This window comes from Celeribacter ethanolicus, assembly GCF_002407265.1.
Classification (GTDB): Bacteria; Pseudomonadota; Alphaproteobacteria; order Rhodobacterales; family Rhodobacteraceae; genus Celeribacter; species Celeribacter ethanolicus.
The window spans coordinates 171,776-392,074 of the sequence record NZ_CP022196.1; the positions used below are offsets into that span (position 1 = coordinate 171,776).

At 61.7% G+C, this 220,299-nt stretch carries 228 protein-coding genes, 4 tRNA genes and 1 pseudogene (2 of these 233 only partly in view); 126 read left to right on the forward strand and 107 right to left on the reverse strand.

Going from position 1 to position 220,299, the window contains the following annotated elements:
• The 6 genes from CEW89_RS00735 to CEW89_RS00760 form a co-directional block, all read right to left on the reverse strand.
• A protein-coding gene (locus tag CEW89_RS00735; protein ID WP_096804539.1) for an NAD(P)H-dependent oxidoreductase crosses the window boundary here: on the reverse strand, nt 1-482 show its 5' portion. The gene continues 109 nt to the left of window position 1, outside the view; only the first 482 of its 591 coding nucleotides appear in the window; its start codon is at nt 480-482; its stop codon lies beyond the left edge, outside the window.
• The gene (locus CEW89_RS00740; protein WP_096804540.1) at nt 479-1,885 is read right to left on the reverse strand and encodes an FAD-binding oxidoreductase; all 1,407 of its coding nucleotides are present in this window, start codon (nt 1,883-1,885) and stop codon (nt 479-481) included. Before CEW89_RS00740 ends, CEW89_RS00735 begins: the two co-directional genes overlap by 4 nt.
• A 4-nt stretch (nt 1,886-1,889) precedes the next feature.
• On the reverse strand, nt 1,890-3,221 hold the full coding sequence (locus CEW89_RS00745; protein WP_342352342.1) for a cytosine deaminase: 1,332 nt from the start codon (nt 3,219-3,221) through the stop codon (nt 1,890-1,892).
• On the reverse strand, nt 3,188-4,042 hold the full coding sequence (locus CEW89_RS00750; protein WP_066711200.1) for an ABC transporter permease: 855 nt from the start codon (nt 4,040-4,042) through the stop codon (nt 3,188-3,190). The genes CEW89_RS00745 and CEW89_RS00750 overlap by 34 nt, the downstream gene beginning before the upstream one ends.
• Complete coding sequence (locus CEW89_RS00755; RefSeq protein ID WP_096804542.1) at nt 4,039-4,818, reverse strand: ABC transporter ATP-binding protein; 780 nt, start codon at nt 4,816-4,818, stop codon at nt 4,039-4,041. Before CEW89_RS00755 ends, CEW89_RS00750 begins: the two co-directional genes overlap by 4 nt.
• Before the next feature lie 95 nt (nt 4,819-4,913).
• Nucleotides 4,914-5,921 (reverse strand): ABC transporter substrate-binding protein, encoded by a 1,008-nt coding sequence (locus CEW89_RS00760; RefSeq protein ID WP_066711196.1) that lies wholly within the window; start codon nt 5,919-5,921, stop codon nt 4,914-4,916.
• A gap of 252 nt (nt 5,922-6,173) precedes the next feature.
• Here CEW89_RS00760 and CEW89_RS00765 point away from each other — a divergent pair, with 252 nt between their 5' ends.
• Nucleotides 6,174-6,569: a RidA family protein gene (locus tag CEW89_RS00765; protein ID WP_096804543.1), complete on the forward strand. Its 396-nt coding sequence runs from the start codon at nt 6,174-6,176 to the stop codon at nt 6,567-6,569.
• Nucleotides 6,570-6,663: 94 nt separating this feature from the next.
• Here the strand turns inward: CEW89_RS00765 and CEW89_RS00770 are convergent, their stop codons facing one another.
• The 3 genes from CEW89_RS00770 to CEW89_RS00775 all read right to left on the reverse strand — a co-directional run bounded on the left by CEW89_RS00770 (nt 6,664) and on the right by CEW89_RS00775 (nt 8,206).
• Nucleotides 6,664-7,293, reverse strand: coding sequence for a ParA family protein (locus CEW89_RS00770; protein WP_096804544.1), 630 nt, complete (start codon nt 7,291-7,293; stop codon nt 6,664-6,666).
• Between the two features lie 3 nt (nt 7,294-7,296).
• The gene (locus tag CEW89_RS20985) at nt 7,297-7,461 is read right to left on the reverse strand and encodes a hypothetical protein (protein ID WP_198403472.1); all 165 of its coding nucleotides are present in this window, start codon (nt 7,459-7,461) and stop codon (nt 7,297-7,299) included.
• 115 nt (nt 7,462-7,576) lie between these two features.
• A complete protein-coding gene (locus CEW89_RS00775) occupies nt 7,577-8,206 on the reverse strand; it encodes a TetR/AcrR family transcriptional regulator (RefSeq protein ID WP_066711190.1) in 630 nt (209 codons plus the stop codon).
• A 381-nt stretch (nt 8,207-8,587) separates the two neighbouring features.
• Between CEW89_RS00775 and CEW89_RS00780 the strand changes: the two genes are divergently transcribed.
• The 7 genes from CEW89_RS00780 (at nt 8,588) to CEW89_RS00810 (ending at nt 15,206) form a co-directional block, all read left to right on the forward strand.
• The gene (locus CEW89_RS00780) at nt 8,588-9,451 is read left to right on the forward strand and encodes an ABC transporter ATP-binding protein (RefSeq protein ID WP_096807079.1); all 864 of its coding nucleotides are present in this window, start codon (nt 8,588-8,590) and stop codon (nt 9,449-9,451) included.
• A gap of 38 nt (nt 9,452-9,489) precedes the next feature.
• The gene (locus CEW89_RS00785; RefSeq protein WP_096804545.1) at nt 9,490-10,770 is read left to right on the forward strand and encodes an ABC transporter substrate-binding protein; all 1,281 of its coding nucleotides are present in this window, start codon (nt 9,490-9,492) and stop codon (nt 10,768-10,770) included.
• Complete coding sequence (locus CEW89_RS00790) at nt 10,767-11,600, forward strand: ABC transporter permease (RefSeq protein ID WP_096804546.1); 834 nt, start codon at nt 10,767-10,769, stop codon at nt 11,598-11,600. The genes CEW89_RS00785 and CEW89_RS00790 overlap by 4 nt, the downstream gene beginning before the upstream one ends.
• Nucleotides 11,601-11,645: 45 nt before the next feature.
• A complete protein-coding gene (locus tag CEW89_RS00795; protein WP_066711186.1) occupies nt 11,646-12,203 on the forward strand; it encodes an OsmC family protein in 558 nt (185 codons plus the stop codon).
• Nucleotides 12,204-12,276: 73 nt separating this feature from the next.
• Nucleotides 12,277-13,389, forward strand: a complete 1,113-nt coding sequence (locus tag CEW89_RS00800; protein ID WP_096804547.1) for an acyl-CoA dehydrogenase family protein — start codon at nt 12,277-12,279, stop codon at nt 13,387-13,389.
• Nucleotides 13,390-13,475: 86 nt separating this feature from the next.
• On the forward strand, nt 13,476-13,928 hold the full coding sequence (cynS, locus tag CEW89_RS00805; RefSeq protein ID WP_096804548.1) for a cyanase: 453 nt from the start codon (nt 13,476-13,478) through the stop codon (nt 13,926-13,928).
• Between the two features lie 51 nt (nt 13,929-13,979).
• The gene (locus CEW89_RS00810) at nt 13,980-15,206 is read left to right on the forward strand and encodes an NAD(P)/FAD-dependent oxidoreductase (protein ID WP_096804549.1); all 1,227 of its coding nucleotides are present in this window, start codon (nt 13,980-13,982) and stop codon (nt 15,204-15,206) included.
• Nucleotides 15,207-15,225: 19 nt separating this feature from the next.
• Here CEW89_RS00810 and CEW89_RS00815 read toward each other — a convergent pair whose 3' ends face one another.
• Genes CEW89_RS00815 through CEW89_RS00875 form a run of 13 tightly spaced genes read right to left on the reverse strand, consistent with a single transcriptional unit; the run spans nt 15,226 to nt 26,438 of the window.
• Nucleotides 15,226-15,720 carry a ferritin family protein gene (locus CEW89_RS00815; protein ID WP_096804550.1) on the reverse strand — a complete coding sequence of 165 codons (495 nt, stop codon included), beginning with the start codon at nt 15,718-15,720 and terminating at the stop codon, nt 15,226-15,228.
• The gene (locus CEW89_RS00820) at nt 15,717-17,525 is read right to left on the reverse strand and encodes an FAD-dependent oxidoreductase (protein ID WP_096804551.1); all 1,809 of its coding nucleotides are present in this window, start codon (nt 17,523-17,525) and stop codon (nt 15,717-15,719) included. Before CEW89_RS00820 ends, CEW89_RS00815 begins: the two co-directional genes overlap by 4 nt.
• 6 nt (nt 17,526-17,531) lie before the next feature.
• Nucleotides 17,532-18,710, reverse strand: coding sequence for an NADH-quinone oxidoreductase subunit D (locus tag CEW89_RS00825; protein WP_096804552.1), 1,179 nt, complete (start codon nt 18,708-18,710; stop codon nt 17,532-17,534).
• Nucleotides 18,710-19,264 carry an NADH-quinone oxidoreductase subunit C gene (locus CEW89_RS00830; RefSeq protein WP_198403474.1) on the reverse strand — a complete coding sequence of 185 codons (555 nt, stop codon included), beginning with the start codon at nt 19,262-19,264 and terminating at the stop codon, nt 18,710-18,712. Before CEW89_RS00830 ends, CEW89_RS00825 begins: the two co-directional genes overlap by 1 nt.
• 5 nt (nt 19,265-19,269) lie before the next feature.
• Entirely contained in the window at nt 19,270-19,959 is a 690-nt protein-coding gene (locus tag CEW89_RS00835; RefSeq protein WP_198403475.1) for an NADH-quinone oxidoreductase subunit B, read from the reverse strand.
• A gap of 4 nt (nt 19,960-19,963) precedes the next feature.
• Nucleotides 19,964-20,881, reverse strand: coding sequence for a respiratory chain complex I subunit 1 family protein (locus tag CEW89_RS00840; protein ID WP_096804554.1), 918 nt, complete (start codon nt 20,879-20,881; stop codon nt 19,964-19,966).
• Nucleotides 20,878-24,003 carry a proton-conducting transporter transmembrane domain-containing protein gene (locus tag CEW89_RS00845; protein WP_096804555.1) on the reverse strand — a complete coding sequence of 1,042 codons (3,126 nt, stop codon included), beginning with the start codon at nt 24,001-24,003 and terminating at the stop codon, nt 20,878-20,880. The genes CEW89_RS00840 and CEW89_RS00845 overlap by 4 nt, the downstream gene beginning before the upstream one ends.
• Complete coding sequence (locus CEW89_RS00850; RefSeq protein WP_096804556.1) at nt 23,997-24,356, reverse strand: sodium:proton antiporter; 360 nt, start codon at nt 24,354-24,356, stop codon at nt 23,997-23,999. The genes CEW89_RS00845 and CEW89_RS00850 overlap by 7 nt, the downstream gene beginning before the upstream one ends.
• Entirely contained in the window at nt 24,353-25,066 is a 714-nt protein-coding gene (locus tag CEW89_RS00855; RefSeq protein ID WP_096804557.1) for a Na(+)/H(+) antiporter subunit B, read from the reverse strand. The genes CEW89_RS00850 and CEW89_RS00855 overlap by 4 nt, the downstream gene beginning before the upstream one ends.
• The gene (locus CEW89_RS00860) at nt 25,063-25,314 is read right to left on the reverse strand and encodes a hydrogenase subunit MbhD domain-containing protein (RefSeq protein ID WP_066711163.1); all 252 of its coding nucleotides are present in this window, start codon (nt 25,312-25,314) and stop codon (nt 25,063-25,065) included. The genes CEW89_RS00855 and CEW89_RS00860 overlap by 4 nt, the downstream gene beginning before the upstream one ends.
• Complete coding sequence (gene mnhG, locus CEW89_RS00865) at nt 25,311-25,649, reverse strand: monovalent cation/H(+) antiporter subunit G (RefSeq protein WP_066711161.1); 339 nt, start codon at nt 25,647-25,649, stop codon at nt 25,311-25,313. The genes CEW89_RS00860 and mnhG overlap by 4 nt, the downstream gene beginning before the upstream one ends.
• The gene (locus tag CEW89_RS00870) at nt 25,646-25,909 is read right to left on the reverse strand and encodes an MrpF/PhaF family protein (RefSeq protein ID WP_066711159.1); all 264 of its coding nucleotides are present in this window, start codon (nt 25,907-25,909) and stop codon (nt 25,646-25,648) included. Before CEW89_RS00870 ends, mnhG begins: the two co-directional genes overlap by 4 nt.
• On the reverse strand, nt 25,902-26,438 hold the full coding sequence (locus tag CEW89_RS00875) for a Na+/H+ antiporter subunit E (protein ID WP_096804558.1): 537 nt from the start codon (nt 26,436-26,438) through the stop codon (nt 25,902-25,904). Before CEW89_RS00875 ends, CEW89_RS00870 begins: the two co-directional genes overlap by 8 nt.
• A gap of 315 nt (nt 26,439-26,753) precedes the next feature.
• Between CEW89_RS00875 and CEW89_RS00880 the strand changes: the two genes are divergently transcribed.
• Nucleotides 26,754-27,707 carry a 2-hydroxyacid dehydrogenase gene (locus tag CEW89_RS00880; protein WP_096804559.1) on the forward strand — a complete coding sequence of 318 codons (954 nt, stop codon included), beginning with the start codon at nt 26,754-26,756 and terminating at the stop codon, nt 27,705-27,707.
• A 156-nt stretch (nt 27,708-27,863) separates the two neighbouring features.
• A complete protein-coding gene (locus CEW89_RS00885) occupies nt 27,864-28,145 on the forward strand; it encodes a hypothetical protein (RefSeq protein WP_066711155.1) in 282 nt (93 codons plus the stop codon).
• A gap of 118 nt (nt 28,146-28,263) precedes the next feature.
• On the opposite strand, the gene CEW89_RS00890 is transcribed toward CEW89_RS00885, so the two are convergent.
• From CEW89_RS00890 to CEW89_RS00900, 3 genes are all read right to left on the reverse strand, one after another.
• Nucleotides 28,264-28,935 carry a L,D-transpeptidase gene (locus tag CEW89_RS00890; RefSeq protein ID WP_066711153.1) on the reverse strand — a complete coding sequence of 224 codons (672 nt, stop codon included), beginning with the start codon at nt 28,933-28,935 and terminating at the stop codon, nt 28,264-28,266.
• A gap of 224 nt (nt 28,936-29,159) precedes the next feature.
• Complete coding sequence (nifJ, locus tag CEW89_RS00895; protein ID WP_198403476.1) at nt 29,160-32,795, reverse strand: pyruvate:ferredoxin (flavodoxin) oxidoreductase; 3,636 nt, start codon at nt 32,793-32,795, stop codon at nt 29,160-29,162.
• Entirely contained in the window at nt 32,788-34,455 is a 1,668-nt protein-coding gene (locus tag CEW89_RS00900) for an NAD(P)-binding protein (RefSeq protein ID WP_096804560.1), read from the reverse strand. The genes nifJ and CEW89_RS00900 overlap by 8 nt, the downstream gene beginning before the upstream one ends.
• Nucleotides 34,456-34,783: 328 nt before the next feature.
• Between CEW89_RS00900 and CEW89_RS00905 the strand changes: the two genes are divergently transcribed.
• The 15 genes from CEW89_RS00905 to CEW89_RS21450 all read left to right on the forward strand — a co-directional run bounded on the left by CEW89_RS00905 (nt 34,784) and on the right by CEW89_RS21450 (nt 48,566).
• A complete protein-coding gene (locus CEW89_RS00905; protein WP_096804561.1) occupies nt 34,784-35,467 on the forward strand; it encodes a TetR/AcrR family transcriptional regulator in 684 nt (227 codons plus the stop codon).
• Complete coding sequence (locus tag CEW89_RS00910; RefSeq protein ID WP_096804562.1) at nt 35,460-36,422, forward strand: HlyD family secretion protein; 963 nt, start codon at nt 35,460-35,462, stop codon at nt 36,420-36,422. Before CEW89_RS00905 ends, CEW89_RS00910 begins: the two co-directional genes overlap by 8 nt.
• Complete coding sequence (locus tag CEW89_RS00915) at nt 36,419-37,360, forward strand: ABC transporter ATP-binding protein (protein WP_096804563.1); 942 nt, start codon at nt 36,419-36,421, stop codon at nt 37,358-37,360. Before CEW89_RS00910 ends, CEW89_RS00915 begins: the two co-directional genes overlap by 4 nt.
• Nucleotides 37,357-38,502 (forward strand): ABC transporter permease, encoded by a 1,146-nt coding sequence (locus tag CEW89_RS00920; RefSeq protein WP_096804564.1) that lies wholly within the window; start codon nt 37,357-37,359, stop codon nt 38,500-38,502. Before CEW89_RS00915 ends, CEW89_RS00920 begins: the two co-directional genes overlap by 4 nt.
• A gap of 206 nt (nt 38,503-38,708) precedes the next feature.
• Nucleotides 38,709-39,962 carry an imelysin family protein gene (locus CEW89_RS00925; protein ID WP_096804565.1) on the forward strand — a complete coding sequence of 418 codons (1,254 nt, stop codon included), beginning with the start codon at nt 38,709-38,711 and terminating at the stop codon, nt 39,960-39,962.
• Nucleotides 39,963-40,066: 104 nt separating this feature from the next.
• Complete coding sequence (locus CEW89_RS00930) at nt 40,067-40,306, forward strand: (2Fe-2S)-binding protein (RefSeq protein WP_096804566.1); 240 nt, start codon at nt 40,067-40,069, stop codon at nt 40,304-40,306.
• 3 nt (nt 40,307-40,309) lie between these two features.
• On the forward strand, nt 40,310-40,795 hold the full coding sequence (bfr, locus tag CEW89_RS00935) for a bacterioferritin (protein ID WP_066711142.1): 486 nt from the start codon (nt 40,310-40,312) through the stop codon (nt 40,793-40,795).
• A 40-nt stretch (nt 40,796-40,835) separates the two neighbouring features.
• A complete protein-coding gene (locus CEW89_RS00940; RefSeq protein WP_066711140.1) occupies nt 40,836-42,365 on the forward strand; it encodes a di-heme oxidoreductase family protein in 1,530 nt (509 codons plus the stop codon).
• 11 nt (nt 42,366-42,376) lie between these two features.
• Nucleotides 42,377-43,402 carry an imelysin family protein gene (locus CEW89_RS00945; RefSeq protein ID WP_096804567.1) on the forward strand — a complete coding sequence of 342 codons (1,026 nt, stop codon included), beginning with the start codon at nt 42,377-42,379 and terminating at the stop codon, nt 43,400-43,402.
• A gap of 56 nt (nt 43,403-43,458) precedes the next feature.
• Complete coding sequence (locus CEW89_RS00950; protein ID WP_096804568.1) at nt 43,459-44,550, forward strand: DUF1513 domain-containing protein; 1,092 nt, start codon at nt 43,459-43,461, stop codon at nt 44,548-44,550.
• A 306-nt stretch (nt 44,551-44,856) separates the two neighbouring features.
• Complete coding sequence (locus CEW89_RS00955) at nt 44,857-45,480, forward strand: ATP-dependent Clp protease proteolytic subunit (RefSeq protein WP_066711133.1); 624 nt, start codon at nt 44,857-44,859, stop codon at nt 45,478-45,480.
• Nucleotides 45,481-45,745: 265 nt separating this feature from the next.
• Complete coding sequence (clpX, locus tag CEW89_RS00960; protein WP_096804569.1) at nt 45,746-47,017, forward strand: ATP-dependent Clp protease ATP-binding subunit ClpX; 1,272 nt, start codon at nt 45,746-45,748, stop codon at nt 47,015-47,017.
• A 147-nt stretch (nt 47,018-47,164) separates the two neighbouring features.
• Nucleotides 47,165-47,548, forward strand: a complete 384-nt coding sequence (locus CEW89_RS00965) for an NADH:ubiquinone oxidoreductase subunit NDUFA12 (protein ID WP_066711129.1) — start codon at nt 47,165-47,167, stop codon at nt 47,546-47,548.
• Nucleotides 47,548-48,009, forward strand: coding sequence for an outer membrane lipid asymmetry maintenance protein MlaD (gene mlaD / locus CEW89_RS00970; protein WP_066711127.1), 462 nt, complete (start codon nt 47,548-47,550; stop codon nt 48,007-48,009). Before CEW89_RS00965 ends, mlaD begins: the two co-directional genes overlap by 1 nt.
• Nucleotides 48,006-48,566, forward strand: a complete 561-nt coding sequence (locus CEW89_RS21450) for a DUF2155 domain-containing protein (RefSeq protein WP_342352343.1) — start codon at nt 48,006-48,008, stop codon at nt 48,564-48,566. The genes mlaD and CEW89_RS21450 overlap by 4 nt, the downstream gene beginning before the upstream one ends.
• On the opposite strand, the gene aat is transcribed toward CEW89_RS21450, so the two are convergent.
• The 3 genes from aat to accB all read right to left on the reverse strand — a co-directional run bounded on the left by aat (nt 48,529) and on the right by accB (nt 51,091).
• Nucleotides 48,529-49,158 carry a leucyl/phenylalanyl-tRNA--protein transferase gene (gene aat / locus CEW89_RS00980; protein WP_096807084.1) on the reverse strand — a complete coding sequence of 210 codons (630 nt, stop codon included), beginning with the start codon at nt 49,156-49,158 and terminating at the stop codon, nt 48,529-48,531. The genes CEW89_RS21450 and aat overlap by 38 nt on opposite strands.
• Nucleotides 49,159-49,244: 86 nt before the next feature.
• Entirely contained in the window at nt 49,245-50,591 is a 1,347-nt protein-coding gene (accC, locus tag CEW89_RS00985) for an acetyl-CoA carboxylase biotin carboxylase subunit (RefSeq protein ID WP_096804570.1), read from the reverse strand.
• An 11-nt stretch (nt 50,592-50,602) separates the two neighbouring features.
• On the reverse strand, nt 50,603-51,091 hold the full coding sequence (gene accB, locus CEW89_RS00990) for an acetyl-CoA carboxylase biotin carboxyl carrier protein (protein ID WP_066711123.1): 489 nt from the start codon (nt 51,089-51,091) through the stop codon (nt 50,603-50,605).
• Nucleotides 51,092-51,386: 295 nt separating this feature from the next.
• Here accB and CEW89_RS00995 point away from each other — a divergent pair, with 295 nt between their 5' ends.
• Nucleotides 51,387-52,724 (forward strand): NAD(P)-dependent oxidoreductase, encoded by a 1,338-nt coding sequence (locus tag CEW89_RS00995; protein WP_096804571.1) that lies wholly within the window; start codon nt 51,387-51,389, stop codon nt 52,722-52,724.
• A 3-nt stretch (nt 52,725-52,727) separates the two neighbouring features.
• Nucleotides 52,728-54,029 (forward strand): NAD-dependent dihydropyrimidine dehydrogenase subunit PreA, encoded by a 1,302-nt coding sequence (gene preA / locus CEW89_RS01000; RefSeq protein WP_096804572.1) that lies wholly within the window; start codon nt 52,728-52,730, stop codon nt 54,027-54,029.
• A gap of 221 nt (nt 54,030-54,250) precedes the next feature.
• Here the strand turns inward: preA and CEW89_RS01005 are convergent, their stop codons facing one another.
• The gene (locus CEW89_RS01005; RefSeq protein WP_096804573.1) at nt 54,251-54,817 is read right to left on the reverse strand and encodes a hypothetical protein; all 567 of its coding nucleotides are present in this window, start codon (nt 54,815-54,817) and stop codon (nt 54,251-54,253) included.
• Nucleotides 54,818-54,975: 158 nt separating this feature from the next.
• Nucleotides 54,976-55,608 (reverse strand): TetR family transcriptional regulator C-terminal domain-containing protein, encoded by a 633-nt coding sequence (locus CEW89_RS01010; protein ID WP_081424035.1) that lies wholly within the window; start codon nt 55,606-55,608, stop codon nt 54,976-54,978.
• 286 nt (nt 55,609-55,894) lie between these two features.
• On the opposite strand from CEW89_RS01010, the gene CEW89_RS01015 reads away from it, so the two are divergent.
• From CEW89_RS01015 to CEW89_RS01040, 6 genes are all read left to right on the forward strand, one after another.
• The gene (locus CEW89_RS01015) at nt 55,895-57,145 is read left to right on the forward strand and encodes a Zn-dependent hydrolase (RefSeq protein WP_096804574.1); all 1,251 of its coding nucleotides are present in this window, start codon (nt 55,895-55,897) and stop codon (nt 57,143-57,145) included.
• Between the two features lie 105 nt (nt 57,146-57,250).
• Nucleotides 57,251-58,702, forward strand: coding sequence for a dihydropyrimidinase (hydA, locus tag CEW89_RS01020; protein WP_096804575.1), 1,452 nt, complete (start codon nt 57,251-57,253; stop codon nt 58,700-58,702).
• 225 nt (nt 58,703-58,927) lie between these two features.
• On the forward strand, nt 58,928-59,704 hold the full coding sequence (locus CEW89_RS01025) for an ABC transporter ATP-binding protein (RefSeq protein ID WP_096804576.1): 777 nt from the start codon (nt 58,928-58,930) through the stop codon (nt 59,702-59,704).
• Nucleotides 59,705-59,885: 181 nt separating this feature from the next.
• The gene (locus CEW89_RS01030) at nt 59,886-60,749 is read left to right on the forward strand and encodes an ABC transporter permease (protein WP_096804577.1); all 864 of its coding nucleotides are present in this window, start codon (nt 59,886-59,888) and stop codon (nt 60,747-60,749) included.
• On the forward strand, nt 60,746-61,582 hold the full coding sequence (locus tag CEW89_RS01035) for an ABC transporter permease (protein ID WP_081424034.1): 837 nt from the start codon (nt 60,746-60,748) through the stop codon (nt 61,580-61,582). The genes CEW89_RS01030 and CEW89_RS01035 overlap by 4 nt, the downstream gene beginning before the upstream one ends.
• A 65-nt stretch (nt 61,583-61,647) precedes the next feature.
• Nucleotides 61,648-62,631, forward strand: coding sequence for an ABC transporter substrate-binding protein (locus tag CEW89_RS01040; protein ID WP_096804578.1), 984 nt, complete (start codon nt 61,648-61,650; stop codon nt 62,629-62,631).
• Between the two features lie 77 nt (nt 62,632-62,708).
• On the opposite strand, the gene CEW89_RS01045 is transcribed toward CEW89_RS01040, so the two are convergent.
• Both CEW89_RS01045 and CEW89_RS01050 read right to left on the reverse strand, forming a co-directional pair.
• Nucleotides 62,709-63,302: a PRC-barrel domain-containing protein gene (locus CEW89_RS01045; protein WP_096804579.1), complete on the reverse strand. Its 594-nt coding sequence runs from the start codon at nt 63,300-63,302 to the stop codon at nt 62,709-62,711.
• Nucleotides 63,303-63,428: 126 nt separating this feature from the next.
• Complete coding sequence (locus CEW89_RS01050; protein WP_096804580.1) at nt 63,429-63,890, reverse strand: MarR family transcriptional regulator; 462 nt, start codon at nt 63,888-63,890, stop codon at nt 63,429-63,431.
• An 82-nt stretch (nt 63,891-63,972) separates the two neighbouring features.
• On the opposite strand from CEW89_RS01050, the gene CEW89_RS01055 reads away from it, so the two are divergent.
• Nucleotides 63,973-64,296 carry a DnaJ family domain-containing protein gene (locus CEW89_RS01055; protein WP_096804581.1) on the forward strand — a complete coding sequence of 108 codons (324 nt, stop codon included), beginning with the start codon at nt 63,973-63,975 and terminating at the stop codon, nt 64,294-64,296.
• A gap of 19 nt (nt 64,297-64,315) precedes the next feature.
• Here CEW89_RS01055 and CEW89_RS01060 read toward each other — a convergent pair whose 3' ends face one another.
• From CEW89_RS01060 to CEW89_RS01090, 7 genes are all read right to left on the reverse strand, one after another.
• Nucleotides 64,316-65,194, reverse strand: coding sequence for a GNAT family N-acetyltransferase (locus CEW89_RS01060; protein WP_096804582.1), 879 nt, complete (start codon nt 65,192-65,194; stop codon nt 64,316-64,318).
• A gap of 400 nt (nt 65,195-65,594) precedes the next feature.
• Complete coding sequence (gene acs / locus CEW89_RS01065) at nt 65,595-67,547, reverse strand: acetate--CoA ligase (RefSeq protein ID WP_096804583.1); 1,953 nt, start codon at nt 67,545-67,547, stop codon at nt 65,595-65,597.
• A 49-nt stretch (nt 67,548-67,596) separates the two neighbouring features.
• On the reverse strand, nt 67,597-68,346 hold the full coding sequence (locus CEW89_RS01070) for an ABC transporter ATP-binding protein (RefSeq protein WP_066706553.1): 750 nt from the start codon (nt 68,344-68,346) through the stop codon (nt 67,597-67,599).
• A gap of 3 nt (nt 68,347-68,349) precedes the next feature.
• Nucleotides 68,350-69,111: an ABC transporter ATP-binding protein gene (locus CEW89_RS01075; RefSeq protein WP_096804584.1), complete on the reverse strand. Its 762-nt coding sequence runs from the start codon at nt 69,109-69,111 to the stop codon at nt 68,350-68,352.
• Between the two features lie 2 nt (nt 69,112-69,113).
• Nucleotides 69,114-70,343 (reverse strand): branched-chain amino acid ABC transporter permease, encoded by a 1,230-nt coding sequence (locus CEW89_RS01080; RefSeq protein ID WP_096807085.1) that lies wholly within the window; start codon nt 70,341-70,343, stop codon nt 69,114-69,116.
• A 15-nt stretch (nt 70,344-70,358) separates the two neighbouring features.
• The gene (locus tag CEW89_RS01085; protein ID WP_096804585.1) at nt 70,359-71,390 is read right to left on the reverse strand and encodes a branched-chain amino acid ABC transporter permease; all 1,032 of its coding nucleotides are present in this window, start codon (nt 71,388-71,390) and stop codon (nt 70,359-70,361) included.
• Nucleotides 71,391-71,588: 198 nt separating this feature from the next.
• Nucleotides 71,589-72,929, reverse strand: a complete 1,341-nt coding sequence (locus CEW89_RS01090; protein ID WP_096804586.1) for a substrate-binding protein — start codon at nt 72,927-72,929, stop codon at nt 71,589-71,591.
• 465 nt (nt 72,930-73,394) lie between these two features.
• Here CEW89_RS01090 and CEW89_RS01095 point away from each other — a divergent pair, with 465 nt between their 5' ends.
• On the forward strand, nt 73,395-74,738 hold the full coding sequence (locus CEW89_RS01095; protein WP_096804587.1) for a helix-turn-helix transcriptional regulator: 1,344 nt from the start codon (nt 73,395-73,397) through the stop codon (nt 74,736-74,738).
• Between the two features lie 3 nt (nt 74,739-74,741).
• Here the strand turns inward: CEW89_RS01095 and CEW89_RS01100 are convergent, their stop codons facing one another.
• Nucleotides 74,742-75,197 carry a hypothetical protein gene (locus tag CEW89_RS01100; protein ID WP_096804588.1) on the reverse strand — a complete coding sequence of 152 codons (456 nt, stop codon included), beginning with the start codon at nt 75,195-75,197 and terminating at the stop codon, nt 74,742-74,744.
• Nucleotides 75,198-75,335: 138 nt separating this feature from the next.
• Between CEW89_RS01100 and CEW89_RS01105 the strand changes: the two genes are divergently transcribed.
• From CEW89_RS01105 to CEW89_RS01150, 10 genes are all read left to right on the forward strand, one after another.
• Complete coding sequence (locus CEW89_RS01105) at nt 75,336-75,734, forward strand: response regulator transcription factor (RefSeq protein WP_096804589.1); 399 nt, start codon at nt 75,336-75,338, stop codon at nt 75,732-75,734.
• On the forward strand, nt 75,727-76,029 hold the full coding sequence (locus tag CEW89_RS01110; RefSeq protein WP_198403477.1) for a hypothetical protein: 303 nt from the start codon (nt 75,727-75,729) through the stop codon (nt 76,027-76,029). The genes CEW89_RS01105 and CEW89_RS01110 overlap by 8 nt, the downstream gene beginning before the upstream one ends.
• On the forward strand, nt 76,030-78,723 hold the full coding sequence (locus tag CEW89_RS01115; RefSeq protein WP_096804590.1) for an ATP-binding protein: 2,694 nt from the start codon (nt 76,030-76,032) through the stop codon (nt 78,721-78,723).
• A gap of 108 nt (nt 78,724-78,831) precedes the next feature.
• The gene (locus tag CEW89_RS01120) at nt 78,832-79,995 is read left to right on the forward strand and encodes a flagellar motor switch protein FliM (protein ID WP_096804591.1); all 1,164 of its coding nucleotides are present in this window, start codon (nt 78,832-78,834) and stop codon (nt 79,993-79,995) included.
• Nucleotides 79,996-80,148: 153 nt separating this feature from the next.
• On the forward strand, nt 80,149-80,484 hold the full coding sequence (locus CEW89_RS01125; RefSeq protein ID WP_096804592.1) for a TraR/DksA family transcriptional regulator: 336 nt from the start codon (nt 80,149-80,151) through the stop codon (nt 80,482-80,484).
• A 106-nt stretch (nt 80,485-80,590) separates the two neighbouring features.
• Nucleotides 80,591-80,788: a hypothetical protein gene (locus tag CEW89_RS01130; RefSeq protein ID WP_096804593.1), complete on the forward strand. Its 198-nt coding sequence runs from the start codon at nt 80,591-80,593 to the stop codon at nt 80,786-80,788.
• 36 nt (nt 80,789-80,824) lie between these two features.
• Nucleotides 80,825-81,031: a hypothetical protein gene (locus CEW89_RS01135; protein WP_066706518.1), complete on the forward strand. Its 207-nt coding sequence runs from the start codon at nt 80,825-80,827 to the stop codon at nt 81,029-81,031.
• Nucleotides 81,032-81,248: 217 nt separating this feature from the next.
• Nucleotides 81,249-83,363 (forward strand): enoyl-CoA hydratase-related protein, encoded by a 2,115-nt coding sequence (locus CEW89_RS01140; RefSeq protein WP_096804594.1) that lies wholly within the window; start codon nt 81,249-81,251, stop codon nt 83,361-83,363.
• Between the two features lie 461 nt (nt 83,364-83,824).
• A complete protein-coding gene (locus CEW89_RS01145; protein WP_096804595.1) occupies nt 83,825-84,799 on the forward strand; it encodes a molybdopterin-binding domain-containing protein in 975 nt (324 codons plus the stop codon).
• Nucleotides 84,800-84,984: 185 nt separating this feature from the next.
• Entirely contained in the window at nt 84,985-86,673 is a 1,689-nt protein-coding gene (locus CEW89_RS01150) for a putative transporter (protein ID WP_096804596.1), read from the forward strand.
• Between the two features lie 76 nt (nt 86,674-86,749).
• Here the strand turns inward: CEW89_RS01150 and infC are convergent, their stop codons facing one another.
• Nucleotides 86,750-87,391 (reverse strand): translation initiation factor IF-3, encoded by a 642-nt coding sequence (infC, locus tag CEW89_RS01155; protein ID WP_338012192.1) that lies wholly within the window; start codon nt 87,389-87,391, stop codon nt 86,750-86,752.
• A gap of 118 nt (nt 87,392-87,509) precedes the next feature.
• Here infC and CEW89_RS01160 point away from each other — a divergent pair, with 118 nt between their 5' ends.
• Nucleotides 87,510-88,241, forward strand: a complete 732-nt coding sequence (locus CEW89_RS01160; RefSeq protein ID WP_096804597.1) for a translation initiation factor 3 — start codon at nt 87,510-87,512, stop codon at nt 88,239-88,241.
• Nucleotides 88,242-88,411: 170 nt separating this feature from the next.
• On the opposite strand, the gene CEW89_RS01165 is transcribed toward CEW89_RS01160, so the two are convergent.
• The 5 genes from CEW89_RS01165 to CEW89_RS01185 all read right to left on the reverse strand — a co-directional run bounded on the left by CEW89_RS01165 (nt 88,412) and on the right by CEW89_RS01185 (nt 92,504).
• Nucleotides 88,412-89,260 carry a ferredoxin--NADP reductase gene (locus CEW89_RS01165; protein ID WP_096807086.1) on the reverse strand — a complete coding sequence of 283 codons (849 nt, stop codon included), beginning with the start codon at nt 89,258-89,260 and terminating at the stop codon, nt 88,412-88,414.
• Between the two features lie 138 nt (nt 89,261-89,398).
• Nucleotides 89,399-89,773, reverse strand: a complete 375-nt coding sequence (locus CEW89_RS01170; protein ID WP_096804598.1) for a DUF934 domain-containing protein — start codon at nt 89,771-89,773, stop codon at nt 89,399-89,401.
• Nucleotides 89,770-90,540, reverse strand: a complete 771-nt coding sequence (locus CEW89_RS01175) for a phosphoadenylyl-sulfate reductase (protein WP_096804599.1) — start codon at nt 90,538-90,540, stop codon at nt 89,770-89,772. The genes CEW89_RS01170 and CEW89_RS01175 overlap by 4 nt, the downstream gene beginning before the upstream one ends.
• Nucleotides 90,530-92,197: a nitrite/sulfite reductase gene (locus CEW89_RS01180; RefSeq protein WP_096804600.1), complete on the reverse strand. Its 1,668-nt coding sequence runs from the start codon at nt 92,195-92,197 to the stop codon at nt 90,530-90,532. The genes CEW89_RS01175 and CEW89_RS01180 overlap by 11 nt, the downstream gene beginning before the upstream one ends.
• Nucleotides 92,190-92,504 (reverse strand): DUF2849 domain-containing protein, encoded by a 315-nt coding sequence (locus tag CEW89_RS01185; protein ID WP_096807087.1) that lies wholly within the window; start codon nt 92,502-92,504, stop codon nt 92,190-92,192. The genes CEW89_RS01180 and CEW89_RS01185 overlap by 8 nt, the downstream gene beginning before the upstream one ends.
• A 124-nt stretch (nt 92,505-92,628) precedes the next feature.
• Between CEW89_RS01185 and CEW89_RS01190 the strand changes: the two genes are divergently transcribed.
• Entirely contained in the window at nt 92,629-93,108 is a 480-nt protein-coding gene (locus tag CEW89_RS01190; RefSeq protein ID WP_425321019.1) for an Lrp/AsnC family transcriptional regulator, read from the forward strand.
• Between the two features lie 105 nt (nt 93,109-93,213).
• On the opposite strand, the gene trpE is transcribed toward CEW89_RS01190, so the two are convergent.
• The 3 genes from trpE to CEW89_RS01205 form a co-directional block, all read right to left on the reverse strand.
• A complete protein-coding gene (trpE, locus tag CEW89_RS01195) occupies nt 93,214-94,728 on the reverse strand; it encodes an anthranilate synthase component I (RefSeq protein WP_096804601.1) in 1,515 nt (504 codons plus the stop codon).
• 23 nt (nt 94,729-94,751) lie between these two features.
• Nucleotides 94,752-96,605: a SurA N-terminal domain-containing protein gene (locus CEW89_RS01200; RefSeq protein WP_096804602.1), complete on the reverse strand. Its 1,854-nt coding sequence runs from the start codon at nt 96,603-96,605 to the stop codon at nt 94,752-94,754.
• Between the two features lie 65 nt (nt 96,606-96,670).
• Nucleotides 96,671-97,849: an aminotransferase gene (locus CEW89_RS01205; protein ID WP_096804603.1), complete on the reverse strand. Its 1,179-nt coding sequence runs from the start codon at nt 97,847-97,849 to the stop codon at nt 96,671-96,673.
• Nucleotides 97,850-98,161: 312 nt separating this feature from the next.
• Between CEW89_RS01205 and CEW89_RS01210 the strand changes: the two genes are divergently transcribed.
• The gene (locus CEW89_RS01210; protein ID WP_157779719.1) at nt 98,162-98,455 is read left to right on the forward strand and encodes a hypothetical protein; all 294 of its coding nucleotides are present in this window, start codon (nt 98,162-98,164) and stop codon (nt 98,453-98,455) included.
• Here the strand turns inward: CEW89_RS01210 and CEW89_RS01215 are convergent, their stop codons facing one another.
• On the reverse strand, nt 98,456-99,034 hold the full coding sequence (locus CEW89_RS01215; RefSeq protein ID WP_096807089.1) for a TetR/AcrR family transcriptional regulator: 579 nt from the start codon (nt 99,032-99,034) through the stop codon (nt 98,456-98,458).
• 128 nt (nt 99,035-99,162) lie between these two features.
• On the opposite strand from CEW89_RS01215, the pseudogene CEW89_RS01220 reads away from it, so the two are divergent.
• Nucleotides 99,163-99,752 (forward strand): annotated as a pseudogene (locus tag CEW89_RS01220) (NAD(P)H-dependent oxidoreductase).
• A 46-nt stretch (nt 99,753-99,798) separates the two neighbouring features.
• On the opposite strand, the gene gpt reads toward CEW89_RS01220, so the two are convergent.
• The 3 genes from gpt to fabI form a co-directional block, all read right to left on the reverse strand.
• The gene (gpt, locus tag CEW89_RS01225) at nt 99,799-100,302 is read right to left on the reverse strand and encodes a xanthine phosphoribosyltransferase (RefSeq protein ID WP_066706478.1); all 504 of its coding nucleotides are present in this window, start codon (nt 100,300-100,302) and stop codon (nt 99,799-99,801) included.
• Nucleotides 100,303-100,348: 46 nt separating this feature from the next.
• The gene (locus CEW89_RS01230) at nt 100,349-100,963 is read right to left on the reverse strand and encodes a LysE family translocator (protein ID WP_096804605.1); all 615 of its coding nucleotides are present in this window, start codon (nt 100,961-100,963) and stop codon (nt 100,349-100,351) included.
• A gap of 75 nt (nt 100,964-101,038) precedes the next feature.
• On the reverse strand, nt 101,039-101,842 hold the full coding sequence (fabI, locus tag CEW89_RS01235; protein WP_096804606.1) for an enoyl-ACP reductase FabI: 804 nt from the start codon (nt 101,840-101,842) through the stop codon (nt 101,039-101,041).
• Nucleotides 101,843-102,092: 250 nt separating this feature from the next.
• Here fabI and pdxH point away from each other — a divergent pair, with 250 nt between their 5' ends.
• The 5 genes from pdxH to CEW89_RS01260 all read left to right on the forward strand — a co-directional run bounded on the left by pdxH (nt 102,093) and on the right by CEW89_RS01260 (nt 105,189).
• Nucleotides 102,093-102,710: a pyridoxamine 5'-phosphate oxidase gene (gene pdxH, locus CEW89_RS01240; RefSeq protein WP_066706472.1), complete on the forward strand. Its 618-nt coding sequence runs from the start codon at nt 102,093-102,095 to the stop codon at nt 102,708-102,710.
• Between the two features lie 179 nt (nt 102,711-102,889).
• Nucleotides 102,890-103,441, forward strand: coding sequence for a cold-shock protein (locus CEW89_RS01245; protein ID WP_066706470.1), 552 nt, complete (start codon nt 102,890-102,892; stop codon nt 103,439-103,441).
• Nucleotides 103,434-103,928, forward strand: a complete 495-nt coding sequence (locus CEW89_RS01250) for a DUF192 domain-containing protein (RefSeq protein WP_244906128.1) — start codon at nt 103,434-103,436, stop codon at nt 103,926-103,928. The genes CEW89_RS01245 and CEW89_RS01250 overlap by 8 nt, the downstream gene beginning before the upstream one ends.
• A 59-nt stretch (nt 103,929-103,987) precedes the next feature.
• Nucleotides 103,988-104,064: transfer RNA gene (locus tag CEW89_RS01255), tRNA-Pro, on the forward strand.
• 180 nt (nt 104,065-104,244) lie between these two features.
• Nucleotides 104,245-105,189, forward strand: a complete 945-nt coding sequence (locus tag CEW89_RS01260) for an HNH endonuclease (RefSeq protein ID WP_096804608.1) — start codon at nt 104,245-104,247, stop codon at nt 105,187-105,189.
• Nucleotides 105,190-105,448: 259 nt separating this feature from the next.
• On the opposite strand, the gene CEW89_RS01265 is transcribed toward CEW89_RS01260, so the two are convergent.
• From CEW89_RS01265 to CEW89_RS01285, 5 genes are all read right to left on the reverse strand, one after another.
• Nucleotides 105,449-106,441: an ABC transporter ATP-binding protein gene (locus CEW89_RS01265; RefSeq protein ID WP_096804609.1), complete on the reverse strand. Its 993-nt coding sequence runs from the start codon at nt 106,439-106,441 to the stop codon at nt 105,449-105,451.
• Nucleotides 106,438-107,409, reverse strand: a complete 972-nt coding sequence (locus CEW89_RS01270; protein ID WP_096804610.1) for an oligopeptide/dipeptide ABC transporter ATP-binding protein — start codon at nt 107,407-107,409, stop codon at nt 106,438-106,440. Before CEW89_RS01270 ends, CEW89_RS01265 begins: the two co-directional genes overlap by 4 nt.
• A gap of 1 nt (nt 107,410) precedes the next feature.
• Entirely contained in the window at nt 107,411-108,316 is a 906-nt protein-coding gene (locus CEW89_RS01275; RefSeq protein WP_244906224.1) for an ABC transporter permease, read from the reverse strand.
• Nucleotides 108,317-108,340: 24 nt separating this feature from the next.
• Nucleotides 108,341-109,264 carry an oligopeptide ABC transporter permease OppB gene (gene oppB / locus CEW89_RS01280; protein WP_096804612.1) on the reverse strand — a complete coding sequence of 308 codons (924 nt, stop codon included), beginning with the start codon at nt 109,262-109,264 and terminating at the stop codon, nt 108,341-108,343.
• 65 nt (nt 109,265-109,329) lie between these two features.
• Nucleotides 109,330-110,940 carry a peptide ABC transporter substrate-binding protein gene (locus CEW89_RS01285; RefSeq protein WP_096804613.1) on the reverse strand — a complete coding sequence of 537 codons (1,611 nt, stop codon included), beginning with the start codon at nt 110,938-110,940 and terminating at the stop codon, nt 109,330-109,332.
• A gap of 395 nt (nt 110,941-111,335) precedes the next feature.
• Here CEW89_RS01285 and tsaA point away from each other — a divergent pair, with 395 nt between their 5' ends.
• From tsaA to CEW89_RS01300, 3 genes are all read left to right on the forward strand, one after another.
• Nucleotides 111,336-111,743, forward strand: coding sequence for a tRNA (N6-threonylcarbamoyladenosine(37)-N6)-methyltransferase TrmO (gene tsaA / locus CEW89_RS01290; RefSeq protein WP_096804614.1), 408 nt, complete (start codon nt 111,336-111,338; stop codon nt 111,741-111,743).
• An 814-nt stretch (nt 111,744-112,557) separates the two neighbouring features.
• Complete coding sequence (locus CEW89_RS01295) at nt 112,558-116,253, forward strand: vitamin B12-dependent ribonucleotide reductase (protein ID WP_096804615.1); 3,696 nt, start codon at nt 112,558-112,560, stop codon at nt 116,251-116,253.
• A 6-nt stretch (nt 116,254-116,259) separates the two neighbouring features.
• Nucleotides 116,260-116,523, forward strand: coding sequence for a hypothetical protein (locus CEW89_RS01300; protein WP_096804616.1), 264 nt, complete (start codon nt 116,260-116,262; stop codon nt 116,521-116,523).
• A 331-nt stretch (nt 116,524-116,854) separates the two neighbouring features.
• On the opposite strand, the gene CEW89_RS01305 is transcribed toward CEW89_RS01300, so the two are convergent.
• Complete coding sequence (locus CEW89_RS01305) at nt 116,855-117,118, reverse strand: hypothetical protein (protein WP_096804617.1); 264 nt, start codon at nt 117,116-117,118, stop codon at nt 116,855-116,857.
• 263 nt (nt 117,119-117,381) lie between these two features.
• Between CEW89_RS01305 and CEW89_RS20630 the strand changes: the two genes are divergently transcribed.
• A complete protein-coding gene (locus CEW89_RS20630; RefSeq protein ID WP_157779720.1) occupies nt 117,382-118,170 on the forward strand; it encodes a helix-turn-helix domain-containing protein in 789 nt (262 codons plus the stop codon).
• A 39-nt stretch (nt 118,171-118,209) separates the two neighbouring features.
• Here the strand turns inward: CEW89_RS20630 and ilvN are convergent, their stop codons facing one another.
• The 7 genes from ilvN to CEW89_RS01345 form a co-directional block, all read right to left on the reverse strand.
• Nucleotides 118,210-118,776, reverse strand: a complete 567-nt coding sequence (gene ilvN / locus CEW89_RS01315; RefSeq protein ID WP_066706422.1) for an acetolactate synthase small subunit — start codon at nt 118,774-118,776, stop codon at nt 118,210-118,212.
• Nucleotides 118,777-118,898: 122 nt separating this feature from the next.
• Nucleotides 118,899-120,647, reverse strand: coding sequence for an acetolactate synthase 3 large subunit (locus CEW89_RS01320; RefSeq protein WP_096807090.1), 1,749 nt, complete (start codon nt 120,645-120,647; stop codon nt 118,899-118,901).
• A 351-nt stretch (nt 120,648-120,998) separates the two neighbouring features.
• Nucleotides 120,999-121,982, reverse strand: coding sequence for an OmpA family protein (locus CEW89_RS01325; protein ID WP_096804618.1), 984 nt, complete (start codon nt 121,980-121,982; stop codon nt 120,999-121,001).
• Between the two features lie 134 nt (nt 121,983-122,116).
• A complete protein-coding gene (locus tag CEW89_RS01330) occupies nt 122,117-122,593 on the reverse strand; it encodes a YbjN domain-containing protein (protein ID WP_096804619.1) in 477 nt (158 codons plus the stop codon).
• Between the two features lie 175 nt (nt 122,594-122,768).
• Nucleotides 122,769-123,806 (reverse strand): zinc-dependent alcohol dehydrogenase family protein, encoded by a 1,038-nt coding sequence (locus tag CEW89_RS01335; RefSeq protein ID WP_066706411.1) that lies wholly within the window; start codon nt 123,804-123,806, stop codon nt 122,769-122,771.
• A gap of 364 nt (nt 123,807-124,170) precedes the next feature.
• Nucleotides 124,171-125,445: a hypothetical protein gene (locus CEW89_RS01340; RefSeq protein WP_096804620.1), complete on the reverse strand. Its 1,275-nt coding sequence runs from the start codon at nt 125,443-125,445 to the stop codon at nt 124,171-124,173.
• A gap of 276 nt (nt 125,446-125,721) precedes the next feature.
• Complete coding sequence (locus CEW89_RS01345) at nt 125,722-126,732, reverse strand: helix-turn-helix domain-containing protein (RefSeq protein ID WP_096804621.1); 1,011 nt, start codon at nt 126,730-126,732, stop codon at nt 125,722-125,724.
• A gap of 366 nt (nt 126,733-127,098) precedes the next feature.
• Here CEW89_RS01345 and CEW89_RS01350 point away from each other — a divergent pair, with 366 nt between their 5' ends.
• From CEW89_RS01350 to CEW89_RS01375, 6 genes are all read left to right on the forward strand, one after another.
• Nucleotides 127,099-128,979, forward strand: coding sequence for a PhoX family protein (locus CEW89_RS01350; RefSeq protein ID WP_096804622.1), 1,881 nt, complete (start codon nt 127,099-127,101; stop codon nt 128,977-128,979).
• 158 nt (nt 128,980-129,137) lie between these two features.
• Nucleotides 129,138-129,761 (forward strand): hypothetical protein, encoded by a 624-nt coding sequence (locus CEW89_RS01355; protein ID WP_096804623.1) that lies wholly within the window; start codon nt 129,138-129,140, stop codon nt 129,759-129,761.
• Nucleotides 129,762-129,919: 158 nt separating this feature from the next.
• Nucleotides 129,920-131,014, forward strand: a complete 1,095-nt coding sequence (locus CEW89_RS01360) for a TRAP transporter substrate-binding protein (RefSeq protein WP_096804624.1) — start codon at nt 129,920-129,922, stop codon at nt 131,012-131,014.
• A gap of 156 nt (nt 131,015-131,170) precedes the next feature.
• The gene (locus tag CEW89_RS01365) at nt 131,171-131,464 is read left to right on the forward strand and encodes an ArsR/SmtB family transcription factor (protein WP_066701447.1); all 294 of its coding nucleotides are present in this window, start codon (nt 131,171-131,173) and stop codon (nt 131,462-131,464) included.
• Complete coding sequence (locus tag CEW89_RS01370) at nt 131,461-132,522, forward strand: permease (RefSeq protein WP_096804625.1); 1,062 nt, start codon at nt 131,461-131,463, stop codon at nt 132,520-132,522. Before CEW89_RS01365 ends, CEW89_RS01370 begins: the two co-directional genes overlap by 4 nt.
• Nucleotides 132,523-132,535: 13 nt before the next feature.
• Nucleotides 132,536-132,772, forward strand: a complete 237-nt coding sequence (locus tag CEW89_RS01375) for a thioredoxin family protein (protein ID WP_096807091.1) — start codon at nt 132,536-132,538, stop codon at nt 132,770-132,772.
• 133 nt (nt 132,773-132,905) lie between these two features.
• On the opposite strand, the gene CEW89_RS01380 is transcribed toward CEW89_RS01375, so the two are convergent.
• Both CEW89_RS01380 and CEW89_RS01385 read right to left on the reverse strand, forming a co-directional pair.
• A complete protein-coding gene (locus CEW89_RS01380) occupies nt 132,906-133,553 on the reverse strand; it encodes a response regulator transcription factor (protein WP_096804626.1) in 648 nt (215 codons plus the stop codon).
• The gene (locus tag CEW89_RS01385) at nt 133,550-134,974 is read right to left on the reverse strand and encodes a cache domain-containing protein (protein ID WP_096804627.1); all 1,425 of its coding nucleotides are present in this window, start codon (nt 134,972-134,974) and stop codon (nt 133,550-133,552) included. Before CEW89_RS01385 ends, CEW89_RS01380 begins: the two co-directional genes overlap by 4 nt.
• A gap of 336 nt (nt 134,975-135,310) precedes the next feature.
• Here CEW89_RS01385 and CEW89_RS01390 point away from each other — a divergent pair, with 336 nt between their 5' ends.
• From CEW89_RS01390 to CEW89_RS01405, 4 genes are all read left to right on the forward strand, one after another.
• Nucleotides 135,311-136,408 (forward strand): TRAP transporter substrate-binding protein, encoded by a 1,098-nt coding sequence (locus CEW89_RS01390; RefSeq protein WP_096804628.1) that lies wholly within the window; start codon nt 135,311-135,313, stop codon nt 136,406-136,408.
• Between the two features lie 175 nt (nt 136,409-136,583).
• On the forward strand, nt 136,584-137,513 hold the full coding sequence (locus tag CEW89_RS01395) for a TRAP transporter small permease subunit (RefSeq protein WP_066701458.1): 930 nt from the start codon (nt 136,584-136,586) through the stop codon (nt 137,511-137,513).
• A gap of 18 nt (nt 137,514-137,531) precedes the next feature.
• Nucleotides 137,532-139,886 carry a TRAP transporter large permease gene (locus tag CEW89_RS01400; RefSeq protein ID WP_096804629.1) on the forward strand — a complete coding sequence of 785 codons (2,355 nt, stop codon included), beginning with the start codon at nt 137,532-137,534 and terminating at the stop codon, nt 139,884-139,886.
• A gap of 151 nt (nt 139,887-140,037) precedes the next feature.
• Nucleotides 140,038-140,484: a hypothetical protein gene (locus CEW89_RS01405; RefSeq protein WP_096804630.1), complete on the forward strand. Its 447-nt coding sequence runs from the start codon at nt 140,038-140,040 to the stop codon at nt 140,482-140,484.
• A gap of 61 nt (nt 140,485-140,545) precedes the next feature.
• Here CEW89_RS01405 and CEW89_RS01410 read toward each other — a convergent pair whose 3' ends face one another.
• The 3 genes from CEW89_RS01410 to CEW89_RS01420 form a co-directional block, all read right to left on the reverse strand.
• The gene (locus tag CEW89_RS01410) at nt 140,546-141,394 is read right to left on the reverse strand and encodes an arginyltransferase (protein ID WP_096804631.1); all 849 of its coding nucleotides are present in this window, start codon (nt 141,392-141,394) and stop codon (nt 140,546-140,548) included.
• Between the two features lie 161 nt (nt 141,395-141,555).
• Nucleotides 141,556-142,014, reverse strand: coding sequence for an RDD family protein (locus tag CEW89_RS01415; RefSeq protein ID WP_096804632.1), 459 nt, complete (start codon nt 142,012-142,014; stop codon nt 141,556-141,558).
• 76 nt (nt 142,015-142,090) lie between these two features.
• Nucleotides 142,091-142,606, reverse strand: coding sequence for a DUF2852 domain-containing protein (locus CEW89_RS01420; RefSeq protein WP_096804633.1), 516 nt, complete (start codon nt 142,604-142,606; stop codon nt 142,091-142,093).
• A 245-nt stretch (nt 142,607-142,851) separates the two neighbouring features.
• On the opposite strand from CEW89_RS01420, the gene CEW89_RS01425 reads away from it, so the two are divergent.
• Entirely contained in the window at nt 142,852-143,310 is a 459-nt protein-coding gene (locus CEW89_RS01425) for a GFA family protein (RefSeq protein WP_096804634.1), read from the forward strand.
• A gap of 2 nt (nt 143,311-143,312) precedes the next feature.
• Here the strand turns inward: CEW89_RS01425 and CEW89_RS01430 are convergent, their stop codons facing one another.
• A complete protein-coding gene (locus CEW89_RS01430; RefSeq protein WP_066701471.1) occupies nt 143,313-143,783 on the reverse strand; it encodes a YbaK/EbsC family protein in 471 nt (156 codons plus the stop codon).
• An 89-nt stretch (nt 143,784-143,872) separates the two neighbouring features.
• On the opposite strand from CEW89_RS01430, the gene CEW89_RS01435 reads away from it, so the two are divergent.
• The 3 genes from CEW89_RS01435 (at nt 143,873) to CEW89_RS01445 (ending at nt 147,406) form a co-directional block, all read left to right on the forward strand.
• The gene (locus tag CEW89_RS01435) at nt 143,873-146,653 is read left to right on the forward strand and encodes a bifunctional [glutamate--ammonia ligase]-adenylyl-L-tyrosine phosphorylase/[glutamate--ammonia-ligase] adenylyltransferase (protein ID WP_096804635.1); all 2,781 of its coding nucleotides are present in this window, start codon (nt 143,873-143,875) and stop codon (nt 146,651-146,653) included.
• Nucleotides 146,654-146,674: 21 nt separating this feature from the next.
• Entirely contained in the window at nt 146,675-146,980 is a 306-nt protein-coding gene (locus CEW89_RS01440) for a hypothetical protein (RefSeq protein ID WP_066701475.1), read from the forward strand.
• Nucleotides 146,981-147,148: 168 nt separating this feature from the next.
• Complete coding sequence (locus CEW89_RS01445; protein WP_157779721.1) at nt 147,149-147,406, forward strand: protein tyrosine phosphatase family protein; 258 nt, start codon at nt 147,149-147,151, stop codon at nt 147,404-147,406.
• 140 nt (nt 147,407-147,546) lie between these two features.
• On the opposite strand, the gene eda is transcribed toward CEW89_RS01445, so the two are convergent.
• A complete protein-coding gene (gene eda / locus CEW89_RS01450; RefSeq protein WP_096804637.1) occupies nt 147,547-148,188 on the reverse strand; it encodes a bifunctional 4-hydroxy-2-oxoglutarate aldolase/2-dehydro-3-deoxy-phosphogluconate aldolase in 642 nt (213 codons plus the stop codon).
• 208 nt (nt 148,189-148,396) lie between these two features.
• Here eda and CEW89_RS01455 point away from each other — a divergent pair, with 208 nt between their 5' ends.
• On the forward strand, nt 148,397-149,509 hold the full coding sequence (locus CEW89_RS01455) for an oxidoreductase (RefSeq protein WP_096804638.1): 1,113 nt from the start codon (nt 148,397-148,399) through the stop codon (nt 149,507-149,509).
• A 183-nt stretch (nt 149,510-149,692) separates the two neighbouring features.
• Nucleotides 149,693-150,148 (forward strand): GNAT family N-acetyltransferase, encoded by a 456-nt coding sequence (locus tag CEW89_RS01460; protein ID WP_096804639.1) that lies wholly within the window; start codon nt 149,693-149,695, stop codon nt 150,146-150,148.
• Between the two features lie 17 nt (nt 150,149-150,165).
• Here CEW89_RS01460 and edd read toward each other — a convergent pair whose 3' ends face one another.
• A complete protein-coding gene (gene edd, locus CEW89_RS01465) occupies nt 150,166-151,995 on the reverse strand; it encodes a phosphogluconate dehydratase (RefSeq protein WP_096804640.1) in 1,830 nt (609 codons plus the stop codon).
• A gap of 282 nt (nt 151,996-152,277) precedes the next feature.
• Here edd and CEW89_RS20635 point away from each other — a divergent pair, with 282 nt between their 5' ends.
• From CEW89_RS20635 to CEW89_RS01480, 4 genes are all read left to right on the forward strand, one after another.
• Complete coding sequence (locus tag CEW89_RS20635; RefSeq protein ID WP_155846034.1) at nt 152,278-152,430, forward strand: RSP_7527 family protein; 153 nt, start codon at nt 152,278-152,280, stop codon at nt 152,428-152,430.
• A gap of 174 nt (nt 152,431-152,604) precedes the next feature.
• Nucleotides 152,605-153,216 carry a DUF6778 family protein gene (locus CEW89_RS01470; RefSeq protein ID WP_096804641.1) on the forward strand — a complete coding sequence of 204 codons (612 nt, stop codon included), beginning with the start codon at nt 152,605-152,607 and terminating at the stop codon, nt 153,214-153,216.
• Nucleotides 153,217-153,258: 42 nt separating this feature from the next.
• Nucleotides 153,259-154,476: an RSP_2647 family RNA methyltransferase gene (locus CEW89_RS01475; protein ID WP_096804642.1), complete on the forward strand. Its 1,218-nt coding sequence runs from the start codon at nt 153,259-153,261 to the stop codon at nt 154,474-154,476.
• Entirely contained in the window at nt 154,473-155,012 is a 540-nt protein-coding gene (locus CEW89_RS01480) for an RSP_2648 family PIN domain-containing protein (RefSeq protein WP_096804643.1), read from the forward strand. Before CEW89_RS01475 ends, CEW89_RS01480 begins: the two co-directional genes overlap by 4 nt.
• 130 nt (nt 155,013-155,142) lie before the next feature.
• Here CEW89_RS01480 and CEW89_RS01485 read toward each other — a convergent pair whose 3' ends face one another.
• The 9 genes from CEW89_RS01485 to CEW89_RS01525 all read right to left on the reverse strand — a co-directional run bounded on the left by CEW89_RS01485 (nt 155,143) and on the right by CEW89_RS01525 (nt 162,496).
• A complete protein-coding gene (locus CEW89_RS01485) occupies nt 155,143-155,823 on the reverse strand; it encodes a M48 family metallopeptidase (protein ID WP_066701765.1) in 681 nt (226 codons plus the stop codon).
• An 89-nt stretch (nt 155,824-155,912) separates the two neighbouring features.
• Nucleotides 155,913-156,704, reverse strand: a complete 792-nt coding sequence (locus tag CEW89_RS01490) for a hypothetical protein (protein WP_157779722.1) — start codon at nt 156,702-156,704, stop codon at nt 155,913-155,915.
• A gap of 167 nt (nt 156,705-156,871) precedes the next feature.
• Nucleotides 156,872-158,053, reverse strand: coding sequence for a vWA domain-containing protein (locus tag CEW89_RS01495; protein WP_096804645.1), 1,182 nt, complete (start codon nt 158,051-158,053; stop codon nt 156,872-156,874).
• Between the two features lie 3 nt (nt 158,054-158,056).
• Nucleotides 158,057-158,221: an apolipoprotein acyltransferase gene (locus tag CEW89_RS01500; RefSeq protein ID WP_066701493.1), complete on the reverse strand. Its 165-nt coding sequence runs from the start codon at nt 158,219-158,221 to the stop codon at nt 158,057-158,059.
• A 48-nt stretch (nt 158,222-158,269) separates the two neighbouring features.
• Complete coding sequence (locus CEW89_RS01505; RefSeq protein WP_244906129.1) at nt 158,270-159,694, reverse strand: DUF2927 domain-containing protein; 1,425 nt, start codon at nt 159,692-159,694, stop codon at nt 158,270-158,272.
• 97 nt (nt 159,695-159,791) lie between these two features.
• Complete coding sequence (locus CEW89_RS01510) at nt 159,792-160,370, reverse strand: TetR/AcrR family transcriptional regulator (protein WP_096804646.1); 579 nt, start codon at nt 160,368-160,370, stop codon at nt 159,792-159,794.
• Nucleotides 160,370-160,858: an HPP family protein gene (locus tag CEW89_RS01515; RefSeq protein WP_096804647.1), complete on the reverse strand. Its 489-nt coding sequence runs from the start codon at nt 160,856-160,858 to the stop codon at nt 160,370-160,372. The genes CEW89_RS01510 and CEW89_RS01515 overlap by 1 nt, the downstream gene beginning before the upstream one ends.
• Nucleotides 160,859-160,976: 118 nt before the next feature.
• Nucleotides 160,977-161,417 carry a GNAT family N-acetyltransferase gene (locus CEW89_RS01520; protein ID WP_096804648.1) on the reverse strand — a complete coding sequence of 147 codons (441 nt, stop codon included), beginning with the start codon at nt 161,415-161,417 and terminating at the stop codon, nt 160,977-160,979.
• Nucleotides 161,418-161,656: 239 nt separating this feature from the next.
• Nucleotides 161,657-162,496, reverse strand: a complete 840-nt coding sequence (locus tag CEW89_RS01525) for an AAA family ATPase (protein WP_066701500.1) — start codon at nt 162,494-162,496, stop codon at nt 161,657-161,659.
• Nucleotides 162,497-162,680: 184 nt separating this feature from the next.
• Between CEW89_RS01525 and dksA the strand changes: the two genes are divergently transcribed.
• Nucleotides 162,681-163,103, forward strand: a complete 423-nt coding sequence (dksA, locus tag CEW89_RS01530) for an RNA polymerase-binding protein DksA (RefSeq protein WP_066701768.1) — start codon at nt 162,681-162,683, stop codon at nt 163,101-163,103.
• 157 nt (nt 163,104-163,260) lie between these two features.
• Complete coding sequence (locus CEW89_RS01535; RefSeq protein WP_096804649.1) at nt 163,261-164,421, forward strand: FAD-dependent monooxygenase; 1,161 nt, start codon at nt 163,261-163,263, stop codon at nt 164,419-164,421.
• 71 nt (nt 164,422-164,492) lie between these two features.
• Here CEW89_RS01535 and CEW89_RS01540 read toward each other — a convergent pair whose 3' ends face one another.
• From CEW89_RS01540 to CEW89_RS01575, 8 genes are all read right to left on the reverse strand, one after another.
• Complete coding sequence (locus tag CEW89_RS01540; RefSeq protein WP_096804650.1) at nt 164,493-165,206, reverse strand: 2-phosphosulfolactate phosphatase; 714 nt, start codon at nt 165,204-165,206, stop codon at nt 164,493-164,495.
• Nucleotides 165,203-165,949 (reverse strand): triose-phosphate isomerase, encoded by a 747-nt coding sequence (gene tpiA / locus CEW89_RS01545; RefSeq protein WP_096804651.1) that lies wholly within the window; start codon nt 165,947-165,949, stop codon nt 165,203-165,205. The genes CEW89_RS01540 and tpiA overlap by 4 nt, the downstream gene beginning before the upstream one ends.
• 96 nt (nt 165,950-166,045) lie before the next feature.
• The gene (locus CEW89_RS01550) at nt 166,046-166,357 is read right to left on the reverse strand and encodes a TfoX/Sxy family protein (RefSeq protein WP_096804652.1); all 312 of its coding nucleotides are present in this window, start codon (nt 166,355-166,357) and stop codon (nt 166,046-166,048) included.
• Between the two features lie 13 nt (nt 166,358-166,370).
• Complete coding sequence (locus tag CEW89_RS01555; RefSeq protein WP_066701508.1) at nt 166,371-166,733, reverse strand: HesB/IscA family protein; 363 nt, start codon at nt 166,731-166,733, stop codon at nt 166,371-166,373.
• A 24-nt stretch (nt 166,734-166,757) separates the two neighbouring features.
• Nucleotides 166,758-167,474, reverse strand: coding sequence for a DUF3307 domain-containing protein (locus CEW89_RS01560; RefSeq protein WP_096804653.1), 717 nt, complete (start codon nt 167,472-167,474; stop codon nt 166,758-166,760).
• Nucleotides 167,467-168,114 (reverse strand): hypothetical protein, encoded by a 648-nt coding sequence (locus CEW89_RS01565; protein ID WP_096804654.1) that lies wholly within the window; start codon nt 168,112-168,114, stop codon nt 167,467-167,469. The genes CEW89_RS01560 and CEW89_RS01565 overlap by 8 nt, the downstream gene beginning before the upstream one ends.
• A 197-nt stretch (nt 168,115-168,311) precedes the next feature.
• Nucleotides 168,312-168,695: an SUF system Fe-S cluster assembly protein gene (locus CEW89_RS01570; RefSeq protein ID WP_066701519.1), complete on the reverse strand. Its 384-nt coding sequence runs from the start codon at nt 168,693-168,695 to the stop codon at nt 168,312-168,314.
• Between the two features lie 60 nt (nt 168,696-168,755).
• Complete coding sequence (locus CEW89_RS01575) at nt 168,756-170,261, reverse strand: pyruvate kinase (protein ID WP_096804655.1); 1,506 nt, start codon at nt 170,259-170,261, stop codon at nt 168,756-168,758.
• A 200-nt stretch (nt 170,262-170,461) separates the two neighbouring features.
• Here CEW89_RS01575 and CEW89_RS01580 point away from each other — a divergent pair, with 200 nt between their 5' ends.
• Nucleotides 170,462-171,136 (forward strand): site-2 protease family protein, encoded by a 675-nt coding sequence (locus CEW89_RS01580; RefSeq protein ID WP_096804656.1) that lies wholly within the window; start codon nt 170,462-170,464, stop codon nt 171,134-171,136.
• Nucleotides 171,137-171,185: 49 nt separating this feature from the next.
• Here the strand turns inward: CEW89_RS01580 and rimK are convergent, their stop codons facing one another.
• Nucleotides 171,186-172,583, reverse strand: a complete 1,398-nt coding sequence (gene rimK / locus CEW89_RS01585; protein ID WP_096804657.1) for a 30S ribosomal protein S6--L-glutamate ligase — start codon at nt 172,581-172,583, stop codon at nt 171,186-171,188.
• 333 nt (nt 172,584-172,916) lie between these two features.
• Between rimK and CEW89_RS01590 the strand changes: the two genes are divergently transcribed.
• A complete protein-coding gene (locus CEW89_RS01590) occupies nt 172,917-174,278 on the forward strand; it encodes a nucleobase:cation symporter-2 family protein (protein ID WP_096804658.1) in 1,362 nt (453 codons plus the stop codon).
• A gap of 29 nt (nt 174,279-174,307) precedes the next feature.
• On the opposite strand, the gene CEW89_RS01595 is transcribed toward CEW89_RS01590, so the two are convergent.
• Together CEW89_RS01595 and CEW89_RS01600 are read right to left on the reverse strand one after the other, a co-directional pair.
• The gene (locus CEW89_RS01595; RefSeq protein ID WP_096804659.1) at nt 174,308-175,132 is read right to left on the reverse strand and encodes a metallophosphoesterase family protein; all 825 of its coding nucleotides are present in this window, start codon (nt 175,130-175,132) and stop codon (nt 174,308-174,310) included.
• A complete protein-coding gene (locus CEW89_RS01600) occupies nt 175,129-176,040 on the reverse strand; it encodes a diacylglycerol/lipid kinase family protein (RefSeq protein ID WP_096804660.1) in 912 nt (303 codons plus the stop codon). The genes CEW89_RS01595 and CEW89_RS01600 overlap by 4 nt, the downstream gene beginning before the upstream one ends.
• A 121-nt stretch (nt 176,041-176,161) precedes the next feature.
• Here CEW89_RS01600 and tgt point away from each other — a divergent pair, with 121 nt between their 5' ends.
• The 7 genes from tgt to CEW89_RS01635 all read left to right on the forward strand — a co-directional run bounded on the left by tgt (nt 176,162) and on the right by CEW89_RS01635 (nt 183,230).
• The gene (gene tgt, locus CEW89_RS01605) at nt 176,162-177,292 is read left to right on the forward strand and encodes a tRNA guanosine(34) transglycosylase Tgt (RefSeq protein ID WP_096807093.1); all 1,131 of its coding nucleotides are present in this window, start codon (nt 176,162-176,164) and stop codon (nt 177,290-177,292) included.
• Between the two features lie 276 nt (nt 177,293-177,568).
• The gene (gene lon, locus CEW89_RS01610; protein ID WP_096804661.1) at nt 177,569-179,974 is read left to right on the forward strand and encodes an endopeptidase La; all 2,406 of its coding nucleotides are present in this window, start codon (nt 177,569-177,571) and stop codon (nt 179,972-179,974) included.
• Between the two features lie 211 nt (nt 179,975-180,185).
• Entirely contained in the window at nt 180,186-180,632 is a 447-nt protein-coding gene (locus CEW89_RS01615) for an HU family DNA-binding protein (RefSeq protein ID WP_157779723.1), read from the forward strand.
• 71 nt (nt 180,633-180,703) lie between these two features.
• Nucleotides 180,704-180,778, forward strand: a tRNA-Val gene (locus CEW89_RS01620).
• A gap of 253 nt (nt 180,779-181,031) precedes the next feature.
• Nucleotides 181,032-181,511, forward strand: coding sequence for an HK97 gp10 family phage protein (locus CEW89_RS01625; RefSeq protein ID WP_096807094.1), 480 nt, complete (start codon nt 181,032-181,034; stop codon nt 181,509-181,511).
• Nucleotides 181,504-181,926, forward strand: coding sequence for a DUF3168 domain-containing protein (locus tag CEW89_RS01630; RefSeq protein ID WP_096804663.1), 423 nt, complete (start codon nt 181,504-181,506; stop codon nt 181,924-181,926). Before CEW89_RS01625 ends, CEW89_RS01630 begins: the two co-directional genes overlap by 8 nt.
• A gap of 2 nt (nt 181,927-181,928) precedes the next feature.
• Nucleotides 181,929-183,230 carry a DUF3987 domain-containing protein gene (locus tag CEW89_RS01635; protein ID WP_096804664.1) on the forward strand — a complete coding sequence of 434 codons (1,302 nt, stop codon included), beginning with the start codon at nt 181,929-181,931 and terminating at the stop codon, nt 183,228-183,230.
• A 184-nt stretch (nt 183,231-183,414) separates the two neighbouring features.
• Here the strand turns inward: CEW89_RS01635 and CEW89_RS01640 are convergent, their stop codons facing one another.
• The gene (locus CEW89_RS01640) at nt 183,415-183,633 is read right to left on the reverse strand and encodes a hypothetical protein (RefSeq protein WP_096804665.1); all 219 of its coding nucleotides are present in this window, start codon (nt 183,631-183,633) and stop codon (nt 183,415-183,417) included.
• Nucleotides 183,634-183,852: 219 nt separating this feature from the next.
• Nucleotides 183,853-183,942, reverse strand: a tRNA-Ser gene (locus tag CEW89_RS01645).
• 257 nt (nt 183,943-184,199) lie between these two features.
• On the opposite strand from CEW89_RS01645, the gene CEW89_RS01650 reads away from it, so the two are divergent.
• The 8 genes from CEW89_RS01650 (at nt 184,200) to CEW89_RS01685 (ending at nt 191,081) form a co-directional block, all read left to right on the forward strand.
• Entirely contained in the window at nt 184,200-185,072 is an 873-nt protein-coding gene (locus CEW89_RS01650; RefSeq protein ID WP_157779726.1) for a DUF2059 domain-containing protein, read from the forward strand.
• Nucleotides 185,073-185,320: 248 nt separating this feature from the next.
• Nucleotides 185,321-185,896, forward strand: coding sequence for a 50S ribosomal protein L21 (locus CEW89_RS01655; protein WP_096804666.1), 576 nt, complete (start codon nt 185,321-185,323; stop codon nt 185,894-185,896).
• A gap of 22 nt (nt 185,897-185,918) precedes the next feature.
• Entirely contained in the window at nt 185,919-186,188 is a 270-nt protein-coding gene (gene rpmA / locus CEW89_RS01660; RefSeq protein ID WP_066701542.1) for a 50S ribosomal protein L27, read from the forward strand.
• 302 nt (nt 186,189-186,490) lie between these two features.
• On the forward strand, nt 186,491-187,045 hold the full coding sequence (locus tag CEW89_RS01665) for a GNAT family N-acetyltransferase (RefSeq protein WP_096804667.1): 555 nt from the start codon (nt 186,491-186,493) through the stop codon (nt 187,043-187,045).
• Between the two features lie 37 nt (nt 187,046-187,082).
• Nucleotides 187,083-187,592 carry a GNAT family N-acetyltransferase gene (locus CEW89_RS01670; protein ID WP_096804668.1) on the forward strand — a complete coding sequence of 170 codons (510 nt, stop codon included), beginning with the start codon at nt 187,083-187,085 and terminating at the stop codon, nt 187,590-187,592.
• Between the two features lie 80 nt (nt 187,593-187,672).
• Complete coding sequence (gene obgE, locus CEW89_RS01675) at nt 187,673-188,719, forward strand: GTPase ObgE (RefSeq protein WP_096804669.1); 1,047 nt, start codon at nt 187,673-187,675, stop codon at nt 188,717-188,719.
• On the forward strand, nt 188,707-189,819 hold the full coding sequence (proB, locus tag CEW89_RS01680; protein ID WP_096804670.1) for a glutamate 5-kinase: 1,113 nt from the start codon (nt 188,707-188,709) through the stop codon (nt 189,817-189,819). Before obgE ends, proB begins: the two co-directional genes overlap by 13 nt.
• Nucleotides 189,816-191,081, forward strand: coding sequence for a glutamate-5-semialdehyde dehydrogenase (locus CEW89_RS01685; protein ID WP_096804671.1), 1,266 nt, complete (start codon nt 189,816-189,818; stop codon nt 191,079-191,081). Before proB ends, CEW89_RS01685 begins: the two co-directional genes overlap by 4 nt.
• A gap of 100 nt (nt 191,082-191,181) precedes the next feature.
• On the opposite strand, the gene CEW89_RS01690 is transcribed toward CEW89_RS01685, so the two are convergent.
• Entirely contained in the window at nt 191,182-191,781 is a 600-nt protein-coding gene (locus CEW89_RS01690) for a histidine phosphotransferase family protein (protein ID WP_096804672.1), read from the reverse strand.
• A 38-nt stretch (nt 191,782-191,819) separates the two neighbouring features.
• On the opposite strand from CEW89_RS01690, the gene CEW89_RS01695 reads away from it, so the two are divergent.
• The 3 genes from CEW89_RS01695 to olsA all read left to right on the forward strand — a co-directional run bounded on the left by CEW89_RS01695 (nt 191,820) and on the right by olsA (nt 193,810).
• The gene (locus tag CEW89_RS01695) at nt 191,820-191,999 is read left to right on the forward strand and encodes a DUF3553 domain-containing protein (RefSeq protein ID WP_066701552.1); all 180 of its coding nucleotides are present in this window, start codon (nt 191,820-191,822) and stop codon (nt 191,997-191,999) included.
• Between the two features lie 147 nt (nt 192,000-192,146).
• Nucleotides 192,147-192,956 (forward strand): L-ornithine N(alpha)-acyltransferase, encoded by an 810-nt coding sequence (gene olsB, locus CEW89_RS01700; RefSeq protein WP_096804673.1) that lies wholly within the window; start codon nt 192,147-192,149, stop codon nt 192,954-192,956.
• The gene (gene olsA / locus CEW89_RS01705; protein WP_096804674.1) at nt 192,953-193,810 is read left to right on the forward strand and encodes a lyso-ornithine lipid O-acyltransferase; all 858 of its coding nucleotides are present in this window, start codon (nt 192,953-192,955) and stop codon (nt 193,808-193,810) included. Before olsB ends, olsA begins: the two co-directional genes overlap by 4 nt.
• A 14-nt stretch (nt 193,811-193,824) precedes the next feature.
• Here olsA and CEW89_RS01710 read toward each other — a convergent pair whose 3' ends face one another.
• Nucleotides 193,825-194,352, reverse strand: a complete 528-nt coding sequence (locus tag CEW89_RS01710) for a P-loop nucleotide/nucleoside kinase family protein (RefSeq protein WP_198403478.1) — start codon at nt 194,350-194,352, stop codon at nt 193,825-193,827.
• Entirely contained in the window at nt 194,336-194,962 is a 627-nt protein-coding gene (locus tag CEW89_RS01715) for a thiamine phosphate synthase (protein WP_096804676.1), read from the reverse strand. The genes CEW89_RS01710 and CEW89_RS01715 overlap by 17 nt, the downstream gene beginning before the upstream one ends.
• 113 nt (nt 194,963-195,075) lie before the next feature.
• Between CEW89_RS01715 and CEW89_RS01720 the strand changes: the two genes are divergently transcribed.
• A complete protein-coding gene (locus tag CEW89_RS01720) occupies nt 195,076-195,837 on the forward strand; it encodes an RNA methyltransferase (RefSeq protein ID WP_066701560.1) in 762 nt (253 codons plus the stop codon).
• 55 nt (nt 195,838-195,892) lie between these two features.
• On the opposite strand, the gene CEW89_RS01725 is transcribed toward CEW89_RS01720, so the two are convergent.
• From CEW89_RS01725 to CEW89_RS01735, 3 genes are all read right to left on the reverse strand, one after another.
• Entirely contained in the window at nt 195,893-196,348 is a 456-nt protein-coding gene (locus CEW89_RS01725; protein ID WP_066701562.1) for a TM2 domain-containing protein, read from the reverse strand.
• A gap of 166 nt (nt 196,349-196,514) precedes the next feature.
• Complete coding sequence (locus tag CEW89_RS01730; RefSeq protein WP_096804677.1) at nt 196,515-196,892, reverse strand: SH3 domain-containing protein; 378 nt, start codon at nt 196,890-196,892, stop codon at nt 196,515-196,517.
• Nucleotides 196,893-197,034: 142 nt separating this feature from the next.
• Entirely contained in the window at nt 197,035-197,445 is a 411-nt protein-coding gene (locus tag CEW89_RS01735) for an SH3 domain-containing protein (RefSeq protein ID WP_096804678.1), read from the reverse strand.
• A gap of 179 nt (nt 197,446-197,624) precedes the next feature.
• On the opposite strand from CEW89_RS01735, the gene ctaA reads away from it, so the two are divergent.
• The 4 genes from ctaA to CEW89_RS01755 are packed head-to-tail and all read left to right on the forward strand — an operon-like array spanning nt 197,625 to nt 201,688.
• Nucleotides 197,625-198,767: a heme A synthase gene (ctaA, locus tag CEW89_RS01740; protein WP_096804679.1), complete on the forward strand. Its 1,143-nt coding sequence runs from the start codon at nt 197,625-197,627 to the stop codon at nt 198,765-198,767.
• 25 nt (nt 198,768-198,792) lie between these two features.
• Complete coding sequence (locus tag CEW89_RS01745) at nt 198,793-200,277, forward strand: carboxypeptidase M32 (protein WP_096804680.1); 1,485 nt, start codon at nt 198,793-198,795, stop codon at nt 200,275-200,277.
• Nucleotides 200,277-200,708: a PaaI family thioesterase gene (locus CEW89_RS01750; RefSeq protein WP_096804681.1), complete on the forward strand. Its 432-nt coding sequence runs from the start codon at nt 200,277-200,279 to the stop codon at nt 200,706-200,708. The genes CEW89_RS01745 and CEW89_RS01750 overlap by 1 nt, the downstream gene beginning before the upstream one ends.
• 41 nt (nt 200,709-200,749) lie before the next feature.
• Nucleotides 200,750-201,688, forward strand: coding sequence for an SRPBCC family protein (locus CEW89_RS01755; RefSeq protein ID WP_244906131.1), 939 nt, complete (start codon nt 200,750-200,752; stop codon nt 201,686-201,688).
• Between the two features lie 30 nt (nt 201,689-201,718).
• Here CEW89_RS01755 and CEW89_RS01760 read toward each other — a convergent pair whose 3' ends face one another.
• From CEW89_RS01760 to CEW89_RS01770, 3 genes are read right to left on the reverse strand one after another with little or no spacing between them, the layout of a single operon-like run.
• Nucleotides 201,719-202,897: an HD domain-containing protein gene (locus CEW89_RS01760; RefSeq protein WP_096804682.1), complete on the reverse strand. Its 1,179-nt coding sequence runs from the start codon at nt 202,895-202,897 to the stop codon at nt 201,719-201,721.
• Nucleotides 202,898-202,904: 7 nt separating this feature from the next.
• Nucleotides 202,905-203,174 (reverse strand): hypothetical protein, encoded by a 270-nt coding sequence (locus tag CEW89_RS01765; protein ID WP_066701574.1) that lies wholly within the window; start codon nt 203,172-203,174, stop codon nt 202,905-202,907.
• A 6-nt stretch (nt 203,175-203,180) separates the two neighbouring features.
• Entirely contained in the window at nt 203,181-203,834 is a 654-nt protein-coding gene (locus CEW89_RS01770; protein ID WP_066701575.1) for an alpha/beta hydrolase, read from the reverse strand.
• Between the two features lie 351 nt (nt 203,835-204,185).
• Between CEW89_RS01770 and iscR the strand changes: the two genes are divergently transcribed.
• The 14 genes from iscR (at nt 204,186) to CEW89_RS01840 (ending at nt 213,818) form a co-directional block, all read left to right on the forward strand.
• A complete protein-coding gene (gene iscR / locus CEW89_RS01775) occupies nt 204,186-204,647 on the forward strand; it encodes a Fe-S cluster assembly transcriptional regulator IscR (RefSeq protein WP_066701576.1) in 462 nt (153 codons plus the stop codon).
• Between the two features lie 39 nt (nt 204,648-204,686).
• Nucleotides 204,687-205,733, forward strand: coding sequence for a cysteine desulfurase family protein (locus tag CEW89_RS01780; RefSeq protein WP_096807096.1), 1,047 nt, complete (start codon nt 204,687-204,689; stop codon nt 205,731-205,733).
• A gap of 49 nt (nt 205,734-205,782) precedes the next feature.
• Nucleotides 205,783-207,312, forward strand: a complete 1,530-nt coding sequence (gene sufB, locus CEW89_RS01785) for a Fe-S cluster assembly protein SufB (protein WP_096804683.1) — start codon at nt 205,783-205,785, stop codon at nt 207,310-207,312.
• The gene (locus tag CEW89_RS01790) at nt 207,312-207,557 is read left to right on the forward strand and encodes a hypothetical protein (protein ID WP_096804684.1); all 246 of its coding nucleotides are present in this window, start codon (nt 207,312-207,314) and stop codon (nt 207,555-207,557) included. Before sufB ends, CEW89_RS01790 begins: the two co-directional genes overlap by 1 nt.
• A complete protein-coding gene (locus CEW89_RS01795; protein WP_066701586.1) occupies nt 207,554-207,865 on the forward strand; it encodes a heavy metal-binding domain-containing protein in 312 nt (103 codons plus the stop codon). The genes CEW89_RS01790 and CEW89_RS01795 overlap by 4 nt, the downstream gene beginning before the upstream one ends.
• Before the next feature lie 3 nt (nt 207,866-207,868).
• A complete protein-coding gene (locus CEW89_RS01800) occupies nt 207,869-208,081 on the forward strand; it encodes a hypothetical protein (protein ID WP_066701588.1) in 213 nt (70 codons plus the stop codon).
• Nucleotides 208,081-208,704: a hypothetical protein gene (locus tag CEW89_RS01805; protein WP_096804685.1), complete on the forward strand. Its 624-nt coding sequence runs from the start codon at nt 208,081-208,083 to the stop codon at nt 208,702-208,704. The genes CEW89_RS01800 and CEW89_RS01805 overlap by 1 nt, the downstream gene beginning before the upstream one ends.
• 99 nt (nt 208,705-208,803) lie before the next feature.
• Complete coding sequence (locus tag CEW89_RS01810) at nt 208,804-209,358, forward strand: hypothetical protein (RefSeq protein ID WP_096804686.1); 555 nt, start codon at nt 208,804-208,806, stop codon at nt 209,356-209,358.
• A gap of 129 nt (nt 209,359-209,487) precedes the next feature.
• On the forward strand, nt 209,488-209,757 hold the full coding sequence (locus tag CEW89_RS01815) for a hypothetical protein (RefSeq protein WP_066701594.1): 270 nt from the start codon (nt 209,488-209,490) through the stop codon (nt 209,755-209,757).
• Nucleotides 209,758-209,892: 135 nt separating this feature from the next.
• Nucleotides 209,893-210,654: a Fe-S cluster assembly ATPase SufC gene (gene sufC / locus CEW89_RS01820; RefSeq protein WP_066701596.1), complete on the forward strand. Its 762-nt coding sequence runs from the start codon at nt 209,893-209,895 to the stop codon at nt 210,652-210,654.
• Nucleotides 210,654-211,949 carry a Fe-S cluster assembly protein SufD gene (gene sufD, locus CEW89_RS01825; protein ID WP_096804687.1) on the forward strand — a complete coding sequence of 432 codons (1,296 nt, stop codon included), beginning with the start codon at nt 210,654-210,656 and terminating at the stop codon, nt 211,947-211,949. Before sufC ends, sufD begins: the two co-directional genes overlap by 1 nt.
• 9 nt (nt 211,950-211,958) lie before the next feature.
• On the forward strand, nt 211,959-212,441 hold the full coding sequence (locus CEW89_RS01830) for a hypothetical protein (RefSeq protein ID WP_066701601.1): 483 nt from the start codon (nt 211,959-211,961) through the stop codon (nt 212,439-212,441).
• A 1-nt stretch (nt 212,442) separates the two neighbouring features.
• Complete coding sequence (locus CEW89_RS01835; RefSeq protein ID WP_096804688.1) at nt 212,443-213,660, forward strand: cysteine desulfurase; 1,218 nt, start codon at nt 212,443-212,445, stop codon at nt 213,658-213,660.
• An 81-nt stretch (nt 213,661-213,741) separates the two neighbouring features.
• Nucleotides 213,742-213,818, forward strand: a tRNA-Arg gene (locus CEW89_RS01840).
• Between the two features lie 583 nt (nt 213,819-214,401).
• Here the strand turns inward: CEW89_RS01840 and CEW89_RS01845 are convergent.
• Entirely contained in the window at nt 214,402-214,815 is a 414-nt protein-coding gene (locus CEW89_RS01845; RefSeq protein ID WP_244906132.1) for a hypothetical protein, read from the reverse strand.
• Nucleotides 214,812-215,231, reverse strand: a complete 420-nt coding sequence (locus CEW89_RS01850; RefSeq protein WP_043870065.1) for a hypothetical protein — start codon at nt 215,229-215,231, stop codon at nt 214,812-214,814. Before CEW89_RS01850 ends, CEW89_RS01845 begins: the two co-directional genes overlap by 4 nt.
• A gap of 355 nt (nt 215,232-215,586) precedes the next feature.
• On the opposite strand from CEW89_RS01850, the gene CEW89_RS01855 reads away from it, so the two are divergent.
• The 7 genes from CEW89_RS01855 to hflK form a co-directional block, all read left to right on the forward strand.
• Nucleotides 215,587-215,895 (forward strand): hypothetical protein, encoded by a 309-nt coding sequence (locus tag CEW89_RS01855; RefSeq protein WP_043870064.1) that lies wholly within the window; start codon nt 215,587-215,589, stop codon nt 215,893-215,895.
• Nucleotides 215,892-216,236, forward strand: a complete 345-nt coding sequence (locus CEW89_RS01860; RefSeq protein WP_043870063.1) for a hypothetical protein — start codon at nt 215,892-215,894, stop codon at nt 216,234-216,236. Before CEW89_RS01855 ends, CEW89_RS01860 begins: the two co-directional genes overlap by 4 nt.
• Nucleotides 216,237-216,513: 277 nt before the next feature.
• Entirely contained in the window at nt 216,514-216,753 is a 240-nt protein-coding gene (locus CEW89_RS21140; protein WP_244906133.1) for a hypothetical protein, read from the forward strand.
• 196 nt (nt 216,754-216,949) lie between these two features.
• Nucleotides 216,950-217,753, forward strand: a complete 804-nt coding sequence (locus CEW89_RS01870) for a hypothetical protein (RefSeq protein WP_096804689.1) — start codon at nt 216,950-216,952, stop codon at nt 217,751-217,753.
• A 34-nt stretch (nt 217,754-217,787) separates the two neighbouring features.
• Nucleotides 217,788-218,594: a transglutaminase-like domain-containing protein gene (locus CEW89_RS01875; RefSeq protein ID WP_096804690.1), complete on the forward strand. Its 807-nt coding sequence runs from the start codon at nt 217,788-217,790 to the stop codon at nt 218,592-218,594.
• Nucleotides 218,595-218,744: 150 nt separating this feature from the next.
• Nucleotides 218,745-219,236, forward strand: coding sequence for a hypothetical protein (locus CEW89_RS01880; RefSeq protein ID WP_096804691.1), 492 nt, complete (start codon nt 218,745-218,747; stop codon nt 219,234-219,236).
• Nucleotides 219,237-219,318: 82 nt separating this feature from the next.
• Nucleotides 219,319-220,299, forward strand: the 5' portion of a protein-coding gene (gene hflK, locus CEW89_RS01885) for an FtsH protease activity modulator HflK (protein ID WP_096804692.1). Its footprint extends 90 nt past the window's final position; the window shows 981 of its 1,071 coding nt (coding positions 1-981); its start codon is at nt 219,319-219,321; the stop codon falls past the right edge of the window.

The window sequence follows — 220,299 nt, forward strand, 5'->3', positions numbered from 1 at the left end:
CAGGCGTACCACACCGCACGGGTCACCGTTTTGCGCGGCGGATCGGCATTCTGGATCGCGCGCCAGCGGGTGCCGCCATAGGTGGTGCAGGCGTAGAGTTTCTTGATATTGGTCAGACCCGGTCGAACCTTGCCGTCCACCAGTTTGAAGCTGACGCCCGGAAGGAACACCCGGTCGAGAAACCCCTTGAGGATCGCCGGGTAGCCGAAATTCCACACCGGGAAGACCATCACCAGCGCGTCGGCGGCCTGAAGCCGCTCGACATAGTCGCGCACCGGTTCGATGTTGGCGGGCTCGTCGTGATAGCCGCGACGGTCCTCCGTCGTAAGCACCGGTTGAAACCCCTCGACGTTGAGATCGCAATCGTCGACCTCCCAGCCGGATTTGGTGAGCGTCTCCACGACCACCTCATGCACTGCCGCGTTAAAGCTTTCGGGGCAGGGGTGGGCGTAGAGGACGAGGACGCGTCCTTTGGAACTCATTCTGCCACCTCGGGCTTCGGGGTGATCTTGGCGTAGGAATACATCTCTGCGTAGTCGAAATCCGGTTCATCCCAAGCAATCATCTTGCCGGGGTTGAGCAAACCCTTCGGGTCCGCCTCGCGTTTGAAATCGAGCTGGCGTTTGTCCGTGGACTGCCGCCCGCCTTCTTCCAAAGTGTAGCGATGCGGGTTGAAGATCATGCACTCCATCGCCTCATGTTGGGCAACCAGATCGTCGAGTTGTGCCTTGTCTTTGGGGAAGACAATCGGCAGACCCGCAAAGGAAATTCCGGCGCCCTCGCGCATCACTTCGAGGTGCATGTAGAGATCGTCTTTGAACGCGTCATAGGCGCGCATGACCTTTTCGATGTCCCCGCCATAGCGGACCTGAAGATAAGTCAGGTCTTTCTCGAATTTGAGCGCGCGCAGCGTGGTGTGGTTCCAGCCATATTCATAGACCGGGCCGGGGTGGCGATCCCATTGCACATCATCGGAGCGGTAGATCACCTCCGCCCCCTCATAGCGGTCCAGAAGCGTCTGGAAGCCCGCCATGGAGTGCGGCGCGACCATCAGGCCGCAGAGGTGGTCATTCTCGGTGACATGGGCCTTCACACGCTGGAAATACTTATGCGCGATGGGGGCGGCGTAGACCGAGGCGAGCTTGATCAGAATGCCCGGCTCGGCGGTCAGAGCACCGGCGAATTCGGTCGCCATGCGGAAGGTGTCAAACCGCACGAACATCTCGACCCACTCATAGGCCGGGGCGAGCGGCATTTCGATCTCGGTGATGATGCCGTTGGTGCCATAAGCATGCGAGACGCGGTGCAGCTCCTCGCCGGTGAACTCGAGCGCACGCGGCTCGGCCTCCATGGTGATCACCCGCAGGCGGTCGATGTTGCCGAGATCACGCAGAGCGCCCCAATTGGCCGATCCGACCCCGCCGGAGCCGCCCGCGATGAAGCCGCCCAAAGAGGCCTGCGAATAGGTCGAGGGGAACATGCGCAGCTCCTGACCCGATTTTTCTTTCAACTCGGCGTCCATCTCCTTGATGATGATGCCGGGTTCGGCGACGACATAGCCCGCGCCGATCTCCTTGATCTTGTTCATCTTTGTCAGATGCATGACACAGCCGCCCGCGAGCGGCATGGCCTGCCCGTAGTTGCCGGTGCCGCCGCCGCGACAGGTGACGGGGACGTCATGGGTGTAGCAGGTCTTGAGCACCTCGATCACCTCGGCCTCGGAGGTCGGGTTGACCACGAAATCGGCCTGCAAATGGTCCATCTCGGCCTTCAAAACTGGCGAGTACCAAAAGAAGTCGCGCGATTTGTTGCGGACGGTGGCGGGGTTTTCTTCGATGTCCAGATGGGACAGGGCGGCCATGGCCGCAGCGGAATTTTTGTTCATGATATTAGCTCACGATCTCATCAAGTTCAGAGTAAGACGGCAGGGTGCGGTCGATGGGATCACCGTCGCGCAAAACCAACCTGTCGGATTGCGGTCGGGCGAAGAGCTCGGTCCAGCCGCGTGCGTTGCAAATGACCAGATCGGCAGGCGCGCCCTCCGTCAGGCTCGGGGCGTCAAAACCACAGGCCTGCGCCGGATTGGTCAAAAAGGCGTTCACCCAAGGCACATCCGTGTGGTCGAGATGGCAAATCCGCGTCGCCTCGCGCATCACCTCGATCATGTCGAGATCGCCATAGGCGTAGAACGGATCGCGGGTGTTGTCCGAGGCGAAAGACACATTGACCCCCGCCGCGTTCAGCTCATGCGCCATGGTCACACCGCGCCAACGCGGGGTACGGCCCTTGTAGCGGTCTTGCAGATACATGTTGCACATCGGCAGCGAGACGACATTGAGCCCGGCCTTGGCGACGAGCGCGATGATCTCACCGGCCACCTCGTCGGGCATCACCGAAATGGAACAGCAATGGCCCACGGTGACGCGGTTTTTAAAGCCTAGTTCCAGAACTGTCTCCGCAATGGTGCGCAGCGTGTCGGAGGTCGGGTCGTCGGTCTCGTCCACATGGAAATCGACGTCGAGATCATACATCACCGCGAAGTGGAAGAAATCCAACAGACGCTCTTTCAGGTCCGGCACTGGGTAGGTGACAGAGCCGAGGATCTGCCCGGCGTCGGCGACGATTTTCGCAATGGCCGGGAAGTCGCCCTGATCCTTGAAAACCTTGTCGATGGCGACCAGACAGGACGCCTGTAGCTCGATCTTTCCGGCCCATTTGTCCTGCATCCGTTTGACCACGCCAAAGGACGAAGACGCCAGCGCGTCCAGGCTGTCGATATGGGTGCGGATTGCCTTGGTGCCATGGGCATAGGCGCAGCGCAGCGCGAAATCCATCCGCGCTTCGACATCCGCCGCCGTCCAATTTGCATGATCGGCGTGAACGGTTTCCAAGGCCCCCATAAAGCTGCCATCGGGGTTCGAGGCGCGGGGCCAGATGTGGCCCTTGTCGAGATGCGTGTGCATGTCGACGAAGGCCGGAAAGACCATCGCGCCTTTCATGTCGATCTGTGGCGTGTCGATTGTAGTTTCGGCCGGTTGCCCAGCGTCCGTTTTTACAATCTTGCCGTCTTGAAGGGTGAGGTCTGTGAGAATGAGGTCCCCGGATTGGCCTATGAGGCTGGCCGGGACCGTGACATTTCGAAGTGTCTTCGCGCCGCTGGGCAGAACGCAAAAGCTCATATAAGTCCTTATGACTCCCGTTTGATTGCACTTTCGTGCCATTTGTGCAGCAATGCATGAGAGAGCAAAGAGGCTGCGGTGAAGATCACGACACCTGTCGCCGCGATCAGAAGAAGCGCCGCGAACATGCGCGGAATGTTGAGCCGGTAACCGGCCTCAAGAATGCGAAACGCCAGCCCCGATCCGATGCCGCCGGTGCCCGCGACATATTCGGCCACAACGGCGCCGATCAGGGACAGGCCACCCGCGATGCGAAGCCCGCCCAGGAAATAGGGCAGAGCGGTCGGCAGTTGCAAATAGCGCAGCCGTTGCCAGCGCGTGGCGCCGTAGATTTTATAGAGATCGCGCAGGTTATGATCGGTCGAATTGAGGCCCAGCGTGGTGTTCGAAAGGATCGGGAAGAAGGCCACGATCCAGGCACAGAGCAAAAGCGCCGCCAGCCGGTTGTCGACATAGATGAAGATCAGGGGCGCGATGGACACCACCGGCGTCACCTGAAGGATCACCGCGAAGGGGTAAAACGACATCTCGAAATAGCGCGACTGGGTGAAGAGGATCGCCAGACCCACGCCGCCAATCACCGCCACGGCGAGGGCCGCCAGCGTGATCTTGAGCGTTACCAAAAGCGCCGAGGACAGCATGCCCCAGTCCTGAACTAAGGTCTTGAGCACAAGCCCCGGTCCCGGCAGGATATAGTGCGGGATTTCGTTCCACACCACCAGGCGATCCCAGAGGAAAATCGCCAGTGCGATCACCACCACGGGCAGAACCCATTTGGCGATCTTCTCGCGTTTTTGCGCGCGGGCGTAACGAAGTTCTTCCTCGTCCACAACAAGCGCGGTGTTCATATCGGTTGTGCTCATGCCGAGGCCCTCGCGCCATGTTCGTTCATCGCCGCATGAAGCGCATCGGAGGCTTTGCGGCACAGCTCGGCATAGTCTGCCGAAGTGCGGAATTCCTCGGTGCGCGGGTAGGGCGCATCGACCGTGACTTCGGAGGACACCCGTCCGGGGCGTGCCGCCATGACGACGATCCGGTCGGAAAGAAAGACGCTCTCAAACACCGAGTGGGTGACGAAAATCACCGTGCATTTGAGCTTTTCGCGCAGCTCAAGCAGGTCGTTGTTCAACTTGTGGCGGGTGATTTCGTCCAAGGCCGCGAAAGGTTCGTCCATCAGGATCAGCCGCGGCTCGGTCACCAGAGAGCGCGCGATGGAAACCCGCATTTTCATGCCGCCCGAGAGCTCGCGCGGATAGGCGCGCTGGAATTTTTCCAGCCCCACCATCTTGAGCGCCCACATGATCTCGTCCTGCACGTCGCGGAGCGATTTGCCCCGAAGCCGGAACGGCAGCCAGACGTTTTCTTCGACGGTCGCCCAGGGCATCAGGGTGGGTTCCTGGAACACCACGCCAAGATCGCCGGTCTTCATGCCGCCGTCCCAGGTGATATGGCCCGAGGTCGGGCGCATCAACCCGGAAATCAGCCGCAGGGCCGTGGATTTGCCGCAGCCCGAGGGGCCCAGGAGCGAGATGAAATCGCCCTGATTGACGGTCAGGTTCATATCCTTGAGCGCCACCACATTGCCGTTGAAAACCTTGTCCACATTGGACATGTCCAAAAGCTTTGCGCGCTGGCCCATGGGGGGGATGGAGGTGGGAGGGGTCATGTGCGTTGTCTCGGAGTAAAGCGCGCGGGGCCGGAAAATGCCGCCCCCGCGTGTCCTTCGGGCGGGCCTTATTTCAGGTCCATGCCAACTTTCTGGTTGGTGAAGTCCAGCGTGTAGGCGGAGGAATAATCCAGGCCGGCCTCGATCACGCCTGCGTCGACCATCTTGCCGTAGAAATCCGCGATCTTCTCGTCGGTCATCGCGCCGATGCCGAGTTCAAGCGCATCGCCGCTGTCGACGATGCCCTCGGATTTCATCTTCTCGATGGCGAAATCAATCTTGTCCTGCGTCATGTCGGGGTTGTCCGCCATGATCATCTCGTTCGCCGCCGAGTTGTCGTTGTAGAGGTAGTTGTACCAGCCGATCGCGGAGCCATCGACAAAACATTTCACCGCCTCGGGGGCTTCGTCGATGGTCTTCTGCATCGTCTCGATGGTGGTTGCATAGGTCGAGTAACCGGCGTCGGCGATCAGGAAGACGTCGGGGGTGAAGCCGCCCTCTTTCTCGATCACATAGGGCTCGGAGGACAGGAAACCCTGCATCGCCATGTTCTCATCGGCCAGGAACGGCGCCGGGTTGAACGTATAGGGCTGGCGCTGCTCGGCGGTGAAACCGTAGGCGGCGATCATCCACTGGTAGTAGGAGGCGAAGCCGTTGTCACCGATCAGCAGTGTCAGGTTCTTCAGGTCCTCGAAGGTCTTCGCCTTGCCCGGATGCGCGATGATCACCTGCGGGTGTTTCTGGAAGGTGGCGGCCACGGCCACGACCGGGATGCCTTCCTTGGCGGCGTTGAACGCCTGAAGAAGATCGCCGCCCATGTGGAACTGGATTTTGCCCGCCATCATCAGGGCACGGTTGTTGACCTGCGGGCCGCCCGGCTGGATCGTGACGTCGAGGCCGCAGGCGGCATAGGTGCCATCGGCCACCGCCTGATAGTACCCGCCGTGCTCGGCCTGGGCGAGCCAGTTGGTGCCGAAGGACACCGGCGTCAGATCGGCAGCCAGTGCGCCAGTGAGGGCCGCGGTGGATGTGGTCGCGGCAAGGGCAAGCCCCGCGAGAACGCGATTCAAGGTCATGTAAACTCTCCGTGGGTGAAATTCCGCAGACCACGTTAGCGAGATCATCGGGGGGGACGCACAGGGGGGAGTTGCGGGAAATTGCATACAATCTTCAGATGCCCAATTAGAGGGCGAAAATCTGGCCGCGTGGTCAAAATTAACGCAGGTGTCGGCAATATCGGATGCGACATTGTACACAATGCGCGCGCATCCCGCCGTGAAATGGCATGGAGAAGGCGACAAACGAATCTCGACACGAAGGTCTCCACCATGAACACGCCGCTCACGCCCAGCTCCATCGCCGCTCCGTTCGGGGCCTATAGCCACGGGGTCATGGGGCCTTCCGGCGGGCGGGTCATCGTGACCTCGGGTCAGCTTGGGCTCGCTCCGGACGGAACCTGCGCGGCGGGCGTCAAGGCACAGGCGGAACAGTGTTTCGCCAATATCGACGCCATTCTGGCCGAGGCGAGGGCGGGGCGCGATGCGGTGATCCGGATCAGCGCCTTTGTGACCAGGCGCGAGGATTTTCCGATTTATATGGCGGTGCGCGATGCCTGGCTTGCGGAGGTGGCAGTCAAACCGGCCTCGACCCTGATCATCGTCACCGGCTTCACCCGCGCGGAATTCGAGGTCGAGGTCGAAGTGACCGCCGTGACGCAGGGTTGATTGCGCCGGGGATTCCCTTCCCATTTGCCTGTTTTTTCTGCGTTCTTCGGGTCTGGTTCGGGAGAACTGCTTGGGAGAACTCGCCGAACCCGGTTCAGATCTTTACGCCAAGGCGTTTGAGCACCGGCTGCCACTGGGCTTTCATCGGAGCGAATTTTGCCTGGCTTTGATCGAAGATCGACAGGCCCTCGCGGGCGAGGTCGATATAGGCGGCGCGTTCGGAGATCATCGTCACGAGTTCCTGCCCGTTGGCTTCGAGAAACTCCTTCAGGAGCCGTCCGTCCTTGCGCCGCGGGTCGATACGTGAGCCGATGGGCAGGATGTCGACCTTTTCCTTGCGGATGCGCTTGAGTTCGCGCAGGGATTTGAGAAACCCCTTCACCGCCAGTTCGTCGAACATCGAGGACATGACTGGCGTTACCATCACGTCCGCGTCCTGCAAAAGCGCTTTTGCCGCCGCGCTCTCAAGTCCTGCGCCGCTGTCGATCACCAGCCAGTCGGTTTTCTTCGGTGCCGAGGGGCGTGCCGCGCCGGACCAGTCCAGCACCGGGATATGCGCCGCATAGGCCGAGCGTCGTTTGCCCCACATCCGTGCGGATTGCTGCGGATCGGCATCGGCGATCGTGACCCGTTTGCCGGAGGCGCGCAGCGCGGCGGCTAGGGTGATCGCTGTCATCGTCTTGCCGGATCCACCCTTGCTGTTGGCAACGAGAAGCGTCTTCACGGCTTACGACCCTTTCTTGGAATTCTTCTTCAAAAACTTGCGGATATGGTCGCGCAATTCGCGCGAGGCGGAGGTGTCCATTTCCTCGCAAAGCGTCACGAATGCGTCGCGGTCCTCCTTGGGCAGGCGGATGATCAGCGAACTGTCCTTCTTGTTTTTCGGTGCCATGTTCCCCTCTCGACCATCCCGCGTTCCTGCCTATACGATGTATATACAGTGCCGGAGCGGGGTCAAGGGCGCGGAAAGGAATTTTCGGACGGATTGTCCGCCGGGCGGGCAGGTGTCAAGCGCCCAGAACCGCATCGAGATGGCATTCGGCCATGTTCCGGGCCGTGCGGGCAAAGCTCGGATCACGGGTGTGTTGGGCGGCGACGATGGCGCCATCGAGCAACACGGCGAAAGAGCGCGCGGTTTCGGTCACATCGGGGACTTTGAGCTCGATCGCCTGTGCCTTGAGCCAGGTCAGGATGTGCTCCTTGTGCTTTTCGGCGGCCTTGCGCACCGCGTCGTTGCCGGTGTCGAACTCCGCCACAGCGTTGATGAAGGGGCAGCCGTAGAAGCCGGGGTCCGCAAACCACTCTTCGAGCACGTCGAACACGGCGAGCATGCGCGTGCGGGCGGGGCCCTGTGTTTCGGCCAGCCGCCCGAAGAACCAGCCGCGCCATGTGGTGCCCTCGGCTTCCAGTACGGCGGCGATCAACTCTTCTTTCGATTTGAAGTGGTGATAGAGCGTGGCCTTCGCGGTGCCGGCACGGGACAGGATCGTGTCGATGCCAGTGGCCGCGAACCCATGGTTGCAGAACAAATGCGAAGCGGCGGTCATGATCCTGTCGCGCGCGGTCTTCGGCTCCGTTGCGGCAAAGCTCCAGCCGGAGGTTTGCTGGTGGCAAAACTCTTGAGGGCTGTCATCCATCTGGCAATCTCCTGCACTCTGAAACGCGAGACGTCCGGCGGGGCGGAGAATCGCTCTGCCGTGAAATGTGTCACCTGCCTCTCATATATACCGCAAAAAAACAAGACAGGTCTGTCTTGTTCTGTTGGCGAATTTCTCGGCTGCGATATTCTTGCATATGTGAGGGCAGAGAGCGGAGAGATGGCGGGAAATCACTCGAATTTCGCCCGGATACGGGCAGTCTATCTCAATTTTTGCCGAATAAATGAACAGGAAAATAAGAGTCATCTTTTCTCGCATTCGGGCGTTGACGACCGGGTCTTCTTTCCGTCTCGATAAGACAGAACGGTTTGTACAGTTTGTGCAAACAGCCCGGAGTGAGAAGAGATGGCCGTGACCAGAATGAAAGATCAGACCCCTTCCCAGCCGTCCGAAGGACAGGTGCAGGAGCCGGCGCATCCGCGTGTGCTGATCGGTGCGCATGTGGCCGTCAAAGGGCTGAGCCACAGTTATCGCAAGGCCGATGGTCATGTGCTTGAGGACATGGATTTCGAAATTCATCAGGGCGAGGTCGTGGCCCTTCTGGGGCGGTCCGGCTGTGGCAAGTCCACACTGCTGCACATGCTCGCGGGGCTCACGCATCCCTCCGAGGGGCAGGTGGTGATCAATGGCAATGTGGTCGAACATCCCTCGCCCAAATGGGTGATGATGTTTCAGGCGCCGTCGCTTTACCCGTGGATGACCGTGGCGCAGAACGCAGGCCTTGGCCTGAAATTCACTCGCCGGGGCTATGAGATCGCCAAACGCGTGCCGGAAGTGCTCGATCTGGTCGATCTGGGGGCCTTCGCCAACCGCAATGCGCAGGAGCTTTCCGGCGGCCAGCAACAGCGTGTGGCTTTGGCCCGCTCTCTGGCGCCGCGCCCGGAGATGCTTTTGCTCGACGAACCCTTCTCCGCGCTCGATGCCTTCACCCGCCGCTCGCTTCAGCAGGATGTGCGCAAGATCGCCAAGGACCTCGGCCTGACGCTTGTGATCGTGACCCATGACGTGGGCGAGGCGGTGCGCATGGCGGATCGGGTGCTGGTGCTCAAGGCCAATCCGGGACGGATCGCCGAGGACACGCAGATCGCGCTCACCGAGGAAGAGCGCGGTGGCGGGACCGATGCCTTTGGCCGCGAACACGCGCGGCTGATGGGGATTTATGCCGAGGTCGCTGAGATGGGAAATGCGCCCACCGAGAACGATTTCACCCGCCTTTCCGAATAATCCGAACAAGACCAACCGAACATCAACAGGGACCTGACATGACTGACGACCACAAGACAGCTTGCGGCCACGGCCATCACGATCTCCACGGCGCTTGCTGTGGCGGCAACACCGATTTCGACCCGGGCCGTCGTTCGACGCTCGATCTTCTAGCAAAAGGCGGTCTGGCGGCTCTTTTGGGCGGCATACCGGCGATGTTGCCGCGCATGGCGCAGGCGCAGGACGACGATGTATTGCGCATCGGCTATCTGCCGATCACCGACGCCACGCCGCTTCTGGTCGCCCATGCCAAGGGCTATTTCGAGGAAGAGGGTATCAAGGCCGAGCAACCGACCCTGATGCGCGGCTGGTCGCCACTGATCGAGGGCTTTGCCTCCGGCAAGTTCAACCTCGTACACTTCCTGAAACCGATCCCGGTCTGGATGCGCTACAACAACAATTTCCCGGTCAAGATCATGTCCTGGGCGCATACCAACGGCTCCGCTCTGGTGGTCGGTCGTCACACGGACATCGCAGATTTCGCGGGTCTGGGCGGCAAACAGGTCGCGGTGCCGTTCTGGTACTCGATGCACAATATCGTGCTGCAATACGCGCTGCGCGCCAACGGGATCAAAGCCGTGATCAAGCCGCAGGGGGAGCCGATCGCCGCTGACGAATGCAACCTTCAGGTGCTGCCGCCGCCCGAAATGCCCCCCGCGCTCGCGGCCAAGAAAATCGACGCTTATATCGTCGCCGAACCGTTCAACGCGCTTGGCGAATTGAAAGCCGGCGCGCGGATGCTGCGCTTTACCGGCGACATCTGGAAAAACCACCCGTGCTGCGTGGTCTGCATGCATGAAGAAGCGACCACCGCGAAACCGGAATGGACCCAGGGCGTGATGAACGCCGTGGTGCGCGCCTCGATCTATGCCTCTCAGAACAAAGAGGAAGTGGCGGAGCTTCTGTCAAAAGACGGGGCAGGGTATCTGCCAGCGCCAGCGCCCGTGGTGAAACGCGCCATGACGCTTTACGAGAACAACCCGGATTACATCGCCTCGGGGGCGATCAAGCACCAGGGTGAGTTCCACAATGGCCGGATCGACTTCCAGCCCTGGCCGTACCCGTCGGCGACCAAGCTCATCGTCGAGGCGATGAACGAGACGGTTGTGTCGGGGGAGACGACCTTCCTCGAAGGGCTCGATCCGCAGTTCGTGGCCGACGATCTGGTCAATTACGATTACGTCAAAGCCGCGCTCGAAAAATACCCGGAGTGGAAGAACGACCCCTCGGTCGCCACCGGCGGTGATCCCTACACCCGTGAGGAGATCTTCGAGCTATGAGCGATGTGACCCAGCTTTCAGGGCAAATGGCCCGGACAGGTTTCTCCCTGCCGAAGCTGGGCCGCTTCCGCGGCCTTGTGAACGGGGCGCTCGGCATTGGCCTGTTGCTGGTGCTGTGGTGGATCGGCGGGTGGATCGTCGAGACCAGCGACGATCTTTTCGCCTTCGCCGATTTCGCTCCGGTCCCGACGCTTTCCCGTCTCTTGGAGATGCTGATGGACGGCGAGGTCTTGGAGATGTCCGGGCCGTCGCTGATGAGGGTGGGGCTGGGCCTGTTCTACGCCATCGTCATCGGCGTGCCTGTCGGGATCATGGTCGGGCGGATGAAGCGCCTCAACGAGGTTGTCAACGTGCCGTTCCAGTCCCTGCGGATGATCTCGCCGCTCAGCTGGATGCCGATCGCGGTCATGGCTTTTTCAACATGGGACGGGGCGATCATTTTCCTGATCGGCATGGCGGCTGTCTGGCCGATCCTGTTCTCCACCGCAGGTGGCGTGCGGCGGATCGACCCCTCGTGGCTCAAGGTTGCCCGCAACCTCGGTGCCAACCCGCTTCATATGCTGTTCTCGGTGATCCTTCCGGCCATCGCCGTGGACATTCTCTCCGGCATTCGCCTCGCGCTTGGGGTGGCCTGGGTGGTGCTGGTGCCCGCCGAATATCTCGGCGTCACTTCCGGGCTTGGCTACGCGATCAACGATGCGCGGGACACGCTCGAATACGACCGGCTGGCCGCCACGGTGGTGGTGATCGGCGTCATCGGTTTCGCCCTCGACGCCCTCGCAGGCCAGCTTATCAAGAAATTCAACTGGGTGCGTTCAGAGGGGCACTAACCCCCGCACCCGCAACCTTTAACCCACCAGACGAAAGGAATTCCCATGTCTGAACCCGTAACCGCTCTCACCGGCTGTCTTGCGCCGGATGTCGACGGGCTGGACCCGATCTCGAAAGAGGGGCTGGAGGCGCTGATCGCCTCCGGCAAGGCCAACCCGAAGGCGATCAAGACGCTGAAATGTAAAACCGTCGCGGAAGGCCGCTTCCGTCACGCCAACTACATCCGCGATCTCGAACCCTACATCGTGGACGAGCCGCCGGGGCTTCTGGGCGACGACACCGCGCCGAACCCGTCCGAGGCGTCTCTGGCCGCTCTGGGCTCCTGTGTGGCCGTGGGTCTCCACGCCAACGCCATCGCCCGCGGCATCAAGATTCAGAAGCTTGAACTCGAACTTGAAGGCGATCTGAACATCACCGCCGTCTGGGGTACGGGCGACGTGTCCGAGAAGCCCGTGGGCTTCACCGATGTGCGCATCAAGGTCGATATGGAAGCCGATTGCCCGCAAGAGGAAATCGACGCCCTGATCGCCCATGTGACCCAATGGTCGCCGGTGTTCAACACCTTCTCGCGCCCTGTGAACATGATCGCCGAAAGCGTCTGATACATCCGGGGGCCGTCCGAGAGACGCGCATAGGGCGGCCCCCGCTTTGAAACCCAACCTCTGGAGAGATGAGATGAACGTCGCCACCTCCCTCACGGCTTACGATTTCGATGAGATCGACCGTATTTCCCGCGAAGATCTCGCAAGCATCGTCCAAAAGATCGACGACGAGCGGATCTACGCCGAAGACATCATGCGCGCATACGGCAAGGCCGGCGCTTACGGCACCCATGTGGGCGGGATCGACGGCAATGTCGATCTGACCTCGGCGGTTCTGTCCATGGCGCGGACCTCCGAGGAATGTCTTTCGACCGGCTTCTGTGTCTGGTGTCAGGACACGCTGGCTTGGTATATTTCCTCGTCTGACAACGAATTTCTCAAATCCGAGATCCTGCCCAAGGTGATCAAGGGTGAAGCCCTCGGCGGCACTGGCATGTCCAACCCGATGAAGGCCATGGGCGAGATCGAAAAGATGCGCCTCAAAGGCACCAAGGTCGAGGGCGGTTATACCGTCAAGGGCCTCTTGCCTTGGGTCTCCAATCTGGTCGAGGATGGTTATTTCGGCTCGATGTTCCATGTGGATGTCGAGGGCGAGGACGCCCCGAAACGCGTCATGGCGATTTTCCATGCCGGGTGGGAGGGGATCAAGCTCAAACTCGACCACGACTTCGTCGCCATGGGCGGCACCGCCACCTGCAACGTGCAATGCCGCGATGTGTTTGTGCCGGATGAGTATATCCTCGGCGATCCGGCGATGGAGTTCGTCAAACGCATCCGCCCCGGTTTCACCATCCTGCAATGCGGTATGGCGGCGGGGATCATCAAGAATTGCATTGAGCTGATCGAACAGGTCGAGGCACCTCTGGGCCACGTGAACCAATATCTCGACAAACAGGCCTCCGATCTGCGTGCGGACTATGACGCGCTGGTGGCTGAGGTCTTGGAGCTGTGCAAAACGCCCTATGACCTGTCCGATGCCTTCTACCTGCGTGTGCTCAAGGCGCGTTTGCGCGGCGGCGAGTTGGCCATGGAGACCGCGCATTGGGCGCAGCTTCACATGGGCGCGCGTGGATACGTCACCAACGGTGCCGCGCAACGCCGCCTGCGAGAGGCCTATTTCGTCGGCATCGTCACCCCCGCGACCAAGCATCTCAAAATGCTGATCGCGCAAATGGAAGCCGCCTGAACCCCTTCCAAAGACTTTCTACACCCGGTTGGACGCCCCCCCGTGTCCGCCCTCTCTCAACCTGTGTCTCAAGACGGAGAAAACACATGACCACCCGTGCAGAACTCACCGAGAAAATCATCGCCCACAAGGTGTTCAACGACATCAAATGGGCCGATGTGGCCGCGGCTGTCGGCCAGTCCAAGGAATGGACCACCGCCGCGCTGATGGGCCAGATTTCCCTGACCAAAGACCAAATTGCCAAGGTCGACAACGCCATGGGGATCAATTTCTCGGACGAGGAAGTCGCGCTTTTGATGACCGTGCCCTATCGCGGTTCGCTGCCGACCGCCGTTCCGACCGATCCGCTCATCTATCGCCTTTACGAGGTGGTGAACGTCTACGGCACCACGATGAAAGCGCTGATCGAAGAGGAATTCGGCGACGGCATCATGTCCGCCATCGACTTCACCATGGACATCTCCCGCACCGAGGATCCGAAGGGCGACCGGGTGAAGATCGTGCTCGACGGCAAATTCCTGCCCTACAAAATGTACTGATTTTTGCGGGGCGCGGGGCAATCCGCGCCCCTTTCTATCCGAGGAAAAACCATGACGCATATCGCCGTGATCGGAGCGGGGCAGGCCGGCTCCGCTTTGGCCGCCAAACTGCGGGCTTTGGGCTATGAGGGGCAATTGACTCTTATCGGCGCGGAACCTGTGCCGCCATATCAACGCCCGCCCTTGTCGAAAAAATACATGTCCGGCCAAATGGAGTTGGAGCGGTTGTTCCTGCGGCCCGAAAGTTTCTATGCGGAGCAGGGGATTGATCTCCTGACCGGCACGCGGGTGAGCGGCATTGATCCCGAGACGATGGTGATCACCTTTGCGGACGGGACGGAGATGCCGGTCGATCAGATTGCGTTGACCACCGGGGCTGACCCGATCTGCCTGCCGCCTGTCATGGGCGGCGGGGAGGGCGTTTATACCATGCGCTCGCTTGCGGATGCGGACGCCATGGCGCATGAATTCACCCCCGGACGGCGCGTGTTGATCGTCGGCGGCGGTTATATCGGGCTGGAGGCGGCGGCGGTCGCGGCGCTCAAGGGGCTTGAGGTCACTTTGGTCGAAATGGCGCCGCGCATTCTGGCGCGGGTGGCCTCCGAAGAGACCGCCGACTGGATCAAAACCATGCACGGATCGCACGGTGTGGATATTCGGGAGGGCTGTGGCCTTCAGGGACTGAGCAAAAGCGCCGCGAGCTTCTCTGCGCCCCTATCCGACGGCACAGCCTTGGAGGTCGATTTCGTGATCTGCGGCATCGGTGTGCGGCCCGGAACTGCGCTGGCGGAGAGGACGGGGGTCGAGATCGACAACGGCATCAAAGTGGACGAGTTTGGCCGAACCTCGCATCCCAAGATTTTTGCGGCAGGCGATTGCGCCTCCTTCCCGTGGAAGGGCGCGCGCATCCGGCTAGAGAGCGTGCCGAACGCCATCGAACAGGCGGAGGCGACGGCGGCCAGCATGCTGGGCCAAGGTGCGCCTTATGTCGCAAAGCCGTGGTTCTGGTCGGATCAATATGACGTCAAATTGCAAATCGCCGGGCTGAACAGCGGGTTCGACGATGTTGTGGTGCGCCCCGGCGACAAACCGGGGACGCAAAGCCATTGGTATTTCAAAGGCGCGGAACTGCTCGCGGTCGATGCGATGAACGACCCGCGCGCCTATATGCAGGGCAAGCGCTGGATCGAGGCCGGACAATCGCCGGAGAAAGCCGTCTTGGCGGACATGGGCGTGCCGCTCAAATCCGTGCCGGTGATGAGCACAGAAACCGTCTGATCGCAGAGGCGGGCGGGGCTCACGCCTCGCCCGAATGCACCAGATCGTCGTAGATTTTTTCAAGCTCGGCTTTGTGCTCCGCTTCCTCCTTGGCGAGAAAGACAAACGCGTCTTTCAGCGGACCGTCGGGTGCGGTTTCGGCCAGTTCGGTATATTGCTCCATCGCTGCATTCTCGCGCCAGAGCGCGTATTGCAACACAGCCTGATCGTCCGGCGCTTCGCCCAGATCGGGGGTGTGCACGCAATCGGAGAATTTGGTGTCGGCACTCGGACGGTCGATCTTTTGCGACATCACCTCCGAGACTTTCGGATCATTGGCGAGCTTGGTGAAGAGATCGACGTGGCCCTGTTCCTCCTCGGCCAGTTCTTCGACCAGCCAGCGGAAGTTCTTCGACACTTTCGGGGTGAGCGCGGTGTAGAAATCGCGTGCCACGATCTCGAATTGCGTGGCCGTGGTCATGATCTCGCGCACGGTGGTCACGTCGCGCAGTTTTTCCTTGTTGGCTTCACTCATTGCACGGTCCTCCCGGCTTGCAGATACAGGTTGATGCTGGCGGCGATCCGGTGCCCGTCGGCGACCGCGTTGATCACATCCGGCCCGTTGACCGCATCGCCGCCGGCCCAGAGCCAGGACTCGGAGGTCCGGCCCGCTGCATCGGTTTTCAGAAAGCCGCGGTTCCATTCCAGCGCTTCAGTCAGCGCTTCACCCAGAAGCGAGATATCGGCCTGCTGGCCCGTGGCCTCGACGACCATGCCGGCGGGGAGCACGACGTTGTCCTGCTCATAACTCGGATCGAACCGGCCTTTTTCGTCCCAACCGGGCACCACTTGCCAGGTCCGCAACCCGCAGACACAGCCCGCGTTGTCGCCCTCTTCATGCAGGGTCATCTCCTGCGGCGCGCGCAGTTCGATGATTTCGACGCCTTCTTCCAGCGCTTCCTCGATCTCTTCGGGGTCGGCGCGGAACATGGAGATGTCTTTGCGGGCGCAAACTGTCGTCCCGACCTGACCGTATTTCTGTTTCTGCAACCGTGCCATGGTGCGGGCGATGTCCATCGCTACGTTCCCGGCACCGATGATCACGGCTTGTTCGGGGACAGGGATGTCCTTGCCCTCGGTCACGCGGCGCAACAGGTCGATGGCGTTTTCCGCCCCCGGCGCGTCACAGCCCGGAATGCGGGTCGAACGGCTGGATTGCAGACCGATGGCCATGACCACCGCATCGTAATCGCGTTTGAGATCGTCCATCATGACATCGGTGCCCACACGGGTATTGGTGCGAATCTCGACGCCCATTTCGCGGATCACGGCCACGTCGCGATCCAGCGCATCATAGGGCAGGCGGTATTCCGGAATGCCGTGACGCATCATGCCGCCGGGTTCATCGAGCGCCTCGAAGACCACGACCTTGTGACCGGAGCGTGCCAGATCGTAGGCGGCGGTCAGACCGCCGGGACCAGCCCCGATCACCGCCACCGATTGACCGCTTTCCGGCACATCGGGTTTCTTGATCAGTTCAAGCCGGTGCTCCAGCGGCACCTCGTCGATGATATGGCGTTTGAGCCAGCGGATGGCGATCGGGTCGCCCTCATGCACGGCGGCGCAGGTTTCTTCGCATTTATGGGTGCAAACGCGGCCGCAAACCTCCGAGAAAGGGTTGGTCTCATAGAGAAGTTCCACGCCCTTGTCATAATCCCCGTCGCGCACGGCGGCGATGTAACTGGGAATGTCCATATGAGCCGGGCAGGTGGAAACGCAGAGCCCGCATTCGACGCAGCGGTCGGCTTCGGCCATGGCTTCGGCGCGCGCGTAGCCGTGGATCATCTCGGCGAAGCTGTCAATCCGCACTTCGGGCTCCATGGTCGGCATGTCGATGCGCTCGACTCCCGTCAGATGGCGGATATTGTCTTCGCGGTGATAGCCTTTTTCCGCATCGTCCCAGGATTTCTTGTCGACCCCGGGGATGAATCGGAAGGCGTTCGGGTCGCTGTCCACCCATGTGTATTCGTTCGACATGGTGAGCGAGCCAGTCATGCAGACATCGACGCAGAGCGCGCACCAGCAGCAGCGGCCATAGTCGATCATGGGCCTAAGCCCGCTGTCGCCGTTTTTCGGGTCAGAGACCGGCACCATGTCGATGGCGGCGTTCTGACAGATCGCCTCGCAGGAGCCACATCCGATGCAGCTGTCCATATCGTTCTTGTGAAAGCCCCGGTAGCGGTCGGCGGCTTCGCGGGTGAACGGATCCTTGATGGTGACCGGGTCGCTGATCACGTGTTTCCACGCGGTGAAGGGGGAGAGTGCGTCACGCAATGACATGTCGGGTTACCTCTCTATCTCGGGCGGATAGGTGTGCAGCGACACCATGAGGGCCGCGACGTCGGAAATATTGGTGCCGGGGATGAGGTGCTCCAAAAGCGCCATGGCATGGGTGTATGAGGGCCCCCTGACATTGATCCGGCGCGGATAGCCGGAGCCGTCGGTCACCAGATAATAGCCAAACTCGCCGCGCGAGCTTTCGCCCTTGATATAGGTCTCGCCACGCGGGATTTTCCAGTGAAGCACATTCGGCAGCTTGCTCATCACCGGGCCGGATTTCGGCATTTTTTCGAGGATTTGCCGGATGAGGTGAATGCTTTCATGCAGGTCTTTATAGCGCACCATGGTGCGGGCGTAGATGTCGGATTTCGTCTGCGTATGGACGGTGAAATCGAGCTGATCATAGACAAGGTAAGGACTGTCTTTGCGCAGGTCTTTCGCCACACCGCCAGCGCGGGCGTTGGGGCCGGTGACGCCGTAGCGCTCGAACAGGGCCGGGTCGATTACGCCGACGCCCTGTGTCCGGGTTTTGAACACGGAACTGTGGAACATCAGCTTCTCGGAATCCGCGAGGTATTTCTCGGCGATCTGAAGCACCTCTTCCATCCGCGCCTCAAAGCCTTCGGGCAGATGCCCGCGCACGCCGCCCGGCAGGATGAACATGTGATAGACCCGCGCGCCGGTGAGTTCCTCGAACCGATCCAGCATCAGGTCGCGCACATAGGTCAGCCATTGCCCGACAACCCCAAGGCCAAGCGCGCCGGAGATGCCGCCCATCGCCATCATGTAGCTGTTGAACCGGCGCATTTCGAGGATCAGCGTGCGGATCCAGTTGGCCAGCTTCGGGACTTCGATCCCCGCCAGTTCCTCGACGGCGGCGGCATAGCAATACTCGTTGAAATCCGGTTCCGGGACACAGACGCGGCAGACGATGGGAAAGACCTGAATGAAGGTCCGACGCTCCATGAGTTTCTCAAAGCCCCGGTGCAGGTAGCCGACATGGGTTTTACCGTCCACGACCTCATCGCCGCAGACCGTCAGTTCGACCGACATATTGCCGGTGATGCCCGGGTGGTTCGGCCCGTGCCAGAGTTTCAGGTATTTGCCGGTCTCGAGGTCGATCTCCAGCTTGCCGTCCGGGCCGGGCTGGGGGTATTGCGAGCGGTCGGGTTGGAAGGACAACATCACTCGGCCTCCTTCAGGTAAGTCGGGTAAAGCGCTTTCTTCATGTGATCGCGCGGGTCATGGGTCTTGCGGCCGGGCAGGTCGTTATAGGTCTGCTGGCTATAGGCGAGACTGTCGAAATCGCGCCGGTAGGGGGGCAGGTCGGTCCAGCCCTCAAGGATGAATTCCTCGTCGACGCGGGGGCTGCCGGGGAAGTTGATACCGAACATCTCGTTCAGCTCGCGTTGATAGGTCGCCGCCGTCGGCCAGAGATCGTGGATCGTGTCACCCGTGGTGGCGCCCGGCTCGTCCTCGCGTTCCAACATGACCCGCAGGCCCAGCGTCAGATTGGCTTCGCGGTTGTTGATCAGATAGGTGAGCTGAAACAGCCGCTCTTCCAACCAGTCGACGGCGGTCAGAAGCGTCAGATGGGTGAAGCCCTCGACATCGCGCAGTTCCGTGAGAATGGCACGCAGCTCATCGCGTTTCACGGTCACGAAACACAGATCATCACGCTGGAACGTCGGCGTCCCGAAATGGTAGCGATCTTTGAGGCGGTATAGAATCTCTCTCATCATGCTCACCAATTGTAATCCGGCATGTCCCAGTCCTTGATCACCGCCTTCTGGTTGGCCTTGTAGCGATCGAAGTTCTCGGCATAGTCATTCGCGCCCTCGGCCTTGCCGGAGCGGATGCGTTTTTTCAGTTCCATGAAACCGTGCAGCAAGGCCTCTGGGCGGGGCATGCAGCCCGCGACATACATGTCCACAGGCAGGTAATCGTCGAGCCGTTTGATGGTGTTGTAGCTGTCCCAATACATGCCGCCGTTGATCGTGCACGACCCAAGCCCCATGACATATTTCGGCTGCGGCATCTGCTCATAGGCGCGGATCGCGCGTTTGAGGGTCTTCACGGACAGGTAGCCGGAGATCACCAGAAGGTTGGCCTGACGCGGGGTGGGGCGCCACTGGATACCATAGCGATAGGCATCGAACCGGGGTGTCATCAGCGGGCGCATCTCAATCGCGCCGCAGCCGGTGCCAAAGCCCAGAATCCAGAGCGAGTTCGAGCGCGCCCAGTTGTAGAAATCTTCGACGATTTTCGAATAGGCTTTCGGATGCACTTTCGGTCTCGCTTCACAGAAGTAATCGCGCAAAGGCTCGATCTCGATGGTTTGACCGTCGGGCGTGGTGACCGTGCGGGGTTTCAACTCCTCGCGCATCGGGGCGGGGTCGGTGTTCTTGCGGAACTTGTCGTCTACGTCTTTCATGAGATTACACCACCAGAATGGCGAGGACGCCGATGGGCAGCCCCCATTTGAGGAAAAAACGGATGCTCTGTTCGACCCGGAACCGCGGGTGCACGACGCCGATCACGACGGAGACCATGTAGAGGCAGAACACTTTGATCGCGAACTCGGCCCAGCTTGTGGCACCGCCGAAGAACAGGTTCATGTAGATGACCACCTTGGCGACCGGGAAAAGCGCGCGGTTGGTCTGCATCAGGGCCAGATAGGAGGAATGATATTCGGTGGGCGGGCCGATGGGGATTTCCTGTGGGGCCATGGCGACATCGAAGGGCGAACGCATCATGGTGCCGGCGAATGCGATCATGGCGGCCACGGTGGCGACCGGGTTGGTGAACAACGTCCAGTTGAAGATGGAGCCTTGCTGGGCGGCAACGATTTCGGTGATGTCGAGGGTCTGATATTGCAGCGAGAGCGCATAGACGCCCAAGGCCAGCGGCAGTTCGGCCATGGTCACCTGCGCCAGACCGCGAGAGACGCCGATGGCGCTATGCGGATGGCCGCTTTCGCCAGCCCCCAAAGCCATGCCAAGCGTGCCGAAGAACACGAAATAGAGCGCAAGGATCAGATCGCCTGCATAGGAGAAGTTCTGATGCCATTCGGAGCCATAGATCGTCGGGACGAACATCAAAAGACCCACACCGCCCGTTAGCCGGAACACCGGCCCGAGGTAATACATCACGCCATGAGAGATTTTGGATCGCAGCGCGATGTTCTTGAGCAAATCGACATAGTTTTGCCAGACCGGGATGCCATAGCGCCCCCCGACCCGCGCACCGATCTTGCGCACCACGGCGGTCATCACCATGCCGTAGTTGATCACGATGAAGAGCGTCAAAAGCGCATAGGCGATCTGAACCCATTCGAAATTCGGGAAGTCGATCATGACGAGGCTCCCATGCTGATCAGGTAGACGGCGATGACGAACAGGAGAAGCTGCACCGCATAGGTCTGGCCGTTGCCGGTGTAGAATTTACGGCTGAACTCGGCGGTGCCATGAAGTGCGTTCGACACGCCGGTCCAAAAGCTCGTGGACAGGGGCATCTCAAGGAACCCAATGGCCTTGCGATAGGGGGCGAAGAAGTTCCATGCGAAATGCGTGGTTTGCGGTTTGAACGGACGTTCCGCCGAGAACACGATGTTGAATTGTTTTACGCGCTGGGCGTTGTGGTTCATCCAGACGAGCAGCAGGAGCACGGTGACGAAGATCGCGATGATCACGCCCCAGATCGCCACCGGGTTCCATGTGCCGAATTGGCTGTCGATGATCCGTCCCGTCCAGACCAGAGGCCGGTCGCCGAAGAGCGTGCCGATATAACCGTCCACCCGCTGCAACAGCATGCCGGGGAGGGCGGCGAAGGCGATCAGGAAGACGACGAAGATCATCTGCGGCAGCAGAATCCAGAACGGGGCTTCCTTCACCTGACGCAGCTCGTCTTTCGGCTGGCCGAGGAAGATCGTGTGGATCAGGCGGAAGAGGTAGAGGAACCCGACCGGACCCGCCATGAACACGAGGATCATCGGCAGACGCAGATCGGTGGTCATGATCGCGTTGTAGAACAGCCAGCGCCCGCCAAAGCCCGACAGCGGCGGCACGCCGGACATGGCGATGATGCCGACAAGCACGGAGACAAAGCTATATGGCATGAGGGTGATCAGCCCGCCCATTTTATACATGAGTTTGGTGTGGGTGCGTTCTTTCACGCCGCCGACGGCGAGGAAGAGCATGCTCTTGTAGACGAAATGGTTGATCGCGAACATCATGGCCAGAAGCCAGCCGAGATGGTTCATCAGCGCGAGACCGAAAAGTGCATAGCCCATCTGGGAAATCGAGCTATAGGCCAGAAGCCGTTTGGCGTCTTCCTGAAAGGCCGCGAGCACCGCGCCGATGAAGGCAGAGATGGCACCCAGCCAGACCAAAACGACCGTGAGATCTACGCCGTAAAGCTCTTGCCGGCCCATCTCCATCAGCAACACGAAGAGCCCGAAGAGACCGGCCTTGAGCAAGATACCGGAGACCATCGGCGAGACGTCCGTCTCGGCCTCGGCATGGGCGCCTGGAAGCCAGATGTGAAGCCCCATGGTGGCGGTTTTCGTCAGGAACCCCGCCGCCAGCAGGACAAAGACATAGGGCGCAAGCTCGGGGGCCACTTCGGAGAGGTCTTCGAGATAGAAGGTGTAATGGCCTTCCGCCGCGATGGCGAAGCCTGCGAGCAGGGCGAAAGCGCCGCCTAAGGAGAAGGTGATATAAGAGAGCGCATGGGGTTCGCTGTTAGCCCCGCGCAGGATCAGGAAATAGGACCCGACGGTGAGGAATTCCCAGGCCGCGAAGAACTGAAAACTGGTGGTTGAGGTGACCAGAAGCGCCATGCCGGCGAACATCAGCATCGCGGGTGTGTAGAACCCCATGCGACGGCCCTTGGCGTGGAAGGAGGCCAAAAGCAAAAGTGCGCCGCCCAGAACCATGATGGTCAGGAAGATCATCCGCAGCGGATCGAGCCCGCCAGTCGAGGTGGCGTACCAGACCACCAGCCCGGCAATCGCGATCACGTTTTTGATCCGCGCTGGCAGGATGTCGAGCGGCAGGAACAGCAGAGCAAAGAGGAAAGGCACGACCGTCACCAGATTGTCGAAACCGGACAGGGCCCCCCAGACGAAACTCAGCGTCCAGCCTGCCATCATGGCGATCAGAACAACCGTTTCGTGGCTGAGATTATAGGCGAGCGGGCGGGTGGCGTCGCGTTTGATCGCCATGCCGAACCAGCGAAACAGTACGGCGGCCTCGATGAGCGCGGCGATCAGGAAGATCGCGATCAGCGGGTAGTCGGCATACTCCGCCATGGCATGCACGAGCGTCCATTTGGCATAGAAAGCCGGGAACGGCGGCAGGCCCGAGAGCATGGCGATGAATGTGGCAAAGGCCACGACCAGAACCGGGTTCTGTCGCAGCGCCGCCCAATCGGTGAGCTGCCGCGCTTTGACCATGCCGGAAAGCCAGAACAACCCGGCCTTGGCGATGGCATGCGAGATCAACAGACCACCCGCGACATAATACAGCCCCACGCCCCAGTCGGAACCATAGCCCACGACCATGAGCACAAGCCCGATCTGGCCGACGGAGGAATAGCCCAGCAGGCGGCGGTCGTGATCCTGGGCCAGCGCGAGGACATTCGCGCCGACGAAGGTCACAAGGCCGATGCCGGTCGCAAGCGGTGCCCAGTCAGGACCGGCGGCTTCGAACAGTTTCAGAACGGCAAAGAGCGTGGCCGTTCCGGAGGCGGCGGAAAACAGCGCCGAAAAGCCAGGATGGGCGGATTCGTAAATGTCCAGGGCCCAGCCATTGGCGGGGAAGGGTTTAAGTTCGAGGACCAGCGCAATGAGCACGAGAAACATCGCCAGAGAGGCCCCGGTAAAGCCCATCGGCGTGGCGGCAATGTCGTCGATGTTGAGCGAGCCGTTGGCATGATAGGTAAAGATCACGCCGATCAGCAACAGGATCGAGATGACCTGCGACACGATCAGGTATTTGAACCCGGCTCCCAGCGCGCGGGTGTCCTGCGACAGCAAAACCAGCCCGGCGGAGGCAATGACGATCAGCTCGATGAAAACGAAAAGGTTGAACAGATCGCGCGTCATGATCAGGCCCGACAGCGCCATGATCAGCACCAGAAGAACGGCCATGGCCCGCCGTCCAAGGCGTAGAAGATCCCTGCGCATGAAGAAAGCGGACAGGAGCCCGGTGAGCGTGACGACGGAGGCCAGTGTGGCCTCCGGCAGGCCCATGCGCAGGTTGATCGCAAAGGGCGGGCGGGCGCCTGCGGTATAGATGTCAACCGGCTGCACCTGTCCAAGCGCCAGAGAGACGGTCCAGGACAGGGCCACGAAGCTCATGAAGCCAAGCGCGGCCACGGTCACGTAAAAGGCCACGCGTTCGGAGGTTTCGCGCAGAAGCCCGAGGAGGAAGGCCGCACCTAAGCCAGCCGCGAGGATCAGAAGAGGGCTTACCATTTCAGCTCCGTAAAGTCAGAGATGTCGAGGCTGCCACGGGCGCGGAACAGCCGGTAGGCGTAGGCGAGCATCAGGGCGGTGACGCCGAGGCCGATGACGATGGCGGTGAGGACCAAGGCTTGCGGCACCGGGTCGGTGATGCGGCTTGCGGCCTCCGCGACGGGGATGGTGTCGAGGATCGGGGCTTCGCGTCCGGGCAGGTAGCCGACGGCCACCAGCACCACGTTGACGCCGGTGTCGGCGATGGTGAAGCTGACGATCATGCGGAGGATGTCGCGGTTCGTCAACGCGCCGTAAAGCCCGAGAAGGATGAGCAAAAATCCGGTCGCAAGGGAGAGTTGAACGAGGCTCATTGCGCGTCCTCCGTGTCGATGAGCGAGGTCAGGATGGAGGAAAACTCGGCACCGACTTTCAGCCCGATCAGGGCATAGATCAGCGGGATCGCCCCGGACGAAAGGATCGAGCCGAAGCTGCCCAAAGGCAGGATGCGGTTGTCCAGAAAGCCTCCGGCGAAGAGCATGCCGAGAAGGCCTATGATCACATAGGTGAGGCCTGCGGAGCTTTCGATCCGGGAGATCAGCCGGTGCGAGAAGCGCTCTGCCGGGTCGGACAAAAGCATCAGGAGCATGGCCGAAGCCACGATCGCGCCGCCCTGAAAGCCGCCGCCGGGGGTCAGGTGGCCGTTGAGGAAGACGTAAGCACCGAAGAGCAGGATGACGGGGACGAGCATCCGCGTGCCGGTCGTGAGCAATTCGCCCGAGGGCAGGAAGCCGGAGCCGGAGCGGCCTTTCGGCGCTTTCGAATGCGCCAGAACCAGCCCGACGATGGCGGCGGTCAGGAACAGAACCGTCACCTCGCCCAGCGTATCAAGGCCGCGATAGGTGACGATGATTGCCGTCACCACGTTCTGCGCGCCGGTCTCCTGAACCGTCTGGCTGGCGTAATAACTGGCGGAACGGTTCAGGGTCTCGTCCGGCGTGTATCCTGCGAACAGCGCGTAGAAGACTGAGCCAAGAAGGAGCAGAAGAACGAGGGGGATGGCTTTGCGGGTGGTGAAATTCATTTCGTGCCCTCCCTGCGGATGCGCCCGAGGACGAAGAAGAAGAGGAAGGTGGTGAGACCAGAGCCGATGGCGGCCTCTGTCATCGCCACATCGGGCGCGGCCAGAAGCAGGAACATCACAGATGCGAAGAGGGACACCAACCCGGCGGACAATACTGCGACCACGGTGGAGCGGGTGACAAGCGCGATCACCGCCGCGCCGAGGCTGGCGACGGCCAGAAGTGCTGCCATGAAGGTCAGAAGCGTCATGCCAGATCCTCCGCATCGTCCGCGAGCGCGTCTTTCGAGGCCACGGGTGCGACACCGGCACGATGCGCGGCACGGGCGAGAACCTGAGAACTCAGCGGGTTGGTGAACATCAGGAACAGCATGATCAGCAGGAGCTTGACGGACCACGCGGGGGAAATGAGCGCCGCGCCCAGAAGCACGAGAAGCGTGCCCAGAGTGGTCGCTTTGGTGCCGGCCTGAATGCGGTTGTAGACATCGGGCATGCGGACGAGGCCCAGACCGCCCAGGGCCAGAAACAGGGTGCCGCCCAAGAGAACCAGCGCGCCCAATGTGTCGAGAAAGCCGGACAGGATCATTCTTCGCCTCCTTCCAGATAGCGGGCGGCGGTAATGACGCCGAGGAAGGACAGGAGCGCATATACCAGCGCCACGTCGAGATAGATCGACCGCCCGGTGATCAGCGCGGCGAGCACGATGCCAGTGACGGAGATGATCGTGAGCGCATCGAAGGCCACGACGCGGTCGGTGGCGCGGGGGCCTTTGATGAAGCGCCACGCGGCAAGGCCAAAGGCTACGGCGGCGATGAGAGCTGCAAGCGAGAGGAGGAGGTCAGCCATACATCTTCTCCAGATAATGTTCGAAGCCCGCGACGATCTCTTGCGTGGCGACCTCGTGGTCGGTGTCTTTGGCGACGACCCAGTGGATATAGAGGTGATCGCCCTTGATCTCGCAGGTCAGCGTGCCCGGCGTCAGCGTGATCGCGTTGGCGAGCAAAAGCCGCCCGACCGGATCGGTGAGCTTAGTGCGCACTTTCACGATGGCGGGTGCGATGGGGAGCGACGGGGTGAGGACCAGCCGGGCAAGGGCCAGATTGGCCTTCACCAACTCCTTAAGGAAATACCCGACGAACAGAAACGCCGCGCCGATCCCGGCGGGCGTCAGGTTGAAGCCGGAGAGAAAGGACAGATCGCGGGCGAAGAAGATTGCGATGACCCCCGCGACGATCACGCCAGTGACAAGGGTCGCGGGGGAGAGGGAGCCGTTCAGCATCAGCCAGAACAGGAAAAGCGTCGTGAAAAGCCGTGTCGCCAGCCGTCTGAGCGGCGGGGTGGTCGGGCCCGGTAGGGAAATGTCCGTGTCGCTCATGAAAGCGGCCTCCGAATGGGCAAACCTTCTCCACCCGGTGTCGCGGGGCTGCGACCGGTGCGATCCGAAAACATGGCGTGTTGCAGACAGAGACCATGACGTGGGAGGAGTGTTCGCGCTGTCCTGCGGCGGTTAGACCACATATTCAAAGATCTTAATTTGACTTCGGACAAAGAAATGCGGTTTTTTGCCCCCGGAGAGGTGTTTTCGGACGGTTTTTTCGCTCTGCCTGTCGGCATCGGTTTCCATAGGCGTCGGGATCGCTTAGGAAAATGCACATGGCGCTGTTGCGCCGGACGACAGAGAGGCTGCGCCATGACACATCCCGCGATTCTGATTTCCGCCCCGTATTTCACCGAAGATGAAAAGGCCCGGATCGAGGCGGTGGGGCCGGCGGTGCTGGCCGGAACGCCCGAGGCGCGCGCGGCGATGCCGGAGGCGGCGCGTCTGGCGATCCGGGCGATTGCCAACAAGGGGCACAAGCCGATCGACGGAGCGGCGATGGACCTGTTTCCGAACCTCAGGGTGATTGCGCAATTCGGCGTGGGCTATGACGCCATCGACGTGGCGGCGGCGACCGCACGGGGTATCACTGTGACCAACACACCGGATGTGCTCAACGAGGATGTGGCCGATCTGGCGCTGGCGATGATGCTCGCCTGGTCGCGGGAGATCGTAAAGGGGGATGGCTGGGTGCGAAACGGCACATGGGCCTCGGGCAAGGAGCTTCCGCTCAATCGTAAGATGTCGGGCGCGACCGTGGGGATTGCGGGCATGGGCCGGATCGGGCGCGCAATCGCGGATCGCTGTGCCGCCTTCGGCATGGAGGTGCATTATACCTCGCGCCGTGCCAAGGACACGCCGGAGGGCTGGACCTATCACGGTGAGGATGTGGTGGCGCTGGCGAAGGCCGTCGAATGGATGGTCGTGGCGGTCGTCGGGGGCGAGAAGACCAGGGGCTACCTGTCCCGAGCCGCGATTGACGCCCTCGGACCGCGTGGCGTGGTGATCAACATCGCGCGCGGCACCTGTCTCGACGAGGAGGCCTTGATCGAAGCGCTGGAGGCGGGCCGGATCGCAGGGGCGGGGCTCGATGTGTTCTATAACGAGCCGCATGTGGACGCCCGGCTGATCGCGCTTCCGAATGTGCTTTTGCAACCGCATCAGGCCTCGTCGACAGTGGAAACCCGGCGCGCCATGTCGATTGCGCAATGTGCCAATCTCAAAGCCTATTTCGATGGGGAACCTTTTCCCTCTGCGGTGAATTGATCCTGAGGGCGCGGCCTGACGGCAACGCTTCCGACCGTTTTTCCGGACCATGAGGTGGGGCGAGGGAAGAGGTTTGACTGGGGCAACAGAACAGGCAAAACATATAAAACATAAGGGGTAAGACCGGGTATGACGATCACGAAAGGAACAGATCGGATGAAACATCTTCTGGTGCTTGGCGGGCTTCTGGCCTTGGCGGGCTGCGCGACGCCGATGCCGAAAACGACGGCGGACGGATTTTTGACAGAGGTGCCGGAGGCTGTGATCGCGCTGGCCGCGCCCTATCAGAATCTCTCCGCCGTGCAACTCAATCCGGCGGATGGCTGCTATTGGTATTCGCATGAAGGGCCGGTCGAGAACACGATGCTGCCGCTGCGCGCCGAGGATGGCCGCGTGATCTGTGCGCAGGCTCCGGAGAAGCTTGAGACGGCGATGTGAGCCTTGTCCGGCGGGCATGAACCGGGCGCTATGGCGCGGGAGAAATGAAAAGGCGGTGGAGCAATCCACCGCCTTTTTCGCAGGTCTGGTTCGTGAGCTTTCGCGCGCGGGATGCGGCTCAGCTCGTCGCCGTCACGTAATGTTCGGCCGGGTAAAGATGCGCCACAGAACCGGTGTCGACACGCTCGTAGAGGTCGATGACATGGGCCATGACCATGCGCACACAGCCGGAGCTGGCCCGCGTGCCGATGGAACGCGGGTAGGGCGTGCCGTGGATGCGCAGGTAGGTGTCGCGATTGCCGACATAAAGATAGAGCGCGCGCGAGCCGAGCGCGTTGCGCGGCCCCGGCTCCATACCGTTCGCGTATTGCGCATAAATCTCCGGCTCGCGTTTGATCATGTTGGCGGTCGGCGTCCAGGTCGGCCATTTCGCCTTGCGCTTGATCGTGTAGGTGCCCGGCGTGTAAAGCCCGTCGCGCCCGATCGCCACGCCATAGCGCATCGCGGTGCCACCGTCCTCGACGAGGTAGAGATAGCGTGCCACGGCATCGACATGGATGTCGCCCGGCGTCAGACCGGATTTCGCCTCGACCCGGCGCGGCAGGAAGCGGGTGTGCAGCCCCCAGGGGTTGGTGGTTTCGAGATCGAAGCCTGCGGGCGTCACCTGCGCGTCCCAGGCATCCCAGTCGCCTTTCCCGGCGGCCATCGCGGGGGAGCCCGCCACCGTCCCGAGCGCCGTGGCAGAAAACAGCGCGGTGGAGGTCTGGATGAAATGGCGGCGTGTCAACATGGCAGGGTCCTTTTTAAGACATCTTTCTGGGCGGAAGAGCAGCTTTCCGCATTGGATCATACCTAGGGGAAACCCGCGAAAACGCAAGTTGTTCCGGGGAGGTGTCGGGAATGTATCGACGAGCGTGACTTCAAGGATGCAATCGGTTGGACGCAAGCCCTGGCGCGGACACGCGGATTTCAAAATGGCCCCCGGTCAGAATGACCTGACCGGGGGCCATTGCGTCAGAACGATCCGGTTCCCATCACCCGGCTCGGGTCCGGGCCTTTTTCCATCTCGGCAAATTCCTCATAGGTGCGGTATTTGTCCAGGATGCCGGATTGCGCCATTTCCAGAAGCTCGGCGGCTTCCTCGGGGCGCGATTGCGTGAGCTGGCGGTAGCGCAGTTCGCCGTAAGCGTAATCCTTGAACGGCAAGGTCGGGCGCGGGCTGTCGAGCATGAAGGGCGGCGTGCCCGATCCATGCAGCGCCGGGTCGTAGCGCAGCAGAGGCCAATAGCCGGATTTCACCGCTTTTTGCTGTTGGTTCAGACCTTTGCGCATGTCGATGCCATGGGCGATGCAATGCGAATAGGCGAGGATGATCGAGGGACCGTCCCATGCTTCGGCTTCGCGGAAGGCGCGGAGCGTTTGCTGCGGATTGGCGCCCAGAGCGACCTGCGCGACGTAGACATTGCCGTAAGCGATGGCTTGCAGTGCCATGTCTTTGCGGTTGGTGCGCTTGCCGGCGGCGGCGAATTTGGCGATGGCGCCCAGAGGCGTGGCTTTGGAGGCCTGCCCGCCGGTGTTGGAATAGACCTCCGTGTCCATCACTAGGATGTTGACGTTGCGGCCCGAAGCGAGGACGTGATCGAGCCCGCCATAGCCGATGTCATAGGCCCAGCCATCGCCGCCGACGAGCCAGATGGCGCGTTTGACGAGATGGTCGGAGAGCGACAGGAGGTGTTCGATGTCTTCAGTCCGGGGCAGGGCAAGGAGCTTGGTTTTCAACAGGCCGACACGCTCGCGCTGGGTGCGGATCTCGGATTCGCGGACCTGCGGGGCAGTGAGGATGGCATCGACAAGCTCTTGGCCCACATCGGGGGCGAGCCGTTTGAGAATGTCCTGCGCCAGAGCGGTTTGTTTGTCGGCGGCAAGGCGGAAACCAAGGCCGAACTCGGCGTTGTCCTCAAAAAGCGAGTTGGCCCAGGCCGGACCACGGCCCTCGGCGTTGACGGTCCATGGCGTCACCGGAAGGTTGCCGCCGTAGATCGAGGAACAGCCGGTGGCGTTGGCGACCATGAGCCGGTCGCCGAAAAGCTGCGACAGCAGTTTGACATAAGGTGTCTCGCCGCAGCCCGCGCAGGCACCGGGGAATTCGAACAGCGGCTCCAAGAACTGGACGCCGCGCACGTTCGCGAAATCGACGCGCGAGCGGTCGTTGACCGGTAGGCTTTCGAAGAAGGCGATATTTTCGCGCTCGCGCTCGGGCAGGTCTTCTTTCAGGTGCAGGTTGATGGCTTTATGCGTCGGGTCGTCTTCGGAAATCGCCGGGCAGGCCTCGACGCAGAGACCGCAGCCGGTGCAGTCTTCGAGGTAGAATTCCAGCGCGAATTCCGCGTCCGGATAGCCGCGGGCGTTGACCGGCGCGGATTTGAAGCCCTCGGGCGCGTTTGCCAACAATTCTTCGTCGAAGTATTTCGCGCGGATGACGGAATGCGGGCAGACGAAGGAACATTGGCCGCATTGGATGCATTCGTCGGCGATCCAGACCGGGACCTCGTCGGCGACATTGCGTTTTTCCCAAGCGGCGGTGCCGGAGGGGAAGGTGCCATCGACAGGCAGGGCGGAGACGGGGATGTCATCGCCGATGCCTTCCATCATCTTGGCGGTCACGTCGCGCACGAATGTGGGCGCGTCGTCGGGGACCAAGGACGGACGTTCGATCACGCTGGTGGGCGCGGCGGGCACGGGGATTTCGTGCAACCCGGCCAGCGCGCCATCGACGGCGGCGAAGTTTTTCTCGACCACCTCGCGGCCTTTTTTCGCGTAGGTCTTTTCAATCGCGTATTTGATTTTCGCGATGGCTTCGTCGCGCGGCAAGACGCCGGACAGCGCAAAGAAACAGGTCTGAAGGATCGTATTGGTGCGCCCGCCAAGCCCCAGCTCGCGCGCCGCCGTTGTGGCGTCGATGGTGTAGAGTTTCAGCTCCTTGTCGATGATCCCCTGCTGCACGGAACGCGGCAGCCGATCCCATGTGGCCTCGGCGCCATAGGGCGAATTCAGGAGGAAGGTCGCACCGGGTTTCGCGAGTTTCAACACATCCATTTTCATCAGGAAATGGAACTGGTGACAGGCGACGAAATTCGCCGAGGCGATCAGATAGGGCGCCTCGATCGGTTCCGGACCAAAGCGCAGATGGCTTTCGGTGACGGCGCCGGATTTGTGGCTGTCATAGACGAAATAGCCCTGCGCATAGTGGTCCGGTTCGGCGGCGATGATCTTGACCGAGTTCTTGTTGGCCCCGACCGTGCCGTCGGCCCCGAGACCGTAGAAGACCGCGCGGACCACGTTGTCTTTTTCGATGTCGTAGGTCGGATCGACCTTCAAAGAGGTGAAGGAGACATCATCATGGATGCCGACGGTGAAATTGGTTTTCGGTTTGTCTCTCAAAAGGTTGTCGAACACGGCTTTGACCTGCGCCGGGGTGAAATCCTTGGACGACAGACCATAACGCCCGCCGATCACGCGTGGCATGGTGTCCCGCGTGCCGATCGCGACGGCTTCCGCGAGGGCCGAAACCACATCGAGATACAAAGGCTCGCCTGTGGTGCCCGGCTCTTTCGAGCGGTCGAGCACGGCGATTTTCTCGACCGTGTCGGGCAGAACGGCAAACAGATGTTTGGCGGAGAAGGGCCGGTAGAGCCGCACCGCGATCATGCCGATCTTCTCGCCCTTGGCCGTGAGGTCCTCGACGGTCGCGCGGATCACATCGGTGCCCGAACCCATGGCGATCACCACGCGGGTCGCGTCCGGCGCGCCGGTGTAATCGAATGGACGGTATTTGCGCCCGGTCATCTGGCCGAGTTTCATCATCTCTTCTTCGACGATGTCGGGGACCGCGGCGTAGAACGGGTTGGCGGCTTCGCGGGATTGGAAGAACACATCGGGGTTCTGGGCGGTGCCGCGGATGAACGGGTTTTCCGGCGAAAGCGCGCGTTTGCGATGCGCGCGGACCAGATCGTCGTCGATCATCGCCCGGATTTGCGTGTCGGGGATGAGATCGAGCGTGTTGACCTCGTGCGAGGTGCGGAAGCCGTCGAAGAAATGGATGAAGGGAATGCGCGCTTTGAGGGTGGCAGCATGGGCCACAAGCGCCATGTCATGGGCTTCCTGAACGGAAGAGGCGGCGAGCATGGCAAAGCCCGTTGAGCGCGCCGCCATCACATCGGCATGGTCGCCGAAGATCGACAGCGCATGGGTCGCCAGAGACCGCGCCGCAACGTGGAACACCGTCGGTGTCAACTCGCCCGCGATCTTGAACATATTGGGCAGCATCAGCATGAGGCCCTGAGACGCGGTGAAGGTCGTGGTCAAAGCGCCCGCTTGCAGGGAGCCGTGAACGGTCCCTGCCGCGCCGCCTTCGGATTGCATCTCCTGGATGACCGGAATGTCGCCCCAGATGTTGTGCACACCCTGCGCGGTCCAGTCATCGGCAAGCTCCGCCATCGGCGACGACGGCGTGATCGGGTAGATCGAGCAGACCTCATTCACCCGGTAGGCGATATGGGCCACGGCCGCGTTGCCATCCATGGTGGCATGGCTGTGCGTGGCCTCGCGGGTCTCATTGGACGGCGGCGTGATATGTTCATGGTCAAGCATGGGAGATCTCCGCGGTATCAGCAATCATTTCGAGGGCGTGGCAGGGGCATTGATCGAAGCAGGACTGGCAGCCCGTGCATTTTTCCGGGTCGATCTCATAGCCCTTGCCGGTGCCGAGTTTGACGATGGCGTCCTCGGGGCAGGCGGCATAGCAGTTGTCGCATTCGTAACAGGACCCGCAGGAATAGCAGCGCGACGCCTCATAGCGGGCTTCTTTTTCCGACAGGCCGCTCAGAACCTCGTCGAACCCTTCGCGTTTGCTGGTGGCCAACGCCGCTTGTTCTTTCGGGTCCACATCCGAGTAGACCGGCAGGTGCAGCATGTCGGCGGTGACGAGTGCGGGTGGCTCTTCTGCGACATAGGTGGTGCCCGCAAGCCAGGCGTCGATATGGCGTGCGGCGAGTTTGCCGTGACCGGTGGCGATGGTGACCGATTGCTGATCCGGCACCATGTCGCCACCGGCAAACACGCCTTCGCAGCCGGTCATGCGGTTCTCATTCACCTCGACGGTGCCGTTCCAGCTAAACTCCAGTCCGGGGACGGATTTGAGGAAGGTGCTGTCGGTCTCCTGACCCAGGGCCAGAACCACGGCATCGGCGGTCAGCGTCTCGAACTCGCCTGTGGGATGTGCCTTGCCGTCGGCGCCAATCTCCATGCGCTCGACTTTCAACTCGTCGCCGTCGATCTCCTTGATCGTGGTCAGCCATTTGATTTTAACGCCCTCGGCCATGGCCTCGTCGGCCTCGAACTCATGGGCGGGCATGTGCTCACGGTCGCGGCGGTAGACGATGAGGGTTTCCGTGGCACCCAGGCGTTTGGCGGTCCGCGCCGCGTCCATCGCGGTGTTGCCGCCGCCGTAAACTACGACGCGGCGGCCCAGAAGCGGGGCTTCGCCTTTCGAGGCGTCGGACAGGAGGTTGACGGCGTCGAAGATTTTCGGCGCTTCCTTGGCCGGGATGTCGACATGTTTGCCCGCGCCTGCACCAATGGCGAGATAGACGGCATCAAAGTCGTCATCCTCTTTTTCGGCCATCAGGTCGGTGACCTTGTGGTTCAGCGTGATCTTGACGCCGAGAGCCTCGATCCGGGTCACATCTTGGGCCAGCTCTTCGCGCGGCATACGGTAGGCGGGAATGCCGAAATGCATCATGCCACCCGCGACCGGACCGGCCTCGCGGATTTCAACCGCGTGACCGAGCCGCGCGAGGTGATAGGCGCAGGACAGGCCCGACGGACCTGCGCCCACGACCAAGACCTTCTTGCCCGAGGGTGGGTTCACCGCTTTGAATTGCCAGCCTTTTTCATTGGCCATGTCGCCCAGGAACCGTTCGACGGCGTGGATCGACACGGAGGTGTCGACTTCGCCGCGGTTGCAGCCGGTTTCGCAGGGATGATAGCAGACCCGGCCATGCACGGCGGGCATCGGGTTTTGCGCGGTCAGGATCTCCCAGGCCTCGCGATAACGCCCGGCGGTCGCCTCCGCCAGCCATTCGCGGATATTCTCGCCCGCCGGACAGGCCGCCGCACAGGGCGGGGTCAGGGTGACATAGGCGGGGATCTGGCTGCGGATCGGACCGGTGCCCGTGGTCTTGGTCTGATCCACCAGCGGCGTGAAATCGGCGCGTTTGGTGCCGGGCTTCTTCTCGGCGTTCTGAGTCATGGCTTGGCCTTTAATAGAGTCTGGCGCTTCGTGTGCGATCTTATGCGTTATGCGACGGGTGTCGCGACTTTGGGGCACCATTGCGGGGAACCGTGCCCGGGGCGTTGATATATATCAAGCTTTGCATGGGTTTGCACCGTCCCGCAACTCTATGATTTTATCTCACTTTTCTTTGAAACGAAATGTCGCATCGGATGGGCAGCTTTTAGGCGTCGCGCATGAAACTTGCGTGACAGGCCGGGATCGCGACCGCTCTTTACTTTTGGGGTGAAATTAAATAAATGACTGGTCAGTTAGTTTTTCAGATGCGACTCGGAGGGGCGCACTCATGTCGGATCGGGAAGAGGCAGGCGGGGAGGCTTCCCCGAAATTTCGTCGCCGCAAGGAGGCTCGGCCCGACGAGCTTCTGGACGCGGCTCTCGATCTTTTCACAGAACAGGGGTTCGACCGCACCACGGTGGAACAGATCGCGCGCCGGGCAGGCGTTTCGAAAGGTGCGCTCTATCTCTATTTCCCGTCGAAGGATGCGGTGATTGAAGCGCTGGTGGACCGCGCCGTCGGCCCTGTTGTGGGCGAGGTGGTGATCCAGATCGAGCGCTTCGAAGGCGATCCGCGCGTGCTTCTGAAACGCTTCGTGCCACTCTTTGCTGCACGCCTGTCGGACCCGCGCATCGTGGCCGTGCCGAAGCTCGTGGTGCGCGAGGCGGTGTCGCATCCGCGCCTTGCCGAGATGTATCGCGAGCGGGTGATCGGACGCGTTCTGCCCGCGCTCGCCACGCTGTTCAGACAGGGCGTCGCGGGTGGTCATATCCGTCCCGTCGACCCTGAGATGGCGGTGCGCAGCCTTCTGGGGCCGGTGCTCATGCATGTGCTTCTGGCCGATGTCTTCGGCATTCGGGCCGAGGGGGTGACACCCGGGGACATCGGCCTCGCGCGGCTGTTCGACACCCATCTGACCATTTTCTGCGCGGGGCTCGATCCCGCTCCCGTACAGGAGGCCCCCCATGGCTGATCTTCCGAGCTGGTTCGTGTCCATTGTTGCGGCGATTTATCCGGGCTTCAACCCGCCGCCCGCGCATGTCTACGATGGCTATATCGAGGGTGAGTTCACCTATGCCGCCGCCGCGACGGCGGGGCGGATTGAGGGCATTGGCGTGACCGAAGGCGATCAGGTCGGCAAGGGGGCGTTGCTTTTCGCGCTGGAAAGCAAACAGGCGGCGGCGGCGCTGCGTGCGGCTCAGGCGCAACTGGCGCAGGCAGAGGCGACTTTGGACAACCTGTCGACCGGCTCGCGCGAGGCTGAGATCGCGGTGACGCGTGCCTCTCTCGATCAGGCGCGGGTGGCAGAGGACATCGCGACGACCCGGCTGGAGCGTGGGCAGGCGCTTTTGGCGCGGGGGGCGACGACGCAGGCGGGGGTGGACGATTTGCAGGCCGCCGTTGATGAGGCGCAGGCGGCGGTCGCACAGCTTGAGGCACAGTTGACGGTCTCGGAACTTCCGGCCCGCGATGCCGAACGGCGCGCGGCGGAGGCGGCGGTGGCGGCGGCTCAGGCGCAGGTCGATCTGGCGCGCTCCGATCTCGATGACCGGCAGGTCTACGCCCCCGTGACAGGGCAGGTGGAGAAGGTGTTCTACGAGATTGGCGAAGTCGCAGGCGCGGGCACGCCGGTGGTCGCGATCCTGCCGCCCGATCAGATGACGGCGCTGTTTTTCGTGCCGGAGGCCGAACGCGCGGATCTCTCGCCGGGGGGCATCGTGGAGATCTCCTGCGAGGGCTGTCCTCCGGATCTGACCGCGAAGATCACCCGGCTGGCATCCGACCCGCAATACACCCCGCCGATCCTCTACACGAGCGATCAGCGCGGGCGTCTGGTCTACCGGGTCGAAGCGGAGGTGGTCGACCCGGAAGGCGTTCTGCCCGGTCAGCCAGTGACGGTTGATGCCCGGGCGGCGGTGCAGGAATGAGCCGCGATCTGGCCATATCGGTCAAAGGGCTGACCAAGATTTTCGGGGATCGCAAGGTCGTGGACGGCTTCGACATGGAGGTCGAGAAGGGCACGATCTATGGCTTTCTCGGACCGAACGGATCGGGCAAGACGACGACGATCCGCATGATGTGTGGGCTTCTGACGCCGGACGGGGGCGAAGGGCACTGCCTCGGTCTCGACATCATCCGCGACAGTCGGGCGATCAAGAAACGTGTCGGCTACATGACGCAGAAGTTCTCGCTCTATGAGGACCTCACCATCGCAGAAAATCTCGACTTCGTGGCGCGGATGTTCGGGATGAAGAACCGCAAGGCGATTGTTGCCGAGGCGGTGCGCGATCTTGGGCTCGAGGGGCGGGCGGGGCAATTGGCGGGGACGCTCTCGGGCGGCTGGAAGCAGCGGCTGGCACTGGCGGCCTGCATGATCCACGACCCCGATTTGTTGCTTTTGGACGAGCCGACGGCAGGCGTTGACCCGAAGGCGCGGCGCGATTTCTGGGATGAAATCCGGCGGTTGGCGGCCAGGGGTGTCACGGTGCTGGTCTCGACGCATTACATGGACGAGGCGGTGCAATGCGACCACATCGCCTATATCGCCTATGGCAAGAAGCTGATCGACGGGGCGGCGGGTGACATTCCCGGCCAGATCGGCCTTTCGACCTTTGTCGTCACCGGGCCGGAGTTGACCGCGCTGGAAGATCGGCTTGAGGCCGAGGGCGCAGCGGGGCAGGTGATCCGCTTCGGCGCAGAGCTGCATGTCTCCGGCACGGATCGCGCGGCGCTTCAGGCGCTGGCGGAGCGGGAGCGCGCGCTGGGCACGCATGAGTGGGGGGAGAAAAAGGCGGGACTCGAAGAGGCGTTTATCTATCTGATGGCGGGGGCGAAGGACAATTTCGGTGCGGAGGTCTTGGCATGACCCGCAAAGGTGATCTCTTTTCTTTCGCACGCTTTCTTGGCGTTCTGGTGAAAGAGTTCATCCAGATGAAACGTGACCGGGTGACCTTCGGCATGATGATCGGCATTCCGGTGATGCAGCTTCTGCTTTTCGGCTATGCCATCGACACCGACCCGCACAACCTGCCGACGCTCGTGGAGGTGGCGGACGAAAGCCCGGTGGTGCGCAGCCTGACGGCGGCGATGGACACCTCGGATTACTTTGATTTCATCGGTATCGTGACCTCGGCGGACGAGGGTGAAGAGGCGCTCAAGGATGGCACAGCCTCTGTCGTTCTGACCGTCCCGCCGGAGTTCGAGCGCGACATGATCCGTGGCCTCACGCCCGAGATCCTGTTGACCGTCGATGCCTCCGACCCGGTGGCGGCAGGCGGGGCGATCGGGGCGATGAGTGGCGTGGTGGAAACCGCCATGGCGCAGAGCCTCACCGGGCCGCTCGCAGGTGCGGCGGCGACGCCTGCGCCCTTCGATCTGATCGTGCATCGGGCGTTCAATGCCGAACAGCAGACCTCGACCAATATCGTGCCGGGGCTTTTGGCGATCATCCTGTCGATGACGATGATCCTGATCACCGCCGTCGCCATCGTGCGCGAAAGCGAGAAGGGCACGATGGAAAGCCTGATTGCGACGCCAGTCCTGGCTGCCGAAGTGATGTTGGGCAAAATCCTGCCCTATGTCTTTGTCGGCTATGTCCAGACCTTCGTGTTCCTGCTGGCGGCGCGGGCATTGTTCGATGTGCCCTTCTCCGGGTCGTTTCTGGCGTTTTTCGCCGGGTTCAACCTTTATATCGTGGTCAATCTGGCCATCGGCTTTCTGGTTTCCACTGTGGCACGGACCCAGATGCAGGCCATGCAGCTGTCGTTCTTCACCATCCTGCCGACCGTGCTTTTGTCCGGCTTCATGTTCCCCTTCGCGGCCATGCCCGGTTGGGCGCAGGCTCTGGGGACGGCGATTCCCGCGACGCATTTCCTGCGTCTCGTGCGCAAGGTGATGCTCAAGGGGGCGGGCTTCCCCGAGGTTGCCTCCAACATGGCGGCGATTGCGGTGATCCTGCTGGTCGTGGTGGTGGTGGCGCTGCGGCGGTATCGGCAAACGCTTGATTGAGTTCGGGAATTTTCCGCGATCCATGCGGTGCGGGGCGACCGGCTGTCGTCGGGTCACGGAAGTTTCATATCCCTATCAAAACAATCAGGATTGACTTATCCGACCAAAGAAGTCAGTTACTTCGGGAGTGCGTGACACAAGATCACGCGGATCGGAAGACCTGTCCGCGCCACGGGCTGCGGATGCCAGAATAGGGACAAGACCTGATGAAACGTATGATGACGGCCGTGATCGCCGCCGCCCTGCCTGCCACCGCCTTCGCGGGCGAAGCCGAAGTGGTGACCAACTATGCCAATATCGCCGAAGCCACCTATGGCGACGCGCTGATCAAGGCACAGGAGCTGGATGCGGCCATCGCCGATCTGATCGCCAACCCGTCCGAGCACACGCTTCTGGCTGCGAAAACCGCCTGGATCGCGGCGCGCGTGCCCTATCAGCAATCCGAGGTCTTCCGTTTCGGCAATCCGATCGTCGACGACTGGGAGGGCAAGGTGAACGCCTGGCCGCTCGACGAGGGGCTGATCGACTATGTCGACGGCTCCTATGGCGGCGCCACCGACGAAAACCCGCTGGCGGTCCTCAACGTGATCGCCAACCCGACCATCGAGATTTCCGGCGAAGAGATCGACGCGACCGAGATCACGCCCGAGCTTCTGGCCGAGACGCTGCACGAGGCCGATGAGGTCGAGGCCAACGTCTCGACCGGCTATCACGCCATCGAATTCCTGCTCTGGGGGCAGGATCTGAACGGCACTGATCACGGGGCTGGTGCGCGGTCCTACACCGACTACCTGACCGGCGACGAGTGCACCGGCGGCAATTGCGACCGTCGGGGCCAGTATCTGACGGCGGCGTCCAAACTGCTGGTCTCCGATCTGGAATATATGGTGGCGCAATGGTCCGAAGGCGGTGAGGCGCGCGAGACCGTTCTGGCCGATCCGGCGGCGGGCGTGACCGCGATGCTCACCGGCATGGGATCGTTGTCCTATGGCGAGCAGGCGGGCGAACGCATGAAGCTTGGCCTGATGCTGAACGACCCGGAGGAAGAGCATGATTGTTTCTCCGACAACACCCACAACTCGCATTTCTATGACGGCGTGGGCATTCATAACGTCTACACCGGGCAATATGTCCGCGTCGACGGCACGCTGGTGAAGGGCGAGAGCCTTGAGGACCTGCTGGCCTCGAAAGATCCGGCGCTGGCCGCCGATCTGACCGCCGCGGTGGATCATTCCGTGGCCGAGCTGGGCCAGATCAAGGCTGCCGCCGAAGCCGGGTTCTCCTATGACCAGATGCTGGGCCGTGGCAACGAGGCCGGTGAAGAGCTGATCATGACCGCTGTCGATGCCTTGGTCGCGCAGACCCGTGTAATCGAACGTGCTGTGGCTGTGCTGACCGCGAGTGAGATTGAAGTCGAAGGCTCCGACAGCCTCGACAACCCGGAAGCCGTCTTCCAGTAAATCTTGGCGGACAGGCCGGGGGTGACCTCCTTCCGGCCTGTTCCTTTCGAGGCAGGAGGCAACCTGTCGGGCAGTTCTTTTGCCGTCGTTTCTCGGAGGTGCATATGATCGTCTGTTCCTGCAATGCCATCACGGATCGCGACATTCATGCCGCGATCGACTGGATGCGGGCGTCCGACCCGGAAACGATCATCACGCCGGGTAAGGTGTACCGCGCTTTGGGCAAGGCGGCGGATTGCGGCGGCTGTATGTCGCTTTTCCTTTCCACCATGCGCCAGAATGCTAACCTTGAAGTGCCCGCCGAGTTGCGCGGGCTCAAGGATTACCGTTTGCAGAGAGGATAAGCCATGAAAGGCGACGCGAAGGTCATCGAGTACCTGAACGCAGCACTCCGGTCGGAACTGACCGCGATTTCCCAGTATTGGGTGCATTTCCGGCTCCAGGAGGACTGGGGCCTCGCGAAGATGGCGAAGAAGTCGCGCGAGGAGAGCATCGAGGAGATGAACCACGCCGACAAGCTGATCGAGCGCATTCTGTTTCTCGAAGGCCACCCGAACCTCCAGAAACTGGATCCGCTCCGGATCGGCGAAACCCCGAAAGAGACGATGGAAGCGGATCTGGCGGGCGAACACGACGCGCTCACACTCTATCGTGAGGCGCGGCTCTATTGCGAATCTGTCGGCGATACGGTTTCCAAGAACCTCTTCGAAGAGCTGATCACCGACGAGGAAGGCCATGTTGATTTTCTCGAAACCCAGCTCGACCTCTACGCCCGTCTTGGCGAGCAAGGCTATGCGCTGCTCAATGCGGCACCGATGGACGAAGCCGAGTAAGGCCGCTCAAGCCCTCGCTTCGGTTCTGGCCCTGTCCCTCATGGGGCAGGGTGTTTGGGCTCAGGAAGGGGCAGAGGGGCTGCCGACATCCGATCCGCACCTGCCGACCGTGCCGCGCACGCAGGAGGAACGCGCGCGCGTCGCCAGTGTCACCGCAACGCCGGACAGCTTCATGGCCCCCGAAGCCTTCGAGACTCATCCGGGCGGCGCGGGCACCGTGACGGACACCGGCGACGACACGGCCTTTACCCTGCCGCCCGCCAACCTGCCCTTCGAGAGCAAGCTCGATTTCGAGCTGGGCAATGCGCTTTTTGCCAAGCTCTGGGTCTCGTCGCCGTCCTCGACCAAGGCCTCCGACGGGCTTGGGCCGCTTTATAATGCGCGGTCGTGTCAGCGCTGTCATGTGAACGACGGGCGGGGCCATCCGCCGGAGCACCCGGACGACGACCGGACCTCGATGTTTCTGCGCCTTTCCGTGCCTGCGGGGGATGCGCCTCTGACGGCGCTTGAGGCCTATCTCGCCCATCTCGACGGGGACGATGCCACCCCGCGCACGCGCCCCGTGCCGGGATATGGCACCCAGTTGCAGGATCTGTCGCTTGCGGGATTCGCGCCCGAGGGGCGGATGGAGATCGCCTATGAGGAGATCCCCGTCACGCTTTCGGGCGGAGAGGCAGCATCACTGCGCAAACCTTTGTATTCGATTTCGAATCCGTCTTTCGGGGCGTTGCCCGGAGAGGTGCAAATCTCTCCGCGCGTGGCCAATCAGATGATCGGTCTGGGCCTTCTGGAGGCGATCCCGGCGGAAGATATTCTGGCGCTGGCCGATCCCGACGATGCTGATGGCGACGGCATTTCCGGCCGCCCGAACCTTGTCTGGTCGAAGCGGTACGATCAGGTCATGCTCGGACGCTTCGGCTGGAAGGCGGGCGAGCCGACCGTCGAAGAACAATCCGCCGCCGCCTTTCATGGCGACATCGGGATTTCCTCGCCGCTCTTCCCGGAGCCTGCGGGCGATTGCACGGTGGAGCAGGTCGCGTGTCTGAACGCGCCGAACGGGGCTGGAGATGCCCGCGGTGACGAGATCGACCAGACCGGTATGGATCTCGTGACCTTTTACGCCCGCAACCTCGGCGTACCGGAGCGCCGCGATCTCGACGCGCCGGCGGTGCTCTGGGGCAAGGCGTTGTTCCATGACATCGGATGCGCCTCCTGCCATGTGCCGAAACATGTGACCGCCCGGCTCGAAGGCACGGACCATGCGCCGCAGTCGTTTCAGTTGATCTGGCCCTATACCGACCTGCTCCTGCACGACATGGGGGCGGGGCTGGCGGACGACCGACCCGAGCACCGCGCCACCGGGCGCGAATGGCGCACGGCGCCGCTCTGGGGGATCGGTTTGACGGCGCGGGTTTCAGGGCATACCACCTACCTGCACGACGGACGGGCACGCAGCCTTCTGGAAGCGGTGCTCTGGCACGGGGGCGAGGCTGAGGCCGCACGCGACGCCGTGGTGGAGTTGCCGCCGGAAGACCGCACCGCGCTGATCCGGTTTCTCGAAAGTCTCTGAAGGAGCACAAAATGCGCAGACTGGCCGCTCTCTGTTTCCCGCTCATGCTGGCCGTGCCTTTCGCCAGCCCCATGGCCGCCGATCCGCTGAACGACGCTTTGCAGCGCGCGGTGAACACGCATACGGTGCCTGCGGTCGAGCGCTTTGCCGGGGCCAGCCTTGCCCTGTCCTATACGGTGGCGGACAACTGCCTGCCGGAGGCGGTGAAGCCGGCCTATAACGCGGCGTTCGACGCTTGGATGGGGCTTCAGCATCTGCATATGGGGCCGGTCGAGGCCAACGGGCGTATCCTCGCCATCGCCTTCTGGCCCGACAAGAAGGGGCTGATCCCGCGCACCCTGTCCGGGTACATCGCGGATGAGGACCCGGTGATCGACGATCCCGAGGCCTTTGCCCAGGCCTCCATCGCGGTGCGCGGGCTGTTTGCGCTGGAATACATGCTTTATGACGATCAGTTCGACGGCTATGAAGACGGCAGCTATTCCTGCCATCTGGTGCAGGCGATTGCCCATGATCTGGGCCGGATGGGGCAGGCGATCGAGGCGGAATGGACCGCCGACGACGGCTTTGCCCTGACGCTGTTGCTGGCGGGCGAGGCGCCGCATCCGCTTTATCTCTCCAGGATGGAGAGCGTTCAGGCGCTTTATACCATGCTGACCTCCGCGCTTGAAGTCACCCGCGATCAGCGCATCGGGCGGCCGATCGGCACGTTCGAGAAACCCCGCCCGGCACGGGCCGAGGCCTATCGCTCCGAGCGCTCCCAGCGCAACGTGGAACTGATCCTGATGGCGACCCGCGATCTGGCCCGCAAGCTTGCCCCCGGCGAGATGCCCCTGTCCGAGGCCGCTTTCGAGAAGACCATCGCGCTGGTGGAGGAGCTGGACGATCCCGCCTTCGCAGGCGTTGCGGACCCGATGGGGCGGCTCAAGGTCGAGATCATCGGCCAGAACATCACCACGATCCTTGGCCATCTCGCCAATGAGGTTGGCGCGCCTCTGGGCGTCTCCGCCGGGTTCAACGCCTCCGATGGCGACTGAGCGACACGACTGAGACAAAACCGACACAAAAACAAAAAGATACTGGACAACAGACCATGACATCCCGCCGTACCTTCCTTAAAGCCGCATTGGCCGCCACCGTTGTGCCGCGCCTGAGCTGGGCCGATGCCGGATCGCCCGCCTATCTTGGTGCGGCCAAGGACGCCTCTGGCGATTACGCGCTTTACGGGCTCGATGCGCAGGCGCAGATCCTGTTCCGCGCGCCGCTCCCGGCCCGGGGACACGCCGCCGCCGCGCACCCTTTGAAACCCGAGGCCGTGGCCTTTGCCCGTCGTCCCGGCACCTTCGCCGTGGTGGTCAATTGCGCCACCGGGCGGATCACCCACCGGCTGGATGCGCCGGAGGGGCGGCATTTCATGGGGCATGGGCTGTTTGTTCAGAATGGCGATCTGTTGCTGACGCCGGAGAACCATTATGCCGAGAAACGCGGCATTCTGGGCATTTGGGACCGGCGCAAAAACTATGCCCGCGTTGGCGAGGTTCCGACCCATGGCATCGGGCCGCATGACGTGAAACAACTCTCCGATGGCACGCTTGTGGTTGCCAATGGCGGCATCTTTACGCATCCCGACATCGGCGAGGGGCGACAGAAGCTCAACATCGACGTGATGGAGCCGTCGCTGGTTTATCTCTCGCCGGACTATGCACTGGTCGAAAAACATGTTCTGGCGCCCGGGCTGCATCAGAATTCGATCCGCCACCTGTCGCTTGCCCCCGACGAGCAGGTCGCCTTTGCCATGCAGTGGGAAGGCGACGAGAGCGAAACCGTGCCCTTACTCGGTCTGCACCGGCGCGGAGAAGCGGTGGTGCTGGCGGAGGCCGATCTGGGCGAGCAATATGCGATGAAGGGCTACGCGGGATCCGTGTCGCATTCCGGCGATGGCACCGAGGTGGCGATCAGTTCGCCGCGTGGCGGGCGCATTCACCGGTTCGATGCCGGGGGGAATTTCCTTGGGGCTGTGGTGCGCGGCGATGTCTGCGGGCTCGCGCCAATGGGCGATGGCTATCTCGGCTCCGACGGGTTCGGCGCGCTTCTGGCGATGAAAGAGGAGATGCGGCCTTTGAATGCGGTTCCGGGGCTGGCGTGGGACAATCATCTCGTGGCGCTTCCGGAGCTGGCGGCCTGAACTGTCTGTCGGACCCGGTCGATAAAAATTTGCAAAAATTTTGTCCAAATTTGAGGCAAAGCGGCAACACCGGACGCAAGTAATTGTGTCCGGGGCAGTGTTCTGTGATGCAATAGATCATTAATGCATTGTTTTTAAAATTAAATATCTGGTTCGTTCCGGCTGGCCCCCGGCAAAGGCGGGGGCTCTGGCACACAGCGGCGTTCGCCCAAGGTTCAGGCGCTCTTGCAGCCCCCCCGGTCCAACACTAAGACTCAGGTAACACTTCCGCGCTAACACATCAGTTGACACAACAGGCAGGGCCCGATGAAAGATCCGATTGATACCTACATGAACACCCTCGTTCCCATGGTGGTCGAACAGACGAGCCGTGGTGAGCGGGCCTATGACATCTTCTCGCGGCTCCTGAAAGAGCGTATCATCTTTCTCAACGGCCCGGTGCATGACGGCATGTCCTCGCTGATCTGCGCCCAGTTGCTGTTTCTCGAGGCCGAGAACCCGAAAAAAGAAATCGCCATGTATATCAACAGCCCGGGCGGTGTCGTGACCTCCGGTCTGTCGATCTACGACACGATGCAATACATCCGTCCGAAGGTCTCGACGCTCGTGATGGGGCAGGCGGCCTCCATGGGCTCGCTTCTTTTGACGGCCGGTGAAAAAGGTATGCGCTTCTCGCTGCCCAACTCCCGCGTCATGGTGCACCAACCGTCTGGCGGCTATCAGGGTCAGGCGACCGACATCATGATCCATGCGCAAGAGACGCAAAAGCTCAAGGATCGCCTCAACCAGATCTATGTGAAGCACACGGGTCAGGAACTCCAGACCGTGGTTGATGCGCTCGAGCGCGACAATTTCATGTCGCCCGAGGATGCGAAAGACTTCGGCCTGATCGACGAGATCGTCGAAAGCCGCGCGCCGGTCGAGGACTGAGACGGGCTTTGAAAACAAACGGCGCGGCGGGCTGAAACAGTCTGGCGCGCTTCGCCCGTCAAGGCGCGGTGATTAAGGCGAATGGGATTTTGCCATTGTGCCTGAAAAACCGCTGTCCTACACTTTCGGGGACAAATGCGAAATTCGGTCTCCCTTCGGGAGGCCTGCGGCTCAAGGGGACCTGAGCCGTGACGAGAATACCCGTCCGGGTCGCACCGGTCGGAGAGGCAACGTTAGAGAGCCCGCCCGGGCTCAGGGGAATGTGATGAGCAATTCGTCCAGTGGCGACAGCAAAAATACGCTCTACTGCTCGTTCTGCGGCAAGAGCCAGCACGAGGTGCGCAAGCTGATTGCGGGTCCGACCGTTTTCATCTGTGACGAATGCGTCGAACTTTGCATGGATATCATCCGCGAAGAGACCAAGACCTCCGGGCTGAAATCCTCCGAAGGCGTGCCCTCGCCGCAGGAAATCTGCCAGGTTCTGGACGATTACGTGATCGGTCAGGCGCGCGCCAAACGCGTGCTCTCGGTGGCCGTGCACAACCATTACAAACGTCTCAACCACGCCGCGAAAGGCGCGGGGGACATCGAGCTTGCCAAGTCGAACATTCTGCTGATCGGCCCGACCGGTTGCGGCAAGACGCTTTTGGCCCAGACGCTGGCACGCATCCTCGACGTGCCCTTCACCATGGCCGACGCAACCACGCTGACCGAAGCCGGTTATGTGGGCGAGGATGTGGAAAACATCATTCTCAAGCTTTTGCAGGCGTCCGAATATAACGTCGAGCGCGCGCAGCGCGGCATCGTCTATATCGACGAGGTCGACAAGATCACCCGCAAATCCGACAACCCCTCGATCACCCGCGACGTGTCGGGCGAGGGCGTGCAGCAGGCGCTCTTGAAAATCATGGAAGGCACCGTCGCCTCCGTGCCGCCGCAGGGTGGGCGCAAACACCCGCAGCAGGAATTCCTCCAGGTCGACACGACGAACATCCTATTCATCTGTGGCGGTGCCTTTGCCGGTCTCGACCGCATCATCGCGCAGCGCAACAAGGGCACGGCGATGGGTTTTGGCGCCGATGTGAAGGACAATGACAGCCGCGGCGTCGGTGAGCTGTTCAAGGAACTCGAGCCCGAAGATCTGCTGAAATTCGGCCTGATCCCGGAATTCGTCGGACGTCTGCCGGTGCTCGCCACGCTCGAAGACCTTGACGAAGACGCGCTGGTCACCATCCTGACAGAGCCGAAAAACGCGCTGGTGAAACAGTATCAGCGCCTGTTCGAACTGGAAGATGCGAAACTGTCCTTCACGGAAGAGGCGCTCACTGCCATTGCCAAACGCGCAATCGAGCGCAAGACCGGCGCGCGGGGGCTGCGCTCCATTCTCGAGGACATCCTGCTCGACACGATGTTCGAACTTCCGGGCTTGGACAATGTAACCGAGGTGGTGGTCAACGAAGAAGCGGTGACCTCGCCCGCGAAGCCGCTGATGATCTATTCCGACGAGGAAAAGAGCAAGGAAGCGACCGCGTCCTGAGATCTGAAACCCCGCCCCGATCGGCGGGGTTTTGCTTTGGCGGGGCGGGCCGTTTCGAAAACCCGCAAGGCGTGGCGCTCCCCTCTGGACCTCCGCGCCCGGATGGTCCATAGAAAGACCAAGCGACATTCGAAAGGTGACGACGTCATGGGGATTTTGAACACGGCTCTGCGCTCTCTCATCTGGTGGAAAGACGGGACCATCGGCACCCAATTCTTCACCTGGCGTCACGGCGTCAAGGTCGGTGAAGACGCTCAGGGCAACAAATTCTACCGCAATGAGGCCGATACCCGCCGCTGGGTGGTCTACAATGGCGAAATCGAAGCCTCCCGCATCAGCCCCGACTGGCATGGCTGGCTGCACCATACGTTTGCGAACCACCCCGGTCACGAACCGCTCGCCCACAAACCGTGGGAAAAGGAGCATGTCGAGAACCTGACCGGTACGCCCGCCGCCTATGCGCCCGCTGGCTCCATCCGTCGCGCCCAGCCTGTCGAGCGGCGTGACTACGAGGCCTGGCAGCCGGAATAATGGCCGAGAATCCGACAGAGGTCGCGGTCGGTGCGGGCGTTATCGCGCTCGCGCTTGGCTTTCTGGTCTACGCCGGACAGGTCACTGGCTTTGGCGTCTCCGCTCCCGATCACTACAACCTGACCGCCTCCTTCCGCTCCGCCGAGGGGATTTCCACCGGCACGGATGTGCGGCTGGCGGGGGTCAAGATCGGCACGGTATCCGGGCTCGATCTCAACCGCGACACGTTTCGCGCCGAGGCGCAACTGACGCTCGATGGCGATGTGCTGTTGCCCGATGACACGGCAGCGATGATTTCCTCCGAAGGGCTTCTGGGCGGCAATTTCGTCGAACTGGTGCCAGGTGGCTCGATGTTCAATTTCGAGGACGGTCAGGTGATTGCCGACACGCAGGGCTCGGTCAGCCTGATCAACCTTTTGCTGAAATTCGTCACGGGCAGTGATGAGGGGAGCGCGGAATGATGCGTTGGGTGGCTGTCATCGGGGTGGCCCTGATCGCGACCGCTCCGGCGTTTGCGCAGGAGGGCGGATTTGACGACGATCTCGAAACCGGGCTCGACCAGATCACGATCCAGCCGCTCGACGAGGGCGATAATGTCGGTGGGTTCGGCGCGGGGGGGCTGTCTCTCGAGGATCTGCAAAACCTGCCGAACGGTGATTTCCAGCAGGAGCTGCGCGACATCACCACCGAAATTCAGGAGCATGTCGTTTCCTCTTCCGGGGCGACGGTGCGGGCGCTCGACAAGCTCACCGGCGCGGTCAGGGATCTGACGCTCGAGACCGGGCAGAGCGCCAGCTTCGGCCGGATCGAGGTGTTTCTGGGCGATTGCCGCTACCCGGCGGACAACCCCTCGGGGAATGCCTACGCCTATCTCGTCGTGCGCGCGCAAGGCATCGAGGCGCCGGTGTTTTCCGGCTGGATGATCGCGTCCTCGCCGGCGCTCAACGCCATGGATCACCCGCGTTACGACATCTGGCCGCTCACCTGCGACATTCCGACAGCACAAGCTCAGGAGTGAGCGGGGCCGGAAGCGCCGTCAAATCCGCGCGTGTTTCCAAGGCTTTGCGCAGCCGCACGCGGTACTCGGCGCGGGAAATCTCGATGCCTCCGAGGCTGGCGAGATGCTCGGTCAGGAATTGCGTGTCGAAAAGGGTAAAGCCGGTGAGGCGCAGCCGGGCCACGAGATAGGCCAACACGATTTTCGAGGCACTGGGCACGCGCGAGAACATGCTTTCGCCGAAAAACGCCGTGCCAAGCGCAAGGCCATAGGTGCCGCCGACAAGACGGTCCTCGTCCCATAGTTCGACCGAATGGCCAAAGCCCATGTCGTGAAGCTCACAGTAGAGATCAAAGATCGTGGCGTTGATCCAGGTTTCCTCCCGGTCGGCGCAGCCTTCCATTACGCCGATGAAATCGCGGTTGAGCGTTACCCGGTATCGGTCCTGTCGGATCAGCCGCGCGAGCGAGCGCGAAATGTGGAAGCCGTCCAGCGGAAGGATGCCCCGGTCGCGGGGATCGACCCAGAACAGGCTGTCGTCGTCGCGACTTTCGGCCATGGGAAAGACGCCATTGGCATAGGCTTGCAGGATCAGCTCCGGGGTCAGTTCGATGTGGTTCATGACGCGAATTTGACGCGGTTTCGGGCAAAAGAAAAGGCCGCCCGGTGAGGCGGCCTTTGATCCCGGAAGGGTAGAACTCAGCCGAACTGGGCAGCGAGCCATTTTTCCAGCCAGTGGATGTTGTAATCCCCGGACTGGATGTCCTTGTCCTGCAACAGCGCGTTGAACAGCGGCAATGTGGTGTCCACACCGTCGACGATCAACTCGCCAAGCGCGCGGTTGAGCCGCGCCAGCGCTTCGTCCCGGTCGCGCCCGTGCACGATCAGCTTGCCGATCAGGCTGTCGTAATAGGGCGGGATCGAATAGCCGGTGTAAAGCGCCGAATCCATCCGCACGCCAAGACCGCCGGGCGCGTGGTACTGCGTCACCTTGCCGGGGCAGGGGGCGAAATTCGGCAGGCGCTCGGCATTGATCCGCACTTCGATGGCGTGGCCGTTGATCTTCAGATCGTCCTGCGAGAAGGACAGCTTTTCGCCGGAGGCCACGAGGATCTGTTCGCGCACGAGGTCCTGACCGAAGATCGCCTCGGTCACCGGGTGTTCCACCTGAAGACGGGTGTTCATCTCGATGAAATAGAACTCGCCGTCCTCGTAGAGGAATTCGATGGTGCCCGCGCCCTTATAGCCCATCTCGGCGATGGCCTTGGCACAGATGCCACCGATGCGGGCGCGCTCTTCGGGCGTGATGCAGGGGCCGGGGGCCTCTTCGAACACTTTCTGGTGCCGACGCTGGAGCGAACAATCGCGCTCGCCAAGGTGGACGCCGCCGCCCTGGCCGTCGCCAAAGACCTGAACCTCGATGTGACGCGGTTTCTGGAGATATTTCTCCATATAAACCTCGTCATTGCCGAAGGCGGCTTTCGCTTCGGAGCGCGCGGTGCGGAACGCGACTTCCAGCTCGGCCTCGTTCAGTGCCACTTTCATGCCACGACCACCGCCACCTGCGGTTGCCTTGATGATCACCGGATAGCCCATCTCGGCGGCGGTTTTCTTCGCCGTGTCGACATCGGGCACACCGCCCTTGGAGCCCGGAACGACCGGAATGCCAAGCTTTTCAGCGGTGACTTTCGCAGTGATCTTGTCGCCCATTTGGCGGATGTGCTCGGCGGAGGGGCCGATGAAGGTCAGGTCGTGGTCCTCGACGATCTGCACGAAGGCGGCGTTTTCCGACAGGAAGCCATAGCCCGGGTGGATCGCCTGCGCGCCGGTGATCTCGCAGGCCGCGATGATCGCGGGGAAGTTCAGGTAGGACTGGGCCGAAGAGTTCGGGCCGATGCACACGGCCTCGTCGGCCATGCGCACATGCATGGCATCGGCGTCGGCGGTGGAATGCACGGCCACCGACTGAATGCCCATCTCGCGACAGGCGCGGATCACCCGGAGGGCGATCTCGCCACGGTTGGCAATGAGGATTTTATCGAACATCGGGGCGGCCCTTATTCGATGATCATCAGGGGGGCGCCGAATTCGACCGGCTGGCCGTCATCCACGAGGATACGCTTCACAGTGCCGGATTTCGGGGCCGGGATATGGTTCATGGTCTTCATCGCCTCGACGATCAGAAGCGTCTGACCTTCGGAGACCTGATCGCCGATTTTCACGAAGGCGGCGGCACCCGGTTCCGGCGACAGGTAGGCGGTGCCGACCATCGGCGAGGCCACGGCGTTCGGGTCTTCAGACGGATCGGGAGCGTTGGCAGCGACGGAAACCGCTGCGGGGGCGGCGGCCACGGGAGCGGCGGCGACGGCGGCCGGGGCGGCCACGGTCTGAACGATAGCCTGCGGCGCGGCGCGGCTTACGCGGACGTTGAGGCTGTCGTTGTCGCCATATTCACGCATGACTTCGAGTTCGGTGAGATCATTGGCGGTGAGGAGTTCGGCAAGCGCCTGGATGAAAGCCACGTCGGCGTCGTTTTGCTTTGTCATATGTTCCACTCGGATTATGGCCCGCCCGGTTCTTGTTTTCTCGTGGGCCCGGTTTGGTCTTTTCTGTCCTCCGTATATAGGGCCTGTGACGTTGCGTGAAAACCCGATTTCGGGGGGAGATGCCGTTGCGGCGAGGCAAACTCTGCTCATGTTTTGGGCGCTTGCGCATCATTATGTGGCGCGGGCTTTGGGAAAAGACCGAAAATGACCGGGCTTAAATTTTACCGCTTGATAAAATTTCTGCCGCTGTCACGGTGAGTCACAATAAAAAGCAAGCCAACAGGGAGCAAGCCCTATGTCCAACACGCCGTTGACGCCCGGTATTCAGCCCGGACGCCTGCCTGCGGAAAGCTATCCGGCGCAGTTTTCCGATCTGCATCCGGTGCTCGATCACCATGAGGCGCTGGTCGCCGCAGACCGTTGTTACTTTTGCCACGATGCGCCCTGCATGACCGCCTGTCCGACCTCGATCGACGTGCCTTTGTTCATCCGTCAGATCCTGACCGGCACGCCCGAAGCGGCGGCGAAGACCATTTTCGAACAGAACATTCTGGGCGGGATGTGCGCCCGCGTCTGTCCGACGGAGACGCTCTGCGAAGAGGTCTGTGTGCGCGAAGTGGCCGAGGGCAAGCCGGTCGAAATCGGTCGTCTGCAACGCTACGCCACGGATACGCTGATGGCATCGGGCGTGCATCCGTTTACTCGTGCTGCGCCGACCGGCAAGACGGTGGCCGTGGTGGGCGCGGGGCCTGCGGGTCTGTCGGCTGCGCACCGTTTGGCGATGAAAGGCCATGACGTGACCATGTTTGACGCTCGGCCCAAATCCGGCGGTCTCAACGAATATGGCATCGCGTCTTACAAGGCGCCCGATGGCTATGCCCAGAAAGAGGTCGACTGGCTGATGCAGATCGGCGGGATTTCCGTCGTCAACGGCAAGAAGCTGGGTGACGGTCTGTCGCTCGACGCTTTGAAGGCCGAATATGATGCGGTGTTCCTTGCGATCGGTCTGGCGGGCGTCAATGCGCTTCGGGCCGAGGGCGAAGACAAGGACGGCGTTCTGGATGCGGTGGATTTCATCTCCGAGTTGCGTCAGGCCGCCGACCTGTCGAAACTGCCGGTGGGGCGCAATGTCGTGGTGATCGGCGGCGGGATGACTGCCGTGGATGCCGCCGTGCAGGCGAAACTTCTGGGCGCGCAGAACGTCTCCATGGTCTATCGCCGGGGCCGGGCGCGCATGTCCGCCTCCGAGTACGAGCAGGATCTCGCGACCTCGAAAGGCGTGCAGATTTTCTATAATGCCGCCCCTGTGGCGGTCTACGGCAACGGGGCGGTGGCCGAGGTCGAATTCGAATACACCTCCGAGGAGGGCGGCAGCCTGAAGGGCACGGGCGAGACCTTCCGTCTGCCGGCAGATCAGGTGTTCAAGGCCATCGGCCAGACGCTGGATGGCGCGCCGGAAGGGCTCGAAATCACCGACGGCAAGATCGCGGTCGATGCCGTGGGCCGCACGTCCGTGGCGGGCGTCTGGGCCGGGGGCGATTGCGCCTCGGGCGGCGAAGACCTGACCGTGACGGCGGTGGCCGAGGGTCGCGATGCCGCCGAAGACATCCACGCCAAGCTGATGGAGGGCTGAGCCATGGCCGATCTGACGAGCACTTTTTGCGGCATCAAAAGCCCGAACCCCTTCTGGCTGGCCTCCGCGCCGCCGACCGACAAGGAATACAACGTCCGCCGCGCCTTCGAGGCCGGATGGGGCGGGGTGGTTTGGAAGACGCTGGGCGAGGAAGGTCCGCCCGTGGTCAACGTCTCCGGCCCGCGTTACGGCGCGATCTTTGGGGCCGACCGGCGTTTGCTGGGCCTCAACAACATCGAGCTGATCACCGACCGTCCGCTGGAGGTGAACCTCGAAGAGATGACGCGGGTGAAAAAGGACTACCCGGACCGGGCGCTGATTGCCTCGGTCATGGTGCCTTGTGATGCGGAGAGCTGGAAGAGCATCATCCCGCGCATCGCCGAGACCGGCTGTGACGGGTTCGAACTGAACTTTGGCTGTCCGCATGGCATGGCTGAGCGGGGCATGGGCTCTGCCGTGGGGCAGGTGCCCGAGTATATCGAGATGGTGACGCGCTGGTGCAAGGAGACGACCGACCTGCCGGTGATCGTCAAGCTGACGCCGAACATCACCAATATTCTCTACCCGGCCGAGGCGGCCAAACGCGGCGGCGCCGATGCGGTCAGCCTGATCAACACGATCAATTCGATCACCTCGGTGAACCTCGACACGTTCAGCCCTGAACCGATGATCGACGGCAAAGGCACCCATGGCGGCTATTGCGGCCCGGCGGTGAAACCCATCGCGCTCAATATGGTGGCCGAGATCGCGCGCAATCCGGAAACGGCGGGTCTGCCGATCTCCGGCATCGGCGGCGTGACCACATGGCGCGATGCGGCGGAGTTCCTCGCCCTTGGCGCGTCGAACGTGCAGGTCTGTACGGCGGCGATGACCTATGGGTTCAAGATCGTGCAGGAGATGATTTCGGGGCTGAGCCAGTATATGGATGAGAAAGGGTTCACCTCGGTCGCGGAGATTTCCGGGCGGGCGGTTCCGAATGTCACCGACTGGCAATATCTCAACCTGAACCACGTCACCAAAGCGGTGATCAATCAGGACGACTGCATCAAATGCGGGCGCTGCTATGCGGCTTGCGAGGACACCTCGCACCAGGCGATCGAAATGGGCGCGGACCGGACCTTCACGGTCAAGGACGACGAATGCGTCGCCTGCAACCTTTGTGTCAATGTCTGCCCGGTCGAAGGCTGTATCACGATGAAAACGCTGGAAAGAGGCGAGGTGGACGAGCGCACGGGCCGTAAGGTGGGGGACTATGCCAACTGGACGACCCATCCGAACAACGTCGCGGCCTGCGTCGCAGAATGAGGGAGCCGGCGCGGAGGGGAAACCTTCCGCGCAGCACCAAGACCCCGAAACAGCGACGGCTGTCGGGGGGCAAAATTCGGACAAAGTTTCACTGAACCCCGTGCTTTATCCCTTGGCGCGGGGTTTCTTTTGGACATCGCAGGTCGGTCAGTGAACCGTAGGTCCCTGTTGCCATGTCCGGTCATCTGTGTAAGCCGCGCCATCCTGACGCGTGATCGGGATCACCCGTCGTAGGGTGTCTTCTGAACCGCTGTGGGACCGGCATAACGGTTCTCGGGGTCCTGAGCCTCGGACGGTGTGGCCGTCAGAGCGGTTTGGGTGTCTTTGGCGACCTCTTCGGCCCGATCCACACCCTCTGCCGTGGCTGCCGGGACCGTTCCGGTTGCCGCAGAGGCCGGAGCGATGGCCGCCTCGTCGGCAGTTTGGCTGCGTTTCGCGGCGATCTCGGCCAGAGCATTGCGCAGATCCAACTCGACCTCGAGGACAGACGCCTGAAAGGCCGGTGTCGGACCGACGAGAATGTCCTCCGGCAGGTCTTCGCCAAAGGCAAAGGTTTCCGTGTCGGAAATCATGCTGTTCACCGCATGCGTCTGAGACGTTGCAGTCGTCTTGTTGTAGCTGACATCTGTGCCGTTCTGGCCGGGAAGCTCGTTCCCTTTGGTATAAGTTGCCGTTCCGTTCAGCGCGGTTCCCGCGACTTGTGGCACGGCGGGCTCCGGTGGATCGGGAGGTTGCCGAAAGGCAAACCCACCGCCGCCGAAAGCCGGCACGCCCGTTACATTGGTCATGCTCGTGCTCCTTCTTTTCAGGAGCCCCCACCATCTTCCTTTATAAAGGGTTATGGTATCTCAAGGGTTAATACTGGCGGGAATATTTGCTCTTGGTTAACGAGAGCGTTGTTAACCAAGAGCGTTCGCGAAAGACGCCTGGGACCATGCGTCGGGCCTCACGGTGTCAGCATCCGGCGGAACAGCGTGTCGAGATGGGCGCGGGCCGCTTCGAAATGGCTGTCGCCCTCAGGATGGAGGATACCGCGGATCTGGGCGTCGAAATCGGCGTAATGCTGGGTGGTGGCCCAGATCGAGAAGATCAGGTGATAGGGATCGACCGGAGCGATGCGCCCGGCGGAGATCCAGCCCTCGATCACCTGGGTCTTTTCGTCGACCAGATCCTTCAGCTCGCCCTCGATCTTGTCCATGATATTGGGCGCGCCCTGTACGATCTCATTGGCAAAGAGGCGGCTCTCGCGGGGGTATTCCCGGGCCATTTCAAGTTTGCGCAAAACATAGGCAAGGATCTCTTCGATCGGCTCCCCCTCTGCCTGCATTTTACGCAAAGGATCGAGCCAGGTTTGCATCAAACCGTCGATCAACTCGCGGTGAATCGCCACTTTCGAAGGGAAATAATACAGCAGATTGGGTTTCGAGAGCCCCGCCGCCTTGGCGATCTGATCCAGTGTAGAGCCGCGAAACCCGTGTTGGGAAAACACGTCTAAAGCCGCTTCCAGAATGGTTTCCGTGTTCTTTTTCTGGATTCTCGTCCGTGGTTGTCGTCCCGGCATCTGGCGTTCGATTCCCATTCCATCTCCGATCTGCTGTCGTTTACCGCTTATTGTTTGCCAAAAAAAGCGCCAAACATAAGTGGGAATCGCCTTAAAACCGCACTTGGGGCCTGTTTGCATGGTTTTTCGGCAAGTGCATGGTTTTGTATCTTCGCCGGGGGCTGCTAGGGTTCCCTTGACCAAATGGTCAAACCTGCAAGGCGGGAGGGCAGTGCGAGAGGGCTGAAGTGCGGACCTCATGCCGTTCTCTGGCCGGGAGGCCGCCGCTGGCAGGACCGATATGAGACATGTGAAAGGAAACCCCATGGCCGCCGCCGGTGAAAACCTCAAGATCAACTCCGAACGTCTCTGGGACAGTCTGATGGAGATGGCGAAGATCGGGCCGGGGATTGCGGGCGGGTGCAACCGCCAGACGCTGACCGACGAAGATGCCGAGGGGCGCAAGCTGTTTCAGAGCTGGTGCGAAGCGGCGGGGCTGACCATGGGCGTCGATGCCATGGGCACGATGTTCATGACCCGTGAGGGCACCGACCCGGAGGCTTTGCCGGTCTACGTCGGCTCCCACCTCGACACCCAGCCCACGGGCGGGAAATACGACGGGGTTCTGGGCGTCCTGGGCGCGCTCGAGGCCGTGCGGACGATGAACGATCTCGGTATCAAGACGAAACACCCGATCGTGGTCACCAACTGGGCCAACGAAGAGGGCGCGCGGTTTGCGCCCGCCATGCTGGCCTCGGGTGTGTTCGCCGGAAAGCACACGATGGAATATGCCTACGGGCGCACCGATCTCGAAGGTAAGACCTATGGCGAGGAGCTCGCGCGGATCGGCTGGAAAGGCGACGAAGAGGTCGGCGCGCGCAAGATGCACGCTTACTATGAGTTGCACATCGAACAGGGGCCGATTTTGGAGGCCGAGGGCAAGGACATCGGCGTCGTGACCCATTGTCAGGGGCTTTGGTGGCTTGAATTCACGCTCACCGGCAAAGAGGCGCACACCGGTTCGACGCCGATGGCGATGCGCACCAACGCAGGCCTTGCTATGGCGCGAATTCTGGAGATGGTGCAAGAGGTGGCGATGGATCACCAGCCGAACGCCGTGGGCGGTGTCGGCCAGATGCAATTCACGCCGAACTCGCGCAACGTACTGCCGGGCACGGTGGTGTTCACTGTCGACATCCGGACGCCGGACATCGAAAAACTGACCTCCATGCGCAGCCAGATCGAGGAGCGTGCGGCGAAGATTTGCGAAGATATGGGTGTGGGATGCTCGGTGGAACCCGTTGGGCATTTCGATCCTGTGACCTTCACGCCGGAATTGGTCTCGAATGTGCGCAACGCTGCGGAAACGCTGGGCTATTCGCATATGGACATCGTCTCTGGCGCCGGTCACGACGCGTGCTGGGCCGCCGCTGTGGCGCCCACGACGATGATAATGTGTCCCTGTGTCGACGGTCTGTCGCACAACGAGGCCGAAGAGATCACGCCGGATTGGGCGGCGGCGGGGACCGATGTGCTGTTGCATGCGGTGCTTGAGACTGCTGAGATCGTGGAGTGAGAGAAAGGGCGAGGGGCCAGCCCCTCGCGCTCCCCGGGATATTTGAAGACAAAAGAAGGCAGGGCGCCCATGGAAGGCACCGCCGGACCGACAAGGAGAGATGAGATGAGCAAGGTGATCAAAGGCGGCACGGTTGTCACCGCCGATCTGACCTATAAGGCCGACGTGAAAATCGAGGATGGCAAGATCGTCGAGATCGGGCCGGACCTGACGGGGGATGAAATTCTCGATGCGGAGGGCTGTTTTGTCATGCCGGGCGGGATCGACCCGCATACGCATTTGGAAATGCCCTTCATGGGCACGCATTCTTCGGATGATTTCTACGCAGGCACGCGCGCGGCTCTGGCGGGCGGGACTACCATGGTCGTCGATTTCGCGCTGCCCGATCCGGGGCAGTCGCTTTTGGATGCGATCAAGGTCTGGGACAACAAATCGGCGCGGGCTTGCTGCGATTATTCCTTCCACATGGCGATCACCTGGTGGGGCGAGCAGGTCTTTGACGAGATGAAGACCGTGACCGAAAAGGGCATCAACACGTTCAAGCATTTCATGGCCTATAAGGGCTCTTTGATGGTGAACGATGACGAGATGTTCGCCTCCTTCAAACGCTGTGCCGAGCTGGGTGCGACGCCTTTGGTTCATGCCGAGAATGGCGATCTTGTCGCCGAGATGACGACGAAATTGCTGGCCGAGGGCAACACCGGCCCGGAAGCACATGCCTATTCACGCCCCTCGCAAGTGGAAGGCGAGGCCACCAACCGCGCGATCATGATCGCCGATATGGCCGGCGCGCCGCTTTATGTGGTGCACACCTCTTGCGAAGAGGCGCACGAAGCCATTCGCCGGGCCAAGATGAACGGCAAACGCGTTTGGGGCGAGCCGCTGATCCAGCATTTGGTCTTGGACGAGAGCGAGTATTTCAACGAGGACTGGGACCATGCCGCGCGCCGCGTGATGTCGCCGCCGTTCCGCAATAAAAAGCATCAGGACAGCCTTTGGGCCGGTCTCGCGTCGGGCACGCTCTCCTGTGTCGCGACCGACCACTGTGCCTTTACCACCGAGCAGAAACGCTACGGCGTTGGAGATTTCTCGAAAATCCCGAACGGGACGGGCGGTTTGGAAGATCGCCTGCCGGTGCTCTGGACCATGGGTGTCGAGACGGGCCGCATTACGATGAATGAATTTGTCGCCGTAACCTCCACGAATATCGCGAAAATCCTGAACTGCTATCCGCAAAAGGGCGCGGTTCTCGTGGGTGCGGATGCCGACCTGATTGTCATGGACCCGTCGATGTCCAAAACCATCAAGGCCGAGACACAGGCGTCTTCGATCGACTACAACGTCTTTGAGGGGATCGAGGTCACGGCGCTGCCGCGCTACGTGTTGACCCGCGGCTACGTGGCGGTCGACAAGGGCGAGCTGAAGGCCAAGGAAGGCCATGGCGAATTCGTCGCCCGCGATCCGAATGCGACGGTGAACAAGGCGCTGTCGAAGTGGAAAGAGCTGACCGCGCCGCGTCCGGTGGAGCGTGCGGGGATTCCGGTGACGGGGGTGTGATTTGATACCCTCAAAATGTCCCTGCAACTGCAGCGGGGGAGAAGGACAACAGTATGATTTCAGACCAAACGAGAAATCAGAAGTTCCTGCGGCAATACGTGAAACATATGGAGGCCTGATGAAGTGTCCGTATTGCGGGTGTGTCTACAGCAAAAAAGATAAGAAAATTCTTGGCTTTCTGGATAATGGTGTTCGTGGGGCCGGTTGGGTTGGAGCAAGAAGCCAATGAAAAAGCCAGTCATCGACGCGCAGGGTGTCGATCTTACCTTTCAGACCAACGACGGGCCTGTGCATGCGCTCAAGGACGTCAATCTCCAGATCGACAAGGGGGAGTTCGTCTCCTTCATCGGGCCGTCGGGCTGCGGCAAGACCACGTTTCTGCGCTGTATCGCCGGGCTTGAGACGCCGACGGGCGGCACGCTGACGGTCAACGGGTTGACGCCGGAAGAGGCCAGAAAATCAAGGGCTTATGGATATGTGTTTCAGGCGGCGGGGCTGTACCCGTGGCGCACGATTGCGGGCAATATCCGCCTGCCGCTCGAAATCATGGATTTCCCGAAGCCGGATATCCCGGCCCGGGTCGAGAAGGTGCTCGATCTGGTGGACCTCAAGGGCTTTGGCAAGAAATACCCTTGGCAATTGTCCGGCGGCATGCAGCAACGCGCCTCGATTGCCCGCGCGCTGGCCTTCGATGCGGAAATTCTCCTGATGGATGAACCCTTTGGCGCCTTGGACGAGATCGTCCGCGACAAGCTGAACGAAGAGGTTCTGAAACTCTGGGCGGCGACCAACAAGACCATCGGTTTTGTGACCCACTCGATCCCCGAAGCGGTGTATCTCTCGACCAAGATCGTCGTGATGTCGCCACGCCCCGGACGGATCACCGATGTGATCGAGAGTCCGCTGCCGAAAGAGCGTCCGCTGGAAATCCGGGACAGCGAAGAGTTCATCAAGATCGCCCACCGGGTCCGTGAGGGCCTCAGAGCGGGGCATGCGGAATGAGAGATTTGGCACAGACAATCCCTCCTGGCCCTCATGGCACAGCACCGGACATGTGTCGGAGGCGTGTCGGCGACCGCGATGCTTCTTTTGGCGCCAAATGTCGCAGGGCTGATCATGGGAGGCTGCCGCAGGCATGGTGGCTGAGCCGCCTTTGCCGTGAGGGTCTTGGGGAGAACCTGGCATGAACAAGATCGTCCCGGTTCTCACCGTTCTCGCCGTGATCGTGGTCGTCTGGTATGGTGCCGCGATCAAGATGAACAGCCAGTGGACCTATGATCAGGCAGCGCGGGCGGGCACGGAGGTGACCTTCGGCACGCTGGTGACAGACACGCTGGCGCAGGAGCGTCCGAAACTTCCGGCACCGCATCAGGTGGTGGCGGAGCTTTGGGACACGACGGTGGCGAAAAAGATCACCTCGAAACGCTCGCTCGTGTTCCATGGCTGGATCACGCTGTCGGCAACGCTTCTGGGCTTCGGGATCGGCACGCTGGGCGGTATCGCTCTGGCGGTCGGGATCGTGCACAACAAGGCGATGGATCTGGGGGTGATGCCTTGGGCGATTGCATCGCAGACCATTCCCATTCTGGCGATTGCACCGATGATCATCGTGGTTCTGAATTCGATGGGCATCTCCGGGCTGATCCCCAAGGCGATCATCGCGGCCTATCTGTCGTTCTTTCCGGTCGTGGTGGGCATGGTGAAGGGGCTGCGCGCACCGGATCAGATGCAGCTCGACCTGATGAAGACCTACAATGCCTCCGGCGCGGAAACCTTCTGGAAACTGCGCCTGCCGTCTTCGATGCCCTATCTCTTCGCCTCGCTGAAAGTCGGCGTGGCGGCGGCCCTGGTGGGCACCATCGTGGCGGAACTGCCGTCCGGGGCGACACGCGGGCTTGGCGCGCGGTTGTTGTCGGGGTCTTACTACGGTCAGACGATCCAGATCTGGTCGGCACTGTTCGCCGCCGCGGCGCTGGCGGCCGCGCTTGTGATCGTGGTGGGGGTGTTTGAACGGGTGGTTCTCAAGAAGATGGGGATGGCGCAATGAAACCGCTTTATGTCCTTCTTGTCCTTGCGGTCTGGTTGGGCCTCTGGTGGCTCAATACCCGGTTCGCGATGCGCAAGAGTACCCAGTGGGTCGTGCCAGTTCTGTTTGGCATCACCTTGATTCTCTTGTGGGAAATGGTGGTGCGGCTGTTCGGGGTCTCGCCCGTCATCCTGCCGGCGCCCTCGGCGATCTGGGCCCGGCTCGTGACCTCCGTGCCGATCCTGTGGCAGGATTTCGTACAGACGATCTTCAAGGGTGCACTGTCGGGCTATGTTATCGGCTGCGGCGCTGCGGTGCTCACTGCGGTGCTGATCGACCGCTCGCCGTTTTTGCAGCGCGGGCTCTTGCCGATCGGCAATTTCATCGCGGCCCTGCCGATCGTCGGCATCGCACCGATCCTTGTGATGTGGTTCGGCTTCGACTGGCAATCCAAGGCTGCCGTGGTCGTGGTCATGGTGTTCTTCCCGGTGCTGGTGAACACGGTGGCGGGGTTGCAGGCGACGGATTCGATGCAGCGCGACCTGATGCGGACCTATTCGGCGTCCTATGGTCAGACCTTGTTGAAACTGCGGCTTCCGGCCGCCATGCCCTTTGTTTTCAACGGGCTTAAAATTGCGACAACCCTGGCGCTGATCGGCGCGATTGTCGCCGAATTCTTCGGCTCGCCCATCAAAGGCATGGGGTTTCGGATTTCCACCGAAGTCGGACGTCTCAACCTTGATATGGTCTGGGCGGAGATTGCGGTGGCGGCTGTCACGGGATCGGCGTTTTACGGGCTGGTGTCGTTGATCGAGAAGGGGGTGACCTTCTGGCACCCGTCCCAACGCGGGTAACCGCATTTGCAATGGCACGGGGGGGAACGCCCCGGCCAAATTCACAACTTGGAGGTTGTAAGACGATGAAGAAACTCCTGACGAGCGCTGCCGCTCTCGCCGCCATGGCTTCCGGTGCCTTTGCGGCCGACGAGGTGACGTTGCAGCTCAAATGGGTCACCCAGGCCCAGTTCGCGGGCTATTACGTGGCGCTGGAGAAAGGGTTCTACGAAGAGGCCGATCTCAATGTGACGATCAAACCGGGCGGCCCCGATGTGGCGCCGGTGCAGGTTCTCTTGGGCGGTGGTGCCGATGTCATGGTCGACTGGATGCCCTCGGCTCTGGCCGCGCGTGAAAACGGTGCGCCGGTGGTGAACATCGCGCAGCCCTACAAATCCTCCGGCATGATGCTGACCTGTCTGAAAGAAACCGGCATCACAGGCCCCGAGGATTTCCCGGGCAAGACGCTGGGCGTTTGGTTCTATGGCAATGAATATCCGTTCCTGTCCTGGATGGGCAAACTGGGCATCCCGACCGATGGCTCCGAGGGCGGTGTGACGGTCCTGAAACAGGGCTTCAACGTCGATCCGCTGTTGCAAAAACAGGCCGCCTGTATCTCCACCATGACCTATAACGAATATTGGCAGGTGATCGACGCGGGCATCTCCGCCGACGATCTCATCACCTTCAAATACGAGGACCAGGGCGTTGCGACGCTCGAAGACGGTCTTTATGTGCTCGAAGACAGCTTGTCTGATGAGGCCTTCAAAGAGAAAATGGTGCGTTTCGTCGCCGCCTCCATGGAGGGCTGGAAATACGCCGAGGAGCACCCGGAAGAAGCCGCCGAGATCGTGCTCGAATATGACGAAACAGGTGCGCAGACCATGGAGCATCAGGTCCGCATGATGTCCGAAGTGGCCAAGCTGACCGCAGGCTCCAACGGCGCGCTGGACGTGGCGGATTATGAGCGCACCGTCGAATCTTTGCTGTCCGGCGGCTCCGATCCTGTGATCACCAAGGAGCCGGAAGGCGCCTATACGCTTGAGATCACCGACGCGGCGCTTCAGTAAGTCTTTGACATTTTGACAAAAGACCCCGCCCGGAGGACCATCCGGGCGGGGTTTTCGCCTTCAGGCGAAAGGGCGTGTTACGAATTCATCGCTTGTTCGAGGGTCATGTCGCCCTCCACTTCGGTGTAGGCGGAGACATCGACATCCGGCATGGCCTCGAGCTCGGCCTCGGTTGCGCCTTCGATCATCACGGTGCTGTCGTCGACCATGGCGAATTCGTCCACCGGGATCAGCACGTCATGCTCGCCGATGCCAAGGAAGCCGCCCATGCCCACGACGGCCATAATGCCGCCCTCGGCGGTGACGATGGCGTCGATCTCGCCGATGTCCGTGCCGCTCTCGGTCACGACCTTGGTGCCGGTGATCTCGGTCACGGTCTCATTGCCGAAGGTCGCGAGCGCATCGGCAAGTTTCTCGGCGCCGGATTTTGTGGCATCCCAGGCCTCGGATGCGGCCTCGCCGGTGGCGTCCGCCAGATCGGCAGCGCCGTCCTTGGTCTCCTGCCAGATGCCCGTGTCGGCGGTTGCGCCGGCCTCTGCATTCTGTTCGATGGTGACGTCATCGGAAGTGACCTCTGCCTCTGTCTGGCTGGTCATCTCGGCAAGCGCCGGGGTGGCCAGAAGGGTGATTGCGGTTGCGGTGGTCATCAGTTTCTGCGTCAGGGTTTTCATCGTTTTCTCCTCTCACTCATGCGTTGGCATGTGGTATGCAGAGACAATGAACGAGACGCGTGCAGGGTTCCTGAAAATTTCAAAAATCCGGACAGGGTGTGAAATTATCCAATTTTAAACAATGATTTACTTGGTTTTTATTTGGGAAAACTCCCGGTTGAGCGTGGACAGGATCTTGTAGAACCCCCGGATTTCCTCGGATGTGAAGCCTTTGGAAAACGCCGCGATCTCGCGGGCTTCGCGGGCGCGGATGGCCGCGATGATGGCGCGGGCCTCTTCCGAGAGACGGTAGAGTTTCGAGGCGCGGTGGCGCGGGTTGTCGACGCGCAGGAGCTTGCCCTCATCATGCAGAATCTTGATCTCGCGCCCGACGAATTGCCGCGTCACATCGAGATGCGCGGTGATCTGCGGTGCGGTGGCCTCCCCGAGCGCGAGCAGCGCCTCAAGGATGGCGCGCTGGCCGACGGTGATGCCGGTGCCCGCGAGGTCATGCTCGACCCGCGCGGTGATGTTACGCAGGAGCGGTCGGGTCAGTTGAATGCCTGCGTAAAGCTGATCGGCGAGGCTCATCTCTGTCATGTCTGTCATCGCGTCGTCCTTTTCTTGCGGTTGTGCGGCAGGCGGTCTATATTGTCAACTAAGTTGACAAATTGGGCCGAAAGGATGCGCGATGAAATGGTCTTCTCTTAGTGAACGACAGATCCTCAAGGCGCAGGCCGAGGGGCAACTCGACAATCTGAAAGGGGCGGGCAAGCCGCTCAACACGCGCAGCGGCAATGACACGGACGCGGCGGGGTTTCGCATCATGGCGGAGGCAGGTGTGGTGCCGCGCGAATTCGAAATGCGCAAAGAGATCGAGGCGTTGAATGCGCAGTTGAAGGAGACGGTGGAGGCGGAGGCCCGTAAGGCGCTGATCCGGCAGATCGCGCAGGTGCAGCTCCGGCTCGACATCGAGGTGGAAGCGCGGCGGAAATATTACCGGACAGGGGATTGAGGAGCTGGGCTGAGGGGGATCACATCAGTGCGGCGGGGGAGAGGACGCGGGCGGTGGCCCCGGTGCGCAGTTTGAACCGGGCGAGATCGGGCGCGCGCCTTGTGTCGATTGTGCCAAGATCAAGTCGCCGCACGCCTTCGAGTTTCAGCCGCTTGATCGCCTCCCAAAGGATCAGGTTGTGGGCGTTCACCGCGCGGCCGCGGGGGCCGGTGTGACCGATCTGATAGGTGGCCGAGGTGCCGTGCAGGATGAACAGCATGAAGGCGTCATCCACCTCGAACAACCGTAGGGATTTCGGCGCGACATCTTGCAGAGTGAGGGCGAATTCGGGCGGCAGGCCGCGGTAATGCCGCTGCGTCTGTTGGTGTTTTTCCAACAGGAGATAGGGCCGCAAGACCGAGGGCGAAGGCGCGAGACGGGTCACATGCAGGTCTGATTTTTCGGCTTTTTTCAGGGCGTTGCGCCATTTTCCATTGAGGCTGAGGCGCATGTCGGAGAGCGGCGGGCGCAGGTCCAGTTCCACCACTTCGGGCGCGGGCGTCAGGCCGAGACGGCCGAGTGTGCCGGGCAGGCGGCTGTCCGGGCTCATGAGTTTGAGGCCAAAGGGCAGGGCGGCGCGCAGGCTCTGAACCACGGCGCGTTCAACCGCTTTGTCGGGGTGCGGGGTCAGAAACAGCGGACCACGGAACGTGACACTGATCTCTGTGCCGAAGGCGGGGCGCAAGAGTACCTGCGCCAGAGCGAGAGGCGTGCGACAGTCAGAGATGACAAAGCGGCGGGCGTCGCGCCCGATGCGTTTCGCGGCCTCGCCATAGAGCCAGCGCTGCGACAGCGGCGCATCGACCGTGTCGGCCAGCTCCTCCCAGTGAGTCTCATCTGTGATCTCGTGTGTGTCCATGTCGGATGCTGGGCCGAACAGGGTTAAGATTTTGTGGAGTTTGTGCTCGGTGGAGCATTTTTCTGTGGAGAAGCCGGGATTGCGACAATTTTAATGAAATGTCACAGGCACGCGCTTGGGGATTAAGCATTTTGCAAGAGGGCCACGCGACATTGGTGGTCATCCTAAGGAGGCTGGCCGATGCATTATCAATCCTTTCCGAATGACCTGAAGGCGGCAGCGGTTTTGACGCTGGTGTGGCATGTGGCGCCGCAGACCGGGCTGCGGGCGGAATGGCATCAGGTGCTGCGGTGCTGAGGCTCTGGCGTTTCTGCAAAAAGAAAGGCCGCCCGAGTGGGCGACCTTTGCGATTTTTCGGAGGTTGTTCGTGATGTGAACTCTATTGCGGTTTCGTGCATCCTCACTTCTTGAGGTGATAGAGCGAATTCTGAATGAGCTCGTCGACGACCTGAGGTTCGGCGAGGGTTGAGATGTCGCCGAGGGAGCCTGTGTCGTTCTCGGCGATTTTGCGCAGGATGCGGCGCATGATTTTGCCGGAGCGGGTCTTGGGCAGGCCCGGCGCCCATTGGATGAAGTCCGGTTTGGCGATCGGGCCGATTTCCGTGCGGACCCATTTCTCCAGTTCCGCACGCAGCGCGTCGGAGGGTTCGACGTCGTTCATCAGCGTCACATAGGCGTAGATGCCCTGGCCCTTGAGCTCATGCGGCATGCCGACGACCGCCGCTTCGGCGACCTTGGCGTGGGCGACGAGGGCGCTTTCGACCTCGGCGGTGCCCATGCGGTGGCCCGACACGTTGATCACGTCGTCGACGCGGCCGGTGATCCAGTAATAGCCATCGGCATCGCGGCGGCAGCCGTCGCCGGAGAAGTAATAGCCTTTGTATTGCTGGAAATAGGTTTCCTGGAAGCGCTCGTGATCGCCCCAGACGGTGCGCATCTGGCCGGGCCAGGAGTCCTTGAGGCAGAGGACGCCTTCGGCCTCCGTCTCGGTCATTTCCTCGCCGGTGGTGGCATCCAGAATGACCGGTTGCACGCCGAAGAAGGGCAGGGTGGCGGAGCCCGGTTTGGTCGGGATCGCGCCCGGCAGCGGGGTCAGAAGATGGCCGCCGGTTTCGGTCTGCCACCAGGTGTCGACGATCGGGCAGTTCCCCTTGCCGACGACCTCGTTGTACCAGTTCCAGGCCTCCGGGTTGATCGGCTCACCGACGGAGCCCAGCACTTTGAGCGAGGAGAGGTCGTATTTCTCGACCCATTCGTTGCCCTGGCCCATGAGGGAGCGCAGCGCTGTGGGGGCGGTGTAGAACTGGTTGACCTTGTGCTTTTCGCAAACGGCCCAGAACCGGCCCGCGTCGGGGTAGGTCGGCACGCCTTCGAACATGACGGTGGTCGCGCCATTGGCCAGCGGGCCGTAGACGATGTAGCTGTGGCCGGTGACCCAGCCGACATCGGCGGTGCACCAGAACACGTCGCCGTCGTGGTAATCGAAGACGTATTTATGGGTCAGCGCGGCATAGGCGAGGTAGCCGCCGGAGCTGTGGACGACGCCTTTTGGTTTGCCGGTGGAGCCAGACGTATAGAGAATGAAGAGCGGGTCTTCGGCATTCATCGGACGCGGCGGGCAATCGGGGCTGGCGTGCTCCATCAGGTATTTGACATCGACATCGCGGCCCTGAACCCAGGAGATCTGGTCGCCGGTGTGCTTGACGACGAGGCAGCGGACCTTGTCGGAACAGTGCAGCAGGGCGGCGTCGGTGTTGGCCTTCAAAGGCGTGCGACGACCGCCGCGGGGTGCTGTGTCGGAGGTGATGACCAGCTTGGCGCCACAGTCGTTGATGCGGTTGGCGAGGGCGTCGGGGGAAAATCCTGCGAAAACAATGGAATGGATCGCGCCGATGCGGGCGCAGGCGAGCATGGCATAGGCGGCCTCGGGGATCATCGGCAGGTAGATCACAACCCGGTCGCCGCGCATGACGCCTTGGCTCAGGAGCACGTTGGCCATGCGGTTCACCTTGTCGGAGAGCTCCTTGTAGGTGATGTGGCGGGCGGGTTCGTTGGGATCGTCGGGCTCGAAAATGATTGCGGTCTGCAAGGATTTGCGCGCCAGATGGCGGTCGATGCAGTTGGCAGAGACGTTCAGAACGCCGTCCGAATACCATTTGATGTCGACGCGACCGAAATCGAAACAGGTCTTCTTCACCTGGGTGTAGGGTTCCATCCAGTCGAGGATCTTGCCCTGCTCGGCCCAGAAGGACACCGGATCCTCCACCGAGCGGCGGTACAGATCCTCGTAATCGGTGGTCGAGATCAAGGCGTCGGACGCGAAGGATTCAGAGGGCGGGTAAATGTCGGTCATAATGGCTCCTCCCAAAGCTGGCCCTCGCCGCTTTGGGAGGGGCATGTCATCAGATGGCGAGATATTCGGCTCTTAGCGCTTCATTCTCAAGCACTTCTTTAGCGCTACCATCATAAACCACCCGCCCGGTGTCGAGAATGACGGCGCGGTCGGCCAGATTGAGGGCGCGCACGGCGTTTTGTTCGACCAAGACGGTGGTGATGCCCTGCTCCTTGATGATGCGGAGCGTTTTCTCGATTTCGTCGACGATCACGGGGGCGAGGCCTTCGTAAGGTTCGTCCAAAAGCAGCACCTTGATGTCGCGGGCCAAAGCGCGGGCGATGGCGAGCATCTGTTGTTCGCCGCCCGAAAGCGTGACGCCCTCTTGTTTGCGGCGCTCGCGCAGGCGCGGGAAGAGATCGTAAAGCCGGTCGAGCGACCAGCCGACGGGTTCGACGATCTGCGCCAGTTGCAGGTTTTCCTCGACCGTGAGGCCGGGGATGATGCGGCGATCTTCGGGGACAAGCGCGATGCCTTTCACGGCGGCCTCATAGGAGGTCTTGGTGTGGAGCCGCTCGTGGTCGAGCCAGATCTCGCCATGGGTGACCTGCGGACTGTCGAGACGGGCGAGTGCGCGCAGCGTCGAGGTTTTGCCCGCGCCGTTCCGGCCCAGAAGGGCAAGGATTTCGCCCTCGTGGATGTTAAAGGTGACACCCTGCACGATGTAGCTTTCGCCATAATAGGCATGCACGTCCCATGCGGAGAAAAACGCAGGCGCGTTCTGGGCGTGGTTGGCGTTGGGATTGAACTGTTCTGTCATGTCTTACACCTGCTGCGTTTCGCCAAGGTAGGCTTCTTTGACTTTCGGATTGCCCTTGATCATGTCGGGCGTGTCTTCCACGAGGGGCGTGCCTTGGGCCAGAACGGTGATGCGGTCGGCGAGCGAGAAGACCACATGCATGTCGTGTTCGATGATGGCGATGGTGATGTCGCGTTTTTCTTTGATTTCCTTGAGCAAAGCGATGGTGTTGTTGGTGTCGGCGCGGGCCATGCCGGCGGTGGGCTCATCGAGCAGAAGGAGTTTCGGCTCCTGCACCAGACACATGGCGATCTCCAACCGCCGCTTGTCGCCGCGGGACATGGAAGAGGCGATCATTTCGCGTTTCTCCAACATGCCGACGTCTTCGAGCATGGCCTCCGCCTTGGTGATCAGGTCGGTCTCGGCTTCCATGCTCTCTATGGCATGCATGCGAAATGCGCCGTCGCGCTTGGCGAAACAGGGGATCATCATATTTTCCATCACCGTGAGATCGCCGAAAATCTCCGGGGTCTGGAATACGCGGGAGATGCCCAATTGATTGATCTCATGCGGTTTCTTGCCCAACACGGACGTGCCCGCGAAGGTGACGGAGCCTTCGTCCGGGATGAGTTTTCCGACGAGGCAATTGAGGAGCGTGGATTTCCCGGCACCGTTCGGGCCGATGATGGCGTGAACGGTGTTTTCCTGCACCGAGAGGTTGACGTTGCCGAGGGCCTGAAGGCCGCCGAAACGCTTGCCGACGCCTTTGACTTCAAGAATTCCCATATTCATTCTCCTGCCACGCGTTTGCCGGGATCGGGGCGGTGCTCCGGGTCCGGGTTGTCGTATTTGTCGCGCTTCTGCGAGCCGTTGCGGAGGCGCGACGCGAGACGTCTCAGCCCTTCGATCAGACCGCCCGGCAGGAAGGTAACCACCAGCATGAAGGTCACGCCAAGGGTGAGGTGCCAGCCCTCGCCGGTGAAGCGGGCAAAGACCCAGATCACCACATCTTCCAGCCCGTCGGGCAGGAAGGAGAACCAGTCGTGCAGCACGCCTTCGTTGATCTTGGAGAAGATATTTTCGAGATATTTGATGACGCCCGCGCCCAGAACCGGCCCCATCAGGGTGCCCGCGCCGCCGAGGATGGTCATGATCACGACCTCGCCCGAGGCGGTCCAAAGCATCCGGTCGGCGCCGGCGAGCGGGTCCATCGCGGCCAAAAGCCCGCCCGCAAGCCCGGCGTACATGCCGGAGATGACGAAGGCCGCCAGAGTGTAGGGTTTCGGGTCAAGCCCGGTGTAGGTCATGCGTTGCTGGTTCGATTTCACCGCGCGGAGCATCATGCCGAAGGGCGAGCGGAACAGGCGGATGGCGACATAGAAGGCGAGGATCGCGATCACGGCACAGAAATAGAAGCCGGTGTTAAAGGTGAAAATCCGGCCCAGAGCCTCGATCTTGTAAGACGAATTCATCGCCAGACCGAAGATGTTGGTGACTGGCAGAGAGCTGCCTTCCTGCGTGCCGTCGAGAATGCGCGGGTCATTCAGCGTGAGTTGCAGGCCCGTTTCGCCATTGGTCAAAGGCGTGAGGACGGAATAGGCCATTTTGTAGCACATCTGGGCGAAGGCGAGCGTCAGGATGGAGAAATAGATGCCGGAGCGGCGGAGGCTGACGTATCCGATGGCGGCGGCGAAGAGGCCGGAGACGACCATGGCCAGAAGGATGCCGGGGATGACGTTCATCGTCAGCAGTTTGAACATCCAGACGGCGGCGTAAGAGCCGATTCCGAGGAAAGCGGCGTGGCCGAAGGACAGGTATCCGGTCAGGCCGAAGAGGATGTTGAACCCCACCGCGAAGATGCCGAAAATGGCGATTTTCTGCATCAGGTCGGGGTAGCCGCCGTTGAATTGCGCAAGCTCCGAGCCCGCCGCGAAGGGCTGCAACAGGATCGGGGTGAAGAGCGTCAGGAAGACGACGATCAGGAGGAATTTTGTGTCTTTCGGGTTCAGCCCGAGGATGTTCTTTTTCATGGTTTACTCCTCCATCACGCCTTTGCGCCCCATCAGCCCGCGCGGACGGGTCAGCAGGATGACGATGGCGACGACATAGATGATGATCTGGTCGATGCCGGGGATGATGTCCTTAATCCAGTTCATCGAGGCGAAGCTCTCAAGGATGCCCAAGAGGAAGCCTGCGGCGACCGCGCCCGGAAGCGACCCCATGCCGCCGACGACCACGACGACGAAGCTCAACACGAGAAAATCCATGCCCATGTGATAGTTGGGCGACAGGATCGGGGCGTACATCACGCCCGCGACGCCCGCCACAGCGGCAGCGAGGCCGAACATGAGGGTGAAACGCCGGTCGATGTTGATGCCCAGAAGGCCGACGGTCTCGCGATCCGCCATGCCGGCGCGCACGACCATGCCGAAGGTGGTGAATTGCAGGAAGGAAAACACCGCGCCGATGACCACGGCGGCGAAGCCGAAATAGATCAGACGCCAATAGGGGTAGATGATCATGTTCGGATCGAACCCCAGAAGCGCGCCGAAATCGAAGCTGCCTTTGAACGCATCGGGGGCGGGGGTGGAGATCGGGTTGGCGCCGTAGACATACTTGATCACCTCTTGCAACACGATGGCGAGGCCGAAGGTGACGAGGATCTGATCGGCGTGGGGGCGTTTGTAGAAATGCTTGATCAGCCCGCGCTCCATGATGAAGCCGACGGCGATCATGATCGGGATCGAGAACAGGATCGCCAGAGGCACCGACCAGTCGATCAGCGCATGGCCGAAATCGGGGCCGAACCACGCTTCGACATAGGGAGTTTTGACCTTGAGCGGGTTGCCGAGGAAATCGGTGCGCGTGGGGTCGACGGTCTCGAATGACAAGTTCAAAAGACGCGACAGCGTCACGGCGCAGAAGGCCCCGATCATGAAGAGCGCGCCATGGGCGAAATTCACCACGCCCAGAGTGCCGAAAATCAGGGTCAGCCCCAGCGCGATGAGCGCATAGGCCGAGCCCTTGTCCAGCCCGTTGAGCAATTGCAAGAGGATGGTTTCCATGGACGTGCCGTCCTTCCCTGTGTCCTGTGTGGGTCCCCGGCGGGCAAAGCTTTCCCGATCCCGCGCGCGGGCTGGGAGGCGGAAGGCCCGCAGCTTTTATGAGGGGGGTGGGGGCTGCCGCTTTGCGGTTCAGCCCCCAGTGAGGTGGCCAGTGAGCTGGCCTGTGAAGTGGGGATTGATCCCCGTGCGCGGAACGGTTTAACCCGCGTTGCACTCACCCAGAGCGCCGCCCGCGAACATCGGGTGATCCGGCGCATAGGTGACCTGAGCGGCGGGGGTGATCTCGACCACTTCCAGAAGGTCGAATTCAGAGGTCGGGTTCTCCTTGCCGCGCACCACGAGCACGTCTTTGAAGCACTGGTGATCCTCGGCGCGATAGAGCGTCGGGCCGTTGCCCAGACCGTCGAACTCGAAGCCTTCGAGCGCTTCGGCCACGGCACAGGGGTTGAACGATCCGGCGCGGGCGACGGCATCGGCGTACAAGAGCGTCTGGACGTAGCAGGTATGCGCGGCCTGCGACGGCGGGAAGCCGTATTTCGTGCCGAAGCTTTTGACAAAGGCCTTCGAGCCCTCATCGGTCAAAGACCAGTGCCAGTTGGTGGAGCCAAGGATGCCCTTGATGTTCTCGCCAGCCCCGCGCGCCATCAGGCGCGAGAACAGCGGCACGACGATCTCGAATTGCTTGCCGTTGACCATCTTGTCGCGCAGGCCGAACTGCACGGCATTGGTCAGCGAGTTCACCATGTCGCCGCCGTAGTGGTTGAGGATCAGCACATCGGCGTCGGTTTGCAACACCGGCGTGATGTAGGAGGAGAAATCCCCCGCGCCGAGCGGAGTGCGAACTTTGTTCACAGTCTGCCAGCCAAGCGCCTCGGTGGCCGCCGCGATGCTCTCCTCCTGCGTCCAGCCCCAAGTGTAATCGGCGGTCAGGTGATAGGCTTTGCGATCCGTGCCGTAGCGCGCCGCAAGAACCGGGGCGAGCGCTGCGCCGGACATATAGGCGTTGAAGAAGTGACGGAACCCGTTGGCTTTCTTGTCCTTGCCGGTGGTGTCGTTCGAATGCGTCAGGCCGGCCATGAAGATCACGCCCGCTTCCTGACACAGACCCTGCACGGCAACGGCCACGCCCGAAGACGAGCCGCCGGTGATCATCACCGCGCCGTCTTTCTCGATCATGGATTTCGCCGAGGCGCGCGCCGCGTCGGATTTGGTCTGGGTGTCACCGGTGACATAGTCGACCTTCTTGCCGAGGATGCCGTTGCCCTCAAGCGCCTTGGAGCTGAAGGTGTTCAGCATACCACCGTCGCCCTCGCCATTCAGATGTTCGACCGCGAGCTGATAGGCGCGCAGCTCGTCGGCACCCTCGTCGGCATAGGGGCCGGATTGCGGCACGTTGAACCCGAGCGTCACTGTGCCGCCCATCGGTTCGTTGGTAAAGGCATAGGCGCTGGAGGTGAACATCGTCGGCAGCGCGAGACCCGCGCCCGCCACGGCGCCGGATTTCAAAACGCGGCGGCGCGTCAGATCGGTTTTGGTCATTGAAAACTCCTCCCTGAGTTTTTTGCCCGAGGTTTTTGGGCCCGAGCTTAATGGCCTGAGTGTTTCGGATATGATGTGGCCTGGTTTTTGCTGGCCTTGTCCGGTGATCGGCGCATCGCCCGGAGGTCCTCCCCGATCACCGGGCGATGCACGAAACCCGTTTTCTGGTCCGTGGTTTGCGGACGGCACCCGGCGCAGCGGGCATGTAAACGGGATGGGGGTATTATTGAGGGTGGATCGAAAACCGGGCAACAAGTGGCTTGGAAACAATGATTTTTTTGTTAAGGATTACACAATGCATTTGCATACAATGTAAAAGCGTTTTCCCGCAGGCGCAGAAGGACAATGTTTGCGGGCGCGGAAACGATCTGAAATCGCGACGAGATTTCATGTTGCAGGTGAAAATGCCGGAGATGGGTTTCATCGCGGGTTAACCGAGATGACAGCGGCAGTTCGGGAGGGATTATGCCACGCACAGCGCTGACAGGCACACGTATTCGCGAAAGGCGCACGCTTGAGGGGCTGAAACAGGCCGATCTGGCGCGCACGGTGGGCATCTCGCCCGCATATCTCAACCTGATCGAACACAACCGGCGCAGAATCGGCGGCAAGCTTCTGGTCGATCTGGCGCGTGCGCTGGGGGTTGAGCCGTCGGTTCTGACCGAAGGGGCGGATTTGCCCTTGATGGAGGGGTTGCAGGACGCGGCGAGCAATGCGGTTTTACGAGCGCGGCCGGGGCGACGTGCGGCGGCGGAACCGGAGGCGGAACGAGCCGAGGAATTCGCCGGGCGGTTTCCCGGCTGGGCCGAACTGGTGGTGGCGCAGCGCGACCGGATCACCGCACTGGAGCGGCGGATCGAGGCGCTGAACGACCGCTTGGCACATGACCCGTTTCTCTCCGACAGCCTGCATGAGGTGCTCTCGACCGTGACGGCGATCCGTTCGACGGCAGGGATTCTGAATGGCATGGGCGAGATCGACCCGGACTGGCAGGCGCGGTTTCACCGCAACCTCTATGAGGACAGCCAGCGCCTTGCGCAGGGCTCGCAGGCGCTGGTGTCCTATCTCGACAGCGTCGGGCAATCGGAGGATACGCTGAGTTCGCCGCTCGAAGAGGTCGAGGCCTGGCTCGCGGCACGGGATTTCGCCCTGCCGGAGCTGGAGCGCGGTATGATGCCGGAGCTGACCGGCGAGGGCGGGCTGCGCTCGGCTCCGGCGCGGCAACTGGCGCGCAAATGGGTGCTCAGGGCGCGGGCGGAGGCGGAGAAAATGCCGCTGTCGATGGTCGAGGCGCTGATCTCGGAGCATGGCCCGGACCCGGCGGCGCTGGCGCAACTCGCGGGAGTAGATTTGGCCGCGGCGATGCGGCGTCTGGCGAGCCTTCCGGCGTTCGAGAACCGGGTGCCGACCGGGCTTGCGATCTGCGACGGCTCGGGGGCGCTGACTTACCGCAAACCGCTGGACGGGTTCGCGCCGCCGCGTTTCGGGGCGGCCTGTCCGCTCTGGCCGCTCTATCAGGCGCTTCTGCGCCCGATGGTGCCGATCCGCCGGGTGGTCGAGCAACAGGGCCAGCCCGCGCGGCGCTTCCTGGCTTATGCCATCGCCCAGCCGCAGCGCGCTGAGAGCTTCGAAGCTCCCGAGGTGGTGGAGGCGACGATGCTGTTCATCCCGCTCGACCGTCTCGACGTCACCCCGCGCGAGGCGGAGGTCTTGGGCGTCGGCACATCCTGTCGGGTCTGCGCCCGAATGAACTGCCCGGCGCGGCGCGAGCCTTCGATGGTCCTGGAGGAGCCGGAGGAGGGGCTGTGAGCCTCAGGAGCGGGGCGGGTTCGGTGGGACGAGAAAGCGCGACACAAGACTGTCGGTGATCAGCGCAAGCGACAGCACAAGGGTCGCCTTGCCACTGAAAAGCAGGATGTCAAGGGCGTCGGCATCTTCGTCGTAAAGACGGGTGTTGCGCAAAGCCTCTGTTCCGACCGAGGTGACCGCAATGCAGATCAGGCCCAAGGCGATGATATGGAGGAGGATTTCGATGAGCGTGAGCCGTTTGCCGGACCGGAAAATCCGGACAAGCAAGGGCAGGATAAAGAAGAGGGGAAACGCCAGATACTCGTCCTGACCCGCCATTGAGCCGGTGCTGTCTTTGAAATACGCGATCGTTCCATTGGAGCGGATGTGGGAGACAAGGCTGTCCACGCCGAGCATGCTCCCGAGCATGAGGCCACCCATCAAAAGAAACGCGGAAGAGAGCAAGGGGCGCAGGATCATGGCTGGACCATCCCGCGCAGAACGGGGCGCGTCAAGCGAGATGTAAACTCCGAAATGGCGCGTGAATTATCAAATTTTTGACAGAGACGCGACAAATCGCCATAAGGTGCGACACGCGAGGGGGAGAAGAGGGCAATCATGGGCAAGCGCGTGCTCCTGATCGAGGACGAACCGAACATCATCGAAGCGATCCGGTTTATCCTGTCGCGCGATGGCTGGACGGTAGAGACCCATGCCGATGGGGCAACGGCCGTGGAGGCCGTGGGGCGCAAGCGTCCGGATGTGGTGATCCTTGATGTGATGCTGCCCAACAAATCCGGTTTCGACATCCTGCGCGACCTGCGCGCGGATGCCGACCATGCCACCCGTCCGATCCTCATGCTCACCGCGCGCGGCCAGAAAAAGGACCGCGACATGGCGGAAGCTGCGGGCGTGTCGTATTTCATGACCAAGCCGTTTTCCAATTCCGAGATGCTCGAAACCGTGCGCCGTCTGGCGGGCACCTCTGATGAAGCCTCCGGTGAGGGGCATGGCTGAGCGGCGCGGGCCGCTTTATCTTGCGCGGGCGTCTTACCGGCGGCGACGGCTGATTGATGCGCTGCGCCTCTTGCCGTTTCTGATGTTCGGGCTCTGGCTTTTGCCGCTTCTCTGGGGCGGCGAGGGTACGGACCAGCCGGTCGGCGCGGGGGCGCGAGCCTTTCTGCATGTCTTCGTGGTCTGGGCGCTGGGGCTTGTGGCGGCGGCTTTGCTCACCCGACGGCTATCGCAGGGCGAGGCCGCGGCGGAGCGTGTGGCGGCGCAGAAAGGCCCGGATGCGGAGGGCGGGCGCTAGATGCTGCGGTTCAACATTCTCGTCCTCGCCTGTCTGAGCTATGCGACGCTTTTGTTCGTTGTGGCCTTCTGGGCCGAGAAACGCGCCGAAGCGGGGCGTTTGGGCTGGCTGCGCTCGCCGATGATCTACACGCTGTCGCTGTCGATCTATTGCACCGCATGGACGTTTTACGGCGCGGTGGGCTATGCGGTGCGCTCGGGGCTCGAATTCGTCACCATCTATCTCGGCCCGTCGCTGATGATGATCGGCTGGTGGTGGATCCTGCGCAAACTGGTGCGGATCGGGCGGGTGCAGCGGATCACCTCGGTCGCCGACCTGATTTCCTCGCGCTACGGCAAGTCGACCACCTTGGGCGTGCTGGTGACGCTTTTGGCTGTCATTGGCACGACGCCTTATATTGCGCTCCAGTTGCAATCCGTGGCGCTGTCTTTTGCGGTGTTCGGGGTCAATGACCCGTCTGGCGCGGTGCTTCCGGACCTCGACAAGACGGCGCTCTGGGTGGCGGTCGGGCTGGCGGTGTTCACGGCGCTGTTCGGCACGCGCAATCTCGACGCCAACGAGCGCCACCACGGGGTGGTTACGGCCATTGCGCTCGAGGCGGTGGTGAAATTCCTGGCCCTCGTGGCGGTCGGGGCCTTTGTGGTCTGGGGCTTGGGCGACGGGATCGGCGATCTGATGGCGAAGATCGACGCCTCGCCGGTGGCGCAGCATCCGATCCAGGGCACGCGCTGGATCGCGCTCACCATGTTGTCGGCGGCGGCGCTTTTGACCCTGCCGCGGATGTTTCAGGTGCTGGTGGTGGAGAATTCGGACGAAAGCCACCTGTTCACCGCCGGCTGGGCCTTTCCGCTCTATCTCTTCGGCATGTCGCTTTTCGTGATCCCGATCGCGGTGGTGGGGCTCGAGGTGCTGCCCGCAGGCTCGAACCCCGACATGTTCGTCCTCACCCTGCCGCTCCATGCCGATCACCGGCTGCTGGCGACGCTGTCCTTTCTCGGCGGGTTCTCCTCGGCCACCTCCATGGTGATCGTGGCGGCCATCGCGCTTTCGACCATGGTGTCGAACCACATCGTCATGCCGATCTGGCTCTCGGCGCAGGGCAAGGGCGGTGCGACCGTGTCGGGCGATGTGCGCCGCGTCGTGCTCTATGCCCGCCGCCTGTCGATCTTTGGCGTTCTGGTGCTGGGCTATCTCTATTTCCATTTCTCCGGCGGCTCGGAGGCGCTGGCCTCCATCGGCATGATTTCCTTTACCGGCGTGGCGCAGGTTCTGCCTGCGATGCTGGGGGGCATCTTCTGGCGGGGGGCGACCCGACGGGGCGCGATCCTTGGCGTTGTCACCGGTTTCGTCGTCTGGGCCTACACCATGTTCCTGCCGTCCTTCGGCGCGGCTGCCGGGTTCACGCCCGGGCTTCTGGAACACGGGCCGCTTGGCCTCAGCCTTTTGCGTCCGCAGGCGCTGTTCGGGGTCACCGGGGTCGACCCGGTGGTGCATGCGGTGAGCTGGTCTCTGGCGCTCAACACGCTGCTGTTTCTGCTGGGCTCGCTGTTCTCCTTCCCGCGGCCCGTCGAACGTTTGCAAGGCGCGCAATTCGTCAATGTCTTCGAGCATTCCGGCTCGACGCGCAGTTGGTCGCATGGCTTTGCCGAGGCGGAGGATTTGCTGGTCATGGCGCAGCGTATCCTCGGCCCGTCTGAGGCGCAGGCGCTGTTTCAATCCGAGGCGCTCGCGCAGGGCAAGGAGGGCTATCTGCCCGACACCACGCCAGAATTCATCGAGCGGCTGGAGCGCGAGCTGGCGGGCTCCGTGGGGGCGGCCACGGCCCATGCGATGCTGGGCCAGATCGCGGGGGGCGTGGTCGTCTCCGTCGAGGACCTGATGGCCGTGGCCGATGAGACGGCGCAGATGATGGAATATTCCTCACAGCTTGAGCTGAAATCCGAAGAACTGAGCCGCACCGCGCGCAAGCTCCGGGAGGCCAACGAGAAACTGACCGCGCTGTCGATCCAGAAGGACGCCTTCCTGAGCCAGATCAGCCACGAGCTGCGCACGCCGATGACCTCGATCCGGGCGTTCTCCGAAATCCTGCGGGATGGGGGCGCTGCGGGCGATCTCGATGCGGCAAGCCTTGAGCGGTTCTCGACGATCATCCATGATGAGGCTCAGCGGCTGACCCGTCTGCTCGACGATCTTCTCGATCTGTCGGTGCTGGAAAACGGGCAGGTAAGCCTAAACTGGGCGCGTGACAATCTTCACGACGTGATTTCCAGGGCGGTGAACGCCAGTGCGGAGGGCCGCGCGATGACGATCCGGCGCAACGAGATCGCAGAACATATTGCGATTGAAACCGACCCGGACCGGCTTGCGCAGGTGTTCATCAACCTGATCGCCAATGCCCGCAAATATTGCGATGCGCCGACCCCGGAACTTCGGATCGAGACGCGGCGGCTGAGCGACGACCGCCTCCAGATCGACTTTATCGACAACGGTTCGGGCATTCCCAAGGACAAGCAGACGGTGATTTTCGAGAAATTCTCCCGCCTCACCGATCACGCCAAGGCGGGCGGTGCGGGGCTTGGCCTTGCGATCTGCCGCGAGATCGTCGCCAATCTCGGCGGCACCATCGCCTATTTGCCGGGGCAAGGGGGAGCTGCGTTCCGCATCACCCTGCCACGGGTGCGTGCGCGCGGCTAAGTCGGAGGATTGGCGGAAAAAATCCGTCCGGCTTCAATGATTTGTTTACTTTGAGCATGGAAAAAGGACGGGAGAGTCCGAGCGAGTTGAGCGAGATCGTCCGTCCCCATGTCCGATGCCGACATCATTTCTGCGATGCGCCGCAAGGCGGGCGTGGGTCGCCCGCCGCCGGACGTCCAACCCTTGTCGCCCGCCAAGGCACTTCGGATCGCGGCGGCCAAGGCGGCGGAGGACACCATCGGGCTGGTGCTTCAGGTGCTTGAGGTCAGCGAGGAGAAAAGCGCGATTTCCCGCCTGCCGGGGGAGGTGCCCGAACATGCGCTCCTGTCTTTGCTCGAAGGGCCGCAGAATGCCTACGGGCTGGCGATTTTCGACCGCAACACGGTCGCGGCCATTGTCGAACAGCAGACGGCGGGGCGGGTCCTGTCGCTCGCGCCGGAGGTACGCCCGCCGACCGCCACCGATTCCGTCATGTGTGCGCCGCTCTGCGACCGGATGCTGCGGCTCTTTGAGGCGCAATTGGCCGAGTTGCCCGATCCGCCTGCGGTGGCGGGCTATCACACCGCCGCCCAGTTGCGCGAGGCGCGTTCCATCGCCATCGCCTTTGACGACGTGCCTTACCGGCTCTACCGGCTGAAACTGCTTTTGGGCCGCGAGGGCCGTGAGGGGGAGATTCTTTTGATCTTTCCGCATATGCCGGTTGCCAGCGGTCCGGCACAGGGCCATGGCCACGATTTCGGCGCGGCCTTTCAGGAGGCGGTGATGAGGACGGAGGCGCGGCTCGACACGGTGTTGCACCGGGTGTCCCTGACGCTCTCCGATGTGGCGGGGCTTCAGGAGGGGATGATGATCCCGATCCCGCGTGAGACGCTGTCGCGTGTCGAATTGCGCGCGGGGGAGCGGTTGATCAGCCGCGCACGGCTCGGCCAGATCAACGGCAAACGCGCGCTTCGGGTGGTGCTTGCGACCGAGGATGACGATGCGCTCGAAGCGGAACTGTCCTCGAGCGGCGGCTTCGACATGGCAGCACTTGGCGGGGAGGGTTTTCCGGCGCTGTCCGGCGGCATGCAGGGAGAGATGGGGATGGAAGGGGAACTGCCCGCGCTCGGTGACCTTCCGGCGATGGGCGAGCTTCCCCCGCTTGGCGATCTCCCGCCCCTGGAGGATATGGCGGGGGATTCAGTGGGCGGTTTTCCGGCGGTGGACGGTCTGCCGCCGCTCGGCGACGGTGAGGGCTTTCCGGCGATGGGGGAACTTCCGGCTCTGGAATGAGCCGCCGGGCGCATGGGCCGCGGGGCCGCTTGCCTGAGCTTGCGCGAGACGGCATGATCCGGTTTCGCGCGGGGAAACCGTGATTTCTGTTGATGTGAATCAAGGCCTGCGTGACGCTTTTGGAGGATGCTCGTTGTCCAAGGAGGAGCCGCGATGATCGACCTTGTTCAAAGAAAAGCGCAATTGCTGGAGCGCAAAACCGAGCTGACCCGGCGTCTCGAAGAGATCGACGCCGAGTTGGATGAGCATCAGTCGAAGGACTGGGAGGAACTGGCCACCGAACGCGAAGGCGACGAGGTGCTCGAAGGCATGGGGGCGCAGGGCAAGGCGGAGATCGTGATGATCAACGCGGCGCTCGAACGCATCGACGAGGGCGAATACGGCTATTGCGCCGTCTGCGGCGATGAAATCAGCGCCGAACGTCTGGATGTGCTCCCTTATACGCCGATGTGCCGCGACTGTGCCGCGCGGGTGGCGAAGCCGCATTGAAAAGGGCCGGTTGGGGCGTTTGGGAATAGGCTGCAAAGCAAGGCAGGAAACTCAGACAAGACAAGTCGGCCGGGAGAGCGATGGGACATGGATCAGGGAGGTTGAAATGACCCGTGTGACGAAGACCGAAGAAGAAATCGACAAGATCGTCGACGATCTGGTGAAGAATGAGGACACCGCCAACGCCTTGAAGGAAAAGCTGCATGACAGCTTCGAGGCCCAGGAGGCCCAGTTCCTCCATGAGGTGTCCGATCCGGCGGACGACGACGATGCGGATGATATGTGGGACAATATGCCGGTCTGATCCGGTTTGCGTGTCACGGGATGAAAGGATAGGGCCATGGCCTTTGAAGCGCTGAAAGCACAGGTCTACATGATCCTCGACGAGATCGCCGCCCGTCCGGCGGATCGCCACATCCTGCAGGAAAACCTGCGTGAGAAACTGGCCGAACTGTCGGCGCTCGGTCTGCCGCTGCCGGAGGATCTGGTACGGCTGGAGGCCGAGTTGGAAGACCGCTCCGCCGACGATCTCTATCCCAAGGGCTGAAATCCCGAAGTGATGCGGGTTTTGCACCCGGGGCCGGGCCGGAAATCCGCGGTCTGAGGGTCTGTCGTCTTGCCAAGGCGGAGGTGTCGCCGCATGATGTGGAAAACCTGTGGATAACTTGCGCGTGGGCCTTTCGGGTGCTTTGAAAGGCGCGAATGCGGGGCAAGTCGCAGGGTGGGGCAAGTCGCAGGGTGGGGCAGGTTGTGCGGGGGCGCGGATGAGTGAGGCTGTGGGGCAGGCGCGAAAATACATGACGGAAGCGACGCAGGGCCGAGGGCCGGAGGGTGTCGCGACGCCGCTTGTGCAGATCCGCCGGGAGGGGCGGCTTGCGCTCCTGTGCCTCTCGTCGCCGCCGGTCAACACGTTGACGCCTGAGCTGCGCCGTGCCCTGCTTGCGGCGTTTGAGGCGGCGGAGAGCACCCCGGAAGTGCAGGCCATTGTGTTGATGGCGGAGGGCACGTCGTTCTGCACCGGGTTTCCGGCGGATACTCTGGCGGCGGAGGAGCCTGCGCCCAGTCTCAACACAGTTTGCGACCGGATTGAAGCCTGCCCGAAACCGGTGATCGCGGCACTGCATGGCAGTACGCTGGAGGCGGGTTTCGCGCTTGCGCTGGCGGCGCATTATCGGGTGATCGGGCGCCGCTCCCGCCTCGGTGCGCCGGAGATCACTCTGGGGGTGGTGCCCACGGGCGGGGTGACACAGCGCCTGCCGCGGCTGGTCGGACCGGGTGTGGCACTCGAAATCCTGCTCTCCGGGCGGCCGGTGCCCGCGCCTCAGGCGCTCAAGCTGGGGCTGGTCGATGAGATGGCCGACAGCAAAAGCCCCGCCGAGGCGGCAATCGCCCTGGCTGAGCGGTTTCTGGCCGGAGAGCGCGGGCCGCGTCCGACGCGGGCGATTGCGCGGGGGCTCCGGGACGGCGAGGCCTACATGAAGGAGATCGCGGCACGGCGCGCGGAAATCAAGGGCGCACGGATCGCGGCGCCGGCGCGGATCGTCGATTGCGTCGAGGCGGCGCTGATCCTGCCGTTCGAGGCCGGAGTGGCGCGCGAAAGCGTGGCGCGGGCCGATTGTTTCGACAGCGAAGAGGCCAAGGCGCTGCGCCATGCCTATTTCTCCGAACGCCGTGCGGCGCGGCTCGATGGTGTCGAGGGGCTGCGCCCGGCGGAGATCGGGGAGCTCGGCCTCGTGGGCACCGGGTCTCTGGCGCTGGGCATCGCGATCACGGCGCTCGATCACGGGCTCAAGGTGCGCCTTCTGGGCAGTGCCGCCGATCAATTGGTGGTGGCGGAACAGCGGATCACCACGGCCTATACCCGCGCCGAGCAACAGGGGCAGATCACCGCCGAGGTGCGGCGGGAACGGTTGGCGCAGTTCACCGCGACGACGCGCACGGACAGCCTGTCGGGGGCGGGGCTTGTGATCGAGGCGAGCGCGGCCTCGACAGAGGCGCGGGCGCGGCTTCTGGCCCGGCTCGAGGAGTTCCTGCCGGAAGATTGCGTGCTGGCGACCGTGGCGGATCACGGCTTTGCGCAGATGGCGCGCGATCTGGCTCATCCGGAGCGTTTTCTCGGGTTGCATTTCTGTGCGCCGTCGCAGGCGATCCGCGTCGTCGAACTGGCCTTGCGGGATGACGTGTCGAAGCAGGCGCTGGTGACGGCGCATGGCTTTGTGAAGCGGCTGGGCAAGGTTCCGGTGACGTTGCGTGCCCGCGACGGGCTGATCGCCAATCGGGTGCAGGAGGCGGTCTGGGCAGCGGTGGATGTGCTTTTGCTCATGGGCGTGCGCCCGGCGCGAATCGACCGGGTGATGCGCGAGTACGGCTTTCCGGCGGGGCCCTGCGAGACCATGGATGCGCTGGGACTCGATCATATGCGCGGCGCGGTGGCGCAGTTTTTCGCCACCGAGGGCCGCCGGGGCAAAGAAGCCGGGCAGGGATTCTACGATTACGCCAGCGGGCAGGGGCCCGATGACACGGTGGCGGAGGCGATCCTTGCCGATCTGCGCGCCCAGGGCGGTGTGCCCGAACTCGAACTCAGCGACCGCGATATTTCCGAACGCCTTCTTTTGGCGGCGGCCAACGCAGGCGCGCGGCTGTTGCAGGCGGGCGTGGTGATGCGCCCGGTGGACATCGACGTGGTGATGATGCTCGCCAAGGGCTATCCGCGTTATCACGGCGGGCCGATGAAGGCGGCGGATCTGATGGGGATTTTTCAGGCGGAAAAACGTCTGAAAAGTTTTGCGGCTGCGGCGCCGGACATCTGGGAGCCTGCGACACTTTGGCATGAATTGTCCAAGAATGGGGACAATTTCGAGAAGTTGAATCTTCTCTGAGGCTTGCCACATAGGTTTTTAAGTTTTTTTCGCGGATTTTCGCGATTTTTTCGACCGGGACTTCCCCGATGTTTTCTGCATTTTTCCCAAGAAAATGCGGGTTTTCGCTGCGTCTGCACAGGCGTCAATACCAGAGTGAAATACCCTGTTGATCGAGATCAAGGTTCCGAGTCGCCCGCTCCCTTAGACAGGTACTCGAGCGCAGGACCTGTTCGTCAGCAGTCAGACACAGCCTCCTGCATTCCTCCCGCGGACTCTCCTTCCGATCGTCCGTGCCGTATCCTGCCTTTTGTGCGTGGGCAGAATACTACACTGGCGCTGCAGGGTTTGCGTTTCTCCTGCGGCGCCTCTTTTTTTCTGCGGATCGAATTTATGCGGCCCTGTTGACAGGCGGTTTACCTTGTCATGGCATGAGGGTAACGGCTCCGGTGAAAGACGACCATGCGCAAGGACGACAGATCATGATGTTCGGACCACGTCCACTCGCGGCGGCCAAGGGCACGCGCCTCGGGCGCGATACCGTGCTGCCCTCGGGCATGGTGTTGCCGCGTGGCACGGTCATCGGACCGTCGGAGATCGCGGCATTGACCATGGCTGGTCTGCGCGAGGTGATCTGTGCCGAGCTGGACCCCCATGACATCGTCGCCGATGACGCGCTCTTGCGACTTGTGGAGGCGCTGGTGCCGCATGAGGCGGATGCGGGACTCCGGCGCGGCAGGCCTTCGGGGGGGCGGCTGGTTTTGACCGCCACGGTCACGGGGGTGGTCGGGCTCGACACCGAGGGGCTGAGACGGATGAACCGGGTGGACCCGGGGCTCTCGATTGCCACCGTGTCGCAGTTTCAGAGGGTTCAGGCGGGGGAGAGGGTGGCCGTACTGCGCGCCCTGCCGCTGGCGCTGCGCCGCTCCGCCCTGTCGCGGGTGCTTGCGGAGGGGGAGGGCATGATCCGGCTCCGACCGGTTCTGGCGGAGAAGGTGACGCTGATCCAGACGGTGGTGGGCGCGGCGCCGGACAGCCGGGGCGAGGGCGCGATCCGGGCAAGGCTCGCGCGGCTCGGGTTGCGGTTGACGGAAAGCCTGATCGTGGCGCATCGTGCCGATGCACTGGCGGAGACGTTGTTGTCCGCCCATGGCGAGGTGGTTCTGATCCTGCCCGCGCGCCCGACCGCCGATCTGCTCGACGTTGGCCCTCTGGCGGTGACGCAGGCGGGCGGGGTGATCACGCGCTTCGGCCTTCCGGTGGCGCCGGGGGCGGAGATGTTCGCGGGTGGCCTTGGGGCTGTGCCGATCCTCGGCCTGCCGGGGGCGATGCGTGACACGGCGGAGAACGGGGCGGATCGGGTGCTCGACCGGCTCCTGTGTGGCGTCAGCATTTCCGATGACGATTTGGCCGATCTTGGGGTCGGCGGGTTACAGTCGGGCCCGAATGCGGTCTAAGGGCAAGATTCTTCTTGCAAGGTCCTTTCGCATTTGCAGAAAATTGAAACATGTCAGGTACAGACAGGGGCACGCGACCCAGGAGCACGGCAGGGAGGTTCTGATCCGCCCCATGATAGGCCACGAGATTTGACCCCCTGACACTTTCTGAGGCCTGCCTCGAAATTCCCAAGGAAAGCAAGACCATGGCCCTTTCTCTTCCTCTTTCAGACATTGCCGTCACGACCCTCGCCCTGACGCTTGCGGGCGCCTTCGGGTTGTTGTTCGGCAAATTGCAGATCCGCAAGATCGGCCTCGGCATTGGCGGTGTGCTGTTCTCCGGCATCCTCGTCGGACATCTGGCCTCGCGCGCCGGGATCGAATTCGACGGCGAGGTGATGCATTTCGTGCGCGAACTTGGCCTGATCCTGTTCGTTTACACGATCGGTATTCAGGTCGGGCCGAGTTTTTTCTCGTCCTTCGCCAAATCCGGTCTCAAGTTCAACCTCGCGGCCATCGCCATCGTTCTGGGCGGGGTCGCGGTGACGCTGGCGATCTGGGCGATCACCGATCTGCCGCTGCCGGTGCTCGTCGGGGTGATGTCCGGGGCGGTGACCAACACGCCGGGGCTGGGGGCGGCGCAACAGGTGCTGGGCGATGCCGGTTTTCCGGCCTCCGAAGTGGCGAATTCGGGCATGGGCTATGCCATGGCCTATCCCTTCGGCATCCTCGGCATCCTGACGGCGATGTTCGTGATCCGGGCGCTGTTCCGCATCGTGGTCGCCGATGAGGAAGCCGCCTACAAGGCCGAGACCCGCAGCGGCGAAGAGGCCTTGCCCTCGATCAACGTCGAGGTGATGAACGCCAATCTCGACGGGTTGCGCTTGGGCGATGTGCCGGATCTGTTCGATCAGGGCGTGGTGGCCTCGCGGATGAAGAAGGCGGGTGAGCTGGTGGTGCCGACGCGGGACGTGATCGTACATGTCGGCGACTGCCTGCACCTCGTCGGGCCGAAGGACAAATTGCTGGCAATGAAGCTCATTCTGGGCCGCGAGATCGACGCGGCCCTGACCACCAAGGGCACCAAGCTGACATGGACGCGGCTCGTGGTGACCAAGGAGCGGGTGCTGGGCAAGTCGCTGCGTGAGCTTGCCTTTCTCGAAGGCCACGGGGTGACCGTGTCGCGGATCAACCGTGCGGGGGTCGAACTTCCGGCGCAGGCCTCCTCGACGCTCGCCTTCGGCGATATCGTCACCGTGGTGGGGGCGCAGGCGGATATCGACGCGGTCGCAAGTCAGCTCGGCAACGAGAACGCCCGGTTGCAGGAGGTGCAGTTCCCGGCCTTGTTCTTCGGCATCGCCTTGGGCGTGCTTCTGGGCTCGATTCCGCTGGCCGTGCCGGGGCTTCCGGCACCTCTGAAGCTCGGGCTTGCGGGTGGGCCGTTGATGGCGGCGATCCTTCTGGGCCGCCTCGGGCACTGGGGCCCGTTCACCTGGTACATGCCGCCCGCCGCCAACCATGCGCTGCGCGAATTCGGCATCGTGCTGTTCCTCGCCGTGGTGGGGATCGTCGCGGGTGACCGGTTCTTCGAGACGCTTTTGCATGGTGACGGTTTGCTCTGGATGGGCTACGGCATCCTGATCACCGTCCTGCCGCTCCTGCTCGTGGGCATCCTTGCGCGCATCTTTGGCAAGTTCAATTACCTGAGCCTCTGCGGCGTGCTCGCGGGCTCGATGACTGATCCGCCGGCTTTGGCCTTCGCCGTTTCGATGAGTCCGACGGGGGCGGCCTCGGTGGCCTATGTCTCGGTCTATCCGCTGGTGATGTTCCTGCGCATCCTCGTGCCGCAGATCCTCGTCCTCGTGCTGGCGGGGATCGGCGCGGGGGCGTTCTGAGCGAAAAGAAAAACCCCCGGCCTTGGGTCGGGGGTCGTTTCGGAGTGTGATCTCGGTTTCCGGCCTGTGAGGCGGATCAGCCTTTTGAGGGAAGCGGGCCGATCATCATGATCATCTGACGGCCTTCCATCTTGGGCATGTTCTCGATCTTGCCGATTTCCTTGACGTCCTCGGCGACGCGTTCGAGAAGCTGGCGACCCAGATCCTGGTGCGCCATTTCGCGACCACGGAAGCGCAGGGTGACTTTCACCTTGTCGCCGTTCTCGAGGAACTTGATCACGTTGCGCATCTTGACTTCATAGTCATGCACGTCGGTGCCGGGGCGGAATTTGACTTCCTTGATCTCGATGATCTTCTGCTTCTTGCGGGCTTCGGATTCCCGCTTCTGCTGTTCGTATTTGAACTTGCCGAAGTCCATGATCTTGCAGACCGGGGGCGTGGCGTTCGGGGAGATTTCCACGAGGTCGAGCCCGGCTTCGATCGCCAGATCGAGGGCCTTGGCGGGCGTGATGACACCAATATTCTCGCCCTCTGCACCGATCAGTCGGATTTCCGGCGCACGGATGCGTTCGTTGATACGCGGTCCGGTGTCACGGGTCGGCGGGGCGTTATGCGGTCTGCGGGCTATGGTCGGCTCCTGTTCGTCGTTGCATGTGTTTCGCGGGAAAATAGGGCGTATCGCCTCTGCTTTCAACCCGCATTCGGCGGCTTCCCGCACAAGGGAGGCCTCAGGGGAAAATCCGCTCGACAGGCCCCTTTCATTTCGCCATGTGCCATGCCATATCCGCGCTGTTCGGGGGGGAAACACCCCGCAAGTATTTGTGAGGAAGACTGACATGACCAAACGTATTCTGACCGGCGCTCTCGTGGCCAGCCTCGCGCTGACGCTCGCGGCCTGTAAAGAGGAAGAGAAAGCCGCGGAAACCACGACGGAAACCACCTCCGTGATCGAACAGGCTTCCGAAGCTGCCTCCGACGCGGTCGATGCCGTGTCCGAGTCCGCCGAAGAAGTGGCCGCCGAGGCGACCGAGACCGCAACCGAGGCTGCCGAAGCCGCGTCCGAGGCCGCTTCTGACGCCGTCGAAGCTGCGACCGACGCCGCAGCCGCCGCAGGCGAAGGCGCTGTAGAGGCCGCAAGCGACGCCGCCGAAACTGCCGTCGATGCCGCGACGGATGCCGCCGACGCCGCAACTGAGGCCACGGAAGCCGCTGCCGAAGCCGCAACCGACACCGCTTCTGACGCCGCCGCCGTGGCCGCCGACACCGCCGAAGCCGCGACCGATGTCGCTGCCGACGCAGCCGCCGATGCGATGGAAGCCGCCTCCGATGCCGCCGACGCCGCGACCGATGCCGTGGTCGATGCCGACCCGTCCTTCGATCTCGCCACCGCTGCCGAAGTTCTGACCGTCGACGGGTTCGATCTCGAGAAAGCCACGGATCTGGTGAACGCCTCCTCGCTGTCCGACGAAGCGAAAGCCACTGTCATCACCTCCATGGAACAGGCCGCCGACAACCCGGCGATCCTTGGCGCGATCCTCGACAAAACCAAAACCCTTCTGGGCATGTAATTATCGCTGAGTAAGAGCGAGCAGTTGAGGCCGCGCGGGGGACACCTCGCGCGGCCTTTTTATGTTTCGCCTTTCAGGCTGTCGTCCTTCCGGGTTTTCCGATGGTGGAAATACTCAAAAGAAAACCCCGCCAAAGCGGGGTTTCTCATATTCGGGAATGGGCGTGCGGGTCAGTCCACAAAGGCCTTCTCTACGACATATTCCTTGGGTTCGGAATTGGCCCCTTCGCGCAGCCCGAAGCCGTCGAGAATGGCCATGATGTCCTTGTTGAACGCCAGGTTTCCACAGACCATGCCGCGATCGGTTTCCGGGTTCATCGGCGCGATACCCAGATCCTCGAACACCTTGCCGGAGGACAGGTTGTCGGTGACGCGGCCCATATGGTGGAACTCTTCGCGGGTCGTGGTCGGGTAATAGCGCAGCTTGCCCTGTTCGATCTCCGACAAAATCTCGTCCGACTTGATGTGCTCGACCAGTTGCCGCCCGTATTCCAGTTCCGAGACCTCGCGACAGGTGTGCATCAGGATCACCTCGTCGTATTTCTCATAAACTTCCGGCTCGCGCATCAGCGAGGCAAAGGGCGCAATGCCGGTGCCGGTCGCGAAGAACCAGAGGCGTTTTCCGGGCAGGAGCGCATCCACCACCAGAGTGCCGACGGGTTTCGGGCGCAGGATAATCTGATCGCCGGGCTCGATGTGTTGCAAACGCGAGGTCAGCGGGCCATCGGGCACCTTGATCGAGTAGAATTCCAGATGCTCTTCCCAGCTTGGCGAGGCAATGGAATAGGCGCGCAGCAGCGGTTTCTGCTTGCCGGTTTTCGGGTCCGGATCGTTCATCAGCCCGATCATCACGAATTCGCCGGAACGGAAGCGCAAGGTCTGGGGCCGCTCCACCTTGAAGGAGAACAGCCGGTCGTTCCAGTGGTGCACCTCAAGAACGGTGGCGGCATCGGGCAGGGTGGGCACGGGTTTGGTTTTTACGTCGGTCACTTGCATCAGCTCGTCGGTCAGCTCGGTCATTTGGGTCTCGCGCCATTTAAAGGGGGGATGCAGATGCATCTTTGATCCACATCATGTGTTGCGCGCAGGGTCTCGTCCCTTTTGGACTGTTCTGTGCGTGCGTGCAAGCTTGGCCGGGGGGCGGGGCGCCTGCGGAGGCTATCCGCGCGCCCGCAAGCGCGCTTGGTAATCATGTGCCCGCCAATCGCACCGGGCGCGCCACTGATCCTCGGGCTGGCGGGTGGCCAGATCGGCAGGGATTTCCACCTCGTCAAAGCCCGCGCGCCGCGCCATGGCATATTGATCGGCGATCACATGACCATGGGCGCGCAACCGGCCCTGAAATCCGCCCAGCCGCAAGAGCCGCGCGAGCGTAAAGCCGCGCCCGTCCGAAAAACTCGGAAAAGCGATGCGGATCGCGGGCGCATTGCCGTGTTGTGCCAGGGTTTCAGGGTCGGTGTCGGAGGGCAGTTCGACCCAGTCGCCGGTGTAGTCTTCGGGGACAAAGCCCTCGTCGCGGATGATCACGCTCATGCTGCGTCTCCTTTGCTAGGATTGCCGATGCGAACGAATTTCCCGTCCACCATGTGAATCCCGCATTCCGTTTTGTCTTCGCCCCGCCAGCGACCCGCGCGCGGGTCTTCGCCCTCTTTGACCGGGCTGGTGCAAGGCGCACAGCCGATCGACGGGTAGCCTTTCGCAACCAAAGGATGGCGCGGCAGGCGGTTGTTGATCATGTAGTCTTTCAGATCCTCGGGTGCCCAATAGGCGAGAGGGTTGATCTTGATCCGCGTGTCATCCTCATTCTCGAAGAAATCGAGGCTGGCACGGGTGGAACCCTGAAAGCGTTTGCGTCCGGTGATCCAGGCATCGAAATGCCCGAGCGCGTTTTGCAGCGGCACGGTTTTGCGCAGATTGCAGCAGGCGTCTTTGTCTGACAGGTGTAGCAACCCGTCGGGATCATGCGCATTGATCCGCGCAGGCGATGGCGAAATGCGTCGCACGTCCCGCAGATCAAGCTTGTCGATCAGGTCGAGCTGATACTGGATCGTTTCGGGAAACAGCATCTCCGTGTCGATGAAAATCACCGGCGTGTCCGGTTTCATCACCGAAATCATGTGCAAAAGCACGACGCTTTCCGCTCCGAAAGAGGACACAAGCGCGATCCGCCCCAGTTCGCGGTCCCTCAGCGCCAGTTCGAGTACCGAGGTCGCCGAATGATGGGCATAGCGCGCGTTCAGCCGGTCGACACGGGTCTGGACCGTGCCGAATTCCTCCCGAAGCGCGAGATTATGCGGCATGGGCTTTTTCCTTTTCCGGATAAAGCGCCGTTTTGAACGGGTCCATGCCAAGACGGCGGTAGGCTTCGAGGAAGGTCTCCTCGGGCGCCTCACGCAGCTCCAGATAGGTCATCAAAATGCGCTCGATCGCCGGGATGATCTCGTCATAGGCAAAACCGGGGCCGGTGCGCTCGCCGATCACCATATCCTCGGTGCCGTCGCCGCCCAGCGTGATCTGATAATTCTCCACACCGGCGCGGTCGAGGCCCAGAATGCCGATGTGACCGACATGGTGGTGCCCGCAGGCATTGATGCAGCCGGAGATTTTGATCTTGAGCGGGCCGATGTCCTGTTCGAGCTTCAGTTCCTCGAACCGGGTCGCAATGCCTTGCGCCACCGGGATGGAACGGGCCGTCGCCAGCGCGCAGTAATCCATGCCGGGGCAGGCGATGATGTCGCTGACGAGGCCGATGTTGGCCGTGGCAAGCCCTGCGTCCTTCAGCGCCGCGTGAATGGCAGGCAGGTCGGATTTATGGACATGCGGCAGGATGACGTTCTGCTCATGCGAAATCCGCAGCTCGTCATGGCCATAGTCCCGTGCGATCTGCGCCAGCACGCGCATCTGATCGGCGGAGGCATCCCCCGGCGTCTGACCCGGCGTCTTGAGCGAGACGGTCGCGATGGCATAGCCCGGCGCCTTGTGCGGCGCGAGGTTGGTGTCGGCCCAGGCGCGGAACACCGGGTCTGCCTCGTAAGCGCGGTCATAGGCCTCGGTCGCGGCCTCGCGGAAGGCGGGCGGGGCGAAGGCGGCTTGGATCTCTTCGAGCATCGCCATGTCGATGCCGCCGAACATCGGTTTGACCTGCGCAAAGCGGTCTTCGACACGGGCGCGAATGTCTTCGATCCCGTGCTCATGCACGGTGATCTTGATCCGCGCTTTGTATTTGTTGTCGCGCCGCCCCAGGAGGTTCCACACCGACACGGTGGCCTCGAGATAGGGCAAAAGGTCTGCGAGAGACACGAAGTCTTTCAGCACCTTGCCCACCATCGGCGTGCGGCCAAGGCCACCACCGACGATGATCTGAGCGCCGATCTCGCCGTCCTGCTCGCGCAGGTAGAGCCCGATGTCATGGGCTTTGATCACCGCACGGTCGGCTTTGGCGCCCGAGACGGCGATTTTGAATTTGCGGGGCAGGAACTGGAATTCCGGGTGATCGGTGGACCACTGACGCACCAGCTCGGCCACAGGCCGCGGATCGGCGACCTCATCGGCGGCGGCGCCCGCGAAATGGTCGGCGGTGACGTTGCGGATCGTGTTGCCGGAGGTCTGGATCGCATGCATTTCGACATCCGCCAGATCCGAGAGGATCGCGGGCACGTCGGGCAGTTTCGGCCAGTTGTACTGGATGTTCTGCCGCGTGGTGAAATGGCCATAACCGCGATCGTACCGCTCCGCGATCATCGCAAGCTGATCCATCTGGCGCGAGGACAGCGTGCCATAGGGGATCGCGACACGCAGCATATAGGCGTGGAGTTGCAGGTAGAGCCCGTTCATCAGGCGCAGCGGGCGGAACTCCTCCTCGGTCAGGCTGCCGTCGATGCGGCGGGCCACCTGAGCGGAGAACTGCGCGACACGCTCGCGGACAAAGGCTTCGTCGAAGTCGTTGTACTTATACATGGGCTTCGGCCTCCTTGCTTTCCTGTTTTCCGTGGAAATAGTTGGACGGTCCGGTGCGGCGGAAGTCCTCGCGGAAATGCGTCGGCTCCGGGCCATGCTCGCCTAGCTTAACGTCGGTCAGAGAGGCGCCAACCACCATGCCGTCCTTCGCGGCCTCGGCCAGAGCGGCGTCTGCCACCTCGGCTTCGGTGAAGGCACGGGCCTGACGCAGGTCGCGGACCCACTGGCCCTTGTGGTCGAGATAGATCACATCGCCCTCCAAAAGGGCGTTGGCGGTGATGGCTTTGGGCGTAAACGGGCGCGGCATGGCTCTTTCCATCTTGCGAATTCTTGTCGTTAATTTAGAACATTGTTCCAATAAATGGCCAGATGCGCGGAGAGATAAGGATGTTTGTTCCATTGCTATGCGGCAGGCAGGCCGGAATTCCGAGATGAAGGGAAAAATCGAAATGGTGGACCAGTTCGACGCGATGGACCGGAAAATTCTGGGTGAGCTGCAACGCGACGCGAGTCAGTCTCTGGACGAGATTGCGCGCAAAGTCGGCTCCTCGAAGACGCCGGTGTGGAATCGCATCCGCAAGATGAAAGAGGGCGGCGTGATCGGTCAGCAGACTGTCATTCTCGATCCCGAAAGCCTCGGGCTTGAGGCCTGTTTTTTTGTGCTGGTGCGCACCAATGCGCATGAGGCGGGCTGGCAGGAGAAATTCCTGAAAGTTCTGCAAAAACGGCCCGAGGTGCTGGAGGCGCACCGGCTGGCGGGGGAGATCGACTATATCCTGAAGGTCCGGGTGAAGAATGCCAAGGCTTACGATGAGTTCTATCAGGCGCTGATCAAGGAGGTGTCGATTTACAACGTGACGGCGCTGCTTTCGATGCAGGAGATCAAATCGACGACCGAACTGCCGCTTTGAAAGCGCCGGGGGTTTTGCACCCCCGGGCCCCCGCAGGATATTTGGGGACAAAAGAAAAGGCGCAGCGGAGAAACCGGTGCGCCTTCCATGTGACGAGGGTTTTCGTCAGCGATTTCCCGATCTAGTGAACAGGCCCGCATCCTCGGCGGCTTTGCGCAGCGCATTGGATTTGTTGACGGTTTCTTGGTATTCGCCCTCGGGCGAGCTGTCGTAGACGACGCCGCCACCGGCTTGGATATAGAGCTTTTCGTCCTTGAGGACGGCGGTGCGGAGCGCGATGCACATGTCCATGTCGCCGCCTGCGGAAAAGTACCCCACGCCGCCGCCATAGACGCCGCGTTTCTCGGGTTCCAGCTCGTCGATGATCTCCATGGCGCGGACTTTCGGCGCGCCGGAGACCGTACCTGCGGGCAGGCCTGCGAGCAATGCGGAGAGCGCGTCTTCATCCTCGCGCAGCTCGCCCACCACATTGGAAACGATGTGCATGACGTGGGAATAGCGCTCGATGATGAATTCTTCGGTTGGATGCACCGTGCCGATCTTGGCGACCCGGCCAACATCGTTGCGCCCGAGATCCAGAAGCATCAGGTGCTCGGCCAGTTCCTTCTCGTCCGACAACAGGTCTTCTTCCAGCGCTTTGTCCTCTGCCGGTGTCGCCCCGCGTTTGCGGGTGCCGGCGATGGGGCGGATGGTGACCTCGCCATCGAAGACGCGGACGAGGATTTCGGGCGAGGCGCCGATGATCTGGAATCTGCCGAAGTTGAAGAAGAACATGAAGGGCGACGGGTTGGTGCGGCGCAGCGAGCGATAGAGCGAGAAAGGCGGGAGCGGGAAGTCCTGCGTCCAGCGCTGCGCGGGCACGACCTGGAAAATGTCGCCTGCGGTGATGTAGTCTTTCGCCTTCTCCACGGCGGCTTTGTAGCCTTCGTGGGTGAAGTTCGAGGTGGCGGGTGGGGCAACATAGGCCTCGCCCATCTCATGGCTGGCTTCCGAGGGCGCGCGTTCGAGATCGCGGAGCGCATCCATCACGCGTTCGGCGGCCTGGGCATAGGCGGCTTTGGCGGAGAGACCCGAGGAGGCCCAGGCGGGGGACACAAGGATCACATCGCCTTTGACGCCATCGAGAATGGCAATCACCGAGGGCCGCATCAGAACCGCATCGGGCAGGCCGATGGGATCGGGATTCACATTGGGCAGATGCTCGACAAGGCGGATCATGTCATAGCCGAGATAGCCGAAAAGACCGGCGGCGGAACCCGGCAGATCGTCGGGGATGTCCACGCGGCTCTCGGCGATCAGCGCACGGATCGAGGTGAGCGGGTCCTTGTCGTCCACCACATAGCTCTCTGCATCGAACCGCGCGTTGCGGTTGACCGAGGCGGTGGTGCCGTCGCATTTCCAGATCAGGTCTGGCTTCATGCCGATGATGGAGTAGCGCCCGCGCACCTCGCCGCCGGTGACGGATTCGAGGATGAAACTGTCGGTGCGGGCGCCTGCGAGTTTCAGCATGATCGACACCGGCGTATCGAGATCGGCGGCCACCTTGGCATAGACGAGCTGGTTCTGGCCTGCGTTGAACCCGGTTTCGAAATCGGTGAAGGACGGAATGAGCGTGGCCATGGGGGCGTCTTTCTTCGTGTCTTTTATTGCAACTGGCTGTGCACCGCGTTGAGGGCGGTCTGGTTCACCGTCACGCCGTCACGGGTGCGCAGCGCCCGGGCGAAGGCTTCGATCACGTCGGTGGAGACACCTTGTGCGGCGGTTTCAATATAATTCTCCGCGATGGCGGCGTTTTCGTCGGTATGTTCGGGCGCGTCGACGGTCTCGATCCGGGCGATGACCACACGGCCCTCGCCGGGGATCAGCGTGGTGCCTCCGGCCTTGAGACCCGGCGCGAAGACCGCATCCATGAAGCCCGCGGGCATGGTGGAGATGAAATCCTGACGGGTGATCGCGGTGAACTGCTCGACCGGCAGGCCGAGATCGGCGATAGCGGTGCCGGAGGCGACGCTGGTCTCAAGCTCTTCGGCGCGGGCCGTGAGTTTCTGGTTCAACGCATCGGCCTCCCAATCGGCGGCGACCTGATCGCGCACCTGATCGAGCGGTTTCACCGTGGCGGGCACGATCTCGTCGAGGCGCAGCGCGAAGACGCCGCCATCGGTCAGCTCGACAATCTCCGGGTAGTCGTCCAGCGTCACGCTGGCGGCGGCCTGTTGGAAATCGGTATAGGAGGCGATCCCGCCTTCGCTTTCGGGGGTCCAGTCGATCTGGCCCAGCTCCATGTCGGTCTCGTTCGCGAGATCCTCAAGCGTGTAGCCGCCCGCCAGATCGTTGTCGAAAGTCTCGATCTGATCGGCAATGAGGCGCGCGGCCGCATCCGCAGCCATCTCGGCAGCCAATTCGTTGCGGGCGTCTTCAAAGGAAATCTCGGTGCCCGCGAGCGTACCGTTGACGCGGTAGATCGCCGGGCCCAGATCGGACATCACCGGACCGACCACGCCCGTGCCCTCAAGCGCAAAGACCGCAGGACCGGCCGCAGAGGACAGGTCGTCTTCGGAGACGTCCCCCATATCGGTGTCGATCAGCGCGAGACCGCGCGCGGTCGCTTCGTCTTCAAAGCTGCTCTGACCCGAGGCTATGCGGTCGGCGGCGGCCTGCGCCTCGTCTTCGGTGCCAAACACCAGACGCTCGACCAGACGGCGCTCCGGCTGCACATAGCTTGCGATATTGTCCTGATAGAGTTTGCGCAGCGCGGCCTCATCGAGATCGACCTTGTCGGTCAGCATCGCGGGGGTGAGCCAGGCATAGGTGATGCGGCGTGCCTCGGGGGCGGTGTAAAGATCGGGATGGGCGTCGTACCAGCTCTGGATGTCGCTGTCAGACGCCAGCGGGGCGCCGGTGTCGAGGGCGGTGGTGTCAAGTGTCGCGACCGTGATGGTGCGCCGCTCGCCGAGCCAGTCGACCACGGCCTGACCGTAGGAGGGCGGCATGGTGATGCCGGAGGCCAGAGCGCCAGAGAGGATCGAGCGGGCGGCCTCGCGGCGCAGATCGGCTTCGAAATCGCCCTCGTTCATGTTGTTGCGGGCCAGCAGGTCTTTGTAGGCGGCGGTGTCGAATTTGCCATCGACGCCTTTGAAGGCGTCATAGGTCAGAAGCTCGCGGCGCACCGCCTCGTCGCCGACGGAAATCCCGAGACGTGCGGTCTCGCCATCGAGGGCCGCCTGCGACAGAAGCTGATCGAGCACCTGTTGCGACAGGCCGAAATCCTGCGCCTGGCTGACGGAAAACGGCTGGCCGGTCTGGGCTTCGATTGCGCGCATCTGGCTGCGCAGCGCATTGGCGTAATCATTGACGGAAATGTCCTCGTCGCCCACCGAGGCCACGCGGGTCACGCCACCGCCGAAATTCGCTGTGCCAAACCCGCCGAGGCCGATGATGAGGAGGCCGAGAATCCCCCAGACCACCATTTTCGCGCCAGAACCCTTGCCGCTCGCCATGTTTTTCTTCTCCCATCAAGGTTGGGCAATGGTGTAGGGGCAAGCGACAGAGAGGGCAAGGCGGATCAGGGGGTGATTTGTGCCAATCGCGTGAAAAGCGTTGCGATCTCCGGCACACCGATATTGGCGAAGGCGATGCGCAATTGTCGCTCGCCGCGCGGATCGTTTGCGGGCATGAAAGCGGTGCCGGGCAAAAGCAGCACCCCAGCCTCGCGCAACAGCCAGGGCGCAAGCTCCGAGGACGGCATCTCGAACGGGTGTTCGACATAGGCGAAGAAGGCGCCGCAACCGAGCAGTTTCCAGCCCTTGAGCTGTTTGAAACCATCGGTCATCGCCGCGCGCCGGGCGAGGATTTCGGCGCGCTCTCCGGCGACCCACTGGCTGAGGTTTTGCAACCCCCAAAGTGCGGCGCGCTGGCCGATCTGGTTCGGGCAGATGGTGACCGTGTCGAGATATTTCTCCACCTCCGTCATGCGCTCTGTCCCGGTGATCAGCGCGCCGACGCGGTGGCCGGTGAGGCGAAAGGCCTTGGAGAAGGAATAGAGATGCACCAAGGTGTCGCGCCAGTCGGGCTGGCGGAACAGGTAATGCGGCACCTCGGAACGGCTGTCGAAATCGCGATAGGTCTCGTCCAGGACCAGCATGATGCGATGTTCGCGGGCCAGCGCGTAGAATTTCGTCAAAAGCTCTGCCGGATATTCCACCCCGCCCGGATTGTTCGGCGTGATCAGCACGATGGCGCGGGTGCGCGGCGTGATCAGCCGGGCGCAGGTCTCCAGATCGGGCAAAAGATCGTCGCCGGTGGGCAGCGGCACGGCATGAACCCCCGACATGTCGCACCACATTTTATGGTTGAAATACCAAGGCGTTGCGAGGATCACCTCGTCTCCCGCCCCGGCTATGGTGGTCATCGTGGCGGTAAAGGCCTCGTTGCAGCCGGAGGTGATCGCGACCTCTTCGGCTTTGATTTCGGCGTGATAGGCGGCGGACCATTGCGACGCGAGTTCGGCGCGCAGCTCCGGCAGGCCAAGGACCGGACCGTAGAGATGCGCCGCTGTGTCTTCGAGCGCGATGCGGGCGATTTCTTTGCGCAGCGCCAGTGGCGGCGCCTCCATCGGCGCGGCCTGGCTGACGTTGATCAACGGGCGCTCGGGCGGGAATGTCATGCCCTGCATCCAGCTTTTCGACGCGACGATGGGCGAGGCCTGGGTGCGGGTCAGGGCTGGATTGATCGGGGTCGACATGGGCATATCCTTTCGTGGTCAGGCAAAGATTATGTGCGGCCCGGGCGGGATGCAATCGCCGCGCTGAGGCGTGATTTGTGCTGGGCCGGGGGGGGGACCGGTGTGCCGACGCATGCATTTCGATGAAATCCCCGGCAAGCTGCTGAAAAAATTACCTTTCACGCGGGGGTGAGCGGGTTTTGATCAGGCTTTCATGCTTTGTTTACCATTTTCGCATGAGCCTTGGATGACACTGGGTCAAAAGCGCCCCAGATGAAGGGCAACAGACCCGGATCGTTCAATATTTCGGGCATAACAGTTGAGAGGTTCAAGATGGCAGTCATGATGCGAGGCGGGATGCAGGGCGATCCCTGTCTGATCGACGATTTGCACGCGGCGCTCGATATGGCGCGAACGGGCGATGCGGCGCGTGAGACGGAGATGACGGACCGGATCCGCGATCTTTCCTATGACATGGAGTTGCGGCAGGCGGGCTATCTGGTGCGGTCGGCCTGTGGCGCGATCGACGCGGTGCTGCGTTGCTCGGACCGGGCGGCGGGTCTGTCCTTTGCCGAGCACGAGATCGACAAGGTGCAGGACATGCTGCTGCGCGCCTCTGCCGCCTGATCATTCCTGTGGCAAAAGCCAGGCGGTGAGATAGGCGGTCAGCCGGGTCTCCAGCGCCTCCTGACTGTTCAGCGCACAAAAGGTCAGGGCGATGGCCTGAATGAGAAAGGCGCTGATGCCTTCGCCCAGAAGCTCCGGGGCGGCATCGCGACGAAACGGCCCCTCGGAGGCCCAGCGGCCATAGAGTAAAATCTGGGCATCGAACTGTTCGGCGATGGGGCCGATCTCCGCCACCACAGCGGCGCCCGAATAGCGGATCATCACATCGAACACCCTACGTTCCGAGGTCGTGAAAGCGATCAGCGGGGCGAGCCGTGCGATCATCTCCGCGATGCTCTGCGGGGCGGGGGGCTGGGCCATCGCTTCGGTGATGTCGGCGAGACGCGCGCCGATGATCTGTTCCAGAAGCGCGTCCTTGTCCTTGAAATGGGCAAAAAAAGTCCCCTTCGCCACCCCCGCCGTACCGACCACCTCCTCGACCCGCAGGGCGTCGAAGCCTTGCTCTGAAATCAAGGTGTTGGCGGCTGAGAGCAGCTTTTCCCGGGTGGCGATGGCGCGTTTCTGGATCGGTTTGGTCATCGCGCCAGTTTGCATGTTTCGTGACCCCGGTCAATTTCATGAATTGACCATGGTCAATTTCATGAATTGACCATGGTCACGTTTTGCGTCTATTAAATTGACCACGGTCAAATTTTATGAGGGACAGCATGTCCAGGCGGATCTATATCCTGAACGGTCATCCGGCGGCGGACTCGCTGTCGCACTCTTTCGCCGAAACCTATGGGACGGCGGCGCGGACCGCAGGCCATGAGGTGCGGCTGCATCACTTGCACGAGCTGCGCTTCGATATGGATTTTGAGCGCGCCGGCTATAAGGACCCGAAACCGCTCGAACCCGACCTCGAGGCGGTTCTGGCCCATATCGACTGGGCGGAGCATGTGGTGATGTTCGCGCCGATGTGGTGGGGGGATTGCCTGCCAAGCTCAAGGGGCTGTTCGATCGGGCGTTCCTGCCGGGCCGGGCGTTTGACACGCGCAATCCGCTGCGCACGGGGATGCCGCGCCCGATGCTTTCGGGGCGCAGCGCACGGGTGGTACTGACCTCCGACACGCCGACATGGTTTCTCTGGCTCGCCTATCGCAACCCGATTGCGGCGACGCTCAAGGGCCATATCTTCGGTTTTGTCGGCATCAAACCGGTACGGGTGACGCAATTTGCGGGGGCCTCGGAGGCGACACCCGAAAAGGTGGCGCGCTGGCTGAAAACGGTTGAGGCTCTGGGCGCGAGGGGCGCATGAAAAAAGGGGCCGCTTGGCCCCTTCTTGAAATCGTCTTGTGACCGCATCAGTCCCGCCCGCGATATGGTTTGACGTATTGCATCGCCATATCCCAGGGGAAGAAAATCCACGTATCCTGAGACACTTCGGTGATATAGCTGTCGACCTGCGCGCGGCCCTTCGGTTTGGCGTAGACAGTGGCGAAATGGGCGTTCGGGTAGAGCTGACGGCACAGCTCAAGGGTGCGGCCGCTGTCCACCAGATCGTCGATCACCAGAATGCCGGTTCCGTCGCCCATCAGGTCGGCGTCGGGGGCGTTCAGAACCTTGGGTTCCGACTGGGTCTGGTGGTCATAGGATTTCACCGAAATCGTGTCGACGGTGCGGATGTCCAATTCGCGCGCGATGATCATCGCAGGCGCCATGCCGCCACGGGTGATCGCCACGATGGCACGCCATGCGCCGTTATCCGGCCCCTTGCCGTCGAGCCGCCACGCCAGCGCACGGCTGTCGCGGTGGATCTGGTCCCAGCTGACATGAAAACCTTTTTCATGGGGCAGGAGGTCGGACATCGTTTGATCCTTTCATCATCGTGGCGGGCCGGGGCGAAGGTCTGGTTTAACTGGTGGCGATCCGCAGACCGAAGACGGCGATCAGGCCGCCCAAGGCGCGGTCGGTCCAGAGCTTGGCCCGGCCATAGGCTTGTCGTGCTTTTTGCCGCGAAAAAAGCCGCGCGACAATCACATACCACAGGGTTTCGTCAAAAAAGACGAAAAACAATAAAATGGCCTTAACAGGGACGGAGGTTTCCGGCGGGATTAGCCCGGCAAACACGGCACCGAAGAAGACTGCGGGCTTCGGGTTCGAAAGCTGGGTCATCAGGCCGAGACGAAACGCGTTCGCGAGCGAGCGCGGGCTGGCGAGTGTGGTGGCTTCGGGTAGCGGGTCACGGGCGTGGCAGAAGGTTTTATAGCCGATCCAGATCAGGAACAGCCCGCCCGCGATTTTGAAGGCCAGATAGGCGCGGGGGAAAATCTCGAAGAGCACCGACAGGCCGGAGAGGGCGGCCAGCGCCCAGATCACCGCGCCCAGCCCGAAGGCCACGGCAAGGCCGAAGGCGGGGCGGAACCCGTCTGAGGCGGCGGTGCGCACGGAAACCACGAAGGATGGGCCGGGGCTCATGGCGGCGATCAGGTGAATGCTCAGGATCGACAGGAAAATCGCGAGTGTCATGTCTCCTCCCAAAGACATTGAGGAAAGAAAAACGGGAGCCGAAGCCCCCGTTTTCATATCTTTATCCGAGACGGATCAGCTCTTGGAAATGTCCGGCGCGTCCACGGCCTTCATGCCGACGACGTGATAGCCCGCATCGACATGGTGGGTTTCGCCCGTGACACCCGCACCCAGATCGGACAGCAGGTAGAGCGCGGAGTTGCCGACATCGTCGATGGTCACATTGCGACGCAGCGGCGAGTTGTATTCGTTCCACTTCATGATGTAGCGGAAATCGCCGATCCCGGAGGCGGCGAGGGTTTTGATCGGACCGGCGGAGATCGAGTTGACGCGGATACCGTCCTTGCCGAGGTCTTCGGCGAGGTAGCGCACGGAGGCCTCAAGTGCCGCCTTGGCGACGCCCATCACGTTGTAATGCGGCATCACGCGCTCGGCGCCGTAATAGGTCATGGTCAGCATCGAGCCGCCCTCGGGCATCAGCTTCGCCGCGCGCTGTGCGACGGCGGTGAAGGAGAATACCGAGATGTCCATGGTCAGGTTGAAGTTGGCGCGCGTGGTGTCGACATAGCGGCCGCGCAGCTCATTCTTGTCGGAGAAGCCGATGGCGTGCACGATGAAATCGAGCTTGCCCCATTTCTCCTTGATCGCCGCAAAGAGCGCATCCATCGAGGCCTCGTCGGACACATCGCACTCTTCCACGAAGTCGGACCCGAGGCGTTCGGCCAGCGGATCGACACGTTTCTTGAGTTGCTCGCCCTGATAGGAAAAGCACAGCTCCGCGCCGTGATCCGAGAGCGCTTTCGCAATGCCCCAGGCAATCGATTTGTCATTCGCAAGGCCCATGATCAGCCCGCGTTTGCCTTCCATCAATTTCGTCATGGTCTTCCTCGAACCCATTATTTTTTGTGTTATCTCGTGCTTTAGGGGTTTTCAGATAGGCGATCAAGTCTGCGCAGGGTCAATTTCGTGACGCCGCGTCACGGTTTGGCGAAAATCGCCGGAGCTCATCATCGGGGCTCAGGGGGCTTCCGGGCCGCGGCGCAGCGATGCACAGGCGGTGACCCGCGATGGCGCTTGCCGCCCCGGGGCGCAGGGGCTATCCCATCAGAGGCAAAGACAGGAGGGCGTCATGGTGTCACACACGGTTCCGCGCAAAGGCATTTTCGCAGGCGACGATCCGTTCGAGATCGCGCGCAAATGGCTCAAGGAAGCCGAGGCCAGGGAAGTCAACGATCCGAACGCCATCGCCATCGCGACGGTGGACCCGGAGGGCCTGCCGAACGTGCGCATGGTGCTGTTGAAGGAGATCGCCGACGACGCGTTCGTCTTCTACACGAATTACGAAAGCGCCAAGGGGCAAGAGATCGAAGCGGCCGGCAAGGCGGCCTTCGTGATGCATTGGAAATCCCTGCGCCGTCAGGTGCGGGTGCGCGGCCTCGTGACGCGTGAAAGCGACGAACATTCCGATGCCTATTACCGCTCGCGTGCTTTGGGCAGCCGGATCGGCGCCTGGGCCAGCCAGCAGTCGCGACCGCTCGAAAGCAAGGCGGCGCTGATGGAGGCGGTGGCGAAAGAAGGGCTCAAGCACGGGCCGAACCCGAAACGTCCCCCCTTCTGGGGCGGGTATCGGATCACGCCGGTGGAAATCGAGTTCTGGGCCGATGGCGAGTTCCGCCTGCACGACCGCTTCCGCTGGCGCCGGGCCGCGCCGGATCAGCCCTGGGACATCTTGCGACTCAATCCGTGAGGAGAAAGCCCAAGATACAGGCTGACGCGGGGGAACCCGTCCGCTTGGTCAAAAAGACAGGCCAGAGGGGGCTTGAACCTTCGGCCCGAATGGCACAGGGTCTGGCAGGGATGAGGGGCTCACGCCCCATGGCTTCGGGCCCTGCCGTTCGGTCGGGGCCCCAGTGAGTAATAGAGAGAATGAACGAGACTGACTTGGGCCAGGTTGTATCGGGCCATGTGAAATGGTTCGATCCGGCACGCGGATTTGGATTTGTGGTCGCCGATGACGGCGGGCCGGATATTTTGTTACACGCCAATGTGCTGCGCAATTTCGGGCAAAGCTCCGTCGCCGATGCGGCGGGCATTCGCCTTGTCGTGCAACGCACCGATCGTGGTGTGCAAGCGGTCGAGGTGCTCGAGATCCTGCCACCGGCCCCGGGCAGCGGCGCGGTGCTGGAAGATCTGGAAGACATCGACGAGAGCAGCCTGAGCCTGCCTCTGGAACCCGCGCGGGTCAAATGGTTCGACAAGGGCAAGGGGTTCGGTTTCGCCAATATCTTCGGTCGACCCGAGGATGTGTTCATCCATATCGAGGTGTTGCGGCGCTCCGGTCTGGCCGATCTGATGCCGGGCGAGGCCGTGGGTCTGCGCGTCATCGAAGGTCGTCGGGGCCGGATGGCGGCGCATGTCACCGCCTGGGATGCAGCGCTGCGCGAGCCCGTGGAAGAGCACATGGAAGATCATGGCTGAGCGGCGTGCGGTCCTGGCCTCTGTGGCGATCGGGGCCGCGCTGCTCGCCTCTGTCTCCGTCGCAGCGGCCCAAAGCACATGCGACCAGACCGAGGTGATCGTGACGGGGGAGGGCACATCCGCGCGCTTTTCCGTCGAGATCGCGGATGACGCTGGCGAACGGGCGCTCGGTTTGATGAACCGGACCGAGATGGCGCGTTCGCATGGCATGCTCTTCGTCTATGAAAAGCCGCAACCTGTGGCCTTCTGGATGGCCAATACGCTGATTCCACTGGATATGATCTTCATCGACCGGCGTGGTGTCGTGATCCGTGTGCATGAAAATGCCGTGCCGCTTGATCGCACGCCCATTCCGGGTGGCGATGCGGTCTTTGCTGTGCTGGAGATCAACGGCGGGCTGGCCTCCGGGCTTGGTATCGAAGCGGGCGATGTGCTGCGTCATCCGGCTTTCGGGCCCGAGGCGGCCGATCCCTGCGCGGAACAATAAGCCCTCTGCAACAAAGCCCTTTTCAACCGCGCCCCGGCACGGTAGGAGAGGCGCACGGTCGGGGCGTGGCGCAGTCTGGTAGCGCACCTGTTTTGGGTACAGGGGGTCGTGAGTTCGAATCTCGCCGCCCCGACCACTTTCCGAATTTTCGATCATCGAGGTATGTGGCCTATTGGGGTAAGACATGGCCTTTGGGTGCCGCGGCATGAGACGGAGGGCCGGTTTGAGGCCAAGCAGGACATTGAAAGTTTCAATGCTGGCGTTAATGCGACCGCTGCAGTCGAATGGTCTACATAACTAAGCTGGGAGGCTCCGCATGAATGAATCTCGATACATACGCATGGCTGGCAATGATCAGGGATGGACGCGCCCTCATAGCGGTCGGAAGGGTGGGGATGATTATCTCGGACAACAAGGGATTGGACACGAGGATTGGAATTTCTCTCGTGATGTCTGGAAAGATGGGCGCTACCATCTTTATCTCAAGGCAACACCGGCAGGCTTTGATCAGAGCTCATTCAACTTTGTTCTTGGGGCTCATGCCAGTCCCGTTCCGATGATTGTCGGGTTCGTCGAAGATGCAACCTATGGCGTATCAATGTTGCCAGAAAAGGTGTTGCTCAGGCGCGCGCAAGAGGTTTTCGCGCTGAAAGCGGACGAAAGCCTTGGACCTGCATATAACCGCCTGCGTGTCGAGGCGATTGTGGAGCGCCTGAGAGAGGAAGCAAACGACTATCGCGTCTCTGTTGCGCCTAAGAATCTACATATCTTGGCGCAACCCGTTCCGATGCCGCGCGAAATTTACACAGTCACCCATCCGGGTTATCGCTGTCTTTCTATGACAGGTGAAGCGTATCTTGCACTTAAAGAGCGCGTATTGATTAAAGACACCATGAGCGCAGTTGATCAGCAAGACGAGGCCAGTTTTCCTGAGGGGCATTTGGTCGAACGGCTCCACAAGGCTCGCGAACGTAATCGACACGTTGTGGAGAAGGCGAAAATGGCCTTCATTCAAAATCATGGGAGGCTTTATTGTGAGGCCTGCAACCTAGATCCTGAGCAATATTTTGGCTTACAAGAAATGCGCAATCGGATCATCGAGGCGCATCACAATGTGCCCCTCTCGGACGACAAGCATGAGGGAACAACCAAAGTTTCTGATCTACGAATGCTTTGTCCAACATGTCATCGGGCCATCCACAGTATCAGACCATGGCTTTCCGTCGAAGAGCTCCGAAAACTCTTGGCCTCGAAGGCCTGACGTATATGCCTCGTTCAGTTTTGTGGAGCGATAGATTTTGCGCGCTCATCAAGCGACAGCTTCGTCCGCAGAGCGGCCTCTCTGACTGCGTCGATCTTGAATAAATCCCCTAGCGGAAGTGCGCGCTTTCGTCGCCGATCCAAAATCGCCCCGTGTGTTTTCAAGGTGGCGCCAAATTCCAAACGGACCACCCCGGTGTCTCTCGACAGAACCCTCGGCGAAACAGAAAAGGGCACGCCTCCCAGCATGCCCTTTATGTTTATGCGCTCACCGTCTCGCCCGCAAAGTGGCAGGCGGTGTGATGCCCACCGGTCAGGTGATCCGCCGGCACGGTCTCACAGATCGCCTGCGCCTTCGGGCAGCGGGTGCGGAACACACAACCCTTGGGCGGCGCCATCGGCGAGGGCAGGTCGCCTTCGAGTGGGATCACCTGTTTGGTCTTCTCGATCTTCGGGTCCGGGATCGGTACGGCGGACAGAAGCGCCTGCGTGTAAGGGTGCCGCGGTTCGGCGAAGAGCTCGTCCGAACTGGCCTTTTCCATCATCCGCCCGAGATAGAGCACCATCACCTCGTCCGAGAGGTGTTTCACCACGGAAAGATCATGCGCGATGAAGATGATCGTCAGGCCCAGATCGCGGCGCAGCTCTTCCAGAAGTCCGATCACCTGCGCCTGAATCGACACGTCGAGGGCGGAGACCGGTTCGTCGCAGATCAGCAGTTTCGGCTCCACCACCAAAGCGCGGGCGATGCCGATGCGCTGACACTGGCCGCCGGAGAACTCATGCGGGTAGCGGTTGATCTGGTTCGGCAGAAGTCCCACGCGTTCCATCACCGCGCGCACCTTGTCCTTGCGTTCCTTCGCACTCATGCCGGGGCGGTGGGTGCGCAGGGGTTCGGCGATGATGTCGCCCACGGTCATGCGCGGGTTCAGGGACGCCAGAGGGTCCTGAAAGATCATCTGGATTTCGGACCGGTATTTCAGCATCTGACGCGGTGAAAGCGTCAGAAGGTCGGTGCCATCCTGCCAGATCACCTGACCGCTGGCGGGCAACATGCGAATGAGCGCGCGCGCCAAAGTGGATTTGCCACAGCCGGACTCGCCGACGATGCCAAGCGTCTGTCCCGGTTCCAGCGTGAAACTCACGCCATTGACGGCATGGAGCTGCGCGGGCGGGGTCCAGGGCAGGTCCGAGGGGCGGTGAATGTCGAAGGTGACCCGCACGTCGCGGGCTTCGATCAGGGGACGGCTCATGCGGCGACCTCCTCGATGGAGCGGAAACAGGCGCGGGCGCGGCCTTCCGCGAATTCCATGAGCGCGGGCGTCTCGACCCGGCACCGCTCATCGACCAGAGCGCAGCGCGGCGCAAACGGGCAGCCTTTCGGCGCGCCGGTCATATTGGGCGGGTTGCCCGGAATGGCGCGCAGCGCCTCCTGATCCTCGTCCACCCGCGGGATCGCATCCAGAAGCCCGCGCGTATAGGGATGGGTCGGGGTCTCGAACAGCGGATCGACCGGCGCCTCTTCCATGATCCGCCCGCCATACATCACGATGGCGCGCTCGCAGAAGCCGGCCACGACGCCCAGATCATGGGTGATCAGGATCGTCGCCATGCCGAATTCGCGCTGCAACTCGGCCAGAAGCTCCATGATCTGCGCCTGCACTGTCACATCGAGCGCGGTGGTCGGCTCGTCGGCGATGAGGATTTCGGGGTGGCACAAAAGCGACATGGCGATCATCACGCGCTGGCGCATGCCGCCGGAAAACTCATGCGGATAGAGCCGCACGCGGTTCCTGGCGTCGGGGATTTTCACCGCATCGAGCATGGCGACGCTTTCGGTAATGGCGGCGCGTTTCGACAGGCCTTTGTGCAGAATGAGCACCTCCGCCATCTGGTCGGAAATGCGCATATAGGGGTTCAAAGAGGTCATCGGGTCCTGAAACACCATGGCGATGCGATTGGCGCGGATTTTGTTCAGCTCGCGCTCGGAGATCGACAAAAGGTCTTTGCCGTCGAACAGAGCCTGCCCGGAGGTATGGCCGTTCTTGGCCAGAAGCCCCAGAAGCGCAAAGTTGAGCTGGCTTTTGCCGGAGCCGCTTTCGCCTACGATGCCAAGGGTTTCGCCTTTTTCAAGGCGGAAACTCACGCCGTTGACGGCGTGAATCTCGCCCTCGGGCGTGTCGAAACGAACGGAGAGGTCTTTGACGTCCAGAAGTGCCATGTCAGCGATCCTTCGGGTCCAGAGCGTCCCGAAGCCCGTCGCCGACAAAGAAAAAGCCGAAGAGGGTGAGGACGAAGAAAAGAAGCGGGAAAGCCAGTTGCCAGAGCGTCCCGTAAGCGATGGTGCCGGCGCCTTCGGAGATCAGCGCGCCGAGCGACGTCATCGGTTCCTGAACGCCGAGGCCCAGAAACGAGATGAAGCTTTCGGTCAGGATCATGTTCGGCACCAGAAGGGTGGCGAACACCGTCACCACGCCGATCAGGTTGGGCAGGATATGACGGCGGATGATCACGGGGGCAGGGACGCCGATGGCGCGTGCCGCCTCGATATATTCGCGGCCCTTGAGGGTCAGCGTCTGGCCCCGCACGATCCGGCTCATCTCAAGCCATGAGATCAGGCCGACACCGACGAACAGCATGGTGATCGACCGGCCGTACATCACCAGAAGCAGGATCAGCACGAACATGTAGGGGATCGCGAGCAAAATATCGACGGCCCGCATCATGAAATTGTCGAGCCGACCGCCGAAATAGCCGGCGGTGGCACCATAGATCGTGCCGACGACCACTGCGATGGCGGAGCCGATGATGCCCACCGCGAGCGAGATTTGTGTGCCCTGCACGGTGCGCGCAAAAAGATCGCGGCCCAGATCGTCGGTGCCGAAATAATGCCCGTTGGAGAGCGACGGCCCGCCTTGCTCGGCAACCATGCCCATGACTGAAAAGTCGATTTCCTCATTCGACCATTGCGCAATGGAATTGCCGAAAAGCGCAAACAGCGACACGAAGACGAGCAGAACCAGCCCGAACATCGCCGCCTTGTTGCGGAAGAACCTGCGCCGAGCATCGGCCCAGAGCGAGCGGCCCGCCACATCCTCGCGCGAGGCGGCTTCGGCCAATGACTTCATTTTCTGACTGTCGATGACCATGGTTCAGTACCGGATTTTCGGGTCGATCCATCCGTAGACGATATCGACGATGAGGTTGAACAGGATGGTGAGCGCGCCGACGAGGATCGTGACCCCCATCATCACCGCGTAGTCGCGGTTCAGTGCGCTGTCGACAAAGGCTTTGCCGATGCCACCCGTCGAGAAATAGATGTCCACGATCACCGAGCCGGTGATCATCGCCACAAAGGCCGGCCCGAGATAGGAGATCACCGGCAAAAGCGCCGGTTTCAACGCATGGCGCAGGATCACCCGATGTCCCGGAAGGCCTTTGGCTCGCGCCGTGCGGATGTGGTTCGAGTTCAGAACCTCTAACATCGAGGAACGCATGATCCGCGCGATCGAGGCCATGTAGGAGGTCGAAAGCGCAATCACCGGCATGATCCAGAACGAGGGGTCGGAAAAGCGCCACCCGCCGCCCGGCAACCAGCCGAGGATCAGGGTGAAGACGATCACGAGGATCGGCGCCATGACGAAGTTCGGCAGCACCTGCGCGCCGATGGAGATGCCGACCGCGAAATAGTCGATGATCGTGTTGTGTTTGACGGCGGCCACGGCACCGAGCGTCACGCCCGCGAAGACCGCGACGAGGAAGGAAATGCCGCCATAGGTCAGCGTGACCGGAAAGCCCTGCGCGATGATCTCGTTCACGGTGCGATCCTTGTAGACAAAGGACGGGCCGAAATCGAAATGCGCGACGATGCCCCAGATGTAACTGGTGATCTGTTTCCACAGAGGCTGGTCGAGACCGTATTTGGCGTTGAGATTGGCGAGCACCTGCGCGGGCAGCTCGCGTTCCTGCGTGAAGGGGCCGCCGGGGGCCGCATGCATCAGCAGGAATGAGAATATAATCAGCAGGAGCAGCGTCGGAATGGCAATCGCCAGACGCTTGAGAATGTAGACAATCATGGATGTGTCCCTATGGGTGGATGCGGGGGAAAAGCCCCCGCATCCTGCCTGTTTTCAAACTGAGATCACTCGGCGACGCGGTACAGGTCACGCCCGTACCAAGTCTGCATCACGTTCTCGGTCGGCAGGCCTTTGATGTCGGATGCGATCATATCGACCTTCGCATAGTGGTAGATCGGAATAAACGGCATTTCCGTCGCAAGAATTTGCTCGGCCTGGGTGTAGAGCGGTTGCGGATCGGCCGCCGTCTTGGACTCTTTCATGATCGCATCGTATTCGTCATTAAAGAAGTGACCGTTGTTATGACCGGAATACGAGGTGAAGAAGTCGAGGTAGGTCGAGGCCTCGTTATAGTCGCCACACCAGGCGTAACGCGCCAGATCGAAGTCCTGGTTCTGCATGCGGTCGGTGTGAACTTTCCACTCCATGTTGTTGAGGGTCAGGTTCACGCCGAGAGGCTTGAAGAACTGTTGGGCCGCGATGGCGATTTTCTTGTGGCTGTCATCCGTATTGTAGTTCAGCGTCAGATCGAGCGGGTTCTCCGGCCCATAGCCCGCCTCGGCCAGAAGCTCCTTCGCTTTCGCGGTGCGCTCCTCCTGGCTCCAATGAGAATAATCGATCTCCGGCATGACAAAGCCCGCGGTCGCCCAATGGGTCCAGTTGTAGGAGGCACGCTGGCCGCCCTGAAGGATGTTGTCCACCACGATGTCACGGTTCATCGCATAGGACAGCGCCTTGCGCACGCGCACGTCTTTGAGTGCTTCCGGGCCCTTTTCCGACAGGTTCATGTTGTAGATGTAGGAACAGGAATAGGGCAGCGAGGTCGCCTCGTCCGGATATTCCGCTTTCAGGCGGGGGTACTGACCGGCGGGGATTTGCACCCGGTCCAGCTCGCCCGCGAGGTAGCGGGTCAGCGCCTGATTGTTGTCATTGATCGTCAGGCCGGTGAGATGGGTCATCACCGTCTTGTCGGCATCCCAATAGGTGGCGGATTTGTCCATCTCGACGCGTTCGCCAAGGATGTGCTCGGACAGCGTATAGGCGCCGTTCGACACCATGTTCTCCGGTTTGGTCCAGTCGGCACCGAAGGCCTCGATCACGTCCTGACGCACCGGGAAGGTCGAGCCATGCACCAGCATCTGCGGGAAATAGGGCAGCGGCGTCTCGATCGTCACCTCAAGCGTGTGATCGTCGATGGCTTTCACGCCCAGATCGGAGGGCGGCAGCTCGCCCGCGGTGATTTTCGACGCGTTCACCACCTGCATCAGTTCCATGTACCAGGCATATTCAGACGCGGTTGCCGGATCGGCAAGGCGCTGCCAGGCGTAGACGAAGTCGCCTGCCGTCACCGGTTTGCCATCGGACCACACCGCTTCGGGGCGCAGGTGGAACGTGTAGGTCAGACCGTCGTCCGACAGATCGTGGCTCAGCGCCACGCCCGGAATGAGATCGCCCTTGGCGTCTTCGTTGTAGAGGCCTTCGAACAGGTTGCGCAGGATGTCGGAGCCTTCAACATCCGTGTTGATCTGCGGATCCATCGACTTGATCGCGTCCAGAAGCCAGAACGTATAGGTCTGGTTCTCGGAGAGCACCGTGCCTTCGGGAATATCGGCGGCAAAGGCCGCGGGCGTGGCGGCGAGGAGCGCCAGCGCGGAAAGGGCGGTGGTGAGTTTCATAAAGACCTCCTGGGTACTGTTTATCTTTTCAGTTCTTTTTGCACAGGCGGCGCCGACCGCTTCGGCGGGCGCAGCTAGAATGCATGAAAGGAAATGTATTCAGCCGCAGAAGGCAAGGCTTCGTGAAAAAAGTGACCGTAACGTCAACCATTCCCGCCCCGTAGGTGGCGCTCTGCCCTGTCTTTCGGCAAATGTTCCGGCGTTTTCGGGTGTTACCTTTGCGTTTCTGCTGCGTTTTCGGCCTCTTGCGGGGCTACACCGGGCCGGGTCCGAGTCGAAGACCGGTGCTGTCGGCGAAGATCTGCCTAGGGGCCGACCTGCATCTTTCTGCCTGCGTCCTTTTGTCGGGCGGTCCCGCGCCGCCTTCCTCCTACATCAGGGAAAAGGAGATCCGCATGACCGATACACAGATGATCCTCACCCCCATCGGACGCATCCGCACGCCGTACAAGACGCTCGAAGACTGCCCGAAAGGGCCGGGGCGCGCAGGGCAGGAGGCACGCATTGAGCTCGACCCCGCCTTCGCGCCCGGTCTCAAGGGGCTCACCGCAACGGAGGTCGATGTGCTCTACTGGTTCGACCGCGCGCCGCGCGATGTGCTGCAATCGGTGCGGCCCCATGACGGGGTGCATTGCGGCGTCTTCGCCATGCGTTCGCCGCATCGTCCGAACCCCATTGCGCTGTCTCGGGTGCGGGTGCGCGCCGTCGAAGAGACGGCCCTCGTGGTCGATGGGCTCGACTGTCTCGACGGCACGATTCTGGTCGATCTCAAGCCCGTGCCGGGCGCGATGTTGCAAAAATGATTCGTCACGTTCTGGGCACACGCTCTGGCATGGCTTCTGTGTGACTTTTGCCTTCGAAATTCACCTCAAGGTTGTGTTTTCCGGCTTTTTCCCAGCAAAACCGGGGGCTTTCTGCGCATGCGAAAGGTCGATTTCGACCACTAGATATAGTGTGCTGAGGGATTGGGCACACAGGGCGCGGCGGGCGATTTCTTATCCTCCACAGCCTTGCCGGACTTATCCACAAACACTCGCTTAAATTCTTAACGTTTTGCGTGAAACCCATGGGAAACAAAGGAAAAAGAGTTAACGCTGCGAGGGGCGAATCGAGACCTCCTGTGGGCAAAATCCGTCAACGAAATTTTGCCCGTAAAAAGGGTAAATTTTGCGTTGACCAGCGGGGCGGAGCCGCTGCACATTGTGTAAGCCGGATGGGACACACACTACATTTAGTTGATCCTGAGCGGCGAGGGACAAGGGTCCCGGGGGACAGATCCGACAAAGGGCCGTGCGGGATCGAGGCGAAGATGCCTTGTTTTCGCGGAAACGGACGGGGTGAAAACGGATATGACCGCGGTGACCGGGGCGACGCACTGAGGCGAATCTCTCTTCGGACCGAACCTGCGCTGCGGGATCGGATCGCAGAGGTTCTGCCCGCAGCCCAAGGCCGTCTTTCGTCGGATCAGACCACAAGATGTAGCAGGGGCCGGAAGGCGGCAGGCGACGGAAAGGGCCAAGGGCCAGGCTCCGGAGCTTGCAGGTCGCAAATGGTGCGGTGTCGGGGACGTCTCTGGGACGGTTCGGGCCGCGGTAACAAGATTTGGTCGGGGCAGAGATGAAGATCGAGCGCAGATTTACGACGGCAGGCAAGGACGCATATTCGGAGCTGGAGTTCGCCACGACGAGCTCGGAAATCCGCAACCCGGACGGGACGGTGGTGTTCAAACTCGACGATTGCGAGGTTCCCTCGAAATGGTCGCAGGTCGCCTCCGACGTCATCGCTCAGAAATATTTCCGCAAGGCGGGTGTGCCGGCGGCGCTGAAGAAGGTCCGTGAAAAAGGCGTGCCCTCTTTCCTGTGGCGCTCCGTTCCCGATGAGGACAAGCTCGCACAACTGCCGGAAGGCGACCGTTTCGGCGGGGAAACCTCCGCCAAGCAGGTGTTCGACCGTCTGGCGGGCGCCTGGGCCTATTGGGGCTGGAAGGGCGGCTATTTCTCCTCCGAGGAGGACGCCAAAGCCTATTACGACGAAATGCGCTTCATGCTCGCCGCCCAGATGGGCGCGCCGAACTCGCCGCAATGGTTCAACACCGGCCTGCATTGGGCTTACGGCATCGACGGTCCGGGGCAGGGGCATTATTACGTGGATCACGCCACCGGCGAACTGACCCGTTCGGCGTCTGCCTATGAGCATCCGCAGCCGCATGCGTGTTTCATTCAATCCGTCGCCGACGATCTCGTGTCCGATGGCGGCATCATGGACCTTTGGGTCCGCGAAGCGCGCTTGTTCAAATACGGCTCCGGCACCGGCACCAACTTCTCGTCCCTGCGGGCCGCCAACGAGTCCCTCTCCGGCGGTGGCAAGTCCTCCGGCCTCATGGGCTTTTTGAAAATCGGCGACCGGGCAGCGGGTGCGATCAAATCCGGCGGCACCACGCGCCGCGCGGCCAAGATGGTGATCTGTGACATGGATCACCCGGACATCGAAGAATTCATCAACTGGAAGGTGATCGAAGAGCAGAAAGTGGCGTCCATCGTCGCGGGCTCGAAGATGCATGAACGCCAGCTCAACGCAATCTTCGCCGCGATCCGCGAATGGGACGGCACCGAGGCCGACGCCTTCGATCCGGCGAAAAACACCGCTTTGAAAGCCGCAATCCGTGGCGCGAAACAGGTGGCGATCCCGGAAACCTATGTCAAACGCGTGCTCGATTACGCGAAACAGGGCTATTCCTCGATCGAATTCCCGACCTATGACACCGACTGGGATAGCGAGGCTTACGCATCGGTCTCCGGCCAAAACTCCAACAACTCCGTGCGCGTCACCGATGCCTTCCTCAAGGCTGTGAAAGACGATGCCGAATGGGAGCTTCTGCGCCGCACCGATGGCAAGGTTTCGAAAGTCGTGAACGCCCGCGAGCTTTGGGAGCAGGTCGGTCACGCCGCCTGGGCCTGTGCCGATCCGGGCATCCAGTTCCACGACACGATCAACGCCTGGCACACCTGCCCGGAAGACGGTCAGATCCGCGGCTCCAACCCGTGTTCCGAATATATGTTCCTCGACGACACGGCTTGTAACCTTGCCTCGATGAACCTGCTGACCTTCCTCAAGGATGGCGAGTTCGACGCGGAAAGCTATATGCATGCGACCCGCATCTGGACGCTGACGCTTGAGATTTCCGTCATGATGGCACAGTTCCCGTCCAAGGAAATCGCGCAATTGTCCTATGATTTCCGGACCTTGGGTCTTGGCTATGCCAATATCGGCGGGCTGTTGATGAACATGGGTCTGGGCTACGATAGCGACGAGGGCCGCGCCTTGGCCGGTGCCCTGACCGCGATCATGACCGGCGTCTCCTATGCGACCTCCGCGGAGATCGCGGGCGAGCTGGGCACTTTCTCCGGCTATCAGCGCAACGCCGAGCATATGCTCCGCGTCATCCGCAATCACCGCACCGCCGCCTATGGCAAGACCACGGGCTACGAAGGTCTCGCGGTCAAACCGGTTGCTTTGGATCACGCCAATTGCCCGGACGCGCATCTTGTGGAACTCGCGAAATCCGCTTGGGACGAGGCGTTGAGCCTTGGCGAGAAAAACGGCTATCGCAACGCGCAGGTTTCCGTGATTGCGCCCACCGGCACCATCGGTCTGGTGATGGATTGCGACACCACCGGGATCGAACCGGATTTCGCACTGGTGAAATTCAAGAAACTCGCGGGCGGTGGCTATTTTAAAATCATCAACCGTTCCGTGCCGGCCGCTCTGGAAAAGCTGGGCTATAGCTCCAGCCAGATCGAGGAAATCGTGTCCTACGCCGTGGGTCATGGCACCATCGGCAATGCGCCGGGGATCAACCACACGGCGCTGATCGGCCACGGCTTCGGTCAGGCCCAGATCGACAAGATCGAAGCGGCGCTGCCCTCGGCCTTCGACATCCGCTTCGTCTTCAACCAGTGGACGCTGGGCGAAGAGTTCTGCACCGGCACGCTCGGCATTCCGAAGGACAAGCTGAACGATCCGTCCTTCGACCTGCTGCGTTCCTTGGGCTTCACCAAGAAAGACATCGACGCCGCCAATGACCACGTTTGCGGCACCATGACGCTCGAAGGTGCGCCTTTCCTCAAGGAAGAGCATTACCACGTCTTCGATTGCGCCAATGCCTGCGGCAAGAAGGGCAAACGCTACCTCTCCGTCGAAAGCCATATCACCATGATGGCGGCGGCGCAGAGCTTCATCTCCGGCGCGATCTCCAAGACGATCAACATGCCGAACGATGCGACCATTGAGGATTGCCTCGCGGCTTATGAGCTGTCCTGGTCGCTGGGCACCAAGGCCAATGCGCTCTACCGCGACGGCTCGAAACTGTCGCAGCCGCTCGCGACCGCGCTGATCGAGGATGACGAAGAGGCCGAGGACATCCTCGCCACCGGCTCCGCACAGGAAAAAGCCGCTGTTCTGGCCGAGAAGATTGTCGAAAAGATCGTCATCAAGGAAGTGGCGCGGGGGCGGGAGAAGCTTCCCAGCCGTCGCAAGGGCTACACCCAGAAATCCATCGTCGGCGGGCACAAGGTCTACCTGCGCACCGGCGAATACGAAGACGGCTCTCTGGGCGAGATCTTCATCGACATGCACAAGGAGGGTGCCGGGTTCCGGGCGATGATGAACAACTTCGCCATCGCGGTCTCCGTGGGTCTCCAGTACGGCGTGCCGCTTGAGGAATTCGTCGATGCCTTCACCTTCACCAAATTTGAGCCTGCGGGCATGGTGCAGGGCAACGACTCGATCAAGAACGCCACCTCGATCCTCGACTATATCTTCCGCGAGCTGGCCGTGTCTTACCTCGACCGCACCGATCTGGCCCATGTCAAACCGCAGGGCGCAAGCTTTGACGATCTGGGCCGGGGCGAGGAAGAGGGCGTCTCCAACGTCAAGGACATTTCGGAGAATGCGGCCTCCAAGTCTTTGGAAGTGCTGAAACACATTTCCTCCACCGGCTATCTGCGCAAACGCGTGCCGCAAGAGCTGATGGTGCTTCAGGGTGGCATGCACACCGGCGCCACCGCGCTGACCGGCTCCGTCGATCCGCAGGTCGCGCTCCAGACGCTGGTGCCGGAAACCAAGGCCGCCGCGAAACCGACGACAGCCGACACGGCGCTGTCCACTGGAACGGTCTCCATGGATGCGCGGACCAAGGCCAAGATGCAGGGCTACGAAGGCGAGGCCTGCGGCGAATGCGGCAACTACACGCTGGTGCGCAACGGTACCTGCATGAAATGCAACACCTGTGGCGGCACCTCGGGCTGTTCGTAAGGAGAGATGATGAACCTCGTTTTCGACATCGCCGGTCAACTCTGCGCGGCAGATCGCGTGACCATGCGCGGCAACACGCTTGAGGCCGAGTTCGACCGCAACGTGATGGGCGCGCTGGCCGATGCCTATCAGGGCGCGCGGGTGGTCTCCGTCCTGGGCGTGCCGTCGCTTTCGGTGACCTATTCGGTGCAGGATTACCGCGACACAGGCGAGGCGGGCTGCAAGGCGGTGTTCTCCGTCAACAGCTCGGCGGGGCGCGTGTTGCATTAAAAGGAATACGTGCCCCGTTTTGGGGCACGGGGTGGGGCATTTCCAGTCGACCCGGAAAGCCCCGAGTGAAGGGTCTGAATGACACCTTTCCGGCGTGGGTGCGCTCACGCCAGACGCGGATCGGGCCGCAGGCATAAAATCTACCGGGCGGTATCAACATGAGCCCGATCAGCGAACCTCAGGGGGGTCTTCGGACCTCCCTTTTTTCTTTTCGGACGTGGAACGACTGCAACTTTGTGCGGCAACAGCTTCTCATTGTGACAGTCCTGCGGACCGACGTCCTGCCTCCTTGCGCCCTGTCGTGACAGCCCTTCGGACTGCGCGGAAGCACTCAAGCGGCGGGTTTCGCTGCGAAATTGCGCAGGGCTTCGGCCAGTTCCGGCGCGGCAAAGCGTTGAATGGGACGCAATCGGGTGCAGATTCTGATGCCGTTTTCCATATGTGCTTCGCACTGCACCATGGTGCCCGCCTCGGGCATGTTGAAGGTACCAAGAAGCGTTTCGGGGCCGGTGGCATAGGCGAGATCGCCGTGGTCGCTGCACCAAATCACCGCTTTATGGGTTTTTGGATCGGCCCAAAGTACTATTCCATCCATTCCAATGACTCTTGTGAATGTTATCCGTTTGAGCATCTGTTTTTACCATGAGCATAAAGCGCATAATATTCAGATTTATGTATCATCTCGGAACTAAAATGACGCTGTTCGGCGTCATTTTTTCCAAAAATCCTGTAAATTGGCGCAAATCAGTATCAATATTCTCCGCGATGGCGCATAATTTTTCAGAAGATTGGGTAAGCCCCGGTTTCGGTTTCAGGTCACTTGACCTGCATGTGGGGTGTTTTGACTGAGGAGTAGCGGTGCGCGCAGAAGACCTGTCACCCGCGCAGTTGCGCCATGTGTTCGGCTCGAATTTGCGCAGCCTGTCGGCCAGCGCGCGGTCGATTTCGGCGCTCTGTGTCGAACTTGGCATCAACCGGACGCAATACAATCGCTACCTGAACGGCGAGGCCTTTCCCCGCCCGGATGTGCTCTATCGGATCTGTAGCCATTTCGACGTCGACGCGCGGATTCTGCTCGAACCGCTGGAGACGATCCAGCGCGCCAGCCGGGTAGGGGCGATCGGTGAAATCTCCCGGCTGCTCTCCGATCTCGACATGCTCGACATCCCGCAACAGGCCCTTCCCGAAGGCGCCTATCTGCATTACCGCGTGTCCTATTTCGTCCCCACGGAGATCAGCTGCACCCTCGTGGGGTTTCAGCGCGACAGCCATGGTGTGATGCGCCTGAGGGGCTATATGCCCTATGCCTCAAGCGACCGGATCGGCCTGCCGCGCGCCGCCGCCGCCCGGCGGTTTCGCGGTGTGGCGTTTCGTCAGTTGATGGGGTTTTCCTTCATCCTGTCGATGGAGCGCACGCCGCTCATGGTGTTGGGCGGCTTCGAACCGAGCTATCTCGGACAGGAAAATTTCTATTTCGGAAGTTCGGTTTCGACCCAGGACGTGCTTTCCCCGGCGCCCATCCTGTTGCAGCGACTGGAGCCGGGCGTCGCCGCGATGATCGCTGTCCGGGACAAGATCGGTATTCACCCCAGGGCGCATTATTCGCCGCTGATCCGGGGCTATTTCGACAAACATCAGCCGGCATGAAAAAAGGGCCCCTTGGGGCCCTTTCGTGCAGATCGGCGTTCAGGCCTTGCCACCCCGCGCCAGAGCCGCGACCCCTGTCCGCGCGGTTTCCACCAGACCCAGCGGGCGCATCAGCTCGGCGAAGGCGTCGATCTTCTCGGACGTCCCGGTCATCTCGAAGACAAAGCTTTCCAGCGTGCTGTCCACCACATTGGCGCGGAAAATCTCGGCGAGGCGCAGCGCCTCGATCCGGTTGTTGCCGGTGCCCTCGACCTTGAACAGCGCCAGTTCGCGCTCAATGGACGGGCCTTCGACGGTCAGGTCATGCACCTCGTGCACCGGGACGATGCGGCCCACCTGCGCCTTGATCTGTTCGATCACATCGCGCGTGCCGGTGGTCACCACCGTGATGCGCGAACGATGCCCTTCGTGATCGACCTCGGCCACGGTCAGGCTTTCGATGTTGTAGCCCCGGCCGGAAAACAACCCGATGACTCGGGCCAGAACACCCGCCTCGTTGTCGACCAGAACGGCGAGCGTGTGTTTTTCGATGACTTCGGCGTGGTAGTCGCGAAGGTCATAGGCGGAATGGCTCGAGGAGCCGTGTTGGATACGTAGGGCGGACATGCTTTTCTCCCTTAATCCACGCGGTGCGTGGCGAATATCTTTACGCCGGGATTATCCGGCCAGACCCCAGGTCGCGACCAGCGCGGCCAGAGCCCGGCGGATGAGTTTCCCGACCCGTTTCATCAGACCAGAACCGCCCCGTCGGACTTGATCGCCCCTTCGACCGAGGCCTCGCCCAACAGCATCTCGTTGTGCGGCTTGCCCGAGGGGATCATCGGGAAACAGTTTTCATGCTTCTCGACGAGGCAGTCGAAGATCACCGGACCGTCGTATTTGATCATCTCCATGATCGCATCATCGAGGTCTTTCGGGTCGGAACACTGAATGCCTTTTGCGCCAAAAGCTTCGGCCAGTTTCACGAAATCCGGCAGGCTTTCCGACCAGCTCGACGAATAGCGCTCACCGTGCAGCAATTGCTGCCACTGGCGCACCATGCCGAGGCGTTCGTTGTTCAGGATGAACTGTTTCACCGGCAGGCGATATTGCATCGCCGTGCCCATTTCCTGCATGTTCATCAACCACGAGGCCTCACCCGCGACGTTGATCACAAGGCTCTGCGGGTGTGCCATCTGCACCCCGATCGAGGCCGGGAAGCCATAGCCCATGGTGCCCAGCCCCCCGGAGGTCATCCAGCGGTTCGGGTCCTCGAAGCCCAGGAATTGCGCCGCCCACATCTGGTGTTGGCCCACTTCGGTGGTGACATAGCGATCCATGCCCTTGGTCAGCGCTTCGAGGCGCTCCAGCGCATATTGCGGTTTGATCACCGTCTCGGAGTTCTTGTAGGTCAGGCAACGGACCTCTTTCCATTCCTCGATCTGCGACCACCAGGCGGAGAGATCCGCCTTCTTGCGCCCGCGCGATTTCCAGACCTTCAGAACGTCTTCCAATACATGGCCGACATCGCCGATGACCGGCAGGTCGACATGGATGATCTTGTTGATCGAGCTCGGGTCGATGTCGACATGGATTTTCTTGGAATTCGGCGAGAAATCCTGAATCCGTCCGGTGATCCGGTCGTCGAACCGCGCGCCGATGTTGATCATCAGATCGCAGCCGTGCATCGCCATATTGGCCTCGTAGAGACCATGCATGCCGAGCATCCCGAGCCAGCCTTTGCCCGAGGCGGGGTAGGCGCCCAGACCCATCAGAGTCGAGGTGATCGGAAAACCGGTGGCATCGACCAGTTCGCGCAGCAGTTGCGACGCGCCGGGGCCGGAGTTGATCACGCCGCCGCCGGTGTAGAACACCGGACGCTCCGCCTTCTCGATCAGCGCAACGATGTCGTTGATCTCCTCGATGGAGGCTTTCAGTCGCGGCTTGTAATGGCCCATCTTAACCTTGGCTGGCGGCGTGTATTCGCCATCGGCGAATTGCACGTCTTTCGGCAGGTCGACGAGCACCGGGCCGGGGCGGCCGGAGGTGGCGACATGGAACGCCTGATGCAGGGTCTCCGACAGCTTGTCGGTGTCTTTCACCAGCCAGTTGTGTTTCGTGCAGGGGCGGGTGATGCCAACCGTGTCGGCCTCCTGAAACCCGTCGGTGCCGATCATGAAGGTCGGAACCTGACCGGAGAGCACGACGATCGGGATGCTGTCCATCAGCGCGTCCGTCAGCCCGGTGACCGCATTGGTCGCTCCGGGGCCGGAGGTCACCAGCGCCACGCCGACCTTGCCGGTCGAGCGGGCATAACCTTCGGCGGCATGCACCGCGGCCTGCTCGTGACGCACCAGAACGTGCTTGATGTCGTTCTGCTGGAAAATCTCGTCGTAGATCGGAAGGACAGCGCCCCCCGGGTAGCCAAATACCGTGTCCACACCCTGATCCTTCAGGGCCTGAACCACCATTTTCGCTCCGGTCATCTGACGTGTCATGTTGTTCTCCGTCTGCACATCGTCACTTTGTTTTTTGCAATAAAAAAGCCCCCGGTGTTCAATCGGGGGCGCATGGGTTCCATTATGGTCAACCGTCACCGGCCCATGCGCGTTTTCCCTACGAGTACAAGAATGCCAGACATGGCGGTTCCTTTTGAGGCTTTTACCCTTCCGGGCGCTTCATTGCGTGGGCCGGACATTAGGACTCGGTTGATCAGGCGTCAACCGCAAAACACCCAGTCGTATGAATAAAATGTCGCAGCGCGGCATGTGTGCGAAATAATGTTAAAAAGGCTGACCTATTTTGCCTCCGCCCCGGGGCTCCAGACCCGCCGGGGCGAAGGCGACGTTTCAGTCCTGCACGACCAGTTCCACGCGCCGGTTCTTGGCGCGGCCTGCCTCGCTTGTATTGCTGGTGACCGGAGCGACGGGACCGACGCCGTAAGGGGTCAGACGTTCTCCCGCGATGCCGTACTGCGCGGTCAGGGATGTGGTGACCGCCCTGGCGCGCGCCTCGCTCAGGTCACGGTTGTAGCTCAACGTACCTTTGCTGTCGGTGTGGCCGACGACATAGAAGCTCTTGTCGGGATGTGCATTGAGATAGCGCGCAATGACATCGAGCGCCGGTGCCGAAGCGGCGGTCAGCGTCGCCTTGTCGAAGTCAAAGAACAGTCCGTCGAGCACCACATGCCCGTCCTTTTCGATGTCGTCCGTCAGGCCCTCGAGGTTGATGCTGATCCGTTCGTCATTCAACTCCTCGGTCTGGCTGATGTCGAGCACGATGCTGGCCGGGAAATTCATCGCCGTGTGCTGCGCCACCAAAAGCGAGATGATATAGGTGCCGTCCTCGGCCTCTCCGGTGCCGGACCAGTAGTAGTAGCTGTGCCGATCGCCATGCCGGTTTGGAGCGCCGAGATAGGGATTTTGCCCATGACGTTGCGGATCGCCATACCAGTAGAGTTGGCGTACGAAGCGGTCGCCACATTCGGCGTCGGATTTGCAGGTGAACACCGGCTCGAACCCGGCGTTGTCAAAGGCTTTCTCGAAGTTGCGGAAGATCGCCAGCGCCGACAGAGAGCTGTCTTGTGCGCGGTAGGTCAAGGTGGTCGATTTGCCTTCGAAGCGCTCCACCGGCGGAAGCTCCTGGCCCGGTCTGATCGGACCGGTTGCAATCATGAATTCCTGAAAATCGGCAGTATGATAGCCAACGATGTCCGTGCCGGGCATGCGGGAGATCAGCGGGTGATCCGCGGCACCTTTGATGTCGTTCTGGGCCACGAGGGGCTGGGCGAGGCAAAGACAAAGCGCGGTGGCGCTGCAAATACGTTTCAACATGAAATGTCCTTGTGGGAGTGGAAAGTGCCGCCGACTGTCACAGACATGACAAAGGCCATCATCCGGCCTGGAGGCCGTTGTGAAGCGGGCGGGCGTCGGGTGCGTGGCGAGCTGCCGACGCACCTGGCGATGTTTTATTCGAAATGCTCTTCCGCCTGCTCCAGGATCACCCGCCACCAGTCGAACGTGTCGTCCAGAGCCTCGCGGGTGATGCCGCCCTTGAAGGCAAAGGAATAGTTGATCTCCAGATCGCCGTCGCCATCGACCGAGGCTTTGCCGAAGCGATAGCCGTTGTTGTAATCGTTGATCGTCCCGGCGTCGGTCGAATAATCCGCGCCGTCGAAATAGGCCACGAAGGTGCCGTTGTTGCAGTCCCTATGATTCTCGCAGCCGTAGAAATACAGCGTGTAGGGCACGCCGCTGATCCGGCCACGGAACATCGGGTCGTCCTCGCCATCCGTGTCGCGTTCGACCGAACCGAAGCCGCTGAGAAGCTCTTCGAACGTGTCGAGATCGTCGAAAGTGAGGACGGAGGTCTCCGCCCAAGCGGGCAGGGCGGTGAGGGTCATGAGGGCGCCGAAAGTGGCGGAGAGAGCTGTGGAACGCAGCATGTCGGGTCCTTTCCGTTGCGGGGCCGGGCCCCGGTCATCCGTGTTGCGGCGAGTGTGACCGCTCCGATGTCCCGGGGGCAAGGGGTAAAGACAGGTAAATTTTCCCAATTGGATTAAAATAAAAACCGCCGGAGCCTTGCGGTTCCGGCGGTTCTGTTTTGCGTGTCGCTGTGGATCAGGCGGTGAGGATGATCTTCATCGCCTTCTCGCGTGCCGCATTGCCGAAGATTTCATAGGCGTCCATGATCTCGTCGAGCTTGAGCCGATGGGTCACAAGCTTCGCCGGATCGACCTTGCCCGAACCGAGTGTCTTGAGCAGCATCGGCGTGGTGTTGGTGCTCACCAGACCCATGGAGATGTTGATGTTCTTGATCCAGAGCTCCTCGATATGCAGCTCCACGGGTTTGCCATGCACGCCGACGTTGGCGATCGAGCCGCCGGCGGAGACGATCTTCTGACAGGTGTCGAAGGTGGCGGGCACGCCCACCGCCTCGATCGCCACATCGACGCCGAGACCCCCGGTCATCTTCATGATTTCCTCGACCACATCGACCGAGCCGACCTGAAGCGTATCGGTCGCACCGAATTGTTTGGCAAGCTCAAGCCGCGCCGGGTCCATGTCGATCATGATAAGCTTGCCCGGCGAATAGAATTGCGCGGTCAGAAGCACGGACATGCCCACAGGCCCCGCGCCGACGATGGCCACGGTGTCGCCCGGTTTCACGCGACCGTATTGCACACCGATCTCAAGCCCCGTCGGCATGATGTCGGAAAGCATCACCAGCGCCTCCTCATCGGCCCCTTCCGGGATCGGGTAGAGCGAGTTGTCGCCATGTGGGATACGCACGTATTCGGCCTGGGTGCCGTCGATCAGGTGGCCGAGAATCCAGCCGCCGTCATCGCAATGGGCATAGAGCTGACGCTTGCAATTGGCGCATTTGCCACAGGAGGTGACGCAGGAGATCAGCACCGGATCGCCCGGTTTGAAATTGGCGACAGCATCGCCCACGGCCTCGACGATGCCCACACCTTCGTGGCCCAGCGTCCGGCCCGGGGTGACGGCGGGCACATCGCCCTTGAGAATGTGCAAATCGGTGCCGCAGATCGTGGTCTTGGTGACCTTGACGATCACGTCGGTGGGTTTCTCGATGCCGGGTTTGTCTTTTTCGATCCAGTCCTTTTGACCGGGACCCTGATAGACGAGCGCTTTCATCGCGTGTCTCCTCCTGAAACTTGTGTTTTTGGGTGAGGCGAGGGTGGGCCTCGCGTCATGACCGAAACCTAATGATCCCGAAGAGAGAGGGTAGACCGCCGCATACCGAAGCCCGATCCGGAGCGGAAATTCCGGTTCGAAACCGGAAACAAACCACGCCGCAGCGCCGCATTCGGGGTTGTAGAATGTGTGATGTTATATCATTTTATGCGTTTGTATCGATACAGATACGACAGGCTTGTTTCGTATGTATATAGCTCGTCTTTTACCCAAATCGTGCACTGGGCGTTGAAAGGCCGCTATGCGGACAAAACGCCATTTCGCGGCCGCTGCACCAATGGCCGCTTTGGACAGCTTGCAATAGCTAAACAGAACTTAAGACCGAACTCGAACGCACTAGAGCATTTTGCGCGACAAACTGCATCAGCTCGGTGTATGCCCACATATCTTCTTCTGCGGCAGAAAACGGAAGTATCATTTCTGATTGAGGACTATCAAAGCCATTCTTTGTGTGCACAATTCGGCATCGGATATCATAGAGAAGCTCAGCGATATCAGGTCGGTGATCGTGATCTTTTCGTGTGAAGTTTACGGTTTTGTCCGTAATGCCCTTTTGTTTCTTTCCTAATATTTCTGAGATTTCTTCGTTCTCTTCGAAGAACTGCTTTACGTCGTCCGAAGACAGAACTTCCAGCACCGTCACCTTCATCTGCTCGCGCTCGCTAGAGCCGACACGTCCACTGCCTGAAATTGTTGTGACTAGCTTGGTGAGGTCGGATTCTCTATCCACTCTAAAGCTTGGGTGCTTCAGAATTTTTCGAGCGCTTCTTACTGCTTCGAGCTTGGCAAAGTTTGGAAAGTAGTATTCTACTACTTGATAATAAGCTAAAAATTGCAAGAGCGGCATTCCGCGAGCACTCTTTGCATACCAATACAACGAGATTGGTGCCTTATCATACTCGAAAGCAGGAAATTGAATGCTTGTCGGGTCGTCCGCATTGAAGCCTCTGCGCCTAAGCGGGCGGCGCCTTCGCAGCATCTTGCGAAGCGCCAAGGCCACTCCCCTTTCAGTGTCTAACTGGAAGAAAAGTGAGTTGGATAACGTTTCCAGAGCGTTAAGAGCTGAAGCGTACTTTCGTTCGCCCCCAAGAGATATCTTCAAACTTATTGGCGAGCGGCTTCTCGGACGCGAAACTAGAGCGCGAATTTCTTCTGTACATCTGGATATCTCCACTGAAACTCCGTCTAGCTGTTCAGCGCGCAGTGCAAATTCATTTGCCTCTTCGGTTCCGTCGTCTTCATCGCTCATTGAAGTCTGAGGAAAACCCAGCCGCCTTTCCAACATTGAAATGCCATATGGCTCTCTTGCCGTAATGAGAGCTTCAATCTCCCCTTTTTTCAGGTCCACAATTGCCTCGTAGTCGCCCAAAAATGAAAAGCGCTCAAATTCAATCGAAAGCAGTAGCTTTGCGGCCTCTTTGGAATAAACACCTATGCGACGACCCTCTTTTCCTGCAGGAAAAACGATATAAGAATAGAAGCTTACGTCATCTTGGTACTGAATTTCGCGCGTTTCAGTTTCAAGTCCAGCTTCCTTTGCTCTTTTGATGACCTCAGCGGTTTCGTCAAAAATATCCATCGGCCCTTCAATCTGTCAGAACTATCGATTTGAACGCAGCGCGGATGTACCGAGCAGTTTCTCATTGGTTGTAGTGTCCGAACTGGCAAGAAGCAAAGGAATAGCTTGACCGGTCGAGCAAGAGGCAGTTGGGCTGACCCGAACTCAATTTCTTCAACGACGAGTGCCTTGAGCTGCCGTTCAAGCAAAGCGCAGCATTCTACACTTTGGGCTCAAACCGGACCTTTGCCGCATATCGCATAAACTTCGGTTTCGAACGTCAGGAAGCCTTAACCCTCAATGCCGCCCCCGCCGCAAAGTCTGTGCCGGGCTTTCACCGAACCTTTCCCGGTAGCGGGCGGTCATCGCGCCGAGGTTCACATAACCGCGGGCCCGGGCGATCGCGGTGACGGTCTCGCCGGGTCGCGCGGCGCGCAAGGCTGCGTGCAGCGCATCGAGACGGGCGGCACTCAGGAATTCATGCGGGGTGAGACCGCGGAACCGCCGGAAGCCCTCCGACAGGCTGCGTGCGGTGATGCCGAGCCGGGCGGCGATTTCGGTGATCGTCGGCGCGTCCTCGGCGCTTTGCCGCATCAGCCGCTCCGCCTCGCGCACGTAATGCGGCGCGGCAGCCCGCGCGCCGGTTTCAAGGTTCAGCCCCGATGCCTGCGCCCAGTTGCGCAACAACTCGAGACAGATCATCTCCTCGATCCGCCGCTCGGTCAGCGGATCGCCGATCCGGTCATGTCGTGCATCGAGCGAGCGCGTCGCATAGTCCAAAAGCGACAGCCAGGCCGACTGCCCCGCGCCGAAAATCAGCCGTTTCTTCCAAAGATCGTCCTCCGGCACAAAGCCGTACCACCGCGCGGCGGTCTCCTCCATCAGCTTGTGCGGGATCGTCAGATTGAGTTGCAGGTCGTCGCCGTCGGCGAGGTTCCAGTACTGCGTGCGGCTGCAATCCACCACGTAGCTGTCGCCCGGTCGCGTGTCGATGGCATCATTGCCGCCGACCGGGTGACGCACCGAGCCGCGCAGCGTGTTGACCACGATGATATTGCCGCTGTCCGGATCGAAATCGTCGGCCCGCGTCGGTGTGCCGAAACAGAACCGGCTGAAGGTGATCCGCCCGATGTCCAGCATGCGGATGGTGGCGTTCGGGTCCATGCCGGCAGTCAGCGGATGGGTCGAGAGCGGCATATAGGCGCGATGGCAGAAATCGTTCACCACCGACCATTCGCGGGTTGCGGTCAGCGTGTCGCGCAGCAAGGGGGTGCCGCTCCCGTCCTGCAACAGGGCCGTTTCCAACATCTCGGATCCTCCCAATCCTCTGGCCTTCGCGCCTCTCTGGCTTTCACGTCTGCCCTCCGTGACAGGATCGCGGGCCGGTGTTGTGACGCTGTGGTTCAGGGAGCATGCCCCATGCCGGGGCGCTCCGGCAAGAGGGCGCGAAGGCTGTTGATACATATGTGAGCGAAACCGTGCAGGGGCAGGGGCGTCCTGCCGGGTGCACAACTGACGTGGGGACAGTCGGCGGGAGGCCCCGGTTTCACGGAGCTGTCACATCGGTGTCACGGAACTGTTGCGCGCGCTTGGCACCTGATGCGCCAGAAGACCTGCCCCCCGCACATGGGCTGCGTCATCGATTCTCAAGCAACGCACTCAATGGAGCGAGACATGAAAGATCAGGATATCGTCGACCTGTCGTGGGACGATTTTGACGAGATGCGCGACCCGCGCCCGAACACCAACGGTTTCGACGCGGTCGTCGAACGTGCAATTTCCCGCCGTGGCTTCCTCGGCGGCGCTCTGGCCTTCGGCTCCGGCGCGCTCGCCATGGGCGCAGGGCTGATGTCCTCCACCACCGCCGCGCGTGCGGAAGGCGCAGGCTTTGCCTTCAAGCCGATCCCGATCGGCACCGATTTCGACGTCCACGTGCCGGAAGGTTACCAGTGGAAGGTCCTCGTGCGCTGGGGCGATGCGCTGTTCTCCGAAGCTCAGGGCGCCTATTCGCCCGAGACCGGTGTGCCGGTTGCGATGTCCGACAAGGTGTTTGGCGAGAACACCGACGGCATGGAGACCTTCACCGACGGCGACAAAACCGTGCTCGCGATCAACTCCGAATATGTGAACCCGAAAATCAACCTGCCCGCCGACTCCGAAGGCATGCCGAAAAATGCCGACGAAGTGACGCTGCTGAAGAACATGCAGGGCGTGACCGTCGTGGAAGTCGCCGACAATGGCAACGGCTACGAGGTTGTCGTCGACAGCCCCTACAACCGCCGCATCACCCATGAAACCCAGATGACCATGGACGGCCCGGCCGCCGGTTCCGATCTCGTCAAAACCAATGCCGATCCGGAAGGCATGTCGCCCAAAGGCACGATGAACAACTGTGGTTCCGGCAAGACCCTCTGGGGCACCTACCTGACCTGTGAAGAGAACTTCAACGGTTACTTCGGCGCCACCGGCGAATTCACCGAAACCGAAGGCCTCAAGCGCTACGGCATCGGCGGCGAAGGCCGCTACGCCTACGAGAAATTCGATGCGCGTTACGACCTCTCGAAAGAGCCGAACGAGCCGAACCGTCACGGCTGGGTCACCGAGATCAACCCGCTCGATCCGACCTCGACCCCGGTGAAACACACCGCTCTGGGCCGTTTCAAGCACGAGAACGCCGAAATGGTGCAGGCCGCCGATGGTCGTGTCGTGGTCTACATGGGTGACGACGAGCGTGGCGAATTCATGTATAAATTCGTCTCCAACGGCACCTGGACCGAAGGTGGCTCGACCGAAGGCCTGCTGTCCGACGGCACGCTTTACGTGGCCAAGTTCAACGACGACCTGACCGGCGAGTGGCTGGCTCTGACGCCGGAAACCACTGGCATGTCGATGGAAGAAATCCTCGTGTTTTCCCGTGAAGCAGGCTCCAAAGTCGGCGCGACCACCATGGACCGCCCGGAATGGATCGCCGCCAACCCGCTCAAGTGCGAAGCCTATTGCGCGCTCACCAACAACAAGAACCGCGGTGTGAAAACCAACGCGGGCGGTGACGAGCAACCGGCGATGGGGCCGAACCCGCGTGAGGTCAACAACTTCGGCCAGATCGTGCGCTGGCGCCCGGAAGGCGAAGATCACGGCTCCGAAAAATTCGGCTGGGATCTCTACGTCATGGCCGGTAACCCGACCGTCTACGACAACGCTTACGGCGGCTCCGAGAACGTCAACGAAGGCAACATGTTCAACTCCCCGGACGGTATGGCCTTCTCGTCTGACGGCTTCCTCTGGATCCAGACCGACGGCGAAGACAGCAACGAAGGCGAGTTCGCCGGTCAGGGCAACAACCAGATGCTGATCGGCAACACAGAAACCGGCGAGATCGCCCGCTTCCTCACCGCGCCGAACGGCGCCGAGGTCACGGGCCTCACCTGGTCTGCGGATAAGAAAGTCGCTTTTGTCGGCATCCAGCACCCGGGCGGCTCCTGGCCGGACGGCAACGGCAAACCGCGCTCCTCGGTGATCGCCGTGTGGCGTGAGGATGGCGCGCTGATCGGCTAAGCCGGGCAGGGGATTTCGTCCTAAGATTTTATCAGGCGAGGGGTGCGGTGAAAGCCGCGCCCCTTATTTTTGGGAAGGAGGGAAAAGACACGATTCATGTATTATCATTCGGTGTTTGCACTTAACTAATCGAAGTAGATGAATTTAGGATTTCTAAAATGACAGAAAATTTGAGCACCAAAATTGCAGGTAATCGGACCGTGGGGGACTGGAAAGCGCAAAGAGATCAACTTTCGCAAGGCGCGACTGTAGAGCTATGGGAGGAAACCTATGTAAAATTTCTGAAAACGCGTTTGTACACTAGATATTTAGGTCCAATTGATTGGTTGAAAGATCAGACGAATGGTGAAGGATTTACGATTGTCTCAATTCAATGCGCGCTCATCGAATTCCTTGCGGCACTTAAGGTAGGCAAAAATTATCGTTTTCCCCAAAACGGCGAGCAACTTTCCGCACACGAATATTCGAAGAGTAAGGAATTGTTCTGCGACTTTCTTTCATCGAGTGAGCCGTTTAAAGAATGGTTTGTCAGTGAAGATGTTGCTGTGGATTTTTACGCCAATGTACGCTGTGGCTTGCTACATGAAGCGCGTACAAAAGGTGGCTGGAAGATCAAAGCATCAGGCGATGTTGCGATAGACTATGACAAAAAGGTCGTTTACCGAAAGCAATTGGATGACGCCATTCGTGAGTACCTTTGTAACTATAAAGAGAAACTCAAATCTGACCCCGATCTGCAAGCTGCTTTCATCCGAAAGTTTAACCACCTCTGTGATCTCTAAGCCCCCTCCGCAATAAACCATCCCCCCCTCTGCACCTCCGCGCAACATTCGCGCAAAATGTCGCGCATTCCCCTCTTCAATCTTCCGCAGCCCCTCTCTATGGTGCGCGCGATTTGGCGCGGGGCTCCCCCTCGCGCGCCTTTTGGAGGACACAACCCATGGATCGCCGCTCTTTTCTGAAAACTTCCGCTCTGGGCGGGTCTGCCGCCGCCGCCTCGACGCTGGCCGCGCCGATGTATGCGCAGGGTAACCGTACGCTCACCATGGTCTGTTCCTGGCCGCGTGGCCTTGCGGGGGTGTGGGACGCCGTCGAGCGTTTCGCCGACAGCGTTCAGACCATGTCCGACGGTCAGCTCACCATCGAGGCGCGGGCGGCAGGCGAGCTGGTCGGCGGTCTTGAGGTGTTCGACGCCGTGACCTCCGGTCAGGCCGACATCTACCACTCCGCCGAGTACTATTTCACCGGGCAGCACCCGGCCATGGCCTTCTTCACCACCTCGCCCTTCGGCATGACCGCGCCCGAGATGATGGTGTGGTATTACGGCATGGGCGGTCTGCAACTGCACCGCAACCTTGGCGAAATCTTCGGCTTGCACACCAACATCGGCGGCCAGACCGGCGCGCAAGGTGGTGGCTGGTACCGCAAGGAAATCACCTCGGTGGCCGATTTCCAGGGCCTGAAACTGCGTATGCCGGGCTTCGGCGGCGAAGTGGTCGGCAAGCTGGGCGCCTCCGTGCAGGTGATGCCGGCGGGTGACATTTATCAGGCACTCTCCTCCGGCGCTCTGGACGGCACCGAATGGGTCGGTCCGTGGTCCGACGAACGTCTCGGCCTGCAAGAGGTCTGTGACTATTTCTACCCGGCGGGCTTCCACGAGCCGGGCTCGGCGCTGTCCGTCAACACCAACCTCGAGGTGTTCCAGTCCCTGACGCCCGCGCAACAGCGGATCATCGACAACGCTGCCGCCGAGTGCAACCAGTTCGACTATTCGCTGTTCCTCGCCAACAACGGCCCGGCGCTGCAACGTCTGATCGCCGGTGGCACCCAGATCAAGCAATTCCCGGACGACGTCTGGGAGGCCTTCGGTCGCGCCTCGAAAGAGGTTCTCGACCAGTACATGGACGACGATCTCTTCGTGGAAATCCGTAAATCCGTCGAGGATTCGATGAGGGCCACCTCCGCCTGGATGGGCCAGTCCGACAGCTTCTACACCGCACAGCGCAACCGCGTTCTGGCGATGATCGAAGAGTGATCCGGGCCACAGCCTGAGAGTTTCTGGACGCGCGGGGGACATCTCCCGCGCGTTTTCTTTTTGCACATCCACTCGGAGACCCGGTTGGACAACCTGTCGCATGGCGATGCGCGGCAAACTGGTTTATGCGTTTATGCGCATAAGGAGATTTCCGCCATGTTGCCTATCCTGTCCGCCCTCTCTGAACCCACCCGGTTCGATGCCATGCGCCTTCTCTATGACGGCAACGAGCATTGCGTTTGTGAGCTGATGCGGGTCATCGGCGCGACGCAAAGCCGGATGTCGCGGCATATGCAGGTGTTGAAACAGGCCGGGCTCGTCACCGACCGGCGCGATGCGCAATGGGTGCGCTACAGTCTGAACCCCGATCTCTCCGAAGACATTCGCGCCGTGCTCGACGCCGTGTTCCGGGCCGAGGACGCATTGAGCCAGCAAAGGAGTGCCGCATGAGCACGATCCAAACTCACCCCTCCCATCCCGTGCGCCCGGATTGGCTCTGGCATCTGGGCGTCGCGGCTTTTGTCGTGTGTTGGTGGCTGATCTATCACCGGCTGCAACCGCTGGCCGACTGGCTCACCGCGCAGCTCCCGGTCGAACGCCACAGCCACACGGGCGAGGCCATCGCCTTTTTCCTCTATGACGTGCCGAAAGTGATGATGCTCCTGACGCTCATCGTCTTTGCCATGGGCGTCGTGCGCAGTTTCTTCTCGCCCGAGAAAACCCGCGCGCTCCTCTCCGGCAAACGCGAGGGCGTCGGCAATGTGCTTTCCGCCGGTCTCGGCGTCTTGACGCCCTTCTGTTCCTGCTCCGCCGTGCCGCTGTTCATCGGTTTCGTTTCGGCGGGCGTGCCTCTGGGCGTCACCTTTTCCTTCCTGATCGCCGCCCCCATGGTCAACGAGGTGGCGCTGGTCCTGCTGTTCGGCCTCGTCGGCTGGCAGGTGGCGGCAACCTATCTGGCCTTCGGTCTCGGCATCGCCGTGGTTGCGGGCTTCGTCATCGGCAAGCTCAATCTCGAAGGCTGGTTGCAGGACTGGGTGCGCGACATCCATTCCGGGGCAGGGGCCGTTGACATGCCAGAGGGTGAGCGCCTGACCATGGTCGACCGCTACCGGCTTGGCATCCAGGCCGTGAAAGAGATCTTCGGCAAGGTCTGGGTCTGGATTCTCCTCGGCATCGCCATGGGCGCGCTGATCCACGGCTATGTGCCCGAAGACCTGATGGTCCGTATCATGGGCGCGGATGCCTGGTGGTCTGTCCCCGCCGCCGTGGTGATGGGCATCCCCATGTACACCAACGCCGCGGGTGTGATCCCCATCGTCGAGGCACTTCTGGGCAAGGGCGCGGCGCTTGGTACGGTTCTGGCCTTCATGATGAGCGTGATCGCACTCTCGCTGCCCGAAATGATCATCCTCAAACAGGTGCTGACCTATCGTCTGATCGCCGTGTTCATCGGCGTCGTCGGCAGTGGCATTCTCGCCGTCGGCTTTCTGTTCAACCTGATCTTCTGAAAGGAGACATATGATGACAACCGTCAAAGTCTACGGCCCCGGCTGCAAACGCTGTGAAACCACCGCCGAAATGGTGCGCGAGGCCGCCGCAAAGCTTGGTCTCGAGGTCGAGGTGGAAAAAGTCACCGACCCGAAATCCATCGCCATGGCGGGCGTGATGTCCACCCCCGGCATTTCCATCGACGGCAAGCTGGTGCATGCGGGCGGCCTGCCGGACAAAACCAAGCTCGAAGGCTGGCTCTCGGCCTGATCCGGTTTCCGTGGGAAAATACTCCCGCCGGAGGCAAGCGCCCGATAAGGGCGCTCCAAATTGTGCCCGACAAAAGTCCGACACAAATCCGACGCTTTGCCGACAGCCAAAACCGGGGTTTTGGAACCGCTTTTTAAAACCGACCTGTCCCCTGCAATACCCCATGCTCCATCGCATAGCGCGTCAGGCCCGCGGTCGAGGAAATCCCCAGCTTGCGCTTGATGTTCTTGCGATGGGTCTCGACCGTGCGCACGGAGATATCCAGCGCGGCAGCCACGTCCTTGTTGGATTTGCCCTGCGCCAGTTCCAGAAGGATCGTCGTCTCCCGATCCGTCAGAGGCTCCCGCCCGTCGCGAATTTTCGTTGGTTTTATAGCGGCTTGCGCGCCGTCGCACAGGTATTTCTCGCCCCGCATCACCGCGTCGATGGCGTCTTTCACTGCCTCGGTCGGTACGTCCTTCAAGACATAGCCCTTGGCGCCGTGGCTGAGTGCCGCGCCGATATATTCCGGGCCGTCATGCATCGACAGGATGAGGATGCGCGTCTCCGGGCGGCGCTCCAAAAGCAGCTCCGTCGCCGTCAATCCGCCCATTTCGGGCATGTTGAGATCCATTAACACAACATCTGGTGCTAACGCCTCCACCCGATCCACCGCTTCCCGCCCATTGCACAGCGTTCCGACCACTTCGAGATCATCGAAGGTTTCCAGAAGCGCGCGGATGCCCTCGGCCACCATCGGGTGGTCGTCGACAATCAAAACGCGAGTCGGTGTCGTCGTCATCTGGCACTTCCTATTGGAGATGGCGGGCGACCGGAGGTCGCGGGCGGAAGGATATGCTTCAACGGTACGGTTGCGTCAATGGCGGTGCCGGGGTGCAGCGGTGTGATGGTCAGGCGCCCGTCGAGCTGCTCCATGCGCTCCGCCATGTTTCGAAGCCCCAGTCCCCGCCCGCGTTTGCCCACATCCAAGGGGTCGAAGCCCCGACCGTTGTCGCAAATCAGAAGCGTCGCGCCCGTGCGGTGCCCCGCGAGTTTCATTGTGACTTCTGTGGCTTGCGCGTGGCGCTCAATGTTGGTCAGCGCTTCCTGCGCGATGCGGAACAGGGCAATCCGCGCCTCCTCGTCGAGCCGGTTGCGAAACACCACGGTCTCCAGCTCGGTCCTGATGCCGGTGCGCGCCTCGAACTCTTCCGTCAGCGATTTGAGCGCCGGGCCAAGCCCCAGATCGTCGAGAATGCCGGGGCGCAGGTCGCGCGAGATGCGCCGCACCTCACCGATCGCGCCGCCCAGCATCTCGACGCCCCGGTCAAGGCTCGCAGGCGCTTTCGGATCGCCCGCGTTGAGCTGCCGCCGTGCGAGTTCCAAAGCATAGCGCACCCCGACCAGGATCTGGCTGATCCCGTCATGCAACTCGCGCGCCACCCGTCCGCGTTCCTCCTCCTGCGTGTCGAAAATCCGTTGGGTGAGTTTCTTCAATTTGCCGTCCGCCAGCCGCCGTTCGCGAATGGTGATCGTCAGCCCGGACATGAACACCAGAAGCACCGCCGCCATGGTGATCGCGCCGATATAGCCGAAGGTGCGGGTCACCCGCGTCTCCACCTCGGCGCGGGCTGCGGCGACGGAGCGCAGCACGTCGTCGATGAACACGCCGGTGCCGATCGCCCATTGCCAGTCCTGCAAGCCGATGACATAGCTCATCATTTGCGCGTCCTCGCCGGTCGAGGGCTTGGGCCAGAGATAGGAATGATAGCCGCCGCCCTGACGCGCCAGCCGGATCAGCTCATCGGTGATGGGCGTGCCGGCACTGTCGGTCATCCCGGCCCAGTTGCGGGTGATCAGCCTTGTGTCGCGCGGCGCCACGAGGTTGGTGCCGTCATAGGTGTAGACAAAGAAATACCCGTCCGTGCCATAGGTCATCGCCGCGAGAATTTGCGTGACCCGCAGCTTGGCGTCTTCGTCATCGGGCGGCGCGGGGCTGTATTCCGTGGTGATCGAATTGCGCGCGAGTTGCAGGTAGTTCTGCAACTCCTGTCGCTTGGCGGAAAGAATCTGGTCCTCAAGCTCGGCGATTTCCCGTTCGGCCATGGTCCGCGACTGGTGTGCGACCACAAGCGCGATTGCCGCCACCGAGAGGATCAGCGGCAACGTGGCAAGCAGGAAGAGCTTGCGTGCATAGGTCAGTTCGGGGAGCAGCAAGGCGATGAGGCAGGTCCTTCGGTGATCTTCTGTTGGCCCGGTCGCAGGATAACGTGCCGGGGGAGGGCGTCAATTCCACGAATTTCTCTGCTGCGCGGCATGAAAATTACGAATTTACAGTGCTGGAAGTCACAAAAAATCCCTGACTGCGTAGTGTTGGGTATTTCAACACCGCCTCACCGCCGATAACGTTAACATCACGATTTGTTCGGTTTGTCCGTGAAGGACCCGCCATGTCCGGTTGCAAGCGCGCCTTTCGCGCCACTTGCCGGGAGGAAACATGCGCAGGGAAGGGCCGGACAGACTGCCATCGCCATAGACAATCTTGGGAGGACTTACTCTATGGACCGCCGTTCTTTTCTGAAAACCTCTGCTCTGGGGGGCGCAACCGCTGCGGCCGCATCGACGCTGGCCGCACCGATGTATGCGCAGGGCAAGCGCACGTTGACCATGGTCACCACCTGGCCGCGCGGTCTGGCGGGGGTTTGGGATTCCGTCGAACGTTTCGCCGCCAATGTCGACGCGCTGACCGATGGCCAACTCACCATCGACGCGAAAGCCGCAGGTGAACTCGTCGGAGGGCTCGAGGTGTTCGACGCCGTGACCGCCGGTCAGGCCGATATGTACCATGGCTGCGAATATTACTTCACCGGCCAACATCCGGCACTGGCCTATTTCACCACCGTGCCTTTCGGCATGACCGCGCCGGAGATGATGGTGTGGTACTATTCCATGGGCGGCATGGAGCTGCACCACAAGCTGGGCGAAATCTTCGGCCTCAAGGGCTTCATCGCTGGCCAGACCGGCGGGCAGGGTGGCGGCTGGTTCCGCAAGGAGATCAAATCGCCCTCCGATTTTCAGGGCCTCAAGTTCCGCATGCCGGGTCTCGGCGGCGAGACCGTGTCGAAGCTTGGCGCCTCCGTGCAGGTGCTGCCGGGCGGTGAGATCTATCAGGCGCTGTCCTCCGGCGCGCTCGACGGCACCGAATGGATCGGCCCGTGGTCTGATGAGAAGCTCGGCCTGCAAGAGGTCTGTGACTTCTACTATCCGGCGGGCTTCCACGAACCGGGCGCGGCGCTTTGCGTGACCACGAACCTCGAAGTGTTCGAAAGCCTGAGCCCGATGCAGCAAAAGGTCATCGAACTGGCCACGGGCGAGTGTCACCAGCACAATTATGCGCTCTTCGTGGCCAACAACGGTCCGGCGCTGCAAAGGCTCATTCAGGGCGGTACCCAGCTCAAGGAATTCTCCGACGATGTCTGGACCGCCTTCGGCATGGCCGCCAAGGAAGTGCTCGATGGCTACATGGGCGACGAGATCTTTGCCGAGATCCGCACCCATTACGAGGCCTCCATGGCGGCGACCTCGGCCTGGATCGGGCGGTCGGACGGCAACTACACTCCGCAGCGCGACCGCGTGATGGCGGCAACCGCGGAGTAAGCCGTGAAAACGGGATAAAAAACGGGAAATGCGCGCGGTTTTCGCGCGCATTTTTGGCTCCGGGCGTTGCTCATCCGGGGCGAGGGGCGTAAAGCGGCCCGACAGATGTAAAATCACCGGAATAATATCACTGGGAACGGCTCCTCAACGCAGGAGCCGGGAAGGGAACAACAAGATGGAAGAACAGAGCGGCGGGTCGTTCCTCGGCGCCGTGGTGGACGGGATCGTGAGCCTTTTCGTCAACCTCGGGCTCGGGTTCTGGCACATCATCTACGCGATCAGCCACCCGAGCCTCTGGCTCGACTGGTCGGACAAGGAAAGCCTTTTGCGCTTCGTCTATTACGGCGGGTCGAAAGAGCTTTTGTTCGTGTTTTTCGATGTGGTGATCGTGATCACCCTCGTGGGTTTTTTCTATCGGCCGTTCCTCTGGGCGCTGGTGCGTGGGCTTGAGAAAATCGCCAACACCACGGGCCGGATCGCGGCCTGGGCCGGTCTACTGATGGTGCTGCAACAGATCATGGTCGTTTTCCTGCAATCGGTGTTCCGTCAAGGCGAGATCACGATTTCCCCCTTCGGTGGCGGGTTTACCCAATCGGTCGGCTGGTTCGCCGAGAGCCTCAAGTTTGAGAATGCCCTCGTGGTCGCGCTCTGTGTCTCCTACGCCTTCGTGCAGGGGTCCCATGTGCGGGTCGATCTGGTCTATGCGGGCGTCAAGCACCGCACCAAACGCGCCATCGACATGTTCGGCTCGCTGTTCTTCATGCTGCCGGTGGCTTTGCTGACCTGGATGTACGCCTGGTTCTTCCTCTGGCGGCACCTGATCACACCGAAGGTCTCGGCCTCCGATGCGCTCGACCGGATGCTGATGAAGGCCCGGATCGTGAAATGGAACGTCGAGACGATCTCCTTCTCCGCGAATGGGTTCAACGGCTATTTCCTTTTCAAGATCCTGATGTTGTGCTTCCTCGCTCTGGTGATCCTTCAGGCGCTCGCGTTCTTCTACCGCTCCTTCCTCGAATTCGTGGAGGGCGAGGAGAGCGCCGGGAAATATCGTGACCAGGACAGCCTCGGCGAAGGCGAAGAAGCCTACGAAGGCGCACTCTGAGAATAAGGCGGATCAGATATGTTTTTCGGACTTGATGGCGTAGAAATCGGCCTCATCATCGTATTCCTCTGCCTGTTCGGCGGTATCCTCACCGGCTTCCCGGTGGCCTTTGCCATCGGTGGTGCGGGGCTCATGTCCTTCGGGATCATCGCAGCCTTGGACAGCGCGGGCATCCTCGTCCATGAGGCGCTCGACACCGGCTCGCAGGCCTACCGCGATCTGGTGAACGGAGGCGTGAACCCCAATATGATCTCGCATTTCCGATACCCGGATTTGCCAACGGTCTCGGAATCCCTGTTCCCCGGCGGCTGGGAGCAGGCGGTGGATCGCAACCTGTCCTTTATCGTCAACCGGATGAACGAACGCGTCTTCGCGGGCGCCTCCATCGAGACGCTGCTCGCCGTTCTGATGTTCGTGATGATGGGGATCGTTTTGGAACGCTCCAAGATCGCCAACGATCTCCTGACCACCATGGCCCGTGTCTTTGGTCCGCTTCCGGGCGGTCTGGCGGTTTCCGTGGTGATCGTGGGCGCGTTCCTCGCGGCCTCCACCGGCATCGTGGGCGCGACCGTGGTGACCATGGGCCTTTTGTCCCTGCCGACCATGCTGCGCCACGGCTATTCGCCGCAGCTCGCCACCGGCGTCATCGCCGCCTCCGGCACCTTGGGCCAGATCATTCCGCCCTCCATCGTCATCGTGCTTCTGGGCACGCTTGCGGGGGACATCTATTCCGCCGCTCAGGAAGCCCGCGCGCAGGCGGTCGGTTGTTCCGATGCGCTGACCTATCTTGGCGAGCCTGCCGTGGTCTCCGTCGGCACGCTGTTCCAGGCCGCGATGCTGCCGGGCGTGTTCCTTGCCGGTCTTTATGCGCTCTATGCCTTCGGTTTTGCCATGTTCAACCCGCATAAGGCGCCGCCGGTGCATCTCGAACACACGAACCACGAGACCATGACCCGTCGCGACGGGCTTTTGTGGATGGTGGCCGTGCCGGTGCTGCTGATCGGGGGCGCGGTGTTCTCCGGCCAGTTCGGCCTCTCCGGTTCGCAGAACATTCATGTCGCCGAATTCACCGAGGCGGGCGCAACCGCGTCTCTGCGCACCAACGTGTCGGCGCAATGTGAGGCGGCGATGATCGAGCTGCATGGCCAGAGCGCATGGGACAAGGCCGTGGCCGAGCAGGCCGCGATCGAAGCCTCGGGCGGGGCGCAGCAATCGGTGCAGCGCACGCCGGAGCAGATCGAACAGCTTACCGTCGAGGCCATCGCCAATGCGCCGAAGCTCGGCACCGGTCTTCTGACCGTGATGGTGATGCTGGCGATCACGCTGGCCTTCGGGCGCGGTGTGGCGCCGCTCGCGAACCCGGCGCCGCTTTTGATCGGCGCGGGCGGGATCGTCGCCGTGCTGCTGCTCGACGCGCTCCTCGTTGGGCCGCAGACCTCTTCGGGTACCGCCTTCGCGATCTACTTCATTCCGTTCATTGCGCTGGCCTACGGGCTCAAGGACGCGGCGAAGCATCTGTCGAAGAACGAGTTGTTCCGCGTGGTCTTCCCGCCGCTGGTGCTGATCGTCGCCGTGCTCGGCTCGATCCTCGGCGGTGTGACCAACCCGACGCCAGCGGCCGGTCTTGGGGCCGGGGGGGCGCTTTTGCTCGCCGCCTATCGCAAGCTCGCCGATCACAAGAAGCCGGGCAAGATAATCCTCGGGGCGGCCTTTGCCATCGTCGTGATGCTTTTGATTGGCGGCAACTTCGACCTGCGTCTGGGCCGGGGCAATGTGCCGTTTGAGGATTGGGCCGCCTATCTCGTCGCACTCGGCGCCTATTACTACGCGATGTTCGGCATTCTCTATGCTTGCTGGGTGCTGTTCTCCGACGGCACTCTGGGCATCGTGGTGCGTGAAACGGCCAAGGTCACGTCGATGGTCTTCACCATCCTGATCGGTTCGCAATTGCTGAACCTCGTGGTGATCTCCTTCGGCGGCGAGCATTACATCCAGAGCTTCCTGCGCAGCTTCGACAACGAGTTCACGGTGTTCCTGCTGGTGATGCTGGTGCTCTTCGTGCTGGGCTTCGTGCTCGATTTCCTCGAGATCATCTACATCGTCGTGCCCATCGTCGGTCCGGTGATCTACGGCGGGACGATGGATCCGAAATGGGTGACGATCATGATCGCGGTGAACCTCCAGACCTCCTTCCTGACCCCGCCCTTCGGATTCGCGCTGTTCTACCTGCGCGGTGTGGCGCCGGCGTCGGTCACCACCGGGCATATCTACAAGGGCATCATCCCCTTCGTGCTCATTCAGGTGCTGGGCCTCGGGATCCTCTGGACTTTCCCGGACATCGTCACCATCGTGCCGAACCTTTTGTCGAAATAGGCAAACCGCTCAGAAAACAGACCCGGAAAAAGACAAAGCCTCGCCTCTTCGGCGGGGCTTTTCTTATGGGCAAAAGAATCCCTTGCGTTGTGACTAATGTCTTATAAAAAGACTAGGGTATTTAATCGCAGCCCCGCAAAGGAGCCCGAACATGTCTTTCCAGTCTGCCCGTGCCATCGACCAATTGAGTGAAGACGCCCGCGATGGGGCGCAACCGGTGGGGAAACTGTCGCAGCTCAACGAGCAGGGGCGTATGGTTGTCACCCTGTTTCGCGGTTCGAACGCGTTGCGAGAGGGCAGTGACATGGGCCGGATCTTCGATCAGATGATGCTGGTGTTCCAGCGCCACGCCCGGCGGCCTCTGGTGCATCACGGCATGAGCTGCGATTGCCTCGGTGCGGATGAGGCGGTGCTGGCGCAATTTGTGTGCCTCGCCGCTCGCGGCAAACGCGAGGATGCCTGTCTCATGGCCATGCTTCTGGTCCGCGCCGATGTCGCCCCGCTGGCGGTGTCGCTGGCCGAGCAACTGGGCCTGTTGATCGACGCCACGCTCCGGACCGACCCGCGCGCGATGATGGGGACGGTGAAGGTGCATTGAGGCTTCCGCCAAACGGCAAATAACAAAGCGCGGCTCCGAGGGCCGCGCTTTTGTTTGGGCGTTACACCTCCGGCTTAGTCGCCCGTGTGCCCTGCATATCCGGCAGGTCAATCTTCGCCACCTGCTGGGCAATCGGCTCGCTTTCCAGAGGATGCGTGTCGGAAGAGAACTCGTCGGGATCTTTCAGGTCGATCCATTGCCCGCCCTGATAGACCTCAAGCGCGGAGAACCGCGCCTTGTAGCCCATTTTCGGCGAACCCGGCACCCAATAGCCGAGGTAGACATAGGGCAGGCCGGCCTCGCGGGCGATCTCGATATGGTCGAGGATCACATAGGTGCCAAGGCTGTCCTTGATCAGATCGGGTTTGTAAAACGAATAGACCATCGACAACCCGTCATCCAAAAGGTCCGTCAGACAGGTCGCAGCCAGCTCGCGCGGCTGCCCGGCGGCGTTGGGGATGTAATATTCGATGACGCGGGTGCGGATCGGGGTTTCCTCGATCATCGCGGCGAACTCGAACACATCCATATCCGCCATGCCGCCGTCGGCGTGGCGCGTCTCTAAATACTCGCGGAACAGCTCATATTGCGCCTCGGTCGCCCAAGGCGAGGTGGCGGCACGTTTGAGGTAATTGTTCTTGTTGATCGCCCGGCGCTGGGATTTCGAGGGCTTGAAATCGGTCACCCTGATGCGCGCCGACATGCAGGCGTTGCAATCCGCGCAGGTGGGACGATAGAGCACGTTTTGCGAGCGGCGGAAGCCCTGTTTCGACAGGCTGTCGTTGAGTTGCTCGGCATGCTCCCCTTGCAGCGACGTGAAGAGTTTCCGCTCCATCCGGCCGTCGAGATAGGGGCAGGGCTGGGGCGCGGTCACGTAGAACTGCGGCGCAAGGGGGAGGGAGTGACGCATGAGGTGGACTTACGAGGAATTTCCAAAGGACGCGTAAACGGTTCAGGAAAAAGGTAGCAATTCCGTTTCATTTCGCAAGCCTTGGGTGTGCTTTTCTTTGAAAACGCGACAAAGGGCGCAAAGCTGCGCCCTTTTTGACCTTTCGGACCGGAAATTCGGGGTCAGTAGTCCGAGGGACGGTTGATCGCGGCGGAGCCGAGGATCAGATCGGAAAGCCCCTGTTTGCGCGCCGTGGTGAGCATCAGGACGACGGAGACCACCTGCGGCAGGCCCATCGAGCACCAGACGCTGAAGAGCGTGGTGTGCAGGAAGGCCATGCCAAGGTCGAACCGCGTGCCGGAACGGTCGCGAAACTCGATCCCCATGAGGCGCATCCCCCAGGTCGCCGAGCTGTTCGCAATCGTGATCACCCGGTAGACATAGCCGACCACGGCCACGAGGAAGGGGAAAAAGAACAGGCCGGTGAAGGCGGTGAAGGGCACGATCAGCGCGGCGATCACCACGCTGACGATCAGGTCGACGACAAAGGCCAGCGCGCGTTTCGTGGGCAGGCTGTCGTAAAAGCCGGGCTGGCGATCGGGGTCCGGCAGACCCCAGTGGTCATCTTGATAAGCACTCATACTCTGCATTCTCGTTGCTCGCTTCGGGGGAGGCAAGCCCGTTTCGGGCTTGCTCTGTGAAGGATCGGGTGGACGATCAGGCGTCTGCCTTGTCGGTGTTCGCGTCTGCGTCCTCATCCTTGTTGGCGGCGGCACGGTCTTCGGCGGTACGGCGGCTGCGGTCGTCCATGAACTGGTCGAACTCGGCCTTGTCCTTGGCGGCGCGCAGACGTTCGAGGAAGTTCTCGAACTGGTCCTGTTCCTCTTCGAGCCGTTTCAGGGTTTCTTCCTTGTAGGCGTCGAAGGCGGTGTTGCCCGAGGAGCGCATCGCGGCATGCATGGTCCGGAACCGCTCATGGCGGTTCTCACGGAAGGCGCGCGGGCCACAGCCACGGCCAAAGGGCGATTGCGGGCGGGATTTGCAGGAAAACATGCGTTTGCTCCAGATCATGTAGAAGAGAAGGGCGAGGCCGACCGGCCAGACGAAGATGAAACCGAGGACCATGGTCGCGATCCAGGCGCCTTTGCCTTTGTCGTCGAGCCAGGCCTCTGCCCGGCGAAACCAGCTCGTGGCGGTCTCTGCGGGGGTGTATGTGGAGGCGACTTGGGTCATGTCATCTTTCTTTCGGTGTGTGTCGTGGGTTTCAGTGGATGTGAATGTCTTTCACATTGCAAAGATGGGGAGGTCAGGGCTGTCCCGCAAGGGGTGATGTGAATGTTTTTTACATTATTTTGAAATTATGTTTTTTATCAGTTTCTTAAGGCGTTCTGGACGCATGTAAGACGGTGCGCATGTGAGACCGGTTCTGGTCATATCTGTTGCCATCATGCATGCTGGGGCGCATGAGGAGGGCCGACATGATGTTGCAGAAAACCGGACGATGCCGCTGCGGGGCGGTGACTTTAACTGTTTCCGCAGTTCCCGTGATGACCGCCGCCTGTCATTGCGATGGCTGCAAGAAGATGAGTTCCTCGGCCTTTTCTCTGACTGCGATGATCCCGTCGGAGGGGCTTGAAGTGCAGGGTGAGGTGGTGAAAGGCGGGGTGCAGGGGCCGGAGCTCGATCACTTTTTCTGCCCGTCCTGCAAGGCATGGATGTTCACCCGGATCACCGGGTTCGAGGCGCTGACCAACATCCGTCCGACGCTGTTCGATACGGAAGACCCGGAGATTCAGGCGTGGTGTCGACCCTATATCGAGACTATGGTGGCCAAACGCCTGTCCTGGGTCACGACGCCCGCCGAACATGTGTTCGAGTCGATGCCGGATATGGCGGACTTTTCGGAATTGCTCAAAGGCTTCGCGGAACGGGGGTGACGTCAGGCGGTGAACTCCGCCACTGTCGCCCCGGAGATGCGCTGGAGATCGGCGGGCGCGATCTCGAAGATATGGCGCGGCGTGCCGGCTGCGGCCCAGACCGTCGCGAATGTACTCAGTTTCGGATCGAAATAGGCATGCGGTGGGGTGAGATGCCCGACTGGCGAGACGCCGCCAATGGCAAAGCCGGTGACCTTGCGCACCTCCTTGCCGTCGGCGCGTTCCAAAGCTTCTCCGGCCACGCTCGCGGCTTTCGCCAGATCCACCTGATCGCCCCCCGCCGTGATGAAGAGACAGATCGCGCCACTTTTCGTCCCTTTGAACACGATCGACTTGGCAATCTGGTCGACATCGCATCCGGCCTGATCGGCGGCCTCCTGTGCCGTGCGGGTCGAGCCGTGCATCTCGAGCACATGGATCGTGAGACCGGCGTCGGCCAGCGCCGTTTCGACACGTTTGAGACTTTTCGACATGGGGCCTCCTTTGTGCCTTTGAACCATGTCGTTTGGCCTTGCACAAGCCGCTGAAAAGGCGATGCTTTGGCGCAAGTGGAGGAGACATCATGACTTTCGAGACCCGGATCACCCGTAGCCCGCGCTCCTATGAGCCGGAGCGCGCCACGGAGGCACGCGCGGCCTTGCCCGACCTTCCGGGCGCCACGGCGGAGGTGATCGCGGGGGCGGCGGGGTCTGCGCCCTATCTGCACGGGCTGCTCCTCAAGGAAGCGGCTTGGCTGCCAGAGGCACTGGACGATCCTGAAGCGGCATTGGCGGCGGACATTTCCCGGATCGAGGCGCTGCCCTTCGACCAGATCGACACCGGGCTGCGCCAGGCCAAGCGTCGCGTGGCACTTCTGGCCGGTCTCTGCGATCTCGGTGGTGTCTGGACTCTGTCCGAGGTTACTGGCGCGTTGTCGCTTCTGGCCGACCGGGCGACCCATGTGGCGCTGCGGGCGCATGTGGCGCGCGAGATCCGCAAGGGCAAGATCCCGGGCCAGACCGAAGACGATATTGAGGCCTGCGGTGGCATGTTCGCGCTGGCCATGGGCAAGCACGGGGCGGGGGAGCTGAATTACTCCTCCGACATCGACCTGATTTGCCTGTTCGACGAGGAACGCTTCGAGGGCATCGACCGGATGGAGGCACGCGCGGGCTTCATCCGCGCGACGCGTCGCGCCATGGCGGCGCTGTCCGATCTGACCGCCGAGGGCTACGTGTTCCGCACCGATCTGCGGCTGCGCCCCGATCCATCGGTGACGCCGGTGTGTTTCGCCATGGAGGCCGCCGAACGCTATTACGAAAGCGTTGGGCGCACATGGGAGCGCGCGGCCTATATCAAGGCACGGGCCTGTGCGGGTGATCTGGACGCGGGGGGACGGTTTCTGAAGGGGATGATGCCGTTCGTCTGGCGCAAACACCTCGATTTCAACGCCATTCGCGAGACCCATGACATGCGGCTGAAAATCCGCGCACACAAGGGGCTGGGTGGCGCGTTGAAGCTCGAAGGCCACAACATGAAACTCGGCTTCGGCGGCATTCGCGAGATCGAATTCTTCGCTCAGACCCGCCAGCTCATCGCTGGTGGGCGGGACCCGGATCTGCGGCTCCGGGGCACGGTTCCGGCGCTCGCCATGCTCGCGCAGAAGGGCTGGGTCGAGGCGGACGTGGCCGATCAACTCAGTCGGGATTACGAGGCGCATCGCGAGGTCGAACACCGGCTCCAGATGCTGCGCGACCAGCAGACCCACAGCCTGCCGACCGCGCCCGAAGAATTCGACCGTCTGGCCGCGCTCATGGGCACCACGGTCGCGGCGATGCGCGCCGAGATCGCCGAGCGCTGCGAACGGGTCAATGCGCTGACCGAGGATTTCTTTGCCCCCGGCGAGGCCGCGCCGACGCCGGAGCTGTCGCCCGAACAGGCGGAGGTCACGGCGCGCTGGTCGACTTATCCCTGTCTGCGCACGGCGCGGGCACAGGAGATTTTCGAGCGGCTGAAACCCGAGCTTCTGACCCGCATCCAGCGGCTCGACAAGCCCGAGGAGGCGCTCAGTCATCTCGACGGATTCCTGCGCGGACTGCCGGCGGGAGTGCAGCTTTTCGCGCTGTTCGAGGCCAACCCGCAGCTTATCGACCTGATCCTCGACATCGTCTCTACGGCGCCGCATCTGGCGCGCTATCTCTCGCGCAACGCCCAGGTGCTCGATGCGGTGATCGGCGGGCGGTTCTTTGCGTCCTGGCCGGGGCGTGAGGGGCTGATTGCGCTTCTCGACACGCATCTCGAGGAGGCCGGGGATTATGAACGCCAGCTCGACACCTGTCGTCGCTGGGCCAAGGAATGGCATTTCCGCGTCGGAGTGCATCAGCTCCGCGATCTGATCACCGCCGATGAGGCCGGGGCGCAATATTGCGACATCGCCGCCGCTTGTGTTGCGGCGCTCTATCCTCAGGTCGTCGCCGAATTTGCCCGCAAACATGGCCCTCCGCCGGGCCGGGGCGCGATGGTGCTGGGCATGGGATCTCTGGGCGCGGGGCGGCTGACGGCGGCCTCCGATCTCGACATGATCGTGATCTACGATGCTGCGGGGGTGGATATGTCCGAGGGGCGCAAACCCTTGCAATCGCGCAGCTATTACGCCCGCCTGACGCAGGCGCTGATCACGGCCATGACCACCCAGACCGCCGAAGGGCGGCTCTATGAGGTGGACATGCGGCTCCGTCCCTCTGGCAAACAGGGCCCGGTTGCGACCTCGCTCGAGAGCTTCATGAGCTATCAGCGCGAAGAAGCCTGGGTCTGGGAGCATCTCGCACTCACCCGGGGGCGGGCGCTTGCGGGCGATCCCGAGCTGATGCGCGCGGTCGAGGATTTCCGCGCCGATCTCATTGCAGGCCCCCGGGACGAGGCCCGTATCCGGCAGGAGACGACCGAGATGCGCGCGCGTCTGGCGGAGGCCAAACCCGGCAGCGACTGGGACCCGAAAAACGGTCCCGGACGGATGATGGACATCGAGCTTCTGGCCGAAACGGCGGCGCTTCTCGCCGGCAGCGCGGAACAGGACATTTATGCCCAGCTCGGTGCCGGGCGGGCGGCGCAGTGGCTGACGGGGGACGAATATGCGCTTTTGGTCGAGACCTACCGGCTGATGTGGCGGCTGCAATCGGCGGCGCGGCTTCTGACCGGCGAGGCGCTCGATCCGGAGGCTGTGGGCGCGGGCGGGCGCGGCTTTCTCATGCGCTCCAACGGGGCGGTGAGCATGGCGGCTTTGTCCGAAGAGCTGAAATCGCGTGCCGCGGCATCCGCCATGGCGATCACGGCGGTGCTTGCGCGTCCCTTGCCGGGTGCGTAAGCCTGTCTCAGGAGGTGCCACATGGCGCAAAGACATCCTTACCCGAACCTGCCGGAGGTGGACCAGGCGCTCGATCCGGGCGGGCTGATCCGCGAATCCTACCGGATCGAGGGGCTGGGTCTGCCGGAGGCACGCTCGATCTTTCTCGACTGGGCGATCAAGACCGACCCGGAGCTTGCGCCGCAGATCGCGATCCGTCGGCTGCTGGCGCTTTATGCACCGTTGGGCGGGCCGGAGCATCCGATGACCGTGGTGCTGACCGAGGGATTGGGCAAGCTGAGCGGCCCGGGGGGGCGGCGCGGCGGCTCACGGGCACGCCGCGGCTGAGGGCATGGCGGAGCTGCCGGCGGAACCGTTCGATTTTTCGGGATTTGTCATGTTCTGGCAGAGTCTCGTTTAGCAGTCGTTTACCCGTTGGGCCTATACTGTGGGAAAAATGCATTTTTTACGCACAGTCCAGAGGTGACCTCCATGAGGATCAAACGATTAAACGGCATGTTCACAGTCGCCACTCAGGTGGATCTGGCCAAGATCGGCAAGATTGCCGAGACCGGGTACAAGGCCATCGTCTGCAATCGCCCGGATGGCGAGGGGGCGGATCAGCCCGGTTTCGAGGAAATGTCGAAAATCGCCCGCGATCTCGGGCTGCGCACCGTTTATACTCCGATTGCCCTGACCGGGGCGACGGAAAAGGATCATGCCGCCTTCGCCCGTGTGCTCGAGGACATGCCGAAACCCATTCTCGCTTATTGACGCTCTGGCACTCGCTCCGCGACGCTCTGGTCGCATTGGGAGCAGGAGGCGTCGGGCTATCACCGCGCGGAGCATCGCGTCGAGACGATTGCGCGCGAGCCGTGGCGTCGCATGTCTGCCTGAGCGCAGCGAACGCATGATCAACGGGGCAGGGCGGCGGCTTCGCGGGCCAGCTCCTCGATGGCTTTCCAGTCGCCCTTTTCCACCAGATCCGCGGGCGCAACCCAGCTTCCGCCGACGCAGAGCGTGTTGGACAGGGACAGGTAATCGCGAGCGTTTTTCAGAGAAATGCCCCCGGTGGGGCAGAATTTCATCTGCGGCAGGGGCGCGCCGATGGCCTTGAGCGCAGGTACGCCGCCATTGGCCTCGGCGGGGAAGAATTTCGCAACCGTATAGCCGCGCTCCAGAAGTTTCATCACGTCTGAGGCGGTGGAGGTGCCCGCCAGAAGCGGCATGTCATGTGCTTCGCAGGCGTCCAGAAGCTGGTCGGTGGCGCCGGGCGAGACGCCGAATTTCGCTCCGGCGGCCTTCGCGGCGATCACGTCCTCGGGCGTCAGAAGCGTACCGGCGCCGACCACACCGCCTTCGACCTTAGCCATTTCGCGGATCACGTCGAGCGCTACGGGTGTGCGCAGCGTCACCTCAAGCGCGGGCAGGCCGCCTGCGACCAGCGCTTCGGCCAGCGGGCGGGCATGGGCCACGTCCTTGACGACGAGCACGGGCACGACGGGGGCGAGAGCGCAGACCTCTGCGCATATCTGGCTGGCGTCTTGTGGTGTCATGATCTGTCTCCTGATGCGCATGTGGGAGTCGGTGTGATGCGTTGCGTCAGTGTTAGCGCTAAATCGACCCGGACGAAAGCCTCTGCGACGGCGGCTCATGCGTCAAAGCCTCTTCGCCTGCGCATTTTTGTCAAACCACCCCCGCAGGGCTTGTCCGATGTTTGCGCCACCATAGATTAGCGTAACACGCACACAAAGGAGCGCGAAGATGGACACAAAGATCGACACCTTGTTCCGACCGTTCACCTACAAGGGCCTGAGCCTGAAGAACCGCATCGTCATGGCGCCGATGACCAGGAGCATGACCAAGGGTGGGATTCCCGGGCCGGAAAACGCCGCCTATTACGCCCGGCGCGCGGCCCATGAGGTTGGCCTGATCCTGTCCGAGGGTACGGTGATCGATCGTCCGGCGTCGCGTAACGATCCGGGTATTCCGTTTTTCCACGGCCCTGAGGCCTTGTCGGGCTGGAGCCGGGTGATCGAGGCGGTCCATGCCGCGGGCGGCAAGATGGGGCCGCAGATCTGGCATACCGGCTCGACCCGGGCGGGCGCCTGGGAACCCGAGGCGCCGGTCGAGAGCCCGTCTGGGCTTGTCGGTCCGGACGATCCGCGCGGTGTTGCGATGAGCGAGGCCGATATTGAGGCGACGATTGCCGCTTTTGCGGCCTCGGCCAAGGCGGCGAAAGAGCTGGGCTTTGATGTGGCCGAGCTGCACGGCGCGCATGGTTATCTCATGGACCAGTTCTTCTGGGCGGGCACCAACCTGCGCGATGATCGCTGGGGCGGGGCGACCATCGAAGAGCGTTCGCGCTTTGCCGTTGCAGTGGTTCAGGCGGTGCGCGCCGCCGTGGGGCCGGATTTCCCGATCATCCTGCGTTTGAGCCAGTGGAAACAACAGGACTTCAGCGTCAAACTGGCCGCTGATCCGGAGGAAATGGAGCGCTGGCTCATGCCGCTCGTGGAGGCGGGCGTCGACATTCTGCATTGCTCGCAACGTCGCTTCTGGGAGCCGGAATTCCCGGAGATCGACGGCGAAGAGGGGCTGAACTTTGCCGGTTGGGCCAAGAAGATCACCGGCGTGCCGACGATCTCCGTGGGCTCCGTCGGCCTGTCGGGCGAATTCCTCGCGGCCTTTGGCGGCGAAAGCTCCGCTGTGACGCCGCTGGATCGGCTTGTGAAGCGAATGGACGCGGAAGAGTTCGACCTGATCGCCGTGGGCCGTGCGCTTCTGTCCGATTATGAATGGGCCGAAAAGGTCAAACGCGGTGCGGCGGACAAGCTCAAAGGTTTCGAAGCTTCCGCGCTTGTCGAATTGGTATGACCTTTCAAAGCCTTCCGGAGATGGGGAAGGCTTTTCAAACGCACAGAGATGTGCGACATTGGAACCCTCGGAACAAGGAGCCTCATGCGCAGAAAATCAGCACCGCCACCCATGGCATGACGCGCGACCCAATCGGTTCGCATGATTTTCTATGCGCATTTGCGCTTTTTCTGAGGGTTTATCATGACCATTACACATCTGACACTCCGCCGCTTCGAGGCAGGAGATACCATGGTTCTGTCCCATATCTGGCGCGCGGCGTCGGAGCGGGCGCATCCGTTTTTCAGCCAAGAGCAACTCGATCAGCAACAAGCCTTGGTGGAGCAAGTCTACCTGCCCAAGGCCGAAACCTGGGTTGCGCTGCGCGGCGCAGTGCCGCTTGGTTTCATCGGGCTGTTGCCCGACGCAGAGGTGGCCATTATCGGCGGGCTGTTCGTCGCGCCGGAAGCACAGGGGCAGGGCATCGGGCGGATGCTTGTCGACCATGCTCGCAGGCTTAAACATCGTCTGAGCCTTGAAGTTTACGAGACCAACGCTTCGGCACGCGACTTTTACGCCCGGCTCGGCTTTCGCCAGACCGGGCGGCGTGAGGTGGATGACAATGGGTTGCCGTACCCGCTGTTGAAACTCGTGCTGTAACGCGGGATGGCGTGCGCTCAGAACAGGGAGCACGCCCCTTCGGTGGCCGGTCCGGCATTCTGGCGGAAGGTTTCGAACAGTTCGCGTCCCATGCCGACGGTGTTTGCGGAGAGATCGACGGTCACCGCCGTGCGTGCCTCGAAACCGTCTTCCAGTACGTCGAGCGTGCCACTTGCGCCATCGACGCGGACCAGATCGCCGTCTTTGAGTTTCGCAATCGGACCGCCCGTGGCGGCTTCCGGTGAGACGTGAATACAGGCGGGCACCTTGCCGGACGCACCGGACATCCGCCCGTCGGTGACCAGCGCCACTTTGAGGCCCCGATCCTGCAACACCGCGAGCGTCGGCGTCAGAGAATGCAGCTCCGGCATGCCATTGGCACGCGGTCCCTGAAAACGGACGACGACCACGGTATCCTCGGTGAATTCCCCGGCCTGAAACGCCTTTTTGACGTCATGCTGATCTTGGAACACGCGGGCTTTCGCCTCCACCACATGGTGTTCGGGCTTCACGGCGGAGACTTTCATCACGCCACGCCCGAGATTGCCGCGGAGCTCCTTGAGACCGCCGCTTTTCTGGAACGGATCGGAGGCGGGGCGGAGGATCTTGTCGTTGACGCTTTCGCGTTCCGGCTCCTCGAAGCTGAGCACACCGTCACGCAGTTTCGGCTCTTTGGTATAAAGCGACAGGCCCTCTCCGGCGACGGTTTTGACATCCGCATGGAGCAATCCGGCATCGAGCAACTCGCCGATCAGATAGGACAGACCGCCCGCGGCGTGGAAATGGTTCACATCGGCAAGCCCGTTGGGATAGACCTTCGCCAGAAGCGGCACCACATCGGAAATCTCTGAGAAGTCTTCCAGATCAAGGATGATCCCGGCGGCGCGGGCCATGGCAGGCAGGTGCAACACGAGGTTCGTCGATCCGCCCGTCGCCATCAGCCCGACAATGCCGTTCACGAAGGCTTTTTCATCGAGAATGGCGCCTACGGGCGTGTATTCATTGCCAAAGGCGGTGATCTGTAGCGCACGTTTGGCGGCCTCGCGGGTCAGGGCGTCGCGCAGAGCGGTGCCGGGATTGACGAAAGAGGCGCCCGGAAGGTGCAAACCCATGACCTCCATCAGCATCTGGTTCGAGTTCGCGGTGCCGTAGAAGGTGCAGGTGCCCTGACCGTGATAGGCCTTCATCTCGCTGTCCATCAACTCGCGGCGGGTGATCTCGCCGGTGGCGAATTTCTGGCGGGCCCTGGATTTTTCGTCATTCGAGATGCCTGTGGTCATCGGGCCAGCGGGCACAAAGACGGTGGGCACATGGCCAAACGCGGCGGCGGCCATGATCAGGCCGGGGACGATCTTGTCGCAGATGCCCATATAGAGCGCCGCGTCATAGCAATTGTGCGACATGGCGATAGAGGCCGAGAGCGCGATCGTGTCGCGGGAAAACAGCGACAGTTCCATGCCGGTCTGACCTTGCGTGACCCCGTCGCACATCGCCGGAACCCCGCCCGCGACCTGTGCCGTGGCGCCGTTCTGATGCGCGACCTCGCGGATGATGTCGGGATAATGCTCATAGGGCTTATGCGCCGACAGCATGTCGTTGTAGGCGGTGACGATGCCGATGTTGGGGGCGCGACCGTCCGCGAGCGTGGCCTGATCGTCCCCCATGGCGGCATAGGCATGGGCCTGATTGCCGCAGGAAAGATGCGCCCGCGCTGGACCTTGCTCTGCCGCTTCCGCGATCCGGGCGAGGTAGGTCTCGCGGGTCGGGCGGGAGCGCTCGATGATGCGTTGGGTGACGTTTGCGATCTCAGGCGCGATTACGGTGGCGATCCGGGCGTTCGGGGACATGACGGGCCTTTTGCTGGTCTGGCCAAATGGGCACATGGGACGGTCTGAAATTCGTTAGCGCTAACCTAACCCCCTCGACAGGGAATGTCCATTGTGGCGTGGCGGCTGTTGCCGCCTATGCTGCACATGCAAGGGGGTTGCTGCAAGCGCATAACGGCTCTTCGCAATTGGCACTCGTCTGCGTCAGTGGTTTTGACCTATAAATCAGCCATCGGGAGGATCAACACAATCGCGCCAATGTCGGCACAGACCGGCGGGCCAACACTTGAATAGGTGATCCTGATGACCACACGTACCGTCGTTCAATTTTCCCATCTTGCCGTCGAAGCCGAAGCCCGCAAACTGCGTGCTCAAGCCATGCGTTCGATGATCAGTGCGACCGGCAAATGGCTTCGTGGCCGGCTGCATGGCGGACGCGCCGCCGAACTGGCCTGATCAAACTTGCCTCGCGGGGCCAGACCGGACCCGAGCCAAGCACAACAGGCGAAACGCCACTGCCCACGCACCACACCGCTTTGAAAATCCCGGAAATGCTCCGGGATTTTCGCATTTTGGCCTCATTCTCCCGGCACGTTAACCAAGAAATTGGGGAGACCCCCGGAGGCCGTCATGAAACAGACATTCAAAATCGCAGCAGCCCTGATGCTTGCCGTCGCCACCAGCGCCTGCACCATGGAAACCACGTCCCGGGCGGTGCCGTTCGAGCTGCCGCTGGGGGCGGGAGGCGCAGAGGCCGTGATGATTGCTCCGGATTTCCGTGTCGCAAAGATCAACGTGAGCGTGCCGGACACGCTGACCGTGTCCGAGGAGAACGGCATTAAGCCGCGCGCCGATATCGTCTGGCGCGAGGACCCGTTCGGCAATCGCTACGAACAGGTCAAATCGGTGATGGAAGCGGGGCTGAACGCAGGTGCTCAGGCGCTCGATGGCGTGCGCGCGGTGGTGCTTGACGTGCAACTGGTCCGCTTTCATGCCCAGACGCAGAAAGTGCGCTATTCCTCGCTGCCGTCCAAACATGAGATCGAATTCCTGCTGACCGTGCGTGACGCCAACACCGGCGCGGTCATCGTGCCCTCGCATATGGTCAACGCGACGTTGAACGCGCTCGGGGGGAATGCCGCCGTGGCCGCCGACCGTGCGGGGATCACTCAGCGGATGCGGATCGGCGAACATCTTGCAGGCGTGATCTATGGCGAGCTGACCAAGCCGATCGCACTCTGATCCCTCTTCCTTGCAGATCGAAACAGCGCTAAGAGGGCTCTCATGACAGAGCCCTCTTATTCACTTCCGACCATCCGCCTCAAACCCAAATCCAACGCCCGCGCGATCCGCCACGGCGCACCTTGGGTCTATGATAACGAGCTGGTCACCGACCGGCGCACCAAAGCGATTGCGCCCGGCACAATCGCCCGTCTCGAAGATGCGGAGCAGAATTTTCTGGCCCTCGTGGCGGTCAATCCGAATTCGCGCATCTTTGCCCGCGTGCTCGACCGCGACGAGGCGGGGGTGATCGACGCGGCGTGGTTCCGCGCCAAGCTCGCGACTGCTCTGGCGCATCGCGAGACCCTGTTCGAAGCGCCGTTTTACCGGCTGGTTCATGCCGAGGCCGATGGTCTTCCGGGCGTGGTGATCGACCGTTTCGGCGATACCTGCGTGGTGCAGCCCAACGCCGCATGGGCCGATGTTTTGATCGAACCGCTGACCGAGGCGCTGCGCGACGTGACCGGGGTCACGACCGTGGTGATGAACGGCACGGGCCGGGCGCGCGGTCTCGAAGGGCTTGAAGAGAAAACGGAAATTCTCTCTGGCAAGGTCGACGAACCGATCCCTGTGCCGATGAATGGCGCGACCTATATGGCCGATCTCATGGGCGGGCAGAAAACCGGCCTGTTCTACGATCAGCGTCCGAACCATGCCTTTGCCCAGCGTCTGGTCGCGGGCAAAAAGGTTTTGGATGTGTTCTCCCATGTCGGTGGGTTTGCGCTGGCCTCTCTCGCAGGTGGTGCGGCCTCGGCGCTGTCGGTCGACAGCTCGGCCGCAGCCCTCGATCTCGCTGAAAAAGGCGCAGACGCGATGGGGAAATCGGCCGTGTTTTCAACGCGCAAAGGCGATGCTTTCGATGTCATGGCGGCTTTGGCGGAAGAGGATGAGACATTCGACGTGGTGATCTGCGATCCGCCCGCGTTTGCGCCGTCGAAACCCGCGCTGGAAAAAGGTCTGCGCGCCTATGAACGTGTCGCCCGCATGGCCGCGCCGCTGGTGCGGGAGGGCGGGTATTTGGGGCTTTGCTCTTGTTCGCATGCGGCGGATTTGGAGAAGTTTCGCACCGCCTGTAACCGTGGGATCGGGCGCGGTGTCGGGCATCTTGGACGCTCGGCGCAGCTCATTCATACGGGGTTTGCCGGTGCCGATCATCCGCTGATGCCGCAGCTCGCGGAGAGCGGTTATTTGAAGGCGCTGTTCTACCGGATCCTGCCGTGAAAGTGCTTCTCGACGCCTGTGTGCTCTACCCGACAGTGATGCGGGAGGTGCTTCTGGGCGTCGCGAAACGCGGGCTTTACACGCCTTTGTGGTCGGCGCGCATTCTCGAGGAATGGGCGCGGGCCGCGCGCAAAATCGGCCCTCAGGGCGAGGCGCAGGCGCGCGGCGAAGTGGCGCTCGTGCGAGCGGGGTTTCCGAAGGCGGAAGTCAAGGAACACAAAGGCTTAGAAGCGCGTCTTTATCTGACGGACGAGAACGATATTCACGTTCTGGCCGCCGCGATTGCGGGCGGCGCGGAGGCGATCGTGACCGTGAATGCGCAGGATTTTCCGCGTCATATTCTGGCCGAGGAAGGGCTTGAGCGCTGGGACCCGGACGGGTTTCTCTGGCGGCTCTGGTCGGATCGTCCCGAGGCTGTGGCGGCGGCGGTCGAAGAGGTGCGGGCGGAGGCCGAACGGCTTTCGGGCGAGGCCTGGGACGTGCGGCGGCTTTTGAAAAAGGCGCATCTGCCCCGGCTGGGCAAGGCGCTTGGCTGATCCGTTTTTGAGTATTTTTGCCATCGGAAAACAGAAGGCGGTTTCGCTCTGAAACGGCTGATTTTGGCTGTCGGATTTGTGTCGGACTTTTGTCGGACATCCGTCGGGCACGGCGTGGACGTTCAGGCGATCACGACCATTTCGCCTCATTGGCCTCGATGGCTTTGATCCGCTCTTCGGTCTTCGGGTGGCTCATCAGCCAGGCGGGCATCGAGGCGCCATGGGCGCCGGTGAGATGCGGCAGTTTTTCGAAGAGCGATTTCTGCGGGCCGGTGCCGATCCCGGCCTTGATCAAAAGTGCTGTGGCGTAGGCGTCGGCCTCGTATTCATCGGAGCGCGACAGCTTGGCGGCGAGCATCTGGGTCAGCCAGCCCGCAATATAGACGCCGAGGCCGGGAAGGATGCGCGAGAGCAGCATGGCCAGCGCCGTGCGCAGCGCATTCTGACCGGAGAAGTCGATCATCCTGCGTTTCGAATGGCCAAGGGCGACATGGCCCAATTCATGCGCGATGACGGAGGCCATTTCGGTGTCGGTGATCTGGCCCTGACGGAATTTGTCGTAAAAGCCGCGGGTGATGTAGACCTTGCCATCGGGGGCGGCGAGGCCGTTGACCGGCTCGATCTCGTAGAGAAACACCCGCACGCGGGGCAGATCGAGCGCGCGGGCGAGTTGACCGAAGGCGCGGGCCAGCGCCGGGTCCGCGAGTTCGGAGGAGCGCGCCTCCAATTCCCGCAGGGTGCGCCAGACGGACATGCGGTACATGGCAATGCCCCAGATCAGGGCGAGGAGGAGCGGCGTGAATTTCAACATGACCGGAATATGGGGGCGACCGGGGCGGAGGGAAACCCCGCCCGGTCGCATTTTTCCGATCCCTGTGGTGCGCCTCTGTGCGGTGTCGCCTATCGTTCGAGCGACCGGACCGTGTGCCGTGCCAGCAGTCCGGTGAGCGGCCGCACCGGAGCGAAGGTTTCTTCGTACAGAGGGCGGATCGCTTGTCTGTTGCCGCCGGGGCGCCAGGTCAAAAGCGCGCTGACCCCGAAGCTGTCGTCGTTGCCCTCCGTGTCGGTGACGAAACTGTAACTGGCGCTCAGTGTCAGGTCGACGGGGGCCGTGGCAAAGGACCATGTGGCGCCGAGTGCGGCGGTCAGATCGCGGGAGGCCAGATCGCTTTCCTCCAGATCGTAACCCGAGAGCGAGGCGGAGAGGGCGAGATGCTCGCCGATGCCGGTTTTCACGCCAATGTCGCCGAAGATGAAATCGCGGTTGTCCGGCTGATAGAGGCCGATCCCGGCACGCATCGACAGGAGGGTCTGGTCCTCAATGGCCCAAAGACCTTCGATGCCGAGCGTGCCGATAGAGGCCGCTTCCTGATTGATGTCGGTATAGGCCGCGAAGAGACCGTATTTCGCATCGGCATTGGGCCGCATGTAGAGATGGCTCGCGAGCGTGCCTTGCCAATGATCGGGAAACGAGGTGGTGCTCAGATCCAGTTGCAGTCCGTGATAGCGCGAAATGGCATAATCGAGCGTGCCATCCGCCGTGGCGATCGACGTGTCGTTCAGGGAGATGTAGCCGATGCTGCTGTTGGCTCCGAGAAATCCGAGGCCGCTGTCTGCCGTGGCGGCAAGCGGAGCAACTGTGGTCGCGAGCGCTGTCGCCAACCCCAGAGAGAGATGTGATAGCCGTGTCATGTCTTCACCCATATGCGGGGACGGACCGCTCCGGTCCTGATGTCTCCGCCTTTTGCAAGCTGCCCCCCAGCCCGATTTCAGACACAATTATGACACGTTTTGGCGCGTTAAGATATTCTTAAGTAAACAGATGGTTAACGGCGTTAGTTGATGTCTTTCCTGAGCCGTTACGTCAGCATTTTCATGCCGCGGTCCAGTCCCTCGAGTGTCATCGGCACCATGCGGTCCTCGAATATCTCGCGGATCATGGCGATGGATTGCGTGTAGGGCCAATGGGTCTCCGGCACAGGGTTGAGCCAGAGGTGATCGGGCCATGTGGCCCGCGCGCGGGCCAACCATGTGGCCCCGGATTCCTCGTTCCAGTGCTCGTTGGCGCCGCCGGGGATGGCAATCTCATAAGGCGACATCGAGGCATCGCCGACAAAGATCACCTTGTAATCCTTGCCATAGGTGTTCATCACCTCGCGGGTGGGAATTTTCTCGCCCCAGCGGCGGCGGTTGTCGCGCCACACCCCCTCATAGAGGCAGTTGTGGAAATAGTAATATTCGAGGTGCTTGAACTCGCTGCGGGCGGCGGAGAACAGTTCTTCGACCACCTTGATGTGATCGTCCATCGAGCCGCCGACGTCGAAGAACATCAGGACTTTGACGGCATTGTGCCGTTCGGGGCGGGTCTGGACATCGAGATAGCCATGCTCGGCGGTGGCGCGGATGGTGCCGTCGAGGTCGAGCTCCTCATGCGCGCCAGAGCGCGCCCATTTGCGCAGGCGTTTCATCGCGAGTTTGATGTTGCGCGTGCCGATCTCGACCGTGTCGTCGAGGTTCTTGAACTCGCGCTTGTCCCAGACTTTGACGGCGCGGCGATGGCGCGACTCGTGCTGGCCGACGCGGACGCCTTCGGGGTTGTAGCCATAGGCGCCAAAGGGCGAGGTGCCCCCGGTTCCGATCCATTTGTTGCCGCCCTGATGACGGCCTTTCTGTTCTTCGAGCCGCTGTTTGAGCGTCTCCATCAGCTTGTCGAACCCGCCCAGAGCCTCGATCTCGGCCATTTCCTCGGGGGTGAGATGTTTCTCCATCTCCTTGCGCAGCCAGTCTTCGGGCAGGTCGAGCGCGTTCAGTACGTCGTCTGAGGAGATGCTTTCAAGGCCTTGAAAGGTCATGGAAAAGGCGCGGTCGAAACGGTCGAGGTGGCGCTCGTCCTTGACCATGGTGGTGCGGGCGAGGAAGTAAAACTCTTCGATGTCGTAGAGCGCGAGGCCGCGGTCCATGGCCTCCAGAAAGGCGAGGAATTCGCGCAAGGAGACCGGGACGCCTTCGGAGCGCAGGATGTCGAAGAAACGCAGGAACATGGCTCAGACCAAACGGTCGAGAAGGACGCCCGCAAAGAGGCCGACGACACCGAAGATCAGCGCGTAGACCACCATGTATTGCAACTTGTCGGCGCGGTTGCCGCCGCGTGTGTGGGCCAGTCGCCAGCCCCAAAGCCCGCCCATCACGGTCAGAATGATCCCGATCATCTCTCGCTCCCCTTGGAGGCGTGGGGACGGCGTGCCTCTTGTCGCGACCTAGCGTGCCAGGGCGGCGATTTCGGCGGCGCGGGCCCGAACCTCGTCATCCGAACCGAATCCATAGCGCGCCCAGCCGAGGCTGTCGAGCCGCACGCTGCGGGCGTCCTGTGTCCGGCCGAGTTTTTCGAGCGCTTCGGATTCGGTCAGCATGAGCGAGGCCAGAAGGGCGGCGTTCTCGGCGTCGCGGGCGGCGTCAATGGCGCCAGCGGAGAGTTCATAGGCGGCCTGATAGCGGTGCTCGGAGAGGGCAAGAGCGGCACGCTGCATGGCGACATGGGCGGCGTGGAACCGGGTCTCGGGGCGCGCGGCATAGATGCGATAGGCCTCGTCGAGGGCGAGATGGGCCTGTGCACGGTCGCTGGAGACGGCGAGGCGGCCCATGAGGAACCACGAGAAGCCTGCGCGGCTGTCGGACCAGCCCTCGTTGCGGGCGATGGCGACGGCCAGTTCGGCGGCGCGGCGGCGTTGCGGCAGCGGGGCGTCGCCCATGGCGGTGAGCACGGCCTGGGTCCAGGCGGGGGGGGGCGGTTGCACGGGAACGGTGGCGCGACCTGCGCCTGCCGGATGGATTCGGGCAAGAATGCCGGGCAGGGCGGCGGCGACCTGATCGCGGGTCATGCCGGAGCGCAGCTCGGGGGCATATGTGGCGCGCAGGATGAGCATGTCGAAGGGGGTGAGGACGGAATGGATATTGTCGTCGTTGAACACCGAATCCGGCAGGCGGTAGAGATCGTTGAGCGGGCCGAGGGCCTGAGCCAGTTCCTCGTGCAGACAGTCGCGGATTTCCTGCGGCGGCACGTTTTCGGGGATGAAGACGGCGAGGCGTTCGCGGCGCTCGACCTGGGTCCAGCTCAGGTTGGCGCGGCGGGCGTGGCGGAATTCCTGCCAGCTCGACACGTTGGGCACGACGATGCAGGCGGTGTTGGGAGCGCGGCGCGACAGCTCGTCCTGGGTCAGGGTCTCGATGGTGATCGAGGCGGGCTGATTGGCGGGGACGCGGGTGATTTCGATCCCGGCCTCAGAGCGGAAGCGGTCCATCAGGCGCGAGAGGTCGTAGCCGAGCGAGGCGGGGATGCGTTCGCCAGTGATGCGCAGCGTGATCGGGCCCTCGAACCGGGTGAACCGCTCAAGGGTCGCGCCGGTTTCAAGCGCGAAGCTCAGGTCGAGGAAATCGCGGGCGATGGAGGCGTTGGAACGTGTGGTGGTCTGCGTCGGTGCGGGCGAAAAGATTTTCATCGGCGGCAGATCGAGGGCGGCGGGGGCGGCGCGGGCGGTGTCCGGGGTTTTCGGCGCCGTGGTCATGCATCCGGCCAGAAGCACTGTGCCCGCGAGGAGGCGGAGGAGCGGACCTGTTTTGAGGCCGTTTTCGATGCTGTTTTTGATTCCGGTGGCGGTGCGTTTGTGCATGTCGGGGTGCGTCATGACGCGTCTTTCAGTCTGAGCCCAAGGCCTCGGTTTTAACGAGGCAACTGTGGCGATTTTAGGGCAAACCGGGGAGAATGCCAGAGGGGACAGTGCGTTAAATCCGAGGCTCCGGTTCGACCGGAAGGCCCAGATGCGAGACGGAGGCGGTCACGGCGGTCAGAAAGGCGGTGTCGTCGCCGGTGGCCCGGGCGAGCACGATGCCGCCCTGAACAGCGGCCAGAATCTGGATGGCTTGCGCCCGGGCGTCGGCGCTTGGGCGTCCGTCGCGTTCGAGGCAAAACTGAAGGCTTTCGCGCCAGCGGGTGAAATACGGGCCGATGCGCCGGGCAAAGCGGTCGCGCAGGTCGTCGAGGGCGAAGGCCCCGACAAGGCAAATGCGCTGGCCGGATTTGAAATAGATGTCCAGCGCGTCGATCATGTCCGGCAGGGCAATGGCGGCGGGCTTTTGCGTCAGCGGCGTGAAGATATGCGTTTCGAACCAGAGAGCGATGTCGGCAAGGACGGCATCGGCCATCTCGTCTTTGCCGCCGGGAAAGAAATGGTAGAGGCTGCTGCGTCCCGCGCCGGTTTCCTTGGCGATGATGCCGATGCTGGCTCCCTCGAAGCCGTGACGCCGGAATATTTCGGCGAGGACGGGGATCAGGTCGGAGCGTTCGAGAACGGTGCGGGCCATCAGGGGATCCTATTCGGGTAGGCGGTGCCGTTGAGGCGATGGAAGGTCATGGCGACCAGAACGAGGATTACGGAGCCTGCGAGGACCGGAGCGAAAAGAAAACCGATGCCGGGATCGGCAGCGAAGACCACCAAAGGGTCGGCACCGGCGGGCGGATGGGTCACACGCAGCGCGACCATGAGAGCCGTTGCGCAGCCCACGGCAAGGGCGACACTCCACCAGCTTGAAGCCCAAAACGCATGGAAGGCAAGGCCTGTCAGGGTGGCCACGAGATGCCCGGCGATGACGTTGAGCGGTTGCGAGAGCGGGGCCGAGGGGGCTGCGAAGAGCAGCACACAGCTTGCGCCGAAGGGGGCGACGAGGAGGGCGAAGGGCACATTCTGGGCCAGAAGCGCAAGGATGGCGATGGCGATGAAGCTGCCAAGGCCTGCAAGGAAGACGTTTCTGAGATTTGAGCGGGGCAGGCTTGGGCTCAGGAGTTTGATCATGGCGAATCCTGTAATGAACGATACATTATGTAATGATCGTTACATTTCGCGCATGGTGGGTGTCAACGGAGAATTTTCAGGCTCAGAGGCTGGGCTCGGAGATTGTGCTCTCGGGTGTTTACCGTGTGTATTTGATAAACGGCGTCAGCTTGCCGATGCGGTCGTAGAGCTGGCGCGCGGTGGTGTTGCCGGTCTGTGTGGTCCAGTAGACCGTCGGCGTGCCGTTGTCGTCGGCGACGCGGTAGACGCCTTCGATCAGGGCGCGACCGGCGCCGGTGCCGCGGGCGGCTTCGGTGACGAAGAGGTCTTGCAGGTAGCAGACATCCTCGACGCGCCAGTTGTGGGCATGGAAAATGTAATGCACGAGGCCGACCAGCGTGCCGTCTAGATCTGCCACAAGCGCACCGCGTTCGGTGTGCGCCGGATCGGTCAGGCGGGCGAAGGTGGTGTCGTAGATCTCTTGCGAAAGCGCGGTTTCGTAAAAGGTGAGATAGCCGCGCCAGAGCGGCTCCCATTGAGCGCGATCGTCTGGGATCAGGGGGCGGATGGTGAGGGGCATGGCACGCTCTTGCTTGTGGGAGGGACAGTCTTTGCATCCCGCAGGTGCAGCGAAAATTCAAGCGTTTCCCCGCCCTGTTGTCGCCGCAGATTACAGGTCGGGGACATCGCATTTCCGCACATAAAGGTCCGAGATCGGGCGTAGGCAGGTCAGGCCGCTAGGGCGAAGAGAAAACGGCGCATGGTCGGTCCTTTCGGGGGGACTGTGCCCCTGTGTGGCAGGCGGAGATGATCATGCGCTCAGCGACGCCCCCTTGCGAGAAAGGCGAGGCGTTCGAAAAGCGCGACATCCTGTTCGTTCTTCAACAGCGCGCCGTGGAGTTTCGGCAGGCTGCTGGCGCCGTCGCGGGCGAGGTCTTCGGGCGAGAGGTCCTCGGCGAGCAAAAGCTTGAGCCAATCCAGAACCTCGGAGGTCGAGGGTTTCTTCTTGAGCCCCTGCGTGTCGCGGATCTCATAGAATTGCGTGAGCGCGGTGGAGAGCAGCCGGTCCTTGATGCCGGGGAAGTGTACCTCGACGATCTGCTTCATCGTCTCCATGTCCGGGAAGCGGATGTAATGGAAGAAACAGCGGCGCAGGAAGGCATCGGGCAGTTCCTTTTCGTTGTTCGAGGTGATGATGACCACCGGGCGCTGGCGGGCGGAGACGGTTTCGCCGGTCTCGTAGACGTGGAACGCCATCTTGTCGAGCTCCTGCAACAGATCGTTGGGAAACTCGATGTCGGCCTTGTCGATCTCGTCGATCAGGAGAACCACCTTGCGGTCGGCCTCGAAGGCCTGCCAGAGCTTGCCCTTCTTGATGTAGTGGCGGACGTCCTCGACGCGCGGGTCGCCCAACTGGCTGTCGCGCAGCCGCGAGACGGCGTCGTATTCGTAGAGCCCCTGCTGGGCGCGGGTGGTGGATTTGATGTTCCACTCGATCATGTCGAGACCCAGCGAGGCGGCGACCTGACGGGCCAGCTCGGTCTTGCCGGTGCCCGGTTCGCCTTTCACCAGCAAGGGACGTTCGAGTGCGATGGCCGCGTTGACGGCGACGGTGAGGTCTGCGGGTGCGACGTAACTGTCGGTTGAGGAAAATTTCATAGGGTTTCGGGCCTTGAAGGACAGGGATTGTGCGGGATCATAACGGCCGGGGGGAAAGGTGCAACATCAGGGATATTGTGACGTGACATCCCGGGTCAAACGCGCTAAACGGGCCGCAATTGGAGGGCGCCTTATGGCTGATAACATCGAAAACGCGGCCGAAGGCACGACAGAGGTGAGCACTATGAAGGCTGAGGCTTTTTTGCCCGATGACTACCGTCCTGCCGAGGACGAACCTTTCATGAATGAGCGTCAGCTCGAATATTTCCGCCGCAAACTTCTGATGTGGAAGGCCGAGCTTCTCGATGAGAGCCGCCACACGATCGAAGGCCTGCAGGACAGCACCCGCAACATCCCCGACATCACCGACCGCGCCTCCGAGGAAACCGACCGGGCGCTGGAACTGCGCACGCGGGACCGTCAGCGCAAGCTGGTGGCCAAGATCGACGCGGCGCTGCGCCGGATCGACGAGGGCGAATACGGCTATTGCGAAGTGACCGGCGAGCCGATCTCTTTGAAACGCCTCGACGCGCGCCCGATCGCGACGATGACGCTGGAGGCGCAGGAGCGCCACGAGCGCCGTGAGAAAGTGCACAGGGACGACTGAGCGCTTATGCGCTCGGGGGACGATTGAGCGCCTAAGCCTCGCGGCATTTTGGCCCGATGATCTCGGCACGGGAATATGAGAAACACCGGAGGAAACTCTGGTGTTTTTTCTTTGTGCAGAGGTAAACCCGGAGAGAGCAGACTAAAGGAACAGTGCCATGGTGATCGGTCAGGATATTGCGGTTTTGGGAGCGGGCGTCGCGGGGCTTGCGGTGGCGCAGGCGCTGGCGCTCAGGGGCGCCAGGGTGACGGTCTATGAACAGGCCACCGAGATCGCCGAGGTCGGCGCGGGCTTGCAGATCTCGCCCAATGGCGTGCGGGTTCTGAAGGCGCTGGGGCTTGACCCGGAGGCGCATGCGATGCGCTCGAAAGGCGTGCGGCTGGTCGATGGCTATATGGGGCGCGAGGTGCTCTATCTCGATCTCGCCGCTTACCGTCCCGAGGATGCGTTTCTCCTGATGCACCGCGCCGATCTCATCGCGATGCTTGAGGCGGGGGCTCGGCAGAGCGGGGTGGAGATCCGGCTGGCGCATAAGGTGGCCGATATTCAGGGCGATCATGACGGGGTGAGCCTTGTGTTCGAACATGGCGCCGAGGCGCGGCACGCTGTGGTGCTGGGCGCGGACGGGCTGCATTCGAAACTGCGCCCGATGCTCAATGGCCCGGCGAAACCGTTCTTTACCGGTCAGACGGCGTGGCGCGCCACGGTTCCGGCCATGGGCAACGAGCCGCCGGTCGCGATGGTGCATATGGCGGCGGGGCGGCATGTGGTGAGCTATCCTCTGCGCGGCGGCACTTTGATGAATATCGTGGCTGTCGAAGAGCGCGAGGATTGGGTCGAGGAAGGCTGGAACCACGCTGGCGATCCGGCCGAGATGATGCGCAATTTTTCGAATTTCTGTCCGGGGATCAAAGGTGTGCTGTCGCGCGTGACCGAGGTGTCGCGCTGGGGGCTGTTCCGGCATCCGGTGGCGCTGCGCTGGTATTCGGAACGCACGGCCATTTTGGGCGATGCGGCGCATCCGACCTTGCCGTTTCTGGCGCAGGGCGCGGTGATGGCGCTTGAGGATGCCTGGGTGCTGGCCGACTGCCTTGCGACGCTGCCGCTCGATCAGGCGCTCCCGGCCTATCAGGCCAAACGGCGCGCGCGTGTGGTGCGGGTGATCGAGGCGGCGAACGCCAATGCGAAGAATTACCACCTGAGCGGGCCGAAACGGTTTCTTGGCCATGCGGTGTTGCGCTTTGCCGGGGCGATGGCGCCGAAACAGGCGGTGGAGCGGTTTTCGTGGCTCTATGATTATGATGTGACCAAGGGGTGAGAGGTGGAGGACGCCTCCGGAGGGAGTATTTCCCGCACAAAGGAAACACATCAAAGGAACTGTCGGCGCGATCAGGCGATGAAGGCGCCGTCTTGCAGGAGCGGGGCGGTGGTAGAGACGTTGAGGGCTGCGGCCATGTCGATGTCTTGTGGAAAGCCGTAACCTGTTAATTCGCGGCCTGAGACGGAGCAACGCAGGGTTTCGGGGAGGGAACTGGCGGCGAAGGCAGCGCGGGCGATCTGCGATTCCGGGGAGAGATTTGCACTATGTGCGTTGGTCAGACGGTCGGCGATGGCCCCTGCGCCGATCTGGTCTTCGATGGCGGGGCGCAGGCTGCCGTCGGGCCATGTTTCACCGGCGGGGATCAGGGCGATGGTGCCTGTGGGGCCTGCGAGATACGCGGCGCGGTCGGCCACGGCAGAGGCATTGCGCAGGCATCCGACCAGCACGGGGCGGCCCAGATCGCGGGCAGCAAAGGAGATGCGCGCGCCATTGGGCGAGGGCAGAACGAGGGCTGCGCCAGAGGGCAGGGATGTGAGCGTGTCGGGGGAGAGGGAATAGCCGGGGTCGCGGCGTTTTCCGGCCAGTTCCGCACCGAGGCGACCGGCTTCGGCTACAGCGGCGCTGCGGTCGCGGCTTGGGTAGGGGTAAACCCGTGCGCCGCGGGAGGTGGCGACATCGACGCAGGTCGAGAAGGACAGTACGTCAATGACCACAAGAACGTCTGCCCCGGGCGCGAGGCTTTGCGCGCCCGGAAGGCCCCATTCGCAGAGGGTGCGGATCACGCCGCTTCGAGGGCCGAGACGATGCCGGAGAAATCGGCGGCCTTGAGGGAGGCGCCGCCGACGAGCGCGCCGTCGACATTGGAGGTGGCGAAAATCTCCGCAGCGTTGGCGGGTTTTACGGAGCCGCCGTAGAGGAGCGGGATGTCCGATGCGCCCGCGCCGTAGCGGGCGGTGAGCGTGGCGCGCATGTCGTCGTGGACTTCGGCGATTTGATCGAGCGTCGGGATTTTGCCGGTGCCGATGGCCCAGACCGGTTCGTAGGCGATAACGAGTTTGCCGAGATCGACCGCATCGGGCAGCGAGCCGGAGAGCTGTTTGCGGATCACGGCGAGGGTATCGCCCGCTTCGCGCTGATCGAGGGTTTCGCCGACACAGACCACCGGGACGAGGCCCGCCATGGTGGCAGCCATGGTTTTTTCACAGACGATGGCGTCGGTCTCGCCATGGTCGGCGCGGCGCTCGGAATGGCCGAGGATGACGTAATCGGCGCCCGCATCGGCCAGCATGTCGGCGGAAATGTCACCGGTATGCGCGCCGGAGGTTTTCATGTGGCAATCCTGCCCGCCGGTGTCGATTTTCGTGCCCGAAAGCGCCTCGGCCATGGCGGCGACAAGCGTTGCGGGGGGGCAGAGCAGGATGTCGACCTTGGGGGCGGGGAACATCTCCGCGAGTGCGGTTGCTTCCGCGAGGCTGGCTTTCAGCCCGTTCATCTTCCAGTTGCCTGCGGCCAGTTTGCGCGCCATGAGAAAACCCTCCTAAATCGGTTGGGGGCATCATTGCAGCCTGTGGCGGGCAGTCAAGCGGCTGTGGGCGCTAACGTCTCAAATACTTGTGGAAATTCAGAGGGCGTCGAGGGCGCGCCGGGCCCAGTCGGAGGCCAGATCGGGATCGTCGAGGGCCGCCTCGGGCAGGGTCCAGTAATTCATGCCGCGGCCGTTTTCCACCTCGAATTTCTCGAAGTCTTCAGCGGCGAGGGCATCGGCGAAAGCACCTGCGGCCTTGAGGTAGACGCGGCCGTCGGCGGAGAGGATCGCGAAAATCTGGCCTTCTGAGTAGATCGACAAGCCACCCATCATCTTGCGATGGCTGAGCGCGCCCAAGGGGCCGAAGAGGTCGTAGATAAAGGCGATGTCTTCGTCTGTGACTGCCATGACTTGAGCGGCATTATTTCGCGGTGAGGGTCTCGTCGAATTTGATCGACTCGCCACAGCCGCAGGCTTCGACGACGTTCGGATTGTTGAATTTGAACCCGGATTCGAGAAGCGAGACCTGATAGTCGATCTCGGTGCCAAACAGGAACATCTGCGCCATGGGGGCGATCATCACGCGGGCGCCGTCCTGTTCGACCATCTCGTCCATCGGGTTGATCTCGGAGACATACTCCATGGTGTATTCCATGCCTGCACAGCCGCCTTTCTTGACGCCGATGCGCAGCCCCATGGAGCCGTCTTTCTCCATGAGTTTCGCGATCTGTTTCGCCGCAGCGGGGGTGATGCTCACCGCCTGTTTTCCCGGGATGCCGAACATATGCGTGTCTCCTTTGGAAGTAATCTAGTCGTTCAGGGGCGAAATTCCAAGCGGGGGGAGTTGTGCGGCAATGAACATCACCGCCAGCGTGACCGCGATGGCCCAGCCGAAGGAGGCAAGCGTGCCGATGATCACCCATTCGGCTTTCTTGCCCTCCTGCGCGGCCTCGAAGCGCAAAACGGATTTCGCGGCGACGAGAAAGCCGATGCCGCCGGCCATCTGGCCGATGAGCAGAAGGAAGATCAGCCCGCGTTCCAGAAGGCCGATCCAGAACCCGCCCTTGTCGAGGCTGTCGCCTATGGGGTTGGGGCCGAAGCGCTCCATCAGCTTGCCGACCGCAAAGCCGCCCGCGCGGGTGGCGTAGATCGCGCCTGCGGTGAAAAGCATCGCTTTCGGCAGCCACGCAAGGGCGGCGTAGGGGCCTTGGGGGAAGAGGTCGGGGGCGATCAAGGCGATAAGAGTGAGGGTCACGAGGTGCAGCGCCTGATCGGTGATGTGGGGGATAAACGTGTCGGAGAAAAAGCGGGTCTTGACCGTGTCGATGACGATGTGAATGAGGGCCAAGGCGTAGATCATCGGGGAGGCGACCTGCCCGGTGGTGGCCATGGCGGTCAGAAGGACGATGAGAGCATGGAGGAAGAGGGTCTCGGGGCGGGACTTTTCCTCGACCATCCATCGGGTTTGGAAGACGTAATCGGCGAGGACATGGGCGAGGAAGAGGGCGGCGAGGGTTTCAAGCATTGGTGTCTACCTCGATATTTAGTAGTGCGTCAGAGATGATCCTGAAATGAGACGCTTCCAAGGACTTTGCGACGGATTGCCTAGATTTCCCCAATATTTTTCCGGCTTCGCTTTGAGTAATGGGTTTGGTTCGTTCTCTTTCAATGAATAGTAATACTGTCTCAGCCTGCGTCGGCGACCACTGTGAGCTTAGGTAATCCAGAAGAATTGTAGCTGCGACCATGGTGCCGCTGTGAAGATAACCGATTTTTTCGGTCTTTGATCCTTTTGTGCTGTCGAGCATTAGGCCGGATTTAGCGAAAACTTTGTCTGTTTGCTCATTCAAATCGGTCCCGATTTCACCTTCGACTTCCCCCTGAGTAATCCCTATATAGCTATCAAACTCTTCCCCCAACGCCCGCAAGGCCGCCCTAAAACACAGCGCCGACCGCAGTGCATATTTCGGCTCGGCCAAGGCCACCTGCCAGCCATCGCCGCGGTGTCGTGTAAAGTGGAGGCTTTGACCGCCCATCCACTCCGCCTGCATTTCGGCGCAGTCTTCCAGCGCCATAAAGGCGCGTTCCACTTTTTCGGGCCCAAGCCCGGTGGAATTGACCAGATCGCCGGTCAGGACGGCTATTTTGCGGGTTTGATCGCTCATGATGCACCCAATATAGGTTGCTACCCCATGAATGCAACCTATATTGGTTGCTTTTTGGAATATGCATCCAAAATAGGTTGCGTTGTCGCTGGGTTTTCTCACTGGGGTGTCACTGCGACGACCGCACCTGTGGCGGCATGAAAAAAGCGGCCATCGGTGTCTCCGGGGCCGCTTTCAAAGAGGGATCGGGCAGGGGCTTACATAAACCCAAGCTCAAGCCGGGCTTCGTCGGACATCATTTCCATGCCCCAGGGCGGGTTCCATGTCAGTTCGACGTCCACCTGCTTGACCCCCGGCAGCGGCTCGATCGCATCGGCGACCCAGCCCGGCATGTCGCCCGCAACCGGACAGCCCGGCGCGGTCAGGGTCATGATCACACGCACTTCGTTCTCGTCATTGATCTCGACCGTATAGACCAGCCCGAGGTCATAGATATTCACCGGAATCTCCGGGTCATAGACGGTCCGGCAGGCTTCGACCACCGCTTCGTGCAGCGGGTGATCGGTGCTCGACGGTTTGATCAACGGGGCGCCCTCGACCGGGGTGTCCTCCGTCGCGGTGCGGTGTGCCTCTTCGCTCATGCGCGCTAACTCCTATTTCCGAGTAATCATATAGGGAATGGCGCCGACAAGGTCCAGAGATTAGAGCGAGAGATCGCCTTTCCACGACCGAAGCGGGCCGAGGCGGGCGGATTTCTTGGTCATGTGCCGGTCCATGCGGCCGAGAATGCGCGACAGGAAACGGATGGTCTCGACCACGTAAGGCCCCTTGTTGAGCATGACGCAATCGGCGCGCTGTGCCATGGCGGCGTCGGTGGTCTCGGCGCGGGTGGCGAGGCCCTGTTTCATCAGACCTTCGAGCACCTGCGTGGCCCAGACCACGGGGGTGTGGGCGGCTTCGCAGAGCCAGAGGATTTCTTCCTGAATTTCCGACATGCGCTCCAGCCCGATCTCGACGGCCAGATCGCCGCGGGCGATCATCACGGCGGTTTCGGTCAAAGCGCCGGATTGCACGATGAGTTTCGGCAGGTTGCGCACGGCCAGACCGGTTTCGATCTTGAGCACCAGCGCGGGACGATGCGCGCCTTCGGGCAGGCGTTTGTCGATCTCAGCGATCAGCAGGCGGATGTCTTCGGGCGTTTGCACAAAGGAATAGCCGATCATGTCGGCGTGACCGACGACGAAATCGAGGGCGGTGCGGTCGTCTTCGGTCAGCGCCGGAATGTCGATCTCGACGGCGGGCAGGTTGAAGCCCTTCTCGGGCTTGACCTTGACGCCCTCGGGACCGGCGCGGGTGACGCGGAGCTTGGCACCTTTCGGTGTGATCCCAACGACTTCCGCGCCGATTTTGCCGTCGTCGATGAAAACGCTTATGCCGGGGGCGAGGCGGTCGATCAGCTCCGGGTGGCTCAGCGTGGTGGCGACATGTTTCGACTTGGCGGAGGGCGCTTCGCGGCGGATGTCGAGCCGGTCTCCGACCATCACCCGCTGTTTGTTCGGTCCCGCGACCAGCCCGGTGCGCAGTTTCGGCCCGGCGAGATCCATCAGCACCGGCACGTAGCGGCCGATCTCGTCCTGAGTGTCGCGAATGCGGGCGATCATCGCGGCCCAAACCTCGGGTCCGTCATGGGCGCAATTGATCCGCATGGCGTCGGCACCGGCGCGCAGCATGTCGGGGATGAGATCGGGATCGGTCGCGGCCTCGGTCGGCAGCGTCAGCAGGATGCGCGAGCGCGGCGCGCCGGAGGAGCCGGTGCCAAAGAGCGTGTCGCGCCGGGCGGCGAGGCGGGCGGGGCCTTCGGTGAAGGCGCTCGGATCGGGATAGGGGGCTTCGTCACCCGATGCCGCGCCGGAGAGACGGGAGAGCGTGGCCACCACCGCGTCGAGCGAGGCGCGGGCATGCGGTTCGGCGCGCCCGAGGGTGGAGAGGCCGAGGGCGGCGAGATCGGGCTGCATCGGGCTCAGATCGGCGTGGCGCAGGGCGAGATAGGAGGCGAGGTTCTCGGCCGAGGGGCGGAAGGCGGGACGGATGTCCGCAGCCTCCCAGGCGGTCTGGATCGCGTCGGCTTCGCGGGTGATTTTCTCGCGCAGGGCGTGCAGTTCGATCGAGAGGCGGGTGGCGTCGGGCGGGAGGAGGCAGAAGGACATGGAGCACCTGCGGGTTGGATTGCCTTGTGCCCCTGTCTTTCCACCGGCTTTGTAACAGTGCTATGGCAAAGATCAAATCAGGTGCAAAATGCCACAGTTGCGTCGGAGTGTCGTCAGAATGGAACATTATGAGTTGCTTGGCAAAACCCGGCTCGGGCAGGGTCGGTGTGGTGCGTCTTGAGAATGGTATGAGGATATAAATGTTTCGTGATCAACAAGCCATTTTCGAGTTTCGTGGGCCTTGGGGCGTGCCTGTCAGGATCGGCAGCAGCATCCTTCTGATGTTCTTGCTGTTTCTCTCGACCACCGGGTCGGCGACGGATTTGCTTTATGATCTGGCCTTTATCGCCATGCTGATCGGCTCGGTGTTCCTGCATGAAATGGGCCATGCCTGGGGCGCTCTGGTGCAGAGAATCCCCGTGCGCAGTGTGACGATCCACGGCTTTGGCGGCTATTGCCAGCAGGCGCGGGCGGCGACCCCGCGCGAGAGCGAGCTGATCGTGGCCATGGGGCCGATCGTGACGCTCACGCTCTGGGCGGTGAGCCGCCTTGTCGCCAATGCGATGTGGGGTGCGGGGCGGGAATATGACCATGTGCTCTGGTTCTTCGAAACCATGGCCTGGCTCAACGGCTATCTGGCGATCTTCAACCTTCTGCCGATTGCGCCTCTGGATGGCGGCAAGCTGTTCGAACTGATCCTGTTGCGCTTCATGCGCGGCACGACGGCGTCGAGGGTGACGGGCTATGTCGGGATCGCGGGGCTGGCGCTGATGATCCCCTATCTGGTGCTGGGGATGCACATGTATATTTTCGTGCTGTTCTTTGTTCCGGCCATTCTGGAAAACTGGAACCGGATGCGCGGGCAGGTCTACTGACCCGCCCGTCGGTTTAGGCCGCTGAGTTAGGCCGCGCACCTTGCGCAGGTCAGGTTTTGCTACGCCCCTTGCGCGCGGGGGCCGGGCGCATGCGTTTCTCGATCATGTCCAAAATCGCACCGGCGATGTTCTTGTCGGTCGTGGTCTCGGCGCCCTCGAAGCCCGGAGACGAATTGACCTCAAGCACTTTCGGCCCGTCTTCGGCGCGCAGCAGATCGACGCCTGCCATGCGCAAGCCAAAGGCCTTGGCCGAGCGCACCGCCGTTTCGCGTTCCTCTTTCGAGATGCGCACTTTCGAGGCGGAGCCGCCCAAGTGCAGGTTCGAGCGGAAATCGCCGCCCGAAGACGAGCGTTTGATCGCCGCGACCACCTTGCCGTCGATGACGACGCAGCGGATGTCGACGCCCGCCGCCTCCTTGACGAAATGCTGGACGAGGAAGTTCGCCTTGAGGCCCCGGAAGGCGGAGATCACCGATTGCGCGGCTTTCTTGGTCTCGGCCAGAACGACGCCGCGGCCTTGGGTCGATTCCAGCAGTTTGACGATCAAGGGCGCGGAGCCCGCCAGAGCGATCAGGTTGTCGGTGTCCTTCGGCGAGGCGGCAAAGGCGGTCGTGGGCATGCCGATGCGGTGGCGCGCAAGCACCTGATGCGCCTGCAATTTGTCGCGCGATTTGGTGATACCCTCAGAGCCGTTGACGCAAAACGTGCCGATGGTTTCGAACTGACGGATCACGGCAGTGCCGTAAGAGGTGACAGAGGCGCCGATCCGGGGGATCACGGCGTCATAGCGCGGCAGGCGTTCGCCATCGTAATAAATCTCCGGCGCCATGGCGTTGATCACCATGTAGCAGCGCGTGGTGTCGATCACCTCGACCACATGGCCGCGTTTCTCGCCCTCTTCGACGAGGCGCAGGGTCGAAAAATTGTCCGGCTCGCGCGAGAGAACGGCGATACGCAGCGCGCGCGGCGCCACGGTGTCGCGGATCGCGGTGGTGAAATAGACCGCGTCGTCGAGCCGGGGCTGGCAAAAGCTCTCGGACGGCTGGACGATCATGTCGTCGCGAATGGCCTGACGCCCGAGGAGCATCCGGTAGGCCATATTGGTGCGGTTGGTGAGGGTGATCTCGATCGGCCAGACCCGCTCGCCCATGGCGATCTCGGAGGCGATGACATAGCGCAGCTCGGTTTCGCCATTGGACGAGGTCACCTCGCGCCGGTCCACCACATCGGCGGAGCAGGAGATCGTGATGTCCTCACGCCCCGGCACCGGATGGATGTTGAACCGCACCTTGGGGGCGTCCGCCTTGCCGAAAGGTTCGATGTCGAACGCATGCAGCGCCGAGGTCTTGGCGCCGGTGTCGACCTTGATCTTCAAAGCAGGCAGGCCGAGCGCGGGCAGAGAGGCCCACTCTTCCCAGCCTAAAGCGAAAGGAGCTTTGTCCGTCATGTGCGTGTCTCGCAATTTGGGGAGAGGCCGGGGCGCTGCTGCGGTCCGGCCAGATGCGCCAAATGTCACCTTCCGAGGGTTCTGACAAGAGGCTTTGTCGGTTTTGTGACAAAGCGGCGAAAGACGGAGGGCGGCCGCAGATGCGCGATCCGAAACCGGTCAGTTTTTGGACGTCACCCCGGGAAAACAGCGGATTTTGCCGTTTTCTTGCGCGGGGTCTGCCGGGAGGGCGGGGTTCGGACGGTTTGCGACAGGTAACGCTTTCGTCATTGCCGAGGGCGGCTCAGGCTTTTGCTCAGGGGATTTCAAACGGAACAAACTGGGGACAAACATATGAGTCAGGAAAAATTCATGCCGCTGGTCTATCAGCTCGACGATGTGCCGCCACCGCCGAAAGCGGCGCTGGCCGCGGTGCAACATGTGCTGGCGTCCATCGTCGGCATCGCGACGCCCTCGCTGATCATCGGCGGCGCGCTGGGGCTTGGGGCCTATACGCCTTATCTGATTGCCATGGCGTTTTTCGTCTCGGGCATTGCGACCTTTATTCAATGTAAGACCATCGGGCCGGTGGGTTCGGGGCTTTTGTCGCTGCAAGGCACCTCATTCGCCTTTCTTGGCGCCATTCTGGCCGCAGGCTTCGCGGTCAAGGCGCGGGGCGGCTCGCCGGAGGACATTCTTGCGATGATCTTCGGGCTCTGTCTCGTGGGTTCGCTGGTGGAGATCATCCTGTCGCAGTTTCTCGACAAGCTCAAACGCATCATCACGCCGACGGTGACGGGGATCGTCATTACGGTGATCGGCCTGTCGCTGATCAAGGCGGGGTTCACCGATTTCGCAGGGGGCGCGATGGCGGGCGAAGACCTCGGCAAGCCGCTTTACCTGTTGATGGGCTCGCTGGTGGTGGCGATCATCCTTGTGATGACCTTCATCGGCAAGCCGACGCTGCGGATCTCCGCGATCATGATCGGTCTGGTGGTCGGCACCCTCGTGTCGAGCTTTTTCGGCATGGTGAATTTCGGCGCACTGGGGTCTGCGAGCCTCTTTGCCCTGCCGATCCCGTTCAAATACGGCTTTGACTTCGATTTCGGCCTCTTCATCCCGCTGGCCTTCCTCTATCTGGTGACGGCGATTGAAACCTCGGGCGATCTGACCGCCAACTCGGTGATCTCCGGTCAGCCGGTGTCGGGCGATCTCTACATGAAGCGCATCAAGGGCGGGGTTCTGGGCGATGGCGTCAACTCGGCGCTGGCCGCGATTTTCAACACCTTCCCGAACACCACGTTTTCGCAGAACAACGGCGTGATCCAGATGACTGGCGTCGCGTCGCGCCATGTGGGGATGTGGGTCGGCGGTATTCTTGTGATCCTCGGGCTGTTTCCCGTGGTCGGGACGTTCTTCCTGATCATCCCGAAACCGGTTCTGGGCGGGGCGACTTTGGTGTTGTTCTCGACCATCGCGGTGGCGGGCATCCGTATTCTGTCGACCGAAGAGATGAACCTGCGCCGGGTCTATATCATGGCCGTGTCCTTTGGCCTCGCTCTGGGTGTGACGCTGGTGCCGGATTCCACCCAAAACCTGCCGAATTTCCTGAAACAGGTCTTTGCCGCGCCGATCACGCTGGCGGGTCTGTCGGCGATCATCCTGTCGCTGGCGATCCCCGAGGATGCGCAGGCGAAGATTGAGGCGGCGGAGTAAGCGCGTCTTCCTTGAACAGAGCAGGGGCTTTAGCACAGCAGGCGGGGCATGGCGCGGTCATGTCCCGTTTTTCTCACCCAACCCGCAGGCCCGCGCAGGTAATGGCGCGGTGCTTGCGGCAGAAAGGTCGGCTGATCGGCGGCGCTCCAGACGGTGAGGGTCAGTTCCCCTTCGCCGGTCAGTTCGATCTGATTGAAGGTGTTGGGCGTGCCGCGCCTGCGGGTCGAGAGCGCGGTGCCGGCCTGAACGAACAGGACACCCGGCACCCGGGTGAAGGGGGCGGCACTTGCGCTGTGCAGATGGCCCGACAGCACCAGATCGGCGCCTGCGGCGGAGAGCGCGGTGAGCGCCGCCTTGGCGCCATGGGTGCGCGGTTTGTCGAGGGTCGGCGGCTGTTCCAGAGGATGGTGCAGCACGGCGACGCGCAGGCGGCCGTCGTCGGGGCCGAAATGCTCCATCATCCGGGTGAGGGTCTTGTCGGAGAGTCTGCCGCTTTGCCAGGCGAAGGGGTTGACCGTGTTGACGCCGATCACCTGCATCTGCGGGGTTTCGAAGGTCGGTTCGAGATCGGCGGAAATGGCGCGTTTGTAGCGGGCGAAGGGGGCGAACCAGCGCAGGACCAGATTGTCGAGCGGCGTGTCGTGATTTCCGGGGACGGTGAGCACCGGGGCTTTGATTGCGTCGATGAAGTGCCGGGCTTTGTCGAACTGGCCGCGCCGGGCGCGCTGGGTCAGATCGCCGGAGATCACCACAAGCGTCGGCTCCAGCCGCTCGATGGTGCGTAGGAGAGGGGCGGCGAGCGCAGGGTCTGTGCGACCGAAATGCAGATCGGAGAGATGGATGAGGCGGGTCATTGGCGAGGCCTCTCCGGTTTGCGGGGGATGAGGATGCGAAGCGGCACGTCGCTCATGCGGAGGCGCAAGGGGGCGGCAAGGCGGGCCTTCTCGCCGTCAAAGGCGGTGAGGAAAGGTTTGTGCGATCCGCCGTGATGCGCAATCGTCAGGTCTTTGGCGCGGATCAGGGTGAAATCCTGCGCAGGCGGCATCTTGCGCGCGGCCAGGGTCATCGCGAGGCGCAACAGGTCCATCCGTGTACGGGCATGGATCACGAAGGTGGCGAACCCGTCCTCGGAAATGATGTCGGCCCCCTCAAGGCCGAAGAGATCGAGCTGATAGGCGGAGCGGGCGATGAAGACGAGGGGCGTCTTGATCTCATGCACCGTGCCGTCTGCGGTAATCGTCAAACGCATACGGTGCTGCGATTGCAGGATGGTTTTGATCACCGACCAGTAGGCCACGATGCGATGCCGTCCCCAGCGGTCATAGATCGTCTCGCGTTCCTTGAGGATCGCGGGATAGACGCCAAGGGAGGCGTTGTTAAGGAAGGCGCGGCCATTGATCTGGCCGACGCGAATGTCACGGGTCTCGCCATTCCGCAACTGGGCAGCGGCCTCTTCGGGAGCTTCCGAAAGCCCCAGGCCGCGGGTGAAATAGTTGAACGTGCCCATGGGGAGGACGGCCATCGGCACATCGCGCCCGAGCATGGCATCGGCGACAGACATGGCGGTGCCGTCGCCACCCGCCGAGATCACGGCTTCGGCCCCCTCGGCGATCTTGTGGTCGATGAGATCGGAGAGGTCGGTGTCCGGGTCGATGGGAACGATCTCGCAGTCCGTACCGAGGGCGGCGCAGGCGCGGGTGAGCGCGTCGCTGTCTTTTGCATTGGTGCCGGAGTGGCGGTTGGCGAGGATCACGGCGCGCATGGGGGCTCCTGAGACGAGGGTGTCCTCTCAACGCACGAGGCGCGAAATCGTTGCATCTGGCGGCCACCGTCTGGCCTGACGGCGCTTTTGGCGCTATGGCCTCAGCATGACCCAGAACACCATGCCCCAGCGATTCTCATTTTCCGTAAACGCCACCGACGGCAAGGCCCGCACCGGTGTGATCTCCACCCCGCGCGGCGACATTCGCACGCCCGCCTTCATGCCTGTGGGGACGGCAGCGACCGTCAAGGCGATGATGCCGGAAAGCGTGCGCGCCACCGGGGCGGATATTTTGCTGGGCAATACCTATCACCTGATGCTGCGCCCGACGGCGGAACGCATCGCGGCGCTCGGCGGGCTGCACAAGTTCATGAACTGGGACCGCCCGATCCTCACGGACAGCGGCGGGTTTCAGGTCATGAGCCTCTCCGATCTGCGCAAGCTGACGGAAGAGGGCGTGACCTTCCGCTCGCATGTCGACGGCTCGAAACATTTCCTCTCGCCCGAACGCTCGATGGAAATTCAGAAACTGCTGGGCTCCGACATCGTCATGTGTTTCGACGAATGCCCTGCGCTTCCGGCGGATCGCGACAGGATTGCGTCCTCCATGCGGCTGTCGATGCGCTGGGCGGCGCGCTCGAAAGAGGCCTTCGGGGATCGTCCGGGCCATGCGTTGTTCGGCATTCAGCAGGGGGGGCTGGAGCGCGATTTTCGTGAAGAAAGCGCCAGTGCCCTCAAAGAGATCGGCTTTGACGGCTATGCGATCGGCGGGCTTGCGGTGGGCGAGGGGCAGGAGCTGATGTTCCAGACGCTCGATTTCGCGCCGGGGTTCCTGCCGGAAGACAAGCCGCGTTACCTGATGGGCGTGGGCAAGCCGGACGACATCGTGGGCGCGGTGAAACGCGGCGTCGATATGATGGATTGCGTGCTGCCGTCGCGGTCGGGGCGCACGGGGCAGGCCTGGACCCGCCGCGGGCAGGTCAACATCAAGAACGCGCGCCATGCCGACGATCCACGCCCCTTGGACGAACATTGCACATGCCCGGCCTGCCGAAACTACTCGCGCGCCTATCTGCACCATGTGTTCCGCAGCCAGGAAATCATCTCCTCGATGCTGCTGACCTGGCACAACCTGCATTATTTCCAGGAGATCATGCAGGGCATGCGCGACGCGATTGCGGGCGGGACCTTCGAGGCCTGGGAAAAGGACTTCCACGACACCCGCGCGCTGGGGGACATCGAGCCGATCTGAGCCCTGTGAGGCAATGGGCGGGGCTGTGGTTTGAAATGTATCGGTTTTTTGACGTCGCTGTTCCGGTCGCGGGACGGTCGGGCTTCGAAATCGTGAAAATCCGGTGAAATCCACCCTTGCCCGTGGGCCGCATGAAAGGCAGACTGTTTCCCAAGTCGCAACTTGACTTGGTTGAAATCATGGGGACAGGCCCCCAGATATAGAGCCAAGACAGGAAAGACCGGATGGTTGCCGCAGGGGCGGGGCCTGGGTCTTTTGCCAGAACAAGGAATGAACATGCACGAGCAAATCCAATCCTATCCCGTCCTGCCGCTGCGCGATATCGTGGTGTTTCCCCACATGGTCGTGCCGCTGTTCGTCGGTCGGGAAAAATCGGTCAAGGCGCTCGAAGAGGTGATGGCGCAGGACAAGCAAATCCTGCTCTCCGCCCAGATGGACCCGTCGGTGGACGATCCGTCGGAGGACGGCATCTTTCGCGTCGGCGTGCTGGCCAATGTGTTGCAGCTTCTGAAATTGCCGGACGGCACCGTCAAGGTGCTGGTCGAGGGCGAGCGTCGGGTGCGGCTCGAACGGTTTCTCGAAAACGACAGCCATTTCGAGGCGGAGATCACGCCCCTGGAGGAAAGCGCAGGCGATGCCGATGCGGTGACGGCGCTTCTGCGCTCCGTGCGCGAGGAATTCGAGCATTACGCCAAGGTGAAAAAGAACATCCCCGAAGAGGCGCTTGTCGCCGTCTCCGAGACGCGCGAGCCGGCAAAACTCGCCGATCTCGTGGCGGGGCATCTTGGCGTCGAGGTGGACGAGAAGCAGAAACTTCTGGAAACCCTTGCGGTGGACGAACGGCTTGAGGCCGTGTTCGGGCTGATGCAGGGCGAAATGTCCGTGCTTCAGGTCGAGAAAAAGATCAAGACCCGCGTCAAGTCGCAAATGGAGAAAACCCAGCGCGAATATTATCTGAATGAGCAGATGAAGGCCATTCAGAAGGAGCTGGGCGATGGCGAGGATGGGGCCGGTGAGATTGCCGAGCTCGAAGAGAAGATCGCCGCCACCAAGCTCTCGAAAGAGGCGCGTGAAAAGGCCGAGGGCGAGCTCAAGAAGCTCAAGAACATGTCGCCGATGTCGGCCGAAGCCACGGTTGTGCGCAATTATCTCGACTGGATGCTGTCGATCCCGTGGGGCACGAAGTCCCGCGTCAAAAAGGATCTGAACCGGGCGCAGGAAATCCTCGATCACGATCACTACGGGCTTGAGAAGGTCAAGGAGCGGATCGTCGAGTATCTCGCCGTGCAACAGCGCAGCCAGAAGCTCAAAGGTCCGATCCTCTGCCTCGTCGGCCCGCCGGGCGTGGGTAAGACGTCTTTGGGCAAATCGGTCGCCAAGGCCACGGGGCGCGAGTTTATTCGCATCTCACTGGGCGGCGTGCGCGACGAGAGCGAGATCCGCGGTCACCGCCGGACGTACATTGGCTCCATGCCGGGCAAGATCATTCAGGCGCTGAAAAAGGCGAAGACGACGAACCCGCTTATCTTGCTCGATGAGATCGACAAGATGGGGCAGGATTTCCGGGGCGATCCGGCATCGGCTATGCTCGAAGTGCTTGATCCGGAACAAAACTCCACCTTTGTGGATCACTATATGGAGGTCGAATACGATCTTTCCAACGTGATGTTCCTGACCACGTCGAACAGCTACAACATGCCGGGGCCGCTTCTCGACCGGATGGAAATCATCCCGCTCTCGGGCTACACCGAGGACGAGAAATCGGAGATCGCGAAACAGTATCTGATCCCGAAACAGATCAAGAACCACGGCCTCAAGGCCAAGGAATTCTCTGTGACGGATGAGGCTGTGACGGATGTGATCCGCTACTACACCCGCGAGGCGGGGGTGCGGAATCTCGAACGCGAGTTTGCCAAGATGGCGCGCAAAGCGGTGACGCAGATCGTGCGCAAACAGGCGGACAGTGTCGAGGTGAACTCCGGCAACATCGAGGACTTCCTCGGCGTGAAGAAATTCCGCTACGGTCTCGCCGAGAAAGAGGATCAGATCGGGGTTGTCACCGGCTTGGCCTATACCTCGGTCGGTGGCGATCTGTTGCAGATCGAGGCGCTGAAACTGCCTGGCAAGGGGCGGATGAAGACCACGGGGAAACTGGGCGATGTGATGAAAGAATCCATCGACGCGGCCAGCTCCTATGTGCGTTCCATCGCGCCGCAGATCGGGGTGAAACCGCCGGTGTTCGACACGATCGACATCCACGTGCACGTCCCGGACGGCGCGACGCCGAAGGACGGGCCGTCGGCCGGTCTGGCGATGGTGACGACGATTGTGTCGGTGCTGACGCAGATCCCGGTGCGCAAGGACATCGCGATGACCGGCGAGGTGTCTCTGCGCGGCAATGCCACCGCCATCGGCGGGCTCAAGGAGAAACTTCTGGCGGCTCTGCGGGGCGGCATCAAAACCGTGTTGATCCCGGAAGAGAACGTCAAGGATCTGGCCGAGATCCCGGACAATGTGAAGGAGGGGATGGAGATCATTCCTGTCACCCATGTGTCCGAGGTTCTCAAACACGCGCTGGTGCGCCAGCCGGAACCGATTGAGTGGGACGAGGCCGCCGAAGAGGCCGCGCGTCTGGCCAAGCTCTCCGGCAGCGGCGAAAGTCAGGGGGCGACGGCGCACTGAGTGGCGATCCGGAAACAATTGTGGGAAAGCCGGCCTTCGGGTCGGCTTTTTTGCTTTTGGGGGCGGGGAGATGCACAGGGTTTGGGCAAATAAACCTTTGGTTCATCAAGGCGCTAGAACCATGGTTCCGAGGCCATTTCTCGTTTGCAGCGTACGGGGGGGCGAGAGTAAGGTTTCCACAACGGAAACAAACCACCAGAGGGGCTCTCTTATGGCTGCGCGGACCACCGCAACCCGGAAAACCAAGACCACTGCGAAAACATCGACGGCAAAGAAAGCCGCTGCGAAAAAGACCGTGCCGATCAGCATGGAGCCCGCGCCGGTTGAGGCGCCCGAAACCACGGTGGTGACGACCATGAAGAAGAAAGATTTCATCGACCGGGTGGCCGAGGCCTCCGGCGTCAAGCGCGGCGAGGCCAAGAAAGCGGTCGAGGCGACGCTCAAGGAACTGGGCGATGCGCTTCAGCGTGGTGAGGAGCTGAACCTGCCGCCTTTGGGCAAAATGTCTGTGAAACGACAACAGGACGGCACCGGCGCGCATGTCATCGTGGCCAAGCTGCGCCGGTCCAAGACCATGCTGGGCGAGGAGGTCGAGGGCGGCGAGGCCCCGGCAGAGAGCCCTAAGGAGAGCCCGGAAACGCTCGCCGGCGAAAACTGAGGTTCCGGCAAATTTTCTGGCAAAAGCCTCTTGCATCCGAATTTGCCAGAGGCTAAACACCGCGCCACGGCGGGTGATTAGCTCAGTGGTAGAGCGCTTCGTTCACATCGAAGATGTCAGGAGTTCAAATCTCTTATCACCCACCATTCTATCCCTTTGAAATCAAATAAAACCCTTACAAATAAGGGTTTGTGGCCGTTTTGAGGTTACAACTTTGGTTACAAGTGGAATTCCGAAATGGCTGGCAAAGTCCGTCACTTGGTGAATCGTTCCGGGCGTTATCATGCGCGGTTGGTGTTCTCGAAAGAACTTCGCACGATCATCGGAAAAACGGAACTGTGGGCACGGTGCGCACGTCCGGTCTGATGCGTTACCACGCTCGCCGCTGCGTTGGTGCCGGTGACGAAAGACCTCAAAGCACAGTCCAAACGCCTCGCCGCACGTCTCGAAGCGATCCCGTCCGAGATCGTCGCAGAGATCAAACCCGCGCTGATCGCTTCGGCGAATGATCTCGCCAACGTCGCGAAAGCCCTCGCACCGGAAGACAAAGGCGATTTGATCGCGTCTATTGAAGTGACCGCGCCCGGTGGTATGACGCCCGCCTATGCGCAGGGTGGCGGCAAAAGCCAAGCGCAAGTGAATCAAGCCTTTGTGACGGTCGGTAATCCCGATCAGTGCCACGGGCATCTTGTCGAATTCGGCACCGATCCGCACAAGAGCGGCGGGCAGTTTGAAGGCACAGACCACCCCGGCACAGAGGCACAGCCGTTCCTCTTGCCCGCAATCCGGCTGACGCAGGATCGGAACAAGCGCCGGATCGGTCGCGCCATTGGCAAGGCGGTGCGCAACGCTGCGAAGAGCGGGGGCGGCGATGCTTGACCCTGTTCTTGGTTTGCAGACCGCTATTCGCCAGACCTTGATTGCCGCGCCGGATTTGACCGCGCTTGTGGACGCGAAGAACATTCGCGCCGGTGGTGGTCGCCCTGACAATCTTCCTTCGGTGCTCTTCTCGAACGCACAAACCGAATACCTCGGACGCACCGCCGGTTCGCAACGTGCCGCCCGTGTCTTCCTGACCACCCACATTTGGGCGCAGGAGGACGGTGCAGATACGGCGCGCCAGATCGGTGCGGCGGTGTTCGACGCGCTGGAATTCGGCCCGAATGCAAATGGCGAAATTTTCGTGGATGAATGGCACAAACCAAGCGTGGTTTGGGGGCGTGATCCGCAGCCGAACCTGACGCTCACACATGGCGCAATGAGCCTTGAGGCCGTAATTCGGTGGAAGGTGTGACTATGAAAGCAGGTAATCTTGACCGGCAGGTGAGCTTTGAACGCAAGGCCGAAGAGATCACAGAGACCGGCGCGACCCTTGAGACGTGGGCACCCGTTGGGCTGCACCGTGGGAGGGTTGGCAAGAGCCTCCGATCCTCTGGACCATGGCCATTGGTTCCGTCCTCGAATAAATCACCCGGTCTCGACGCTGTGCTGGGACTGATCAAGGAAGTTGAGCGCGAGAAGCGGCAGGCGATGGAAGGGGATCTGTCCGAGGGGCCCGAGAAAGCCGAGGTCGCCAAGCTGGCGAAAAGCGCATGGAAAGAGGCGGCAAAGGCGGCGCTCAAAGACGGGAGTGAGCCGCCGGAGCACCCCGATACGGCACGTATCGAACCTGAACCATTCCTTCCGCGCTTTGCGATTGCCGACGGAACGGTGGAACGGCTGGCGGTGATCGTCTCGAAACAGCCACGCGGCACCTTGCTGGCGCGCGATGAGCTGGCCGGGTGGTTGCAGGGCATGACGCGCTATTCCGGCGGCGGCTCGGATCGGCCTTTCTGGTTGGAAGCCTATGGCGGGCGGGCCTATTCGGTCGAACGGATGGGGCGGGAGCCGGTGCATATCGACCGGCTGTCGATTGCCGTTACCGGGGGGATTCAGCCCGACCGGCTCAAATCGCTCCTGCTAGGGAGCGATGATGACGGCTTGCTGGCGCGGTTCATCCCGATCTGGCCCGACCCGGTCCCTTTGTGCAGACCACGAGCGCAAGCTGGGGCGGAACGCTGTGGCATGGCCTTGCGGCGACTCTATGGCCTCTCGATGTATCGTGACGAGACTGACAGGGAGCGCCCTTGGGTTATGCCTTTCTCCGATCCGGCGCGGGATGTGCTCGACGCCTTCCGCCTCTCGGTGCGGGCGTGGGAACGCGATGCGGAGGGGCTGCTCTTGTCCTTCACCGGCAAGCTGCCCGGTCTGGCGGTGCGCCTATCGCTGATCCTGTCCTATCTCGACTGGGCGATGAGTGACGAAGGCGAGCCGCAAGAGATCAGCCATGAGGCCTTCGGTCGGGCGGCGCATTTTATCGAGTTCTATGCGCTGCCGATGGCCCGCCGGGCCTATGCCGATGCCGCCACATCCAAGGCGGAACGTGGCGCACGGCGCTTGCTTGACGCGATCCGGGCACGGGGCTGGCCGCGCTTTACCAGCCGGGAGGCCCTGCGCCTCGATTTGTCCGGCCTCAGCACGGCTGCACAGCTCAACGCGGCGCTGACCGTGTTGGAGGACGGGGACGCAAGCTTGTGCCGCCGCTGGCGTCGATCCTGAAACCGACCGGGCCGTTCTAGGGCTTCCGCTCTACGCGATGCTGTCGGGTGTTGCGATGAAGTTGCGACCGATCTTGCCGGTTCGCTGACCTTCGGAATTCGGGCGGCGTTGGTCTGCCTGCCCGATACCGTTCGTTAGAGGCTTCGCGAACGGGATAGCCCCGGTCTTCGGATCGGGGCTTTTTTCACCCGAAAATTTGGCTAACCGCCGTGACGGCTGCGCCGACCAATGCGCCGATAATCGCGCTGATGATTGCGAGCTTAAAATTGTCGCGTCTTGTGATCTTGAATTTGAGAAGATCAATTTCGCGTTGGTGTTGTTCGGCGGCGTCCGGTGATCCAAAGCCGCCACCGCTGCCGACAAACCCAACCAAATCTTCAAGTTCCTTTTCGAGCTTCCCCATGCAGCGCCTATCCCTCAAATCCTGACATGTCTTGCCCGCACTATGCTGCGCGGCGAAACCGAAGGGCAACTGTCGAATTCACGAATGCGTGAGGCTGTCCGCTGTCGTCGGGCTGCAAATCGGCCTGATCTAGCCTTTCCCCAAACATGCAACGTGACATGCAAAGGTGATTGATCTGGAAAAAAATTCCAAATAAAATCAATCACTTGCAAGGATAAGTGGCGGAGAGACAGGGATTCGAACCCTGGGTCCCCGTAAAGGGACAACGGTTTTCGAGACCGCCCCGTTCGACCACTCCGGCACCTCTCCGCGGGGGTCTGGTGGCGGGTGATTTATCCGTGCCGCGCGCCGTGTGCAACCCCTTTCGTGACATTCTTTTGAGCAATCGTTCCAGAGGGGGGCGCGAAATTTCGCCGGGAATTTCATCGAGGCGGGACATTTCGATGTCGTGACTTGTTCCTCGCTCAACTCTTTGTTTAGCTGTTGTCAGCACACTGCCGCTGAAAAGGACCTTGGAAAGGACCGTGATGACCGCTTCGACACGCGCAAGAGCCATGAGATTCGACATGGGATTCGAGCCGACGCCCCGGGACGGGGGATGGGCCGTGTTGCGCGGGCTGGCCTGTGCCGCTCTCATGTCCACGCTGCCGCTCGCCGCCTCGGCGGAGGTCGATGAGGCGCAGCTTGGCGAACTGATGGACGTCATGCTTTTCGATGAGGTGGTCGGGGTGCTGGCGCAGGAAGGGCAGGGCATGGCAGAGGATTTTGCCGATGCGGGCTATGGTGTGCCGAAATCGGCGTGGAAGGACATGCTCGTCCGGCTTTACGATCCCGAAGTGATGTCGAAAGCGTTTCACGACGAACTGGCCGAGGCGCTCGAGGGCTGCGACCTGCCGGAGATGGTGGCGTTCTTCTCGACCGATCTGGGCGGGCGTATCGCGCGGCTCGAACTCGAGACCCGCAAGGCCATGTCCGACGAGGCGGCTCAGGCCGCGGCGGGGCAGGCCTGGGCGGAGCTCGATCCCGAAACCGACCGTGCGCGTCTCATCGAGGACTATGTCCAGGTCAACGATCTCGTCGAGATGAATGTGGTCGGCGCGATGAACAGCGACATTGCCTATTACAGCGGCTTGTGGAGCGAAGGCTTCGACGTGGAGGACGGGGTGACCGACGGCGATCTTCTCAATGAGATCTGGGCCAGCGAGCCGGAGGTGCGCGCAGATGTCTCCGAATGGGTCTACGGGTTTTCCACACTGGCCTATGAACCGCTGAGCGATGACGAGTTCGAGGCCTATATCGACTTTGCCCGCACCGAGGCCGGGCAGGATCTCAACCGCGCGCTTTTCGCCTCTTTCGATGCGGTGTACGAACACCTTTCGCGGGGGCTGGGCGCGGGAACGGCCATGCTGATGCAGAAATATGAGGGCGAACAGCTCTGAGAGCGGCGCCTCCGGCACTGCGGGCTTGACTTTTGGGCGATGATTCCCGATATACCGCGCACCCGGCGGACCATTGGGCTCGACCGGGTGATGTCTTTTTGTCGGAAGCATTTCCGCGTGCAGGCATCTTTCATGACAATCTCGTCCCCTCTGAGGGGCGCGCTGTTCGCGGCAACAAACATCGGAACGCTTTGAAATTCAAAGCAAACCGGGGCCACAGGACGCGGGTATATCGAAAGGAAGACTGCATGTTTGCGGTTCTGAAAACTGGCGGCAAGCAATACAAGGTGCAGGCGGGTGACGTCCTGCGCGTTGAGAAACTCGCTGCCGATGCTGGTGAAAAAGTCCAGTTCAACGAGATTCTGATGGTCGGTTCCACCATCGGCGCGCCCTTCGTGGCCGGCGCCGGCGTGCAAGCCGAAGTCATCGACCAGATCAAGGGTGAGAAGCTCATCCACTATGTCAAACGTCGCCGTAAGCACTCTTCGCAGCGCACTAAAGGCCACCGTCAGCAGCTCACGCTGCTTCGCATCACCGACATCCTCGAAGCGGGTGCGGATGCGACCGGTGTGAAGGCCGCCATCGGCGCAGGCTCCGTGTCTGCCGCTCCGGCTGCTCCGAAGGCCGCCGCGAAAGCCGAAGCTCCGGCTGCGGGTGGTGACGATCTGACCGCGATCAACGGTGTGGGTCCGGCTGCCGCGAAGAAACTGGTCGAAGCTGGCATCACCACCTTCGCTCAGCTCGCCGCTGTCGACGCCGACGCGTTCGACGCCGTCAAAGTGAAACCCGAATGGGTTGAACAGGCCAAAGAACTGGCCAAGTAAGACACGTTAAGGAGAGAACACCATGGCACACAAGAAAGCAGGCGGTTCGTCCCGTAACGGTCGCGACTCCGCAGGTCGCCGTCTCGGCGTCAAACTCTACGGCGGCCAAGAGGCCATTGCCGGTAACATCATCGTGCGTCAGCGCGGCACCAAGTTCTGGCCGGGCGAAGGCGTGGGACTGGGCAAGGATCACACCATCTTTGCGACCACCGACGGTAAGGTTTCCTTCCGTAAGGGCCTGAAAAAACGTACCTTTATCGACGTGCTTCCGGTGGCGGAGGCCGCTGAGTAAGCCGACCTCGATCAGGTTTGAACATCAGGGGGATCGGCGCAGGCCGGTCCCCTTTTGCTTTGTGCGCGATCGGGGCACCCGTCAGGAAAGGCTTGATCGGAAACGTAAAATTTGGCCAAATATGCCGTCGTTGCGCCGCAGCTTTCATCTGTGGTTAACACGACTGCCGTAAACCGTGGTTCGTCTGCGCATCTCATGCGCGGCTCACCGATACGGCAGGCCCGATGTCCGATGCCCTATGAGAAGGCGCGGACGCCGCCTTTGGGAGAGAGGTGTGTGGCAGGAGATTTGGAGGAAGAGAGATGAGAATGGATTTGGTTGACGACAGGCTGGACCATGGCGCACAGGCCGTGATCGAAACGGAGCGCTTCGTGCTGCGCCCGCCGCGCCGCTCGGACGCCGGTTTGCTCAACATGTATGTCAGCGACGAACGCGTCGCGCGCAACTCGCGCTCCCTGCCGCACCCGATGCCACCGGGCGCGACAGAGGCTTTCGTCGCCCGCTCGCTGAAGCCTGAGACCGAGGAAAAGGTCTGGATTCTCGACGGTTCCGCTCATGGCCTGTCCGAGGTGTTGGGGGTGATTTCTCTGAAGCCGCTCGATCGCGATCAATGCGAAGTGGCCTTCTGGGTCGCGCCGGCGTTCTGGGGCACCGGGTTGGCCCGCACCGCCCTTGCGGCCATGGTCGACGCCAATCCCATGAAGGCGAAAACCATGTTTGCGGAGATTTTTCAGGACAACCAGGCCTCTGCCCGTGTGGTGACCGCCTGCGGTTTCGAATATCTCGGCGATGCGGAGACCTATTCCGTTGCCCGCGGGTCTCACGTCCCAACCTGGACCTACCTGCGCAAACTTTAACGGCCCCTAATCGGGGTCGCCACCAAGGAAGACCCCGATGACCGATACGATCCTCACAACCGACCGCCTGATCCTGCGCCCGTTCCGGGCGTCGGATGCGCCCGATGTCGTGCGGGTGCTCAATGACATCGAGGTCAGCAAGTGGCTGACCCGCGTTCCTTATCCGTATTCTGTTCACGATGCGAACTGGTTTACCCGAAGGGTGGCCGCAAAAGCCTTTGTCTTCGGGATCGAATTTCATGGTCGGATCGTCGGCACCATCGGCTGTGAGGGTGAGTTCGGCTATTGGCTCGGGCGAGACTATTGGGGGCAGGGGATCATGCCCGAGGCGGCGGAGGCGGTGCTGAGCGCGTGGTTCTCGACCGGCAAGGACCGGATCGAGGCGGGCTATTTCGCGGAGAATGCCCGCTCTTCCAAGGTCTTGCGGCGCATGGGCTTTGTCGAGACCGGCGCATCGCGCAACTTCAGCCTTGCGCGCGGGTATGAGGTCGACCGGATCGACATGATCCTGACCCGCAAGGCGTTTGCGGCGCGAAACAAGAATTGAGTTTAACAACCGGGCAAGATACATCTGCCCGAAAGCCTCGGGCCTGAACACATCGGGCGGGGCAGCAAAGGACAAGACTTATGAAATTCCTCGATCTTGCCAAGGTCTACATACGCTCCGGTTCCGGCGGCAACGGCTGTGTGTCCTTCCGGCGTGAGAAATTCATCGAATTCGGCGGGCCGAACGGTGGCGACGGCGGCAAGGGCGGCTCGGTGATCATCGAGGTGGTCGACGGGCTGAACACGCTGATCGACTTCCGCTACCAACAGCATTTCTTCGCCCAGAACGGCCAGGCCGGGATGGGCAACAACCGCACCGGCAAGGATGGCGACGACATCATCCTGCGCGTCCCCTCGGGCACGGAAGTGCTTGATGAGGATGAGGAAACGGTGATCGCCGATCTGACCGAGGTGGGCGAGAAATTCGTGCTTGCCAAAGGTGGCAACGGCGGCTGGGGCAACGCGCGGTTCAAGACCTCGACCAACCAGGCGCCCGCCAAGGCCAACCCCGGCCAGCCCGGCATCGACCGCACCATCTGGCTTCGGCTCAAGCTGATCGCGGACGCGGGGCTTCTGGGTCTGCCGAACGCGGGCAAATCGACCTTCCTGTCGGTGACTTCGAATGCGCGGCCGAAAATTGCGGATTACCCGTTTACGACGCTGCACCCGAACCTCGGCGTGGTCGGCATCGACGGCGCAGAATTCGTTGTGGCCGATATTCCCGGCCTGATTGAAGGCGCGTCCGAGGGACGGGGTCTGGGCGATCTCTTCCTCGGCCACGTCGAGCGTTGCGCCGTGCTGTTGCACCTGATAGACGGCACGTCGGAGGATGTGGTGTCGGATTACGAGACGATCATCACCGAAATCAACAACTACTCCCATATCCTCGGCGACAAGCCGCGGGTGACCGTGCTCAACAAGATCGACAGCCTTCTGGAAGAGGAAGTCGAGGAGAAACTGAGCGCCTTGCAAGAGGCCTCGGGCGGGCGGGTCTACACCATGTCCGGTGTCTCGAAAGAGGGCGTCGATACGGTGCTCCGCGCGCTCAAGGCGGAGATTTCGATGGACCGGCTTCGGATCAAACAGGCCGAAGAGGGCGATGAGGAAGACGAAGCGTGGCACCCCTGACCGCCTCTCTCAGCGGTGCGCAACGCATCGTGATCAAAATCGGCTCGGCGCTTCTGGTGGAGCGTGGCGAGTTGCGGACACAGTGGCTCGCAGGTCTGGCGCAGGACGTTGCCATGCTCAAATCGCAGGGCGCGGATGTCATCCTCGTGTCCTCGGGCTCCATCGCCCTTGGGCGGGGGATCCTGCATCTGGCTTCGGGCGAGTTGCCGCTGGAACAGTCGCAGGCGGCGGCCTCTGTCGGGCAAATCCGCCTTGCGCGCGCCTATCAGGAGGTGTTGGAGCCGCATGGCATCACCACGGCGCAGATCCTTCTGACCCTTGAGGACAGCGCGGATCGCCGTCGCTATCTCAACTCGCGTGCCACGCTCGATGCGCTTTTGAGCCTTGGCGCGGTGCCCATCGTGAACGAGAACGACACCGTGGCGACGGATGAAATCCGCTACGGCGACAACGACCGTCTGGCCGCCAATATTGCGGTGACCGTGGGCGCGGACCGGCTGGTGCTCTTGTCCGATGTCGACGGGCTTTATACCGCGAACCCGGCGGTCGATCCCGACGCCGTGCATCTGCCGATGGTCCGGGAGATCACCCCGGAGATCGAGGCGATGGCGGGCGATCCCGTGTCGGGCGTGTCGAAAGGCGGCATGAAGACCAAGGTGATGGCGGCCAAGACCGCGACCCATGGCGGCTGCACCATGGCGATCACCGAAGGTTCGAAAGACCGCCCGTTGAAAGCGCTGGAACATGGGGCGCGGGCGACCTGGTTCGTCGCCGCCGAAGATCCGGATCACGCCCGCAAGCGCTGGATCGGTGCGATGAAGCCCAAGGGCGAGATCTATATCGACGCAGGTGCCGTGACGGCGCTCGCCAAAGGAAAATCCCTGTTGCCCGTCGGCGTCGAGGAGGTTGTTGGCCATTTTGGCCGCGGCGAACCAGTCGTGGTGCTCGGGCCTGACGGGGCGCGCATCGGGCTCGGGCTGTCGCGCTACACTTCCGAGGAAGCAGAAGCCATCAAGGGCGCACATTCCGAAGACATACAGGCGATCCTCGGCTATCCCGGCCGGGCCGCCTTGATCCATAGAGACGATTTGGTGACATGACCGATATTGACGTGAAACAGATGATGAAAGAGCTGGGCCAGCGCGCGAAAGCGGCGGCTCGGGAATTGGCGACGGCGTCGGGCGAGGCCAAGGAGCAGGCGCTTTTGGCGGCGGCGGAAGCCCTTTGGGAGGCCCGTGCCGAGATCATCGAAGCAAATGAGAAAGACCTCGCCTTTGGCCGCGAAAAGGGCCTGACAGATGCGATGATGGACCGGCTGAAGCTCGATGAAGCCCGGATTCAGGGCATGATCGACGGCTTGAAAGCCATCGCGGCGCAGAAAGACCCCGTGGGTGATGTGATCGCCGAATGGGACCGTCCGAACGGGCTGCATATCAAGCGCGTGCGCACGCCTCTGGGGGTGATCGGCGTGATCTATGAGAGCCGCCCGAATGTGACGGCGGATGCGGGCGCGTTGTGCCTGAAGGCCGGGAATGCGGTGATCCTGCGCGGCGGCTCTGAGAGCTTTCACAGCTCCGGCGCGATCCATGCCTGTCTGAAAGCCGGGCTGCGCGCGGCGGGTCTGCCCGAGGATTCGATTCAGCGCGTGCCGACCCGCGACCGGGCGGCGGTGACCGAAATGCTGCATATGACCGATTACATCGACGTCATCGTGCCGCGCGGTGGCAAGGGGCTTGTCGGTCTGGTGCAGCGCGAGGCCCGCGTGCCGGTTTTCGCGCATCTCGAAGGCATCGTGCATGTTTTCGTCGACGCCTCCGCCGATCCGGAGAAGGCGATGAAGGTTGTGCTCAACGCGAAAACCCGTCGGACGGGGATTTGCGGCGCGGCGGAATGTCTGCTGATCCATCGGGATATTGCCGACACGCTGGGTCGTGATCTGGTCGCGGCGCTGGTCGACAAAGGTGTCGAAGTACGGGGCGATGCGGCGGTGCAGGCCATGGTCGAGGCGGTGACGCCCGCCAAGGAAGAAGACTGGGGCCGCGAGTATCTCGACAGCATCATCGCCGCGAAAGTCGTGGCGGATGTGGATGAGGCCATCGCGCATATTCAGCGCTATTCCTCGTCGCACACCGATTGCATCCTGACGGAAACGCCGGAGAACGTGGGAAAATTCTTCTCCCGGCTCGACAGCGCGATCCTGATGCACAACAGCTCGACGCAATTCGCCGATGGCGGCGAGTTTGGCATGGGGGCGGAGATCGGTATTGCGACGGGCAAGATGCACGCCCGCGGCCCGGTGGGGGCCGAGCAACTGACCAGCTTCAAATATCTCGTGACCTCGGACGGGGCCGTGCGCGCCTGACGGGGCTTGAGTATTTGAGCTGCAATGAAGGATGAAGGAAGGCGCGCAAGACCGGCGCGCCTTTTTCTGTTTCAGGCTGACAGTCTCAGGTTAAAAAATCTCAGGCCAGAAGCGAGATCACCCCATCGCCCGAGCTGTGGGTGATGCGGCGGCCCAGAGCGGCGGCCTGCATCGGGGCCAGAAGGAATTGCACATCGGAGGGTTTGAGCCCCTGCGGTGCCGTCACCGACCCGAGACGGGCCCAGAGATCGGGGGCGGGTTCGAGACGCTGGGCGGAAGCGCGGACCTGCCATTGGCCGTTGGTGTAGCCGATCTTGATCACACCGCCGCGTGGCAGGGCGGTCTCGAGACACATGAGCATGAGGCAGGCGAGCTTGATCTCCTCGCGCGGCAGGTCTTCCGTGGGCGTCCAGTCATAGCTCAGACGCGTCGTCGAGACCGCTTTGAGGATGCCTGCGATTTCGGCGCGCGAGGTCATCTGACCGCTCGAGGCCATGCCGAAAGCGATGCGAAAGAATTTCACGCGGGCGTTTGCATTCTCCACGCTTTCGGAGATAAGGCTAAGCTCGGGGCCGGAACCGACGCCGGACATCGCCAGCAATTCCACACCGTTCGAGATCGCGCCCACCGGGCTGATCAGATCGTGGCAGATGCGGGAACCGATCATGGCGGCGATGTCTCGGGTCAGGTCTTGGGTCATAGGGTCTCCGGGTTTGGAAATTTGCGAAAGGCGCTTTCATGGACGATCTCAACGCGATGCTGGAACCGGGGCAGATGGTGCGCCATCCGTCTCAGTCGGATTGGGGGCTTGGCCAGGTGCAGTCCAATATCAATGGCAAGATCACGGTGATGTTCCAGCATGCCGGCAAGATCGTGATCGACAGCCGGCGGGTCGCGCTCCTCCCTGTGTTCGACTGAGGGCCTTCAGGCCCGATTGCACCCTATGGTCGCGCATGCAGGCATTTCTTACAACCTTTGCGTGAATGTTCCGGCAGGGGTTGACGGCATTCTGTTGCATTGAAATCAACAAAACCTTAAAACCCGCCCACCAACAGTGAGATCCATATGAGCGCCGCCCCGTCGCAGAGTGACAAGTCGCAAGATCACAAATTGCCGTTTCAGTTGAGATTTGCCCGTGACGTTGTCGACCTGCGGGCGGCGCAGAGGCTGCGCTATAGGGTGTTCGTCGAGGAACTCGGCTCGGATGGCGAAATGGTCGATCACGCGGCCCAGCTCGAGGCGGACCGGTTCGACCCGGATTACGAGCACCTGATGCTGATTGATCCGGCGCGTTCCGAGGACCCTCTGGAGCAATGCGTGGCGGTCTACCGGCTTTTGCCAGGCGAGAAGGCGGCGCGTCTCGGGCGGTTCTATTCCGAAGGCGAATACGATCTCACCGCGCTGAAAACCTCCGGCAAGCGCTTGCTGGAACTGGGACGGTCCTGCGTCGCGCAGGAGTACCGCGGCGGCATGGCGCTGTTCGAGATGTGGGCGGGATTGGCGAAATATGTGATCGAGGAGGGCTACGATGTGCTCTTCGGCACCGCCTCCTTCTTTGGTGCGGATGTGCGCCGCCATGCCGAAGCGCTGTCCTGGCTGCATCACAATCACCTCGCGCCCGAGGCGCTCCGCGCCCGCGCCTTGCCGGAGCATTTCCAGAGCATGGATTTGATGCCGCTGGAGGAGATCGACCGCAAGCGTGCGATGCTGGCGATCCCGGCGCTGATCAAGGCCTATCTGCGGTTGGGCGGCACGGTGGGCGAGGGGGCCTTTGTCGACCGGGCCTTCAACACGGTCGATGTGCTTTTGATCCTCGACACGGCGACGATCTCGCCGCGCCAGCGCGCGATGTACACCAAGGGGATCGGCGGATGAGCGAGGTGCCAAACGGCCCGCTTTGGGAAAGCCGTATTCCTCCCTCACCGCCCAATCCGGTGACATGGGGCACATGGCGTGCGATCCGCCGGGGCGTGCCCATCGTGTTGATGATCCTGATCTGCATGATGCTGATGCTGGCGACCCGTGCTGTCGAGGCGGTTCTGGTCGGCAAGCGCAGGCCGTGGTCCTCGGTCTTCCCGCGCTTTGTGTCGCGCAACGCCTTGCGTCTCATGGGGATGCGGCTCACCGTCAAGGGGCAACCGATGGCCCATCATGGCGCGGTGGTGGCCAACCATTCGACCTGGCTCGACATTTTCGTCCTCAATGCCGTGCAGCGGATTTTCTTCGTCTCGAAGGCGGAGGTGGCGAACTGGCCGGGGATCGGCACCATGGCCAAGGCTACGGGGACGGTGTTCATCAACCGCGATCGCAAGGAGGCCGCCGAACAGAAGCGCCTGTTCGAGGAGCGGCTGCATATGGGCCATAAGCTTTTGTTTTTCCCGGAAGGCACGTCGAGCGACAGCCTCCGGGTTCTACCGTTCAAGCCAACGCTTTTCGCGGCGTTCTTTACACCGGAACTGCGCGAGGAGGTTTGGATTCAGCCCGTCACCGCGCGCTACGTGGCGCCCGAGGGCGAGGATGTGCGGTTTTACGGCTGGTGGGGCGAAATGGAATTCGGGCCCTCGCTTGTGCAGGTTTTGAAGGCCAGGCCGCAAGGCCGCGTCGAGGTGATTTTTCACGACCCGATTGCGGTGAAGGACGTCAAGGACCGCAAGGAGATGGCTGCGCGCTGCGAGGCGGCGGTGCGCTCCGGGTTGCCGGAGATTCCGGCGGCGTATGTGGACGTATAAGGTCCAGACAGATTTTAGCTGAGACGGGCTTCGATCTCCGCCACCGCCTGCATCACAGAAAGCTGTGCGGTGTCGAGCCGCAGATCGGCCTTGTCCCATGGCGTGTAGTCGCGGGACATGACCTTTTGCCAATCCGGCTTCTCAAGCCCCGGAACGTCGATGATGCGCTCCTCGACGCGCGCACGGTGCACCAAAGGATCGGAGCAACGGGTCTCAATGCCGAGGAGACGCACCCGGGCGCGTGTTGCGGCTTCTGTGAAAATCTTGCGGGTGATGGGCCAAGGGTTCACGCAATCGACGATCACCCGGTGCCCCAGTGCGAGATTGGAGGCCGCAAGGGCTGCTGCGATGTGGTAGCTTTCCGGGCCAATGTCGCGGTCCGGGTCGATGGCCCAGATTGCCGCGTCAATCTCGTCCACCCGAAGATAGACCGCGCCGGTTGCCTGTGACAGGTGCCGGGCGATCGTGGTTTTGCCGGTGCCGGGCAAACCGGCAAAGGACATGAGCACTGGGGCGGTCAGTTTGTCACCCCATCGCCGCAATCAGATCGCCCAATGCAGCCACAGGATCGACCGTCGCCCAGATCTCGTCGCCCACGGCAAAGAAATCCGTCACCGGGGCGAAATCCCTGACGATCTCGACCGTCAGCGCGCCTTCGGCCACCACCGGCACTTCGATCATCTGCGACCACCAGTCAAACAGATCGCGCGGCGCTTGCGTGCCGTCGCCCAGATCGGTCTCGCCGACGGGGCCGAAGGCGATGTAATCCGCGCCGATCTCGCCCGCGGTGAGGCCGTCATGGCGCGAAGCGCCGCAGTAACAGCCGACGATGGCGTCATCGCCCAGCACCTTGCGTACCTTGCGGATCGAGCGGGCGCCGTCGGTGAGATGCACGCCATCGAGCCCGTGGCGCTCGGCCAGAGCCACATGGCTCTCGATCACAATCGCCACATCACGCGTGTGGCACACCTCGCGGCAGGCATCCGCCGCTTTGCCCAGCATATATTCGTCCTTGGAGGCCAGCGCCAGCCGCACACAGGCCACCTCATGCGCGTCCAGGACGGCGGCGAGTTTCGGCGCGAAGTCTTCCGGCTCGAAAGCGGTCGGCGTCAGCAGGTAGATCTGCGGCAGTTCTTTTTGCGGCTCGGACATCTTGGCACCTCGGGTGGAGTTTTGCCCGCTATAGCCTAAGGCGGGGGCGGGGGGAAGCCTTGCGAGCTGGGGCAAATGTCGTTATCCCGCGCGAAACTGCAAAGGAATATCGCATGTCCGCGCCCAAAGACCCGAACCCCGCACTCATCACTCCTGCGATGATCCTCGTGCGTCCGCAAATGGGCGAGAACATCGGGGGCGCTGCGCGGGCGATGTGGAATTTCGGTCTCGACCGGATGCGGGTTGTGGCGCCCAGAGATGGCTGGCCCAATCCGAAAGCGGTGGCCATGGCCTCGGGGGCCGGGCGTCTTCTGGACGAGGCCGGGCATTTCGAGACGGTGCGCGAGGCCGTGGCTGATTGCGATTACGTGTTCGCGACCACGGCGCGGATGCGCGGGATCACCAAACCGGTGATGACGCCCGAGCGCGCCATGGAACACGCCCGTGCCTTGGTGGCTGAGGGCAAGAAGGTCGGCGTGATGTTCGGGCCGGAGCGCGCAGGGCTTGAGAACGAGGATGTGGTCGAGGCCAATGCCATCGTGACCGTGCCGGTGAACCCGGAGTTTGCTTCGCTTAATCTTGCGCAGGCGGTCTTGCTGATGTCCTACGAATGGGGCCGTCAGACCACGGAGGCGGTGCCCGAGGTCATGGAAATGGCCAAGACGGACTGGGCAGGCCACATCGAGGTGGAAAAGCTCGGCGATCATTATGAGACGGTGCTGGACGAGGCCGGGTTCTTCTTTCCGCCGGAAAAAGCCGACGGGATGAAGATGGTGCTTCGGAACCTGTGGTCGCGCATGCCGCTTACGAAATCCGACGTGCAGGTGTTCCACGGCATGATGCGGCAGATGCGGCGCTGGAAAGAGCGCGGGTAATCCCCGCGCTCAGGAATGTTGTCAGGTGCGCCCTGCGGTGCACTCAAGGCTCAGATCAGAACCAGGATTTCTTGCCGACCTCGTAGGTCTCGTAGAATTCGCTGTCCGTTTTGGTCAGGTAGATGATCCCCTCGACCAGAGAAATGACGTAAATGATCAGGGTCGGGATGGCGAGCAGGATGAAGCCGAGGATCGAGCAGAGCAGCATGATGACGCCGGCCTTGCTATAGCCGAGATAGAATTTGTGGATGCCGAGACCGCCGAGGAAGATGGCGAGCAAACCGGCGACGATCTTGTTCTTGTTGCCGATCTGGCCGCTGCTTTGGGTGATCACCGGGTAAATGCTCGTGGCGCGGCTGTCGCTTGTCTGGAAATCAACAGTGACGCCATCGCGCACCCGCTCGAACCGTTCGGCCACATCGGTGCCGGAAAAATCGTATCGCTGCCCGTCTTCGCCGCTGATCAGTCCGGTGCTCGTCTGGGCGTCAAAATTGAGAATGGTTCCACGCATGTTCTAACCTTTTTCTACTCTTCACGATCGTATTGATCATTTTCTTTGGAATGCGGGGGGACGGTAGTGATTTCCGGAGCTTGCGCAACCGTTATCTGGAGCAACATGAAAAAAGCGCGGGGGAACCCCGCGCTTTTGGATGGTGTCATATCGCTTCGAGTGCCTTTTACGGGCGCGGAGGTTGCTGCGGTTGCTGCTGCGCCGGTTTGTGGGCTTGCGGTGCGGCTTTCTGCGCCTGTGGCGCGGTTTGTGTCAGGTAGTTCAGGAAGACCCACAACAGTGTGCCGCCATCGGTCTTCACCTGAGCCCAGTCGCCCTGTTTCTTGACGATCTGGAGCTGCGTGCCGGCTTTCAGCGCAGACACCTTGCCATAGCCTGTGCCAGGGCCGGAGCGGCCGTTCAGGGTGACGCCGGGTTTGACGTAATACTGACCCTGTGCCTGTTGCTGTTGTTGTGGCTGACCTTGGGCAAAGCTCGCAACGGGGACGGCCACCATAAGTGCGCTCAAAGCCAGCGCGGCAAAGGTTTTCGGGGGGAATTGCATGGTGACTGTCCTTTCTGCTCAGACCGCAAGACGCTTGCGGTTCCTGATCTCAAACGATTGAGGGCGAGGCTTCCGTCGCCCCCGCAAAGAAAAAGCAGGGCGACCCTGCTTTTCCCGAAAGTGTAAAACCGGCGCTCCGGGCTTACTGGCGGATCACCAGAGGATAGCTGCCCTCGAAGGCGGGTTTGCTCGGGTCCGGTTTCGCCTGCGGGATGACCTTGAGGCCCTGCGGTTGGGGCGCTGGGTCGAGATAGGCGGCGGATACCCAGAGCGGGGCGGCGCCATGGGCCGAGACCTTTACCCAGCCACGGGAGCTCTCGAGCGCGGTCAGCGGCGTGCCGGGGGCGAATGTGGTGACGGCGTGGTAACTGGTGCCGGGGCCGCTGCGGGCGTTGAGGGACACGCCGGGTTTGACGACGTAATCGGCCTGCATCACCGCCGTCTGAGACGGGGCGGTGCGGGTTTGGGCCACGGCCATGATCGGGGCGCCGATGAGGGCGACCCCCATCGTGACACGGAGGGCGGTGGTAAAAATGGTGCGTCGGGTTGTCATGAGACATCTCCTTTTTGTCAGGTCACGGAGGGAACGCGGCGACGGTGGGGCGGGGTTCCCGTTGCTGCCCTCGCATTTCCGTGAGGCGGCGGGGTTTCGCCCCCGGATCGGCGCTATCGCGCTTGCCCTCCGGCTTCGCTCTGCCTAGGGTCTGCGCAGGCAACGACAAGAGGCGCAATATGGCCACAAAACGCAGCATTTTCGAGGACGTCGGCACCAATGAGAAGCCGAAGGAGACGCCAAAGGGCGGGTTGATCGAAAAAGGGCGCGGTGGCGCACGCAAGGGCATCCGGGCCTGGCTCATCGTGATTTTCGCGCTGGTCATGGCGATGATCGCGGTGGGCGGGCTGACCCGTCTGACCGACAGCGGGTTGTCGATCACCGAATGGAAACCGGTGATGGGGGCCTTGCCGCCAATGACTGCGGCTGACTGGCAGGTGGCTTTTGAGAAATATCAACAAACTCCTGAATATAGGCTGCAAAACGAAGGTATGACCCTGTCGGAATTCAAACCGCTCTTCTTGTGGGAATGGGGCCATCGCAACCTTGGCCGGGTGATCGGGCTTGTCTGGTTTCTGGGCTATGTGCGTTTTGCGGTTGCGAAAAAGATCCCGACCGGCTGGCACAAACGCCTGATCTTCATCGGCGCTTTGGGCGGGCTTCAGGGCGCGATCGGCTGGTGGATGGTGTCCTCCGGGCTGACCGGCGACCGGCTCGATGTGGCGTCCTACCGGCTGGCGATCCACCTTGGTCTGGCCTTCATTATTCTCGGTTTCATCGCCTGGTACGTGTTCCTTCTGGGCCGCACGGAGCCGGAGCTGATGCAGGCCCGGCGCGCGAAGGATGCCAAGCTGTTCGGCATGTCCACCGGCATGTTGCATTTCGCCTTTCTGCAAATCCTTCTGGGCGCGCTGGTGGCGGGTATCGACGCCGGGCGCGGCTATACCGACTGGCCGCTGATGGGCGGGCAGGTTCTGCCCCCCGATCCATTCTATATCGAGCCCCTGTGGCGCAATTTCTTCGAGAACCCGGCGCTGGTGCAATTTCTGCATCGGATGGCGGGGTATCTGTTGTTCATCTACGGCATCGTGACCTGGCTCAAGGGCCGCAAATCCGCCAACCGGGCGACCGCGAGCGCCTTCACCCTGATGGCCGCCGTGCTGTTCTTGCAGGTGATCCTCGGCATCACCACGCTGGTGCATGGCGCGCCGCTGGCGCTTGGTCTGGCGCATCAGGTCGGCGCGGTGGCGCTGTTCGTGGCGATTTCCCGCGCCCGTTTCCTGTCGCAATATCCGCAACCGCAATCCGTCCGTTCCGTTTAATCTTGAGACATCTGTGAGGCAAACCATGAGTGCTTTCGACGACCTTCTCGCCCACGTTCGCACCACCGAAGCCCTCGGCCAGATCGCCGGGCGGCTGTCGTGGGATCAGGAAACCGTCATGCCGCGCGGCGCCGCCGAGCAACGCGGCGAGGAATTCGCCGCCATCGAGAGCGTGTTGCACGCCCGTCGGGTGGATCCGCAACTGGGCGAGTGGCTGGCACAGATCGACGAGAGCGGTCTCGATGACTTCGGCCGGGCGCTGGTGCGTCACAGCCGCCGCTCTTATGCGCGTAACACCAAAGTGCCCGCCGATCTCGCCGCCGAACTGGCGCGCGTGACCTCGGTCGCGCAGGGCATCTGGGCCGAAGCCCGCGCGCGCGACGATTTCAACCATTTCGCACCCACGTTTGAAGAGGTGGTCAAGCTGCGCCGGGAAGAGGCGGCAGCTCTCAAAGAGGGCACGGATCACGCCGATCTCTGGGACGCGCTGCATCAGGATTACGAACCGGGCTCGTCCGGCGCGGAGTTGGACGCGATGTTCGGGGCGCTGCGCCCGCGTCTCGTGGCGTTGCGTGACAAGATCATGGGGGCGGATCAGCCCAAGGGTCTGACCGGCACCTATGACGAAGACAAGCAGATGGCGCTGACCGGCATTCTCGCCGGGGCCTTCGGTTACGATTTCGACCATGGCCGGATCGACAAGGCGGTGCATCCGTTCTCCTCGGGGTCTGGCCTCGACACCCGCATCACCACGCGCACCAACCCGGAAGATCCGCTCAATTCAATCTATTCGACGATCCACGAGACCGGACATGCGTGCTACGAACAGAATATTTGCCGCGACTATCTTTTGACCCCGCTGGGGGCGGGCGTCTCCATGGGCGTGCATGAAAGTCAGTCGCGGATTTACGAAAACCAACTGGGCCGTTCGCGCGCCTTCACCGAATATCTCTTCGGTCAGATGCGGGACATGTTCGGCGAGATCGGCATCGACACGGCGGAAGCTTTCTATGCCGCGGTCAACCGCGTGACGCCCGGCTATATCCGCACTGAGGCGGATGAGGTGCAATATAACCTGCATGTGTTGCTGCGTTTCGATCTGGAGCGCCGGATCATCAACGGATCGCTTGAGATCAAGGACCTGCCGGAGGCCTGGGACAGCCGGTTCGAGACGGATTTCGGCGTCAAGGTCGACAAGATTTCCAACGGTTGTTTGCAGGACGTGCACTGGCCGGTGGGGCTGTTCGGCTATTTCCCGACCTATTCTCTGGGCAATGTCTATGCCGGCTGTCTGCACAAGGCGCTGCGGGACGACATTCCGGATCTCGATGCGCAACTGGTGCAGGGCGATACCTCGGGCGCGACGGGTTGGCTGAAAGAGAATCTGCAACAGTTCGGCGGTCTGCGCGAGCCGCGTGACACCATCGTCCATGCCTGCGGTTTCGAACCCTCGGAAGTGCCGCTTTTGGACTATCTCGAAGAGAAATTCGCCGGGATTTACGGCTTCTGATGGCGCTTTTGATGGACAAGCCCGCGCTGGAAACGGTTCTGGCGCGGGATTTCGGCGATCTGGCGCGGCTTTTCGCGTTCGACGCCGTGAGTGAGGAGGCGCTGACCCTGCGCCTGACGCCCGAGGCCGGGCATATCCGCTCCGGCGGCACGGTATCCGGGCCGACCATGTTCCTTCTGGCGGATGTGGCGTTTTTCTTCGCGATCCTCTCGCAAGCGGGCGATGTGGCCATGGCGGCGACGACCAATGCCCATATCGACTTCCTGCGCAAACCCGCCGCCGATCAGCCGCTTCTGGGCGAGGCGCGGGTGCTCAAGCTCGGGCGCACCCTGTCGACCGGCAGCGTTACGATCCGCAATCCCGGCTCGGACCGGGTTCTGGCGCAGGCGCAGATGACCTTTGCCATGCCGCCCAAAGAGCACGCGATGTGAGCTTTGCAGAAGTGTCTTGAACGCCTGAGAGGAAACGGATTGTGCGGTTTGTAAAAAGTGTCCTGCCGCTGATCGTCCTCGTTGCTTGGATGATGGCGGTCTATCTTGTGACCCTCTCCACCGGCAAGGAGCTGGTCAGCCTGAGCTTTCTTCTGGGCTTTCCCTTCGTGGCCGGTGGGGTGATGGTCGCCTTTCGCCCGAAAGGCGCGTTCAAAAGCTTCATGGGGGCGATGGCATGGGTCGTGATCGTGATGATTGCGAGCCTGACCCTCTCGCGGATTTCCGGTCTGGAAGGGTTCATTTGTATCGCCATGGCCTGTGTGCCGATTCTGGGCGCAGGTCTTTTGGGAGGCGTGATCGGGGTGACCATTCAGCGGGTCAAGGCCGATCGCAAGACCACCACAGGTGTCTATCTCCTGCCGCTTCTGGCGGTTTGGGGGCTCGATCAGATTCCGACCGAGCCGCAGTTCTACACGATTTCGAACACGATCGAGATCGCGGCGCCGGTGGGAGATGTGTTCGATTTCATCAAGGAGATCCGAGACATCCGCCCCGAGGAGATCGACACGCGCGCCTCGCATCTTTTGGGTGTGCCAAAGCCGACGGAGGCGCTTTGGCTGGTCGAAGAAGACGGGGTGACGCGGCATTCGTACTGGGGGCCGAAGGTGCATTTCCTGGAGCGGATCACGCGCATCGAGCCGGATCGGCGGATCGAATGGCGCTTTGAATTCCCGGAGGGCTGGGCCGCCGAGGGGATCGAGGACCCGCATGTGAAAATTGGCGGAAAATATGTCGATGTGCTGAACGGCGGTTATCTGTTGGAGCCCTTGGGGAAGGGACGGACGCGTCTCGTTCTGACGACACGCACGCGGGACAGTTCCGGGATGGGTGCCTATGCGCGGTTCTGGCATCACTTTTTTATCGAGGATTTCCATATGGTCATCCTCGATCTGGTGAAGGCGCGACTGGAAACTGCATGAGCCCTTGCAGCGTGTTCCGTAGCGCTCTTGTCAGAGCGCGTTCCGTGCGACAAACCACGGTTCGCACTGGCTGCGGATATAGGGCCAGAGCTTTGGGCAGCCACGGGCGATCTTGACGCCGACGCGGCTGTCGAGCTGATGTAGCTTGACGTCATAGGTGCGCCAGGAGCCGCCATCGTCGGAGAGATTGTGCAGCACCGGCTGGGTGCGGTCGATGGATTTCGCATAGATCGCGGTGGGCGTCTCGGCGGCTTCGAACTCTTCCCAGATGGCGCGGAACATCCTGCCCTGATCCTCGGGCAAAAGGCCGAACAACCGGTCGGCGGCGCGCTGTTCGGCGTCTTCCTGTGCTTTAAGAGCTTCGGGTGTGACTGCGCCGTGGATCGGTGTGTCGCCCGCGTCCACTTCGACAATGTCGTGCAGCAGGAGCATCTTGAGCGCCAGCGCGATGTCCACTTTGTCCTGCGCGTGATCCGCGAGCGTCAGGGCGTAGAGCATGATGTGCCAGCTATGTTCGCCGGTGTTTTCCTTGCGCGAGCCATCGGCAATCGGCGTGGCACGGTAGACGGATTTGAGCCGGTCCGCCTCGCACCAGAAGGCGAAGCGTTGGGCGAGCACCGGATCGGTGGCCTCGCCCTCAAACGCCGCGCGGGTGAACTCGAACAGCTCCGGCAGGATGTCTTTCGCCTTCACGGCGCGGCCACGCCGCAGATTGCCGCCAACGATGTCGCGCTCTTCCTCAAGTTGTTCCGGCGCGCCGATGCTTTGCAGCGCAGGCGCGAGATAATCGACCGCCTTGGCAAAGCGCGCGGTCGGGGTCTCCATCGCCTCGAACTCTTCCCATGTGGCACGATACCGCGTGGCGAGATCCTCGGGCAACAGGCCATAGATGCGATCCGCGGCGGCCTTTTCCTGTGCCACGATCTGGTCGGTGTCGTAGAGGATATGGATCGGATGATCGCCCGCGTCTACCTCGACGATGTCGTGCAGGATCAGCATTTCGATCGCCCGGTCGAGATCGACGCCGGGACCGGCCATGGGGGCCATCAGAAAGGCGAGGAGACAGGCGTGCCAGCTGTGTTCGGCGGAGTTCTCGAAGCGCGAACGATCCATCAGCTGGTTGGCGCGCTCCACCGTCTTGAGCCGGTCGGCCTCCATGAGAAAGGCGTATTGGGCGTCGAGGCGGGGGGAGGCGCTGTCTTTGGGCATGGTTTTCCTAGTATTCGATGTCGTCCTCGGCGCCCGGCGGCGGGGCGGAGGCTGCGAGGCCAGCCTTGGCCTCGGCAATGCGTTTTTGCAGGTAATCCCGTGCGCGCTTTTCAGCAAGGCGCACACGGGCGGCGGTCATGAAGGCCTCCTGCGTGGTGATCGAGGAGGCGCCGAGCACGCGGGAGACGTCCTGGATGAGCTGGTCATCCTGAATGATGTCGAGCGCGTCGATCGTGTCTTTCGCCAGAGCGTCGGCGAGATCCTCCATGATCCCCATGTCGGATTACCTCGTGGTCTCGGTCAGGCGGCGGCGGACATATTGATCCACATTGCCGATCATCTCTTCCATGTGCGGGTCTTCGAAGAAATGCCCGGCACCTTCGATTTCCGTGTGCGTGATGGTGATGCCCTTTTGCTCGTGAAGCTTGTTCACCAGCGAATGCGTGTCTTTCGGCGGCGCGACGCGGTCGGCTGTGCCGTTGATGATCAGGCCAGAAGATGGGCAGGGTGCCAAGAACGAAAAATCGTACATGTTGGCGGGCGGCGCGACGGAGACGAAGCCGGTGATTTCCGGGCGGCGCATCAGAAGCTGCATGCCGATCCAGGCACCGAAGGAAAAGCCCGCGACCCAGCAATGTTTCGCGTTCGGGTTCATAGACTGCAGGTAATCGAGGGCCGAGGCCGCATCCGACAGCTCGCCCACGCCTTGGTCATATTCGCCCTGAGACCGGCCGACGCCACGGAAATTGAACCGCAGCACGGTGAAACCCATATTATGGAAAGCGTAATGCAGGTTGTAGACCACGCGATTGTTCATCGTGCCGCCGAATTGCGGGTGCGGATGAAGAATGATGGCGATGGGGGCGTCTTTTTGCGGTTGCGGGTGGTAGCGGCCTTCGAGCCGGCCCTCGGGGCCGGGAAAAATCACTTCGGGCATCTTGTCCCTGTCTCCTCATGTGGCGCCTGTCGGGTCGATGATCCCCGGCGCCGGTCGCGGCAGTCTGTCGGGCGCGGACGGGTCCAAGGTTTCGGGAGCCGTTTTGCGCATCTGGTCACACCGGCGCGGTTTATAGTTGACGAAATTGCTCAGGCTATTTAGAAGCGTTCTAAATTGACCGAAAGCAATGCACGCGCGGGTGGTATGGAGGTAAGGCCCCCACGCGGGCACGTCAATGTTTTTGCGACTGTTTTCGTCGCCCCGTGGCAAGGAATCGCGGGGAAGGGCGGTCGGAGCGTGAAAACCGGGGCGATTGCGGTGGCAAGCACTGTGTTGAAAAGGGGAAAGACGATGAAGCTGTCGACGAAAGGGCGGTATGCCATGGTGGCGCTTGCGGATCTGGCCTTGCAGCCGGAGGGCGGGCTTTTGTCGCTTGCGGAGATTTCCAAGCGCCAGGATATTTCTCTGCCCTATCTCGAACAGCTTTTCGTCAAACTGCGTCGTGCTGAACTTGTGACCTCTGTGCGCGGGCCGGGCGGCGGTTACAAGCTTGCGAAACCGGCGTCTGAAATTCGCGTATCGGATATTTTGGGCGCGGTGGACGAGACCGTGTCAGCGATGCATACGGGCGCAGGTGCCTCGGGCGGGGTGTCCGGCTCGCGGGCGCAGTCGATGACCAACCGGCTCTGGGAAGGGCTGTCGGCGCATGTCTACGTGTTCTTGCATCAGACCCGGCTGTCCGATGTGGTGAAAAACGAGCTGCGACCCTGTCCGGCGGTGCCGACATTGTTTGCCGTTGTGGATGAAGACTGACGGTCATTTTGAGTATTTGACCAGCAAAGGAAACCCGTGATCAGGACCCGCACATATCTCGATTGGAACGCCACAGCGCCGCTTTGTGGGGCGGCACGGGAGGCAATGATTGCGGCCATGGATGTGGTCGGCAACCCGTCGTCTGTGCATGGCGAGGGGCGGGCTGCGAAAGGTCTGATGGAGCGCGCCCGTGCGCAGGTCGCGGAGGCGTTCGGGGCGCATGGGGCGGATATCGTCTTTACCTCGGGCGCGACGGAGGCGGCGGCTTTGGCCTTGTCCGGCAAGGGCATGCATTGTGCGGCGGTGGAGCATGAGGCGGTGTCTTCGTGGTGCGACGCCGATCTTGCGGTGGATCGTTCGGGCCGTGTGACGGTCGCAGAGCCGGCAAAGAGCGCCTTGCAGATCGCCAATTCGGAAACCGGGATCGTCCAGACCCTGCCCGAAGGTTTGGCCGTCTGCGATGCGACGCAGGGCTTTGGGAAAATTCCGCTGGCCTTCAACTGGATGGGCTGCGATATGGCGCTGCTTTCGGCGCACAAGCTTGGCGGGCCGAAGGGCGTCGGCGCTTTGGTCCTGAAACAGGGCCTTGATGTCGAAGCCACCATCAAGGGGGGCGGTCAGGAGATGGGGCGCAGAAGCGGCACCGAGAATCTGATCGGCATTGCAGGCTTTGGCGCGGCTGCCGAACGCGCGGCCAAACAATTGGCCGAGGGCGTTTGGGAGGAGGTCGCGGAGAAGCGCGATTATCTTGAGGCGCTGTTGGCGGATGGGATGCAAGCCCCCATCTTTGTGGGCAAGAATGAGTCCCGTCTGCCCAACACGATGAGCCTGATCACGCCCGGCTGGAAGGGCGAGACGCAGGTGATGCAGATGGATCTGGCGGGGTTTGCCGTATCTGCGGGCTCGGCCTGTTCTTCGGGCAAGGTCAGGGCCTCGAAGGTGCTGACCGCGATGGGATCCAGCGACGAAGACGCGGCCTGTGCGCTTCGGGTGTCCATCGGGCCGGAGGTGACAAAAGAGGAATTGGAGCGGTTCGCCACAGCCTGGCTTTCCGCCTTTGGACGTTGGCGCAAACGCGCCGCATGAAACATAAGGCCATAAGGCCGACAGAAGACGCACATGAAGGAGTGATCCGATGATGGATGACATTCAGGTCAAGGAAGGGGTCGAGGAGGAAACGGTTGCGGCCGTGAAATCCCTCGCCGGGAAATACAAATACGGTTGGGACACCGATATCGAGATGGAATATGCCCCCAAAGGGCTGACCGAAGACATCGTGCGCCTGATTTCGGCCAAGAACGAAGAGCCGGAATGGATGACCGAGTGGCGTCTTGAGGCCTATCGCCGCTGGATCACTCTCGAAGAGCCGGATTGGGCGATGCTCGACTACCCGGAAATCGACTTTCAGGAGCAGTATTATTACGCGCGCCCGAAAAGCATGTCGGAAAAGCCGAAGTCGCTCGATGAGGTCGATCCCAAGCTGTTGGAAACCTACAAGAAACTCGGCATTCCGCTGAAGGAACAGATGATCCTTGCCGGTGTCGAAGGCGCCGAAGAGGTGGCCGCCGACGGAGACAATTCAGAGCGCAAGGTGGCGGTCGATGCGGTGTTCGACTCCGTCTCTGTGGGCACGACCTTCAAGGCCGAGCTTGAGAAGGCGGGCGTGATCTTTTGCTCCATTTCGGAAGCGATCAAGAACCACCCGGAACTCGTCAAGAAATACCTCGCTTCCGTGGTGCCGATTTCGGACAATTACTATGCGACGCTGAACTCCGCCGTGTTCTCCGACGGATCCTTTGTCTACATTCCGCCGAACACGCGCTGCCCGATGGAGCTGTCGACCTACTTCCGCATCAACGCGGAAAACACCGGCCAGTTCGAGCGCACGCTGATCATCGCCGACAAGGGCAGCTATGTGTCCTATCTCGAAGGCTGCACCGCGCCGCAGCGCGACACCGCGCAGCTTCACGCCGCTGTGGTTGAGATCATCATCGAGGAAGACGCCGAGGTAAAATACTCCACGGTTCAGAACTGGTTCCCCGGCGATGAAGAGGGCAAGGGCGGCATCTACAACTTTGTGACCAAACGTGCCGATTGCCGGGGCGACCGGGCCAAGGTGATGTGGACGCAGGTCGAGACCGGCTCCGCCGTGACGTGGAAATACCCGTCCTGCGTTCTGCGCGGCGACGACAGCCAGGGCGAGTTTTACTCCATCGCCATCACCAACAACTACCAGCAGGCCGACACCGGCACGAAAATGGTGCATCTGGGCAAGAACACCCGCTCGCGCATCGTTTCCAAAGGCATCTCGGCAGGCAAGGCGCAGAACACCTATCGCGGTCAGGTGTCGATGCACCCGAAGGCGAAAAACTCGCGCAACTATACCCAGTGCGACAGCTTGCTGATCGGGTCTGAATGCGGCGCGCATACCGTGCCTTACATCGAGGTGCGCAACAACTCGTCGCGCGTGGAGCATGAGGCGACGACGTCGAAGGTGGATGATGAACAAATGTTCTACTGCCGTCAGCGGGGCATGGACGAAGAAGAAGCCGTGGCGCTGATCGTCAACGGGTTCGCCAAGGAAGTGCTGCAAGCGCTGCCGATGGAATTCGCCATGGAGGCGCAGCAGCTTGTGGCGATTTCTCTGGAAGGGTCTGTGGGCTGATGATGCACCGTGGGGATCATGAAAGCGATGCGCCGGACATCTCCGGCATGATCGGTGGCACGCTCCGGGTGAAGCCGGGGACCAAGACCGTGATCTCCGCCATGATCAATCGTGATCTGGTCCTTGCCTCTGGCGTCGAGGCGGAACTGACCTGGATGGTGCAGAACAACGTCTATCTCAATGGCGGAACTCTCACCGGCAAGGGCTTGATCGGCGGCGAAATTTTGCATGAGGGCAAGCTATGATCGTAACCACGACCCCCTCCGTCGAGGGGAAAAAGATCACCGCTTATCGCGGCATCGTCACCGGTGAGGCGATCATGGGGGCGAATATCGTCCGCGATCTCTTCGCGCAGGTGACCGACATCATCGGCGGGCGCTCGAACGCCTATGAATCGAAACTCGCCGAGGGACGCGAAACCGCTCTGAGCGAGATGGAAGACAAGGCGCGCGCGCTTGGCGCGAATGCCGTTGTGGGTGTCGATCTCGATTACGAGGTGATCGGTCAGATGCTTATGGTGTCCGCCTCCGGCACCGCCGTGACTGTGGAGTAAGCCATGCATTTCGAGCTTTTGCCCTATTTTCTGATCAAATCCTCTGGCATCGGTGTCGGTATCTTCATCGGCCTGCTGATCGGCCTCGGCGTGCGCGCCAAGGGGGGCAATCGCGAGGGGCTGATCATGAATTCGGTCGTAGTGACGGCGCTTGTCGTCGGTCTCGCGGCGCTGGTGTTCACCGCGCTGATCCGCATGGTGAGCTATTCCGGCTGATGAGCGCAGAGCACGCCCATATCGCCCCGTTCGGCCCCGCAGGGCCCGAGCTGACCTTCCCGGAGGAGGTGGGCGACTATGTCTGTGCGCAATATGACCGGGCGGAGCGGATCGTCGAATACGGTTCCGGCGGTTCTACCGCTTACGGGGCGGCGCAACCCGGCAAGGCGATCTGGTCCGTCGAAGGCTCGAAAGACTGGCACGCCGCCATGGCCGCGCATTTCGAAGCGCACCCGCCCAAGGCCGAGCTGCATCTCATCCATGCCGACATCGGCCCGACCAAAGCCTGGTCCTACCCGTCGAACAACAATGGCTGGGCGCGCTACCCGGACTACTGTTTCGGGGTGTGGCTGCGCGCGGACCTTGTGGCGCCGGATCTGGTGCTGATCGACGGGCGGTTCCGCGCGGGGTGTTTTCTTGCGACTCTGGTGTCGATTACCAAGCCCACGCGGGTACTGATCGACGATTATGTCGGGCGCGAAGACAAATACGAGGGCATCACCCAATTTGCAGAGCCGACCGGGTTCCACGGTCGCATGGCGCAATTCGATCTGGAACCGGTCGAGAGCCTGCCCGCCACGGCGCTCTATCCGATCCTTAAACTGTTTCAGGGGAAGGCGTGACGATGCTCTCTTCCCTGACATACTCTATGCAGACGCCCGATTTTCGCCATGATCACATGGTAAACAGTCCCCTTACACAGCGTGGTAAAGGGTGTTGCGATGCATCAGCGCGAGGATTTCTACAGCCGTCTCGGACGCGTGACGCGCGCGCCGCAGGATGGGGTGCACAGGATGGGGCCCAGCCAGACGCGCAATCATGGCCGCAACCAGCACCTCAAGGAGATGCTGGCGCGGCACAAGGCGCAGGGCGTGCATGGTGCACCCGCGATCGAGCCGAATCTGAAACTCACGCAGGTGCTGTCCTATCTTCTGGCCTTCGCCATGGGCGGGCTGGCGGCGGTGATCGCGCGCTGGCTGCGGTTTCAGCTTTCGGACGGTATGACGCAGGTTTCGGCGGATCTCGATCTGGCGCTCGATGTGCTCTTCGCCATCGTGATCGCCTTCATTCTGCGCGAGGCGGTGTCGCTTTCGGCGGTGAAGCGCATGGGGGCGCAGGTCGCGGGCATCCTGCTGGCCATGGTGACCATGCACAATGTGGTGCACGAGATGCCGGACGTGTTTTCGCGCCTGTTCTCGCCGCAATGGGTCGCGCATGTGACCGACACGACGGAGCCGGGCACGCTGGCCTTCCGGGGCCACAGCTATCATCTCTGAACCGCGCAGATGCTGACGCAACGTCAGGTCTCAATGTCGTAACAATTTCTGTCTCGTGCCACGTTCTTTCCCAATTTCCCGATCAATCTGGTGAGGTCCAGAACAAGAGACGGGAAGAGGGGCAGGAACATGCAACCAGCACAACAGGCACAATTCGCCGAGCGCATTCAGCGCATCCAGTCGGGGGGGCCGAACACCTTTGCGACCGTCTATACGGGGCTGCAAGATGTCGACACGCCCGCGGGCAAGAAGGTTTCCGGGGTGCAGCACAAGAGCGCGCCGGTCGAGGGACGACTGTCTGCGGCTGCGCTTTTGAGCCTCGGGCTGAAATCCGGCTTGCTCAAGCTGGTGGCCTTGGGCTCCGGCATTCTTCTGTTTTTGCATTTCGCCGGGGTCTGAGCCATTGCGCTTTTTCCGGCGATGACCTCACCGGTGCCGGTCTGACGGCGGCGCCTCATTCGAACATGACAAACGCACATGCGCCTGCCGGGGTCCCGATCCCGCGCGGGCTCTCTTCCGTGAAAGGACAATAAAATGTTGGAAATCAAAAATCTCCACGTCAAGCTTGAAGAAGAGGATAAGCAAATCCTCAAGGGTGTGAACCTCACCGTCGGCGAAGGTGAAGTCCATGCGATCATGGGGCCCAACGGCTCCGGTAAATCCACCACCTCCTATGTGCTCTCGGGTCGCGACGGCTATGTGGTGACCGAGGGCGAAGTGATCCTCGACGGTGAGAACATTCTTGAGCTGGAACCCGAAGAGCGTGCCGCTGCCGGTCTGTTCCTTGCCTTCCAATACCCGGTCGAGATCCCCGGCGTGTCCAACATGACCTTCCTGCGCACCGCCGTGAACGCGCAACGCAAGGCGCGTGGCGAAGAGGAGCTGTCGGCGACCGACTTCCTCAAAACCGTGCGCGCCAAGGCGAAAAGCCTTCAGATCGACGCCGACATGCTGAAACGCCCGGTCAACATGGGCTTCTCGGGCGGTGAGAAAAAACGCAACGAGATCCTGCAAATGGCCATGCTGGAGCCGAAGCTCTGCATCCTCGACGAAACCGACTCCGGGCTTGACGTCGACGCGATGAAACTGGTCTCCGAGGGCGTCAACGCGCTGCGTGACGGCAAGCGGTCTTTCGTGGTGATCACCCACTACCAGCGCCTTCTCGATCACATCAAACCGGACGTGGTTCACATCATGTATGACGGTCGCATCGTGAAAACCGGCGGGCCCGAGCTGGCGCTCGAGGTGGAGCATAACGGCTACGCCGATCTGCTGGCCGAGGTGGAGAAGGCCTGATGACACGTGCGGAACTGAAACAGAAGAAACTGGACGCGACGGCGGCGCGGGTCGAGGGTATGACCCTTCCCGCGGGCGCGCCCTGGGCTGAGGCCCTGCGTCAGGATGCGCTCAATCGGCTGTTGTCCATGGGGCTGCCGCAAGGGCGCGACGAATATTGGCGCTGGACCCGTCCGGACAGCCTGAACGCCGCCGAGGCGCCGAAAGCCGCCGTGTTCGTGGCGAGCGAGGCGCCGGTGTTCTCTGGGCTCGATCGGATCAAGATTGTCTTTGTCGATGGCGTGTTCGATCCTGAAGCTTCTGACGCGCTCGAGGGCGAAAACCTTGAGATCATGCGTCTTTCCGATGCGCTCTCCTCCGACATCCACTGGGTGAAGGACGCTTACGGCGTTCAGGAGAAAAAGGCGCAGGACCCGGTCGAGCGCCCGTTTGCGACGCTCAACACTGCTTTCGCCACGGACGGCATGGTCATCCGCGCCACCGGCAAGGTCGCGAAACCTGTGTCGCTTGTCTACCTGCACAAGAAAGAGACCTCCGACGCCATCCTGCACCACGTGATCCGCGTGGACGAAGGCGCCGATCTGACGGTGCTCGAAAACGGCCCGGCGGCGGCGCGGTTCAACAAGGTGATGGAAGTCGATGTGGCGGATAAAGCCGCTTTCCACCATGTGCGTGCCCAAGGCCGCGATCATGAGCGCCGCGCGGTGACCCATGTGTTTGCAACCGTCGGGCAGGAGGCTCTGTTCAAAAGCTTCACCATGACCGCCAACGGCGTTCTGACCCGCAATGAGGTGTTCATCGACATCGTCGGCGACGACTCGGTCGCGCATGTCGCGGGCGCGGCCATGGGGGACGGCGATTTCCTGCATGACGACACCGTGTTCATCACCCATGACGCCGAGCGCTGCGAAAGCCGTCAGGTGTTCAAGAAGGTGCTGCGGAACGGGGCCAAAGCCGTGTTTCAGGGCAAGATCTTGGTGAAACCCGAGGCGCAGAAGACCGACGGTTATCAGATTTCTCAGGGCCTGCTTTTGGACGACAACAGCCAGTTCCTCGCCAAGCCCGAGCTGGAGATCTACGCCGATGACGTCGCCTGTTCGCACGGCTCGACTGTGGGGGCGATCGACGATGAGGCGCTGTTCTACCTGCGCTCGCGCGGGGTTCCGGCGTCCGATGCGACCGACCTTCTGACGCTGGCGTTCTTGGCCGAAGCCATTGAGGAGATCGAGGATGCGGCCATCGCCGAAGACATCCTGCATCGTCTCGAAGGCTGGCTGAAACGCCGCCGCAAGTAAGGGGCATCCATGGGCGTCGTCACCGACATCGCGAAAAGCTACCGCGCGCCACGGGCCGTGCTCCGGCATCGGCTCGCGGGCGAAACCGAGGGCGGTGCGCTCGTGACCCTGATGCTCGCTTGCGGGCTGATCTTTGTGGCGCAATGGCCGCGGTTGTCGCGCGTGGCCTTCGAGACCGGCCAAGAGGTGCAGATGCTCATGGGCGCGACGCTCCTGAGCTGGCTCTTCATCATGCCCTTGGTGTTCTACGTCCTCTCCGGGATCGTGGGTTTTGCCCTGCGTCTCATGGGGGCCGCGGCCTCGGGGTTCGAGGTGCGTCTGGCGATGTTCTGGGGGCTTCTCTGTGCGGCCCCTCTGTGGCTCCTTTGGGGGCTGACGGCGGGGTTTGTCGGGCCGGGGGCCACGACCAATGGCGTGGGCGTTCTCGCCCTTGTCGCCTTGATTTACTTCTGGGGCGCGATGCTTGCGGAAGTCGTGAAGAAAGAGAGCTGACATGTTCGATGTCGCAAAAATCCGGGCCGATTTCCCGATCCTCGCGCGCGAGGTCAACGGCCAGCCGCTGACCTATCTCGACAATGGTGCCTCCGCGCAAAAGCCGCAGGTGGTGATCGACGCGATCACCCAAGCCTATACGTCGGAATATGCCAATGTTCACCGTGGCTTGCACTTCCTGTCCAATCTGGCGACGGACAAGTACGAGAACGTACGGCAGGTGGTGGCCAAGTTCCTGAACGCGGGCCATGAGGATGAGATCATCTTTACCTCGGGGACGACCGAGGGGATCAATCTCGTGTCCTATGGCTGGGGTGCGGAACATCTCTGCCCGGGCGATGAGATCGTGCTGTCCGTGCTCGAACACCACGCCAATATCGTGCCCTGGCACTTCCTGCGTGACCGTCAGGGCGTTGTGCTCAAATGGGTCGATTGCGCGCCGGACGGATCGCTCGATCCGCAGGCGGTGATCGACGCCATCGGGCCGAAGACGAAACTCGTCGCGATCACGCAAATGTCCAACGTCACTGGCACGCGGGTCGATGTGAAAACCATCTGCCATGCCGCGCGCGCGCGTGGCGTGGCGACGCTGGTCGATGGCTCGCAAGGCGCGGTGCATGGCCCGGTCGATGTGCAGGACATGGGCTGCGATTTCTATCCGATCACCGGGCATAAGCTTTATGGGCCAAGCGGGTCGGGCGCGATCTATATCCGCGCCGAGCGTCAGGCCGAAATGCGCCCCTTCCTCGGCGGTGGCGATATGATCGACACGGTGACGAGGGACAGCGTGAGCTACGCCAAACCGCCTTTGAAATTCGAGGCCGGCACACCCGGCATCGTTCAGACCATCGGCATGGGCGTCGCGCTCGATTACCTGATGCAGATCGGCATGGAGAACATCGCCGCCTATGAGGCCGAACTGGCCGCCTATGCGACGGCGAAGCTTCAGAACCTCAACTGGCTCAATGTGCAGGGCACGGCACCCGGGAAGGGGGCGATTTTCTCCTTCACCATGGAAGGCGCGCACCCGCATGACATCTCGACCGTTCTGGACAAAAAGGGCGTCGCGGTGCGGGCCGGGAGCCATTGCGCCATGCCTTTGATGCAGCATCTGGGCGTCACCGCGACCTGCCGCGCGTCCTTGGCGATGTACAACACAACGGACGAGATCGACCGTCTGGTCGACGCGCTTGAGCTTTGCCGAGAATTCTTCGGATAAGATGATTTGCCGGGCGTGAAAACCGATTGCACGCCCGGCACGCATCGCCTATAGACAGGCGCACTGACGCGGTCAGCCCGCGCACCCATAGCTCAGCTGGATAGAGCGCTGCCCTCCGAAGGCAGAGGCCAGAGGTTCGAATCCTCTTGGGTGCGCCATTTCATATTTTTCCCTCTGAAACACCTCTAAGGCCTTGAGTATTAAGGTGATTTTGGGAGTTCGAATACCTTTTTCACGGGAATAGATAATTGGCTTCATAAAGGCCAAACTCAGGGCGATCCGCTTCCATGCAAAATTCCCCTCCTGCCAAATCCTTTGTGGGTGTTGAATGACAGAAGAACCTGCAGGAAGTGCGAAGTGGCCTGCTGGAACTTCGGGCAAGAAAAGTGCTACACCGTGCAGCCGGCGCTACATTCTGTAACGCCGGGGTCAAAAACGGCGCTGAATGGGACCTAAACGAGGAAAACGCATAAAATGGCGAATCCAAAAAAACAGGACAAATCAGGTTTTCCCGACGTTCGGCACGCTGCCCGCCTGTCCGTTGCGCCGATGATGGATTGGACGGGTTGATTTGAAAAATCCGTTTATTTACAATGTGAAAGAGTATTTTTCATGTACCAAGTACCAAATTTTTTGCGGCGCGATGCTCCCCTGAAGGCAAATTGGGCTCTGTTGCCTTCAGAAAACCTAGACCTGATGATCGCGGAGTGAGCTGGCTGGCTCTCTTATCTCTCCCGCGGCTCAGACAACTAGAGTTTGCTGGTGTGACGTGCGGAGCCAGCCACCCGCATCGTTCAGATATGTGGAGGCGCAAAGTGCTTCATAGATGGGCAGATCGGGCTTCTCAGCGGAGGCATGGTAGCTGAGAATGACAATGTCACCACATTGCGTTGCTCTGCGCCCAGTCATCGCCACGGACCGCCAGCCGGTTCTGCGCTTCAGGCCGTGCCAGATCTGCTCACCCTGTAGGATACCCGGAGGGTATGGAAAGATCATGATAGCGTTTTCCGCGGTTGTCGCGCGCGCGTTGTCGGAGTCACTGGTCCAGAAGCGCTCTTCCATATCCCAGAGAATTTCCTGATCCGTTGGAGAGGGCTTGCCGATCTTATTTGCGGCATGCTCGAGAGTAGTCTTTCGCGGCACGGAGAGGGTCATTCGGCTGTCTCCCATGTACCGGAAAGGATTACCTGGATCAGGATCAGTATCACGACCGCCACTGACAGGATTGTTCCCGGCGAGAAGGCGATGCCCTTATGCAACGCATCGCTAAAACTCGTAGCGGCCGGTGCGGCACCCGGAAGGAGAGGGGCAAGGGTGCGGGCCACCTCTCCATTCTCCGTCGCGAGTGCAGGCACGTCTTTGCAGCGTGACAGCAGCGTTCCCAATCGCGAAACCGCAGCTTGACGACCCGAAGACGCAAGCTCGGCGGCCACTTCCCATGGATCGAGCTCTAGCCTGGCAAGCGCTGAGAGCACGGTCACGATGGAGCCATCTCGGTCTTCGCCGACGGAGGCGAAGAGAAACCGTTCCAGTGCGGGGTCATGGGGGTTGAGAATATCGGCTGCGGACATCGTTGTTTCCTCGATATATGTGATATATGGCTCCGGATCGCGGCAGGTTTAGACGCAGAACGATTTGGTTCGCCAAGACCGACCGAGGATATTTCGGATTGCTTTGATCCTGCCCGAATCCGGCCTTATGCGGGCTGACGCAGATCAGTCTGCCGCCAAGCCGTCGTTCCTGACCGCCATACCGGCCCCGGCCTTGTCTGCAAGCTCACCATTGCGAGCGAGGCTAACATGGGTCAGCGCGTGAATTCCTATCACCAGGTAGAAGCATTGATACCAGCAAGCTGAGCCTCCTTCCCGAAGCCAGGGAGGGCTCGGACTTGGTGCTGGACCCCTGCAGGTTGCACGGAGATCAGGTATGGCCATGCGCTCGACCAATTCGACTGTGACGTTCAAACACCCGTTTTTCTTGTCCGGTTACACGGATGAATTGCCCGCTGGCGATTATGACGTGGTCGTTCAGGAAGAGCTTTTGGAAGGTCTCAGCTTCGCGGCTTACCGAAGGACGGCGACGTATCTGACCGTACGAGGAAAGGGGCAAAGGGCTGGACGGGTCGAACTGCGATCGACCAGCGAGCGAGATCTGGAAACGGCACTTGGCTTGGACCGGAGATTTCCGACCCGAGATAGCGAGACGGCGCTTTCCCCGTCGGAGGACTTGAAATGAACACTCCCGAATGGCTCAAACCCGGCATCTACGGCGCCGTAATCGGCGCGGTCATTGTCGGTGTCGTCGGATTTACATGGGGCGGCTGGGTGACCGGCGGAACTTCGAGCGACAGAGCCTTGACCATGGCCCATGAGGATGTTGTCGCGGCCATGGTGCCCGTTTGTCTGGAAATGGCCCGGACCGATCCGGAGCGGGCCGCAAAGATGGAAACAATCAAGGCTGCGTCAACTTACCAGAGGCGCGACGCGCTTATGAAGGCGGGATGGGCGACCGTACCCGGCACCGACGCTCCGGACCGCGACATCGCGCAAGCTTGTCTCGCAAAGCTCCAACTTTAGAGCCTCCGAATGCAACAGTCCCCGGATATCGGCAACGAAAAGACCCTGCCCGCGATGGAACAGTCTTCCGCTTCCCGAGTTAAGAGAACCGAGCTCGAACGTCGCGTGCTCGCTCATGAAAGGGTCCTTCAGGCGCTGATCGCATACATGTCCCGAACTGAGCCGCGGTTTGTCGATCATCTGAGAGAACGGTTCGTGGAACCGATGCGCATGGCTCAGCACGAGCACGACTATCGGGGGGGCCGACGACTATGCGGAAGAATTCATCCGCGCCGTGATGCTTCTCGGTGAACCGCGCCAGCCGCCGGTCCATCCGTCGGAGGCTGCGAAACGCGCTAGCGCCTCTGAAAACGATAGATTGGAGGGCTCCGATCCGCATGCGCAACGCGACCAGGTTCTGGTCAAGCAGAGAAACGGCATATGGCAAGTGACGGTCAATGGCGTCTTTCGCGGCGACTACCACCAAGAGGAGCACGCCAACGCAGCTGCGGCATTGTTGAATCTGTCCCTGCCATGACCCTCGGCGTTCAACCTACTGGACCGAGCGAGTTTGCGATCCAGGCAGCCGAGAACGAAGGCATGCCGACAAGACCGGATGCTGCGCCTGTGTTGCCGACTGTCTCGGCGGCGGAGCAGCAAACGGAACACTTCAGCCGATGCGCTCGAAATCCCACAAGCAAACGAACCGCCCCAGAACTTGAAGGATGGAGCAAATGGAACGCGATGAACATCCACATAGCAGGCCCCCTAGGCGCCTTATTTCGAAGCTGGCGGCGGCGGCCGGCATGATCGCCTCTCTCGCGTTTCCGGTCTTTGCGCAGGACGGGACCGGACCGCTCCCGGAGAACGCGCGGGCACGCAGTTATGGCGGAGGGTGGAACTGTGACGTGGGCTACCGGGTGGATGGCGCTGAATGCGTTGCCATCGACATGCCGGAGAATGCTTATGCGACGGGTCGATCCTACGGAACGGGGTGGGAATGTCGCCGCGGATACGAAGAGAGGGGTGAGGCATCGTGCGCCCCCATCCTTGTGCCCGCCCACGCCTTCCTGCAATCTTCAGGTTTCGACTGGCAGTGCGAACGCGGATATCGGCAAGACCGCGAAACCTGCGTGCCAATCATCCTGCCGGAACACGCATTTCTCACCGAAGATCCCGGGGGCACCGGCTGGACCTGCGATCGCGGCTTTGCAGCGGGCGATGGCGCGTGCGTTCCAATTGCCGTGCCGGATAACGGCTACCTGACCAACACCGATTACGGCGATACATGGCGTTGCGAAAGAGGCTTTTCCGAGGTTGACGGTCGCTGCGATGCCATCGTGTTACCGGCCAATGCCTTTCTGGACACGGATTCGTATGGGCCGGGATGGCGCTGTGAGCGAGGATACGAGCGCAAGGATCGCAACTGCGTCGTGATCGTTATGCCGGAGAACGCCCATCTCGATCGATCAGGCAATCGCTGGAGTTGTGACCGAGGCTTTCAATTGTCCGATGGGGTCTGTGCTCGTGGACGATGATCTACACGCCTTTGGCCCTTCTCGAGCGTCCAGCATGCGTGTGAGCATAGGATGCCGTCTGCGCTACGCGTTGAGCCAGCCGACGCCATTGATCGCGATGTTGAATGTGCACTACTCGCGCTTCGGTGATCTGGAGCGCGCCGACTATCTCGTGACCTCTCCCAGCGTCCCGCTCGAAAGCTACCGTGACGGATTCGGAAACTGGTGCACGCGCATGGTGGCACCAGCGGGCGATTTCACCTTGTCTTCGGATGGCGTTTTCCGGGATGGCGGGTTGCCCGACCCAGTTGCGCCGGGGGCGGTCCAACACGCGGTTCAGGAGCTGCCTTTCGAGACGCTCGTCTATCTGCTCGGCAGCCGATATTGCGACACGGATCTTCTTTCCGACGAAGCCTGGCGGCTGTTTGAGAACACAAAGCCCGGATGGGCTAGGGTCCAGACGATCTGCGATTTCGTCCACGAGGCTGTGGCTTTCGACTATATGCAGGCGAATGCGACCCGCACAGCCTCTCAGACGCTTGCCGGCCGGGCCGGTGTTTGCCGTGATTTTGCGCATCTCGCCATCGCCTTCTGCCGCTGCATGAACATTCCGTCCCGCTATTGCACGGGCTATCTGAGCGATATTGGCGAGCCGGAGCCCTATCCGCCCGGAGATTTCGCTGCCTGGATGGAAGTCTTTCTCGATGGTCGCTGGTGGGTCTTCGATCCGCGCAACAACACACGGCGCACCGCGAGGATCCTGATCGCGCGCGGCCGGGATGCCGCGGATGTGCCTTTGACGCAGACCTTCGGGCCAAGCACGCTGTTGGAGTTCCGGGTCTGGACCGATCAATTGACCTGATCGGGCCTCAATCCAAGTGGTTGGCCATCAGGCGATCACGGCTCTGATCCTCTCTGAGGCAAGGCTCTGGATTTGCAGGTCTTCCAACGCAGGGGAGGCCGCTGGCGGAACATGAGATCACCGAATTGACCGTAAATAAGGAGGACGCAGATGGAACACCCCAAACTAAAGAGCGTTGCGGTGTTTTCGAGACCGTTCACTGTCCCGGGTTTTGACGAAATGCTGCCGGCCGGAGCCTACGAGATCGAAACCGAGCTGAGTGCGCCGCCCGATGACCGCAACCCCGATGCCTGGAAGGCCTCGGTTCTGGTAGACCTGCATCCGCGAAATTCGCATCCTGGACTGTCAAGGACCTTGATGGTTTCTCTGGCCGACCTCGATGCGGCCCACGCAAAAGACGAACTTACCGGGAAAGAACTCACGGAGTTCTTCCTCGAAGAGGTGTTGGCCAACCCGATGGTGCAGCTGGTTATGCAGGCCGACGGTGTCTCTGAAGTGCAGCTTCGGCATCTCTACTCAGGCAAACGTTCGTCTGAGGTCGGCTCTGATACCGTGACACCCATCCGTGAAGCTAGAACTCCGCAGGACAAGTCTGCGATTCAGGCTGCGGAGAACGAAGGAATGCCGCCGCGGTCAAATTGAGCCGCGCGTCGTAGTACGCACGCCGACACTTCGGCTCCCGGTTTCCCCTGAGTTGGCCGTGCTAGAAAAAGAGGAAAACACCATGACTGATCATGAGGATGACAGCCCAGAAGATCGAGGTCCTTGGAACACCCGACAGAAGCGTGCTCCACCAGAGATCGATGCCATTCTCCGCCAGGGTCGCGAACGCATGGGTGGCCTGTTGCCAGGTGGGCTGCCGCCCGCCAAGAGCATCGCGGTGGTGGGGGCCGTTGTTTTCTTCGCAGTTGTCGCCTGGTCGTCCTACTACACGGTTCCGAGTGACTCCGTTGCAGTGGTCCAGCGATTTGGAAAATACACCGCTGAGGTTCCGCCGGGGCTTCACTTCAAATTTCCGCTTGGAATCGATGTGGCGACGCTGGTTCCCGTGAAACGTCAGCTGAAACAGGAATTCGGCTTTACAACACCGGGTGCAGGGGATCCGTTTCAAAGCCCGGTCGATGGCCGCCGCGAAACCGAAATGGTAACCGGGGACCTGAACGCCGCTCTCGTGGAATGGGTGGTGCAATACCGGATATCAGAGCCCCTGAAATTCCTCTTCGAGGTGCGTCAGCCGGGCGCGACGCTTCGCTATGTCTCCGAATCGGTGATGCGTGAGGTTGTCGGCGACCGCACGGTCGACGAGGTCATCACCATAGGCCGACAGGAGATCGAAAGCGAAGCTCTTCTGAAGATGCAGGCGCTGACGACCAAGTACGCGATGGGGATCAGCATCGATCAGGTGCAGCTCAAGAACATCAACCCGCCCGAACCGGTTCAGGCCTCTTTCAATGAGGTCAATCAGGCGCAGCAGGAGAAGGAGCGCTTGATCAACGAAGCGCGCCGCGAATACAACAAGGTCATTCCGCTGGCCGAGGGCGAGAAAGACCAGCGCATCCGCGAGGCCGATGGCTATCGCCTAAAACGCATAAACGAGGCTGAAGGTGACGCCGCACGGTTCACCGCGCTTCTGGCCGAATACGTGAAGGCGCCCGAAGTCACGAGGCGGCGCATCTATATCGAGACGCTGCAGGATGTGCTGCCA

Excerpts from the sequence above, each read along its gene's own strand:
- CEW89_RS00740 (WP_096804540.1), bottom strand. The coding sequence starts at position 1,885 with ATGAACAAAAATTCCGCTGCGGCCATGGCCGCCCTGTCCCATCTGGAC.
- CEW89_RS00745 (WP_342352342.1), bottom strand. The coding sequence starts at position 3,221 with ATGGCACGAAAGTGCAATCAAACGGGAGTCATAAGGACTTATATGAGC.
- CEW89_RS00750 (WP_066711200.1), bottom strand. The coding sequence starts at position 4,042 with ATGAGCACAACCGATATGAACACCGCGCTTGTTGTGGACGAGGAAGAA.
- CEW89_RS00755 (WP_096804542.1), bottom strand. The coding sequence starts at position 4,818 with ATGGGCCAGCGCGCAAAGCTTTTGGACATGTCCAATGTGGACAAGGTT.
- CEW89_RS00760 (WP_066711196.1), bottom strand. The coding sequence starts at position 5,921 with ATGACCTTGAATCGCGTTCTCGCGGGGCTTGCCCTTGCCGCGACCACA.
- CEW89_RS00765 (WP_096804543.1), top strand. The coding sequence starts at position 6,174 with ATGAACACGCCGCTCACGCCCAGCTCCATCGCCGCTCCGTTCGGGGCC.
- CEW89_RS20985 (WP_198403472.1), bottom strand. The coding sequence starts at position 7,461 with ATGGCACCGAAAAACAAGAAGGACAGTTCGCTGATCATCCGCCTGCCC.
- CEW89_RS00775 (WP_066711190.1), bottom strand. The coding sequence starts at position 8,206 with ATGGATGACAGCCCTCAAGAGTTTTGCCACCAGCAAACCTCCGGCTGG.
- CEW89_RS00780 (WP_096807079.1), top strand. The coding sequence starts at position 8,588 with ATGAAAGATCAGACCCCTTCCCAGCCGTCCGAAGGACAGGTGCAGGAG.
- CEW89_RS00785 (WP_096804545.1), top strand. The coding sequence starts at position 9,490 with ATGACTGACGACCACAAGACAGCTTGCGGCCACGGCCATCACGATCTC.
- CEW89_RS00790 (WP_096804546.1), top strand. The coding sequence starts at position 10,767 with ATGAGCGATGTGACCCAGCTTTCAGGGCAAATGGCCCGGACAGGTTTC.
- CEW89_RS00795 (WP_066711186.1), top strand. The coding sequence starts at position 11,646 with ATGTCTGAACCCGTAACCGCTCTCACCGGCTGTCTTGCGCCGGATGTC.
- CEW89_RS00800 (WP_096804547.1), top strand. The coding sequence starts at position 12,277 with ATGAACGTCGCCACCTCCCTCACGGCTTACGATTTCGATGAGATCGAC.
- cynS (WP_096804548.1), top strand. The coding sequence starts at position 13,476 with ATGACCACCCGTGCAGAACTCACCGAGAAAATCATCGCCCACAAGGTG.
- CEW89_RS00810 (WP_096804549.1), top strand. The coding sequence starts at position 13,980 with ATGACGCATATCGCCGTGATCGGAGCGGGGCAGGCCGGCTCCGCTTTG.
- CEW89_RS00815 (WP_096804550.1), bottom strand. The coding sequence starts at position 15,720 with ATGAGTGAAGCCAACAAGGAAAAACTGCGCGACGTGACCACCGTGCGC.
- CEW89_RS00820 (WP_096804551.1), bottom strand. The coding sequence starts at position 17,525 with ATGTCATTGCGTGACGCACTCTCCCCCTTCACCGCGTGGAAACACGTG.
- CEW89_RS00825 (WP_096804552.1), bottom strand. The coding sequence starts at position 18,710 with ATGTTGTCCTTCCAACCCGACCGCTCGCAATACCCCCAGCCCGGCCCG.
- CEW89_RS00830 (WP_198403474.1), bottom strand. The coding sequence starts at position 19,264 with ATGAGAGAGATTCTATACCGCCTCAAAGATCGCTACCATTTCGGGACG.
- CEW89_RS00835 (WP_198403475.1), bottom strand. The coding sequence starts at position 19,959 with ATGAAAGACGTAGACGACAAGTTCCGCAAGAACACCGACCCCGCCCCG.
- CEW89_RS00840 (WP_096804554.1), bottom strand. The coding sequence starts at position 20,881 with ATGATCGACTTCCCGAATTTCGAATGGGTTCAGATCGCCTATGCGCTT.
- CEW89_RS00845 (WP_096804555.1), bottom strand. The coding sequence starts at position 24,003 with ATGGTAAGCCCTCTTCTGATCCTCGCGGCTGGCTTAGGTGCGGCCTTC.
- CEW89_RS00850 (WP_096804556.1), bottom strand. The coding sequence starts at position 24,356 with ATGAGCCTCGTTCAACTCTCCCTTGCGACCGGATTTTTGCTCATCCTT.
- CEW89_RS00855 (WP_096804557.1), bottom strand. The coding sequence starts at position 25,066 with ATGAATTTCACCACCCGCAAAGCCATCCCCCTCGTTCTTCTGCTCCTT.
- CEW89_RS00860 (WP_066711163.1), bottom strand. The coding sequence starts at position 25,314 with ATGACGCTTCTGACCTTCATGGCAGCACTTCTGGCCGTCGCCAGCCTC.
- mnhG (WP_066711161.1), bottom strand. The coding sequence starts at position 25,649 with ATGATCCTGTCCGGCTTTCTCGACACATTGGGCGCGCTGGTTCTCTTG.
- CEW89_RS00870 (WP_066711159.1), bottom strand. The coding sequence starts at position 25,909 with ATGGCTGACCTCCTCCTCTCGCTTGCAGCTCTCATCGCCGCCGTAGCC.
- CEW89_RS00875 (WP_096804558.1), bottom strand. The coding sequence starts at position 26,438 with ATGAGCGACACGGACATTTCCCTACCGGGCCCGACCACCCCGCCGCTC.
- CEW89_RS00880 (WP_096804559.1), top strand. The coding sequence starts at position 26,754 with ATGACACATCCCGCGATTCTGATTTCCGCCCCGTATTTCACCGAAGAT.
- CEW89_RS00885 (WP_066711155.1), top strand. The coding sequence starts at position 27,864 with ATGAAACATCTTCTGGTGCTTGGCGGGCTTCTGGCCTTGGCGGGCTGC.
- CEW89_RS00890 (WP_066711153.1), bottom strand. The coding sequence starts at position 28,935 with ATGTTGACACGCCGCCATTTCATCCAGACCTCCACCGCGCTGTTTTCT.
- nifJ (WP_198403476.1), bottom strand. The coding sequence starts at position 32,795 with ATGCTTGACCATGAACATATCACGCCGCCGTCCAATGAGACCCGCGAG.
- CEW89_RS00900 (WP_096804560.1), bottom strand. The coding sequence starts at position 34,455 with ATGACTCAGAACGCCGAGAAGAAGCCCGGCACCAAACGCGCCGATTTC.
- CEW89_RS00905 (WP_096804561.1), top strand. The coding sequence starts at position 34,784 with ATGTCGGATCGGGAAGAGGCAGGCGGGGAGGCTTCCCCGAAATTTCGT.
- CEW89_RS00910 (WP_096804562.1), top strand. The coding sequence starts at position 35,460 with ATGGCTGATCTTCCGAGCTGGTTCGTGTCCATTGTTGCGGCGATTTAT.
- CEW89_RS00915 (WP_096804563.1), top strand. The coding sequence starts at position 36,419 with ATGAGCCGCGATCTGGCCATATCGGTCAAAGGGCTGACCAAGATTTTC.
- CEW89_RS00920 (WP_096804564.1), top strand. The coding sequence starts at position 37,357 with ATGACCCGCAAAGGTGATCTCTTTTCTTTCGCACGCTTTCTTGGCGTT.
- CEW89_RS00925 (WP_096804565.1), top strand. The coding sequence starts at position 38,709 with ATGAAACGTATGATGACGGCCGTGATCGCCGCCGCCCTGCCTGCCACC.
- CEW89_RS00930 (WP_096804566.1), top strand. The coding sequence starts at position 40,067 with ATGATCGTCTGTTCCTGCAATGCCATCACGGATCGCGACATTCATGCC.
- bfr (WP_066711142.1), top strand. The coding sequence starts at position 40,310 with ATGAAAGGCGACGCGAAGGTCATCGAGTACCTGAACGCAGCACTCCGG.
- CEW89_RS00940 (WP_066711140.1), top strand. The coding sequence starts at position 40,836 with ATGGGGCAGGGTGTTTGGGCTCAGGAAGGGGCAGAGGGGCTGCCGACA.
- CEW89_RS00945 (WP_096804567.1), top strand. The coding sequence starts at position 42,377 with ATGCGCAGACTGGCCGCTCTCTGTTTCCCGCTCATGCTGGCCGTGCCT.
- CEW89_RS00950 (WP_096804568.1), top strand. The coding sequence starts at position 43,459 with ATGACATCCCGCCGTACCTTCCTTAAAGCCGCATTGGCCGCCACCGTT.
- CEW89_RS00955 (WP_066711133.1), top strand. The coding sequence starts at position 44,857 with ATGAAAGATCCGATTGATACCTACATGAACACCCTCGTTCCCATGGTG.
- clpX (WP_096804569.1), top strand. The coding sequence starts at position 45,746 with ATGAGCAATTCGTCCAGTGGCGACAGCAAAAATACGCTCTACTGCTCG.
- CEW89_RS00965 (WP_066711129.1), top strand. The coding sequence starts at position 47,165 with ATGGGGATTTTGAACACGGCTCTGCGCTCTCTCATCTGGTGGAAAGAC.
- mlaD (WP_066711127.1), top strand. The coding sequence starts at position 47,548 with ATGGCCGAGAATCCGACAGAGGTCGCGGTCGGTGCGGGCGTTATCGCG.
- CEW89_RS21450 (WP_342352343.1), top strand. The coding sequence starts at position 48,006 with ATGATGCGTTGGGTGGCTGTCATCGGGGTGGCCCTGATCGCGACCGCT.
- accC (WP_096804570.1), bottom strand. The coding sequence starts at position 50,591 with ATGTTCGATAAAATCCTCATTGCCAACCGTGGCGAGATCGCCCTCCGG.
- accB (WP_066711123.1), bottom strand. The coding sequence starts at position 51,091 with ATGACAAAGCAAAACGACGCCGACGTGGCTTTCATCCAGGCGCTTGCC.
- CEW89_RS00995 (WP_096804571.1), top strand. The coding sequence starts at position 51,387 with ATGTCCAACACGCCGTTGACGCCCGGTATTCAGCCCGGACGCCTGCCT.
- preA (WP_096804572.1), top strand. The coding sequence starts at position 52,728 with ATGGCCGATCTGACGAGCACTTTTTGCGGCATCAAAAGCCCGAACCCC.
- CEW89_RS01005 (WP_096804573.1), bottom strand. The coding sequence starts at position 54,817 with ATGACCAATGTAACGGGCGTGCCGGCTTTCGGCGGCGGTGGGTTTGCC.
- CEW89_RS01010 (WP_081424035.1), bottom strand. The coding sequence starts at position 55,608 with ATGGGAATCGAACGCCAGATGCCGGGACGACAACCACGGACGAGAATC.
- CEW89_RS01015 (WP_096804574.1), top strand. The coding sequence starts at position 55,895 with ATGGCCGCCGCCGGTGAAAACCTCAAGATCAACTCCGAACGTCTCTGG.
- hydA (WP_096804575.1), top strand. The coding sequence starts at position 57,251 with ATGAGCAAGGTGATCAAAGGCGGCACGGTTGTCACCGCCGATCTGACC.
- CEW89_RS01025 (WP_096804576.1), top strand. The coding sequence starts at position 58,928 with ATGAAAAAGCCAGTCATCGACGCGCAGGGTGTCGATCTTACCTTTCAG.
- CEW89_RS01030 (WP_096804577.1), top strand. The coding sequence starts at position 59,886 with ATGAACAAGATCGTCCCGGTTCTCACCGTTCTCGCCGTGATCGTGGTC.
- CEW89_RS01035 (WP_081424034.1), top strand. The coding sequence starts at position 60,746 with ATGAAACCGCTTTATGTCCTTCTTGTCCTTGCGGTCTGGTTGGGCCTC.
- CEW89_RS01040 (WP_096804578.1), top strand. The coding sequence starts at position 61,648 with ATGAAGAAACTCCTGACGAGCGCTGCCGCTCTCGCCGCCATGGCTTCC.
- CEW89_RS01045 (WP_096804579.1), bottom strand. The coding sequence starts at position 63,302 with ATGAAAACCCTGACGCAGAAACTGATGACCACCGCAACCGCAATCACC.
- CEW89_RS01050 (WP_096804580.1), bottom strand. The coding sequence starts at position 63,890 with ATGACAGACATGACAGAGATGAGCCTCGCCGATCAGCTTTACGCAGGC.
- CEW89_RS01055 (WP_096804581.1), top strand. The coding sequence starts at position 63,973 with ATGAAATGGTCTTCTCTTAGTGAACGACAGATCCTCAAGGCGCAGGCC.
- CEW89_RS01060 (WP_096804582.1), bottom strand. The coding sequence starts at position 65,194 with ATGGACACACACGAGATCACAGATGAGACTCACTGGGAGGAGCTGGCC.
- acs (WP_096804583.1), bottom strand. The coding sequence starts at position 67,547 with ATGACCGACATTTACCCGCCCTCTGAATCCTTCGCGTCCGACGCCTTG.
- CEW89_RS01070 (WP_066706553.1), bottom strand. The coding sequence starts at position 68,346 with ATGACAGAACAGTTCAATCCCAACGCCAACCACGCCCAGAACGCGCCT.
- CEW89_RS01075 (WP_096804584.1), bottom strand. The coding sequence starts at position 69,111 with ATGGGAATTCTTGAAGTCAAAGGCGTCGGCAAGCGTTTCGGCGGCCTT.
- CEW89_RS01085 (WP_096804585.1), bottom strand. The coding sequence starts at position 71,390 with ATGGAAACCATCCTCTTGCAATTGCTCAACGGGCTGGACAAGGGCTCG.
- CEW89_RS01090 (WP_096804586.1), bottom strand. The coding sequence starts at position 72,929 with ATGACCAAAACCGATCTGACGCGCCGCCGCGTTTTGAAATCCGGCGCC.
- CEW89_RS01095 (WP_096804587.1), top strand. The coding sequence starts at position 73,395 with ATGCCACGCACAGCGCTGACAGGCACACGTATTCGCGAAAGGCGCACG.
- CEW89_RS01100 (WP_096804588.1), bottom strand. The coding sequence starts at position 75,197 with ATGATCCTGCGCCCCTTGCTCTCTTCCGCGTTTCTTTTGATGGGTGGC.
- CEW89_RS01105 (WP_096804589.1), top strand. The coding sequence starts at position 75,336 with ATGGGCAAGCGCGTGCTCCTGATCGAGGACGAACCGAACATCATCGAA.
- CEW89_RS01110 (WP_198403477.1), top strand. The coding sequence starts at position 75,727 with ATGGCTGAGCGGCGCGGGCCGCTTTATCTTGCGCGGGCGTCTTACCGG.
- CEW89_RS01115 (WP_096804590.1), top strand. The coding sequence starts at position 76,030 with ATGCTGCGGTTCAACATTCTCGTCCTCGCCTGTCTGAGCTATGCGACG.
- CEW89_RS01120 (WP_096804591.1), top strand. The coding sequence starts at position 78,832 with ATGTCCGATGCCGACATCATTTCTGCGATGCGCCGCAAGGCGGGCGTG.
- CEW89_RS01125 (WP_096804592.1), top strand. The coding sequence starts at position 80,149 with ATGATCGACCTTGTTCAAAGAAAAGCGCAATTGCTGGAGCGCAAAACC.
- CEW89_RS01130 (WP_096804593.1), top strand. The coding sequence starts at position 80,591 with ATGACCCGTGTGACGAAGACCGAAGAAGAAATCGACAAGATCGTCGAC.
- CEW89_RS01135 (WP_066706518.1), top strand. The coding sequence starts at position 80,825 with ATGGCCTTTGAAGCGCTGAAAGCACAGGTCTACATGATCCTCGACGAG.
- CEW89_RS01140 (WP_096804594.1), top strand. The coding sequence starts at position 81,249 with ATGAGTGAGGCTGTGGGGCAGGCGCGAAAATACATGACGGAAGCGACG.
- CEW89_RS01145 (WP_096804595.1), top strand. The coding sequence starts at position 83,825 with ATGATGTTCGGACCACGTCCACTCGCGGCGGCCAAGGGCACGCGCCTC.
- CEW89_RS01150 (WP_096804596.1), top strand. The coding sequence starts at position 84,985 with ATGGCCCTTTCTCTTCCTCTTTCAGACATTGCCGTCACGACCCTCGCC.
- CEW89_RS01160 (WP_096804597.1), top strand. The coding sequence starts at position 87,510 with ATGACCAAACGTATTCTGACCGGCGCTCTCGTGGCCAGCCTCGCGCTG.
- CEW89_RS01165 (WP_096807086.1), bottom strand. The coding sequence starts at position 89,260 with ATGACCGAGCTGACCGACGAGCTGATGCAAGTGACCGACGTAAAAACC.
- CEW89_RS01170 (WP_096804598.1), bottom strand. The coding sequence starts at position 89,773 with ATGAGCGTGATCATCCGCGACGAGGGCTTTGTCCCCGAAGACTACACC.
- CEW89_RS01175 (WP_096804599.1), bottom strand. The coding sequence starts at position 90,540 with ATGCCGCATAATCTCGCGCTTCGGGAGGAATTCGGCACGGTCCAGACC.
- CEW89_RS01180 (WP_096804600.1), bottom strand. The coding sequence starts at position 92,197 with ATGTATAAGTACAACGACTTCGACGAAGCCTTTGTCCGCGAGCGTGTC.
- CEW89_RS01185 (WP_096807087.1), bottom strand. The coding sequence starts at position 92,504 with ATGCCGCGCCCGTTTACGCCCAAAGCCATCACCGCCAACGCCCTTTTG.
- CEW89_RS01190 (WP_425321019.1), top strand. The coding sequence starts at position 92,629 with ATGAAGGGAAAAATCGAAATGGTGGACCAGTTCGACGCGATGGACCGG.
- trpE (WP_096804601.1), bottom strand. The coding sequence starts at position 94,728 with ATGGCCACGCTCATTCCGTCCTTCACCGATTTCGAAACCGGGTTCAAC.
- CEW89_RS01200 (WP_096804602.1), bottom strand. The coding sequence starts at position 96,605 with ATGGCGAGCGGCAAGGGTTCTGGCGCGAAAATGGTGGTCTGGGGGATT.
- CEW89_RS01205 (WP_096804603.1), bottom strand. The coding sequence starts at position 97,849 with ATGTCGACCCCGATCAATCCAGCCCTGACCCGCACCCAGGCCTCGCCC.
- CEW89_RS01210 (WP_157779719.1), top strand. The coding sequence starts at position 98,162 with ATGGCAGTCATGATGCGAGGCGGGATGCAGGGCGATCCCTGTCTGATC.
- CEW89_RS01215 (WP_096807089.1), bottom strand. The coding sequence starts at position 99,034 with ATGACCAAACCGATCCAGAAACGCGCCATCGCCACCCGGGAAAAGCTG.
- gpt (WP_066706478.1), bottom strand. The coding sequence starts at position 100,302 with ATGTCCGACCTCCTGCCCCATGAAAAAGGTTTTCATGTCAGCTGGGAC.
- CEW89_RS01230 (WP_096804605.1), bottom strand. The coding sequence starts at position 100,963 with ATGACACTCGCGATTTTCCTGTCGATCCTGAGCATTCACCTGATCGCC.
- fabI (WP_096804606.1), bottom strand. The coding sequence starts at position 101,842 with ATGACGAAATTGATGGAAGGCAAACGCGGGCTGATCATGGGCCTTGCG.
- pdxH (WP_066706472.1), top strand. The coding sequence starts at position 102,093 with ATGGTGTCACACACGGTTCCGCGCAAAGGCATTTTCGCAGGCGACGAT.
- CEW89_RS01245 (WP_066706470.1), top strand. The coding sequence starts at position 102,890 with ATGAACGAGACTGACTTGGGCCAGGTTGTATCGGGCCATGTGAAATGG.
- CEW89_RS01250 (WP_244906128.1), top strand. The coding sequence starts at position 103,434 with ATGGCTGAGCGGCGTGCGGTCCTGGCCTCTGTGGCGATCGGGGCCGCG.
- CEW89_RS01260 (WP_096804608.1), top strand. The coding sequence starts at position 104,245 with ATGAATGAATCTCGATACATACGCATGGCTGGCAATGATCAGGGATGG.
- CEW89_RS01265 (WP_096804609.1), bottom strand. The coding sequence starts at position 106,441 with ATGAGCCGTCCCCTGATCGAAGCCCGCGACGTGCGGGTCACCTTCGAC.
- CEW89_RS01270 (WP_096804610.1), bottom strand. The coding sequence starts at position 107,409 with ATGGCACTTCTGGACGTCAAAGACCTCTCCGTTCGTTTCGACACGCCC.
- CEW89_RS01275 (WP_244906224.1), bottom strand. The coding sequence starts at position 108,316 with ATGAAGTCATTGGCCGAAGCCGCCTCGCGCGAGGATGTGGCGGGCCGC.
- oppB (WP_096804612.1), bottom strand. The coding sequence starts at position 109,264 with ATGATTGTCTACATTCTCAAGCGTCTGGCGATTGCCATTCCGACGCTG.
- CEW89_RS01285 (WP_096804613.1), bottom strand. The coding sequence starts at position 110,940 with ATGAAACTCACCACCGCCCTTTCCGCGCTGGCGCTCCTCGCCGCCACG.
- tsaA (WP_096804614.1), top strand. The coding sequence starts at position 111,336 with ATGACCGATACACAGATGATCCTCACCCCCATCGGACGCATCCGCACG.
- CEW89_RS01295 (WP_096804615.1), top strand. The coding sequence starts at position 112,558 with ATGAAGATCGAGCGCAGATTTACGACGGCAGGCAAGGACGCATATTCG.
- CEW89_RS01300 (WP_096804616.1), top strand. The coding sequence starts at position 116,260 with ATGATGAACCTCGTTTTCGACATCGCCGGTCAACTCTGCGCGGCAGAT.
- CEW89_RS01305 (WP_096804617.1), bottom strand. The coding sequence starts at position 117,118 with ATGGATGGAATAGTACTTTGGGCCGATCCAAAAACCCATAAAGCGGTG.
- ilvN (WP_066706422.1), bottom strand. The coding sequence starts at position 118,776 with ATGTCCGCCCTACGTATCCAACACGGCTCCTCGAGCCATTCCGCCTAT.
- CEW89_RS01320 (WP_096807090.1), bottom strand. The coding sequence starts at position 120,647 with ATGACACGTCAGATGACCGGAGCGAAAATGGTGGTTCAGGCCCTGAAG.
- CEW89_RS01325 (WP_096804618.1), bottom strand. The coding sequence starts at position 121,982 with ATGTTGAAACGTATTTGCAGCGCCACCGCGCTTTGTCTTTGCCTCGCC.
- CEW89_RS01330 (WP_096804619.1), bottom strand. The coding sequence starts at position 122,593 with ATGCTGCGTTCCACAGCTCTCTCCGCCACTTTCGGCGCCCTCATGACC.
- CEW89_RS01335 (WP_066706411.1), bottom strand. The coding sequence starts at position 123,806 with ATGAAAGCGCTCGTCTATCAGGGTCCCGGTCAAAAGGACTGGATCGAA.
- CEW89_RS01340 (WP_096804620.1), bottom strand. The coding sequence starts at position 125,445 with ATGGATATTTTTGACGAAACCGCTGAGGTCATCAAAAGAGCAAAGGAA.
- CEW89_RS01345 (WP_096804621.1), bottom strand. The coding sequence starts at position 126,732 with ATGTTGGAAACGGCCCTGTTGCAGGACGGGAGCGGCACCCCCTTGCTG.
- CEW89_RS01350 (WP_096804622.1), top strand. The coding sequence starts at position 127,099 with ATGAAAGATCAGGATATCGTCGACCTGTCGTGGGACGATTTTGACGAG.
- CEW89_RS01355 (WP_096804623.1), top strand. The coding sequence starts at position 129,138 with ATGACAGAAAATTTGAGCACCAAAATTGCAGGTAATCGGACCGTGGGG.
- CEW89_RS01360 (WP_096804624.1), top strand. The coding sequence starts at position 129,920 with ATGGATCGCCGCTCTTTTCTGAAAACTTCCGCTCTGGGCGGGTCTGCC.
- CEW89_RS01365 (WP_066701447.1), top strand. The coding sequence starts at position 131,171 with ATGTTGCCTATCCTGTCCGCCCTCTCTGAACCCACCCGGTTCGATGCC.
- CEW89_RS01370 (WP_096804625.1), top strand. The coding sequence starts at position 131,461 with ATGAGCACGATCCAAACTCACCCCTCCCATCCCGTGCGCCCGGATTGG.
- CEW89_RS01375 (WP_096807091.1), top strand. The coding sequence starts at position 132,536 with ATGACAACCGTCAAAGTCTACGGCCCCGGCTGCAAACGCTGTGAAACC.
- CEW89_RS01380 (WP_096804626.1), bottom strand. The coding sequence starts at position 133,553 with ATGACGACGACACCGACTCGCGTTTTGATTGTCGACGACCACCCGATG.
- CEW89_RS01390 (WP_096804628.1), top strand. The coding sequence starts at position 135,311 with ATGGACCGCCGTTCTTTTCTGAAAACCTCTGCTCTGGGGGGCGCAACC.
- CEW89_RS01395 (WP_066701458.1), top strand. The coding sequence starts at position 136,584 with ATGGAAGAACAGAGCGGCGGGTCGTTCCTCGGCGCCGTGGTGGACGGG.
- CEW89_RS01400 (WP_096804629.1), top strand. The coding sequence starts at position 137,532 with ATGTTTTTCGGACTTGATGGCGTAGAAATCGGCCTCATCATCGTATTC.
- CEW89_RS01405 (WP_096804630.1), top strand. The coding sequence starts at position 140,038 with ATGTCTTTCCAGTCTGCCCGTGCCATCGACCAATTGAGTGAAGACGCC.
- CEW89_RS01410 (WP_096804631.1), bottom strand. The coding sequence starts at position 141,394 with ATGCGTCACTCCCTCCCCCTTGCGCCGCAGTTCTACGTGACCGCGCCC.
- CEW89_RS01415 (WP_096804632.1), bottom strand. The coding sequence starts at position 142,014 with ATGAGTGCTTATCAAGATGACCACTGGGGTCTGCCGGACCCCGATCGC.
- CEW89_RS01420 (WP_096804633.1), bottom strand. The coding sequence starts at position 142,606 with ATGACCCAAGTCGCCTCCACATACACCCCCGCAGAGACCGCCACGAGC.
- CEW89_RS01425 (WP_096804634.1), top strand. The coding sequence starts at position 142,852 with ATGATGTTGCAGAAAACCGGACGATGCCGCTGCGGGGCGGTGACTTTA.
- CEW89_RS01430 (WP_066701471.1), bottom strand. The coding sequence starts at position 143,783 with ATGTCGAAAAGTCTCAAACGTGTCGAAACGGCGCTGGCCGACGCCGGT.
- CEW89_RS01435 (WP_096804635.1), top strand. The coding sequence starts at position 143,873 with ATGACTTTCGAGACCCGGATCACCCGTAGCCCGCGCTCCTATGAGCCG.
- CEW89_RS01440 (WP_066701475.1), top strand. The coding sequence starts at position 146,675 with ATGGCGCAAAGACATCCTTACCCGAACCTGCCGGAGGTGGACCAGGCG.
- CEW89_RS01445 (WP_157779721.1), top strand. The coding sequence starts at position 147,149 with ATGTTCACAGTCGCCACTCAGGTGGATCTGGCCAAGATCGGCAAGATT.
- eda (WP_096804637.1), bottom strand. The coding sequence starts at position 148,188 with ATGACACCACAAGACGCCAGCCAGATATGCGCAGAGGTCTGCGCTCTC.
- CEW89_RS01455 (WP_096804638.1), top strand. The coding sequence starts at position 148,397 with ATGGACACAAAGATCGACACCTTGTTCCGACCGTTCACCTACAAGGGC.
- CEW89_RS01460 (WP_096804639.1), top strand. The coding sequence starts at position 149,693 with ATGACCATTACACATCTGACACTCCGCCGCTTCGAGGCAGGAGATACC.
- edd (WP_096804640.1), bottom strand. The coding sequence starts at position 151,995 with ATGTCCCCGAACGCCCGGATCGCCACCGTAATCGCGCCTGAGATCGCA.
- CEW89_RS20635 (WP_155846034.1), top strand. The coding sequence starts at position 152,278 with ATGACCACACGTACCGTCGTTCAATTTTCCCATCTTGCCGTCGAAGCC.
- CEW89_RS01470 (WP_096804641.1), top strand. The coding sequence starts at position 152,605 with ATGAAACAGACATTCAAAATCGCAGCAGCCCTGATGCTTGCCGTCGCC.
- CEW89_RS01475 (WP_096804642.1), top strand. The coding sequence starts at position 153,259 with ATGACAGAGCCCTCTTATTCACTTCCGACCATCCGCCTCAAACCCAAA.
- CEW89_RS01485 (WP_066701765.1), bottom strand. The coding sequence starts at position 155,823 with ATGTTGAAATTCACGCCGCTCCTCCTCGCCCTGATCTGGGGCATTGCC.
- CEW89_RS01490 (WP_157779722.1), bottom strand. The coding sequence starts at position 156,704 with ATGACACGGCTATCACATCTCTCTCTGGGGTTGGCGACAGCGCTCGCG.
- CEW89_RS01495 (WP_096804645.1), bottom strand. The coding sequence starts at position 158,053 with ATGTTCCTGCGTTTCTTCGACATCCTGCGCTCCGAAGGCGTCCCGGTC.
- CEW89_RS01500 (WP_066701493.1), bottom strand. The coding sequence starts at position 158,221 with ATGATCGGGATCATTCTGACCGTGATGGGCGGGCTTTGGGGCTGGCGA.
- CEW89_RS01505 (WP_244906129.1), bottom strand. The coding sequence starts at position 159,694 with ATGACGCACCCCGACATGCACAAACGCACCGCCACCGGAATCAAAAAC.
- CEW89_RS01510 (WP_096804646.1), bottom strand. The coding sequence starts at position 160,370 with ATGGCCCGCACCGTTCTCGAACGCTCCGACCTGATCCCCGTCCTCGCC.
- CEW89_RS01515 (WP_096804647.1), bottom strand. The coding sequence starts at position 160,858 with ATGATCAAACTCCTGAGCCCAAGCCTGCCCCGCTCAAATCTCAGAAAC.
- CEW89_RS01520 (WP_096804648.1), bottom strand. The coding sequence starts at position 161,417 with ATGCCCCTCACCATCCGCCCCCTGATCCCAGACGATCGCGCTCAATGG.
- CEW89_RS01525 (WP_066701500.1), bottom strand. The coding sequence starts at position 162,496 with ATGAAATTTTCCTCAACCGACAGTTACGTCGCACCCGCAGACCTCACC.
- dksA (WP_066701768.1), top strand. The coding sequence starts at position 162,681 with ATGAAGGCTGAGGCTTTTTTGCCCGATGACTACCGTCCTGCCGAGGAC.
- CEW89_RS01535 (WP_096804649.1), top strand. The coding sequence starts at position 163,261 with ATGGTGATCGGTCAGGATATTGCGGTTTTGGGAGCGGGCGTCGCGGGG.
- tpiA (WP_096804651.1), bottom strand. The coding sequence starts at position 165,949 with ATGGCGCGCAAACTGGCCGCAGGCAACTGGAAGATGAACGGGCTGAAA.
- CEW89_RS01550 (WP_096804652.1), bottom strand. The coding sequence starts at position 166,357 with ATGGCAGTCACAGACGAAGACATCGCCTTTATCTACGACCTCTTCGGC.
- CEW89_RS01555 (WP_066701508.1), bottom strand. The coding sequence starts at position 166,733 with ATGTTCGGCATCCCGGGAAAACAGGCGGTGAGCATCACCCCCGCTGCG.
- CEW89_RS01560 (WP_096804653.1), bottom strand. The coding sequence starts at position 167,474 with ATGCTTGAAACCCTCGCCGCCCTCTTCCTCGCCCATGTCCTCGCCGAT.
- CEW89_RS01565 (WP_096804654.1), bottom strand. The coding sequence starts at position 168,114 with ATGAGCGATCAAACCCGCAAAATAGCCGTCCTGACCGGCGATCTGGTC.
- CEW89_RS01570 (WP_066701519.1), bottom strand. The coding sequence starts at position 168,695 with ATGAGCGAAGAGGCACACCGCACCGCGACGGAGGACACCCCGGTCGAG.
- CEW89_RS01575 (WP_096804655.1), bottom strand. The coding sequence starts at position 170,261 with ATGTCCTTCTGCCTCCTCCCGCCCGACGCCACCCGCCTCTCGATCGAA.
- CEW89_RS01580 (WP_096804656.1), top strand. The coding sequence starts at position 170,462 with ATGTTTCGTGATCAACAAGCCATTTTCGAGTTTCGTGGGCCTTGGGGC.
- rimK (WP_096804657.1), bottom strand. The coding sequence starts at position 172,583 with ATGACGGACAAAGCTCCTTTCGCTTTAGGCTGGGAAGAGTGGGCCTCT.
- CEW89_RS01590 (WP_096804658.1), top strand. The coding sequence starts at position 172,917 with ATGAGTCAGGAAAAATTCATGCCGCTGGTCTATCAGCTCGACGATGTG.
- CEW89_RS01595 (WP_096804659.1), bottom strand. The coding sequence starts at position 175,132 with ATGACCCGCCTCATCCATCTCTCCGATCTGCATTTCGGTCGCACAGAC.
- CEW89_RS01600 (WP_096804660.1), bottom strand. The coding sequence starts at position 176,040 with ATGCGCGCCGTGATCCTCGCCAACCGCCACTCCGGCACCAATGCAAAA.
- tgt (WP_096807093.1), top strand. The coding sequence starts at position 176,162 with ATGCCCCAGCGATTCTCATTTTCCGTAAACGCCACCGACGGCAAGGCC.
- lon (WP_096804661.1), top strand. The coding sequence starts at position 177,569 with ATGCACGAGCAAATCCAATCCTATCCCGTCCTGCCGCTGCGCGATATC.
- CEW89_RS01615 (WP_157779723.1), top strand. The coding sequence starts at position 180,186 with ATGGCTGCGCGGACCACCGCAACCCGGAAAACCAAGACCACTGCGAAA.
- CEW89_RS01630 (WP_096804663.1), top strand. The coding sequence starts at position 181,504 with ATGCTTGACCCTGTTCTTGGTTTGCAGACCGCTATTCGCCAGACCTTG.
- CEW89_RS01635 (WP_096804664.1), top strand. The coding sequence starts at position 181,929 with ATGAAAGCAGGTAATCTTGACCGGCAGGTGAGCTTTGAACGCAAGGCC.
- CEW89_RS01640 (WP_096804665.1), bottom strand. The coding sequence starts at position 183,633 with ATGGGGAAGCTCGAAAAGGAACTTGAAGATTTGGTTGGGTTTGTCGGC.
- CEW89_RS01650 (WP_157779726.1), top strand. The coding sequence starts at position 184,200 with ATGGGATTCGAGCCGACGCCCCGGGACGGGGGATGGGCCGTGTTGCGC.
- CEW89_RS01655 (WP_096804666.1), top strand. The coding sequence starts at position 185,321 with ATGTTTGCGGTTCTGAAAACTGGCGGCAAGCAATACAAGGTGCAGGCG.
- rpmA (WP_066701542.1), top strand. The coding sequence starts at position 185,919 with ATGGCACACAAGAAAGCAGGCGGTTCGTCCCGTAACGGTCGCGACTCC.
- CEW89_RS01665 (WP_096804667.1), top strand. The coding sequence starts at position 186,491 with ATGAGAATGGATTTGGTTGACGACAGGCTGGACCATGGCGCACAGGCC.
- CEW89_RS01670 (WP_096804668.1), top strand. The coding sequence starts at position 187,083 with ATGACCGATACGATCCTCACAACCGACCGCCTGATCCTGCGCCCGTTC.
- obgE (WP_096804669.1), top strand. The coding sequence starts at position 187,673 with ATGAAATTCCTCGATCTTGCCAAGGTCTACATACGCTCCGGTTCCGGC.
- CEW89_RS01685 (WP_096804671.1), top strand. The coding sequence starts at position 189,816 with ATGACCGATATTGACGTGAAACAGATGATGAAAGAGCTGGGCCAGCGC.
- CEW89_RS01690 (WP_096804672.1), bottom strand. The coding sequence starts at position 191,781 with ATGACCCAAGACCTGACCCGAGACATCGCCGCCATGATCGGTTCCCGC.
- CEW89_RS01695 (WP_066701552.1), top strand. The coding sequence starts at position 191,820 with ATGGACGATCTCAACGCGATGCTGGAACCGGGGCAGATGGTGCGCCAT.
- olsB (WP_096804673.1), top strand. The coding sequence starts at position 192,147 with ATGAGCGCCGCCCCGTCGCAGAGTGACAAGTCGCAAGATCACAAATTG.
- olsA (WP_096804674.1), top strand. The coding sequence starts at position 192,953 with ATGAGCGAGGTGCCAAACGGCCCGCTTTGGGAAAGCCGTATTCCTCCC.
- CEW89_RS01715 (WP_096804676.1), bottom strand. The coding sequence starts at position 194,962 with ATGTCCGAGCCGCAAAAAGAACTGCCGCAGATCTACCTGCTGACGCCG.
- CEW89_RS01720 (WP_066701560.1), top strand. The coding sequence starts at position 195,076 with ATGTCCGCGCCCAAAGACCCGAACCCCGCACTCATCACTCCTGCGATG.
- CEW89_RS01725 (WP_066701562.1), bottom strand. The coding sequence starts at position 196,348 with ATGCGTGGAACCATTCTCAATTTTGACGCCCAGACGAGCACCGGACTG.
- CEW89_RS01730 (WP_096804677.1), bottom strand. The coding sequence starts at position 196,892 with ATGCAATTCCCCCCGAAAACCTTTGCCGCGCTGGCTTTGAGCGCACTT.
- CEW89_RS01735 (WP_096804678.1), bottom strand. The coding sequence starts at position 197,445 with ATGACAACCCGACGCACCATTTTTACCACCGCCCTCCGTGTCACGATG.
- ctaA (WP_096804679.1), top strand. The coding sequence starts at position 197,625 with ATGGCCACAAAACGCAGCATTTTCGAGGACGTCGGCACCAATGAGAAG.
- CEW89_RS01745 (WP_096804680.1), top strand. The coding sequence starts at position 198,793 with ATGAGTGCTTTCGACGACCTTCTCGCCCACGTTCGCACCACCGAAGCC.
- CEW89_RS01750 (WP_096804681.1), top strand. The coding sequence starts at position 200,277 with ATGGCGCTTTTGATGGACAAGCCCGCGCTGGAAACGGTTCTGGCGCGG.
- CEW89_RS01760 (WP_096804682.1), bottom strand. The coding sequence starts at position 202,897 with ATGCCCAAAGACAGCGCCTCCCCCCGCCTCGACGCCCAATACGCCTTT.
- CEW89_RS01765 (WP_066701574.1), bottom strand. The coding sequence starts at position 203,174 with ATGGGGATCATGGAGGATCTCGCCGACGCTCTGGCGAAAGACACGATC.
- CEW89_RS01770 (WP_066701575.1), bottom strand. The coding sequence starts at position 203,834 with ATGCCCGAAGTGATTTTTCCCGGCCCCGAGGGCCGGCTCGAAGGCCGC.
- iscR (WP_066701576.1), top strand. The coding sequence starts at position 204,186 with ATGAAGCTGTCGACGAAAGGGCGGTATGCCATGGTGGCGCTTGCGGAT.
- sufB (WP_096804683.1), top strand. The coding sequence starts at position 205,783 with ATGATGGATGACATTCAGGTCAAGGAAGGGGTCGAGGAGGAAACGGTT.
- CEW89_RS01790 (WP_096804684.1), top strand. The coding sequence starts at position 207,312 with ATGATGCACCGTGGGGATCATGAAAGCGATGCGCCGGACATCTCCGGC.
- CEW89_RS01795 (WP_066701586.1), top strand. The coding sequence starts at position 207,554 with ATGATCGTAACCACGACCCCCTCCGTCGAGGGGAAAAAGATCACCGCT.
- CEW89_RS01800 (WP_066701588.1), top strand. The coding sequence starts at position 207,869 with ATGCATTTCGAGCTTTTGCCCTATTTTCTGATCAAATCCTCTGGCATC.
- CEW89_RS01805 (WP_096804685.1), top strand. The coding sequence starts at position 208,081 with ATGAGCGCAGAGCACGCCCATATCGCCCCGTTCGGCCCCGCAGGGCCC.
- CEW89_RS01810 (WP_096804686.1), top strand. The coding sequence starts at position 208,804 with ATGCATCAGCGCGAGGATTTCTACAGCCGTCTCGGACGCGTGACGCGC.
- CEW89_RS01815 (WP_066701594.1), top strand. The coding sequence starts at position 209,488 with ATGCAACCAGCACAACAGGCACAATTCGCCGAGCGCATTCAGCGCATC.
- sufC (WP_066701596.1), top strand. The coding sequence starts at position 209,893 with ATGTTGGAAATCAAAAATCTCCACGTCAAGCTTGAAGAAGAGGATAAG.
- sufD (WP_096804687.1), top strand. The coding sequence starts at position 210,654 with ATGACACGTGCGGAACTGAAACAGAAGAAACTGGACGCGACGGCGGCG.
- CEW89_RS01830 (WP_066701601.1), top strand. The coding sequence starts at position 211,959 with ATGGGCGTCGTCACCGACATCGCGAAAAGCTACCGCGCGCCACGGGCC.
- CEW89_RS01835 (WP_096804688.1), top strand. The coding sequence starts at position 212,443 with ATGTTCGATGTCGCAAAAATCCGGGCCGATTTCCCGATCCTCGCGCGC.
- CEW89_RS01845 (WP_244906132.1), bottom strand. The coding sequence starts at position 214,815 with ATGACCCTCTCCGTGCCGCGAAAGACTACTCTCGAGCATGCCGCAAAT.
- CEW89_RS01850 (WP_043870065.1), bottom strand. The coding sequence starts at position 215,231 with ATGTCCGCAGCCGATATTCTCAACCCCCATGACCCCGCACTGGAACGG.
- CEW89_RS01855 (WP_043870064.1), top strand. The coding sequence starts at position 215,587 with ATGGCCATGCGCTCGACCAATTCGACTGTGACGTTCAAACACCCGTTT.
- CEW89_RS01860 (WP_043870063.1), top strand. The coding sequence starts at position 215,892 with ATGAACACTCCCGAATGGCTCAAACCCGGCATCTACGGCGCCGTAATC.
- CEW89_RS21140 (WP_244906133.1), top strand. The coding sequence starts at position 216,514 with ATGCTTCTCGGTGAACCGCGCCAGCCGCCGGTCCATCCGTCGGAGGCT.
- CEW89_RS01870 (WP_096804689.1), top strand. The coding sequence starts at position 216,950 with ATGGAACGCGATGAACATCCACATAGCAGGCCCCCTAGGCGCCTTATT.
- CEW89_RS01875 (WP_096804690.1), top strand. The coding sequence starts at position 217,788 with ATGCGTGTGAGCATAGGATGCCGTCTGCGCTACGCGTTGAGCCAGCCG.
- CEW89_RS01880 (WP_096804691.1), top strand. The coding sequence starts at position 218,745 with ATGGAACACCCCAAACTAAAGAGCGTTGCGGTGTTTTCGAGACCGTTC.